General features: G+C 44.0%; 205 protein-coding genes and 1 pseudogene. 101 read left to right on the forward strand and 105 right to left on the reverse strand.

What is annotated here, in order from left to right; genetic code table 11:
• Nucleotide 1 precedes the first annotated feature (1 nt).
• From KPL72_RS00500 to KPL72_RS00510, 3 genes are all read left to right on the forward strand, one after another.
• Entirely contained in the window at nucleotides 2–196 is a 195-nt protein-coding gene (locus tag KPL72_RS00500) for a PA3496 family putative envelope integrity protein (protein ID WP_212917038.1), read from the forward strand.
• Between the two features lie 300 nt (nucleotides 197–496).
• A complete protein-coding gene (locus KPL72_RS00505; protein ID WP_212917039.1) occupies nucleotides 497–1,693 on the forward strand; it encodes an amino acid aminotransferase in 1,197 nt (398 codons plus the stop codon).
• A gap of 156 nt (nucleotides 1,694–1,849) precedes the next feature.
• Nucleotides 1,850–2,476, forward strand: coding sequence for a DsbA family protein (locus tag KPL72_RS00510; RefSeq protein ID WP_219701127.1), 627 nt, complete (start codon nucleotides 1,850–1,852; stop codon nucleotides 2,474–2,476).
• 25 nt (nucleotides 2,477–2,501) lie between these two features.
• On the opposite strand, the gene KPL72_RS00515 is transcribed toward KPL72_RS00510, so the two are convergent.
• A complete protein-coding gene (locus KPL72_RS00515; RefSeq protein ID WP_219701129.1) occupies nucleotides 2,502–4,067 on the reverse strand; it encodes a GntR family transcriptional regulator in 1,566 nt (521 codons plus the stop codon).
• A gap of 237 nt (nucleotides 4,068–4,304) precedes the next feature.
• Between KPL72_RS00515 and KPL72_RS00520 the strand changes: the two genes are divergently transcribed.
• Complete coding sequence (locus tag KPL72_RS00520) at nucleotides 4,305–5,522, forward strand: aminotransferase class V-fold PLP-dependent enzyme (RefSeq protein ID WP_219701131.1); 1,218 nt, start codon at nucleotides 4,305–4,307, stop codon at nucleotides 5,520–5,522.
• 4 nt (nucleotides 5,523–5,526) lie between these two features.
• Entirely contained in the window at nucleotides 5,527–5,934 is a 408-nt protein-coding gene (locus KPL72_RS00525; protein ID WP_249422031.1) for a SufE family protein, read from the forward strand.
• An 8-nt stretch (nucleotides 5,935–5,942) separates the two neighbouring features.
• Here the strand turns inward: KPL72_RS00525 and KPL72_RS00530 are convergent, their stop codons facing one another.
• The gene (locus KPL72_RS00530; RefSeq protein ID WP_219701136.1) at nucleotides 5,943–6,869 is read right to left on the reverse strand and encodes a LysR family transcriptional regulator; all 927 of its coding nucleotides are present in this window, start codon (nucleotides 6,867–6,869) and stop codon (nucleotides 5,943–5,945) included.
• 196 nt (nucleotides 6,870–7,065) lie between these two features.
• Between KPL72_RS00530 and KPL72_RS00535 the strand changes: the two genes are divergently transcribed.
• From KPL72_RS00535 to KPL72_RS00555, 5 genes are all read left to right on the forward strand, one after another.
• Complete coding sequence (locus KPL72_RS00535; RefSeq protein WP_346729486.1) at nucleotides 7,066–8,898, forward strand: ABC transporter ATP-binding protein; 1,833 nt, start codon at nucleotides 7,066–7,068, stop codon at nucleotides 8,896–8,898.
• A 46-nt stretch (nucleotides 8,899–8,944) separates the two neighbouring features.
• Nucleotides 8,945–10,474, forward strand: a complete 1,530-nt coding sequence (locus KPL72_RS00540; protein WP_219701138.1) for an ABC transporter substrate-binding protein — start codon at nucleotides 8,945–8,947, stop codon at nucleotides 10,472–10,474.
• Nucleotides 10,475–10,566: 92 nt separating this feature from the next.
• Entirely contained in the window at nucleotides 10,567–11,490 is a 924-nt protein-coding gene (locus tag KPL72_RS00545) for an ABC transporter permease (RefSeq protein WP_219701141.1), read from the forward strand.
• Nucleotides 11,491–11,497: 7 nt separating this feature from the next.
• Nucleotides 11,498–12,349, forward strand: a complete 852-nt coding sequence (locus KPL72_RS00550; RefSeq protein ID WP_219701144.1) for an ABC transporter permease — start codon at nucleotides 11,498–11,500, stop codon at nucleotides 12,347–12,349.
• Complete coding sequence (locus KPL72_RS00555; protein WP_219701147.1) at nucleotides 12,346–14,100, forward strand: M14 family metallopeptidase; 1,755 nt, start codon at nucleotides 12,346–12,348, stop codon at nucleotides 14,098–14,100. Before KPL72_RS00550 ends, KPL72_RS00555 begins: the two co-directional genes overlap by 4 nt.
• 251 nt (nucleotides 14,101–14,351) lie before the next feature.
• Here the strand turns inward: KPL72_RS00555 and KPL72_RS00560 are convergent, their stop codons facing one another.
• Genes KPL72_RS00560 through tcdA form a run of 4 tightly spaced genes read right to left on the reverse strand, consistent with a single transcriptional unit; the run spans nucleotide 14,352 to nucleotide 16,316 of the window.
• A complete protein-coding gene (locus KPL72_RS00560; RefSeq protein WP_219701151.1) occupies nucleotides 14,352–14,786 on the reverse strand; it encodes a LysE family translocator in 435 nt (144 codons plus the stop codon).
• A 25-nt stretch (nucleotides 14,787–14,811) separates the two neighbouring features.
• On the reverse strand, nucleotides 14,812–15,219 hold the full coding sequence (locus KPL72_RS00565) for a DCC1-like thiol-disulfide oxidoreductase family protein (RefSeq protein ID WP_219701154.1): 408 nt from the start codon (nucleotides 15,217–15,219) through the stop codon (nucleotides 14,812–14,814).
• A complete protein-coding gene (gene yqfB / locus KPL72_RS00570; protein ID WP_219701157.1) occupies nucleotides 15,216–15,533 on the reverse strand; it encodes a N(4)-acetylcytidine aminohydrolase in 318 nt (105 codons plus the stop codon). The genes KPL72_RS00565 and yqfB overlap by 4 nt, the downstream gene beginning before the upstream one ends.
• 3 nt (nucleotides 15,534–15,536) lie before the next feature.
• The gene (gene tcdA, locus KPL72_RS00575; protein ID WP_219701160.1) at nucleotides 15,537–16,316 is read right to left on the reverse strand and encodes a tRNA cyclic N6-threonylcarbamoyladenosine(37) synthase TcdA; all 780 of its coding nucleotides are present in this window, start codon (nucleotides 16,314–16,316) and stop codon (nucleotides 15,537–15,539) included.
• A 115-nt stretch (nucleotides 16,317–16,431) separates the two neighbouring features.
• On the opposite strand from tcdA, the gene KPL72_RS00580 reads away from it, so the two are divergent.
• Nucleotides 16,432–17,172 carry a TrmB family transcriptional regulator gene (locus tag KPL72_RS00580; protein ID WP_212917049.1) on the forward strand — a complete coding sequence of 247 codons (741 nt, stop codon included), beginning with the start codon at nucleotides 16,432–16,434 and terminating at the stop codon, nucleotides 17,170–17,172.
• A gap of 113 nt (nucleotides 17,173–17,285) precedes the next feature.
• On the opposite strand, the gene KPL72_RS00585 is transcribed toward KPL72_RS00580, so the two are convergent.
• From KPL72_RS00585 to mnmG, 13 genes are all read right to left on the reverse strand, one after another.
• Nucleotides 17,286–17,705, reverse strand: coding sequence for a F0F1 ATP synthase subunit epsilon (locus KPL72_RS00585; RefSeq protein WP_072839335.1), 420 nt, complete (start codon nucleotides 17,703–17,705; stop codon nucleotides 17,286–17,288).
• A 63-nt stretch (nucleotides 17,706–17,768) separates the two neighbouring features.
• Nucleotides 17,769–19,145: a F0F1 ATP synthase subunit beta gene (gene atpD, locus KPL72_RS00590; protein WP_012072122.1), complete on the reverse strand. Its 1,377-nt coding sequence runs from the start codon at nucleotides 19,143–19,145 to the stop codon at nucleotides 17,769–17,771.
• A 29-nt stretch (nucleotides 19,146–19,174) separates the two neighbouring features.
• Nucleotides 19,175–20,035, reverse strand: a complete 861-nt coding sequence (gene atpG / locus KPL72_RS00595; RefSeq protein WP_212917050.1) for a F0F1 ATP synthase subunit gamma — start codon at nucleotides 20,033–20,035, stop codon at nucleotides 19,175–19,177.
• A gap of 82 nt (nucleotides 20,036–20,117) precedes the next feature.
• On the reverse strand, nucleotides 20,118–21,662 hold the full coding sequence (gene atpA, locus KPL72_RS00600; protein ID WP_012072124.1) for a F0F1 ATP synthase subunit alpha: 1,545 nt from the start codon (nucleotides 21,660–21,662) through the stop codon (nucleotides 20,118–20,120).
• A gap of 38 nt (nucleotides 21,663–21,700) precedes the next feature.
• Entirely contained in the window at nucleotides 21,701–22,237 is a 537-nt protein-coding gene (locus tag KPL72_RS00605) for a F0F1 ATP synthase subunit delta (protein WP_212917051.1), read from the reverse strand.
• A gap of 11 nt (nucleotides 22,238–22,248) precedes the next feature.
• Nucleotides 22,249–22,719 carry a F0F1 ATP synthase subunit B gene (locus KPL72_RS00610; RefSeq protein ID WP_212917052.1) on the reverse strand — a complete coding sequence of 157 codons (471 nt, stop codon included), beginning with the start codon at nucleotides 22,717–22,719 and terminating at the stop codon, nucleotides 22,249–22,251.
• A 57-nt stretch (nucleotides 22,720–22,776) separates the two neighbouring features.
• Nucleotides 22,777–23,034 carry a F0F1 ATP synthase subunit C gene (gene atpE / locus KPL72_RS00615; protein ID WP_012072127.1) on the reverse strand — a complete coding sequence of 86 codons (258 nt, stop codon included), beginning with the start codon at nucleotides 23,032–23,034 and terminating at the stop codon, nucleotides 22,777–22,779.
• A 66-nt stretch (nucleotides 23,035–23,100) separates the two neighbouring features.
• Nucleotides 23,101–23,949, reverse strand: a complete 849-nt coding sequence (gene atpB, locus KPL72_RS00620) for a F0F1 ATP synthase subunit A (protein WP_219701163.1) — start codon at nucleotides 23,947–23,949, stop codon at nucleotides 23,101–23,103.
• A gap of 48 nt (nucleotides 23,950–23,997) precedes the next feature.
• Nucleotides 23,998–24,405 carry an ATP synthase subunit I gene (locus tag KPL72_RS00625; RefSeq protein ID WP_198432079.1) on the reverse strand — a complete coding sequence of 136 codons (408 nt, stop codon included), beginning with the start codon at nucleotides 24,403–24,405 and terminating at the stop codon, nucleotides 23,998–24,000.
• Between the two features lie 164 nt (nucleotides 24,406–24,569).
• The gene (locus KPL72_RS00630; RefSeq protein ID WP_212917054.1) at nucleotides 24,570–25,454 is read right to left on the reverse strand and encodes a ParB/RepB/Spo0J family partition protein; all 885 of its coding nucleotides are present in this window, start codon (nucleotides 25,452–25,454) and stop codon (nucleotides 24,570–24,572) included.
• A gap of 45 nt (nucleotides 25,455–25,499) precedes the next feature.
• Entirely contained in the window at nucleotides 25,500–26,267 is a 768-nt protein-coding gene (locus KPL72_RS00635; protein WP_212917055.1) for a ParA family protein, read from the reverse strand.
• 3 nt (nucleotides 26,268–26,270) lie between these two features.
• A complete protein-coding gene (rsmG, locus tag KPL72_RS00640) occupies nucleotides 26,271–26,897 on the reverse strand; it encodes a 16S rRNA (guanine(527)-N(7))-methyltransferase RsmG (protein ID WP_212917056.1) in 627 nt (208 codons plus the stop codon).
• 51 nt (nucleotides 26,898–26,948) lie between these two features.
• The gene (gene mnmG, locus KPL72_RS00645; RefSeq protein WP_212918807.1) at nucleotides 26,949–28,838 is read right to left on the reverse strand and encodes a tRNA uridine-5-carboxymethylaminomethyl(34) synthesis enzyme MnmG; all 1,890 of its coding nucleotides are present in this window, start codon (nucleotides 28,836–28,838) and stop codon (nucleotides 26,949–26,951) included.
• A gap of 695 nt (nucleotides 28,839–29,533) precedes the next feature.
• Between mnmG and KPL72_RS00650 the strand changes: the two genes are divergently transcribed.
• Nucleotides 29,534–30,895: an 8-oxoguanine deaminase gene (locus KPL72_RS00650; RefSeq protein WP_212917057.1), complete on the forward strand. Its 1,362-nt coding sequence runs from the start codon at nucleotides 29,534–29,536 to the stop codon at nucleotides 30,893–30,895.
• A 123-nt stretch (nucleotides 30,896–31,018) separates the two neighbouring features.
• Here the strand turns inward: KPL72_RS00650 and KPL72_RS00655 are convergent, their stop codons facing one another.
• On the reverse strand, nucleotides 31,019–32,077 hold the full coding sequence (locus KPL72_RS00655) for an NAD(P)-dependent alcohol dehydrogenase (protein ID WP_212917058.1): 1,059 nt from the start codon (nucleotides 32,075–32,077) through the stop codon (nucleotides 31,019–31,021).
• A gap of 186 nt (nucleotides 32,078–32,263) precedes the next feature.
• Between KPL72_RS00655 and KPL72_RS00660 the strand changes: the two genes are divergently transcribed.
• The 10 genes from KPL72_RS00660 (at nucleotide 32,264) to KPL72_RS00705 (ending at nucleotide 43,055) form a co-directional block, all read left to right on the forward strand.
• A complete protein-coding gene (locus tag KPL72_RS00660; RefSeq protein WP_249422033.1) occupies nucleotides 32,264–33,142 on the forward strand; it encodes an AraC family transcriptional regulator in 879 nt (292 codons plus the stop codon).
• Nucleotides 33,143–33,247: 105 nt separating this feature from the next.
• A complete protein-coding gene (gene acuR / locus KPL72_RS00665) occupies nucleotides 33,248–33,919 on the forward strand; it encodes an acrylate utilization transcriptional regulator AcuR (RefSeq protein ID WP_249422034.1) in 672 nt (223 codons plus the stop codon).
• A 70-nt stretch (nucleotides 33,920–33,989) separates the two neighbouring features.
• Entirely contained in the window at nucleotides 33,990–34,976 is a 987-nt protein-coding gene (gene acuI / locus KPL72_RS00670) for an acrylyl-CoA reductase (NADPH) (protein WP_219701170.1), read from the forward strand.
• 147 nt (nucleotides 34,977–35,123) lie between these two features.
• Nucleotides 35,124–36,284, forward strand: a complete 1,161-nt coding sequence (locus KPL72_RS00675) for a sugar diacid recognition domain-containing protein (protein ID WP_219701173.1) — start codon at nucleotides 35,124–35,126, stop codon at nucleotides 36,282–36,284.
• A 187-nt stretch (nucleotides 36,285–36,471) separates the two neighbouring features.
• Nucleotides 36,472–37,830: a GntP family permease gene (locus tag KPL72_RS00680; RefSeq protein WP_219701176.1), complete on the forward strand. Its 1,359-nt coding sequence runs from the start codon at nucleotides 36,472–36,474 to the stop codon at nucleotides 37,828–37,830.
• A 113-nt stretch (nucleotides 37,831–37,943) separates the two neighbouring features.
• Entirely contained in the window at nucleotides 37,944–39,101 is a 1,158-nt protein-coding gene (locus KPL72_RS00685) for a glycerate kinase (RefSeq protein ID WP_219701179.1), read from the forward strand.
• Between the two features lie 130 nt (nucleotides 39,102–39,231).
• The gene (locus tag KPL72_RS00690) at nucleotides 39,232–40,302 is read left to right on the forward strand and encodes a sensor histidine kinase (protein WP_219701181.1); all 1,071 of its coding nucleotides are present in this window, start codon (nucleotides 39,232–39,234) and stop codon (nucleotides 40,300–40,302) included.
• Entirely contained in the window at nucleotides 40,299–40,988 is a 690-nt protein-coding gene (locus KPL72_RS00695) for a response regulator transcription factor (RefSeq protein ID WP_219701182.1), read from the forward strand. Before KPL72_RS00690 ends, KPL72_RS00695 begins: the two co-directional genes overlap by 4 nt.
• A 44-nt stretch (nucleotides 40,989–41,032) precedes the next feature.
• Nucleotides 41,033–41,686, forward strand: coding sequence for a potassium channel family protein (locus tag KPL72_RS00700; protein WP_212917066.1), 654 nt, complete (start codon nucleotides 41,033–41,035; stop codon nucleotides 41,684–41,686).
• Between the two features lies 1 nt (nucleotide 41,687).
• Nucleotides 41,688–43,055 (forward strand): TrkH family potassium uptake protein, encoded by a 1,368-nt coding sequence (locus tag KPL72_RS00705; RefSeq protein WP_219701183.1) that lies wholly within the window; start codon nucleotides 41,688–41,690, stop codon nucleotides 43,053–43,055.
• Nucleotides 43,056–43,264: 209 nt separating this feature from the next.
• Here the strand turns inward: KPL72_RS00705 and KPL72_RS00710 are convergent, their stop codons facing one another.
• The 5 genes from KPL72_RS00710 to rpmH all read right to left on the reverse strand — a co-directional run bounded on the left by KPL72_RS00710 (nucleotide 43,265) and on the right by rpmH (nucleotide 48,261).
• A complete protein-coding gene (locus KPL72_RS00710; RefSeq protein WP_219701184.1) occupies nucleotides 43,265–44,188 on the reverse strand; it encodes an Abi family protein in 924 nt (307 codons plus the stop codon).
• 249 nt (nucleotides 44,189–44,437) lie between these two features.
• Entirely contained in the window at nucleotides 44,438–45,817 is a 1,380-nt protein-coding gene (mnmE, locus tag KPL72_RS00715) for a tRNA uridine-5-carboxymethylaminomethyl(34) synthesis GTPase MnmE (protein WP_219701187.1), read from the reverse strand.
• Nucleotides 45,818–45,969: 152 nt separating this feature from the next.
• A complete protein-coding gene (yidC, locus tag KPL72_RS00720) occupies nucleotides 45,970–47,625 on the reverse strand; it encodes a membrane protein insertase YidC (RefSeq protein ID WP_212917076.1) in 1,656 nt (551 codons plus the stop codon).
• Nucleotides 47,626–47,719: 94 nt separating this feature from the next.
• A complete protein-coding gene (rnpA, locus tag KPL72_RS00725; protein WP_219701189.1) occupies nucleotides 47,720–48,118 on the reverse strand; it encodes a ribonuclease P protein component in 399 nt (132 codons plus the stop codon).
• Between the two features lie 8 nt (nucleotides 48,119–48,126).
• The gene (gene rpmH, locus KPL72_RS00730; protein ID WP_012072147.1) at nucleotides 48,127–48,261 is read right to left on the reverse strand and encodes a 50S ribosomal protein L34; all 135 of its coding nucleotides are present in this window, start codon (nucleotides 48,259–48,261) and stop codon (nucleotides 48,127–48,129) included.
• Between the two features lie 512 nt (nucleotides 48,262–48,773).
• Between rpmH and dnaA the strand changes: the two genes are divergently transcribed.
• The 4 genes from dnaA to gyrB all read left to right on the forward strand — a co-directional run bounded on the left by dnaA (nucleotide 48,774) and on the right by gyrB (nucleotide 55,083).
• Nucleotides 48,774–50,324, forward strand: a complete 1,551-nt coding sequence (gene dnaA, locus KPL72_RS00735; protein ID WP_212917077.1) for a chromosomal replication initiator protein DnaA — start codon at nucleotides 48,774–48,776, stop codon at nucleotides 50,322–50,324.
• A 32-nt stretch (nucleotides 50,325–50,356) separates the two neighbouring features.
• Nucleotides 50,357–51,454 (forward strand): DNA polymerase III subunit beta, encoded by a 1,098-nt coding sequence (dnaN, locus tag KPL72_RS00740; RefSeq protein WP_219701191.1) that lies wholly within the window; start codon nucleotides 50,357–50,359, stop codon nucleotides 51,452–51,454.
• Between the two features lie 98 nt (nucleotides 51,455–51,552).
• Nucleotides 51,553–52,659, forward strand: a complete 1,107-nt coding sequence (recF, locus tag KPL72_RS00745) for a DNA replication/repair protein RecF (RefSeq protein WP_212917079.1) — start codon at nucleotides 51,553–51,555, stop codon at nucleotides 52,657–52,659.
• Complete coding sequence (gene gyrB / locus KPL72_RS00750; protein ID WP_219701194.1) at nucleotides 52,660–55,083, forward strand: DNA topoisomerase (ATP-hydrolyzing) subunit B; 2,424 nt, start codon at nucleotides 52,660–52,662, stop codon at nucleotides 55,081–55,083.
• 96 nt (nucleotides 55,084–55,179) lie between these two features.
• Here gyrB and KPL72_RS00755 read toward each other — a convergent pair whose 3' ends face one another.
• Nucleotides 55,180–56,025 carry an SDR family oxidoreductase gene (locus KPL72_RS00755; protein ID WP_219701196.1) on the reverse strand — a complete coding sequence of 282 codons (846 nt, stop codon included), beginning with the start codon at nucleotides 56,023–56,025 and terminating at the stop codon, nucleotides 55,180–55,182.
• An 83-nt stretch (nucleotides 56,026–56,108) separates the two neighbouring features.
• Here KPL72_RS00755 and KPL72_RS00760 point away from each other — a divergent pair, with 83 nt between their 5' ends.
• Nucleotides 56,109–56,522, forward strand: coding sequence for a winged helix-turn-helix transcriptional regulator (locus KPL72_RS00760; protein WP_212917082.1), 414 nt, complete (start codon nucleotides 56,109–56,111; stop codon nucleotides 56,520–56,522).
• A 75-nt stretch (nucleotides 56,523–56,597) separates the two neighbouring features.
• On the opposite strand, the gene KPL72_RS00765 is transcribed toward KPL72_RS00760, so the two are convergent.
• The 3 genes from KPL72_RS00765 to KPL72_RS00775 form a co-directional block, all read right to left on the reverse strand.
• Complete coding sequence (locus KPL72_RS00765) at nucleotides 56,598–57,350, reverse strand: siderophore ferric iron reductase (protein ID WP_219701199.1); 753 nt, start codon at nucleotides 57,348–57,350, stop codon at nucleotides 56,598–56,600.
• 45 nt (nucleotides 57,351–57,395) lie between these two features.
• On the reverse strand, nucleotides 57,396–59,537 hold the full coding sequence (locus KPL72_RS00770; RefSeq protein WP_219701202.1) for a TonB-dependent siderophore receptor: 2,142 nt from the start codon (nucleotides 59,535–59,537) through the stop codon (nucleotides 57,396–57,398).
• A gap of 143 nt (nucleotides 59,538–59,680) precedes the next feature.
• The gene (locus tag KPL72_RS00775; RefSeq protein WP_219701205.1) at nucleotides 59,681–60,601 is read right to left on the reverse strand and encodes an AraC family transcriptional regulator; all 921 of its coding nucleotides are present in this window, start codon (nucleotides 60,599–60,601) and stop codon (nucleotides 59,681–59,683) included.
• A 175-nt stretch (nucleotides 60,602–60,776) separates the two neighbouring features.
• Between KPL72_RS00775 and KPL72_RS00780 the strand changes: the two genes are divergently transcribed.
• The gene (locus KPL72_RS00780; RefSeq protein WP_212917086.1) at nucleotides 60,777–61,907 is read left to right on the forward strand and encodes an MFS transporter; all 1,131 of its coding nucleotides are present in this window, start codon (nucleotides 60,777–60,779) and stop codon (nucleotides 61,905–61,907) included.
• 75 nt (nucleotides 61,908–61,982) lie between these two features.
• On the opposite strand, the gene gmhB is transcribed toward KPL72_RS00780, so the two are convergent.
• The 7 genes from gmhB to def form a co-directional block, all read right to left on the reverse strand.
• On the reverse strand, nucleotides 61,983–62,540 hold the full coding sequence (gmhB, locus tag KPL72_RS00785; RefSeq protein ID WP_212917087.1) for a D-glycero-beta-D-manno-heptose 1,7-bisphosphate 7-phosphatase: 558 nt from the start codon (nucleotides 62,538–62,540) through the stop codon (nucleotides 61,983–61,985).
• Between the two features lie 54 nt (nucleotides 62,541–62,594).
• A complete protein-coding gene (gene ybaK / locus KPL72_RS00790; RefSeq protein ID WP_219701208.1) occupies nucleotides 62,595–63,068 on the reverse strand; it encodes a Cys-tRNA(Pro) deacylase in 474 nt (157 codons plus the stop codon).
• Nucleotides 63,069–63,107: 39 nt separating this feature from the next.
• Nucleotides 63,108–64,556 carry a TrkH family potassium uptake protein gene (locus KPL72_RS00795; protein WP_212917089.1) on the reverse strand — a complete coding sequence of 483 codons (1,449 nt, stop codon included), beginning with the start codon at nucleotides 64,554–64,556 and terminating at the stop codon, nucleotides 63,108–63,110.
• Nucleotides 64,557–64,659: 103 nt separating this feature from the next.
• Nucleotides 64,660–66,033, reverse strand: coding sequence for a Trk system potassium transporter TrkA (gene trkA, locus KPL72_RS00800; RefSeq protein WP_212917090.1), 1,374 nt, complete (start codon nucleotides 66,031–66,033; stop codon nucleotides 64,660–64,662).
• Nucleotides 66,034–66,434: 401 nt separating this feature from the next.
• Complete coding sequence (gene rsmB / locus KPL72_RS00805; protein WP_219701210.1) at nucleotides 66,435–67,805, reverse strand: 16S rRNA (cytosine(967)-C(5))-methyltransferase RsmB; 1,371 nt, start codon at nucleotides 67,803–67,805, stop codon at nucleotides 66,435–66,437.
• Nucleotides 67,802–68,818, reverse strand: coding sequence for a methionyl-tRNA formyltransferase (gene fmt / locus KPL72_RS00810; protein WP_219701213.1), 1,017 nt, complete (start codon nucleotides 68,816–68,818; stop codon nucleotides 67,802–67,804). Before fmt ends, rsmB begins: the two co-directional genes overlap by 4 nt.
• A gap of 85 nt (nucleotides 68,819–68,903) precedes the next feature.
• A complete protein-coding gene (gene def / locus KPL72_RS00815) occupies nucleotides 68,904–69,419 on the reverse strand; it encodes a peptide deformylase (RefSeq protein ID WP_212917093.1) in 516 nt (171 codons plus the stop codon).
• 255 nt (nucleotides 69,420–69,674) lie between these two features.
• Between def and dprA the strand changes: the two genes are divergently transcribed.
• Nucleotides 69,675–70,997, forward strand: a complete 1,323-nt coding sequence (gene dprA, locus KPL72_RS00820) for a DNA-processing protein DprA (RefSeq protein WP_219701216.1) — start codon at nucleotides 69,675–69,677, stop codon at nucleotides 70,995–70,997.
• Between the two features lie 90 nt (nucleotides 70,998–71,087).
• Here dprA and KPL72_RS00825 read toward each other — a convergent pair whose 3' ends face one another.
• Nucleotides 71,088–71,504 (reverse strand): RNA-binding S4 domain-containing protein, encoded by a 417-nt coding sequence (locus KPL72_RS00825; protein ID WP_212917095.1) that lies wholly within the window; start codon nucleotides 71,502–71,504, stop codon nucleotides 71,088–71,090.
• A gap of 43 nt (nucleotides 71,505–71,547) precedes the next feature.
• On the opposite strand from KPL72_RS00825, the gene cysQ reads away from it, so the two are divergent.
• Complete coding sequence (gene cysQ / locus KPL72_RS00830; RefSeq protein ID WP_219701219.1) at nucleotides 71,548–72,396, forward strand: 3'(2'),5'-bisphosphate nucleotidase CysQ; 849 nt, start codon at nucleotides 71,548–71,550, stop codon at nucleotides 72,394–72,396.
• Nucleotides 72,397–72,461: 65 nt separating this feature from the next.
• Here cysQ and KPL72_RS00835 read toward each other — a convergent pair whose 3' ends face one another.
• Nucleotides 72,462–73,064: a TetR/AcrR family transcriptional regulator gene (locus tag KPL72_RS00835; RefSeq protein WP_212917097.1), complete on the reverse strand. Its 603-nt coding sequence runs from the start codon at nucleotides 73,062–73,064 to the stop codon at nucleotides 72,462–72,464.
• 130 nt (nucleotides 73,065–73,194) lie between these two features.
• Here KPL72_RS00835 and fabF point away from each other — a divergent pair, with 130 nt between their 5' ends.
• A complete protein-coding gene (gene fabF / locus KPL72_RS00840) occupies nucleotides 73,195–74,463 on the forward strand; it encodes a beta-ketoacyl-ACP synthase II (protein WP_219701220.1) in 1,269 nt (422 codons plus the stop codon).
• 117 nt (nucleotides 74,464–74,580) lie between these two features.
• On the opposite strand, the gene KPL72_RS00845 is transcribed toward fabF, so the two are convergent.
• The 5 genes from KPL72_RS00845 to KPL72_RS00865 form a co-directional block, all read right to left on the reverse strand.
• Entirely contained in the window at nucleotides 74,581–75,903 is a 1,323-nt protein-coding gene (locus KPL72_RS00845) for a TRAP transporter large permease (protein WP_219701223.1), read from the reverse strand.
• A complete protein-coding gene (locus tag KPL72_RS00850; protein WP_212917100.1) occupies nucleotides 75,900–76,454 on the reverse strand; it encodes a TRAP transporter small permease subunit in 555 nt (184 codons plus the stop codon). The genes KPL72_RS00845 and KPL72_RS00850 overlap by 4 nt, the downstream gene beginning before the upstream one ends.
• An 80-nt stretch (nucleotides 76,455–76,534) precedes the next feature.
• Complete coding sequence (locus KPL72_RS00855) at nucleotides 76,535–77,560, reverse strand: TRAP transporter substrate-binding protein (RefSeq protein ID WP_219701226.1); 1,026 nt, start codon at nucleotides 77,558–77,560, stop codon at nucleotides 76,535–76,537.
• A gap of 399 nt (nucleotides 77,561–77,959) precedes the next feature.
• On the reverse strand, nucleotides 77,960–78,139 hold the full coding sequence (locus KPL72_RS00860) for a hypothetical protein (protein ID WP_219701229.1): 180 nt from the start codon (nucleotides 78,137–78,139) through the stop codon (nucleotides 77,960–77,962).
• Nucleotides 78,140–78,207: 68 nt separating this feature from the next.
• The gene (locus KPL72_RS00865; RefSeq protein ID WP_219701230.1) at nucleotides 78,208–78,609 is read right to left on the reverse strand and encodes an MCP four helix bundle domain-containing protein; all 402 of its coding nucleotides are present in this window, start codon (nucleotides 78,607–78,609) and stop codon (nucleotides 78,208–78,210) included.
• A 333-nt stretch (nucleotides 78,610–78,942) separates the two neighbouring features.
• Between KPL72_RS00865 and KPL72_RS00870 the strand changes: the two genes are divergently transcribed.
• Entirely contained in the window at nucleotides 78,943–79,881 is a 939-nt protein-coding gene (locus KPL72_RS00870; RefSeq protein ID WP_219701234.1) for a LysR family transcriptional regulator, read from the forward strand.
• A 10-nt stretch (nucleotides 79,882–79,891) separates the two neighbouring features.
• On the opposite strand, the gene KPL72_RS00875 is transcribed toward KPL72_RS00870, so the two are convergent.
• Nucleotides 79,892–80,614, reverse strand: a complete 723-nt coding sequence (locus KPL72_RS00875; RefSeq protein ID WP_212917104.1) for an FCD domain-containing protein — start codon at nucleotides 80,612–80,614, stop codon at nucleotides 79,892–79,894.
• Between the two features lie 216 nt (nucleotides 80,615–80,830).
• Between KPL72_RS00875 and manD the strand changes: the two genes are divergently transcribed.
• The 7 genes from manD to uxuA all read left to right on the forward strand — a co-directional run bounded on the left by manD (nucleotide 80,831) and on the right by uxuA (nucleotide 88,636).
• A complete protein-coding gene (manD, locus tag KPL72_RS00880) occupies nucleotides 80,831–82,042 on the forward strand; it encodes a D-mannonate dehydratase ManD (protein ID WP_212917105.1) in 1,212 nt (403 codons plus the stop codon).
• A gap of 6 nt (nucleotides 82,043–82,048) precedes the next feature.
• On the forward strand, nucleotides 82,049–83,071 hold the full coding sequence (locus KPL72_RS00885; protein WP_212917106.1) for a Zn-dependent oxidoreductase: 1,023 nt from the start codon (nucleotides 82,049–82,051) through the stop codon (nucleotides 83,069–83,071).
• Between the two features lie 46 nt (nucleotides 83,072–83,117).
• On the forward strand, nucleotides 83,118–84,074 hold the full coding sequence (locus tag KPL72_RS00890; RefSeq protein WP_100636202.1) for a TRAP transporter substrate-binding protein: 957 nt from the start codon (nucleotides 83,118–83,120) through the stop codon (nucleotides 84,072–84,074).
• A 64-nt stretch (nucleotides 84,075–84,138) separates the two neighbouring features.
• The gene (locus KPL72_RS00895) at nucleotides 84,139–84,684 is read left to right on the forward strand and encodes a TRAP transporter small permease (protein WP_219701238.1); all 546 of its coding nucleotides are present in this window, start codon (nucleotides 84,139–84,141) and stop codon (nucleotides 84,682–84,684) included.
• A complete protein-coding gene (locus KPL72_RS00900; protein WP_212917107.1) occupies nucleotides 84,684–85,958 on the forward strand; it encodes a TRAP transporter large permease in 1,275 nt (424 codons plus the stop codon). Before KPL72_RS00895 ends, KPL72_RS00900 begins: the two co-directional genes overlap by 1 nt.
• Nucleotides 85,959–85,970: 12 nt before the next feature.
• The gene (locus KPL72_RS00905; RefSeq protein ID WP_219701241.1) at nucleotides 85,971–87,437 is read left to right on the forward strand and encodes a mannitol dehydrogenase family protein; all 1,467 of its coding nucleotides are present in this window, start codon (nucleotides 85,971–85,973) and stop codon (nucleotides 87,435–87,437) included.
• An 11-nt stretch (nucleotides 87,438–87,448) separates the two neighbouring features.
• The gene (gene uxuA / locus KPL72_RS00910) at nucleotides 87,449–88,636 is read left to right on the forward strand and encodes a mannonate dehydratase (RefSeq protein WP_212917109.1); all 1,188 of its coding nucleotides are present in this window, start codon (nucleotides 87,449–87,451) and stop codon (nucleotides 88,634–88,636) included.
• A gap of 14 nt (nucleotides 88,637–88,650) precedes the next feature.
• On the opposite strand, the gene KPL72_RS00915 is transcribed toward uxuA, so the two are convergent.
• Complete coding sequence (locus tag KPL72_RS00915; RefSeq protein ID WP_219701244.1) at nucleotides 88,651–89,592, reverse strand: LysR substrate-binding domain-containing protein; 942 nt, start codon at nucleotides 89,590–89,592, stop codon at nucleotides 88,651–88,653.
• A gap of 118 nt (nucleotides 89,593–89,710) precedes the next feature.
• On the opposite strand from KPL72_RS00915, the gene KPL72_RS00920 reads away from it, so the two are divergent.
• Complete coding sequence (locus KPL72_RS00920; RefSeq protein WP_219701247.1) at nucleotides 89,711–89,914, forward strand: hypothetical protein; 204 nt, start codon at nucleotides 89,711–89,713, stop codon at nucleotides 89,912–89,914.
• Between the two features lie 154 nt (nucleotides 89,915–90,068).
• On the opposite strand, the gene gabT is transcribed toward KPL72_RS00920, so the two are convergent.
• On the reverse strand, nucleotides 90,069–91,346 hold the full coding sequence (gene gabT / locus KPL72_RS00925; protein ID WP_219701250.1) for a 4-aminobutyrate--2-oxoglutarate transaminase: 1,278 nt from the start codon (nucleotides 91,344–91,346) through the stop codon (nucleotides 90,069–90,071).
• Between the two features lie 97 nt (nucleotides 91,347–91,443).
• Nucleotides 91,444–92,910, reverse strand: a complete 1,467-nt coding sequence (locus KPL72_RS00930; protein ID WP_219701251.1) for an NAD-dependent succinate-semialdehyde dehydrogenase — start codon at nucleotides 92,908–92,910, stop codon at nucleotides 91,444–91,446.
• A gap of 300 nt (nucleotides 92,911–93,210) precedes the next feature.
• On the opposite strand from KPL72_RS00930, the gene KPL72_RS00935 reads away from it, so the two are divergent.
• The 3 genes from KPL72_RS00935 (at nucleotide 93,211) to KPL72_RS00945 (ending at nucleotide 97,403) form a co-directional block, all read left to right on the forward strand.
• A complete protein-coding gene (locus tag KPL72_RS00935) occupies nucleotides 93,211–94,107 on the forward strand; it encodes a Fe(3+) dicitrate ABC transporter substrate-binding protein (protein ID WP_219701253.1) in 897 nt (298 codons plus the stop codon).
• A gap of 389 nt (nucleotides 94,108–94,496) precedes the next feature.
• On the forward strand, nucleotides 94,497–96,605 hold the full coding sequence (locus KPL72_RS00940; RefSeq protein ID WP_219701255.1) for a TonB-dependent receptor family protein: 2,109 nt from the start codon (nucleotides 94,497–94,499) through the stop codon (nucleotides 96,603–96,605).
• A gap of 129 nt (nucleotides 96,606–96,734) precedes the next feature.
• Complete coding sequence (locus KPL72_RS00945; protein WP_219701257.1) at nucleotides 96,735–97,403, forward strand: GntR family transcriptional regulator; 669 nt, start codon at nucleotides 96,735–96,737, stop codon at nucleotides 97,401–97,403.
• A gap of 181 nt (nucleotides 97,404–97,584) precedes the next feature.
• Here the strand turns inward: KPL72_RS00945 and KPL72_RS00950 are convergent, their stop codons facing one another.
• The 6 genes from KPL72_RS00950 to KPL72_RS00975 all read right to left on the reverse strand — a co-directional run bounded on the left by KPL72_RS00950 (nucleotide 97,585) and on the right by KPL72_RS00975 (nucleotide 104,152).
• On the reverse strand, nucleotides 97,585–98,835 hold the full coding sequence (locus KPL72_RS00950) for an NAD(P)/FAD-dependent oxidoreductase (RefSeq protein ID WP_249422035.1): 1,251 nt from the start codon (nucleotides 98,833–98,835) through the stop codon (nucleotides 97,585–97,587).
• A 53-nt stretch (nucleotides 98,836–98,888) separates the two neighbouring features.
• The gene (locus KPL72_RS00955; RefSeq protein WP_219701260.1) at nucleotides 98,889–99,824 is read right to left on the reverse strand and encodes a 4-hydroxyproline epimerase; all 936 of its coding nucleotides are present in this window, start codon (nucleotides 99,822–99,824) and stop codon (nucleotides 98,889–98,891) included.
• A complete protein-coding gene (locus KPL72_RS00960) occupies nucleotides 99,815–100,789 on the reverse strand; it encodes a dihydrodipicolinate synthase family protein (RefSeq protein ID WP_219701262.1) in 975 nt (324 codons plus the stop codon). The genes KPL72_RS00955 and KPL72_RS00960 overlap by 10 nt, the downstream gene beginning before the upstream one ends.
• 327 nt (nucleotides 100,790–101,116) lie before the next feature.
• Complete coding sequence (locus KPL72_RS00965; RefSeq protein ID WP_212917120.1) at nucleotides 101,117–102,076, reverse strand: sugar phosphate isomerase/epimerase family protein; 960 nt, start codon at nucleotides 102,074–102,076, stop codon at nucleotides 101,117–101,119.
• A gap of 12 nt (nucleotides 102,077–102,088) precedes the next feature.
• The gene (locus KPL72_RS00970) at nucleotides 102,089–103,096 is read right to left on the reverse strand and encodes a Gfo/Idh/MocA family protein (protein WP_212917121.1); all 1,008 of its coding nucleotides are present in this window, start codon (nucleotides 103,094–103,096) and stop codon (nucleotides 102,089–102,091) included.
• 117 nt (nucleotides 103,097–103,213) lie between these two features.
• Entirely contained in the window at nucleotides 103,214–104,152 is a 939-nt protein-coding gene (locus KPL72_RS00975) for a sugar ABC transporter substrate-binding protein (protein ID WP_219701265.1), read from the reverse strand.
• Between the two features lie 342 nt (nucleotides 104,153–104,494).
• Here KPL72_RS00975 and KPL72_RS21145 point away from each other — a divergent pair, with 342 nt between their 5' ends.
• Entirely contained in the window at nucleotides 104,495–105,547 is a 1,053-nt protein-coding gene (locus KPL72_RS21145; RefSeq protein ID WP_212917123.1) for a LacI family DNA-binding transcriptional regulator, read from the forward strand.
• 14 nt (nucleotides 105,548–105,561) lie between these two features.
• Nucleotides 105,562–105,912: a hypothetical protein gene (locus tag KPL72_RS00985; protein ID WP_219701268.1), complete on the forward strand. Its 351-nt coding sequence runs from the start codon at nucleotides 105,562–105,564 to the stop codon at nucleotides 105,910–105,912.
• A 92-nt stretch (nucleotides 105,913–106,004) separates the two neighbouring features.
• Here KPL72_RS00985 and lpdA read toward each other — a convergent pair whose 3' ends face one another.
• Complete coding sequence (lpdA, locus tag KPL72_RS00990; RefSeq protein ID WP_219701271.1) at nucleotides 106,005–107,411, reverse strand: dihydrolipoyl dehydrogenase; 1,407 nt, start codon at nucleotides 107,409–107,411, stop codon at nucleotides 106,005–106,007.
• 161 nt (nucleotides 107,412–107,572) lie between these two features.
• On the opposite strand from lpdA, the gene KPL72_RS00995 reads away from it, so the two are divergent.
• From KPL72_RS00995 to KPL72_RS01015, 5 genes are all read left to right on the forward strand, one after another.
• Complete coding sequence (locus tag KPL72_RS00995) at nucleotides 107,573–108,136, forward strand: TetR/AcrR family transcriptional regulator (protein WP_219701276.1); 564 nt, start codon at nucleotides 107,573–107,575, stop codon at nucleotides 108,134–108,136.
• An 82-nt stretch (nucleotides 108,137–108,218) separates the two neighbouring features.
• Nucleotides 108,219–109,157 carry a lauroyl-Kdo(2)-lipid IV(A) myristoyltransferase gene (lpxM, locus tag KPL72_RS01000; protein ID WP_219701279.1) on the forward strand — a complete coding sequence of 313 codons (939 nt, stop codon included), beginning with the start codon at nucleotides 108,219–108,221 and terminating at the stop codon, nucleotides 109,155–109,157.
• A gap of 105 nt (nucleotides 109,158–109,262) precedes the next feature.
• Nucleotides 109,263–110,210 (forward strand): oxygen-dependent coproporphyrinogen oxidase, encoded by a 948-nt coding sequence (hemF, locus tag KPL72_RS01005; protein ID WP_219701281.1) that lies wholly within the window; start codon nucleotides 109,263–109,265, stop codon nucleotides 110,208–110,210.
• A 52-nt stretch (nucleotides 110,211–110,262) separates the two neighbouring features.
• The gene (gene aroE, locus KPL72_RS01010; protein ID WP_219701285.1) at nucleotides 110,263–111,063 is read left to right on the forward strand and encodes a shikimate dehydrogenase; all 801 of its coding nucleotides are present in this window, start codon (nucleotides 110,263–110,265) and stop codon (nucleotides 111,061–111,063) included.
• 41 nt (nucleotides 111,064–111,104) lie between these two features.
• Complete coding sequence (locus KPL72_RS01015; protein ID WP_219701288.1) at nucleotides 111,105–112,265, forward strand: GNAT family N-acetyltransferase; 1,161 nt, start codon at nucleotides 111,105–111,107, stop codon at nucleotides 112,263–112,265.
• Between the two features lie 7 nt (nucleotides 112,266–112,272).
• Here the strand turns inward: KPL72_RS01015 and hmpA are convergent, their stop codons facing one another.
• Nucleotides 112,273–113,463 carry an NO-inducible flavohemoprotein gene (gene hmpA / locus KPL72_RS01020; RefSeq protein WP_219701291.1) on the reverse strand — a complete coding sequence of 397 codons (1,191 nt, stop codon included), beginning with the start codon at nucleotides 113,461–113,463 and terminating at the stop codon, nucleotides 112,273–112,275.
• A 207-nt stretch (nucleotides 113,464–113,670) separates the two neighbouring features.
• Here hmpA and norR point away from each other — a divergent pair, with 207 nt between their 5' ends.
• Nucleotides 113,671–115,266: a nitric oxide reductase transcriptional regulator NorR gene (norR, locus tag KPL72_RS01025; protein WP_249422036.1), complete on the forward strand. Its 1,596-nt coding sequence runs from the start codon at nucleotides 113,671–113,673 to the stop codon at nucleotides 115,264–115,266.
• 54 nt (nucleotides 115,267–115,320) lie between these two features.
• Here the strand turns inward: norR and KPL72_RS01030 are convergent, their stop codons facing one another.
• From KPL72_RS01030 to KPL72_RS01045, 4 genes are all read right to left on the reverse strand, one after another.
• A complete protein-coding gene (locus KPL72_RS01030) occupies nucleotides 115,321–115,899 on the reverse strand; it encodes a hypothetical protein (RefSeq protein WP_219701296.1) in 579 nt (192 codons plus the stop codon).
• Complete coding sequence (locus KPL72_RS01035; RefSeq protein ID WP_219701299.1) at nucleotides 115,889–117,085, reverse strand: DNA cytosine methyltransferase; 1,197 nt, start codon at nucleotides 117,083–117,085, stop codon at nucleotides 115,889–115,891. The genes KPL72_RS01030 and KPL72_RS01035 overlap by 11 nt, the downstream gene beginning before the upstream one ends.
• A 148-nt stretch (nucleotides 117,086–117,233) precedes the next feature.
• Nucleotides 117,234–117,773 carry an Eco29kI family restriction endonuclease gene (locus tag KPL72_RS01040; protein ID WP_219701302.1) on the reverse strand — a complete coding sequence of 180 codons (540 nt, stop codon included), beginning with the start codon at nucleotides 117,771–117,773 and terminating at the stop codon, nucleotides 117,234–117,236.
• Nucleotides 117,774–117,876: 103 nt separating this feature from the next.
• Nucleotides 117,877–118,074: a hypothetical protein gene (locus KPL72_RS01045; RefSeq protein ID WP_219701305.1), complete on the reverse strand. Its 198-nt coding sequence runs from the start codon at nucleotides 118,072–118,074 to the stop codon at nucleotides 117,877–117,879.
• A 388-nt stretch (nucleotides 118,075–118,462) separates the two neighbouring features.
• Here KPL72_RS01045 and KPL72_RS01050 point away from each other — a divergent pair, with 388 nt between their 5' ends.
• Both KPL72_RS01050 and aroE (KPL72_RS01055) read left to right on the forward strand, forming a co-directional pair.
• Complete coding sequence (locus KPL72_RS01050) at nucleotides 118,463–119,752, forward strand: MATE family efflux transporter (RefSeq protein WP_219701799.1); 1,290 nt, start codon at nucleotides 118,463–118,465, stop codon at nucleotides 119,750–119,752.
• Nucleotides 119,753–119,869: 117 nt separating this feature from the next.
• On the forward strand, nucleotides 119,870–120,760 hold the full coding sequence (gene aroE, locus KPL72_RS01055) for a shikimate dehydrogenase (protein ID WP_219701307.1): 891 nt from the start codon (nucleotides 119,870–119,872) through the stop codon (nucleotides 120,758–120,760).
• A 26-nt stretch (nucleotides 120,761–120,786) separates the two neighbouring features.
• Here aroE (KPL72_RS01055) and KPL72_RS01060 read toward each other — a convergent pair whose 3' ends face one another.
• Complete coding sequence (locus tag KPL72_RS01060) at nucleotides 120,787–121,563, reverse strand: FCD domain-containing protein (protein WP_219701309.1); 777 nt, start codon at nucleotides 121,561–121,563, stop codon at nucleotides 120,787–120,789.
• A 253-nt stretch (nucleotides 121,564–121,816) separates the two neighbouring features.
• On the opposite strand from KPL72_RS01060, the gene KPL72_RS01065 reads away from it, so the two are divergent.
• A complete protein-coding gene (locus tag KPL72_RS01065) occupies nucleotides 121,817–124,723 on the forward strand; it encodes an FAD-binding and (Fe-S)-binding domain-containing protein (RefSeq protein WP_219701311.1) in 2,907 nt (968 codons plus the stop codon).
• Between the two features lie 306 nt (nucleotides 124,724–125,029).
• Here the strand turns inward: KPL72_RS01065 and KPL72_RS01070 are convergent, their stop codons facing one another.
• The gene (locus KPL72_RS01070) at nucleotides 125,030–125,836 is read right to left on the reverse strand and encodes a sulfite exporter TauE/SafE family protein (RefSeq protein WP_219701314.1); all 807 of its coding nucleotides are present in this window, start codon (nucleotides 125,834–125,836) and stop codon (nucleotides 125,030–125,032) included.
• An 83-nt stretch (nucleotides 125,837–125,919) separates the two neighbouring features.
• Complete coding sequence (locus tag KPL72_RS01075; RefSeq protein ID WP_219701317.1) at nucleotides 125,920–126,810, reverse strand: LysR family transcriptional regulator; 891 nt, start codon at nucleotides 126,808–126,810, stop codon at nucleotides 125,920–125,922.
• Nucleotides 126,811–126,961: 151 nt separating this feature from the next.
• Here KPL72_RS01075 and KPL72_RS01080 point away from each other — a divergent pair, with 151 nt between their 5' ends.
• Nucleotides 126,962–127,177, forward strand: coding sequence for a DUF2798 domain-containing protein (locus KPL72_RS01080; protein ID WP_114410562.1), 216 nt, complete (start codon nucleotides 126,962–126,964; stop codon nucleotides 127,175–127,177).
• An 88-nt stretch (nucleotides 127,178–127,265) separates the two neighbouring features.
• On the opposite strand, the gene KPL72_RS01085 is transcribed toward KPL72_RS01080, so the two are convergent.
• Nucleotides 127,266–128,672 (reverse strand): alanine/glycine:cation symporter family protein, encoded by a 1,407-nt coding sequence (locus KPL72_RS01085; RefSeq protein WP_072838679.1) that lies wholly within the window; start codon nucleotides 128,670–128,672, stop codon nucleotides 127,266–127,268.
• 331 nt (nucleotides 128,673–129,003) lie between these two features.
• Nucleotides 129,004–129,654: a pyridoxamine 5'-phosphate oxidase family protein gene (locus tag KPL72_RS01090; RefSeq protein ID WP_114410563.1), complete on the reverse strand. Its 651-nt coding sequence runs from the start codon at nucleotides 129,652–129,654 to the stop codon at nucleotides 129,004–129,006.
• A gap of 105 nt (nucleotides 129,655–129,759) precedes the next feature.
• Between KPL72_RS01090 and pdxR the strand changes: the two genes are divergently transcribed.
• From pdxR to KPL72_RS01130, 8 genes are all read left to right on the forward strand, one after another.
• Entirely contained in the window at nucleotides 129,760–131,238 is a 1,479-nt protein-coding gene (pdxR, locus tag KPL72_RS01095; protein ID WP_219701320.1) for a MocR-like pyridoxine biosynthesis transcription factor PdxR, read from the forward strand.
• Between the two features lie 250 nt (nucleotides 131,239–131,488).
• A complete protein-coding gene (locus tag KPL72_RS01100) occupies nucleotides 131,489–131,860 on the forward strand; it encodes a hypothetical protein (RefSeq protein WP_212917148.1) in 372 nt (123 codons plus the stop codon).
• Nucleotides 131,861–132,020: 160 nt separating this feature from the next.
• The gene (gene cyoA / locus KPL72_RS01105; RefSeq protein ID WP_219701322.1) at nucleotides 132,021–133,073 is read left to right on the forward strand and encodes a ubiquinol oxidase subunit II; all 1,053 of its coding nucleotides are present in this window, start codon (nucleotides 132,021–132,023) and stop codon (nucleotides 133,071–133,073) included.
• A complete protein-coding gene (gene cyoB, locus KPL72_RS01110; protein WP_219701327.1) occupies nucleotides 133,073–135,052 on the forward strand; it encodes a cytochrome o ubiquinol oxidase subunit I in 1,980 nt (659 codons plus the stop codon). Before cyoA ends, cyoB begins: the two co-directional genes overlap by 1 nt.
• A 2-nt stretch (nucleotides 135,053–135,054) precedes the next feature.
• A complete protein-coding gene (gene cyoC / locus KPL72_RS01115; RefSeq protein WP_219701331.1) occupies nucleotides 135,055–135,666 on the forward strand; it encodes a cytochrome o ubiquinol oxidase subunit III in 612 nt (203 codons plus the stop codon).
• The gene (cyoD, locus tag KPL72_RS01120; RefSeq protein WP_219701332.1) at nucleotides 135,666–135,986 is read left to right on the forward strand and encodes a cytochrome o ubiquinol oxidase subunit IV; all 321 of its coding nucleotides are present in this window, start codon (nucleotides 135,666–135,668) and stop codon (nucleotides 135,984–135,986) included. Before cyoC ends, cyoD begins: the two co-directional genes overlap by 1 nt.
• Before the next feature lie 71 nt (nucleotides 135,987–136,057).
• Nucleotides 136,058–136,948, forward strand: a complete 891-nt coding sequence (gene cyoE, locus KPL72_RS01125) for a heme o synthase (RefSeq protein WP_100186256.1) — start codon at nucleotides 136,058–136,060, stop codon at nucleotides 136,946–136,948.
• 224 nt (nucleotides 136,949–137,172) lie between these two features.
• Complete coding sequence (locus KPL72_RS01130; protein ID WP_219701335.1) at nucleotides 137,173–138,831, forward strand: tannase/feruloyl esterase family alpha/beta hydrolase; 1,659 nt, start codon at nucleotides 137,173–137,175, stop codon at nucleotides 138,829–138,831.
• A 10-nt stretch (nucleotides 138,832–138,841) separates the two neighbouring features.
• Here the strand turns inward: KPL72_RS01130 and KPL72_RS01135 are convergent, their stop codons facing one another.
• A complete protein-coding gene (locus tag KPL72_RS01135) occupies nucleotides 138,842–139,591 on the reverse strand; it encodes an SDR family oxidoreductase (RefSeq protein WP_219701338.1) in 750 nt (249 codons plus the stop codon).
• A 202-nt stretch (nucleotides 139,592–139,793) separates the two neighbouring features.
• On the opposite strand from KPL72_RS01135, the gene KPL72_RS01140 reads away from it, so the two are divergent.
• The 5 genes from KPL72_RS01140 to KPL72_RS01160 all read left to right on the forward strand — a co-directional run bounded on the left by KPL72_RS01140 (nucleotide 139,794) and on the right by KPL72_RS01160 (nucleotide 144,692).
• On the forward strand, nucleotides 139,794–140,219 hold the full coding sequence (locus KPL72_RS01140) for a MarR family winged helix-turn-helix transcriptional regulator (RefSeq protein ID WP_212917155.1): 426 nt from the start codon (nucleotides 139,794–139,796) through the stop codon (nucleotides 140,217–140,219).
• A 24-nt stretch (nucleotides 140,220–140,243) separates the two neighbouring features.
• Complete coding sequence (locus KPL72_RS01145) at nucleotides 140,244–141,308, forward strand: HlyD family secretion protein (RefSeq protein WP_219701341.1); 1,065 nt, start codon at nucleotides 140,244–140,246, stop codon at nucleotides 141,306–141,308.
• A gap of 10 nt (nucleotides 141,309–141,318) precedes the next feature.
• Nucleotides 141,319–142,845 (forward strand): DHA2 family efflux MFS transporter permease subunit, encoded by a 1,527-nt coding sequence (locus KPL72_RS01150; protein WP_212917157.1) that lies wholly within the window; start codon nucleotides 141,319–141,321, stop codon nucleotides 142,843–142,845.
• 187 nt (nucleotides 142,846–143,032) lie between these two features.
• Nucleotides 143,033–143,641 (forward strand): gamma-glutamylcyclotransferase family protein, encoded by a 609-nt coding sequence (locus tag KPL72_RS01155; protein ID WP_100636168.1) that lies wholly within the window; start codon nucleotides 143,033–143,035, stop codon nucleotides 143,639–143,641.
• Nucleotides 143,631–144,692, forward strand: a complete 1,062-nt coding sequence (locus tag KPL72_RS01160; protein ID WP_219701343.1) for a class I SAM-dependent methyltransferase — start codon at nucleotides 143,631–143,633, stop codon at nucleotides 144,690–144,692. The genes KPL72_RS01155 and KPL72_RS01160 overlap by 11 nt, the downstream gene beginning before the upstream one ends.
• Nucleotides 144,693–144,783: 91 nt before the next feature.
• Here the strand turns inward: KPL72_RS01160 and KPL72_RS01165 are convergent, their stop codons facing one another.
• Complete coding sequence (locus KPL72_RS01165; protein WP_212917159.1) at nucleotides 144,784–145,917, reverse strand: acyltransferase family protein; 1,134 nt, start codon at nucleotides 145,915–145,917, stop codon at nucleotides 144,784–144,786.
• Between the two features lie 215 nt (nucleotides 145,918–146,132).
• Between KPL72_RS01165 and KPL72_RS01170 the strand changes: the two genes are divergently transcribed.
• Complete coding sequence (locus KPL72_RS01170) at nucleotides 146,133–146,591, forward strand: YehS family protein (RefSeq protein ID WP_212917160.1); 459 nt, start codon at nucleotides 146,133–146,135, stop codon at nucleotides 146,589–146,591.
• Nucleotides 146,592–146,777: 186 nt separating this feature from the next.
• A complete protein-coding gene (locus tag KPL72_RS01175) occupies nucleotides 146,778–147,869 on the forward strand; it encodes a hypothetical protein (protein ID WP_212917161.1) in 1,092 nt (363 codons plus the stop codon).
• A gap of 62 nt (nucleotides 147,870–147,931) precedes the next feature.
• Here the strand turns inward: KPL72_RS01175 and KPL72_RS01180 are convergent, their stop codons facing one another.
• A complete protein-coding gene (locus KPL72_RS01180) occupies nucleotides 147,932–148,891 on the reverse strand; it encodes an AraC family transcriptional regulator (protein ID WP_219701345.1) in 960 nt (319 codons plus the stop codon).
• Nucleotides 148,892–149,113: 222 nt separating this feature from the next.
• On the opposite strand from KPL72_RS01180, the gene KPL72_RS01185 reads away from it, so the two are divergent.
• The gene (locus KPL72_RS01185) at nucleotides 149,114–149,428 is read left to right on the forward strand and encodes an antibiotic biosynthesis monooxygenase (protein WP_212917163.1); all 315 of its coding nucleotides are present in this window, start codon (nucleotides 149,114–149,116) and stop codon (nucleotides 149,426–149,428) included.
• Nucleotides 149,429–149,460: 32 nt separating this feature from the next.
• Here KPL72_RS01185 and pbpC read toward each other — a convergent pair whose 3' ends face one another.
• The 9 genes from pbpC to KPL72_RS01230 form a co-directional block, all read right to left on the reverse strand.
• Nucleotides 149,461–151,749 (reverse strand): penicillin-binding protein 1C, encoded by a 2,289-nt coding sequence (gene pbpC / locus KPL72_RS01190; RefSeq protein WP_219701348.1) that lies wholly within the window; start codon nucleotides 151,747–151,749, stop codon nucleotides 149,461–149,463.
• The gene (locus tag KPL72_RS01195; RefSeq protein ID WP_219701351.1) at nucleotides 151,749–156,650 is read right to left on the reverse strand and encodes an alpha-2-macroglobulin family protein; all 4,902 of its coding nucleotides are present in this window, start codon (nucleotides 156,648–156,650) and stop codon (nucleotides 151,749–151,751) included. The genes pbpC and KPL72_RS01195 overlap by 1 nt, the downstream gene beginning before the upstream one ends.
• A 171-nt stretch (nucleotides 156,651–156,821) precedes the next feature.
• Nucleotides 156,822–157,850, reverse strand: coding sequence for a peptide ABC transporter ATP-binding protein (locus KPL72_RS01200; protein ID WP_219701354.1), 1,029 nt, complete (start codon nucleotides 157,848–157,850; stop codon nucleotides 156,822–156,824).
• A complete protein-coding gene (gene dppD, locus KPL72_RS01205; protein WP_219701356.1) occupies nucleotides 157,847–158,815 on the reverse strand; it encodes a dipeptide ABC transporter ATP-binding protein in 969 nt (322 codons plus the stop codon). Before dppD ends, KPL72_RS01200 begins: the two co-directional genes overlap by 4 nt.
• 11 nt (nucleotides 158,816–158,826) lie before the next feature.
• On the reverse strand, nucleotides 158,827–159,741 hold the full coding sequence (gene dppC / locus KPL72_RS01210; protein ID WP_219701368.1) for a dipeptide ABC transporter permease DppC: 915 nt from the start codon (nucleotides 159,739–159,741) through the stop codon (nucleotides 158,827–158,829).
• 10 nt (nucleotides 159,742–159,751) lie between these two features.
• Nucleotides 159,752–160,762: an ABC transporter permease subunit gene (locus KPL72_RS01215; RefSeq protein ID WP_219701371.1), complete on the reverse strand. Its 1,011-nt coding sequence runs from the start codon at nucleotides 160,760–160,762 to the stop codon at nucleotides 159,752–159,754.
• A 120-nt stretch (nucleotides 160,763–160,882) separates the two neighbouring features.
• Complete coding sequence (locus KPL72_RS01220; RefSeq protein WP_219701374.1) at nucleotides 160,883–162,475, reverse strand: ABC transporter substrate-binding protein; 1,593 nt, start codon at nucleotides 162,473–162,475, stop codon at nucleotides 160,883–160,885.
• Between the two features lie 533 nt (nucleotides 162,476–163,008).
• Nucleotides 163,009–163,878, reverse strand: coding sequence for an NAD(P)-dependent oxidoreductase (locus KPL72_RS01225; RefSeq protein WP_219701375.1), 870 nt, complete (start codon nucleotides 163,876–163,878; stop codon nucleotides 163,009–163,011).
• 455 nt (nucleotides 163,879–164,333) lie between these two features.
• Nucleotides 164,334–164,954: an SGNH/GDSL hydrolase family protein gene (locus tag KPL72_RS01230; RefSeq protein WP_219701378.1), complete on the reverse strand. Its 621-nt coding sequence runs from the start codon at nucleotides 164,952–164,954 to the stop codon at nucleotides 164,334–164,336.
• A gap of 94 nt (nucleotides 164,955–165,048) precedes the next feature.
• On the opposite strand from KPL72_RS01230, the gene KPL72_RS01235 reads away from it, so the two are divergent.
• Nucleotides 165,049–166,476, forward strand: coding sequence for a coniferyl aldehyde dehydrogenase (locus tag KPL72_RS01235; protein WP_219701380.1), 1,428 nt, complete (start codon nucleotides 165,049–165,051; stop codon nucleotides 166,474–166,476).
• Between the two features lie 63 nt (nucleotides 166,477–166,539).
• Here KPL72_RS01235 and KPL72_RS01240 read toward each other — a convergent pair whose 3' ends face one another.
• Both KPL72_RS01240 and KPL72_RS01245 read right to left on the reverse strand, forming a co-directional pair.
• Complete coding sequence (locus KPL72_RS01240; protein ID WP_219701382.1) at nucleotides 166,540–168,525, reverse strand: methyl-accepting chemotaxis protein; 1,986 nt, start codon at nucleotides 168,523–168,525, stop codon at nucleotides 166,540–166,542.
• Nucleotides 168,526–168,646: 121 nt separating this feature from the next.
• The gene (locus KPL72_RS01245) at nucleotides 168,647–169,396 is read right to left on the reverse strand and encodes a DeoR/GlpR family DNA-binding transcription regulator (protein WP_100186270.1); all 750 of its coding nucleotides are present in this window, start codon (nucleotides 169,394–169,396) and stop codon (nucleotides 168,647–168,649) included.
• Nucleotides 169,397–169,541: 145 nt separating this feature from the next.
• On the opposite strand from KPL72_RS01245, the gene KPL72_RS01250 reads away from it, so the two are divergent.
• The 7 genes from KPL72_RS01250 to KPL72_RS01280 all read left to right on the forward strand — a co-directional run bounded on the left by KPL72_RS01250 (nucleotide 169,542) and on the right by KPL72_RS01280 (nucleotide 176,653).
• Complete coding sequence (locus KPL72_RS01250) at nucleotides 169,542–170,519, forward strand: ABC transporter substrate-binding protein (protein WP_219701384.1); 978 nt, start codon at nucleotides 169,542–169,544, stop codon at nucleotides 170,517–170,519.
• A gap of 5 nt (nucleotides 170,520–170,524) precedes the next feature.
• Nucleotides 170,525–172,252: an ABC transporter permease gene (locus KPL72_RS01255; protein ID WP_430010736.1), complete on the forward strand. Its 1,728-nt coding sequence runs from the start codon at nucleotides 170,525–170,527 to the stop codon at nucleotides 172,250–172,252.
• Nucleotides 172,240–173,283 (forward strand): ABC transporter ATP-binding protein, encoded by a 1,044-nt coding sequence (locus KPL72_RS01260; RefSeq protein WP_219701387.1) that lies wholly within the window; start codon nucleotides 172,240–172,242, stop codon nucleotides 173,281–173,283. The genes KPL72_RS01255 and KPL72_RS01260 overlap by 13 nt, the downstream gene beginning before the upstream one ends.
• Nucleotides 173,280–174,380 (forward strand): MBL fold metallo-hydrolase, encoded by a 1,101-nt coding sequence (locus KPL72_RS01265; RefSeq protein ID WP_219701389.1) that lies wholly within the window; start codon nucleotides 173,280–173,282, stop codon nucleotides 174,378–174,380. Before KPL72_RS01260 ends, KPL72_RS01265 begins: the two co-directional genes overlap by 4 nt.
• Complete coding sequence (locus KPL72_RS01270; protein WP_219701393.1) at nucleotides 174,364–174,933, forward strand: histidine phosphatase family protein; 570 nt, start codon at nucleotides 174,364–174,366, stop codon at nucleotides 174,931–174,933. Before KPL72_RS01265 ends, KPL72_RS01270 begins: the two co-directional genes overlap by 17 nt.
• Nucleotides 174,915–175,367 (forward strand): phosphatase domain-containing protein, encoded by a 453-nt coding sequence (locus KPL72_RS01275; protein WP_011977962.1) that lies wholly within the window; start codon nucleotides 174,915–174,917, stop codon nucleotides 175,365–175,367. The genes KPL72_RS01270 and KPL72_RS01275 overlap by 19 nt, the downstream gene beginning before the upstream one ends.
• Nucleotides 175,368–175,477: 110 nt before the next feature.
• On the forward strand, nucleotides 175,478–176,653 hold the full coding sequence (locus tag KPL72_RS01280; protein ID WP_219701395.1) for an aldose 1-epimerase family protein: 1,176 nt from the start codon (nucleotides 175,478–175,480) through the stop codon (nucleotides 176,651–176,653).
• On the opposite strand, the gene KPL72_RS01285 is transcribed toward KPL72_RS01280, so the two are convergent.
• Nucleotides 176,622–177,032, reverse strand: coding sequence for a gamma-glutamylcyclotransferase family protein (locus KPL72_RS01285; RefSeq protein ID WP_249422037.1), 411 nt, complete (start codon nucleotides 177,030–177,032; stop codon nucleotides 176,622–176,624). The two genes, KPL72_RS01280 and KPL72_RS01285, sit on opposite strands and share 32 nt — an antisense overlap.
• Nucleotides 177,033–177,172: 140 nt before the next feature.
• A complete protein-coding gene (locus tag KPL72_RS01290; RefSeq protein WP_219701397.1) occupies nucleotides 177,173–178,258 on the reverse strand; it encodes a bifunctional transcriptional activator/DNA repair enzyme AdaA in 1,086 nt (361 codons plus the stop codon).
• Between the two features lie 242 nt (nucleotides 178,259–178,500).
• On the opposite strand from KPL72_RS01290, the gene ypfH reads away from it, so the two are divergent.
• Nucleotides 178,501–179,118: an esterase gene (gene ypfH / locus KPL72_RS01295; RefSeq protein WP_212917185.1), complete on the forward strand. Its 618-nt coding sequence runs from the start codon at nucleotides 178,501–178,503 to the stop codon at nucleotides 179,116–179,118.
• A gap of 78 nt (nucleotides 179,119–179,196) precedes the next feature.
• Here ypfH and KPL72_RS01300 read toward each other — a convergent pair whose 3' ends face one another.
• Entirely contained in the window at nucleotides 179,197–181,155 is a 1,959-nt protein-coding gene (locus tag KPL72_RS01300; protein WP_219701400.1) for a methyl-accepting chemotaxis protein, read from the reverse strand.
• Nucleotides 181,156–181,399: 244 nt separating this feature from the next.
• Between KPL72_RS01300 and KPL72_RS01305 the strand changes: the two genes are divergently transcribed.
• The 4 genes from KPL72_RS01305 (at nucleotide 181,400) to KPL72_RS01320 (ending at nucleotide 185,702) form a co-directional block, all read left to right on the forward strand.
• A complete protein-coding gene (locus KPL72_RS01305; protein ID WP_219701401.1) occupies nucleotides 181,400–182,167 on the forward strand; it encodes a transporter substrate-binding domain-containing protein in 768 nt (255 codons plus the stop codon).
• Nucleotides 182,168–182,328: 161 nt separating this feature from the next.
• Complete coding sequence (locus tag KPL72_RS01310) at nucleotides 182,329–183,090, forward strand: sulfite exporter TauE/SafE family protein (protein ID WP_212917188.1); 762 nt, start codon at nucleotides 182,329–182,331, stop codon at nucleotides 183,088–183,090.
• Between the two features lie 219 nt (nucleotides 183,091–183,309).
• Nucleotides 183,310–184,827, forward strand: a complete 1,518-nt coding sequence (locus KPL72_RS01315; RefSeq protein WP_219701402.1) for a pectate lyase family protein — start codon at nucleotides 183,310–183,312, stop codon at nucleotides 184,825–184,827.
• Nucleotides 184,828–185,078: 251 nt separating this feature from the next.
• Nucleotides 185,079–185,702: an FMN-binding negative transcriptional regulator gene (locus KPL72_RS01320; protein ID WP_219701403.1), complete on the forward strand. Its 624-nt coding sequence runs from the start codon at nucleotides 185,079–185,081 to the stop codon at nucleotides 185,700–185,702.
• Between the two features lie 23 nt (nucleotides 185,703–185,725).
• Here the strand turns inward: KPL72_RS01320 and KPL72_RS01325 are convergent, their stop codons facing one another.
• From KPL72_RS01325 to KPL72_RS01335, 3 genes are read right to left on the reverse strand one after another with little or no spacing between them, the layout of a single operon-like run.
• Nucleotides 185,726–186,646, reverse strand: coding sequence for a GGDEF domain-containing response regulator (locus KPL72_RS01325; protein WP_219701404.1), 921 nt, complete (start codon nucleotides 186,644–186,646; stop codon nucleotides 185,726–185,728).
• 1 nt (nucleotide 186,647) lies between these two features.
• Complete coding sequence (locus KPL72_RS01330) at nucleotides 186,648–189,374, reverse strand: response regulator (RefSeq protein WP_219701407.1); 2,727 nt, start codon at nucleotides 189,372–189,374, stop codon at nucleotides 186,648–186,650.
• Between the two features lie 57 nt (nucleotides 189,375–189,431).
• Nucleotides 189,432–190,718 (reverse strand): S-methyl thiohydantoin desulfurase family protein, encoded by a 1,287-nt coding sequence (locus KPL72_RS01335; RefSeq protein WP_219701408.1) that lies wholly within the window; start codon nucleotides 190,716–190,718, stop codon nucleotides 189,432–189,434.
• A 236-nt stretch (nucleotides 190,719–190,954) separates the two neighbouring features.
• On the opposite strand from KPL72_RS01335, the gene KPL72_RS01340 reads away from it, so the two are divergent.
• A complete protein-coding gene (locus tag KPL72_RS01340; protein ID WP_219701416.1) occupies nucleotides 190,955–191,308 on the forward strand; it encodes a GFA family protein in 354 nt (117 codons plus the stop codon).
• 46 nt (nucleotides 191,309–191,354) lie between these two features.
• Here KPL72_RS01340 and KPL72_RS01345 read toward each other — a convergent pair whose 3' ends face one another.
• On the reverse strand, nucleotides 191,355–192,530 hold the full coding sequence (locus tag KPL72_RS01345) for an MFS transporter (RefSeq protein WP_219701421.1): 1,176 nt from the start codon (nucleotides 192,528–192,530) through the stop codon (nucleotides 191,355–191,357).
• Between the two features lie 100 nt (nucleotides 192,531–192,630).
• Here KPL72_RS01345 and KPL72_RS01350 point away from each other — a divergent pair, with 100 nt between their 5' ends.
• Complete coding sequence (locus tag KPL72_RS01350) at nucleotides 192,631–193,536, forward strand: LysR family transcriptional regulator (RefSeq protein ID WP_219701423.1); 906 nt, start codon at nucleotides 192,631–192,633, stop codon at nucleotides 193,534–193,536.
• A gap of 14 nt (nucleotides 193,537–193,550) precedes the next feature.
• Here KPL72_RS01350 and KPL72_RS01355 read toward each other — a convergent pair whose 3' ends face one another.
• From KPL72_RS01355 to KPL72_RS21320, 6 genes are all read right to left on the reverse strand, one after another.
• On the reverse strand, nucleotides 193,551–194,669 hold the full coding sequence (locus tag KPL72_RS01355) for an ABC transporter ATP-binding protein (RefSeq protein ID WP_219701425.1): 1,119 nt from the start codon (nucleotides 194,667–194,669) through the stop codon (nucleotides 193,551–193,553).
• A gap of 11 nt (nucleotides 194,670–194,680) precedes the next feature.
• Nucleotides 194,681–195,643, reverse strand: coding sequence for a carbohydrate ABC transporter permease (locus KPL72_RS01360; RefSeq protein ID WP_219701427.1), 963 nt, complete (start codon nucleotides 195,641–195,643; stop codon nucleotides 194,681–194,683).
• 9 nt (nucleotides 195,644–195,652) lie between these two features.
• Complete coding sequence (locus tag KPL72_RS01365; RefSeq protein ID WP_219701429.1) at nucleotides 195,653–196,519, reverse strand: carbohydrate ABC transporter permease; 867 nt, start codon at nucleotides 196,517–196,519, stop codon at nucleotides 195,653–195,655.
• Between the two features lie 32 nt (nucleotides 196,520–196,551).
• Nucleotides 196,552–197,907: an ABC transporter substrate-binding protein gene (locus KPL72_RS01370; RefSeq protein WP_219701431.1), complete on the reverse strand. Its 1,356-nt coding sequence runs from the start codon at nucleotides 197,905–197,907 to the stop codon at nucleotides 196,552–196,554.
• A 57-nt stretch (nucleotides 197,908–197,964) separates the two neighbouring features.
• Nucleotides 197,965–198,975 carry a LacI family DNA-binding transcriptional regulator gene (locus tag KPL72_RS01375; RefSeq protein ID WP_219701432.1) on the reverse strand — a complete coding sequence of 337 codons (1,011 nt, stop codon included), beginning with the start codon at nucleotides 198,973–198,975 and terminating at the stop codon, nucleotides 197,965–197,967.
• A 256-nt stretch (nucleotides 198,976–199,231) separates the two neighbouring features.
• Complete coding sequence (locus KPL72_RS21320; RefSeq protein WP_219701434.1) at nucleotides 199,232–200,530, reverse strand: methyl-accepting chemotaxis protein; 1,299 nt, start codon at nucleotides 200,528–200,530, stop codon at nucleotides 199,232–199,234.
• A 297-nt stretch (nucleotides 200,531–200,827) separates the two neighbouring features.
• On the opposite strand from KPL72_RS21320, the gene KPL72_RS01385 reads away from it, so the two are divergent.
• On the forward strand, nucleotides 200,828–201,130 hold the full coding sequence (locus tag KPL72_RS01385; protein ID WP_219701436.1) for a type II toxin-antitoxin system RelE/ParE family toxin: 303 nt from the start codon (nucleotides 200,828–200,830) through the stop codon (nucleotides 201,128–201,130).
• Nucleotides 201,127–201,426: an addiction module antidote protein gene (locus KPL72_RS01390; protein ID WP_219701438.1), complete on the forward strand. Its 300-nt coding sequence runs from the start codon at nucleotides 201,127–201,129 to the stop codon at nucleotides 201,424–201,426. Before KPL72_RS01385 ends, KPL72_RS01390 begins: the two co-directional genes overlap by 4 nt.
• Before the next feature lie 166 nt (nucleotides 201,427–201,592).
• On the opposite strand, the gene KPL72_RS01395 is transcribed toward KPL72_RS01390, so the two are convergent.
• From KPL72_RS01395 to KPL72_RS01405, 3 genes are all read right to left on the reverse strand, one after another.
• On the reverse strand, nucleotides 201,593–203,347 hold the full coding sequence (locus KPL72_RS01395) for a hypothetical protein (RefSeq protein WP_219701440.1): 1,755 nt from the start codon (nucleotides 203,345–203,347) through the stop codon (nucleotides 201,593–201,595).
• Between the two features lie 170 nt (nucleotides 203,348–203,517).
• Nucleotides 203,518–204,111, reverse strand: a complete 594-nt coding sequence (locus tag KPL72_RS01400) for a DNA-3-methyladenine glycosylase I (RefSeq protein ID WP_219701442.1) — start codon at nucleotides 204,109–204,111, stop codon at nucleotides 203,518–203,520.
• On the reverse strand, nucleotides 204,098–205,027 hold the full coding sequence (locus tag KPL72_RS01405) for a LysR family transcriptional regulator (RefSeq protein ID WP_219701444.1): 930 nt from the start codon (nucleotides 205,025–205,027) through the stop codon (nucleotides 204,098–204,100). Before KPL72_RS01405 ends, KPL72_RS01400 begins: the two co-directional genes overlap by 14 nt.
• 200 nt (nucleotides 205,028–205,227) lie before the next feature.
• Between KPL72_RS01405 and KPL72_RS01410 the strand changes: the two genes are divergently transcribed.
• The 5 genes from KPL72_RS01410 (at nucleotide 205,228) to KPL72_RS01430 (ending at nucleotide 211,078) form a co-directional block, all read left to right on the forward strand.
• Nucleotides 205,228–206,259 carry an amino acid ABC transporter substrate-binding protein gene (locus KPL72_RS01410; RefSeq protein WP_219701446.1) on the forward strand — a complete coding sequence of 344 codons (1,032 nt, stop codon included), beginning with the start codon at nucleotides 205,228–205,230 and terminating at the stop codon, nucleotides 206,257–206,259.
• 96 nt (nucleotides 206,260–206,355) lie between these two features.
• On the forward strand, nucleotides 206,356–207,588 hold the full coding sequence (locus tag KPL72_RS01415) for an amino acid ABC transporter permease (protein WP_219701448.1): 1,233 nt from the start codon (nucleotides 206,356–206,358) through the stop codon (nucleotides 207,586–207,588).
• The gene (locus tag KPL72_RS01420; RefSeq protein WP_219701450.1) at nucleotides 207,589–208,947 is read left to right on the forward strand and encodes an amino acid ABC transporter permease; all 1,359 of its coding nucleotides are present in this window, start codon (nucleotides 207,589–207,591) and stop codon (nucleotides 208,945–208,947) included.
• On the forward strand, nucleotides 208,947–209,717 hold the full coding sequence (locus tag KPL72_RS01425; protein ID WP_219701452.1) for an amino acid ABC transporter ATP-binding protein: 771 nt from the start codon (nucleotides 208,947–208,949) through the stop codon (nucleotides 209,715–209,717). The genes KPL72_RS01420 and KPL72_RS01425 overlap by 1 nt, the downstream gene beginning before the upstream one ends.
• Before the next feature lie 50 nt (nucleotides 209,718–209,767).
• Nucleotides 209,768–211,078 (forward strand): NAD(P)/FAD-dependent oxidoreductase, encoded by a 1,311-nt coding sequence (locus KPL72_RS01430; protein ID WP_219701453.1) that lies wholly within the window; start codon nucleotides 209,768–209,770, stop codon nucleotides 211,076–211,078.
• 46 nt (nucleotides 211,079–211,124) lie between these two features.
• On the opposite strand, the gene KPL72_RS21415 is transcribed toward KPL72_RS01430, so the two are convergent.
• From KPL72_RS21415 to KPL72_RS21470, 3 genes and pseudogenes are all read right to left on the reverse strand, one after another.
• A complete protein-coding gene (locus KPL72_RS21415; protein WP_219701801.1) occupies nucleotides 211,125–211,526 on the reverse strand; it encodes a GFA family protein in 402 nt (133 codons plus the stop codon).
• Nucleotides 211,527–211,565: 39 nt separating this feature from the next.
• A pseudogene (locus tag KPL72_RS21420) lies at nucleotides 211,566–212,186 on the reverse strand (Vat family streptogramin A O-acetyltransferase); the annotation flags it as partial.
• A gap of 13 nt (nucleotides 212,187–212,199) precedes the next feature.
• Nucleotides 212,200–212,274, reverse strand: a complete 75-nt coding sequence (locus tag KPL72_RS21470) for a hypothetical protein (RefSeq protein ID WP_219701802.1) — start codon at nucleotides 212,272–212,274, stop codon at nucleotides 212,200–212,202.
• 187 nt (nucleotides 212,275–212,461) lie between these two features.
• Between KPL72_RS21470 and KPL72_RS01450 the strand changes: the two genes are divergently transcribed.
• Genes KPL72_RS01450 through KPL72_RS01470 form a run of 5 tightly spaced genes read left to right on the forward strand, consistent with a single transcriptional unit; the run spans nucleotide 212,462 to nucleotide 217,830 of the window.
• Nucleotides 212,462–214,147, forward strand: a complete 1,686-nt coding sequence (locus KPL72_RS01450; RefSeq protein ID WP_219701455.1) for a phosphotransferase — start codon at nucleotides 212,462–212,464, stop codon at nucleotides 214,145–214,147.
• Nucleotides 214,140–215,081 (forward strand): GAK system ATP-grasp enzyme, encoded by a 942-nt coding sequence (locus tag KPL72_RS01455; protein ID WP_219701457.1) that lies wholly within the window; start codon nucleotides 214,140–214,142, stop codon nucleotides 215,079–215,081. The genes KPL72_RS01450 and KPL72_RS01455 overlap by 8 nt, the downstream gene beginning before the upstream one ends.
• The gene (locus KPL72_RS01460; RefSeq protein ID WP_219701459.1) at nucleotides 215,078–216,178 is read left to right on the forward strand and encodes an HprK-related kinase B; all 1,101 of its coding nucleotides are present in this window, start codon (nucleotides 215,078–215,080) and stop codon (nucleotides 216,176–216,178) included. The genes KPL72_RS01455 and KPL72_RS01460 overlap by 4 nt, the downstream gene beginning before the upstream one ends.
• Nucleotides 216,179–216,229: 51 nt before the next feature.
• A complete protein-coding gene (locus tag KPL72_RS01465) occupies nucleotides 216,230–217,564 on the forward strand; it encodes a metallophosphoesterase (RefSeq protein ID WP_219701461.1) in 1,335 nt (444 codons plus the stop codon).
• Complete coding sequence (locus KPL72_RS01470) at nucleotides 217,561–217,830, forward strand: amphi-Trp domain-containing protein (RefSeq protein ID WP_212917221.1); 270 nt, start codon at nucleotides 217,561–217,563, stop codon at nucleotides 217,828–217,830. Before KPL72_RS01465 ends, KPL72_RS01470 begins: the two co-directional genes overlap by 4 nt.
• A 74-nt stretch (nucleotides 217,831–217,904) precedes the next feature.
• On the opposite strand, the gene KPL72_RS01475 is transcribed toward KPL72_RS01470, so the two are convergent.
• From KPL72_RS01475 to KPL72_RS01495, 5 genes are all read right to left on the reverse strand, one after another.
• Entirely contained in the window at nucleotides 217,905–218,720 is an 816-nt protein-coding gene (locus KPL72_RS01475; protein ID WP_219701463.1) for an inositol monophosphatase family protein, read from the reverse strand.
• Nucleotides 218,721–218,737: 17 nt separating this feature from the next.
• Entirely contained in the window at nucleotides 218,738–219,811 is a 1,074-nt protein-coding gene (locus KPL72_RS01480; protein WP_219701465.1) for an ABC transporter ATP-binding protein, read from the reverse strand.
• Nucleotides 219,808–222,042, reverse strand: coding sequence for an ABC transporter permease (locus KPL72_RS01485; protein ID WP_249411656.1), 2,235 nt, complete (start codon nucleotides 222,040–222,042; stop codon nucleotides 219,808–219,810). Before KPL72_RS01485 ends, KPL72_RS01480 begins: the two co-directional genes overlap by 4 nt.
• An 84-nt stretch (nucleotides 222,043–222,126) precedes the next feature.
• Complete coding sequence (locus tag KPL72_RS01490) at nucleotides 222,127–223,158, reverse strand: ABC transporter substrate-binding protein (protein ID WP_219701466.1); 1,032 nt, start codon at nucleotides 223,156–223,158, stop codon at nucleotides 222,127–222,129.
• Between the two features lie 185 nt (nucleotides 223,159–223,343).
• Nucleotides 223,344–224,369, reverse strand: a complete 1,026-nt coding sequence (locus tag KPL72_RS01495; RefSeq protein WP_219701467.1) for a LacI family DNA-binding transcriptional regulator — start codon at nucleotides 224,367–224,369, stop codon at nucleotides 223,344–223,346.
• 307 nt (nucleotides 224,370–224,676) lie between these two features.
• On the opposite strand from KPL72_RS01495, the gene KPL72_RS01500 reads away from it, so the two are divergent.
• The 3 genes from KPL72_RS01500 to KPL72_RS01510 all read left to right on the forward strand — a co-directional run bounded on the left by KPL72_RS01500 (nucleotide 224,677) and on the right by KPL72_RS01510 (nucleotide 227,687).
• Complete coding sequence (locus KPL72_RS01500) at nucleotides 224,677–226,662, forward strand: HAMP domain-containing methyl-accepting chemotaxis protein (RefSeq protein WP_219701468.1); 1,986 nt, start codon at nucleotides 224,677–224,679, stop codon at nucleotides 226,660–226,662.
• Between the two features lie 118 nt (nucleotides 226,663–226,780).
• Nucleotides 226,781–227,023, forward strand: a complete 243-nt coding sequence (locus KPL72_RS01505; RefSeq protein ID WP_212917227.1) for a DUF1272 domain-containing protein — start codon at nucleotides 226,781–226,783, stop codon at nucleotides 227,021–227,023.
• Between the two features lie 193 nt (nucleotides 227,024–227,216).
• A complete protein-coding gene (locus tag KPL72_RS01510) occupies nucleotides 227,217–227,687 on the forward strand; it encodes a hypothetical protein (protein WP_219701469.1) in 471 nt (156 codons plus the stop codon).
• 95 nt (nucleotides 227,688–227,782) lie between these two features.
• Here the strand turns inward: KPL72_RS01510 and KPL72_RS01515 are convergent, their stop codons facing one another.
• From KPL72_RS01515 to KPL72_RS01525, 3 genes are all read right to left on the reverse strand, one after another.
• The gene (locus KPL72_RS01515) at nucleotides 227,783–229,162 is read right to left on the reverse strand and encodes a histidine-type phosphatase (RefSeq protein WP_249422038.1); all 1,380 of its coding nucleotides are present in this window, start codon (nucleotides 229,160–229,162) and stop codon (nucleotides 227,783–227,785) included.
• A gap of 145 nt (nucleotides 229,163–229,307) precedes the next feature.
• Nucleotides 229,308–230,114: an ATP-grasp domain-containing protein gene (locus KPL72_RS01520; RefSeq protein WP_212917229.1), complete on the reverse strand. Its 807-nt coding sequence runs from the start codon at nucleotides 230,112–230,114 to the stop codon at nucleotides 229,308–229,310.
• Between the two features lie 134 nt (nucleotides 230,115–230,248).
• Nucleotides 230,249–230,686: a hypothetical protein gene (locus KPL72_RS01525; protein ID WP_212917230.1), complete on the reverse strand. Its 438-nt coding sequence runs from the start codon at nucleotides 230,684–230,686 to the stop codon at nucleotides 230,249–230,251.

A 230,686-nucleotide genomic window follows, 5' to 3' on the forward strand; every position in this document is an offset into this window, starting at 1 on the left:
GATGAGTGATTTTGCTGAAACACTAACTGAAGTAAAAACCGACATAATGCACGCTTCCATAAGCTTGGATAATGAAACAAAGGATCGGAATCAAAAGGAAGACGCGGCACGTATGTTAAAAGCCAGACGTGCAATTGAACAGCATTTAGAAGAAAAACGTTTAAACCATGATATCTCAAATGGTTGGGACGATTAATTCCTTCTAATTAGCTGATCCTCAAAGTAACCTAAATACGACCTAGCTATCTAGTTAGGTCGGAATATTTTTTTAACTCAAAAATTCTCTTCCCATCAACCCAAGTGTTGTTACTTTTTTCCTATCGGCTTCAAAAAGCGGCTTTATTTGGCGTAAGCAGCTACATTTTTATACAGTTAATTCTTGCCCTTTTCCGTCAACTTATAGCGGTTACTCACGTGTTGGAGTACCATACGGTCTGATTTTTATATCTTCTAATCCATAATAAAAAAAGAAAATAACCCTCTTGGGGGAGTTACCATGTTTGAACATATCCAAGCTGCTCCAGCAGACCCAATTCTTGGCCTGAATGACGCTTACAAAAATGATCCAAATCCCAATAAAATTAACTTGGGCGTTGGTGTATACAAAGATGAACAAGGCAATACACCGATTTTAAAATCGGTGAAACAAGCAGAAGAACGTTTGTTAGCCCAAGAAAAAACCAAAAGCTACCTAAGCATCGAAGGCGCACCCGCTTATCGATCTGCCGTGCAAACGCTTTTATTTGGTAAAGAACACAATATTATTGCCAAACAGCTTGCTCAAACAGCCCATACCCCTGGCGGCACAGGCGCATTGCGCGTCGCAGCAGAATTCATTAAAAAACACTTACCAGAAGCGACTATTTGGGTAAGTAACCCAACATGGGCAAACCATCAGTCTGTTTTTCAATCCGTTGGCTTAGAAGTTGGCAGTTATGCTTACTACAATGCCGATAACAAATCGCTAGACTTTGAAGCCATGCTGGCCAGCTTGTCTCAAGTTCCTGAAGGAGATGTAGTCTTGTTTCATGGCTGCTGCCACAACCCAACTGGCATAGATCCAACGCCAGAGCAGTGGTATCAATTGGCTAAGCTATGCAGTAAACAAGGTTTCTTGCCATTGTTTGACTTTGCTTACCAAGGCTTTGGCCAAGGTTTGCAAGAAGATGCTCAAGGCTTACGTACTTTCTTAGAGCACGTTCCAGAGATGCTGATTGCCAGCTCGTTTTCCAAAAATTTCGGTCTCTACAATGAACGAGTTGGTGCACTGACGATTTTGTGTGAAACAGCTGAACAAGCTGAAACAGCGTTCACGCAGATTAAACGCTGCATTCGCACAAATTATTCAAACCCGCCTTCTCATGGTTCTGCGGTTGTTGCCGAAATTCTGAATGATCCTGAGCTATTTGCTCTATGGGAAAGTGAAGTCAAAGCAATGCGTACTCGCATTCATGAAATGCGTAGCTTGTTTGTGAATACACTACGAATCAAAGGCGTCAGCCAAGATTTTTCGTTTATTTCACATCAGCAAGGCATGTTCTCTTTTTCTGGCCTGACACCAGATCAAGTGGCACAGTTGCGTAAAGAGTACGGCATCTACATTGTTGGCTCAGGGCGTATTAGTGTTGCTGGTATGACTCATGAGAATATGGATCCGCTTTGTGATGCTATTGCCGCTATTTTAAAGGGCTAAGCTAACATTTAGTCGCTACAGCACAATTCAAAAAAACGGCTTCAATTTTCATATTGAAGCCGTTTTTTTATATCGGTTGTTTTTGTTTGTTGTTTTATAGCTAAAGAGGCTGTTACCTTATGGCCTCGCTTTTTTCTATATTTACAGGAGCTATCCATGACCGCCACACTGATTTACTGCTACGACCCTATGTGCAGCTGGTGTTGGGGATTCCGCCCTACTTGGACCAAGCTACAAAAAGCCTTACAAGACTTGGTCGATGCGGATCAATTAACCATTCAGCCCATGTTGGGTGGTCTTGCTATTGATTCTGATGTTGCCATGTCAGATGAGATGAAAGGCAAGCTAGAAGCCACATGGAAAAATATTCAAAGCACTCTAGGCACAGAATTTAACTTCGATTTCTGGAAAACCGCGTTGCCACGCCGTTCGACTTACCCAGCATGCAGAGCCTGTTATGTCGCAAGAGACACAGGATTGGAAGAAGAAATGTATCACGCCATCCAAGAGGCGTATTACCTGAATGCTAAAAACCCATCAGACTTAGACACTCTCATTGAATGCGCTGAGCAAATAGGCATGAATGCAGACGGTTTTCAAAAAACCATGCAACACGTTAAAAATAAGCGTTTATTGGAAGAAGAAATAGAGCAAGCTCGACATCTTGGCTTGAATTCTTTTCCCTCTTTAGCCTTGCTAGTAGGCGATAAACTTACGCCAATTCCACTAGATTACAAAGATCATTCAAGCATGCTAAATGCGATAAAAAAGGCGCTGTCGTAGCGCCTTAAATCACTTTTCACTCAGTTTAACCAAAATCGTGATTGATGAGATCCAACATCGGGTTATAAAGCGGTTCAGTTGTGGCATTACGAGACTTTTTAGTTTCCTTCTCAGGCTGCGTTAAATCACTTTCTATCGCTTCGACAAGCTCTTCAGCTTGCTCGTTTTCTTCCACTGGCTCAAGAGTCTCTACAGCTTGCTCATCGGCCTTTTCAATGCTTGGTTCTTCCGGCTCAATAATCGGCTTAACTTCATCAACAACCAAATGCTCAGCCAAGGCTTTTGCTAGAGGCTCCACATCATCCAAGGTTACATTCACTGCCAACCAATGATTGGCATCTGCTTCATGGCTAACCAAGGCGCCGGGCACAATCGCGTGGCGAAAACTGGCTAACAAGGCGGTCATGCTAGCGACTTCTAATGGCTTGGACAGATGCATCCAAAGCGACATTCCGCCTTTGCTGGCAGCAAAACTAACATGCTCGCCAAGACGTGTTTCAAGATGCGCTTTAACACGCTCCGAATTCGCCCAAACCTCTCGAGCACGTTTCGTTAATGAGCGCTTACTATTAGGCTGTAATGCATCGCTCAAGGCCATTTGTTGAGCATCACTCAACGCCATATCTGCGCCTAAGAAAGCGCCTTCCAACAAGGCTTGATGCTTACCAGGCAAACACCAGCTTGCAGAGCGATCTACGCCTTTTGATTCCACTCCGCCGATATAAACAATCTGATCAGACGAATCCAGTGACTTGTAGGTCATCATGGATCCCGCTCGATATGCCAAATGCGAACATAAGTCCCACTCGATCACTGGCAATTTGGTTTCTTCGATAATCGCCAACCAACGACGCAAACTTAAATTACTCACCAACTGGCCAGCAGGAAACGAGAACTGCCCCGGCAAGACAACCAGACGAATGGATTTATCACGTAAACAACGAATTGCTAAGTCTAAGTCAACACCACGCTCGCCAGCCGTCAGGGCAATCACTTGTCGCCCTAAGCTCTGCAAGGTGGTGGTAATTCTAGGATCGCAAGGCGTTAACACCAATACACTGTCGCCACGTTGAGTCAGTGTTTGTACGGTTTGGGTGAAGATTGCTAAAGGAGAGCGCCCTAACCAAAGATGTGATGCATGAGCTTTAATACCAAGCCCTTTTAAATGCACACTAACAGCTTCACGGGCTGCCAAATGACCTTTACCTAAGACAGGAAGGCTTACTTCTTCCTGACGTGTTGCTGGGCTTAAAAAAGCGTCGCTTTGATCAACCAAGGCCGCTCGATGTGCAAGACATGCCCAAGCCGGTTTAGTACCGTCTTTGGCGAGTTCACGTAATTCGTCGCCAGCCAATAACAGCGCAGGTTTTGTCTCACTACGGTGACAAACAAAGTAGCCAGATTTGGGGCGAGACTCGATCCAACCATCTTCGCTTAACAACTCATAACCATGTATGACCGTATTTAAGCTCAGGTCCAATTGTTTCGATAAAGCTCGTAAAGACGGCATTTTATCACCAGGCACAATGGCCTCTTGTGACATCTGATCCAAAAACCAATCCACCACACCTTTATATAAAAAATCCGCCACCGTTTTGTACCTTTTCTAGTTTGTCATCTAGTATCTGTTATCAATCATTATAGTTGTCTTAAAAAAACGCAAGTAAAAGCCCAATAATTCACGATTTTGATGGAAGTTAAGGTACAATTTCACCAATTTAGCGCAGATTTCATGACTTTTGGTTCAGACTTTTAAGCCACTAGCATCACCAATTAAAATCCGCCCATTGTTCAAAACCAAAGTAGACAACCCCAAAGTAGAGTATCCATGGCTTTTGACCCCTCCTCGCTTCGTCACCTATTCCCAATTTTGGCGCAGTCAGCCTATGATCATCCGCTAACCTATTTAGATAATGCGGCGACGACGCAAAAGCCGTTGCCAGTATTGGATGCAATTCAGGACTATTACCGAAGCTTTAACGCCAATGTTCATCGTGGCGCGCACTTCCTTAGCGACCGAGCAACCAACCGTTTTGAGCAAGCCCGAGACACGATCGCAAGCTTTATTAATGCGCCAGAACAAAGCCATGTGATTTGGACAAAAGGCGCGACAGAAGCCATCAATACGGTCGCTTTTGGTTTAGAGCATCTGCTCGAAAAAGGCGATGAGATACTCATCACTAGTTTAGAACATCACGCCAACCTAGTGCCTTGGCAGCAATTAGCCTTTCGCACTGGCGCTCGATTACGCATTCTGCCATTAACATCCAATGGCAAATGGGAGCCGGAATTCAGCCACTACTTCACGGATCGCACGCGTATTTTTGCGGCGACGCAGATTTCCAATGCCATCGGCGTAAGCACACCGCTGCAAACAATGCTCGATCATGCCAAGCAACAAGGCGCTTTTACCCTTGTCGATGGCGCTCAAGCCGTGGCGCACTATCCTATTGATGTGCAAATATTAGACTGTGACTTTTATGTCTTCTCTGGCCACAAGATGTATGGTCCAACAGGTATTGGCGTGTTATATGGTAAAAGCCACGCTTTGGAAGTTCTGCTGCCCTACCAAACGGGCGGCGAAATGGTGCGTCATGTTTCGTATCAAGCCACAGAGTTCAATGTGCTTCCTTATCGCTTGGAAGCAGGAACGCCACACATCGAAGGCGTTATTGGCTTGGCGGCGGCCTGTGATTTTCTTAACGCTCAGGATCGTCTTTCATTATTAGCTTGGGAACAATCCCTCGCTACACATGTGTATTCTCGTCTTCATAAAGAAGGTGGCATCGAAATTTATTCGCCCGAGAAAAACACTACTTTGGTTTCACTAAGTGTACCCAATATTCATATCTTGGATTTGAACGCTTACCTAGATAGCCAAGGTGTCGCGGTTCGAGCTGGCAGTCACTGTGCCCATCCGTTAATGGCACAACTTGGTGTTGCTGGTACCTTGCGCGCTTCTTTTGCTTGTTACAACACCATGGAAGAAGCTAACCGCTTCTGCGATGTTCTTCTAGAAGCCATAGACCTATTAAACGATGAGTAACACTATGACGGACTCTTTAGGACAACAAAAGCCAGTAAACATAAAAGCCCAGCTACAAGCTTGCCGAAGCAAAGAAGAAACCTTTAAGGCTTTAGTGACGTTAAGCAAAACCTTACCGCGACTGTCCGTTGAAGAAAAAACCGAAGACAACAAGGTAAAAGGTTGTGAAAGCGCCGTTTGGCTCATCATGGAAGAAAACGATGGACTACGTCACTTCAAAGCCGACAGCGACGCCAAGCTCATGCGCGGCGTACTTGTCGCCCTACTCAGCTTGGTAGAAGGAAAAACACTAGCGGATATTCAACAAATGGACCTAAAAGCAGAGCTGGCGGAACTTAACTTATCAAGTTATCTAACCAGCTCTAGAACCAATGGTGTGTTGGCGATTTTGAATAAAATCAACACCATATAACATTGAGTTTATTTCTTCTGCATAACAACACAATCGTTATTAAACTCTCGCATTGTTTTAGCGACTTTTTGAATGCTCTGAGTAAAACTATATAAGGACTTATGTTGTCGCGCGTTTGTTGGGTACGCAAGTCCATAGGGGTAATAAATAGCAGGCTCAAAAGGACGAATAACCACACCATTTCCTTCCCATACCCTCGCAGCAAAAGGCTCCAATACCGCCACAGCTAAACCCGCAGCAATCATGGCATAGCCAGTATGTGATGTATCGATCATGATGCGCTGTTTGATCTGTGATTTTACAGAGTTTAATACTCCGCCTAACTCGCTCCAATAGACAGGCGAACTGTCAACCACGGTCAGTACCGTTTCGCCGATTAAATCTTGCGCGCAAATCACTGCTTTTTTAGCTAACGGATGATCAGACCTTGCAGCAAAGACAAATCGAGCATTACCGATAAATTCTCGCTCAATACCGATTAATTGAGGCAATTCCAACCCTATTGCTAAATCAATCGAGTTAGTCTGTAGCTTCATCACCAGCTCAGCCATGCTATCAGTATGAATAGTAACGTGTTCTTCAGGAAAGAATCTTTTATGTTCCTGCAAGGCAAGAGGTAATAAGGAAGTCGCAATCGCTGATGTACTGGCTATTTTTAACTCGCTTGGTGTTCTTGTTCGGATTTTTGACGCTACCGACTCGAGCTTCTCGAGCCCTAAAAAACTTTCTTCTACGGAACGAAAAAATTCTGCGGCTTCATGAGTCGGATGCAGTCGCCCTTTACGACGGTCAAACAAAGAAAAACCTAACGAATGCTCAAGATCACTGAGTAAACGACTCACTGCAGGCTGAGAAACATGCATTTCAGCTGCGGCTGCCGCTGTTGTTCCGCGCAACATGATGTAACGAAACGCCTCTACTTGCCTGAATTTCATACAGTAAGTTCCTTATTCAATAACATTTGATTATCAAGCATACGATAATATAAGTGGAAGTCATCGTATTAAATAAACATTATGAAAGTAGGTAAAGAATAAGAATTTTGAAAACAACTTAGGTATTTTATCGAACACTCACTTAAGCAGGTTGCTACTTAACTAAAGAGCCTGTGCCAAACGTAAGGATTATTTAGTGACAGACATCTCATCCGCCCCAATACTGACCGTCGAGAATTTATCGGTGGAATTCGGTCAATCTCGCGTTATTGATGATCTTAATTTTTCTGTCATGGCCGGCCGAACACTCGCCATCGTTGGCGAGTCTGGGTCTGGGAAATCTGTTACATCTCAATCTATTATGCGCTTAGCTGAAAGTACCGGCGCTAGCTACCCAACTGGACGCATACTCTTCTCCACTGAAAAGGGCGAAGTGGATCTACTCTCTCTTTCGCAACAACAAATGCGCTCTATCCGCGGCAAAGACATTGCGATGATCTTTCAAGAGCCAATGACTTCGTTGAACCCAGTTTTCACCATTGGCGATCAAATTTCAGAATCCCTGTCTTTACACAAAAAAGTGACCAAAGCCGAAGCGCTTGAAGAAAGCGTCAGATTATTAAAAATGGTTCGTCTTCCGGATGCTGAAGATATGCTCAAGCGTTATCCTCACCAGCTATCCGGCGGCATGAGGCAGCGAGTGATGATTGCGATGGCACTAGCGTGTCGACCAAAGATTTTAATTGCCGACGAGCCTACAACCGCTCTCGATGTCACGATCCAAGCACAAATTTTAACCATCCTTCACGATCTCCAAAAGGAACTCGACATGGCGGTGATTTTTATCACCCATGATATGGGTGTCGTTGCCGAAATAGCGGACGACGTTGTAGTGATGTGGAAAGGTAAAAAAGTTGAGCAAGGCGCAGTAAAAGAGCTGTTTGCCAACCCTCAACATCCTTATACCAAAGCCTTATTATCCGCAGTTCCAAAGCTAGGCAGCATGACAGGAGAAGCCTTTCCAAAACGCTTCCCTATTACCGTGATGGATGGCGAAAACCCACGCTTAATAGGTGAAGAAAAAACACAGGATACCGCTCGATATAATGACGGACCTCTGTTATCTGTACGAGATCTAGTCACTCGCTTTGATAGCAAGAAAGGCTTTTTTGGCGGCGTTACTCATCGTGTACATGCCGTAGAAAAAGTCAGCTTTGATATTTTTCGTGGCGAGACACTCGCTCTTGTTGGGGAATCAGGCTCTGGTAAATCAACCATAGGTCGAACCATTCAACAACTGCAAAAAGCCACCAGCGGCGACATTAGCTTTGAAGGCAACCCATTTGCCACAATGAGTAAAGCCGATAAACAGCGCTTACGTCAGGAAATTCAATACATTTTCCAAGACCCGTTAGCCTCTCTTGATCCACGAAAAACCATTGGCTTCTCTATTGCTGAACCTATTAAAACTCACGACTTAATTCGCGGTGAAAAGAACATTCAGAAAAGAGTCCATGAGCTATTAGAGCGAGTTGGATTAACCGCTGAGCATGCTAAACGTTATCCTCATCAGTTTTCAGGTGGTCAGCGTCAGCGTATCTGTATTGCCCGAGCTCTTGCCTCAAACCCTAAATTAATCATCGCTGATGAGGCTTTGTCAGCGCTTGATGTGTCCATTCAAGCACAGATCATTAATCTTTTTATGGAACTGCAAGAAGAACACGGCATCGCGTATTTGTTTATTAGCCACGATATGGCTGTGGTCGAAAAAATGAGCCACCGAGTGGCGGTACTGTATCTTGGGCAAGTGGCCGAACTTGGCTCTCGCCAACAAATTCTGGAAACACCATCTCACCCTTACACACAACGTTTGCTTAGCGCAGTGCCTATTGCCGACCCAACTATTAAACGTGATTTAGGTCGCCTAAGTGGTGAGATTCCAAGTCCTGTTAGACGAGTAGGAGACGAGCCCCGCATCCTGCCCCACAAAGAAATCGCGCCGGGACATTTTGTTGCTGACGCATCATAAAAATAACAATTTACCCAACTATCACAAAAGAACGGAGAGTTGAAAAATGAACAGTAAAAAATCATTAGGGATGGTATTAAAAACCCTCGCTATTACCGGCAGCTTAACCGCTGCAAGCTTAAGCTTTGCCAGCACATTAACCGTATCTTCACCACAAGATCCGGGAAGTTGGGACCCAATCGATACCTTTTTGGTGAATTGGGCTTCCGTCGCGACCAATATCTATGATGGCTTGACCTATCGTGGCCCAGACCTAAAACTGCAGCCAGGTCTTGCTACCTCTTGGGAGCAATTGGATGACGGCAAGCGCATTCGTTTTATTTTACGCCAAGGGGTTAAATTTCACGATGGTGAAGACTTTAATGCCGCGGCAGTGAAATTTACCTTTGATCGTTTAATGGGCGATGAAGGTAAAAAAGGCCCACAGCGTTCCAATTATTCCGCCATAGATTCAGTCGAAGTCATTAATGACTACACTGTCGACTTCCATCTAAAAGCGGCTGATCCTGTACTACTTACCAAGTTGGCAGGTTATGGCGCCATGATAGTGCCGCCAAAATACATTCAAGAAAAAGGCGAAGACTTTTTCAATACCCATCCAGTTGGCACTGGGCCATTTAAATTTGCCTCTTACGAGCCAAAGGTAGGTATTAAATTAGAAGCCTATGCAAACCATTGGGGTGGCGCGCCGAAGTTAACTAACCTCAACTATCGTTTTATCAGCGAGCCTTCGACTGCGGTTGCTGAGCTACAATCTGGACGCGTTGATTTGGTTATTCCGCCAACTATCCCGATAGGCATGATTACCACCATCGAAAAAGATCCGAATCTTAAAGTGGTCACCACTATCAGCCCTACGGTATACGCATTACGTTTCAATACTAAAAATGGCATTACCAAAGACGAAAAAGTCCGTAAAGCATTGATTTATGGTGTAGATCGTCAGGCAATCATTGATTCCATTCTAGGTGGCCAAGCGGCTCAAATTACCAGTTTCCAAAGTGCTATTTCATTTGGTGACGATCCATCCATGACGCCACTTCCTTATGATCCAAACAAAGCCATGCAGCTTCTTAAAGAAGCAGGTATTAAACCTGGCACCAAGATTCAAATCGATATCCGTGGCAATGACGCCACGTTTAACGAAGTCTCTCAGGCCGTTGCCAGTTATCTACAAATTGTCGGTCTAAATGCCACGATTAAACCTTATGAAACCAATGTGCTACTCAATGACATTATTCCTGCAGGTAAGACTGGCGAAATGTTCCAACAATCTTGGGGTGGTTGGACACTGGATTACGACAATACGGCGTATTTCATGTATCACACAGGCGAAAAGTGGAACCCATACGACAGTGATCCAGCACTAGACAAACAATTAGAGTCTCAACGTTCGATTACTGATCGTGCCAAGCGTGAAGAAATTTTGCAGTCCATCGCTCACTACACAGCAAACCGAGCCCTGGAAATGCCATTGTATAGCCTAAATGCTATTTTCGGTGTATCTAAAAGAGTAAAAAACTTTACACCTGTACCTGATAGTCGTTTGCGCTTAACCGATGTCACTGTCGAATAAGCCACTCTACTGATCTTAACTCACTAAGGTAAACAGCATTGCTCAGTCTATTACTAGCTGAGCAATGCCCATTGTTTTTAAAAGGAAAAGTCATGGCGAACTTTTTAATGAAACGATTTCTGCAAGCAGTATTTGTGCTGCTAGCCGTTACCCTAATCGTTGCTTTTGCTATACGTCTAACAGGAGATCCAGCTCTTATGCTGACTCAAGGCGCAGGCAGTGTGACCGAAGCTGATTTGATGATGATTCGTGAAGCACTAGGCATCAATAAGCCCTTTTTTGTTCAGTATTTTGATTTTCTAAAAGGCTTATTTAGCTTCGATTTTGGTCGTAGTTTCATGGGAGGAACGCCAGTGGCTGATCTTATCAGCAAGTCCTTACCTGCAACCCTAATCCTCGCTGCATCGGTTATGTTTATATCCATTGTTATTTCCATTCCTTTAGGTATCAAAGCCGCTATTTCAAAGGGTAAATGGCCAGACCAACTGATCCGTATTGTTTCTTTAATTGGCTTGTCTTTCCCGAATTTTTGGTTAGCTATCATGTTGGTTTTGATCTTTTCGATCTGGCTGCAGTGGTTACCACCGAGTGGCATGGATGGCTTTGCTAGTTTCTTAATGCCCGCTTTTACTATGGCGATTATCTTAACGGCAACCAATGTTCGTCTGGTTCGCTCGTCTATGCTGGAAACCCTTCAGGCACAATACATTATGGTCGCGAGAGCAAAGGGCCTTAGCGAAAATAAAGTGCTCTATAAACACGCTTTACGCAATTGTGCGATTCCATTGATTACCTATTTTGGCTTGCAATTCGGTGGGTTATTAGGTGGGATAGTCATCATTGAACGCGTCTTCAATTGGCCAGGTCTTGGCACACTTGCCTTCGATGCGGTAAGTGGACGCGACTATCCAGTACTGCAAGCCGTTATCACCATCCTGTCCATGCTTATCGTTAGCGTTAACCTATTGGTTGATATTGCCTATGGCTTGATCGATCCACGCATTCGTACGGAGTAATAAGACTATGTCAGCGAATCGTTTTAGTGCCTCTCTTTCTCGCTATAAAAGCTTGGAATTTATCCTTGGTATTCTACTAACCGGAGGTATTTGTTTTTTAGTCGTGTTTTCCGACTTCTTATTTCAAGGCGCCGATAAAATCAATTTATCTGCTCGCTTATTAGAGCCGTTTACTCACGCAGAGCACTTTTTTGGCACCGATCCACTGGGTCGTGATGTGATGGCTCGCATGGTATCAGGCGGTAAAATCTCATTACAAGTGGGCTTTTTATCTGTGGCAGGCGCCGTGGTATTCGGCGTAATAATGGGCTTAGTCTCAGGTTATTATCGAGGCTTCTGGGATGTCATTGTCATGCGCTTTGCGGATGTTCAGCTGGCGATGCCATTTATTCTTTTGGCTATTACCTTCATTGCCATTGTTGGTGGCGGTTTGGCTAATATGATTTTTCTATTGATTATTTCGCAATGGGTTCAGTACGCAAGATTGGTACGCGGCTCGGTTCTGTCTCTTCGTGATCGTGAATTTATCCAGTCCGCACAAGCCATTGGCGTCAGTCACTTTAGTATTTTATTCCGTCACTTACTGCCTAATCTTATTGGTCCTGTCATCGTTTTAATGACACTGAATGTGGCAAACAACATCTTGCTAGAAAGTAGTTTGACCTTTCTAGGTCTTGGCGTCGATCCATTAACCCCAAGCTGGGGCGGTATGCTCGCTGATGGCCGTACTTATATTCAGAATGCTTGGTGGGTCAGCGTCTTTCCCGGCCTTGCTATCTTGTTAACCGTTCTAGGATTGAACCTTTTGGGTGATTGGCTACGTGACAGCCTTGATCCTACCGGCAGGACTTCACGATGACTCATATTTTCTCCACCACCATTACACCAACAACTCACCAGTTGGTAGAACAATTTGGCAAACCTGAGTATCAGGGACAACTAATTGAAGCTTGGGTCTTTGCCGATAAAATTCATCGCTTACAAGCTGAGGCTGCGCTATTAGATTTAGGGGTAAAAGCCAAACTACGCAGTGCCTATAAGCCACTACTGCACTTCTTTTTAGAAGACATTGATGTGTTATCAAGCCAAATCACACGGATTGAAGTGCATTATCCTCTGCATGAGGCCGCTTCAGAAAAGCGCTTTTTGCTTGAGACTTACCCTATTTCCACTTTGGTCGGTAAAGCAAACATCGATTTTATTGCCAATCCGAAGTCAGCCGATTGTTATGAAGTGATTTTACGCTCAGCAACAGGGGTTCAAACTCAACATAAAATTTTCACCCCCAATCATCTGCACCTAGATTTTATCAGTCAAACTCATCTGTCACCAACGGGTTGGCTAAAAATAACCGATTCGGAAGGTAAACTGTCGACTAATGAACGCCTCGTTACAGATTATGAATCCCTATTTTCAGCAGGAATGAAGGCTATTTCACAATACGCTTGGACAGGCATCGAGCCGTATTTTGAAGAACTAAATATCCAAGTATGCCTACCTTGGCAAGCTCAGCAACTAGCACACAAACACGAAGTGATCAGCCTAAGTGAAGCCTTACATGAAGATTTTTATTTTTCATTGCAGGAATGGTTCAAAACCAAAGCGGGTTATCTTCCAAATGATAGAGAAGGACAACCAGGTCAGATCGTCCCTGAGATAAACCATATCGATGAAAATATTCTCAGTATTAAAGTCGAAACCCGACCTTATCAAAGACAAAATTCAACAGGTCAGCAGACTCTAGAAATAGCCGATGCTCCGATCAGTATGGAGCAAGTAGAGGTAGAGCTGGCAAAAATAACCGGTGATACTTTTACCGCCAACACGATTACTGGACGAAAAGTAACTGCTCGCTACCATAAAGGCACAGACTTTCCGGTCATGATCAGTGGCGGACAACACGCCAATGAAACAACAGGTGTGGTTGGAACGCTGCGTGCTGCTCAAATTCTTAATCAACAAAAAGACAGCCACTTTACTATTTCGCCATTAGAAAACCCTGATGGCTACGCGCTGCATCAGAGGTTGATCAGAGACAACCCTCATCACATGCATCATGCTGCTCGTTATACCGCCTTAGGTGATGATTTAGAGTATCGAGTGAAAGGAGCACTTTATGAAAAAGAAATTCGCCATAAAGCGCGAGAAATAAGCCAAGCACAGTTACATATAAACCTTCATGGTTACCCATCACATGAATGGACTCGCCCGCTTTCTGGCTACGTCCCTCGTGGTTTTGATATGTGGACCATACCGAAAGGTTTTTTCTTAATATTACGTCACAGCGCCGATAAAAAATGGACAGCTTATGCAGAAGAGTTCGCACACCTAGTCACTTTAAAGCTGATTAAAATCCCAGGTGTATTAGCTTTCAATAATGAACAGGTTGAGCTTTATAGGAAGCATGCAGGAAAAACTAACTTTCGTATTATAAACAGCTTCCCCTGCCTGATTTCACAAGGCAAGCCCGAAGACATTCCAATGCAGCTTATAACTGAATACCCAGATGAAACCATCTATGGAGAACATTTCATTACCGGCCATGACGTACAGACAGCCACCGTCTTGGCGGCCTATGAAGTGCATCAGTTACTATCGGCTAATCAATAACAAAGATCTAGGCCGACAAGCGATACTTGTCTGGCCTATTAAATGAACAATGCATCGTCATTTATATATAAAACCTGTTACTTAGCTTTTATTTACAAAGATCAATGACAAACCAAAGCCTATAAATATTCCGCCAGTTAATCGATGAAAGATCCGGTTAATGTTATCTCTCGCTAAATACTGGCTAATTGATGTGGTTGCTAACGCATAAATACTCAGCCCAACAAAAGAGCAACAGGCAAATGTCCCTGCTAATAGACAGAGGCTTGATTTAGATCGATAAACTGAGGAAACACCGCAGTATAAAATGCGATGGCTTTCGGGTTACTCATTCCAACTACATACGCTTCCATAAAAAGCTTTTTGCCGGACCCCAATGACTTAGCATCCGTTTGTGGATCAGGTTTCGTATATCGAGACTTCCAAGCTTTAACACCAAGATATATTAAGTATAAGCCGCCAATAACTTTGATCAGGCTAAACAGTAAATCAGAAGCCAGAATAATAGCTCCCAACCCTGCAGCCGATAAACTGGCTAGCGTCATGACTGCCGCAATATTTCCTGCAATGCCTCGCAAGGATTGCCAAAAACCAAAGCTCGCGGAGTTTTTTATAGCAAGTAACATCGCTGGGCCAGGTGAAAAAGTCGCGACTAAGCAAATCAATAAAAACAACCAATAATCCATTTCCATTTTCCTTCTGTTAACTGAATTAGAACCTATCGTTATCTTCTTGCTTTAGGTTGTTAATCTTCGTCTTGCCCAAGATTTTCAACAACAGATTACGGCAATACCTTAATATAGGGTACAAAATAGCAGCGACTTTTTTGGAGCTAAACAGCCAATAATTCAGGCGATTAAACACACCAGATCGGCCGCTAAGCAAGGCTAAAAGATGAATGGCATCCGAACCATAGTAGAGCTGTCCATCCATTTTCAATACCATACCTTGATCGATGTCCAAACCCTTAGCAGTAACTTCTTTCAATACTTCAGGATTCTCTCTCGCATCAATGAGTACCAACTCTCCGACGCTTTGACGTATACGAACTATTTGACAATAAAAATGGCAAGCGGGACATTCTTTGTCATAGATAAGCAAAATCTGTTTGTCTGTCATGCATCAACCAGCTGATAAGAGATCAAATACAACTGTTGAATCCCTGGGTAAATGACCTGAATCACGTCCCTCAATCCATCCAAGGTCATGTTTTCTTGCTCGGCATGATAATCCGTTAAAGCGTCAAACAAGACCGGTTCGACAAAGAGTATTTTTAATCGACAAAACACCCGACCCTCTTCGAAGGTAGATACGGTTACAACCGAACCGGGAACATAGTGCTTTTCCGCTTCATCTCGCAAAGTAATGGTCTTCTTGCCAGATAGAATATCGGCCTCAAAGCGTTCAAAGAAAGTCATGGTTGTCGGTGTCATTGCTTAATTAGCCTTCTGTGCCAGTTTTTCCAATACTCTCGACACCGCCACAAACGCGAAGGAAGCTGTAACTGCTGTACTAGCACCAAAACCAGTGTCGCAATTCATTTTGGTTTCCGTATCGCCTTTTAAACGTTGATGAGAAACCGTGCCGTCGCCTTGCGGGTAGCGCAATTGCTCGGTGGAATAGACACATTCGATATCAAAGCGGCGCTTGGGATTACGGGTGAAATTGTAATGTCGTCTCAAGAAATTACGTAACTTCGCCGCGAGCGGGTCTTTTTCTGTTTTTGAAAGATCACCAATTAAGATTTTCGTTGGATCAATTTGACCGCCTGCGCCACCGACGGTAATGACTTTACGCTTGTTGCTCTTACTCCACGCCATTAGAGCAGCTTTTGGTTTGATGCTATCAATGCAATCAATAATGTAGTCAAACGGCGTAGAGAGCAGCTCAGAGATGTTTTCAGGAGTAATAAAGTCTTCGATGCAGGTTACTTGGCAATCAGGGTTAATCAACTTAATACGTTCCGCCATGACATCGACTTTTGATTGACCAATGTTGCCGTCTAGAGCATGAATTTGACGGTTGGTATTGGTGATGCAAACATCGTCCATATCAATAAGGGTAATGTATCCAATACCTGAACGTGCCAGTGCTTCTGCTGCCCAAGAACCAACGCCACCAATACCGATGACACAAACGTGAGCTTGATTAAAAAGCTCATACGCGGCATCGCCATATAAACGGCGAATACCACCAAATCGTTGATCGTTTGTCACTTTTCTCTCCTCGCAGAAGGTTCTACCCTGCGCTTTTTATGTCAATGAGTGTATTCTGTGAACTTAGAAAATACAGATTACATTCTATAAATAATTACCATGTACTGTGAGCCGTATGATTCAGCAAGCTTTTGAAATGCTTGGTTTAACACCAAGAGAAACACAACTTTACCAAACACTATTAAAGCTAGGACCTTCTTCCATTCGAGATATTGCCGAACACAGCGGCATCAATCGCGGTACGGCCTATGAGTCGCTAAAACAGTTACAAAGCAAAGGCATCGTTAGCTACTTTCCAAAAGGAAAACGCCGATTATTTACCGCTGAAAACCCAGACATTCTGTTAAACCTAGCGGAAGAAAAACGCAACCGCCTAGACAAAACCATCGAAAATCTGAAGAACACTATCATTCCTAACTTGCATCAACAGCAACCAGATTATCATCAAACTCATGTTCGCTATTACGAAGGCGATGATGGCATAGAATGGGTTTTGCGCGATATTTTAAACGTGGTATCGCAACAAGACCACAAAGAATACTGTGTGTTTTCATCCAAGCCGATTCGTCCATTCTTGTATCGCCCTTTTCCAAACTACACAAAACAACGTGTAAAGCTTGGTATTAACGTAAAAGTTATAGCCCTTGGGGATGGTGGTGAGGAAGCACAGTTGTCGGAACGTAAGTGGATTAAAACGGAAGGTTCGGTCGACGCTAGCTATATCGCTATCTATCCACCCAAATGTGCGATTATTTCTTTGGCGAGTAACAACTTCCCTTCTGCCGTGGTTTTGGAATCTAAAGACATCGCCAAAGCACAGCAGATCATCTTCGATACCTTATGGAAGATGCTTTAAAGAGGCGACTTTTCTATTAAATAACAGGCCCTTAAATAACATACCCTAAATAGCAGACAATAAAAAAGCAGCTCGAAAGCTGCTTTTTTTGACTTCAAACTCAACATTACCGCTTATTTGTGATCGCGGAACTGCTGAATAGTACGCAAGCGGGCCATAGCTTCTGCTAGTTCCACTGTCGCACGAGTGTAGTCGACGTCAGGTTTTTGGTTAGCCAAAAGCTCTTTAGCATGTTCCTGAGCTTTTAGTGCCGCCTCTTCGTCCAGATCTCTTGCACGAGTGGCTGTGTTAGCCAAGACGGTGACGCGGTGCGGTTGAACTTCTAGGAAGCCACCGGACACGAAGATTATCTCTTCGTCACCATTTTCTTTAACCACACGAACAGGACCTGGTTGCAGAGTAGTCAACAATGGCGCGTGACCAGGCATAATGCCCAAATCGCCATAGCTGCCTGCAGCCACAAGAGATTGTACCGTACCGGAAAAAATCTCTTGTTCAGCGCTTACGATATCGCAGTGTACTGTGATAGCCATAAGTTGCCTCTCTTAGTCATACTTAGCAAAAGCGTTTTACAACGCTTTTGCTACGCGTGATGGTTAAAGTTTCTTAGCTTTCTCGACAGCTTCGTCGATGCTACCAATCATGTAGAACGCTTGCTCTGGAAGATCATCGAACTCACCATCCAAGATGCCTTTAAAGCCACGAATCGTGTCTTTCAAAGAAACATACTTACCTGGAGAGCCAGTGAATACTTCTGCTACGAAGAAAGGCTGAGACAAGAAACGCTGGATTTTACGAGAACGGTTAACCGTTTGTTTATCTTCTTCAGATAACTCGTCCATACCCAAGATTGCGATGATGTCTTTCAATTCTTTGTAACGCTGCAATACCATTTGAACGCCACGTGCTACGTCGTAATGCTCTTGACCGATAACTAATGGGTCAAGCTGACGTGAAGTAGAATCAAGAGGATCGATCGCTGGGTAGATACCCAAAGATGCGATGTCACGAGACAATACAACGGTTGCGTCCAAGTGAGAGAACGTTGTTGCTGGAGACGGGTCAGTCAAGTCATCCGCAGGTACGTATACCGCTTGAACAGACGTGATAGAACCAGTCTTAGTAGAGGTGATACGTTCTTGAAGAACACCCATCTCTTCAGCAAGTGTAGGCTGGTAACCTACCGCAGATGGCATACGACCTAGCAATGCAGATACTTCTGTACCCGCAAGCGTGTAACGGTAGATGTTATCTACGAAGAAAAGTACGTCACGACCTTCGTCACGGAACTTCTCAGCCATTGTCAAACCAGTCAAAGCAACACGTAGACGGTTACCTGGTGGCTCGTTCATTTGGCCGTATACTAGAGATACTTTATCGATTACGTTCGAGTCAGTCATCTCGTGGTAGAAGTCGTTACCTTCACGAGTACGCTCACCAACACCAGCGAATACAGAGTAACCGCTGTGCTCGATTGCGATGTTACGGATAAGTTCCATCATGTTTACGGTTTTACCTACACCGGCACCACCAAACAGACCAACTTTACCACCTTTCGCGAAAGGACAAACAAGGTCGATAACCTTGATACCCGTTTCTAGCAATTCGTTGCTAGAAGACTGCTCAGCATAAGAAGGAGCTGAACGGTGAATTGACCAACGCTCTTCTTCGCCGATTGGGCCTTTTTCGTCAATCGGATTACCTAGAACGTCCATAATACGTCCTAGTGTTTTAGTACCAACTGGCACAGAAACTGGTTTGTTTGTATTTTCTACAACCAAGCCACGTTTAATACCGTCAGTGGAACCCATTGCGATGGTACGAACAATACCGTCGCCTAGTTGTTGTTGAACTTCCAACACCAACTGTTTACCCTCAATGGTCAGGGCATCATATACTTTTGGCACGCTATCACGTGGGAATTCCACGTCCATTACCGCGCCAATAACCTGTACGATGTGTCCGCTACTCATGTTCGGATCCTCTTAAATACCTAAATACCTTAAACCGCTGCCGCGCCGCTGACTATCTCAGAAATTTCCTGAGTAATCGCTGCTTGACGAGCCTTGTTGTACACCAACTGCAATTCATCAATGATATCGCCGGCGTTGTCTGTTGCGTTTTTCATAGCAAGCATACGAGCTGCTTGTTCACACGCAATATTCTCAACCACTGACTGATATACTTGAGATTCAATATAGCGAACCAATAATTCGTTCAAAATTTCAACGGCTTCTGGTTCATAAATGTAATCCCAGTGGTGCTTTAACTCTGTATTCTCTTCCGCTTTTAATGGCAAAAGTTGTTCAACCGTCGGGTTTTGAGTCATGGTATTCACGAACTCATTTGAAACCACATAAAGACGATCGATACGACCTTCGTCAAATGCGTCTAGCATCACCTTTACGCTACCGACTAAATCGTCAGCTTTTGGTGCATCACCTAAACCGGTGAAGGCTGCTGTTACATTTCCGCCGTAGTTACGAAAGAATGAAACGGCTTTGCTGCCGATTGCACAGATGTCGATTTCAACACCAGTATCAGCAAATTGTTTCATATCTCTAATGGCTTTTTTGAACACGTTAACGTTCAAACCACCACATAAACCACGATCAGAAGAGATTACGATATAACCAACACGCTTCGCCTCACGTTCGGTAAGGTAACGGTGTTTATACTCAGGATTCGCGTTGGCCAAATGACCAACTACTTGGCGAATTCGTTCCGCATACGGACGAGAAGCGGCCATACGATCCTGAGCTTTACGCGTTTTACTTGCAGCTACTTTTTCCATAGCACGAGTAATTTTACGCGTATTGTTAATGCTCGAAATCTGAGTACGTATCTCTTTTCCGACTGCCATAATAGAACTGCCCTTGTGAGAATGTTATTTCACAAACTGCAAGAAAGTGGTGACAAGCTTTAATCGCTTGTCACCAAACTCATTACCAAGTTTGCGTCGCTTTAAACTTCTCGATTGCCGCTTTAAATGTCGCTTCAATCTCGCCGTTAAAATTACCAGTTTTGTTAATGTCAGCCATAAGATCAGTGTGTTCACTGTTCATGTAGCTCAACAAAGCAGTTTCAAAACTACCAATTTTGCTTGTTTCAACATCTTCAAGGAAGCCATCATTAGCAGCGTAAAGAACTACGCCCATATCAGCTACAGACATAGGTGAGAACTGCTTTTGTTTCATCAGTTCAGTAACCTGTTTACCGTGCTCTAACTGCTTACGAGTCGCTTCGTCTAGGTCAGATGCGAACTGAGCGAAAGCCGCCAATTCACGGTACTGAGCCAATGCAAGACGAATACCACCGCCAAGTTTCTTGACGATCTTAGTTTGTGCTGCACCACCTACACGAGATACCGAAATACCTGCGTTCATCGCTGGACGAATACCGGCGTTAAACGAGCTCGTTTCCAAGAATATCTGACCATCTGTGATGGAGATAACGTTGGTTGGTACGAATGCAGATACGTCACCACCTTGAGTCTCGATGATTGGCAATGCGGTCAAAGAACCCGTTTTGCCTTTCACTTCACCATTGGTGAATTTCTCTACGTAATCAACGTTTACACGTGATGCACGCTCAAGAAGACGAGAGTGAAGATAGAATACGTCACCTGGGTAGGCTTCACGACCTGGCGGACGACGTAGAAGCAAAGAGATCTGACGGTAAGCCCAAGCTTGCTTGGTCAAATCATCATAAATGATCAATGCGTCTTCACCGCGGTCACGGAAATATTCACCCATAGTACAGCCAGTGTATGGCGCTATGTAAAGCATTGCTGCTGGATCAGATGCGCCAGCTGCTACTACTGTGGTGTATTCCATTGCGCCAGCTTCTTCAAGCTTACGCACGACGTTAGCAATTGTAGATTGTTTCTGACCGATCGCTACGTACACACACTTAATGCCAGAATCTTTCTGAGCAATAATGGTATCGATTGCTAGTGCAGTCTTACCAATCTGACGGTCACCGATGATCAACTCACGTTGACCACGACCAATTGGCACCATAGCGTCAATTGCTTTGTAACCTGTTTGAATCGGTTGATCAACTGACTGACGTTCGATTACGCCTGGCGCCACTTTTTCAACTTTATCAGTTAGTTTTGCATTGATAGCGCCTTTGCCGTCGATTGGGTTACCCAATGCGTCAACAACACGACCAAGCAATTCAGGTCCGATTGGAACTTCCAATATACGACCTGTACATTTAACTTTTTGACCTTCTACAAGGTCTTGGTATTTACCAAGTACTACTGCACCGACAGAGTCACGCTCTAGGTTCAAAGCAATACCATAAACACCACCAGGGAATTCAATCATTTCCCCGTACATAACATCTGCCAAGCCGTGGATCAGAACGATACCGTCTGCCACGCTGACAATTGTGCCCTCATTTTGGGCATCAGAAGATACATCGAGGTTCTCGATGCGCTTCTTGATAATCTCGCTGATCTCAGATGGATTCAGTTGCTGCATGCTAAATTCCTCAACCCTGGTTTCGATTTAACGAAACACTAGGAGTTTATCGCCTCGGCCAGTTTCGCTAATTTACCGCGTACTGAACCGTCGATGATTAAGTCACCTGTACGAATAACCACGCCACCGATTAGGCTTGCGTCTGTTTCACTGGTTAAGTTGACCGTACGATCCAACTTTTTAGCCAGTGAAGCGGCTAATGCTTGTGTTTGTTCTGCTGTTAATTCAAATGCAGACGTAAATTGAACATTTACGGCTTTTTCAAAATTCAGTTTGAACTGTAAAAATAACTCAGAAATAGCAGGAAGAAGCGATAAACGCTTATTCACAGCAAGAGCAAGCAAAAATGCTTTACCTTGTTCTGTCGTTACTTCTGCACAAACGTCCGCTAGAGCGTTTGCCTTCTCTTCCGCACTAAAAGCTGGATTCCCAAGTGCTTTTTTAAGCTTAGGTTCAACTGTTACAGCAGCTAATACGTTTAACATATCAGCCCACTCAACAATGTGACCTTGCTCTCTAGCAACTTCGAAAACCGCTTTAGCGTACGGTCGCGCGACTGTTTTTAATTCAGCCATTAGACCCTCGCTTAAAGCTCTTTGGCGAGCTGTTCAACGATCTCGCTATGTGCTTTTTCGTCAATGGTGGCTCCCAAAATCTTCTCGGCACCAGCAAATGCAAGAACGGAAACTTGAGCACGCAATGCTTCTTTAGCACGCATAACGTCTTGTTCGATCTCTGCTTGAGCTGCTTCGCGCAGACGCTTGCCATCGGCAATCACCTGCTCTTTTGCCTCGTCGACCATTTGGTTCGCACGTTTGTTGGCTTGTTCAATAATCTCGGCCGCGTTCTCTTTGCTTTCACGTAGGATTTGAGTGGCTTGTTCTTGTGCCAACTCAAGGTCACGTGAAGCACGGTTCGCTGCTTCCAAACCGTCTGCAATTTTTTTGCTGCGCTCTTCGAGCGCAGCAATTACTGGTGGCCACACGTATTTCATGCAGAACCAGACAAAAATAGCAAACGAGATAGCTTGGCCTAGAAGTGTGAGATTTAAGTTCACGCTAATACCCTCGCTTTTAGTCGTTTAAAAATCATTCCCGCAAAGTTTTGCAGAATATTAACCAGCGACCAAAGCAACAAAAGGATTCGCAAAAGTGAAGAACAATGCGATACCTACACCGATCATAGTTACGGCATCTAGAAGACCCGCTACGATGAACATTTTAACTTGCAGCATTGGAACCATTTCTGGTTGACGCGCAGCGCCTTCCAAGAATTTTCCACCCAAAATACCAAAACCAATCGCAGTACCTAGGGCACCTAGACCGATTAGAAGGGCTACAGCGATCGCAGTAAGACCAACTACAGTTTCCATTTTAACTCCTACATTTTCACAGTTTTAGATAAGGTTTAAAAAATTATTACTTTAAAGAACACACACTTAGTGATCTTCGTGCGCCATACTTAAGTAGACGATAGTCAACATCATAAAGATGAAGGCTTGAAGCACGATGATCAAAATATGGAATATTGCCCATGGCACAGACAGAGCCCATTGTAGACCCCAAGGCAATATAGCAATCAAAATAAAGATCAATTCACCAGCATACAAGTTACCGAACAATCGCAATGCTAATGAAACAGGTTTCGCAAGTAGACCAACACCTTCAAGTAATAAGTTGAAAGGGATCATCCATTTGCCAAATGGCTGTAACGTCAGTTCACCAACAAAACCACTTACGCCTTTCACTTTGATGCTGTAGAAAACGATCAAAGCAAAAACAGAAAGTGACATGCCTAACGTGGCATTAATGTCTGTTGTTGGAACAAATTTGAAATAGACATGATTAGGATCAGCGCCAAACACTGAAGTACCAATCATTTGAGCGACAGCAGGCAAGAAATCAACAGGGATTAAATCCATGAAGTTCATCAAGAAAACCCAAACAAAAATAGTAAGTGCTAAAGGTGCAATGACCTTGCTCTTACCATGAAAGGTTTCTTTGACACTGCCATCAACAAATTCAACCATAAGCTCTACAAAGTTTTGTAGCCCTGAAGGTGTATCTGTTGAAATTTTCTTTGCGGCCTTACGGAACAACCATAGAAACAATAAGCCTAAAGCAATCGAAACTGCCATAGTGTCTACATGAATTGCCCAGAATCCCATATCTGCTGCTTCTTTAGCATCATGGGCAAGACCCCATGTTCCATCAGGATGTTGACCGTAGGTCAAATTCTGAAGGTGATGCTTTATATATGAAGAAGCTGTTGGACTTTCAATACCCATACTTATATCCACGCTCTCTCAATGATTAAAATCCTATTACCTATCGTTCTAGGTATTTCTTAGTACGATAGGACTGAGCCAATGACTCAAAATGGCACCGCCAAAACCTGCAAAGAAAGCCCCTGCAGCTAATGGTTTTATCAGAAGAAAAACCAGCGACAATAAAACAACTGTCATAGCTAATTTACCAGCTTCTCCTCGATAGAATGATCTAACGACATCTTTTGCTGGGCGCGTCCCTTTGTAACCAAAGATTCGCCAAGCCATATAAACACTCGGCAATATGCTGGTTAAAGCACCTAATATAAACGAGTACCCATACAGACCACCAGCAATGTAAAAAATTCCCAAAGAAACTAAAAAAGTGAGTAAAAATTGCAATAAAAGGAAACGAAATATAGCCTTCTTTTTAGCGCTTATAATTGCACTCGCGCTTAGTGGCTTTTTTGTCTCCATTACCCGACTCTCTTTTCGCACTATAAAAGTGCAATCAATGTGATGATTTACAAAATTCGAGGCATTATATGGGTAATAGCTGCTGTGTTCAACTTAAACTGATTCTCACGATCACTTTCTAGCCATCTTGTCTAGATAGAAAAAAGCACTTGTCACGAATTGCTTCATTTCCCTGCAAGCAGTTCGCTGATCAAGAGTTCTAGGTGTTCAGGGTTACGATACTCAATAACCAACTTGCCCTTTCCTTTGGCTGAAGGCTGTATTTTTACCGCAGCATTAATTTTTTGACTAATGCGTTCTGCTTCTGCACTTAAATCAGGCAGGGAAGGCTTGTTATCTTCATTTGTTTCAACAACTTGAAAGTTTTTCACTAATCTTTCTGTTTCACGGACAGATAAGGATTTAGTAACAACTTGTGATGCAGCTTGAATTTGTTTGTCGTGCTCTAAAGGCAATAAAGCTCGCGCATGACCCATTTCAATATCGCCATGCTCTAACAAACGACGAACTTCCGGCGTCAAACCTAACAAGCGCAATAAATTCGCTACGGTCGAACGAGATTTACCAACAGTATCCGCAACTTCTTGTTGGGTAAGGTGAAAATCTTCGACCAAACGCTGTAACGCCAGTGCTTCTTCGACTGGGTTTAGATCTTCACGTTGAATATTTTCAATCAAAGCAAGAACCACAGCATCAGCATCTTCTACATGACGAACGATAACAGGAACTTGCGTTAAATCTGCCAATTTTGCAGCACGCCAACGGCGCTCACCGGCGATGATTTCGTATTGATTATGACCACTTGGTCGCACAACGATAGGCTGCATAATACCTTGATTACGAATTGAAGCCGCTAGATCTTCTAATTGCGCAGGATTCATGTCACGACGAGGTTGGAATTTGCCTTTAGAAAGCCATTCCACAGGTAAGTAAGTCAGGCCTTTTATTTGTTCATTATTAGAGCCACTTTCAGCCTCATTGGTTGGCGTCGCTTGTGGTGCCAATAATGCATCTAAGCCACGACCTAGACCTCTTTTTTTCATCGTCATTTCATTAACCCTAATTGGTATTAAACTACGCTTATAAAACAGTAATTATGCAACAGATTTTCTAATAAACTCACCTGCTAATGCGAGGTAAGCGATAGCGCCACGAGACTGTTTTTCATAATGCAAGACAGGTAAACCGTAACTTGGAGATTCCGCCAAACGAATATTTCTAGGGATCACGGTATCATAAACCTTACTGCCAAAATGCTTATGAAGTTGGCTAGATACATCATGCGTTAAGCTGGGACGAGGATCATACATGGTTCGTAAAATACCTTCGACCTCTAGAGATGGATTTAACGCTTGAGTAATACGATTGATCGTTTGTAATAACGCCGTTAAACCTTCTAAAGCGTAGTATTCACACTGCACAGGAATCAATACGCCTTGAGAAGCGGCTAAGGCATTTACCGTCAACATATTCAATGCAGGCGGGCAGTCTAACAGTATGTAATCGAAGTCATTGTCGACTTCGTACAAACCTGCGCGCAGACGAGTTTCTTTGCTTGGTAAATCAAGTAAAACCACTTCCGCACCCGTTAAATCGCCGTTTGCAGGCAATACCCAGTAGTCTCCAGGCATGCTTTTTCTCATGACTTCTTTTACGCCATGAGAACCAATCAATACGTCGTAGACGCTCGTATCTAACTCTTCTTTGGTAAAGCCACTTCCAGTGGTCGCATTACCTTGCGGATCTAAATCGATTAATAATACTCGGCGCTTCATTGCCGCCAGTGACGCCGCTAAATTGACACAGGTAGTGGTTTTGCCAACACCACCTTTTTGGTTGGTAACTGCGATGATTCTTGCCATGCTTTATCCTTTACGCGTCATCACTACCATGTGACGCTCCGCCTGAACATTTGGCACATTAAGAGGCTCTACAGATACTAAACCAACCTCTTTCGGTAGCGCCGCTATTTCTTCACTAGGGTAAACCCCTTTCATGGCTAGAAAATTACCCGTCTCTTTGGGGAGAGGTAAAGTCCAATTAATCATATCTTGTAATGAAGCAAAAGCTCGAGAAATGACATGATCGTATTCCCCTTGGTGAGGGTGTTTTTCAACACGTTCATTTGCTACCGTGGCGTTATGAATACCCAATTCCATTTTAACTTGCGTAAGGAAACGTGTTTTTTTGCCGTTACTATCAAGTAAGGTGAAACGTTTTTCAGGATAACATATAGCAAGCACCATACCAGGTAAGCCAGGTCCAGTACCAACATCTATAATATTGTCCCCTGTTATAAAAGGTAAAGTCGCCAAACTGTCTAATAAGTGCAAAGAGATCATTTGCTCAACATCTCGAATAGCAGTCAGGTTGTAAGCCTTGTTCCACTTTTCTAGCATGGCTAGGTATTTTACAAGAGTCTGAATCGTTTCATCAGATAAAGCAGCGCCCATTTGTTGGGCGCCTTTTTGAATAGTGTCAAAGTGTGTCACAGTCGATCCATTTCTATAAAGATAGCAATTAGGGATTATCGGCTGATGATTCTAGGCACTTTTGCGCGCAATCGCACGTTTTTTCAAGTGAATTAATAGTAAGGATACTGCAGCAGGCGTCACACCTTGGATTCGAGAAGCCGCAGCAAGCGTGGCAGGACGCAACTGAGTCAGCTTTTGCTTGATCTCATTTGATAAACCTTCCATCTTGGAATAATCCAAATCATCAGGTAATACAGTATTTTCCTGACGGCGTAAACGCTCAATGTCTTCTGCTTGACGAGTGATATAACCCGCGTATTTCACCGCAATTTGGACTTGTTCAGAAACCTGTTCATCAACAGGCTCATCAAGAGCATTTTTTAAATTCGCAATATCGGAATAAACTATATTCGGACGCTTAAGCAAATCTAACAAACTGTACTCATGAGTAATCGGTGTTTCTAGTTTTGGATTAATGCTTTCTGCTTCTGGAGTATTTGGCACAATCCAACTAGATTTAAGCCGCTGTGTTTCTAACTCAATGGCTTCGCGTTTTTTGCAGAAGGCAGCCCAACGTTCATCAGAAACCAAGCCAAGTTCACGACCCTTCTCTGTTAAACGCATATCGGCGTTGTCTTCACGCAAAATCAAGCGATATTCCGCACGACTAGTGAACATACGGTATGGTTCTTTCGTACCCATGCTAATAAGATCATCAACCAATACACCTAGATATGCTTCATCACGTCTAGGTGTCCAGGCGTCTTTGTCTTGTGCAAGCAACGCCGCGTTTAAACCAGCAAGTAAGCCTTGAGCGCCCGCTTCTTCGTAGCCTGTTGTACCATTGATTTGTCCAGCAAAGAACAAACCAGGCATGTGTTTGGTTTCTAAGGAATATTTCAAATCTTGCGGATTAAAATAATCGTATTCAATCGCATAGCCTGGACGAATAATATGAGCATTTTCCATGCCTTTCATCGAGCGAACGAGCTCAATTTGCACATCAAATGGCAAGGAGGTCGAAATACCATTTGGATAAAGTTCGTGCGTCGTTAAACCTTCTGGCTCGATAAAAATCTGATGTGAGTTTTTATCGGCAAAACGTACAATTTTATCTTCAATAGAAGGGCAATAACGTGGGCCAACACCTTCAATCACACCTGTGTACATAGGTGATCTGTCCATGCCCGCACGAATAATATCATGGGTGCGTTCGTTGGTATGAGTAATAAAGCACTCAATTTGACGAGGGTGCATTGCGCGATTGCCCATGTAAGACATAACTGGATCAATATCATCACCCGGTTGTGCTTGCATTTGTGAGAAGTCAACAGAGCGAGCATCAATTCGTGGTGGTGTACCGGTTTTTAAGCGATCAACACGAAATGGCAAAGCACGTAGTTTTTGTGCCAGGCCAATGGATGGTGGATCTCCAGCTCGACCACCTGAGTGGTTTTGTAAGCCAATGTGAATAACACCACCTAAAAAAGTACCAGCTGTTAAAACAACGGTTTTACTATTAAAACGTATACCTGTTTGAGTAATAACACCACGAGCAGCGCCATCTTCAACAATAAGATCTTCTGCAGATTGTTGGAAAAGCCATAAATTTTCTTGGTTTTCTAACTTATGACGAATTGCTGCTTTATATAATATACGGTCTGCTTGAGCACGAGTTGCTCGAACAGCAGGACCTTTGCGGGAATTCAAAGTACGAAATTGAATACCAGCTTGATCTGTTGCTAATGCCATAGCGCCGTCTAAAGCATCTATTTCTTTTACAAGATGGGACTTCCCAATGCCACCAATGGCAGGGTTACAGGACATTTGTCCTAAAGTTTCAATGTTGTGAGAAAGTAACAAAGTTTTAACGCCCATACGTGCTGCAGCTAAAGCCGCTTCTGTACCGGCATGTCCGCCACCAACCACAATCACATCAAAGCGACTTGGGAAATCCACAGGAACCTCGGTATTACTAATAAATAGAAAAATGAATAAAAAACGATCAACCATCGATTGAGGCCGCTTAGTATATAGGCAAATTTCCAAAAAGAAAGAGATCGAAACCCTCTTATCCCGGTCATCAATATTAATATATTTAAGTAAGTATATAAGTTCTTTTATGTTTGTTATGTTTATATAGCAAGCAAATATCTGTGCATAAAATAAAAAAAACTATATTTATTAAATATTTACATAGATAACATCTTGTTAAGACAGGGCGGGTTATCTTGTGGTGTGGATAACCTGAACCTGTGTATAAAATAGCTACTTATACAGAGTCGATTTTTAAAGCCAAAGTTGTTAAAAACTGTGCAAAACTTCTTATCAACCTATCACCATACTTATCAACAGGCGTTTTTTTGTGTTTTAAATACGTTAAATTGTTGTTTTAAAAAGATTTATAATTTTTTTAACACAAAATTCACCATTTTTTTTTTAAATTTAATCCACAAGAAAATAAATTAAAAAAATCCATTTAGGCGTATTTTTTCTACATCACTAATGTGAATAATTACGCTAGACCCTGCTTTTTTCTGCTGTGTGAGTCATTGTGGAGAAAGAAAGACAATTCATAAAATATCCACCTGTGAGTAACTATTTTGCTTTTGTAGTAATCTTTATCAGATCAAACGACAAAGATGAGGATTACTATGATTGAGCGAGCGACTTGGATTCAATCACCTAAAGCTATATTGGCATCCAATGCGGATGGTGGTGTGGTGATTCGTGATGGGAAAATTTGTGAATTGGTTGCTGCTGGAAAAATGCCAATTAACCACTATGATGTTATTTTTGATGCATCTAATCATGTTGTCTTGCCAGGCTTAATCAACACGCATCACCATTTTTATCAAACGCTAACACGGGCTTTTCCTGACGCCCTTAATAAAGCGTTATTTCCTTGGTTACAGACTCTTTATCCGCTTTGGGCTGAATTAGAACCGGAGATGCTTGCCAGCGCTACTAAGCTTGCCATGGTGGAATTAATGGAATCCGGTTGTACGCTTGCTGCAGATCATCATTACTTATTCCCCGCCGGTATGGAAAATGCCATTGATGTGCAAGTTGATGTTGCTAAGTCTCTTGGTATGCGCGCTATGTTTACTCGTGGTTCCATGAGTTTGGGGGAAAAAGATGGCGGCTTGCCGCCTCAATCTACCGTTCAAGATGAAAAAACCATTATTGATGACAGCGCGCGATTGATTAAAGCTCATCATCAACGAGGTGAAGGCGCGATGATTCAAATCGCCTTAGCACCCTGTTCGCCTTTTTCAGTCACCACAGACATTATGAAAAGCAGCGCGGAATTAGCAAAAGCTGAAAATATACGTTTACACACTCATCTTGCCGAAACCTTAGATGAAGAAGATTTTTGTCTAAAACGTTTTGGTATGCGTACTGTCGACTATTTAGAAAGTGTCGGTTGGTTACATGATAGAACGTGGTTAGCCCATGGCATTCACTTTGATGAGGATGAAATAAGTCGTCTAGGTAAAGCTAAAGTGGGAATTTGTCACTGTCCAACCTCAAACATGATGTTGGGTTCGGGCATTGCACGAAATAATGAACTAGAAGCGGCTGGCGCCTTGGTTGGATTAGGTGTTGATGGATCCGCGTCTAATGACGGTTCTAATATGATTATGGAAGTTCGCCAAGCCTTATATATCCAACGATTACGTTATGGTTCCGCCAATGTTTCTCACTTCGATGCTTATCGTTGGGCGACTAAAGGTTCAGCTGCCGTACTGGGGCGTGAAGACATTGGTGAAATCGCTGTTGGGAAGCAAGCTGATCTGGCGCTTTTTAAATTGGATGAACTGCGTTTTTCAGGCAGTCATGATCCTTTAGCGGCGCTTTTATTGTGTGGTGCACAAAAAGCCGACCGAGTAATGATCGCGGGTAAGTGGACAGTAGAAAACGGTCATGCCGTCGGAATTGATACCAAACAGTTAATGGCAGAGCATTCTGCTCATGCGCTGCGTTTAGCGAATAAGTTATTAGCAAAAAAATAACGTCATCGCTCTCTCACTCTCTAAATAGAGGGCAATAGAAATAGAGCAAAAAAAGCGCCTATCAAAGGCGCTTTTTAACTATTAACTTATTTTAAGACAACACAAAAGAGCTATAAAGCTCGATTAAGCTTCTTCTTTCAAGCTTTTCATATCAATGATGAAGCGGTATTTCACATCGCCTTTTTTCATACGTTGATAAGCTTGGTTGATATCTTGAATATTGATCATCTCAGCATCACACTCAATATTGTGTTCCGCACAGAATTCCAACATTTCTTGTGTTTCTGCGATACCACCGATCAAAGAACCAGTAAGAACGCGACGTTTCATCACCAAATTAGCGGTGTGAACGGCTGGTTCCAAAGGTTCAATAAGACCAACTAAAATGTGTGTGCCATCCACTTTCAAACAATTTAGATAGGGGTTCAAATCATGTTGAACAGGAATGGTGTCTAACAAGTAGTCAAATGTCATTGCTGCGGCTTGCATTTGTGCGTCGTCGGTTGAAACAATCACATGATCCGCGCCTTGTTTTTTTGCTTCCGCAATTTTGCTTTCTGAACGTGTAAAAATAGTCACTTCGGCACCAAAAGCTTTGGCGAATTTTACGCCCATGTGTCCAAGGCCGCCCATGCCTAACACACCGACCTTATCGCCAGCTTTCACACCGTAATGACGAAGCGGAGAATACGTCGTGATGCCTGCACACAATAAAGGAGCTGCTTTACTTAGGTCTAAGGTTTCTGGAATGGATAGGACAAATTTTTCACGCACAACGATGTGATCAGAATAGCCGCCGTAAGTTAAAGTGCCATCAATTAAATCGTTAAAGCCGTAAGTTCCAACAAAGCCATTATCGCAGTATTGCTCTAAATCTGATGCGCAGTGTGAACAGTGCTGGCAAGAGTCGACCATACAGCCAACACCAACAATGTCGCCAACCTTGTATTTAGAGACTTTACTGCCAATTTCGGTGACTTTACCGACAATTTCATGGCCTGGGACGATTGGGTAATTACTTGGTCCCCAATCACTTTCAGCAACGTGAATGTCTGAGTGACATACACCACAATAAAGAATATCAATGTTTACATCGTCTTCGCGAAGGGCGCGACGTTCAAATGAAAATGGTGCTAAAGGGGTCGTTGCAGAGAGTGCTGCATAGGATTTTGCTTGGCTCATAAATTGTTACTCCAGTGTTTGAACATGAAATACGTGACACCTAGTGTAGAGTAAACTTCTTCTTTTTGTGTTGTGCATTCTTGCTATTGTTTTGCCTATTTCTCTAAATTTGTAAAACTTAACTTTTCCTACACAATCTTGTATGGATAATAACCCCATTGATTTTAATAGATGGATGGATCAAAGATGAGCGATATAAATTTAGTAGGTTTGATCAAACCTCTAGTGAGCGAAGATGGTTTCTGCGATACCTTAATTGCCAATGTTCGCCTAATGAAGTGCGCGAAATCATTACCTAGAAGCCCTCTTATTTATCGTCCAGGACTCACTATCATTGTTCAAGGTCAAAAAATAGGTTATCTAGGCGACCGCGAAATTCACTACAATTCTGGTCATTACTTGGTTCAAACGCTGCCTCTGCCTTTCGAATGCGAAACCTTTGCAAGCCAACAAGAACCTCTTTTAGGCGTCTCTATCGATATAGACCCTGTTTTATTATCTGAATTAGTTTCTGTTTCTTCTGAAGAGACATTAAAACCATCTGTATCTCATTTTCCTATGTCATCCGTCCCAATGAGTGATGACATGATTGAATCTGTTTCTCGCTTAATTAAAGCGTTACATGATCCGTATACCGCAAAAATAATGGGACAAAGTCGAGTTAGGGAAGTCGTTTTTGAAGCCTTACAAAGCCCACAGGGTAATGCTTTACGTGCCTTAGTGTTAAACCAAGGTCGCTTTTCGTTGATAGTGAACTCTCTTAAGCAATTACATCAGCAGTTGGATCAAGAAGTTCGTGTTGAACAACTCGCTGAAGATGCCAACATGAGTGTTTCCAGTTTTCACCATCATTTTAAAAATATCGCAGGGTCTTCTCCTCTACAGTATTTGAAACGTTTGCGTCTTTTAAAAGCACAAATGCTGTTAAGCCAAGGTAACCTAAATGTCAGTCAGATTTCTTTAGAAGTTGGCTATAAAAGCGTGCATCAATTTAGTCGAGACTATAAACGCTACTTCGGCGCGCCACCGACAAAAGACAAGCTAAGAGAAGATACCGTGATATAAGACTTTACGTTCTTAAATTAACTTACATGAATTAACGTCATTGAATTTAATAGACGAGTGGTCTAAATTAATGCCTATCGTATTTTATTGCCTAGGTATAAACATTTGCTTTCTATCCTTGATAAACCAGATATCGCCGTCAATCAGCCCAATAAACCTCGTCGCGGGCGGCCAAAAAAGCCGTCAATAGATGCTTTGGATACCCGAGAAGCTTTGTTACGCGCTGGTATGCTGATATTGACAGAATCTGGTTTTACCCGCAGTGGCATTGATCCGATTTTAAAATCGATTAGTGTGCCAAAAGGGTCTTTCTATCATTACTTTTCCAGTAAAGAAGCCTTTGGTTTGGCCGTTTTAGGGCGCTATCGCCGTTATTTCGAAGCTAAGTTAGATGGTTTTTTGCTCGATGAGGCATTTTCTCCCTTAGAGCGATTAAAGCGTTTTGCCCAAGACGCCCAAGACGGCATTGTCCGTCATGAGTTTAAGCGTGGCTGTTTAGTCGGCAACTTGGAGCAAGAATCTACCTTGTTATCAGAAGCATTTCGAGATCAATTACAAGCGACCTACCAAAGTTGGCAAGCACGAGTTGCGACCTGTTTATTAGAAAGCCAAAAACAAGGTGAAATTGATCTACAAGGCAGTATTGAAGAGACTTCTCAGGCATTTTGGATTGGCTGGGAAGGCGCGGTTCATCGAGCTAGATTAGTAAAAAGCACTCAGCCATTAAGCTTGTTTATGACATTTTTTACCCAAGCGATTCAAAGCAAAACCCATTAACAATAAACCAGGCTGCAAAGCCTGGGTTTTTAGCTATTTAACTAGACGAATGGTCTAAAGTGGAGAATTTATGTTTAAAGGTTTATTGATCACCCAAGAAGATAAAAAAAGTACAGCATCTGTGGTTGAACTGCAGGAAGATCTGCTGCCAGAAGGTGATGTGTTGATTGAAGTGCATTACAGCACCTTAAATTACAAAGACGGCTTAGCCATCACTGGTAAGTCTCCTGTTGTGCGTTCTTTTCCTATGGTGCCGGGAATCGATTTAGTCGGTAAAGTTTTACAAAGCGACTCTGATCGCTTCTCTGAAGGCGATTTCGTCATACTGAATGGTTTTGGTGTGGGTGAAATGCATTGGGGTGGGCTTGCACAAAAAGCTCGACTCAAAAGCGATTGGCTCATTTCACTGCCAAAAGGTATAGACGCTAAACAATCTATGGCAATAGGTACAGCGGGATATACCGCTATGCTGTCAGTACTTGCCCTTGAAAAACAAGGTGTTACACCTGATTCTGGTGAAATTCTAGTCACTGGCGCCAATGGTGGTGTTGGTAGTTTTGCCATTCGTCTACTGAATCGTCTTGGTTATCACGTGGTTGCCTCAACTGGACGAATGGAAGAAAGCGACTATTTGAAAAGTCTTGGCGCGAGCGACATCATTGATCGAAATACGCTTTCCGAACCAGGTAAACCTTTGCAGAAAGAGCGTTGGGCTGGCGTCATCGATTGTGTCGGTAGTCACACTTTAGCCAACGCCTGTGCAAGTACAAAATACGGTGGCGTGGTAACCGCTTGTGGCCTAGCTCAAGGTATAGACTTCCCTGCTTCTGTTGCGCCGTTCATTTTGCGCGGTGTCAAGCTAATCGGCATCGACAGCGTTATGCGACCTTTAGCCGATCGTATTGAAGCATGGCAACGCTTGAGTGAACTGCTGCAACCAGAAGACTTTGATAGCATCAGTGAAGAAATCGGTTTGGAAGACGTAGTAGAAACGGCCTATAAATTGCTTGATGGAAAGGTACGTGGTCGAGTTATTGTTTCATTATTAAAGCCGTAGTGAAAAGGTCTTAAGCAAAATCATTTCTTTACTTTGATCAGTCACAGAGCGTTTTTGTACTCTGTGTCTGATTGATGTCTATCAAGTTGTTTTCCCTAGTTAGTTTTCAGTAACATGATGCCGCCTTTGTTATTGATTGGAGCCCCAATGGACGTATTAGACCCTGCTATTGCTATGCAAATCGTTACTCGTACCATGAGTATTTTGGGTCACAATGTTAATGTGATGAACAGTCGGGGTGTGATTCTTGGTTCCGGCGATAATTTGCGTATTGGTGCTGTCCATGAAGGGGCTTTATTAGCTATCACCCAAAATAGAGTAGTAGAAATTACTCCTGAAGTGGCTTCTGGTCTCATTGGTGTTAAGCCAGGTATTAATTTACCTCTGCATTACCAAGGAAAAATCATTGGCGTGATTGGTATTACTGGCGAATTTAAAGAAATAACGCCGTATGGTCAGTTGCTCAAGATGACCGCTGAGATGATTGTTGAGCAAGCTAATCTACAGGACAATCTACAATGGGAAAACCGCCAGAAAGAAGAATTCATACTACAGCTCATTAAGGGGGAGCTTCCGCATAAATCTCAGCTTATCGAGTGGGCCTCGCAGCTAGGTATTTCTCTCGATACCCCGCGAGTTGCTGCCATTATTGAAGTCAGCGGTCTGAGCTCACGCTCGCAACATGACAGCAATGGCGCTAATAACCTCAAAGAAATATTACACCTTTTACAGAGTCCAGAGCGCGATAACTTGGTTGCTATGACCTCGTTAAATCAATTGGTTATCTTAAAACCTGCTTTTCTTGATGGTAAACACTGGGATCCTATTTTAGAAAGTACACGGATCGACTCGTTACTAAATCGTTTGCCTACTCATCTTAAGGAGTGCACAAAAATTGCCTTAGGGCATTATTTTCCAAGCATTGAGGGAATAGCACACTCTTATCAAACGGCACAAGAAACCTTGCTAATTGGTAAAAAGATGAAAAGCGAAGACAAAAAGTACCTTTTTGAAGATTATTCCTTGCAGGTTTTGCTATCAGGACTAAAGCATAATTGGCGAGGTGATGTTTTATCCAGTCATTACCAGCAACTTCAATCCGTCGATAACAAAGGCTTGTTAAGAAAAACCCTCGCTACTTACATCACCCACTTTGGTGATTTACAGCACTGTGCAAATGCGCTTCATATCCATCGTAATACATTGCGATATCGTTTAGACAAGATCCAAGCGATTACTCAAGTTGATATTCATAGCTTAGACGGTCTTTTTAGTTTGTACCTAGGTCAGCTAATAACCGATCAATGACAGAAAAATAGCTATTCTATGGCCTTAATATTAGTTTTTTTGTGCAAACGACCAAAAAATAGCGAGTTAATAGCCTAATATCCAGCCAAGTGGCTAAAGCTTCTGATGTCCATTTATTGAATAATGAAAAGTCTTGAACGCTGGTGTCATTGGCTCCAATAATTAAAATTAAAAAGGACATTCCTCGATGAACTTAGTACTTATCCTGATAGGGGTTATTACCTTTATCGTCTTAGCTACATCTAGATTTAAACTTCACCCATTTTTAACCTTGATATTAGCCGCCTTTATCGCTGCTTTTGCCTATGGTTTACCCAGTAGTACTATTGCAAAAACCATCACGTCGGGTTTTGGCGGTATTCTTGGTTATATTGGTTTGGTGATTGTTTTGGGTACCATTATCGGTACTATTTTAGAAAAAAGTGGTGCTGCCATTACGATGGCTAATTGCGTTATTAAGCTTTTAGGTAAGCGTTTCCCTACTTTAACCATGTCTTTGATTGGTTATCTCGTCTCTATCCCAGTATTTTGTGATTCTGGTTTTGTCATCTTGAACTCATTGAAGCAGTCGATGGCAAATCGCATGAAGGTTTCCAGTGTGTCCATGAGTGTGGCGTTGGCAACGGGTCTTTATGCTACTCATACTTTTGTTCCTCCAACACCAGGTCCTATTGCCGCGGCTGGGAATCTAGGCTTAGAGTCAAATTTGGGTTTGGTTATCTTAGTAGGTGTTTTTGTTGCTGCAGTTGCCGCTTTGGCAGGCATGTTATGGGCAAATCGCTTTGCAAATGCCGAGCCTGATGGTGAAGGTGCGGATGAACTAAAAACGCAAAATGAAGATTATGAAGCGTTAAAGCAAAGTTACGGTGAGCTGCCAAGCCCATTCAAAGCTTTTGCGCCGATCTTTGTCCCTATTTTATTAATCTGTTTTGGATCTATTGCTGCTTTTCCTTCCGCACCATTGGGAAAAGAGACTTTATACGATGTATTAGTCTTTTTAGGACAACCTGTAAATGCCTTGTTAATCGGTTTGTTTTTATCTTTGTTGTTGCTAAAAAGTAATAAAAAAATTGAAGAGTTTAGTGAAAGGATTAGCCAAGGTTTGGTGGTTGCTGCCCCTATTTTATTAATCACTGGTGCGGGTGGTGCTTTTGGTGCGGTTCTTAAAGCGACACCAATCGGTGATTTTCTTGGTACGTCATTGTCGGCGCTTGGTATTGGTATCTTTATGCCATTTATTGTTGCAGCAGCGTTAAAATCAGCACAAGGCTCTTCTACGGTTGCTCTAGTGGCAACATCTGCTTTAGTGGCTCCTATGTTGGGCGATATTGGTTTAGCCAGTGAAATGGGTCGCGTACTAACTGTTATGGCGATTGGTGCGGGCGCTATGACGGTATCTCATGCAAACGATAGTTTCTTCTGGGTTGTGACTCAATTTAGCCGTATGAGCGTTCCACAAGCTTATAAAGCGCAAACCATGGCGACTCTGATTCAAGGCATCACCGCAATGTGCCTTGTGTATATTCTGAGCTTGTTCTTGCTCTAGCGGATTGTTTTTGCGCTTATCTTGCTGAGTAGATAGGCGCATTTCTTGCTGAGTAGATAGGCGCATTTCTTGCTTTGATTTATTCAAAACTCAATGACACAAAGGGAACAGCTATGAAGATTGTGATTGCACCGGATTCCTTTAAAGAAAGTTTAACCGCGCTGGAAGTAGCGAATGCGATTGAAGCGGGCTTTCGTCAAGTATTTGCTGACGCACAATACATCAAAGTGCCGATGGCGGATGGCGGTGAAGGCACGGTGCAATCCATGGTCGATGCGACTCAAGGGTATTTGGTGGATCTTGAAGTCACAGGGCCACTGGGCAATAAAGTGATGGCGCAATACGGTATTTTAGGTGCAACCGAAGGCCAGACATCGGCCACTGCGGTGATCGAAATGGCGTCCGCTTCAGGTTTGCATTTGGTGCCACGGGATCAGCGTGATCCACTTTACACCACTAGCTTTGGAACCGGTGAACTGATCAAAGATGCCCTAGATCGAGGCATTAAACACATTGTTTTGGGATTAGGTGGCAGTGCAACCAATGACGCGGGTGTTGGTTTGGCACAAGCATTAGGCATTCAATTTCAAGGCGATAATAATCAAGAACTACCCTTTGGCGGTATGGCGCTCGCGCAATTGAGTCAGGTTGATGTGAGCCAAGCGCACCCTCTTCTCGCCGAATGCCGCTTCGATGTTGCCTGTGATGTTGATAATCCTTTATGTGGTGAACGTGGTGCTTCCGCTATTTTTGGTCCTCAAAAAGGCGCAACACCTGAAATGGTGATCTTGTTAGATAAAACACTCGAGCACTTTGCGGATGTTTTAGTGCAGAATGGTTTTGCTGACCATCGACTCGATCCTGGCGCTGGCGCGGCTGGTGGCATGGGATTGGGGGCGAAAGTGTTTCTTAATGCGACTTTAAAGCCCGGCATCGAGATTGTCATGGAAACGGTTGGTCTGGCTGACAAGTTGAAAAATGCCGATTTAGTGATTACTGGTGAAGGCCGAATAGATGGCCAAACTGTCTTTGGCAAAACACCCATGGGCGTGTTGAAACAAGCCAACGCAAACGGGGTTCCAACCATTGGTATTGCTGGTAGTTTGGGTAGAGATGCCGAAGCGATTTTGGCGCACGGCATGTTGGCGATATTCCCCATTATTCCGGCGCTCGATAGCTTGGATAATATCTTGGCTCAAGCCGAAAGCAATCTAATCAACTCATCACGAAACATCGCCGCCGCAATTCAATTAGGTCGTTTGATCAGCTAATTAATGTGGCGGTCCAATTAATGCGATGGCCAATAAAAACGTTACGGTTTTTTTACGCGCCAATCTCTGCGCCCTTTGCTACAGTCTTGCTTGTACTCTTCTTTATTTAAAGGCGTTGACAAGCGACACCATGAAAATGAAAACACCAACAATCCCTTCTCACTATTTAGCCGTGCTTGCTGTTAGCACGGCTTTGCTGATCAGCTATGGATTGGATATTTGGCTTGGGTCCAATATTGCCGTTTTGCTGATTTTGCAGCTGGCGGTGGTGGTAGTCGCTTTATCCTGTCGTTCCCGATGGGTGTATGGCGTGGCGCTGTTTGAAGCGCTTTGCTTTAATTTCCTGTTTACCACGCCGCGTTATTCATTCGAGATGTTTAATGGCGATGACATGTTGAATTTACTGGTATTTCTGCTGGTGGCGGTAATCACCAGTAAGCTGGCAGAGTTATATCAACATCAGCAAAACCAATTAAAACAAGAGCAACTTCGTAACAGTATTTTATTGTCAGTTTCTCATGATTTACGCACGCCGCTGGCGACTATTATCGGTACTTTGAGCACCTTAAAAGAATACATGGATAAGCTCTCTGAGCAGGAAAAGCAAGAGTTGCTAGACAGTGCCACCGTCGAAAGTCATCGTCTTCACCAATATATAGAGAACCTACTGCAAGCGACAAAACTGCACCATGGCGTAGTTGTTCCAAAAGTGTCTGAGCAATCAGCCGTTGCCATTATTCATCTTGTTATGGACCGTTTTAGTCAGCAAAAGTCCCGTTTGATTCTACAAATAGACGATAAGCTGCCGCTGATTTCGGTGAGTGCGTCGCTTATTCAGCAGGCCATTTTTAACGTTATCGATAATGCCTTGCGATATTCACCAATAGACAAAACTGTCACTATTTCGATAAAAAAACTGGATACAGATAACAAACATCCTCAGGTTGTTATTGATGTGCGAGATCAAGGGGTTGGTATCAGCTCTGCCGAGTCTGAAAGCATCTTTGAGCTGTTTTATTCGGTCGACTCTTTCAAGCGAAATGACAGCGGCACAGGTTTAGGTTTGGCGGTATCAAAAGGTATTATTGCGGCTCACCATGGTTCTATTCAATCTATTCCCGTTGAGCAAGGCTGCTTAATTCGTATCTGTTTGCCTGCGTGCATTGAACCGTCTCTTAACGAAAAAGGTAGTGAATCGTGACCTCTTATAAAATCTTGGTGGTCGATGATGAGCCTCAAATCCACACCTTCATTCGTATTTCATTAGCTACAGAAGGTTTTGAGTATCTTGGTGCCGAATCCATCGCTGCTGCAAAACGTTTGATAGAACAAAATTCACCGCATTTGTTGATTTTGGATTTAGGCTTACCAGACGGCGACGGCATGGATTTGGTCAACTATGTGCGAGCCATCAGCAACACGCCTATTTTGATTCTGACTGCTCGGGATGAAGAAGATGAAAAGATTCGCCTGCTTGAAGCGGGCGCGAATGATTACCTGAGCAAACCCTTTGGCATTCGCGAATTAATTGTTCGAGTGAAAGTCTTGTTACGGGATTTAGTGAATACCCACTCACCGGCAGATGTTCTAGAAACAGGTAATATTAAGTTAGAAATCAGTAGCAATCAGGTGTGGTTACAAGGTGCGCCCTTGGCGTTAACCAAGAAGGAATTTGCCTTTTTACGCATGTTGATGACCACGCCAGACAAACTGGTGATGCAAGAAGAGTTGCTGGCCAAAATTTGGGGTGTGACTCATACCCGAGACTCGCACTACTTGCGAATTTTAGTTAGCCAGCTGCGAAAAAAGCTCAACGATAATGCCAATGATCAGCGTGTTATCAAAACGGAACCTGGTCTGGGTTATCGATTTTTATCTGATCGTTAAATTATCGAAAGACTCTTCAAAAATACGAACAAAAGGTAATCAATATGGCGCATTTTACAGTGATTGGTTTAGGGCGTTTTGGTGTTGCAGCCAGCATGGAGCTGATTTATTTAGGCCATACGGTAACGGGCGTAGATCGAGATTCGAAAATTGCTGAAAAGTACGTCGATGACTTCACCCAAGTGATGATTTGTGATTCTACCGACGAAAACGCGCTAAAAGAGCTTGATCTGATCAACAGCGATGCTGTGCTGGTGGCTATTGGCGAAGACATGGAATCTAGCCTGTTGTGCATCTTGGCACTGAAAAAGCTCGGTGTAAAAGAAATCTGGGTCAAAGCCAGTAGCCGCGCCCATCATACCATTGTCTCTAAACTAGGCGTGGCACGTATCATTCATCCAGAAGAAGAAATGGGTGTGCGAGTAGCGCAAGCACTGAATTACCCGATGGTGAACGATTATTTGTCTATTGGTCATGGTTTGTACGTGGTGGAGATTCATATCAAACCACAGTTAGACGGACGTCCTCTTGGTGATGTTCTGGACCCGGCAAAAGGAAAAGTCGATGCGGTGATGGTTAAACGTGAGCAAGAGACGTTTTTGCAGTTAGACAAAACCTTTGTTCTAAAAGAGAAAGATATCTTGTTGCTGTGTGGCCCTCGCAGTGAACTAAAACATATCGCACCAAGGCTGGCTTGAGATGGTGAATTGGGATCCTGCGGTTACCGCCATAGAGCGTCATCCAAAAGCGGCGAAAAAAATCATGGCGGCGCCACCTTTGATTTTATGTGGTGGTTTTTTACTGCTGATTATTATCGGTACCTTACTGCTTAAATTACCGATTGCCACCACACAACCGATTTCCTGGCTACACAGCGTCTTTACCGCTACGTCTGCCGTCACAGTGACGGGCTTAGTGGTAGAAGACACGGGAACGGCCTTTACCATGTTTGGACAAGTCGTGATTGCGATTTTGATCCAATGCGGCGGCCTTGGCTTAATGACCTTCGCTATCGTCACTCTCGTCGCGTTAGGCGGCCGTATTGGTTTTTTGCAGCGTACGGTAGCCATTGAAGCATTTAATCAAACAGACGCCTCCACCATCGTTTCTACGGCGAAGTCTGTATTACTGTTTTCCTTGATTGTCGAAGTCATCGGTATGTTGATTCTTGCGCTGCATTGGAGTGATTCCTTGGGATGGAAAACCAGTTTATTCCATGGTTTCTTTTACACTATCAGCGCCTTTAATAACGCTGGTTTTGCGCTCTCCTCAGCGAGCTTAATGCCCTACGTGGCTGACCCTATCGTGAATTTTACTATTAGCGGTTTGTTCATCATTGGTGGTTTGGGTTTTTCTGTATGGATTGATCTGATGAAAAATCGCCGCTGGGCGAGACTTTCTTCTTACAGCAAAATGATGATTACCGGCACGATTGTTATCAATTTTGTCGCCCTGCTTGCCATCTATTTTATTGAATACAGCAATCCGAATACTCTTGGTCCATTGAGCGAAACGGGCAAGTGGCTGGCGTCTTGGTTTCAAGCGGTCACCCCGCGCACAGCGGGTTTTAATACTCTTGCCATTGAAGAACTAAGAGACGCGACGACGTCACTGATGTTGGTGCTGATGTTCATTGGTGGTGGGTCCTTGAGTACCGCCAGCGGCATCAAAGTCGTGACTTTTATGTTGTTGGTCTTAGCAACCTACGCTTACCTGCGCCGTGATGAAGAAGTAAACGTTTTTAAGCGCGAGATTCCTAAGGAAGTAATCAGTAAAGCTCTGGCCTTGAGCATGATTTCCATCGGTGTCACTTGGTTGGCTATATTCGTATTACTGGTGAGTGAAAAGCACGCACAGATGATCGACGTTGTCTTCGAAGCCGTATCGGCACTGGGCACGGTTGGCCTTTCTCGTGGTTTGACCGGATCATTGAGTAACACAGGAGAAGGCATCATTATCTTCTTGATGTTCATCGGCCGCCTTGGGCCACTGACGCTCGCCTACTTCCTCGCCAGCCCAAGAAGCAAAAAAGTCCGCTATCCGAAAGTCAAAATGACCGTGGGCTGAAGATTTTCCGAGCTCTAAACCTTTAATGGTTTAGAGCTCAAATACTTTTTTACTTTTTTATCATTTCCCTATACAAAATGAGCCAAAGATACGGCCTAGCAGGTCATCGCTTGTAAAAGCGCCAGTGATTTCGCTGAGGGCTTCTTTGAGATCTTCGGCTAGTAACTTTCCTGCTCCGTAGCCGTGAATTTTTTATCTATCACACCTTCTTAGATCCACAGAGGACGGTTTTCCCAATCAGCGGGAAAACCCATTTTTGCCGGGTCTATGGCATGCGTATTGATTAAGTTTTTGAGTCTCGTTTTCCAGTGATGCCCAGGGGCTATTATATCCATGAGATATAGCATTATTGTCAACGTGTTGTAGAGCTTTTTTAAGTTCCTATCGTTGTGAGGCAAGCGCAAAATGCTATTAATCAAATTGTTCGGACCGACTGTTGGTAACTTCATTTGCTTAGGAAAAACGCGATTCCATAGCCTCGCATGATGGGCAGCTTTGTTTCTCACTAATGATAAGTGTTCGCAAAACGAAGTCATTACTGTTTCATTGAGATTGTAAACCTGACAGATCGCTTTGCGGTCTTGTCTCTCATTGATATTGGAAAACCATTTGGATAATTGCCCCATAGTCATCAGCTCAACTACGGCCCATATGGGAGGTAATGTCTCCTGATACTTAGTTGTTAGATGGCGAATAAAGTCTTCATCGCTTTGATGTACATCTTTTTTCAACTTGTTTAACCCATCTTGATGTCTTCCCGTATTGTGAAATATTGAGGGGTCAAGATGCGGGTGCGCTGTATTATGACGGTGACTTAAGTGATAAGCCATTTGCGTTCTTAATGAGACTTCGATTTTTTCGATAGCATCTAGAAGCAGTAAGCGTAACTCTCGATCAAAAATATAGAGGTTTAGTACATCATCGAACGTTGTACCGGGAGCAACCTGATGAGTCGTGTGATTTGTCTCGAAGGGTAAGCAGTAAGCTGATAGCCGATAATAATTTAGCTGTGAAAGATAAAATTCAGCTTTCGATTGATCTGGAATATCCAAACCATGAGATTGCAGTATCTGAACTTGTTCAGCAAACGTCTTAGGCGGCTTAGTAAAAAGGATTTTGTTCTGGGTAGTCATTTTTCATTCCCCCAGAAACAAGTAACCCCTCGCAGGGCGCTGATCTTACGGGTAGCGGGAGGGGTGTTGTTAGAATTAATTATAGCGACAAATATACTTGTTGCAATGTATTTGTTTAAGATAGCTAAACAACTAGAAAACCAAACATTAATCCAATCCATTGAATTTAAAAACATTTATTGTCGCCTTAATTACAGTTAATTGGCATTTAAACCTGCCATTTTCAACCTTTCTACCAAGTTGCGTATTCTACTTCCCAATACAAAACGAGCCAAAAATGCGGCCTAGCAGGTCATCGCTTGTAAAAGCGCCGGTGATTTCGCTAAGCGCTTGTTGGGCTTCTTTGAGATCTTCGGCGAGTAACTCTCCTGCGCCGTAGCCGTGTAGTTGCTCGTTACCAGCGTCTAAGAAACGGTTGGCTTTGTTGAGCGCTTCTATGTGTCGACGACGAGCGATAAAGCCCCCTTCAGTGGTGCTGTCGAAGCCCATGACGGCTTTTAGGTGTTCAGTTAAACAGGAAACGCCCTCGCCTGTTTTTGCCGATAGAGAGACAACAGAGACGCCTGAGACCATTTCTATACCTGTGCCTTCTTTGGTTAAGTCGACTTTATTGCGTACTAAGGTAAGGTGTTTGGTGTTGCCCAGTTTTTCCATGAATTCTGGCCAGATTTCGCTTGGGTCTTTGGAATCAATGGATTGGCTGTCGACCATCATGAGAATGCGATCGGCTTTGCTGATTTCATCCCAGGCGCGCTGAATACCAATGCGCTCTACTTCGTCTGGGCTGTCACGCAAGCCTGCTGTATCGATAATGTGCAGCGGCATGCCATCAAGGTGGATATGCTCGCGTAAGACGTCTCGTGTCGTGCCTTCTATGTTGGTGACAATGGCGGATTCTTTGCCAGACAAGGCGTTTAACAAGCTGGATTTACCGGCATTCGGACGCCCTGCTATCACCACATTCATGCCTTCGCGGATCAAAGCGCCTTGGTTCGCTTCTTTCAGGACTTCTGCCAGTTTCGTTTGAATGCCAGCCAGCTCCGCTGCGACTTTGCCGTCACCGATGAAGTCGATTTCTTCTTCTGGGAAATCAATCGCGGCTTCTACGTAAATACGCAGATGAATTAAGGCTTCGACCAATTCGTCTACGCGTTTTGAAAAAGCACCTTGCAAGGAACGTAAGGCGCATTTAGCCGCTTGTTCTGAGGTACTGTCGATTAAGTCGGCAATGGCTTCCGCTTGGGTTAAGTCCATTTTGTCATTCATAAAAGCGCGTTCAGAGAATTCGCCCGGACGAGCTAAACGGGCGCCAAGTGCCACACAGTGACTCAGCAGCATGTCCATAATCACTGGGCCGCCATGGCCTTGTAGTTCGAAGACGTCTTCGCCAGTGAAGGAGTTCGGGCCTGGAAAATATAAGGCGATGCCTTCATCAAGCTGTTCTTGATCCGTCGTTTTGAAAGGCACGTAATGGGCATAACGTGGTTTAGGTTCAAAGCCTACTATTTGCTTGGCGATGGCAAGACTTTTTGGACCAGATAAACGAATGATCCCTACGCCACCTCGGCCAGGAGCGGTGGCTTGTGCGGCAATCGTGTCTTGGTCTGTGGCGTATTGGAAATCGGTCATAATCAAACTCTGTGCGGTAAAAGGAAATAAATAGAGGTTATTACTTTTGTTTGTTAGCCATTGTCCGTTAGCAAGACATGCATGGCAATCTAAACGTAAAAAAGGCTTCCCAATGGGAAGCCTTTTTAATCGAAACCTAAACCTATTTGGTATCAGACTTCTTTTTCGATGCGTTTTGTAATCACATACTGTTGCAATATGGATAAGGTGTTGTTCGTTACCCAATATAGAACTAGACCTGCAGGGAACCACAAGAAGAAGATGGAGAATGCCACAGGCATGATCTTCATGATTCGAGCTTGCATTGGATCTGGAGGCGTTGGGTTAAGTGATTGCTGAACAAACATACTGATACCCATCAAAATTGGCAGTATGAAGTACGGATCCATTACTGATAAATCGTGAATCCATAGGAAGAATGGCGCATGACGCAATTCAACGGATTCCATCAATACCCAATACAAAGAAAGGAATACTGGCATTTGAACCAAGATAGGCAAACAACCACCTAATGGGTTGATTTTCTCTTTCTTGTAAAGTGCCATCATTTCCTGCGACATCTTCTGACGGTCGTCACCATACTTTTCTTTCAGCTTGGCAATTTCAGGTCCGAATTTACGCATTTTCGCCATTGAACGGTAGCTTGCCGCTGATAACTTGAAGAAAACAGCTTTTACACAAACTACGATCAAGATAATCGCAATACCCCAGTTGATAACGAAAGACTGGATCAGTGTTAGCAACCAGAAAAGAGGTTTAGCTAACCACCATAACCAGCCGTAATCAACGGTTAGGTCTAGGTTTTCGGCTGTGCTTTCTAGGTGATCTTGTAGTTTTGGACCAACATAGAAAGTAGAGCTTAATGTACCTTGTTTACCTGGTGCAATTTCCACTGGCGTACCAGTGAAACCAACGATATTAAAGTCACCATTGGTACGAGCTTGCAAGGTTACTTTTTGGCCTTGTTCTGGAATCCAAGCAGAAACGAAGTAATGCTGAAGTACCGCAACCCAACCTTTGGTAGTGGTTGTTTTAACAGGCTCTTCTTTCATGTCAGAGAAAGAAACCTTGCTGTATTTCGTTTGTTCATCAGAAATCGCGCCACCTAGATAAGGCTGTAGGCCCATACTAGTTGCTTTGCTTGGATCTGGCGTGTTGTCACGTTTGATCTGAGCAAAAAGATTGCCGCGCCAAGTGCTTGATGATGTGTTGTCCACTGTGATCAATTGGCGAATACGGTATTTACCTTTCATAAAGCGGAAGGTTTTTGTGTATTTCACGCCTTTGGCATCGGTGTAGTACAGATTCACATCAAGCGAGTCTTCACCATCTGCTAGGGTGTAAGCCGTTTTTTCAGATTGGTAAACTGGACGACCTTCAGGAGAAGCGTCTGGACCATTTTGACCAACTAAACCACTTTGAGTCACATAAGTGCGCTCGCTGCCGTCTTCTAGGATGACAAATGGATCTGGCTTGCCTAATTCTTTTTTGTATTGGAGAAGAGCTGCTTCAACTAAGTCACCACCGACAGGATTGATCGCAACACGAAGGGTATCGGTTGTTACTTCAATCAATTTTCCTGGTGCGATTTTTGTCACACTTTGCGGAATTTCGGCATTGGCTTCGGTTGTGCTTTGAGTTGCCGTAGGCAAATCATCGCTCATTTGAGAGTTTGTCTCAGATTGAGACTGTGTGCTTTGAGCTACGCTCTGAGTGGACTGAGGACCATAATCTTGGCTCCACTGTAAAAACAGTAGGTAGCCACTGATAAAAAGCGCACCCCATAAAAAGTAACGTCTGAAATCCATGGTATTCAACTAATTTGTTTGGTTGGACAATAGGTTCACAGAACCCTTATAAAAATCACGCGCTATTAAACCAGCCTTTGGCAGTTTTTTCAGCCTATTTCTGTCTAGATTGGTCGCGTTTTTTATTTTGAGCGGGTTTTAGGGCTTTTTTTGCCAACTGATCCCATGCTTTATCGATTCGGTTGTGCAAATCGGCGTTTTCTAGCTCCTTAATACCTTGTCTCGCTAAGAAGACGATATCTAGACCAGAAAGAGGGATTTTGTGGTGACGAAAGGAATCACGTACCAAACGTTTGATACGATTCCTGCCTACCGCGCGTTTATCCGTTTTCTTAGACACAATAAGACCCAACCGAGTTTGGTCATCATCTCGTTTTCGTGCCAATAAAAGGAATTCGCCTGCGAAGACTTTGGAGGAGGTGTCGTTAAAGACAGATTGATAATCCCCGGCATTCAGAAGTCTGACATGCCGAGGAAAACAATATTCGGTCATCAGCGTACTTATGCGCTTAGAACCTTGCGGCCGCGAGCACGACGACGAGCGATAACTTGACGTCCGCCTTTAGTAGCCATACGAGCACGGAAACCGTGGTTACGTTTGCGTTTTAGAACGCTAGGTTGGAAAGTTCTTTTCATCTTAATTCTCTCACTGAATGCAGTGTTTGAGTTTTGAGGGTTAGCGACCGCCAAGCCTCTACATTTGATTGGTCAAATCAGAGCGCGGATTTTAGAGCCTTTCCTCAGCAAATTCAATGCTTAGCACAGCTTAATTAATAAAAAAATAGCTACACAATCCATCAAACACTTACACACAGAGTTCTACCTAGTTAGTGGATAAAGCGAATCTTATAAAATTATCTTATCCACAATGTAACTATTTAATTAATTTATGTGTATAAAAATCAAAAAGTTAAAAACTTTTCCACTTGTGTGTAACATAAAAATAAATCAACACTATCGTGTGTATAACTAGCGTCTTTATGCACACATAGAAATTTTTATCTACTGCTGTGTATAACCTTGCTTGTTATTAACATTTTCCGATTTAAGGTCGTATGTGGGTTTTTTTTATTTATATGTGGATAACTTTAAGTGCCCGATGTAAAATCCGCTCCTTGTCTGTCACTCAACCAGGGAGTACGTCTACAGTGTCTTTGGAGCATTGGAATCTTTGTCTGCAGCGCTTGCAGGGTGAGTTTTCCACATCTCAGTTCAACACCTGGATTCGTCCATTGCAGGCTGAAATGATGCCGAATGGAGAATTGTGCCTAAGTGCACCAAACCGTTTTGTGTTGGATTGGGTGAGTAACAAATATCAAACGCGCATAAAAGAATTGTTGTCTGAATTTGCTGGCGATGATCTTGCACCTACTTTAAAGCTAGCGGTGAAAGCTCAAAATTTTGCTCAAGCAAATCAGATGTCTCCTCCACCGCCTCCGGTATCAAGTGAACCGACGATCAGCCCTTTAAATAATGAAGTGGCAAGAGAGTCTGGCTATCGCCCAGGTTTTGGCTTAATGGATGACGAAGAAGGCAGCCCAAATGCTGACCTTGAATTTGAAGCACCATTAACCTTGTCTGGTACGGGATTACGTGGTGAGCTTGAACCTTATGAACAGGGTCAACTGCCATTAACGGCGCCCAAACGTAAAGTGCAAGTAGAAGGTGGTATTAACCACGGCGCGAATCTGAATAATTCGTTTACCTTTGATAACTTCATCGAGGGTAAATCCAACCAGCTCGCTCATGCCGCTGCATTGCAAGTCGCTGAGAATCCAGGCGGTGCTTATAACCCTCTCTTTATATACGGTGGGGTTGGCCTGGGTAAAACTCACTTAATGCAAGCCGTTGGTACTGAAATGATGCGTCATAATCCGAATGCTAAGGTGGTTTACCTGCATTCTGAGCGTTTTGTTGCTGACATGGTAAAAGCACTACAATTGAACGCGATTAATGATTTTAAACGTTATTATCGTTCTGTTGATGCTTTATTAATTGATGACATCCAGTTTTTTGCCGGTAAAGACCGTACGCAAGAAGAGTTTTTTCACACCTTTAATGCTTTGTTAGAAGGTGGTCAGCAGATGATTTTGACCTGTGACCGCTATCCTAAAGAGATCCAAGGCTTGGAAGATCGTCTTAAGTCGCGTTTTGGTTGGGGATTAACGGTTGCTATTGAACCGCCAGAATTAGAAACACGAGTTGCCATTTTGATGCGTAAAGCAGATGAAAGTGGTATCAAGTTATCTTATGATTCTGCATTCTTTATTGCTCAGAAAATACGTTCAAACGTACGTGAGTTAGAAGGCGCGCTAAAGCGTGTTATCGCTAACTCGCATTTTACTGGACGAGCGATTACGCCAGATTTTGTTCGCGAATCGTTAAAAGACCTTTTGGCCTTGCAAGATAAGCTGGTAAACATCGATAATATCCAGCGAATTGTGGCGGAATACTACAAAATTAAGATCAGTGATTTGCTGTCGAAACGTCGTAGTCGATCTGTTGCTCGCCCTCGCCAAGTGGCGATGTCGTTAGCTAAAGAATTGACCAACCACAGCTTGCCTGAAATTGGCGATGCATTTGGTGGTCGCGACCATACGACAGCTTTGCATGCGATTCGCAAGATTAAAGAACTGCAAGATACGGATTCTGATATTCGTGAAGACTACAAACAATTGATGCGAATTCTGACCACCTGATGGTCTAAGACTTTGAGTTTACGAGGAAAATAATGAAATTTTCAGTCGTCCGCGAGACACTTCTTAAGCCACTTCAACTAGTGGCAGGCGTTGTAGAGCGCAAACAAACCATGCCCGTCTTGGCCAATGTGTTGGTGGAAGTGAAAGACCAACTATTAACGCTTACTGGTTCTGACTTAGAAGTTGAATTAGTGGGGCATGTGCCATTAGATGAGTGCGAAGAAGGCCGTATTACCGTGCCAGCTCGTAAACTAATGGACATTTGTAAAAGCTTACCAGACAGCGCCGTGATTGAATTTACCTTGGATGACCAAAAAGCGGTTATTCGTTCAGGTCGTTCACGTTTTAGTTTGTCTACTTTACCTGCAGATGAATTCCCGAATATCCAAGATATGCAAGGTGACTTAACGGTTTCTATTGCGCAAAATAGCGTACGTCGTTTGATCGACCGTACGGGTTTTGCGATGGCGAACCAAGACGTGCGTTATTATCTTAACGGCATGTTGCTAGAAGTGGCTGATGGTCAATTACGTGTGGTCGCAACCGACGGACATCGTTTGGCAACCGCAGTTGAAGATGCTCATGTGAATGGCGATTTAACGCAAGTGATCGTGCCTCGCAAAGGTATTTTAGAACTAAACCGCTTGCTAAACGATACAGATGAAGTGGTTGAGCTAACTATAGGTACAAACCATATTCGTGCAAAAGTTGCGGAATATGTGTTCACCTCTAAGTTAGTTGATGGCAAATTCCCAGATTATCATCGTGTTATTCCTCGTAATAATGAAAAAATCGTCATTGCGGATCGTTTGGAATTACGTCAAGTATTCCTTCGTGCATCGATTCTTTCTAACGAGAAATATCGTGGTGTGCGTTTGATTTTGTCTAACGGCATGTTGCAAGTTTTTGCCAATAACCCAGAGCAAGAAGAAGCCGAAGAATCCGTATTGGTGCAATACCAAGGCGACAATATGGAAGTGGGCTTCAACGTGGGTTACTTGTTAGACGTACTAGGTGTCGTAGACGCTCAAGAAGTGCGTTTATCATTGAACGACTCTAACAGCAGCGCCTTGATCGAAGAAGCACAAAGCCACGCAGCACAATACGTTGTGATGCCGATGCGTCTATAATCATCGCTTAGATGATAGACCTATCACCCGCTTGGAAATTTAGTTTTCTAAAATGCCAAGCGGGTTGTCTTCCCTCCCCCAATTAAGGTTTAAGAGTTATGCCGCTGGTGCGTTTGGACATCTCTCATGTTCGCAACCTTTCTAGTGTGCGCTTTGAACCTTCGCCCCAAGTAAATGTGATTGTTGGCAAAAATGGCAGCGGTAAAACCTCGGTTTTAGAAGCCATTCATTTATTGTCATTTGGTCGTTCCTTTCGTAGTCATAAACACAAGACCTATATTCAACACGAAAACGAGGCCTGTATCGTCTTCGCGCAGCTTCATCAAGCGCAAGGCAGTCCTATTCGTGTTGGTTTGCAGCGCTATCGTGATGGTCAAATTGATGTACGTATCCAAGGACAGCGTGCGCAGTCGGTTATCGAGCTTGCAGAACGTCTTCCAGTACAGCTCATTAACCCTGATGCATTTCGATTATTAGAGGGTTCTCCGAGCATTAGACGCCAATTTATCGACTGGGGGGCGTTTCATTTCGATAAAGACTTCATTCAAGCGTGGAGAGGCTGGCAAAAAGCATTAAAACAGCGGAATACCTTGCTCAGACGTGGTAAAATATCGCTCAGTTTATTGGCGGCATTTGATCAGGAATTGATCCGACTGGGTGAGCAAGTCAATCAATCTCGCAAAGCGTATGTGGAAAAATTAACACCGCACTTTGTGAAGGTTTTATCGCTATTAACGACAGAGCTTTCTGTGAGTTTGCAGTTTTTTCAAGGCTGGGATGCACAGAAAGATTTAGCCATGGCGGTTGAAGCGGGACGTGAGCGAGATATCGAGTTGGGGTATACGCACACAGGACCACAAAGAGCGGATTTACGCGTGAAAACAGCGACGGGAGATGCGTTAGATACCTTGTCTCGTGGCCAACAAAAACTTGTTGTTTCCGCATTAAAAATTGCGCAAGGACAGTTACTGATCGATATGGGTCGCCCTCTGGTATTTTTAGTGGATGATTTACCAGCCGAGTTGGATGCTAACCACAGACAGAAACTCTGTCAGTTGTTGGAGTCATTAAACAGCCAAATTTTTATTACCAGTGTCGAGCCCGACACAACGGATTTTACTTGGGCCGACACCACAGACGTTCGTCAGTTTTCTATGACTAATGGCGAATTGTCTTTATTGAGCAAAGGTTTGCAGGAGAGTTAAATGAGTGAAAATAAATACGATTCGTCCAGTATCAAGGTGCTCAAAGGGCTAGATGCCGTACGTAAACGCCCAGGCATGTACATTGGCGATACTGACGATGGCACTGGTTTGCATCACATGGTGTTTGAAGTCGTGGATAACTCCATCGATGAAGCCCTTGCTGGTCACTGTGACACGATCACAGTACTGATTCACCCTGATGAATCGATTTCTGTTTCGGATAACGGCCGTGGTATTCCGGTTGATATGCACGAAGAAGAAGGCGTTTCCGCAGCCGAAGTTATCATGACGGTACTTCACGCTGGTGGTAAGTTTGACGATAACTCATACAAGGTTTCCGGTGGTCTTCACGGTGTAGGTGTTTCTGTAGTAAACGCCCTATCTGAAGAACTGACTTTGACGATACGCAAAAACGGCAAAGTATACGAACAACACTACAAACATGGTGTTCCACAAGCACCTCTTGCGATTGTTGGTGATTCTGACGGCAAGGGTACAACGGTTCACTTTAAACCTTCTCCAGCTACCTTTACTAACATCTTATTTTATTATGACATCTTGGCTAAACGCCTACGTGAATTGTCATTCTTGAACTCTGGTGTTGCCATCAAATTGAAAGATGAGCGCTCTGGTAAAGAAGAATTCTTCAACTACGAAGGTGGTTTGCGTTCTTTTGTTGAGCATTTGAATACCAACAAAACGCCAATCAACGATATTTTCCACTTCATCTGCCAGCGTGATGACCTAGAAGACGGTATCGCTGTAGAAGTCGCATTGCAGTGGAACGAAGGCTTCCAAGAAAACATCTACTGTTACACCAACAACATTCCACAACGCGACGGTGGTACTCACCTTGCTGGTTTCCGTGGTGCGTTAACGCGAACGTTGAACAACTTTATTGAAAAAGAAGGTCTCGCGAAAAAGCAAAAAGTCGCAACGACAGGCGATGATAGCCGCGAAGGTTTGACTGCGATCGTATCGGTAAAAGTACCGGATCCGAAATTCTCTTCTCAGACCAAAGACAAACTAGTGTCTTCTGAAGTAAAAACAGCCGTAGAACAAGAAATGGCTAAACGTTTTTCTGAGTATTTACTTGAGAAACCTGGCGAAGCCAAAATCATTGTTAACAAAATGATCGATGCGGCTCGTGCCCGTGAAGCAGCACGTCGTGCTCGTGATATGACTCGCCGTAAAGGCGCGTTGGATATCGCAGGCTTGCCGGGTAAATTGGCCGATTGTCAGGAAAAAGACCCAGCGCTTTCTGAAATCTACCTAGTGGAGGGTGACTCTGCAGGTGGCTCGGCAAAACAAGGTCGTGATCGTCGTACGCAAGCTATTTTGCCTCTTAAAGGTAAAATCTTGAACGTCGAGAAAGCCCGTTTTGACAAAATGCTCGCGTCTGTTGAAGTTGGTACCCTGATTACTGCATTAGGTTGTGGTATCGGCCGTGACGAGTTCAACGCCGACAAATTACGTTACCACAGCATCGTTATCATGACCGATGCCGACGTCGATGGATCGCACATTCGTACCTTGCTTTTGACTTTCTTCTTCCGTCAAATGCCAGAAATCATCGAACGTGGCCACATCTTCATTGCACAACCACCTTTGTTCAAAATAAAACGTGGTAAGCAAGAACAGTACATCAAAGATGAAGCAGCGATGGATCAACATCTAATCGAAGTAGCGTTAGATGGTGCTCATATGCACGTCAACGAAGATGCTCCAGGCATCCAAGGCGAGCATTTAGCGAAATTAGTACGTGATTACATCCACATTGAAGCCGATGTTGAACGTTTGTCTCGTGTGTATCCAAAAGATGTAATGGGCAAACTTCTGTACTGCAAAGCCCTAACACAAGAAGACTTAACCAAAGAAGCCGCTGTATTGGAATGGGTTGAAGCTATCCGTAGCCAAATGCCACAAGATGCTCGTACCGGTTTCCGTTTTGACTTCTCTGTAGAGAAAGACGACGAACGTAACATTTATTTGCCAGTTGTCGACATCATGTCTCACGGTGTTTCTAACCGCTACCGCTTTGAAGGCACCTTCTTCAACTCACCAGAGTACAAACGTATTGTAGCTATGTCTGAAACCGTAGCTGAATTGTTTGGTGAAGAGTCTTACATTCAACGTGGCGAACGTCGTGAAGTGGTTAAAACCATCAGCGACATGAAAGCATGGTTGATGAAAGAAGCGTCTCGCGGCATGACTATCCAGCGTTATAAAGGTCTGGGCGAGATGAACCCTGAGCAACTTTGGGAAACCACTATGGACCCAGAAGCGCGCCGTATGCTTCGCGTCACCATCGACGACGCTGTTGCCGCTGACCAAATGTTCACCACCTTGATGGGTGACGAAGTAGAACCACGTCGTAACTTCATCCAAGAAAACGCCTTGAACGTAGCGAACCTAGACGTATAAGTCTTAGTTTATTCAATAAAAAAGCGGTTAGAGTGAAAGCTCTAACCGCTTTTTTTTATACTTAATTTTTATACCTAAATTTAGGTATAAAAATGCTTACAACGCCGCTTTGATGCTGTCTTCAATAGATGTGGTTGGGCGGCCAATTAGAGTGGATAAATCTTTGCTGTCACTGAACAGGCCGCCTTTGGAGGCGCCGACTTCCGAGTTAGCAAGGATGGCGGCGAAGCCTTCTGGCAAGCCTGCACCTACTAGAATCTTGGTGTATTCCGCTTCAGGAACGTTTTGGTATGTCACGGTTTTGCCTGATACCTTGCTAATCGCTGCAGCGTATTCGCTTAGTGTGAAGGCATTGTCCCCTGCTAGTTCATACACTTTGCCCGCTTGTCCGTCTTTTAAGAGTACAGCAGCGGCGGCTTCTGCGTAATCAGCACGTGTTGCCGTCGAGAATTTGCCTTCTTCAGCACAGCCTACAACACCGTATTCCAAGGCAGTTGCTAGGCTCATTGTGTAGTTTTCTGAGTACCAGCCATTGCGAAGTAGTACATAAGGTACGTCCGATTCTGCCAACATGCTTTCTGTTGCCACATGTTCTTGTGCAAGGATAAGAGGAGATGCATCGGCGTTTAGGATACTGGTGTAAGCAATCAAAGATACACTAGCTTGTTTTGCCGCGTTGATGACATTTTGGTGTTGTGGGGCACGTTGGCCCACTTCGCTTGAAGAGATTAATAATACTTTTTCAACGCCTTGCATTGCTGCAACAAGAGCGTTTTGGTCTGTGTAATCAGCTTGACGAACTTGTAAGCCCTTTTCAGCTAAGTCTTTTACGCTGTCTGGATTACGAACGGCAGCGATGATGTTGCTTGCCGCTGTTTTCTCTAATAGTGATGCAATCACGAGACGGCCAAGTTGGCCAGATGCGCCAGTTACTAAAATCATATTATTCTCCTTTGAGTTTCGAGTAGATAGAAGTAGAATATACCACTAACAAACTTTTAGTAAGTACGTACAAAAAGGTAAGTATGGAAAATAATTTACAAAATTCTCAGAACGGTATGGCTCACTTATTTGATCGGGGGGATGTGTTTTCAGACAAGTGCCCTTCGCGTGATATTTTGAAACATGTCACCAGTCGTTGGGGTGTGTTGGTGTTGGTTGCTCTTAAAGATGGTGACATACAGCGCTTTAGTGAATTGCGTCGTAAGATTGTGGGTGTCAGTGAAAAAATGCTCGCACAAACCCTTCAATCTTTGGAATTAGATGGCTTTGTTTTACGCACTTCTTATCCTGTCGTGCCGCCTCATGTGGAATATAGTCTGACGGATTTAGGACTTGAAGTGTCCGTTCGAGTGGCTAGTTTGGCTGATTGGATTGAAGATAATATTACCGATATTTTGGCTGTACAATCACAACGAAATGAAGAATTAGTTTTTTAGATTCCTATTTATTAGGATTTAAGCGAGAGTAAGTACTTACACTAAGTTACTTTTTATAACGATCACTTACCTTTATCAACCTTGATTAATTGCATTTTGCTGTTTTTGTTTTGCGTTTTTTGTGTGCAGTCTAGGGCAGTTTGTACAGAGCTCTCCTCCGTCACGGCGAAAGTGCAAGCAGCAAGTATGACGCACAAAAACAGGCGTTTCTGTTTCTTGCTGACTTAGCCCCGCAAGAGGTTTTAATGGCAAATTCATCTCTTGCGCCCAAAGTTGAAAATCCGTTTCGAGGTTGTATTTTTGCTCATCGGGCAACAAGTTATTTATAGCAATTAGCGCACTCATTAACTGATCAGCAAGCAAACCTTGATAAAGTGCCGGTCTTCCACCAAAGGCATCAACGTGAGCTGTTTCAAATGATTGGAACATTATATTGATCTGTTCACTCGCTGTTTTGATAAGTGTCTCGTGACTTCCCTCTTGCCATATCCCATCTGGTAAAAAATACCCTGCGACCATCTCGCCGCTTTGTTTTTGTTCTATATCTTGCAAGCGCAGCGGTACCGCTTTGAGCTGATAAACGCAGATCATTGCCAGATAGATTGGTTGCCAGCAAGCCAATCCCCAACACCGTATACGCCAATAAGGCGCACCCGTTTCTGGGTGCGCCTTTTGTAGTGTTTCATGTAAAACAAGCAATGCTTGCTCTGGCTCTTTGGTTGACAAGTTTGTTGTGCTTTGTTTCTCCTCAGACAAACTTTCTTGCCCATCCAGTACAGCGATATAAGACCTTGCGATCTTGAAAAGACGATCTATAAGTCTTTCCATGTTTTTTACCTCTAAGTAATGCTTCTAAGTTGCGCCATGAGATATCTAGAACTCATAGCGGGCGCTAATTTCGAAGGCTCTTTTGTCTCCGAACCAGCAGTTGGATTCGTCGTAGCAGCTGTAATAGGTTTTATCGAATACGTTGCTCATCGAAAATCTCACGCTGGTTCCTTGCCATTGTGGAGACAGCATAGATAAGTCGTAACCTATGGATAAATCGACCAAGGTAAAAGACGGTACGGTATTAGAGTTCGCTGCGTCGAGCTGCATTTGACCAACATAACGTACGCCTGCACCGAGTGATGCACCGGCTAATGTTCCTTCTGTTGGCGCATAAGTTAGCCAAGTATTAAATTGCTTTTTGGGTACCCAAACCGGTGTATTACCTTCTATGCCGCTATTGTCTTTGGTGACTTCAACGTCTTGAAGTGTATAAGCTGCTTTTACCGTGATGTCTGGTGTGATGACTTGCTGTAACTCAAGTTCGATACCACGAGATTGCATTTCCCCCACTTGAACCTTTTGGCTGTAGTCTGTGCTGTCTGGGTCGCGGGTCAGTACATTGCGTTTGGTGATCTCAAAGGCAGTTATACTAGCGGTAACATCTCGTCTTTTGTATTTTAGACCTGCTTCCCATTGGTCGGCTGTTGAGGTATCAAAAGTCTTACCATTGCGGTCAGAGCCTGTGATTGGCTCGAAGCTTTGAGCATAACTAACGAATGGCGCGAGGCCATTATCAAATTCATACAGTGCGCCGGCTCGACCACTAAACTGACTCTGATCTACTTTGGTGTTTGTGGTTGCTCCGTATTTACGACCCTTTTCAGTTGCTTTGAATTGATCATAGCGACCACCGGCAATAAAGACCCATTGATCAAGGCGTATTTGATCTTGTAAGTAGACGCCCGTTTGCTCTTTGTCGATAGTAAAATCGCTGCTGTATCCGGACCCTGCGAAGTCTAGGTTATCTCTTATAATTTGGCTGTGATTTGGGTTATAGAGATCGATGCTAGGCGCTACGGCATCTTCGTATATAACGTCAGATTTGAGCTTGAGGTAATCTACGCCGACTAAGATATTGTGCTCGGCATTGCCAATATCAAAAACACCTGAAAATTGGTTATCTAGATTGATACCTTCGGATTTTTCGTCTGTGAGATAGGCACGACGATTTAGGGTTCTTTCATCACTGTCTAGCGAAGAAGAATAGGTGTTCTCTTGGTACGCTTTTGCCGTGGTGAAACGAGCATTTTGAAGAAAGCTCCAAGTATTATTTACTTTATGGTCGAGTTTATAACCAAGTAAAAGTACATCTCTGTCGTAGGTTTCCCAGTTTATGTCGCCCGCATAAGCATCTGAAGATAGTTTCCCATTGGTGCTGCTATAGACGGTGCCTTTTGATGGCAAGGTAGAATAAATGCCCATTTTGGGATCTTTTTGATAATACATATTGAGGTTAAGCATGGTGCTATCGCTGATTTTCCAATCAATAGAAGGCGCTATCATGATGCGCTCTTCTTCCGATGTGACGGCTTGTCCGTCTTTTTGTCGAAACAGCCCAACGACGCGATAGTTCATTTTGTCGTTAATCGCGCCGGTACTATCGATTTGTGTTTCGAGTTTACTGTCGCTACCTAATGTTAATTCCACACTATGTTGGCTCTCAGGTTGAGGTGCTTTACTGATGAGATTCACCATGCCACCGGGAGGCATAGCGCCATAAAGCGTCGAGGTTGGACCTTTGAATACTTCAACTTGTTCTACCGCTGCCATGTCGATTTGTGGCTGTAGGTTCCAATCGTTATAAAGTAGCTGCAGCCCATCATAGTAGGCTTTGTCGTTCTCGAATCCTCGAATATTGAAAAAATCCAATCGTGTTACTGCGCCGCCACGTAATTCAGTATTAATGCCTGAGGTATATCGGACAGCTTCCGCAACCGTTTCCGTGCCTCTTTGCTCCAGCATACTTTGCTCAACTATAGAAATGGCTTGGGGTGTTTCTTCTGGATCTAATTGGGTTTTGGTCGCTGTATTACGATATGTCTGCCCCTTCACCATTAATGTACTTAATTGATCTTCTAACCTTGTATCTGTTGCTTCTGACCTGTCAGCTGCAAGAGAGTGAGACGATACAGATGACATTGCTAAAGCAAGTAAGGTGAGTTGGAAATGCACAGACGGTTTCATGTTAACTCCGAGAATAGAATAAAACAATATTGATAATGAATCTCATTCTATTTTTATTGAAAACATAAAACTTAACCTTTTGGTGCATCTTCAGTAATAGGAAAAGTCAGAGGAAGAAACCATAGGTCTAGACTTTATAGCGGTCATCTTGGCTTTATTGGAAGCCAATATTCCATGTAGCTCTGTGGACTGTTTGGATCGTAATCAGGCTCGTACACTTCTAGTTCATAACCTTGAACACCGTAATAATTGGACTCAGGTAACCATTGGTAGATAAACCACTCTAATGCTTTTTCAACTGCCGACGACTTTCCATAAACGGGAATGACAGCGTATTCTTGAAGTGGCACGGTCACCGTATCTAACTGCCTGGTATTAAATGGGTTGGCGCCGTTAAAAGTTATTGAAGGCGATGGTTTTATTGGCTCTAAGTACCCTGCCCAATAAAGCATTTGATTTGGATGTTTAGCATGGTCTTGAGTGTCTATTATGCCAATTGGGCGAGAACCTTTTGCAATCGTGCTTATTTCTGAAATAACTTGAGACCAAAGCTGTGGAACCCGTTCTGAAAAATCCGGAGTAGAAGACAGTAATCCTCGAATCCAATCGCACTTGCCTTGAACTTGAAAGCCATCGCGACTTTCAATGCGTATTTGTGTGAAGGATTTTAGCGTCTCTGTTTGGGTTTTATTAGGGCGTCTGTATTGTAGTGGCGTACGTAATCCATAACGCTTCCCACGTTGGCGATAATCTCTAGGGGTACAGTTGAACATGTGTTTAAAGGCCCGAGAGAAGCTTATTTCCGAGTCAAAGCCACATTGTATTGCAATATCCATGTGTCTAGTTTTGCTTGATAGTAACAGTTCGGCGGCTTTGCTTAAGCGTAACTCTCTTATGTACTGAGCAACGGTAAGGCCTGTTGTCTGACCAAATACCCGTTGAAACTGCCAGCGTGACCAGCAGCTTTTTTCTGCTAAGCTGGTTACGTGAATAGGCTCATCCAAGTGTTCGTGGATGTAGTCTAAAACCTTTTCTATGCGAGTTAGTCTGTCTTGGTTAGCCATGAATAGAACATTTTAAAATAATAACCATTATCATCTAATTCGAACTCCTTGCCAATCGATTCTATGGGCGTTAGAGATTTTCTTAGCGGTGTCTATTAATTAATCAAGTTGCGTGATTAAATCCAAATACCAATGCTCTCTTTAGATTAAAAAAATAAAAAATGGACACTGCTTTATGAAGGAATTAACTCGAACTACGCTGTATTGCGCCATGTTTATTGCTGCGGGCTCGGTTTCGGGTTTGTTGGGACCAAGTTTGATATATTTGGCCGATTTAATTAATGCCTCCGTTGCTGAAATCTCTATCGTCTTTAGTGCGCGAGCAATTGGTAATATTCTTGGTGCTTTGTTAGCAGGCCGTATGTTCGATCGTTGGCAAGGTCATCATTATCTTATAGTAATGCTACTTTGCGTGATTACTGGATTGGTGCTGGTACCCTTCTCGACTAGCTTATTTATGCTGGTGGTGTTGTTCTTTTTGCTGGGAGCATCGGAAGTGTCAGTCAATGCGGGAGGCAATATGATGATGTTGTGGCTGCATAAAGAAAAAGTTGGCTCATATGTCACCATTTTGCATTTATGTTACAGCGCAGGTTGTATGTTGGCACCCTTGATTTTGGTTTTCGCGCAATGGACGGGGCATGGCTATGGTGCAGGTTATTGGATGGTTGCTCTATATGCGGTGTTGTTGCCATTTTTATTATGGCGACAACCTAGTCCAACATTCGAACTTAGAGCCAGCGAAGTGGTACCAGCAACAAAACAAAAAGCGACTTTCTTGGCTTTTCTGACAGTTATCTTCTTGTATGTGGGTTTTGAAATTACCATCGCTGGCTGGATCACTACTTATGCTGTTATGTCCGGTGAAGATCAAAATACCGCAGCGATCTTAGTAACTTGGTTCTTTGTTAGCTTATCTCTGGGTCGTTTGTTCTCGGTATTCCTGCTGCGTTGGATTACGCCTCGACAAGGTATTTATGGTTTGCTGGTGGTGAGTTTCACGGGAAGTTTGGTGATGGTCTTGTCTGATGCTTCGCTGGTGATGATTGCTTTGTGGTTGGGTTTGGGGTGTTCCGCGTTTTTCCCCATGTTGTTTTCATATGCTAATAGCATAATGTCGCTCAATGGCAAACGTACGGGTTATGTTTTTGTCTGTTGTGGACTAGGAGCTTTGGTGGCTCCGTCGCTAACTGGACCAATTATTGAGGCGTTTAGCGCCGCAGCGTTTCCGTATCTTTTATTGGTTCTAGCGCTATTAATGGCGTTGAGTTGGCAGAGATTGGCTGGGATGACGCGAGGCAAGTAGTTACTATCAATAAAATACCTTGTTAGTGAATAGTCACTAACAAGGTATTTTAGGGAATAAATTCTCTTAATCCGATTAGCTGTATTTATGCAGTGTTGCAATAGTAAACGCGGCAAGGTCTGTATAAACGGTGAATGGGAAATCTATCGTCTTGTACTGCGTTTCACGGCCCTTTCCTGTTAAAACTAGTACAGGTGAACATCCGCGTACATTTCCTGCCTGAAGGTCTCGTAGAGAGTCTCCGACCATAATGGCTGGGTGATCTTCAAATGATAAGCCAAGCTCTGCTTCAATCGCTTCAATCATGCCGCTTTTTGGCTTGCGACAGTTGCAGTTATCATCAGGTCCATGGGGGCAATATTGAATGCCGTCTATTTTGCCGCCCTCTGTTTCTACCAGTGTTGTCATTTTATCGTGCATAGTCTGTAGTGTGGCTTCGTCATAATAACCGCGAGCAATACCTGACTGGTTCGTCACCACAAAGACTTTAAAGCCTGCTTTGGAAAGTGCAGCGATGGATTTGATGCTGCCTGGAATGGGCTGCCATTCTTCTACTGATTTCACATAAGCGTCTGAGTCTTGGTTAATGACGCCGTCTCGATCTAATAAAATAATGGGTTTAATTTGCGCCATGGAGAATGCCTTTTTTTAAATTGAGAGAGTCGATTCGCAGGGTAATCTTTTATGTTACTTGGTTTCGCCAATCTCTGCGAAGATGGCGTTACGACAAGCGAGACTTAGGTCGTTTGGTGCTAGACCAATATCCAGTCCTCGCTGTCCGCCGCTGACATAGATTTTTTCAAATTTCTGCGCACTTTGGTCAATACAAGTGACGAGGCTTTTCTTTTGCCCTACTGGGCTGATACCGCCAACCAAATAACCAGTAAGTCGCTCGGCATCTTTAACCTCTGCCATGTGCAATTTTTTAACGCCTAGTGCACTGGCCGCTCGTTTTAAATTTAAGGTACCTGTCACTGGCACAATGGTAACGAAGGTGTTTTTGTCGTCGGTGACTAGTAGAGTCTTGAACACACAAGCAGGATCGAGATTGAGTTTCTCTGCGGCCTCTTCGCCAAAATTAGAACAATGTGGATCGTGTTCATATTCGTGAATACTAAACGCAATCTTCAGTTTTTTAAGCTGGTTGATGGCTGGTGTCACTGTCTTAATCCTTACGTGTTATCTAATTTTTAGCGCTTTTTATTTTTGCCAAAACATTGGAGTGAACAATACCAACAGGGTAAAGACTTCCAAACGACCCAACAACATAGAAAAACACAGCATCCATTTTGCAGGATCACTGACACTGGTGAAACTGGCAGCTACGTCGCCAAGACCTGGACCAAGGTTATTCAATGTTGCAGCAACAGCAGACCAAGCCGTAACTTGATCCAATCCTGTTGCCATTAGGCCAATCATTAGCACTACGTAAACCAGTAAGTATGCCGAGAAGAATCCCCATACTGCAGACACGACTCTTTCATTGATGGCTTTGCCGCCAACTTTAACGGGAATAACGGCATTTGGGTGGATCAAGCGTTTGATCTCTCGCATACCTTGTTTGAGGATCAAGAGGATACGAATCACCTTCATGCCGCCACCAGTCGAACTGGCACAGCCACCGACAAACGATGTGACGATCAACAAGAATGGTAAGAAATGTGGCCAGCTAGCGAAGTCGGATGTACCAAAACCAGAGGTAGTTGCGATGGAAACACTTTCGAATACCGCATAGCGAATCGATGTACTCCAATCGTAAGTCGATGTCATGGCAAGCACGAGAGTCGACAAAATAACCGTACAAGACAGTATCAATAAAAAGAAACGTGCTTCAGGATCTTTAAAATAATGCCATACACTTTTGTGACGCCAAGCGTAGAAATGCAGAGCGAAGTTGAATGCCGAGACAATCATAAAGAAGGTACAAATCATTTCGATAGCGACACTATTGAAGTAACCGATACTCTCATCATGAGTGGAGAAACCACCGATTGCGACAGTCGAGAAACTATGGCAAATCGCGTCGAACAAACTCATCCCTGCGATCCAATATCCTAAGGCACAAACGCTGGTTAAGGTCGCATAAATATACCAAAGGGCTTTTGCCGTTTCGGCAATGCGTGGCGTCAATTTGGTGTCTTTTACTGGCCCTGGCGTTTCAGCACGATACAACTGCATACCACCGATACCCAACATAGGCATGATGGCAACGGCCAAAACGATGATCCCCATACCGCCTAACCAAGTGAGCAACTGGCGATAAAACAAAATCGACTTAGGTAAGCCATCAATACCCGTAAGGATAGTTGCCCCTGTGGTGGTGAGTCCAGAAATGGATTCGAACAAGGCATCAGTAAAGGTCAAGTCTGGCGTTTCTGCCAAAAAGAAAGGCACCGAACCGAACAAGCCTAGGACGGTCCAGAACAAGACAGTGACCAAGAAACCGTCACGAATTTTTAACTCCCCACGTTCTTTCCGAACAGGGAACCATAGAAGAAAGCCGCCTAATATATTGATACCCAATGCATACAAAAAGGCATTGAGTGCGCCATCGGAATAAATCAGAGAAACGATAATTGGTGGAATCAGTGACACACTGAACACCATTACCAATAATCCGATGACACGTAAAATAACACTAAAATGCATACTTGCTTCCTTTAGTCTGGCGATGTTCTGTTGCCAGACCGGCGTTAAAAATCTGCTGAAGCCAAATGATGTTGGCTTCTACTTTTGCTAAAAAACGTTCAAATTAGAAGAAGGTTAATCCTACTTGGAAGAGCTGCTCTACCGCTGGAATTTGCTTTTTATTGGTCACGAAAATGATGACGTGATCTTCTGCTTGGATCACCAGTTCGCTGGTGGCGACAATCAAATCGTCTGCACGAACGATAGCACCAATAGTTGCGCCTTCAGGCAAATTCAAATTGGCAATGCTGCGGCCAACGACTTTTGAAGAACGATAATCACCGTGCGCGACTGCCTCTAATGCTTCCGCAGCACCTTTGCGCATCGAGTGAACGTTCACCACGTCACCGCGTCGAATATAACTTAGTAGCGAACTGATGGTAGTTTGTTGCGGCGAAATCGCAATGTCGATCATGCCTTCTTGAACGATATCGACGTACGCAGGGTTATTGATGATGGTCATAACCGTACGAACGCCGAGTACTTTTGCCAACATAGAAGACATGATATTGGCTTCGTCGTTGTTGGTTAAAGCACAGAATACATCGGTGGATTCGATGTTTTCTTCAAGCAGCAGTTCCTGCTTAGACGCATCGCCGTTTAGCACAATTGTGTTGTCCAAGGTTTCGGACAAATAACGGCAACGTTCAGGATCGCGTTCGATGATTTTAACGCGGTATTCTTTTTCCAAACTCTGTGCCAAACGTTCACCAATGTTACCGCCGCCAGCGATGATAATGCGTCGATAAGGAACATCCAAAGGACGCAGTTCACTCATTACATCTAAAACATCTCGTTGAGCCGTTAGAAAAAAGACTTCGTCGTTGGCGCGAATGTGTGTATTGCCGTCAGGAGAAATGGATTTACCATCACGATAAATTGCTGCAATACGCGTTTGGATCGACGGCATGTGTTCTTTTAAGAAACTGATAGGTTGATCAATCAGTGGACCGCCCTTTTCTGCTTTGACGACGACTAGCTGTACTTTGCCTTCCGCAAATTCCATCACCTGCAACGCGCCTGGATAACGAATCAAACGGCTTAAATGTTTAGTTACTTCTTTTTCTGGGCTGATACGAACATCCATTGGAATGGCTGAATCAACAAAGAGTTCTGGATAATTTGCATAAGCGCTAGAACGGACACGACCGATTTTAGTCGGTGTTTTAAACAAGGTGTGAGCAATCTGACAGGCGATCATATTGGTTTCGTCTTGGTTGCTCACCGCAATTAGCATGTCGGCATCGTTGCAACCAGCTTGATCTAATACAGCTGGATGTGAACCACTGCCTTCAACCGTTTGAATGTCGAGACGATCTTGCAGCTCTCTAAGGCGGGTTAAATCTGTATCAATGACGGTAATATCGTTATCTTCACTTGCCAAGTTTTCCGCAAGCGTGGCGCCAACCTGCCCCGCGCCTATAATGATGATTTTCATAGTCTGCCTTAGAGCGTTATTTTTTTCGGCTCTTTGTTTAGTGTATTAATTCAAATGTCAAAATTGAGTTGTTTGGTTGATCGAGCGTGCATATTTTTTGCTCGAATCAAGTAGAGCAAGTTTACCCACATAAGGACAATTATTTAACTTGAACTTGATAAATACTCGTAATTATTTTGGATGATCGTGTAATGAGATTTCTTTTGTTACTTATTGAGTGTTGAAACTGAGAGACAAGTTCGTAATCAGCAAAGGATAATATTAATTGAACGCAAAAAAACGCCCAACAAACTGTGTTTCATGTGAAACAATTTGTCGGGCTTTTTTATAAAACGACCTATTTTTCAGTCATTTGCTTGATATGATCTGTGCCTGTTTTTTATTTCTACTTACTAGACGGCTTAAGCTTTTTGAAGAAGGCAGTAGTAGAAACCATCGTGACCATCTGCATGGGGAAATAATTGTCGACCGTGACTAACAGGAATCCCCCATTCTACTGCAAGATCCGGCGCCAAAGAATTTAGTGCAACTTCTTTCGCGTCTTCTTGGTTTGCTAGGAAATGTTGGATTTGTTGTTCGTTTTCTTCTGGCATCAAGGAACAAGTTGCGTACAACATGAAGCCACCAGATTTTAACGTTGTCCAAACCTTGTTAAGAATCTCTCGCTGGATGATAACGAGATCATCAATGTCAGCTGGTTTTCGATTGATCTTAATGTCTGGGTTACGACGAATAACACCTGTTGCTGTACAAGGAACGTCGAGTAGGATTTTATCGAAATGCTCGCCATCCCACCATGCATCAAGATCACTCGCATCTGCACAGATCAACTGCGCCGAATAGCCAAGGCGTGCCAAATTGGATTCGATTTTTTCCATGCGCCATGGTTCTAGTTCAACGGCAGTGAGTTCCATTGAACTTAGTCCAGCAGAGTTGGCTTTCTCTAACAAGTGCCCTGTTTTTCCACCAGGTGCTGCACAGGCATCCAATACTTTTTCGCCGTTTTTGGGCGATAAAATATGAGCTGAAAGCTGAGCGGCTTCATCTTGAACGCTGACAAAACCTGCATCAAAACCTGGTAACTCTCCAACACGAATCGCATTTCTTAGGTACAAAGCTGAATCTGAAAATTCGCCATTTTCAGAGTCTATACCCAGATCAGCAAGTTGCTCCTTGTATGTTTCACGTGAAACCAGGCTGTCATTTACGCGAATGCACATTGGCGGATGCGTGTTACTTGCTTCGATAATGTCTTCAAGATTGTCTGGCCAATGTTTATTAAAACGTTTCACCAGCCATTTCGGCATGTTGAATTCTACAGAAGGTTGAGCTTCTAGAATCTCAACTATTTCGTCGGCTTCTCTTTGGTAGCGACGTAGCACCGCATTCATTAACTTGGTTGCCCAGTCTTTTTTCAAGATCCGGCACGCTTCTACTGTTTCGTTTACTGCCGCATGATCTGGGGTGTTCATGTAGGTTAATTGATACAAACCTAAAAGTAAGACAGCGTATAAATCTGTGTCCTTTTCTTCAAAAGGATGCGCCAATAAATGTAAGGCAATGCTGTTTAGTCTTGGGTACTGACGACATACACCAAAGCATAATTCTTTAAGCATTGGTGCATGTTCGCTTGCAACATCTATTTGATGGCGAGCAAGTTGCGTACTAAGTGAACCCTTTTGAAGCAGAATATTAGTGATGACTGTAACCGCCACTTGGCGAGCACTTTGCTGACTTGTGTTGGATGGGAGGCTATTGTCGTATTGGCTCATGCTGTTTGCTCACTCTTGTTTTCACTTTCATTAACGCCAAGACGCTGACCAATCTCTAAGGCTGCTTTGTGTTTACCGTTTAAGGCGTCTTGCACTTTCATGCGTTTGCCGCCTGCAAATTGGATCTCAGTAATAAGAATAGAACCTTGCCCTGTGGCAACGATAATACCCTCTTTGCTAACCACCAAAATATCGCCTGGTGTGGAAGCCTCATCGCTTACGCTGGCTATGTGTGCTGCATGGATTTTCATTACACCAGCAAGGCTGTTGGTGTAAGCGACTGGCCAAGGAGATAAACCGCGAATTTGACGCTCGATCAATTCTGCCGAAGATGCCCAGTTAACATCGCCTTCTTGCTTGGTAAGTTTCGCGGCGTAGCAAGTAAGGCTTTCATCTTGTTGCTCAGGGACTAATGTTCCGGCTTTGAATTTTTCTAGAGCTTCAATCAGTGTGCTGCCACCAAGAATAGCCAAGCGATCGTGCAACGTTTCTGACGTGTCTGTTGGTTTGATATCACAGTATGCTTTTAGCAGCATATCGCCAGTATCCAAACCAACATCCATTTGCATGATAGTAATGCCGGTTTCGTCATCGCCAGCAATCAGGGAACGATGAATAGGAGCTGCACCGCGCCAGCGAGGAAGCAAAGAAGCGTGAACATTAATGCAACCAAATTTAGGCGTATCCAATACGACTTTTGGCAGGATGATTCCGTACGCGGCGACAATCATAAGATCGGCTTCTAATGCGGCGAGCTGCGCCTTGTCTTCATCCTGTTTGAAATTTAACGGCTGATAAACTGGAATGTCGTTGGCGATAGCAAGTTGTTTAACTGGGCTCTGAACTAGCTTTTGACCACGGCCCGCTGGACGATCTGGCTGAGTGTAAACGCCGACGATCTCATACTGCTTTTCAGCATTTGAATCTTTCATCTTTGTTAAGAGCGCTTGCAGGCTAGCCGCTGCGAATTCTGGTGTACCAGCAAAAACGATACGAAGTGGTGAGGTCGGCATAAAGGTTCCTTAACAAAAAATCAGGCTAAAGCCTGATTTTATAATACGAGTATTAATGATCTATTGGCTAAAAAGAGTCGTCTTCTTAGCCTTGTTTTTGAGCTAGCTTATGGGCTTTTTCTAATTTGCTCTTAATGCGATTGCGCTTTAGAGGCGTTAAATAATCGACCATAAGTTTGCCGTCGAGGTGATCAACTTCATGTTGAACACAAACTGCCATTAGCTCATCAACTTCCAAAGAGAATGGTTTGCCGTTGCGGTCTAATGCTTTGACTCTTACTTTTGCAGCACGATAAATGTGCTCGTAAAAGCCAGGAACAGACAAACAACCTTCTTGGAATTCATTTGGCTCGTCGTCTAATATTTCGAATTCTGGATTAATAAAAACGATGGGCTCATTACGTTCTTCAGAAAAATCCATCACCACAAGACGGTGGTGATAATCCACTTGAGTTGCCGCCAAGCCCAAACCGTTTTCGTCATACATGGTATCAAGCATGTCGTCGATTTTTGTTTGTAGCTCGTCAGTGAACTCGGTAATTGGCTTCGCAATTTTGCGTAAGCGTTTGTCTGGGTATTCAAGTACAGTTAAAACAGCCATGATCTTTTCCAACGATGTGTCTTTGTTCATGAGCGGAGACGTTCTCTCCTACTCTTTTCATTACGTCTATTGTAACGCAAGTCTGGCCGTTGAGCAGTCTTCTCATGGCGGTTTTTTGGCCAATATGATTGAATAGCTTCCATAGTCAAAGACTATTCGCTTTTGGTTTTGTATTTTAAGTACTCTTATTTTGTTTTTTAAGTAAACGTACGGGCAAGGAATGCCCATGTTCAACTCGCAAGGAAGCCGTCTACCATGTCTACCTCTAACGCCTCAGGCTTGTCGAAAACTGATTGGTTATGCTTAAGTTTCTTATCTGGCATTGGCCCATCTCGACTCTCGCGTCTTTATACCTACCTCAGTCAACTCGATCATCATGTATCAACGGATGATGCTGAAAGCTTTTCCTTATTTAGTAATGAAGAGCTGAACGGCTCAAGTTCCTCTGAGACGATAACCTATGAATTATTGATCGCACTAAAGTGGCCAGAGATTACGGCGCGTCAGGCAATGGACTATTTTTCCAATGGCATACTCACAAAAGAACAAGAAACCAAGCGTGATGAGTCATTAGCTTGGTTGGAAGAAGCTGATCACTACTTAGTATTGCAAGAAGATGAGCATTACCCCAAGGCATTAAAAGAGATTACTGTCGCGCCGGCGTTTCTTTATGTAGAAGGTAACCGAGACACCTTGGCATTACCGAAAATCGGTATTGTGGGAGCGCGAAAATGTACGCGTTATGGAAGAGATGCCACCTTTCAACTTGCCGAGCAATTATCGGCTCGTGGTGTTTGCGTAGTGAGTGGTGGCGCGATGGGAGTCGATACAGCAGCGCATCAAGGCGCGTTATATAACAAGACAACACCAACCATTGCGGTAATGGGAACTGGTTTATTTCACCGTTACCCAAACCATAATCGTGAGATGTTCGAAGAGATTCTAGAGCAAGGCGGCGCATTAATAAGTGAATACCCACTATCAACCAGTCCTCGCCCTCACCTGTTTCCACCGCGGAATCGAATTATCAGTGGTTTAAGTATGGGCGTGCTGGTATCGGAGGCTTCTATAAAAAGTGGTTCATTGATCAGTGCGAGTTATGCCATACAACAAAACCGCGAAGTATTTGCTTTGCCTGGTCGTTTGATCGACCCGAAATCAGAGGGTTGTCATCAGTTGCTTCGACAAGGCGCAACCTTGGTTCGTAACGTGGATGACATCTTGGCGGAATGCTCAGAACTGCCCTCTGTTTCTGTAACGAAAAGCGCTAATGTAACGAAGAGTACTAAAAGCTCGACAGCTAACAAAAATAGTAAAAAACCATCATCCGAAAATAGAAACCAGCGAACTGAAAGTACGCCTATTTTGACCTCGAATCAGCTTCATGCTTTACCGGAATCTACTTCAGATAATGCCAAGGCAGTTATTGCCATTATGGAACAAGAAGCACAACCGATGGATTTTGATGCCTTGATTCGCCAAAGCAAAATGGACGCGGGATTGATGATGCAGGTGTTAATGGAATTGGAATTGTATGGCTGTGTGGAGAATCGAGAAGGTCTTTATTGCCGTTGTTGAATAGACGGCTCACCTTCTCGCTTACTTTACTTATTATCTTGAGGTGCAATTTTAGCTTGAGATGCAATGCGTGATATTGGATCTAGATTATTAGTTGTCGCTAAAAATATCTTTCTTCAGCTGCTTAATATCACGACGCTCTTTTTTGTTCGGCTTGTGGTCGGACATAATTCGACCACCAAAAGACTTGTTTTCGAGGGCGCGTTTTTCACGTTTCTCAATCGACTCTGGCGTTTCCTCATAAAGCAATTGTGCTTCAGGTGCGCCACGACGTTGGCCGCTGATGTCTTTGATTTCGACGACCTTTTCATCCCAACCAACTCGTATACCAATTAAGGCGCCAATTTCCACATTGCGGCTGGCTTTGCCCTTACTTCCGTTGTAAGACACCTTGCCGCCATCGATGGCGTCTTTACAAAGTGAACGAGTTTTAAAAAAACGTGCGGCCCAAAGCCACTTATCTAAACGAACGGCTTGTGGTGCCGACTGCTTTTCTGGTTTACTCATAAGAATGCGTTGACCCTATTCTGTTGTCATATTTGAGGCTGTTATGCAGGACGTTAGTAGACACCCAATTTTCCAAGCTCTTCAAAAAATAATACACGATGCCGCCGATGTGATCATGGACATTTATCAACGTGCCGATTTGGGTATCGAGCAAAAACTGGACGACAGTCCAGTTACTGCTGCCGATCTCGCTGCGCACAAAGTGATTCTAGCAGGTTTGCAAGCACTTACACCTGATATTCCTGTTCTTTCAGAAGAAGGCGTGGTTGCGTTTGAAGAGCGATCTAAATGGCCTATGTTGTGGATCGTAGACCCGCTCGATGGCACCAAAGAATTTATCAAGCGTAATGGCGAATTCAGTATCAACATCGCCTTGGTTGAAAATGGCGCGCCCATTCTTGGCGTGGTGTATTTGCCGACCACAACCGAAGGTTACTTTGGTGTGACCAAAGCCTGGCAAGACTTACCTATTGGCGCGTTTAAATGGCAAGGCGATGAATACGAAAGTATCAACGTCCGTGAACCACGCGAACCGATTATTGCCATGACAAGTCGTAGTCACGGCCCTGCTCTTCCAGCTTCGCTGAAAAATAAATTAAAGCAAAGTTACGAGCAAGTACGAGAGTTACCAAAAGGCAGCTCAATTAAAGGCTGCCGAATTGCAGAAGGGATTGCGGATTTGCATCTGCGTCGTGGCCCAACCAGTGAATGGGACACCGCCGCTCAGCAAGCCATCATCGAAGCCGCTGGCGGCATGCTTGTCACACCTGATGGAAAACCATTTCGCTACAACCAAAGAGAAACCCTACTCAATGGCCACTTCTTTGTATCGGGTGCTGAACTCGCCCCTTATGTGATGAACTGGTATCTAGAAAACGAGGAAGAAGAGTAAGCTTTACTCTTCTTGTTCTTCCCTTCCTATCTAATTGTTTCACGTGAAAAAAAGCTTCAAACTTTTTAACCTTCCACTGGTTCGCTATTTTTTAATCCGCTGTTAAGCCGATTGACGATGCGTTCTTGGGCGCGCTTTAGGAAGTCGCTTTGCAGCGGTTGGGTGAAAGAGCGTGCGATGGCGACTGTTCCCACTAAGGACACGACTGTCTCTTCTGCAAGAGCTTCGGCTTCTTGGCTACCACGTTTTTTCAGAATCCCTGCAAGACGGTCGACCAAACTATCGAAGCAAACTTGGTAGGCTTGGCGAACTTTTTCTTCTTTGTGTGCGGCGTCAGTAACTAAAAATTCCAATGGCGATGGATGTTCTTTGTCATTTCGACCCCAGCTAAGGTAGCGAGTCACCAGTGCCTTAATATGGGTTTCTTTTCCTTCGGTCTGTTTGTCGTCCCTCGCCCAGAAAGCATTGGAGCTAGCAAATTGCATGGCCGCTTCATATAGACTGCTTTTACCAGAAAAATGCGCATAAAACGCACCGTGTGTCATGTTCGCTTTTTTCATGATTTGGGTAAGCGTGACCCGATCAAAACCGTGAGAGCAAAATAATTTTGCAGCAGCATGTAATATACGCTGTCTAGTTTGCTCTTTGTGTTTGGCTGTGTAAGACATATTTTTTGCCCCTACTTGTACTAGACTAAAGCTTAATTTATTTAAGAAAATTAGCTAAATATTATCTTGATCATATTTTGTCTCACTATAGCATGAGTATGGTATTTCTGCTGAAATTAAAGAGGTTTTTATGTCACTTAAAGAACGAATTGTTATCACTGGTATGGGCTTGGTGTCACCGCTTGGTTTAGGTGTTGCTTCGGTCTGGGATCGCTTGATTCGTGGTGAATCTGGTATTCGTTTATTACCTACAACCTTGTCTGAAGGCGTTAGCACTCATATTGCCGGACAGGTTCCAAGTCACACAGAACAAGCTAATGGTTTGAATGAATCAGACTATCTGTCACCTAAAGACCGTAAGCGTGTCGATCTGTTTACATTATTTGCCCTTGCTGCTGCAGAAGAAGCATTAACCCAAGCTAATTGGCATCCAACGTCTGCTGAAGATCAAGAAGCAACGGCAACTATTATTGCCACTGGTATCGGTGGTTTACCGACCATTACTCATGCGCATTCAGTTTTAAAAGAGCAAGGTGCTCGTCGAGTGTCACCTTTTACGGTTCCAGCGTTTCTTGCCAATCTAGCGGCGGGTAACGTTTCTATCAAATATGGATTCAAAGGGCCTATTGGCACGCCTGTGACCGCTTGTGCGGCAGGCGTACAGGCGATTGGCGATGCGATGCGTTTATTGCGTACTGGTGAAGCAAAAGTGGCTTTGGCTGGCGGTACAGAAGCCTGTATCGATCCATTGTCTTTGGCTGGTTTTGGTGCCTTGAAGGCGCTTTCTACTCGAAATGATGCTCCTGAAAAAGCGTCTCGTCCTTTTGATAAAGATCGTGAAGGCTTTGTTATGGGCGAAGGTTCTGGCCTTGTTGTACTTGAAACCCTTGAACATGCCTTAGCCCGCGGTGCAACACCTTTGGCTGAGATCGTTGGTTATGGCACCAGTGCAGATGCTTACCATCTGACATCTGGCCCAGAAGACGGCAACGGTGCTGCCCGTGCGATGCAAACAGCGCTTAAAATGGCTGGCATTTCTGCGGATCAAATTGGCTATGTGAATGCTCATGCTACGTCGACTCCAGTGGGCGATCGTGGTGAGATTAACGCCTTGCGTCGTGTGTTTGGCGAGAAAGTAACAGAAGTGGCGATCTCTTCTACTAAGTCCGCAACAGGTCATTTACTTGGTGCTGCCGGTGGCGTGGAAACGATTTTCAGTGCGCAGGCGCTAATTTCAGGTATTTTGCCTCCGACGCTAAACCTTGAAACTCCAGAAGACAGCATGGCGGATTTAGATCTTATTCCATTGATTGCACGTGAAAAAGCGGTCGACTATGTGTTGTGTAATGGCTTTGGTTTTGGCGGAGTAAACGCAGCGATTATCTTGAAGCGCTATTAATTAATAGCAGACAAAATTTTTAAAATAGTAAAGCTCTAAACAAAAAAGCCAGTGTGATTCACACTGGCTTTTTTTATTTCTAATGATAATGAGCAACAGTCACGAATTAGATGAAAATTATGAGTCCATTAGTTGATTAGGCAACCAGGTTACCAATTCTGGGAACATCATTACGATGACAAGAACCAGAAGTTTCAGCAATACAAATGGCGTAATGGATTTGTAGATATCCAACATGGTGATGCCAGGAGGCGCGATGCCTTTTAGGTAAAACAAAGCAAAACCATAAGGTGGCGTTTGTACGGCAATTTCAATGTTTAGAATCATCAAGATACCAAACCAAATAGGATCATAACCCAGAGACACGGCAATCGGTGTGAAGATAGGCGCACACATTAGGACGATGATAAATTCATCGATAATGAAGCCTAGCAACAGCATGATCAACTGGAACAACATGATGACGACAATCGGTGGTAAGCCCAAATCTTGGGTGAAACCCGCAACCATGTTTTGCACGCCCATCAGCAAATGGAAGTTACTGAAAACCGACGCGCCAACAATAATCCACATCGCCACACTGACCAGTAATGCGGCTTGCATCCCCGCTTTTTGTACCATACGTGGTTTGAAGCGTTTAAAGAAAATCGCTAGAACAATTGCGCCCACAACACCTATCGCACCAGACTCTGTTGGTGTCGCGATGCCCATGATGATGCTACCAAGCACGGCAACAATTAACAGCAGAGACAATAAGCCATCACGAGCTGTTAGGAACTTCTCTTTTTGCGTTGGTTGAACTTCTGGCACCACATCCATCGGCGCGCGTTTTGGGTTCAACTTACAGGAAATCACCACGTAACCGATTAGCAAAACAATAGTGATAAGCGCTGGAATCAAGGCACCGATGAACATGCGCCCTACTGAGTTCTGCGTAGACGATGCAAACATGATCATCGGGATGCTAGGTGGAATCAAAATACCTAAGCCGCCACCCGCCATAATAACGCCAAGCGCTAGACGTTTATCGTAGCCGCGCTCTAACATTGGACGCAGAGCGATACTGCCTGAAGTCATGATGCCCGCGCCGATAATGCCAACCATGGCACCAATCATAGAGCACACCACGATCACGCTGATAGCGAGTGAACCACGTACTCGACCAATTAACATTTGGCTGGCATTGAACATGGCGTCGCCAATACCGGATCGGGTGAGCAATTGACCCATGTAAATATACAAAGGGATAGCAAGCAGGATAAAACTAAAATGGGTTGATTCTAGCGTAGTAGGAATGACGTTAAATAAGGCATCGCCCCAGGTCATATAACCTATGCCCATGGCAATACCGCCAAGGGCTAAACCAACCGGTGCACCTAAGGCAAAGGACGCTATGATACAGGCAAATAAAATGCCCGTTAATAACTCAATACTAATCATTGTGCGGTTTCCTCTTGTTCGGTCGGTGCTTCTGGTAATAAGGGTTTACCAGTAATTGCTTGGTGTAATGAATCAATCCAGTCGCTGGAAAGTTGCAAAATAAGCAAAACACTAGCGATTGCCATCATTAACCAGTAATGATGCATATGAGGCGCCCATTCACTTTGACGTCGGTAGTTAAACTCGAGCGCTTCTTCAAACTTACCTATGCTCATTTTGCAGACGATAACCATAAAGAACATGGCGAGAGCGAATGAAAATAGGTTAAATATGCTTTTCGTTCGAGCTGAGACTTTGTTGTAAAGGATATCGACATTGATGTGGGCACGTTGCTGTTGGGCATAAGCGCCGCCTAATGCCGCAATATAACCAAAGATAAATAGCGAAGTGTCGTAAGCCCAAATGGTTGGACTATCTAATATGTAACGAGAGAAAACCTCGAAAGCAACGACAAATGCTAATACTGGCATAAGATAGGAAACGGAATTCCCAATGAAAGCCACCAACGCGTGGACTCCAAGACAATAGCGCCTAATCGCAGTCATTATCATTGTTTTGTACCTGTAAGGATGGATCGAAATTAAAACGGCCTTCTACGAAGAGAAGGCCGTTTTAGTTATTGCACAGGAGATTATTTCTGTTCTTTACGAAGAACGTCAATCAACTCTTTGCTGTATTTGTCTGCCGCTGCGTACTCATCCCAAAGTTTCGCACCTGCTGCTTTCCAAGCTGCTTTGTCTTCTGCACTTGGCTCTGGGCTCCACTGAAGGCCTTTTGCTTCCATATCAGCAACCGCTTGAGATTCCCAAAGTTTAGACTTGGTCATTTGCTCTTGAGCGTGAACGGTTGTCGCCGCTTTAACAATGGCCTTTAAGTCCGCTGGAAGTTTGTTCCAAGCGCTTTGGTTAACGATAATAGGTAACACTTGTGCGCCAGCTAGAGGAAGTGGGTACATATATTTCGCTACTTCTACGTGGTTACCATCGCGGTGATCAATCATGTTAGAACCGATAGAACCGTCGATTACGCCAGTTGAAAGACTTGTGTAGATCTCAGACCAAGCTAGAGAAACAGGAGAAGCGCCTAGGTTACGTAGGAACTTACCGTATGCGCCTGGTGCACGGATTTTCAAGCCTTGGAAATCGGCAATCGAATTGATTGGCTTCTTAGTAATAACGTAAACCGCTGGCTGAATGTAAGGGTCAAGCCAAACTAGACCTTGCTCGCCGTAGGCTTTTTTAAGGATTGGCGCCCAGCCTTTTTCTTGGAACAAGGTAGTTAGTTCACCTACATCACTGGTTCCACCAGGTAGACCGATTTCAACCAAACCAGCTGGAAGCTCACCTGCGTTCAAAGATTGGAAAGTCGCGCCCATGGTGATTAGGCCTGTTTTTACGGCACCAAAAATGCCAGAAGAACCAACACCTTCACCGTCGTACAAAACTTGTACCTTGATGCGGCCGTCAGACATAGTCTCAATGTTTTTTGCTAAATCTTCATATACAGCACCGAAGGCAGAGCCTCGGCTGTATAGGTTAGCGAAGCGCCAGTTGTAATCTGCAGCATTAGCAGAAGAAGCGACAGCGCCTAATCCAAGAGCTACCGCTAGAGAACTTACAACCAATCGTTTTTTTACTTTTAGTATCGCCTTAATCATTGAGCTACCTCGAGAGCAAAAGTGCATAAAAAAGTCACGCCTTTGTGGTTGTGACACCTTGTACTCGATACTTTCAAAAAGCCTAAGAGCAATAAAGCTCACAAAATCTATCTAAAGTTTTGTCGGCATCAAACAATCCAAAAAGACAAAATCTGTTATAAATCATATAACTAACTGCAATTTGGTGCACAATAAAGAGGCTTGGCAACCCTTTTTGGTGCAAAAAATAGATTAGTTGAATGCACCAATAGTGTGAATATTATTGATCTATGATGTTGAAAACGTGCATTTTCTTTGCTTTTTTAAATATGCGGTCGAGTCTTTTGTCTGTAATTTATTGCTGCACCAAATTAGGGCTTCATGATTTTTCGTGGAAGCCCTTTTCAAGGGTTTTGACTGTTAAGCCACGTCAAAACCTTGGATTTGGTTGGCTAATTCTTTGGTTTGGTTGTGAACATTTTTATTTGCCATCTGCTGAATAGCTGCCTGTAAGGCGGCTTGGTGTTCAGCATCGCTGTAAGCGAGAAAGTCTTTCTCTCTTACCCTTACTTCTTTAAAGCTTGCGGCAAAGCTTGCCAATGATTTGAGTTGTTCAGCTAAGGCTTGCGCCGATTGGTTTAATCGACCCAGCGCGCCAGTTTTACCGCTTAACCGAGGGTGATTAAATTTTGCAGGTGACTTTCAAGCGCGGATAAATAATTAGGCTGCAAAGCTTGGCTGTTCCTTAAGCGAGCTTTGCCTTCGGTATCGAGTAAATCTGCTCTGATGCTAAACCCAGCGGAGGTCTCATTTTTTATTTTTACTAATGTTTGGCTGATAGCATCAACATTGTCAGGTGAAAGGGTTGCCATTTCTCGTTCAAATTGTAGTAAAGCAATTTCAACGTCTTTCACTTCACTGGTTAGCCTGCTCAGCTCGGTGGCATCGTCGGACGCATTCGACATTTGCGACAAGTTATAAATGGAATAATCGCCAAACCCCGCGTACCCAACACAGACCAAAACAACAATCGCAATTAGTTTTTGACGAACGGATAACGCGATGGACATATCAACCTCCTTTAGACCCTTTCTGAAAAGAAGGGAAGCAATCAAAATGACAAAAAAAGCCTGTTTATCAAGTGAGACAAACAGGCCAAAATAACGTGCTGGAAGAATGAAATGAAAGGTCAGTATTTAACGCTTCACTTCAGGGTATAACCAAGCGGATACGAATCATCCTGAATACATAAAACGTCATCATGAAGACATTTTGCTGCGGTAGCCGACGTCTCTTACCTTAAAGAAGCAGAAAGAGGGATGAAAGTAGCTTAAATCAATGTAAAGTTAGAGAATCAACGAACTAAATTGTGACGAACAGGTTAATACACATGGGGAGAGGCGATGAGTGTTAAAAATTACTCACTGGGGCAAGTCGGTGATTATGAAATAAAACAGCTAAAAGTCTTTAAAACTGTCGTAGATTGCGGTGGTTTTTCGGCTGCGGAAACCTCTCTTAATATTGGTCGATCGACTATCAGCCTGCACATCTCCAATCTAGAAGCGCGTTTGAACCTTGTCTTGTGTAAACGTGGCCGTGGTGGATTTTCTCTCACAGAAGAAGGCGTTATCATCTATAAAATGACCGAGAATCTACTCGAATCATTAGATACCTTTCGAACCACAGTAAACAACCTAAATGCCAGCTTAACCGGCAAACTGCGTCTTGCCCTTTCCGACAAAGTGAGTCTTGATCCTCGCAGTCATTTCCCTGAAATGATCCAGCGATTTTCGACTGAAGCCCCAGAAGTATCGATCACGACGAACGTGTCTTCTATGTCTAACATTGAGCGCATGATTTTGAATGATGAAGCCGACATAGGTTTCATTCCCTATCATCGTAAACTGGATGGTTTAAGTTACGTACATTTATACAGCGACGATTGTTACCTGTATTGTGGGAAGGATCATCCATTAGCCACTATGTCCGTTGAAGATCAAGACGAAAAAGTGGACAAATACCCTGCTACTCACGCGGGATTAAAACCACATGAAGCGGTTAGCGAACAGATTTCCCAGATGAACCTCACTGCGATCTCGTATTTCTATGACAGCCGCTTAGCCTTGATCCTATCGGGCCGATACATAGGTTTCTTACCTGAACGCTATGCTGAGTCATATGTTGAGTCCGGACAAATCGTTGCTGTAGCGCCAGAAAACCGTTCTTACACCTTAGGTGTCGCCGTGATTTGCAAGAAAACCACTCAGCCTAATAAACCCCGCGAATTATTCCTGAAAGTGTTACATCAGACGGTAGAAGAGCTAATTTCTGCGCCTTATTAATGTATTCGTGCTAACTGTTTGGTTGGGCAAAAAGGTAACCATCAAAATCCGGTGCGTCTGTGTCTGAGAGCTTAAACAAGGTTTGTTTAACGTTTTCTAAATGTTGCCACATCGCCTGTCTTGCTCCTTCTGCATTTCGTTTACGTAGCTGAACAAGCACCTTTTTGTGATCCTCTAACCATTGGTCATGGTAAGACGTGTCTTGTATACGTGCATGGAGCTTTTTCCACATCGGATTGCCATCGCGCATATCCCATAAGCGTGTCGCAGTATCAAGCAACACTGTATTTTGAGTCGCTTGTGCAATAGATAGATGAAAGTCTCTGTCTGCGTTATTGGCTTTTTCGACTATTTCTAATTCCGCACTCTCGATATCTAGAATATCTTGCAGCTTTTGCAGATCCTGCTTGGTAATGACGGATGCTGCACACGCCGCTATTGAGCTTTCTATCTCTTGACGTGCTTGTAATAGCTCAAATGGACCCACATCCGACACTTTATTATTTGCCTTCAAAGAAAGGTTATTTTTTAAATAGCTGCCAGAGCCTTTTCGAACTTCGATCAACTCCTCGATTTCTAGCATGATAAAGGCTTCTCTAACCAATGTTCTGCTGACACCAAAGAGTTCCGCGTAGACGCGTTCCGTTGGCAGTTTATCGCCAACTTTAATGTTCGATTTTGCAATCTCTTGTTTAATGCTTTCGCCAATTTCTCTGTAGAGTCGTTCTGCCATAGTGGGTTCTTAGTAATTCTGTATTGCCAATAATCTGGTATGCCATTTTTACGTAACTCGTGTAAGAAGTCGATATTTTAATCAGATTAGGCGAAGAATAAATGATATTGGTATGCCAATATTGGCTTAATACTTGTTTTAATCTGCTTATTCAGCTAATTTTGTCTCACTTATAGAAATTTGGTATGCCAAAAAAATAATTAGGTACCTTTATTTATGAAAATTCGATCAGCAAAAGTAATAGTGACTTGCCCTGGCCGCAATCTAGTCACACTGAAAATAGAAACCGACGAAGGTGTTTATGGCATTGGTGATGCAACACTTAATGGTCGTGAACAATCTGTTGTTGCCTACCTTGAAGACCATGTCATCCCTACCCTAATAGGTAAAGACCCTCAGCGAATAGAAGATATTTGGCAGTATTTGTACCGTGGTGCGTATTGGCGTCGTGGTCCTGTTGGCATGACAGCCATCGCCGCTGTCGATGTTGCTTTGTGGGATATAAAAGCCAAATTAGCGGGAATGCCTCTGTACCAATTACTTGGCGGTAAAAGCCGTGAAAAAGTCATGGTCTATGGACATGCAACAGGGTTAGATATTGAGTCTTGTCTTGAAGAAGTTCGTAAGCATGTTGAACTTGGTTATAAAGCCGTTCGAGTGCAATGTGGTATACCAGGCATACCTACCACCTACGGCGTTTCTAAAGAAGCTGGCAAACCTTATGAGCCAGCTGATTCTGCCTTACCTGCCGAACATGTTTGGTCTACGGAAAAATACCTTAATCATGTACCTGAACTATTTGCCGCTGTTCGCAAAGAGTTTGGTGAAGATTTGCATATCTTGCATGATGTACACCATCGCCTCACGCCAATCCAAGCAGCGCGTTTAGGCAAAGAAGTCGAGAAGTTTCACTTATTCTGGTTAGAAGATTGTACGCCTGTTGAAAATCAGTCTTCCTATGAACTAATTCGTAAACATACGACGACACCTCTCGCGATTGGCGAAGTATTCAATAGTTTGTCTGATTGCCAAGAGTTGATTCAAAATCAGCTAATAGATTACATCCGTGCAACAATCACTCATGCAGGCGGCATCACTAATGTACGCCGTATCGCTGACTTTGCCTCTATCTATCATGTCAAAACTGGCTTCCATGGTGCGACGGACCTTTCCCCTATTTGCATGGGGGCTGCACTGCATTTTGATACTTGGGTGCCTAACTTTGGCATTCAAGAACACATGCCTCACACCAAGGAAACGGATCTAGTTTTCCCTCATGCTTATGAGTTCAAAGATGGTTTCTTCACACCTGGTGACGTACCTGGTCATGGCGTGGATATTGATGAAGAGCTTGCCGCGAAATATCCCTATAAACCTGCTTATCTTCCGGTTAACCGCCTAGAAGATGGCACCTTGTGGAATTGGTAGAAAATTATGAAAGCGTTTCAAGTAGCGAATGTAAATGACTATGCCTTGATTGATACCAAACAGCCTGTCGCTGAGGCTGGCGAAGTATTGATTAAAACTGCCTTTGCCGGAATTTGTGGGTCCGATCTGCATATTATTCACGGACAAAACCCTTTTGTTCAGTTTCCTCGAATTACTGGCCATGAATTTTCGGGTGTTGTCGCCGCAGTTGGCGAAGGCGTCACCCACGTAAAAATTGGCGATAAAGTGTGTGTTGATCCTGTTATTAGCTGCGGTGAATGTTATGCCTGCCGTGCTGGTCGATTTAACGTTTGTGCGAAATTACAAGTGTTTGGCGTCCATCGAAATGGTGGCTTTGGTGAGTTCACCAGTGCGCCTGCCAGCAACGTACTAGTGCTTCCTGACAATGTCACGCTTGAGCAAGCCGCATTAGTCGAACCTTATTCCATTGCTACTAATGTGTTGTCTCGAATGGAGCCAATTCCAGGTGATACCTTGCTGGTTTACGGTGCTGGCGTGATCGGTTTGACCATAGTGCAAGTGGCGAAAGCCATGGGTATTGAGCGCATCATTGTCACCGATATCGTTGATGAACGCTTAGAAACGGCTAAATCTCTTGGTGCAACGGATGTCATTAATAGCCGAGAGCACAAAGTTGAAGACTGTATCCGAGAATGGACAAATGGCGAAGGTGTACCTTTGATTGCCGACGCGGCATGCATTCCTGCTCTTTTGCCTGAAATTCTACGTATCGCCTGCCCTGCTGGACGTATTGGCTTGTTGGGTTTCAGTACAACACCAAGTGATTTAGCGCAAATTGAAGTTATTAAGAAAGAACTGACGATTGTAGGTTCGCGCCTCAATAATCGTCGTTTTCCTCAAGTGCTTGAAATGATTGCATCAGGTCGTTTGGATCCTTTGGCATTAATTAGTCATCGGATTGCTTTAAACGACATTGGCGATGGTATTCAGCTAATGGAAAACCACCCTGAACTTACTCGTAAAGTGCTTGTTGAGATGAGTAAGTAATTTATAACCCTAGAGTATAAATCTAATAATAAAAACGGAGTTCACCATGATTAAACCAATGTTAAAAGTCGCCGTCATGTCATCTATCTTGTTGGCTGGGCTAGCTCAAGCTGCTGATGTTACGTTGAAATTTGGCTATCCAGCCAACGAAGACAATATTTGGCACAAAGCTGCTTTGAAATTTAAAGAAGTCGCAGAAACAAAATCGAATGGCCGTATTGACGTTAAGCTTTATCCTAATGAGCAGTTAGGCAAAGAAATGGATGTTATTAATAGCATTCAGCTTGGTACAGCGGATATGACCATAACGGGTGAATCGCTACAAAACTGGGCACCAAAAGCGGCATTGATGGCAGTTCCTTATGCTTTTACCAGCTCTGAACAGCTGACAAAAGCCGTTGATGGCGAAGTTGGTAAAGAAATTAGTGAGCAGATTTCTGAGCGTACAGGACTTAAACCTATTGCGTGGTTCGAGCGTGGTCCTCGTCATTTAACCTCCAACCGTAAAATTCAATCTCCGAGTGATTTGGATGGCTTGAAGTTGCGAGTGCCTAACGTGCCTCTGTTTGTAAAAACCTGGCAAGCACTAGGGGCTAAACCAATCCCTATGGCATTTAGCGAAGTATTTACTGCCTTGCAGCAGAATACGATTGATGGGCAAGAGAACCCACTAAGTTTGATCAATAGTGCGAGTTTCTACGAAGTTCAGAAATATGTGAACTTAACAGGTCACGTTCGTAGCTGGATTTATGTGGTGATTGGCCAAGACAAGCTAAACAGTATGCCTGCCGATTTGCGAGACATCGTTCTGGACGCTGGTAAGCAAATGCAAAGCTATGAACACAGCATGTTTGCTGCAGATGAAGCACAATTGCGTTCTACTCTAGAAGCTCGTGGGATGGAGTTTGTGCAGCCAGATCTTGAAGCGTTCAAAGCGGCAGCTCAAAAAGCAGTACAAGATGCTCTAACTCCTGAACAACTTGCGCTTTATAACAAAATCTAAATCCGTTTAAGACCGCCTATTTTCGCTTTTATAGCGAAAATAGGCCCTTTTGGAGAGAAATACGATGAGTATCTCATCTCAAACCAATAACCCAAGAGATTTTGTGGGCAAGCTGGAAGCAAGTATCCAGTGGTTGCTACGCATCATTGATTGGGTATTTTCTGTATTAGCTGTATCTGCATTATTGGCGATTACTGCGGTGGTTATGCTGCAAGTAATCTCGCGTTTCTTGTTGCCTAGCTCCCCTATTTGGACAGAAGAGCTGTCTCGCTATTTATTTGTTTATCTTATAGTGATGGGTTCTGGATTAGTGATTCGACATAATCGCCATGTGCGTCTAGAACTGTATCAAGGTGCTTTAAATCGATTCTGGAATAAGGTGTATCAAATTTTCTGCCATGTATTGGCGGGGAGCTTTGCTATTTATATTCTGCCTTATGCCATCAAATACGCTCAAATAGGACGTTGGCAGACCTCTCCTGCTTTAGAAGTTCCTATGTACTGGGCATTCCTATCGGTGACTTTTTTCTTCGCGTTAACGGCATTTTATAGCTTTATGAGTGCACTGCTTGTTCTGCTTGAACGTGATGACCAAGGAGTAGCTTCATAATGGAAGTCATTTTACTGTTTCTCGTATTCTTTTTACTGCTTTTTGTGGGCGTACCAATCGTGTTTTGCCTAGGTATCGCATCGCTTACTTATTTAACTATGGCAGGGATTCCTTTAACCATAGTGCCTCAGCGTTTGTACGCAGGTATGGATTCCTTTGTTTTGCTCTGTATCCCCGGCTTTATTCTGGCTGGCAATTTAATGAACGTCGGTAATATTACCGATTATATTATTCGGTTCAGTAATGCCTTGTTAGGTCACATTCGTGGCGGCCTTGGACTGGCGAATGTTGGCGGCTCAATGATCTTTGGCGGTATTTCCGGTACAGCTGTGGCGGATACGGCGAGCATTGGCGCTGTGATGATTCCAGGTATGGCTCGAAGTGGTTACGACAAACCCTTTGCGGCGGCGGTAACGGCCGCATCCTCTACGATTGGGCCAATTATTCCACCTAGTGTTCCCATGATTATTGTGGGTTCATTAAGCGGTATTTCCGTTGGCAAAATGTTTTTAGCAGGTGTCGTTCCCGGAGTCATGTTGGGTTTAGCTATGATGGTAACGGCATATATCATTGCCGTGAAGCGTCAATATCCACGCGAAAAACGCGCGACATTAAAGGAAATCTATATCGTCGGTAAAGGTGCTTTTTGGGCACTCTTGATGACCTTTATTATCCTGTACGGGATTATTGGTGGACTCTTTACGCCAACAGAAGCCTCTATTATGGCCAGCTTATATGCCTTTGTTGTCGGCATGTTTGTCTATAAAGGTCTGACTTGGAAGAATCTTCCCAAGCTATTAGTGGATACGGTTTTAAGTTCTACCAGCTTACTGTTATTGGTTGGGATGGCGAATTTATTCGGCTGGATTCTGACCAGTGAGCAAATACCACAGATGCTGGCGAGTGCTATTTTTAGCATTAGTGAAAACCCATTGGTGGTAATTTTAATCATCAACATCGTGTTATTGGTTGTTGGTGGGTTCATGGAAACCATCGCAGCACTGATTATCCTTTTCCCGACCTTGCTAAAAGTGGCGGAAGGTATTGGTATGGACCCGATACACTTTGGTGTGATGGCGGTACTTAACCTGATTATTGGTTTAACAACGCCGCCAGTTGGCGTGTGCCTGTTTGTCGCCGCAGGAATCAGTGAGTTGCCAATGACTACCATTGTAAAAGCGATTTGGCCTTTCTTACTCTGTAACCTTTTTGTGCTTTTACTTGTTTCTTATATCCCAGCTATTTCATTGTGGCTGCCTTCGCTGTTGGGTTAATTGGGTGACTTTATGACAAACATTCAACGTATAGATAGCCAGATTGAACCAAGCCAGCATGATATCGGCATTGTTCACATTGGGTTAGGTGCTTTTCATCGTGCTCACCAAGCTGTGTATGTAGAACAGACGCTTGCACTTCATGGGGGGGATTGGATGATCGCCAGTGCGAATATTCGTTCTAATCATAAGCTGGTAGAGCAGATGCAGGCGGCTGAGCATAGTTATCATGTGGTGGAATATACTGATACGAGTAACGCTAATCTAAGAGAAATTAAAGCGATTAAAAACACGTTTTTCTGCGGCTCTGATGAAGGAAGGGAGGCGCTGCTTTCACAAATGACAGCGCCTGCCACCAAGATTGTCACCTTAACAATTACGGAAAAAGGTTATTACTTGGCGCCATCCACAGGTGAATTATTGTTAGATGCACCAGAAATTCAGCATGACATGGCGTCTCCATCGCAACCCAAGACGGCCTTGGGTTTGATTCTTGAGTCTTTGAAACAGCGCCGTGCGCAAGGTCTTGAGGCTTTTACGGTATTGTCTTGTGACAACATGCCTCACAACGGTGTTCGAGCGAAAGGCGCGGTCGTTGCGTTAGCAAAAGTACAAGACGACGAATTTGCCCAATGGGTTGAGCAAAACGTTGCGTTTCCAAATTCCATGGTAGATCGCATCGTTCCAGCTGTTTCCGATCACGATCTTGCGATGATTAAAGCGGACACTGGCATTAGTGAGCCTACCGTGGTGAAGTGCGAACAATTTAGCCAATGGGTCGTCGAAGATCATTTCCCTGCGGGTCGTCCGCAGTGGGAATCTGCTGGCGTACAAATGGTTGAAGACGTCTCAAGCTATGAAATGATGAAGCTTAGAATGCTCAATGGTAGTCATTCCTTGTTGGCTTACTTGGGGTCTATTGCGGGCTTTAAAACCGTCGCTGATGCTATGCAAGACAAGAATATTCGAGCCTTCCTTGAACATTATATGATGCAAGAAGTAGCCCCGACATTACCTAGTTTTAGCCAAACGGAATTGGCGACTTATTGCCAACAGTTATTAGCACGTTTTGAAAACGATAGTTTGCAGCATCAGCTTAAACAAATTGCAATGGATGGCAGTCAGAAGCTGCCACAACGTTGGTTGAGTGGCTTAACGGAATTGCAGGAAAAAACGCTAGCTGCACCGGCTATCGAGCTTGGTATCGCTGGCTGGATGGCCTTTCTTTGCAATGCCGAACAGAATCAGCAAAGCATCAACGATCCGCTTGAAGCTGTGTTATTCGAATTAGTTAGCCGTCATCGAGATGACTCGATGAGCCTGATTTCTGCTCTGCTGCAACGTAACGATATCTTTCCGACGGCCTTGGCTAATAATAAGGCCTTACTAGTTCGTCTAGTGAGCTTAGTGGACGGATTGCTAGCAGGCGTAAAGGTACAGAATCTGATGCAAAGCGCTTCTCAGAATAAAGACAAGTAAGAGAGTTTATTATGGAACATACATGGCGTTGGTTTGGAGTAAACGACTCCATCACTTTACAAGATATTCGCCAAGCAGGCGCAACTGGCATTGTTACGGCTTTGCACGAGATTCCAAATGGCGAAGTGTGGCCAGTTGAGGCTATTCAGGCAGTGAAAGATAAGATAGAAGCGGCGGGGTTGCGTTGGTCCGTTGTGGAAAGTATTCCTGTTCATGAAGATATTAAGCAACGTACGGGTGAGTATCAAAAGTACATTGAAAACTACGGTAAGAGCATTCAAAACCTTGCTAGATGTGGTATTCAAACCGTGTGCTACAACTTTATGCCGGTGCTTGATTGGACTCGAACGGATCTTACTTATGCCTTACCAGACGGTTCCCGAGCCTTGCGTTTTGACCAAACTGCCTTTGCCGCGTTTGATTTATTTATCTTACAACGCCCAAATAGTGAAAACGGCTACAGTGAGGCAGAAATAGCGGCCGCTAAAGCTCATTTCGCCGCACTAAGTGACGAGCAAAAAGAGCAGCTGATAAACACGATATTGGCAGGGCTTCCCGGTGCCGAAGAAAGCTACTCGTTAGAGAACTTTCGTGCCGCATTAGCAGCTTATGATGATATTGATAAAGATGTTTTAAGAGAGAATTTTGCTTACTTTTTAGAGCATATAGTTCCAATTGCTGAATCTTGTGGTGTTAGTTTAGCGGTTCATCCAGATGATCCGCCGCGTCCAATTTTAGGCTTGCCTCGAATCGTTTCGACCAAGCAAGATGTTGAGTGGTTAGTCGAGCGTATTCCCTCGCCTGCCAATGGCATTACTTTCTGCACCGGATCTTATGGTGTGCGCGAAGATAACGACTTGTGCGACATGGCGACCACCTTTGCTGATCGAATTTACTTTACTCACTTGCGCTCGACTCAACGAGAAGAGACTTGGGGAAGTTTTCATGAAGCCGCACATTTAGAAGGGAATACAGACATTTCGGATGTCATTCTAGTGTTACTCAAAGAAGAACAGCGTCGTAAACACTCAGGTATAGATAAACGTATTCCATTGCGTCCTGATCATGGTCATCAAATTATGGATGATTTGCGCCGTGACGCTAAACCCGGTTACTCGGCTCTTGGTCGAATGAAGGGTTTAGCTGAAATCCGTGGTGTTGAATTTGCTCTGAAAAAATATGTTTTGAAAGACGAATAGTTTGAGCGTTGCTATTAAGGCCAAGGCAGTGGTTGATGAGATTCTGTTTTAAGGATGTTTTCACCCTGCCCACCACTTTCTTCTCTGAGCCAGTCGACAAAAGCTTTAATACGAGCTTTTCGTGGTGAGTTTTTGCTGTAGTTCACGTAAAACTCTATGTTGGTGTTCAGTGCTTTCGGAAAAGCCTGTACAAGTATCCCTTGCTCTAATTCTTCTTGCACCATGAACCTTGGGCACAGAAACACACCATGACCGGCCTTTACTGCACTGATTCCCATGTACCAAGAGTTGACTTCGGCCCAGAGTAACTTCTTATTACGAAGTGGCGAGATCTTTTGCTCTGCAAACCATGCTTCCCAACGATAAATAGGTGTATCGACTTGTATCAGCCAGCATTTGAGCAAGTCTGTTGGCTGTTCAAATTGAATGTTTTTTGCCAGTTCAGGTGCGCACACTGGAATGATTTCAGAGGATAAGAGCAGGCTTTGAGAAATATTATCTTGATGGTTGATAAGATTATCGATACTGATGTCTATTTTGCCCGAGTGGATATCTTCGCGTTCATCGGATGAGAAGAGTTTGATGTTTATAGATTGGTGCAAGTGGGAAAAACGCCATAACTTTGGCATCAACCACAGAGACACAAAGCTTTGTAATCCCGAGACAAGCAGAGTTCCTTCCAGCGGTTCGAGTTTGACGCTTTCTAAACCTTTTCCTATGTGTTCGAACGCTTGCTCTAGATGTTCTGCGAGAACTAGTCCTTGACTGGTAAGACGCATGTCTCGGCCAGAGCGATAAAACAATGGCACACCTAGGTAATCTTCTAATAAACGAATCTGCTGGCTCACCGCAGCCTGTGATACATGCAGTTGCTTTGCGGCTTTGGTGTAACTCAAGGTTTGGCTCGCCACCGAAAAGTAATGGGCGGCTTTGAGGTGAGTAACGCGATTGCTCATAAGTTAGTTCCCAAAATAGAACCCATAAGATTTTCTAATCTAATCTGTAAGAATATAGCGTTCGTTTTTACCTCTTTTTGGCGACACAATAAAGCCCTTATCAACAGGAGGTGAGAGCATGTGGACGTTATTGTTATGGTTGAATCAAAAAATAGTAGCAAGCTATGAGTTACTAAAGAATCGATATCAGATACAAAGAGCAAGACGAACAGCGAGAAAGCAAATGATGTTTGCCCACAAGCTCCCTGATTATTTGCGTCGAGATATGGGGCTCCCGCCTTATACTGAGCGCGAAGAGACAATATCCAAAGATTCTTGGTGAGCTTTCAGGTTCTCTAATGGACGCTACTTTTGAAGTGATCTTATCTATCAAAAAAATAGCTCACATAAAAAAGCCACTGTGTCACCACAGTGGCTTGCAGCAAGAGTCATTCTTGCAAGGGGAGCTTGATGCTTTTTACTTTAGAGAGGTTAAATCAAACAATCTCTTTAAAGCAGCGTTTGAAGATTTCCATGCCTTCGTCGATGATGTCCATCTCGATGGTCAAAGCAGGTAAGAAACGAATAACGTTGCCGCGAATACCACAAGACAAAAGTACTAAACCGTTTTCAGCCGCTTTTGCAGACAGCTTTTTCGCCATTTCTGGGTAAGGTTTGTTTACATCGCCATCGTGTACAAATTCTACCGCGATCATCGCACCTGCGTTACGTACTTCACCAATGATGTGTGGGTATTCAGCCTGCATAGCGTTTAGATGTTTAACGAAGTGAGCACCTACTTCCACTGCGCGGTCGCATAGTTTCTCTTCTTCGATAACATCAAATACAGCTAGACCTGCTGCACAGCCGACTGGAGAACCGCCGTATGTACCACCTAAGCCACCAGGAATTGGCGCGTCCATAATGTCTGCCTTACCCACAACCGCGGCGATTGGGAAACCACCCGCGATGCCTTTTGCTGCTGTCATCAAGTCAGCTTCAATACCTGCTTGTTCGTGGCAGAACATAGTACCGGTACGGGCAAAACCAGCTTGGATTTCATCAAGAATCAAAAGCATACCGTGCTCGTTACATAGCTTACGAAGCTTCTGTAGGAAGCTTGCAGATGCTTGGTAGAAACCACCCTCGCCTTGTACTGGTTCAATGATAATAGCCGCAACACGAGAAGGCTCGATATCGCACGTGAAGCGCATTTGAAGGTCAGCAAGTGCTTGCTCTTCGGTAATGCCGAGGTAATCATTTGGGTAAGGGATATGGAAAATATCGCTTGGGAAAGGGCCAAAACCAATTTTGTAAGGGTTCACTTTACCTGTCAGACCCATGGTCATGTTCGTACGACCGTGGAAGCCACCGTTGAACGCAATAATACCTGGACGACCAGTGTAAGCACGAGCAATCTTCACACAGTTCTCAACCGCTTCTGCGCCTGTAGTAACAAAGATAGATTTTTTCGGTGTATCGCCTGGTGCTGCTGCGTTTAGCTTCTCAGCCAATGCCACCGCTGATTCGTATGGGCTTACCATCACACATGTGTGAGTAAAGCGCTCTACTTGCGCCAAAACCGCTGCCTTTACTTTTGGATGGTTATGACCTGTGTTTACTACGGCGATACCGGCACCGAAGTCGATGTGACGCTTGCCTTCAACGTCCCAAATTTCGGCGTTTAAAGCTCGGTCAACGTAAACTGGTGCCATGTTGCCTTGGCCACGAGCGATAGCACTTTCTTTGCGTTTTTGTAGATCAGCGTTGTTCATTTTGTCTTTCACCTTTTAGAGCAAGCTCTATGTACATGAAGCGGTGCGTTGCTCCGCTTGTTAATTAAGATAAGAGTGGTTGTGTTAGGTGAAAACCTTACGCCAAGCCGCCCATGCACAAGTATTTGATTTCAACGTATTCGTCGATGCCGTATTGAGACCCTTCACGACCACTTCCAGACTCTTTTACACCGCCGAATGGTGCGACTTCACTGGAAATAATCCCTTCGTTGATCCCCACCATGCCGTATTCCAAGGCTTCAGAAACACGCCAGATACGAGCGATGTTTTGGGAATAGAAGTAAGACGCCAAGCCAAATGGGGTATTGTTTGCCATGGCAACCGCTTCTTCTTCGGTTTTAAATTTGAATAGCGGAGCAACTGGGCCAAAGATCTCGTTAGAAAAAATGTCCATGTCTTCGGTAACGCCAGTCAAAATGGTTGGCTCGAAGAACTGTGCGCCAGCAGTTGTGGCTTTTGAACCACCGATTAGCGCTTTCGCACCTTTTGCCATGGCGTCGCCAACAAGTTGTTCCACTTTGCTGATCGCAGCGGGATTGATTAGCGGGCCAATGTTGACACCTTCTGCAAAGCCATCTCCTGTCTTAAAAGTCGCAACGCGTTTTGCTAGTTTTTCAGCAAAGGCATCGTACACACCTTCTTGCACTAAAATTCGGTTTGCGCAAACACAGGTTTGGCCAGCGTTACGGTATTTAGACGCAATCGCGCCTTCTACTGCAGCGTCTAGGTCGGCATCATCAAATACGATGAAAGGTGCGTTGCCGCCCAATTCCATGGAAGTACGTTTAACCGTTTGCGCGCACTGAGAAAGCAACAATTTGCCCACTGGCGTAGAACCAGTAAAAGACAACTTACGTACCGTTGGATGGCCTGTTAATACGCCGCCAATAGCTTTCGCGTCTTTACCGACAACCACATTCAATACGCCTGCTGGAATACCCGCTTGATGGGCCAGTTCAGCCAGAGCCAACGCACACAAAGGGGTTTCGTCAGAAGGCTTAATGACAATCGCACAACCCGCTGCAAGTGCAGGGCCCGCTTTACGAGTGATCATAGCGATTGGGAAGTTCCATGGTGTAATTGCCGCGACCACGCCAATAGGCTGTTTAATAGTTAATACGCGCTTGTCTTTGGCGAAAGTAGGAATTACGTCACCATTCAAACGACGTGCTTCATCTGCAAACCAATCAATAAAAGACGCACCATAAGCCACTTCGCCTTTCGCTTCGGCAAATGGTTTGCCTTGCTCCAAGGTCATCAAGGTCGCTAAGTCGTCTTGGTTGTCTAAAATTAGCTGGTTCCAACGGCGCAATAAGGTCGCGCGTTCTTTCGCTGTGCGGTTTTGCCATTCTTTCTGTGCTTTTTCAGCCGCTTCAACAGCTTGTGTTGTCTCGTCTGCGCCTAAATCCGCAACATCGATAATGTGTTTGCCATTCGCAGGGTTGGTAATGGCGAAGGTCTTGCCAGATTTAGCAGCTACCCATTCACCACCAATGTATGAGTGGCTTTTAAGTAGAGAGGGCTGAGATAGTATTGCTTTCATAAAACACTCCAGGCTTGGCTACGGAGGATGGTTAGTAAGTGCAGCTCTTAATTAACTTAGCACTTTTAATACCAATCGATAGTAGGCAATGACCATGGTTTGAAAAATGAGAAGCTATCAACTCAATGTTTGATGTTATTCAAACATTAGACGACTTACGGTAGCTCGAAGGTTTCTAATAGAGATGCGCGATGAAATAGGGTTTCTGAATGGTGAATAATTATTTTGTCATTAACAATGAAATTGATAGCCATTCTCTTTTGAAATATGATGGCCGCACCTTCAAAAAGAGCCATCATTATGCCGTTGTGTCATGTACCTATTTATGTCATTTCTCTTTTATTGTCATTGTCTTCTTGGGCCTATCCAAGCATTCAGGATGAAAATGGTACTTTCACTCTGCCCAGTGAGCCTAAGCGCATTGTCGTTTTAGAATTATCATTTGTGGACGCACTTGCTGCGGTTGGCCTCTCTCCAATTGGCATTGCGGATGATAATGACCCTAATAATTTACTCCCAGAAGTTAAGGCGAAACTGAAACCTTGGACCTCTCTAGGAATGCGATCACAACCGAGTATGGAGAGAATTGCCGAACTACAGCCAGATTTAATTATCGCGGATTTTCAGCGGCACGCGGCGGCTTACGATAATCTATCCCGCATTGCCCCAACTTTGCTGCTAAAAAGTCGTGGTGAAAGCTATTTAGACAGTCTTGCGTCTGCTGAAAAGATTGGAATTATTGTTAATAAAAACGCAGAAATGCAGGCAAGGCTTAGCGAACATAAAGTCATCATGGCTAGCTATCGAAAGGCATTTGAAAAAATGACGTCGGTCGGAAGCGTACAGTTTGCTATTGTCAGCTCGCGAGGCATGTGGCTGCATGGGCCAGGCTCATACGCTGGCGGGGTGTTAAATGCTCTGGGATTAGCCAGTCCAATTCCCGATGATGGCAATATGCCGTATTTAGCCAACAGCTTAGAATTATTGCTCAAAGTGAACCCCGACTGGTTATTGATTGGTGCTTATGGTGACCACACAGTCCTTGATGATTGGCGTACTAACCCATTGTTTCAGTTACTTACCGCAGAGAAGAAAAATCAACTTATCAACGTCTCCCCCGAGTTATGGTCTTTAAACCGAGGCATTCTTGCTGCAGAAGGGATAGCAAAAGATCTTGATAGAATTTTGTCACCTTAAAGAATAGTAACTATAAATCTATAACCTTCTTAATGCTCTTCTCTATCCGAACGGTACGCCTCGAATTGTACTTTCCTTGATTATCCCCGTGATATTAAAGCCATTTTAAGGCGTGTTGCATAAGTTGCAACGAATCATTCCTCATTGTAAATATAAATGATATGTGTTCTCATTATCAAAAGTAAGTTTATGTAAATTTACTTGCCCTGCGTATTTCATCTCAATTTTCAATATTTTTGATGAAAAGTATTACCTAGGCTCCACGGATGGCACATCCGGCATCAACTCAATCGGATACGGCTCACCTGCCGAGTTCATGGTCAGCTACAGCTATGAACTATAAATCAGAAAAAATCGTCATTATCACCTTGTGAAGGAAAAATCTTTATATGTTTATTCGAGAATCGTCTGTTTTAAGTAGTACGACATTCCGCTATTCCATTTTGGCTTGCTCTATGATGTTTGGCTTATCTGCTCAAGCCGCCAGTGAAGCGACTGAGCTAAAAGCTCTCACCGTTCATGCGAGTGTGCTTGGTGAATCGAAAGAGTCAGATGTCAAAGAATACGCTGGCAGTCGTACAGTTATTTCAGCGGAACAGATGACCAAAACAGCAGCTAAGTCTATTGATGATGCTTTGCAACAAGTGCCAGGTGTTAAAGTTCAAGATGAAACAGGAACGGGCGTATTGCCAAACGTTTCTGTTCGAGGCTTGAGTGCTAGTCGCAGTGGACAAGCGCAATTTCTGATGGACGGCGTGCCGTTAACGTTAGCGCCTTATGGCCACACAGGACAATCAGTTTTTCCTGCGACCTTGTCATCATTAGAGCGTATCGATGTGGTTCGCGGTGGCGCCGCAGTTCAATATGGACCAAATAACGTTGGCGGTGTGATTAACTTGGTGACTAAGCCAATTCCTAAGGATTGGGAATCGCAAATTAGCAACCGAATCACTGGATTTGAGCACAGCAATAATACATTGAATAACTTGTATCTCCGCACGGGCGGTTGGGTCAATGATGATTTTGCTATACAGATTGAAGCTAATACTCAAAATGGTGACAGTGCTCGTGATCACTCCGATACCGATGTGCAGAATTTCCAGATTAAAACCGATTGGTTGATTAGTGATACTCAAGAGCTGCAAGCGTTTGTCCAACGTTACGATGCCGATACCGAAATGCCCGGTGCCTTATCAACTCAAGCGTATCAAGCCGATAGAACACAGTCTCAGCGTACGAATGATACTTATAATGCCGATGCCACACGTTGGCATTTAAAGTTCTTACAAGATTTAGACTGGGGCAACGCCGCGCAATTCGAGGTATTAACCTTTGGTCATCGTGACACACGTAATTTTGTCTGGGGCTTTAACCGTACATCTGGTGTGGCTTGGTCTGATCCAAGATTTGCTTCTACAGATATCCGTAATTCGCCTCGTGAGTTCAATGTCTTTGGGGTAGAGCCTAAATTGTCTGTGGCATTTGGATCGGCAGAGAGCGTAACGCAAAACCTTATTGTGGGTATGCGTTATGTGAACGAAGACATAGATTATCAATTACGTCAGACTGATATTTCAACAGGGGCGGTCACGGTGCCTCGTGATTGGAAACTCGATACAGATGCAGTTGCAGCTTATGTGAGCGATGAAATTGGCTTGATGAATAATCGCTTAAAAGTCACGCCTGGGTTGCGGTTTGAATCGGTTCACATGAATTATCAAGACATTGGTAAAGCAGAACAACAAAGTAACCAGATTAACGAAGCCTTACCTGGGTTAACGGTTGCTTATAGTTTAAACGATGATTGGGTGTCTTACGCTAATGCGCAGAAATCTTTGCGCGCACCACAGATTTCCTCAATTCGTGGTGATGGGAATAAAGATGGTGAACTGTCGTGGAACTATGAAATTGGCGCGCGTTACACCCATGGACGAAACGCTTTTAATGTTGCTTTGTATCGAATAGATTACAAAGATCAGCTGGAATGGATTGCTGCCGAACAAACCTTTGAAAATGCTGGTAAAACTCTCCATCAAGGCGTTGAGTTATCCGGTCGCTATGGACCTGAGTCTTTACCTGACTTGAGTTTAGGTTTGGCTTATACCTACCTAGATGCGACTTATGAAGAAGGAGAAAACAAAGGTAATAACCTTGTTGATGCTTCTAAGCATCAGATTTCTTGGGATGCGAGCTATAACCTTGCTGGTTACCAATCTACGGTGTCTGGTTACTACTACAGTGATGCTTTCTCGGATGCCGCGAACACGACAGAGGAAAATGCGAGTGGTTCGTTAGGTAAAATACCGTCTTACACGGTTTGGAACCTGAATGTCAGTAAAGATCTTTATGAAGCAGGTAACACTAAGTTGAGTATTGATGTGGCTGTAAACAACGTATTCGACAAGGAATACTACTTCCGTGGTGTTGATACCAGCCCTGTTGGTCGTTACCCTGCCGTGGGTCGTACTTACAGTGTGACAGGTAATCTTACTTTCTAAATGGTTCGATCGGCTTAAAACGATTTAATCTATGAGTTATAAAAAAAGCGCCGCTAACCTCACGTTAGCGGCGCTTTTGCGTATAATAGCTTGATCTTCCTGTATTTTAGTCCGCGAAGGAGTAGTCGCTTGGTACCCAAAAGAGCCGTTGTTCGTCAGAGTTTCCCCGATATCATTGCTGCAGATTTGCGCCAGCGTATTTTATCTGGCGACCTTGCGGAGGGTGAGCTTATTCGTCAGGAGTTATTAGCGGAAGAATATGATGTCTCGCGCATGCCAATTCGTGAAGCGCTGAAGCGTCTTGATGCTGAAGGGCTGGTGGTTTTCACCAATAATCGCGGTGCTACGGTCACCAAGCATTCTCTTGATGAAATTGCCGAAATCTTTGATGTACGAATGATGCTAGAAGTGGATCTTTTTACTCGTGCTATTCCTCTCATGCAAGATGAACATTTTGAGCTTTGTGAAAGTATCCTTAAAGAGATGGAGCTATCTTATCGAAGTGGCGATGTCGCGGCTTGGGGACCATTAAATGCAAGATTTCATGGTGCGCTTTATGCCGCAGCGGATAGAATACTGACAACGAATCTATTAGAGCGTGCCAGCTTACAATCCAACCGCTACGTGAGTATGCACATCGATCAATTAAATAAGTCAAAAAGCGCCCAGCAAGATCATAGTGACTTACTGATGTTAGCCCGCCAACGAAACGTCAATGCCGCTGCAGACAAACTTCGTGCTCATATTGAAAACACCAAGTTCCAAGTGCTTGAATGGGTTACCGCGTCTCGGCGGTAGCGACCGTAGTCAATTTTGTCAGATGAGCCGACTACGAAGAACAACCACCCTGTCCATCAAAAAAAGTAGGTCGGATGAGACGAGGTACGAGGCGTTATCCGACGCCATGGGTGACAACGCCTGATTACGGTCGTGCCTCCCTCATCAGGCCTACAAAACTTTTTAATAATCTTAGAAGTGGTTAAAAGCGCGTGGCTGAAAACGGTGTAAGATCAATGTCTGGCGTGCCGTTATTGATCAGTGCCGCGACTAATTCTGCGGTTCCTGCGGATTGAGTGAGCCCCAGATGTCCATGTCCGAAAGCATAAATTACTCGTTGAGATCGACTGGAGTAACTGATCACCGGAAGACTGTCAGGCATGGAAGGACGAAAGCCCATCCACTGTTTACCTCCGTTAACTTTTAAACCGGGTAAGAATGTTTTTGCTTTATTGAGTAAGACCTCAGCCCGTTGAAAATTGGGCTTCAAATCCAATCCACCTAGTTCAACTGCACCGCCAACACGAACACCTTCGCCTATTTTTGTCACTACAAAACCATGATTGCTAAAAGTTAGGTGGGTTTTTAAATCAAACGCTCTGGCTGGTAATGTCGTGTTGTACCCTCGTTCCGTATCTAATGGCAAACTGTCACCAATAGATCGCGCTAAAGTTTTTGACCAAGCCCCTGCAGCTAGAACAGCTTGGCTTGTTTCATAGTCGGCCGCATCGCTTTTTAAGGTTACTCTATCGTTATTCACTTCAATGGAATTAATCGATGCAATGGCAATTCTACCGCCAAGTTTTTCAAATTCTTCAGCTAAGTGTTTAGTCCATTCGGCAGGATCGCAGACGTTTTTCCACTCCGGAGTAAAGGCCGCATGGGTAAATCGGGGGTGAATGCCGGGCTGGACTTTGGCGATAGCGTCTGGACTGAGTAAAAATTCATAGATTACGCCATGTTGTTGTCGCGTTTGCCAACCAGCAAGACTGGCATTGAATTCTGCTTCACCTTCATAAAGTTGTAACTGCCCTTCTCGACGAATCATAGCTTCGCCATTTACGGCTTGAATTTGACGTTCCAGTGCTGCTTTAGAAAAATCCATCAAACTGGCTTGTGCCGCCAACGCTGCTTGATATTTGTCTTGCCAGCTGGCACGCCAGAAACGCAGCATCCAAGGGAGAATTTTCAACGCGTAAGCGGGACGCAATGACAAAGGGCCGAGGGGGTCGATCAACCACTTTGGTGCTTTGCGCATAATGCCTGGCGTGGCGAGAGGAATCACATCCGCAAAGGCAAACGCTCCTGCATTGCCGGACGATGTTTCTGCAGCAACACCTTTCCGATCCAATACAAGCACTTGTCGGCCTTCAGATTGCAGTTTTAGCGCAATACTAATGCCGATAATCCCTGCTCCAATAACAATCACATCCTGATTTTTTGTCATGTCCATTTTGGGTTCACCAATTATTTCTAACCAATTATTTGAAGTCTAGCTATCCATCGCTAAGACAGTTTAATACCATTTTTTAACGGGTCGCTGGGGTTCATCATCAAGGTTGCTTCTTTGGTGACAAACGCCTGTCCGGTAATGTTAGGAATAATCGTATCGCTTGTTGAAGGCTGATAGCTCAAACGATAACTACTACCAATGGTGCTTTCTTGAATGATTTCTTCGCCTGGAGCAAGGCGATTATCCGCTGCTAGGCAAGCCAAGCGTGCTGAACTGCCTGTGCCGCAAGGTGATCGATCATAGGCGTTGTCAGGGCACAGAACGAAGTTACGGCTGTGGCCATTTTCACTAAGTGCTGGCCCATAAAGAACAACGTGATCAATGATGCCACCATCTGTACCTGTTAATTGCTTTGCTTCAATGGCTTCGCGAATTTTGATCGAGACTTCCGTCAGGTTACGAATATTACTTGGAACAACAGGCACAGGGCTTTGATCGACAATAATGAACCAGTTTCCACCATAGGCAATATCACCAGAGACTGTACCTATCCCTTCGATTTCTAAGTTCACATCTTTGTGTAAACGACGGCTGGCCACGTTTTTCACCGTCACTGTGTTTGCATCTGAAAGTGTCACTTCAACCACGCCGACTGGCGTTTCGATTTTGTGCGTGCCGATGCCTATTTTGCCCATGTGAGCCAACGTTGCGGCAACACCAATGGTGCCGTGACCACACATGCCGATGACCGCAGCGGCGTCGAAATAAATCACGCCTGCTACGCACTCAGGATCAACCGGATTGACCAGCATCACGCCGACCATGGCTTCTTGCCCATAGGGTTCTGATACTACAGAGCGATAAAAATCCTTATGTTCCGTAGCCAAAATTTTGGCGCGTTCGGCCAAAGAACCAGAGCCTAAATCTGGCCCACCAGACACAATAACGCGGGTTGGTTCACCTTCCGTATGACTGTCTATTACTTGCATGTATCTATTACTCCACCTTGTTTTGCCCAATCCGCAAACCAGTCTTTGAAGAGCGCATACTGATCTTCACAGTAACGACGCTGTGCGGCATTAAGCTCATCCGTTTCGTTGAAGTGTAATCGATACTCTTCTTCACCGTTTAAAACAAGCAAATATTTGAAGAACAAGACTAACTCAGGGCCTTCGTCGAAACTGGCTAAAACAGAAAAGGCTTCTTCTAATTCTTGGGCGCGAACGCGGGCTTCCGCGTTACCTTTTGCTGCTAACTTACATAAGTTGGCGAGTAACAGCACTTCTTTCGGTAGTGCCGTGCCAATACCGGTGATTGCGCCAACTGCGCCGCATTTAACAAAGCCGTGATAAACCGCCGTATCAACACCAATCATTAACAACACATCATCGTCTTGGGAGGTGATGTTTTCCGCTGCGTAGCGCAAGGCTTCTTTACTGCCAAATTCTTTAAAGCCAACTAGATTCTTATGTTCGGCACGTAGCGCAAAAAACAAATCCGCACGGGTCTCAAAGCCATATACAGGGCTGTTGTAGATAATCGCTGGAATCGACGGTGCCGCGGAGAGAATCGCTTTGAAATGGTGCTTCTGAGCAGCGATCACCGAGCCACGAGACAGTACGCGAGGAATCACCATCAAACCCGCTGCACCGACTTTCTCGGCGTGCGCTGCCAACGCCACAGCGGATTTGGTATTAATCGCCCCAGTACCAACGACCACAGGAATGCCCGCGTTCACCAAGCGCTCTACGCCTTCCATACGCTCGGCATCGGTCAACAAAGGCCAATCTCCCATGGAACCGCAATAGACCACAGCAGACATCCCCGCCGCCATCATCTCTTTACCCTTCTTCACCAAGTTATCGAAGTCTGGCGTGCGATCTGCCTTACAAGGCGTCATCAACGCCGGCATGACGCCGTTGAAAACACTTACATCAAAAACATCATTGCTCATAATTCGATACCTTTTTAAAGAAATTGAAGGAATTTGCTAGCCATTATTAAAAATGGATTTTGTATCCAAAATATACCTAGCGCAAAAAGTAGTCAATGGAATGTTTCTTTAATCTTTATGTCTGTGCGTTTGAGTTAATAGAAATAGCTGGTGAGAGAGAAGCGTTAAGCTAAGTATGTTTAAAAGATTTGTAGTTTGAGAAGGGCTTTGTGTCTGAAAATGGGAGACTGTGATACTTGTACGGAATCTGTTTATATTGAATGGCATAAGGGAAACAAGAGATGCTCGGCCTGTCTCTTATTCCCCTTTTATTATTTAAAAAGTAGTTTAAATGTCTTGTAACTTAAAGTCAGAAGGCGCTTTTGGTATTACCCCTTGCAATAGATCGACGGACTTTTCTAAACCTTCTAAGGAGTTAAGTAAAACGTCTTCATGCTCAATTGATAACCAACGGTCATAACCATTCATCAATAGGCGGTAGCAGAATTGACGCCACCACTCTTCACCGTGGCCATAACCTAGGGTGATGTATGACCATGAACGTGCTGGAATATCAATCAAGCTACCATTTTCAAGTAAGCTGGTGGTTGCCTGTACACTTGGGTTTAGCAGTGTGTCTTTGGCATGCACGTGATAAATCGCATCGCCTAGCGCGTCGACTGCAGCAATAGGATCGGCTCCCATCCAAAATAAATGTGACGGGTCTAAGTTAGCACCAATGATAGGGCTTACTGCAGAGCGCAGTTTTAATAGGCTAGGTACATTGTATACGCATTGGCTGCCGTGTAATTCCAATGCGATGCGTTCTACTCCACATTCTTTTGCTAGTGCAACAATGTCTTTCCAGTAAGGAATCATGACTTCTTCCCACTGATATTTCAGCATAGTTTGTGTTTCCGGTGGCCATGAAGATACTATCCAATTTGGCATCGAGTCACCTGGCGCGCCAGCAGGCAGCCCTGACATGGTGCAGACCGTTTTCACCCCCATTTTACCAGCTAAGCGGATGGTATCTTTTAAGCACTGAGATTGGGCTTTGTCTGTCGGATGTAGAGGATTACCGTTGGCATTTAGCGAAGCGATTTCGAGTCCTCGGCTGTCGAATTCTTGTTGAAATGCTTGGCGAGCTTCTGCGCTGTTTAATAACTCTTCCAAGCGGCAGTGTGGTGCAGTGGACCAGCCGCCAGTATTGATTTCTACACCATGAACACCCATTCGTTGGGCGTTATCGAGCATTTCCGTTAATGATTGGCCACTAAGGCTGTCTGATACAAAACCAAGTTTCATGAAGATAGTTCCTTATAGGTAAAGAGTCGGCTTTTCTATGCGATGAATGGGGGTTTTTAGGCCTGAGGAGAGTGCTTGCACACCAGCTTCTGCTATTAGTGTGGCGCAATATCCATCCCATGAATCTGAAGCAATTGGATTGGGGGTGTTTGTCAAGATTGATTGAATCCACGCCTTATTTTGCAAACGGTAGGCTTCGGCAAAACGTGGTCTCCAATCTGCTGCATAGGCTTCGCTTGCCTGTAATGCGCTATGTAGCTCCGTAAGAACGGGACTGCGTAAAGCGATGCTGCCCTTCTCTCCTACTAATTCACCGCGTACGTCATAGCCATACGCTGCATTATTATTGATTTCAATATTTACCAAGCGACCGGATTCAGTCTCCAAGACCATAAACACTGGTGCACCTACTTTAGATGTATCTAAGCATTTTGGTTGAAATACTGAAATGGACTGAATGTCTTCATCTAGCATAAAGCGTGCAGCGTCAAATTCATGAGGGGCGGAATTAGAGATGGCCATTTGTCCTGTGAAGTTTGCAGGTGCCTCGACATTCCGGTGGAAGCAATGAAACATCACGGCTTGGCCTATTTTTCCTTGTAGTAAATCTTGTTTCATTGCTGTGTATGAAGGATCAAACCGGCGCATAAAGCCGAGTTGCACCATTTTTTTACCCAGCTTAATCTCTTCTTCTATAACGGTCAGGCATTCTTGTGAACTTGTTGCCAATGGTTTCTCGCACAGAACTGGTTTACCTGCTTTTATTGCAGCCAAAGTTAATGGAGTGTGTGTGTGATCTGGGCTGGCAATGACTACGGCGTCTATTTCTTTGCTTGCAATAACTTTGAGAGCGTCTGTTTCAGCGTGTTGAATACCAAATTGATCGGCTACATAGCGAGCGCGTTCTGCAGACACATCGCAAATGGTATGTAATTCAACGTGAGGTAGGTCTTCAGCAAATATACGTGCGTGATCCATCCCCATAATACCTGTGCCTATTAATGCAACTCGTATACTCATATTATTAACCTTTTTATTTGTGAAAACTTATTGTTGATGAAAACCAGAAATTTTGACTGGGCCTTGTTCAAAAGCTGGGAAAGCCCTTTCCCAGCTAGGAGGACAAAAGCAATGTTCTTAGTTAAGTTTGTTATAATCAGCCATGTTTTCTGGTGTGACCAACTCAAAAGGAATCCATACCTTTTGCTCTACCTCTTCGTTATTTATAAGTTGCAAGGCTGCTTGAACTGCACCACTGCCTTGAGCTGCACCATTTTGAAAAACGGTTACGTCAAGATCACCAGCTTTCATAGATGAGAGAGCGTCTGAGGTTGCATCAATACCTGCGACAATGACACTGTCCATAGAGCGGCCTGTGGCTTTAAGTGCTTGTATTGCGCCTAATGCCATCTCGTCGTTATTAGCGATCACTGCATCAAACTCTAAGCCAGCCGTTAACCAATTGGACATTAGGTTGTTACCTTCAGTACGCATGAAGTTCGCGGATTGTTGTTCAATGATTTCAATACCGCTGCACTCTGGGGTAGCAAATACGTCATGAACGTCTTTAGTTCGAATCGTTGTATTATTATCGCCAATGGTACCCATCATAATAACGGCTTTGCCTTTACCATCTAATAGGCGGCAAACTTCTTGTGCTTGTAAGGTGCCAGATTCCAATTCATTGGAACCTACAAACGCCTGATTATCGGGCATCATGTTAATATTTATTGGGTGACGGCCCACGTAAACCAATGGGATACCAGCTTCTTCTGCCGCATCACTCATGCCCATAGTGGCATCGGAATCCACTGTATTAACTATGATTGCATCTACACCTGACGCGATAAAATTTTGTATTTGGTTTAGCTGAACACCGATTTCATTTTGCGCATCTTCTACTTGTAAGTTAACGCCAGATTTCTTTGCCGATGTTTCGATATTATTTCTTAGAACAGATAGAAAATTGTCGTCAAAACTAAACAGTGTGACGCCAATTCTAGGTTGGTTAGAGTCCGCTAGTGCAGGGGTTGCTAAAATGGCTAGCGTCATGGCAGCTGTAATTATTTTTTTCATGTGCTTCTCCTTATTATTTTATTTATTAGTGAAACTAAGCCTCACTAGATTGTGAATCTATCATTGAGATTTGATGTTATCAATATCATTTTGATTTGACAAAGATCATTTTGATGTGTTTTTGTTTCATTGTTTCTTTTGTTTTTCATTAAGTTATTGTTTTTTAATTGATATTGTATTTCTTTTTTATGATGGTATTTTTTATGTTTATTGGTTTGTATGTAAACGGTGATAATGTTTCAAGATGAGGCTTTTGTGTATCACGGATAGTTAGGTTCTCTTTCAACATCAAAGACGGTAATCTAAGCCAGACTTCATTTTACTAAATAGAGAACAGTAGACGTGTCAGTAGATTTACTAAAAAAAACAACGATGAAAGAGGTTGCTGAACTGGCTGGGGTAAGCGTAGCGACGGTCGATCGAGTGTTAAGTAATCGAGCCAAAGTCAGTCCCCATACGAAAGAAAGAGTATTTGCCGCTATTCAACAATTGAATATTCAGCAGCAAGTGTCGATTGATTCAGGTAATACAGAATCGAATGAGCCTCTAAGATTTTTATTTCTATCAGAATCTGGCGCTAATTTTTTACGCTCGATCGAGGATGCTGTACTTGAAATCAGAGAACTGTTTTCTCCACACAATATTACGATTCACACAAAGTCACTCTATCCGTTTAATTTAGAGAGCTTTCTTGCACTGTTAGAAGTGTCTTCAGAGCAATATGACGCTATTGTATTGCTGTGTAGGGAGGACCCTGCTATTTCCTCTTCTGTTAATAGAATTGTAAAAGCTGGCTGTCCAATAGTTTGCTTTACGACTGACTTGTGTGATACATCGCGTTTATCTTATGTTGGACCAAACCACGTGAGCGCGGGTCGCACTGCGGGATCTTTAATGGGGCGTTATATCGGGCAGTGTGCTGGTGAAGTTGTTCTTGTTGTGAGTGCGCCTTACCGCTCTCAATATGAGCGTGAGCTAGGTTTTAGACGAGTGATTAGAGAACAATTTCCCAACCTTAAAATTTTAGAGTCTCTTAACAATCACGATTTAGATGAAGAAAGTTACGATAGCTTGATTAAGTTGTTTAACTCTGGTGTTAAGCCTTTAGGTATTTATAACGTGACAGGTGGAACTCAAGGGGTTGCTCAAGCGTTAAAAGAAAAAGGTTGGTCAAAGGATGTTGTTTTTATTGGTCATGAGCTAAATGATGGATCCTATGATTTACTCTCTCAAAATGAGGTAGATATTATCATTGACCAAGATTTGAAATCGGAAGCGCTCACTGCTATCAACGTATTAATGCATCATTTTGAGCGTCTCCAAAAAGAGCCTATGCAGACGACGAGTGCTCCGATTATAACGTTGCGTGAAAATATGGTAGTAAAAAACGTTTGATAAAAGAGGTTTGTTTGACCTATTTCGATCAGTTCATGCAGCAGTGGAAAGCGTATATAAAACAACAACTTTTCCATTTTGGACTTAGCTATATAGAAACAGATGCTGGCGATAGTATTGATATCAAAGCGAATTCATTGGCCTATTTTAGTTGGCTAAGGGCTTCTAGAGCGGGTAATAATTTCGATGAATCAAGGGATGGAGTCGCTTGGGTAATGCTGGAAAAGCAATTGCGAACATTTGCGGAAAAAGCCGAAAAAGGCACCTTTGATCTAGTTTCGAAGTTACATCTAGAGGAAAACCAAATCCAGATTTACCTGGATTTTAGTTATGATGATGAACAGCACATCGTCTATGTCAGTTGATCTATGATTTCCTAATTATTAGGTTTCATCATCAGAGAATAACTGTGCGTGAACACCATGTGGCGTTCACGCACAAGTCTCGTCACCAGATGTTAAGCCTTTTTCGCTTTCTTGTTCGGTAAGTCTGTAATCGTCCCCGCGCCGAGTTCTGCCGCTAAGCCGACGGATTCGTGTAGGCTTGGGTGGGCGTGGATGGTTAAGGCGATGTCTTCCAATGTTGCACCGAACTCGATGGCTAGGGTCAGTTCACCGAGTAATTCCCCTGCATGAGAACCAACGATGCCAGCACCTAAGACACGTTCTGTTGCTTCATCATAGATAAGTTTAGTCTTACCTTGCGTCACGCCAGAAGCAATCGCTCGTCCGCTTGCAGTCCATGGAAAAACGGCTGTTTTAACAGGGATGCCCTGCTTTTTCGCTTCTGTTTCGGTTAAACCAACCCAAGCAACTTCAGGGAAAGTGTAAGCAATCGATGGAATAGCGAGAGGCACGAAGTCGACTTTATGGCCTGCAACAACTTCGGCGGCGGTATGGCCTTGGTGTGAAGCCTTGTGCGCCAGCATTGGACCATGGGTGACGTCGCCAATGGCTAGAATATTAGGTACAGATGTTTTGCATTGCTCATCAGTTAATACAAAACCTCGTTCGTCTAATTTTACGCCAATGTCTGCAATGCCTGCCGTTTTGCCGTTAGGTGAGCGACCAACAGCCACAAGTACTGCATCAACTGCAAGATTGCGTTCTCCGTCTTTGTCTTTCAAGGTGACATTTAACGCTTCAGGTGTCGCTTTTATATCGGTCACTTGAGTTTGTGTCAAAAAGGTCATGCGGTCTTTGTTTGTTTGCTCGAAGACCTTCACAAGGTCTTTATCAGCCCCTGTCATGATTTGTTCGCCAAGTTCCGCAACGGTGATTTTAGCCCCTAGAGATTGGTAAACTGTAGCCATTTCTAGGCCAATGATACCGCCGCCAAGTACTAATAAATGCTCAGGAATACGTTCGAGTTGCAGAGCGCTAGTAGAGTCTAAAATTCGTGGATCGTCATAAGGCACAAAAGGTAATTTAATCGCACGTGAACCAACGGCGATAATGGCGTTTTTGAATTCTACTTTTTCTTCTGAACCGTCTTTTGAAACTGTTATTGAGTTTGTCGAGTCGAACTTCCCTTCGCCATGAAGAACGGTGACTTTTCTACCTTTGGCCATCATTGTTAAGCCGCCAGTTAATGTATCTACTGTGGATTGTCTATGATGGCGGATGGCCTCAAGGTCAATAGTCGGCTTGGCAAATTGCACTCCGTGGGCTGGTTCGTCAGCCATAAGGATTTTGCCTGCTACATGTAATAGGGCTTTAGATGGAATACAGCCGACGTTTAGACAGACGCCGCCCAATGTATTGTGGCGTTCTATTAAAGCGACCTTTAAGCCCAAATCCGCTGCTCGAAATGCGGCAGCATAACCACCAGGACCACTGCCTAAAACCACAAGATCGTATGTCATATTTGTCTCCGTGAGTTGTTTTTGAGGTAAAAAAACATTCTACCTATCTCTAGATAGGTAGAATGTAACTGGTTATTTTATTGTGGGTCAATAAAATACCTACTAGTAGATAGATAAACCTTATTTTCAAAAAAATGACATTTTGATAACCGAGAATAACTATGATAGTCGAGAAAAACGATACGAAGAGCAAAATCCTCGATACGGCAGAGCGATTAATCACGCTAGGAGGTTACAACGCTTTTAGTTTTCGTGATATTGCTGATGAAATTGGAATCAAGAGTGCAAGTGTTCACTACCACTACCCGACCAAAGGTGATCTAGTTTCAGCGGTTATGGCGCGCTATAATGAGGAGTTTTCTGAGCAGCTACCAAATCTAAATAATGAGCAGCTGAACCCTAATGTTCTGTTGAATAGTTTTATTGATGGGTTTAAGGCAAAAATTGTTGATCAGCGTAATATGAGCTTGTGTACTATGCTTACATCAGATAAAACCATATTACCCGAACAGGTTTGTAATGAATTAGTAACGTTTTATCAGCTAAAGTTAGAGTGGCTAACGCAGATATTTGTTCGTTTGGGCGATATTGAGGATGATAAAGCGCTAACACAGGCTGTTCAGTTACTTGCTTGTTTACATGGTGCATCTATTTTAGTTCAGGGCACGGATAAGCCTGATTTTTTTGATCGAGCTTTATCTGAGTGGAGGCAATATGGTTGTTAAAATAAAGATACAAGATATCATTTTCAGGCATTAATCGAATAATGTATCATTTAATTTTCACGATTCATGCGAAACACTAAAAATGAATTCTGCTGATAAACATGCATATAATCCAACTTTTCAATGGCGATTCCTACATCCTCGTTTTTGGACTACATGGGTCGGTGTTTTTGTGTCCTTATCAATTGCTTTTTTGCCGTTACGCTGGCGAGATAAAATGGCAAGCTGGATCGCTTGTCGTCTGCTTAATACAAAAAGTAAAGCGCTAAAAAGAGCGCGTGTAAATATTGAACAATGCTTTCCTGAAAAATCTTTGGAAGAGCGCGAGACCCTATTGAAAAAAAGCTTTCAGACCGCTGCGCAATTTTTTATTGCTTACGGTGAGCTCGTTGTTCGTAGTAAGCGACGCTGTGAATCTCGTTGTACTATTACTGGTCAAGAACATTTATTTCCGCTTTTAGATAGAGGGAAGAAAGTTATTGCCTTGGTTCCACATTGTTGGGCAATTGACTACGCTGGAATCATGTTAACAGCGAAAGGCTACAAAACTGTCGCCATGATTCGCACTCAGAAAAACCCCATTATCAATTGGTTAATACATCGTCAGCGCATACGCTACGGTGCTCGTGTATATTGCCGTACCAGTGGCATTAAGCCCTTTATGAATGCTATTAAAGAAGGCCATTTAGGCTACTACCTTCCGGATGAAGATTTGGGCGCGAAGAATTCTGTATTCACACCTTTCTTTGCGTCAAACAAAGCGACAATGAAAGGGTTAGGTCGTCTAGCAACCTTGACTGATGCGACGGTGATCCCCATGCTACCTGCGTACAATGCTGAATCGGGTAAATACGAACTCTTTATCTCGCCTCCTTTGGAAAATTTCCCCAGTGGTGATGAGGCAACTGATGCTCTTATTATGAATCAAGCTCTTGAGTCCATGATATCTAAGCATCCAGAACAATATATGTGGATCTTGAATCTATTGCGCACTCGCCCTGATGGTTCTTGTCTTTATTAGTGAGATCCTGCACGAAAACTCCCTATTAAGTGATAAACTACGGCCTAAATGATTAGGCCGTTTTTATTTGTTTTATTTTAAAGCCATGACCAGATGGAGTATCTCATGTCAGCAAGTTCACCCGCTACGGTTACCAATCTCGATGTGCAAGCCGTTAAAGACTATCTCCTTTCTCTTCAAGACCATATTTGCTCTACATTAGAACGCGTCGAGCCACTAGCTCGTTTCAAAGAAGATGCGTGGGACAGACCCAACGGCGGTGGTGGACGGACTCGTGTTATAGCAGGTGGTGAGGTTATTGAAAAAGGCGGAGTTAACTTCTCTCATGTCATGGGTGATAACTTACCGCCCTCTGCGACGGTTGATCGTCCTGAGTTAGCTGGTGGCCGATTTGAAGCCATGGGCGTGTCTTTGGTGATCCATCCTAACAATCCTATGGCTCCGACGTCTCATGCTAATGTGCGTTTGTTTATCGTTTACAAAGACGATATGGCACCAGTTTGGTGGTTTGGTGGTGGTTTTGATCTGACTCCTTATTATGGTTTCGATGAAGATTGTATCCATTGGCACAAGGCTTCTTATGATGCTGTCGAGCCATTTGGAGAAGGTTATTATTCGCGCTTTAAAAAATGGTGCGATGAATACTTTTATTTGAAACACCGTGGCGAACCACGAGGTGTTGGTGGTTTGTTTTATGACGATTTTAATGAAGGTAGTTTTGAGCATTGTTTCGGCATGATGCAATCGGTAGGCAATACATTTACTAAAGCCTATTTGCCGATTCTAGAGCGTCGTAAAGATTTGCCATTCACTGAGCAACAGCGCGACTTCCAATTGCATCGTCGTGGGCGTTATGTAGAGTTTAATTTGGTGTTTGACCGTGGCACGCATTTTGGCATACAAAGTGGCTTGGGCCGTACCGAATCCATTTTAATGTCATTACCACCAGAAGTGCGTTGGACGTATGAATATCAGGTGGAAGCGGGTAGCGAAGAAGCCAAGCTAACCGAGTACTATTTGACGTCGAAAGATTGGCTTGTTCTGGCCAAGTGATAATGCTGTTATCGTCTTTTATAATTTTTTCTACTTTCTAAGAGGATGAATTTTGGATCAATATGCTGTTGTAGGTAACCCAATAGCCCACAGTAAATCACCTAGCATTCATACGTATTTTGCTACGCTGACGAATCAAGAATTGGTGTATTCGACCTTGCTTGGCGACGAGGCTGAATTTGAAAATCAAGTCAGAGATTTTTTTGAAAAAGATGGAAAAGGTCTGAATGTTACCGTGCCGTTTAAAGAACGCGCTTATGCTATGTGTGATATTTTAAGTCGACGGGCAAAACAAGCTGGAGCGGTGAATACTTTACTAATGGGTAAAAATGGCGACCTTTTCGGCGATAATACCGACGGAATCGGCATGGTTCGTGACATTATTCATAATCATGGACAGAGTTTAACGGATAAACGTATTCTTCTTCTGGGCGCAGGCGGTGCGGTTCGAGGTGTGCTTGAACCCGTTTTAGCTGAGAATCCAGAATCTGTCACCATTGCTAATCGTACGTTTGAGAAAGCTCAGTCCTTGGCCTATCAATTTGATTGTTTAGCTTCATCTTTCGAAGCGCTAGAAGGTCCTTTTGATATCATCATTAACGGCACATCAGCGAGCTTATCTGGCAGTTTGCCACCCTTAAAAGACGAGCTAATAAACGCTGAAACCTGGTGTTACGACATGATGTATGGCAAGGGGCGCACTGTGTTTTTACAGTGGGCGCACGAGCATGGTGCTGATGGTGCCGATGGTCTAGGCATGTTGGTTGGCCAAGCCGCAGAAGCGTTTTATTTATGGCGACAAGTCCGACCAGAAATTGCCAGTCTAGTGGATGAAATGCGTAAACAGATGTAAGTCAAACAGCCTTTGCAATAAGCGACAGAAAGGAAAGTAGTATGAAAGCGCAATGGTTTAACTCGGTTGATCAAATAGGCCAAGCCAAATGGCAAGAGGCTATTGGAGAAACACGTTATCCCTTTGCGCAATTTGCTTTTCATCAGGCGTTAGAGCAAAGCAAAAGCATCGGCGATGGAACCGGTTGGTATCCTGAATATTTGCTAGTGATGGATGATGACGACAGCCCGCTTGCCATTGCCCCAACCTACTTAAAAACCCACTCTCAAGGCGAATTTGTCTTCGATTGGTCTTGGGCTGATGCTTACCAGCGTTACGGCATGCGTTACTTTCCTAAGCGCATCTGGGCGATTCCTTTTTCTCCTGTGACAGGTTCGCGGATTTTTTCTCACCTCGATCCAAAAGGCGATGATGTGCAGTTTTCTCATCTGTACCCAGCGCTTGCAGAATTAATGACTCAAGCCAACCAAGAACGAGAGTTTTCAAGCTGGCATCTGTTATTTACCAAGCCTGAACACGCGGCCTTATTCGCACCAAATAAAGACCTATTGCATCGAATTTCCTGTCAGTTCCATTGGTTTAATCGCGATTACAAAGACATGGAAGATTACTTATCTCACTTCTCTAGCCGCAAACGCAAAACAGCACGTAAGGAACGAGACAAGGTCGCGAAGGAAGGTATCAAGCTGACTCGTACTATAGGCAGCGATTTAACCTCGGCAGACATCGATTTCTTTTATCTGTGTTATCAATCCACTTATGCAAAACGTGGGCAACAAGGCTATTTAACCCGAGAATTTTTCGGTCAATTAGCCGAAAACATGGGCAATCAAATTCTTTTGGTACAAGCCTTTCTAGATGAAGAAGCCATTGCTGCGTCTTGGTGTTTCTTCGACGATCACTCTTTGTACGGTCGTTACTGGGGTTGTATGGAAGAAGTGGATTGCCTGCATTTTGAAGCTTGTTACTACCAAGGCATTGAGTTTTGCTTGGAAAAAGGGTTACAGCATTTTGATCCTGGCACCCAAGGGGAACATAAAATCGCCCGAGGTTTTGAACCTGTCTTTAGCCACAGTATTCACTACATCGCCCATGAAGGCTTCCGCGAAGCCATTGGTAACTTCTGCGAAGAAGAAGCCCAAGCCGTGCGTGAGTACCATCAAGATACCCACGCATTGTTGCCGTTTAAGCAAGAAGTTTAGCTAAATATCAAACTTCTTGATGCGGGCCGAATAGTTCGTAATGAATGCGGTCTGCTTCCACGCCAAGGGTTAGCAATTGCTGCTTAACGAACATCATGAAGCCAACAGGCCCGCATAAATAGAACTCGCCATTCGTCAGCGGCAAGCTGTCTTTTATTGTATCTAGTTGCATCATGCCTTTTGTTACGCCCTCTTCTTCGCTTTTGGCTTGTTCGTACCAAGTATGAACGGACAGATTTAAATGGCCTTTTAGGCTGTTTACGTGCTCTTTGAAGGAATGTTGACCTTGATGAGCACAAGCGTGTAAATAGCTCACAGGGTGGCCGTATTGCTGCTTATCTAGAGTATTTAGTATGGCTTGCATTGGCGTTAAACCCACACCACCAGAAATCAGCACGACGGGCGTTTGCTTGTCTTTGAATACGAAATCACCTGCTGGTGGCATGGCTTCAATTTCGTCTCCGACGTTTAAATGATCATGAAGGTAATTCGACATAACACCTTTGATGTCACCTGCGCCTTCGCGTTTTACGCTGATGCGATAGTTTTTGCCATTTGGTGTTGTTGATAAAGAGTATTGACGTATCTCATCGTACTCATTGCCTTTTGGATGTAACTTAACGCCCAAGTATTGTCCTGGCTGATAGTCTATTACTGCGCGGCCATCGACAGGTTCAAATACAAAGCTGGTTACTAGATCAGATTCTGGTGTTTTAGACGCAAGACGGAAACGACGGAAATCTTTCCAGCCACCACGTTGCGCAGCTCGCTCTCTATAAAGATCTCCTTCGACTTGAATAAAGATACCAGCTAATTGAGTGTAGGCCGCTGCCCAAGCTTCTTCTACGTCTTTGGTGAAAGCCTCTGGTGCGAGTTCTCGTAAGGTTTCAAGTAGGTGATGACCAACGATGTCGTATTGGTTTGGTTGGATATTAAAACTGGTGTGCTTATGAGCTATACGCGTCACGGCGCTAGTCAATACTTCTAGATTATCGATGTGCGTTGCGTACGCCGCGATGGCATTGAACAAAGCTGCAGGCTGACCACCGGTTCTTTGATGCGTCATGTTGAACACATCTTTTAGTTCAGGATTATGGAAAAACATGCGTTGGTAAAAATGTTCTGTAATCGCAGTTCCTGCAGAAGCAAGAAGCGGGATAGTCGCTTTGACAGTGTCGATATGGTGTTGAGTTAACATGTTATTTCCTTTGCTAAGAGTACGGATAGGTGTTTTGTTAACTCTTCTATAGCGAAGCGCGCGCCAACTAATAATAGATAATAAAATCAGTAATTTAGGTTTTTAATATCAATTAAAGAGTCAATAAGACTCGCTAATAAAAAAGTCTATATGATATCTTCGAGTCAAATTGACACGAAATATTATTTGCCCTATGAGTTGATAACCATGAATCAGGTCTCTAATAACGCCTTATTGAGCTTTGCCCTCGATCTTGCTAGCGCGGTGACGCAGCCCAATCGTTTTGAACAATTGGTGTATGCGGTGCGGGCAACAATTAACTGTGATGCAGTCGTCTTATTGGCGAATAATAATGGTGTGCTGACACCGCTTGCCCAGCGGGGCTTATCGGAAGACCTAATGGGGCGTCGGTTTATTATTGATGAACACCCGCGTTTGAAGGCTATTTGTAGCGGTCATTATCCGGTTCGTTTTCCTGCTGAGTCGCCTCTTCCCGATCCTTACGATGGCATGGTGTTAGGCCACGATGAGAATTTACCTGTGCATTCTTGCATGGGCGTTCCTTTGTATTTGGAAGGAAAATTGATCGGTGTTGTCACTTTAGACAGCATCATGCCGGGCGTTTTTGATAATATCGACGCGCGTGCTTTGGAAATCATCGGTACCATGGCGGCCATGACACTAAATACCGCCATCTTGATGGAGCGTTTAGAAAACCAATCTCTCCACGCCCAGAACGTACTAAAAGTGATGGGCGATCAACGCATTGACATGATCGGCCAAAGCAAGGCTATGCAAGATCTCAAACAGTCGATTAATTTAGTCGCATCGTCGGATTTTTCTATTTTAATCGAAGGTGAAACGGGTGTTGGAAAAGAGCTTGTCGCAAGAGCTTTGCATGAACAATCTTCCCGTGCAGACGCGCCTATGGTGTATGTAAATTGTGCAGCGATTCCGCACCATCTCATCGAAAGTGAGCTTTTTGGCCATGTAAAAGGTGCGTTTACCGGAGCGGATAGAGATAGAGATGGTAAGTTTTTGTTGGCTGACGGCGGAACCTTGTTGCTCGATGAAATTGGAGAATTACCGTTAGAAGTACAAGGTACTTTGCTTCGTGCCATTCAGAATCAAGAAATCCAAGCGGTTGGCAAAGATCAAATTCGCAAAGTAAACGTGCGTATTATTGCTGCGACTAACCGACATTTAGAAACAGAAGTAGCAGAGAATCGTTTTCGAGCGGATTTATTCCATCGCCTCAGTGTTTTCCCTATTCAAGTTCCTGCGTTACGCGACAGACAAGGCGATATTGCCTTATTAGCCGGATTCTTCGCCGAACGTTTTCGCCGCAAATTAGGCCTGCAACAACTGATTTTATCCGCATCAGCTATCGACATGCTCGAAGCTTATCACTGGCCTGGTAATGTTCGAGAACTAGAACACGTCATCTCTCGCGCGGCGCTATTTTCTAGGGCCGAGAGTTCAAAGGCAGAAAGCGGCAAAGCGGACAATGCAACAGGTATTACCGTTATCACTTCTGCTCATTTAACAGGGTTACAAATCGATAATAGTGCTAAAGAAAAGATACAGAAAAACGAGCTAGAGCCGCCGCGTTTAGAAAAACATAAACCAATCGATTTGCGTTTAGAAACAGAGACTTATCAACGAGAGTTAATCCGAAAAGCGTTAGAAAACAATGACGGCAATTGGACTAGAGCCGCTCAGCAATTGTCTATGGATCGCGCTAACCTAGCGCGCTTGGCGAAACGCTTAGGGATTGTCGTTGCCAAAGAAGTACGTTCTTAATACGCGAGCAAATTTTTTCTTAAGGATGATCAGCCTGCTTTAGCAAAGTTGAGTTTAGAATATATTATTAATATTTTTCTCGAATACGAGTCCTTGAAGAGAGTTGCTCTCTACTAAGGTCTTAAATTCATCATTGCAGTACATGCAAACCCTAGCAGTGTATTTTGATTTAAAAACCAACTTATCTTCTGTTGAGTTATCAAAAACTAAATGCTTTATCCCTATTTCTTCACCATCGTAGTATTCTTTTTCACTTCGCTGCATATCCTCTTTTCCGAAAACACGAGGGTTGAACAGCACCATTGGAATCCCGTCAACATTAAGGTCTAGAAACTCTCCGTATTTCTCTAAAGACACCTTAACTATGTTGTAAGCTTTTTGGGTTAAGACAAGGAAGCTGCCATAGGAGTTAAGATCTTGATAAGTATCTTTCGAATCTTTAAAAAATGAGCACTTAATTTCTTCCTTTGGCCATAAGTCACTGAGTTTGTCGTTATTTACAGGTAACATGGCCAGATGTGCCATTAGACTTAAACCCTTGGGAGCATAAGGTTTAAGCTTGTCAGTAAGTTGACGAACATCAAGATCAATAACGTCAGCTGTACCGTTTTTGCGTTTTATTCTATATATCATCCCCATCTTGCCTAATTAGACTTTTACTATCATTTTTGAGTTCTGATAATGATTTGAAAATAGATTTTCCAATGATTTCAGCGAGCTTTACCGGAACAGCATTTCCTAACTGCCTCATAGCTTCTCCCCAAGAGCCTTCAAAGGTGAAGTCATCTGGAAAAGTTTGGAATCGAGCACTTTCTCTAACTGTAAAGTATCTAACGCTACCATCCTGATAGCGAATCATATTCTCACCTCCAGGTACTCCATGATCTCCCGCTTTTAGTGCTTTAGCTGGTTCATCAATATAGCTACCTGTATGTCCTGGGTATATTTTAGCGCCACCTTTAAAAATATGATCATTTACTCTTTTTACTTGTGAATCTGTTGGATAAGGTAAATCCGATATGGTATCTCTTACAGTTAACCATGCTTTTTTTGTAGGCTTTATATAAGCGTATTTCTTGTTTATTTTTTCAGCTTTGCTTTTGTTTTTTTCGTCAACTTGAGGAATGGGGATTTTATGACGTAACCAATATTCTTTAGATATCCATTTCTCCCATATTAATGTATCTTCTGAATGTGTTGGTTCTGGAAATCGCCAATTAATATTTATATCAGACCTGAACCCTATAAAAAAAACTCTTTCTCGTTTTTGAGGGATGCCATAGTCTGCAGCGTTAACTAGTTTATAAATGACATTATATTCTAAGCTGTTATCTCCATTTATTTTTTCATTTTCTAATAGCTTAATTTTATGCCTTTCCCAATTTTCAGAGTCTTCTCTTTTAATAGATGGGTGTTTAAGTTGTAAAAGAATATATTCGAAATAATCATTAAAAGATGCACGCATTAACCCTTTTACATTTTCAAATATAAAAGCTTTAGGCTTACTTTCACGGATTGCACGAACTGCCTCAGGAAACATATCTCTGATATCATGACGACCTTTGGATTTTCCCCCTAGAGAGAAAGGCTGGCAAGGTGGTCCACCAGAAAGCAAATCTATTTCCTCAGAAATAGTCATAAAGTTAAAATCAGATATACTACCCTCAAAGAGGTTCTTTCCAAAATGAAATATTTTGTTAGACCTAATTGTTTTACAGGCATCTTTATTTATTTCAATAATTGCTTTATGTTCAAACCCACTTTTCTTTAAGCCTAAGGCCAGACCGCCAGCCCCAGAAAAAATCTCTATTGAATTCATGCTAACCTTGTATAAATGTGTATATATTAGATATATTTATATTGTAATAAAAATAGAGGAAAGAGGAAAGGAAATATATTTTATATAAGTTATAGATATTATGAAATATCTATAACTTATAGTTAGCATGTTTTTTACTTATAAAAAATTATTTTCGTAATTTTTCGGCCCATGCTCTTCCTGGATGGGCTTTATCCCATTCTGACTTGGCTTGCTCGTAACGACCTTTTCCTGGATCATGATTACCAAAACCATCAATTTTAGTATTCCAAATAGGTTGATATTTGTTTATAAGAATTGATTCAACAACTGAAATAATAGCACTCATCTCTAATGGTATAAGCATAAACTGGCATTCAAAATCATTAATTTTTAGATTAGATGCTTGTTGAATACTTCTGGTATGTTCATTAAGCCTCGTTTTTAGTTTTGGCTCTTCACGAGCCACAAACGAACCTGTTCTTGAGCCTGTAGGTACTGCTTTTCCTATATATATAGGTTTATTTCTTGTTGCTAAATATTTAGGATCGTTACCATTATAGTATAAAGCATAAACACCTGAGCCATTGAATTGGTTGCTTAAAGGTAATTTATGTTTAGGTGTAGCACCTAAAAAAAGAGCTGCTTCATTTGCCAGCTGCATCAACTGGTGAGACTGAAATGTTTGTTCTACAATATTTATACCCATAATTCTTTCCTTAGTTTAAAAAAGGTAAAATGTTAGACTGATTCTTTATGAAATAACTCTTTATAAATATATATCATCGTTCCTCAATATGGATAACTAATGACTACTCCTTTGAATTTTGCCCTTTCTTTTTAGCTTCTTTCGCTTTGTCCATTTTGATGGAGTTGCGATAGCCGCCCAGTGCCGCCAACGCGCCAATAATGAAACTCATGTAAAGCGGAATTTGAAACAGCATAGTGATACTGATGAATACACACCCGACAGCTAAACCTTCGATAAAGGGTTTGAGTTTCTTGGGCATAAAAGTTCTCCGAACGATAAAAAATAAATGCGAGTCTAGCAAATTTCCGCGACGATGTGAGCACGATTGTGGAAAAAAGCATCACTTATCCAATATTAGGAACATTGAATTTTATCGAATATATGGCGTCTATTTTTGTGGGTAAGTGGGAGCCAAATGAGAACCATGCCTGATTACCGCCCTTTTCTGAGTAATTATTGCACAAAACCATTAAGAACTGCCCCAGATTGTGAATAACTGCTATTATTTTCCACAGATCAGCGAGTTCCGGTTTTCTGATTTTGATTGATTTTTATCCACAAGTGAGACCCGCGTGTCAAAGTTATCCCCCAGTTCTATTTTTTGCTCGTATCGTGCAAATACTGTATTAAATCGAAAAATTTGGCGCATGGCGTGGCCGCCGATGATTTCAAATATCACCACTCCTTTACTGGGTTTAGTCGATACCGCTGTAGTTGGGCACTTGGGAACGGCAACACATCTTGCCGCTGTGGCGATTGGCGCGAGCATTTTTAGCTTTCTGTTTTGGGCGTTTGGTTTTTTGCGCATGGGCTCAACCGGATTGACTGCACAAGCGCTTGGGCAAGGCGACGAAAGACGGGTTCGTGAACTGCTTTTGCAATCGATTTTGATGGGCGTATTTATCGGGCTAATGCTGATTCTATTCCGGGCCCCTTTGATCGATTTGGCGATCACTCTGATGGAGCCAAGTGCTGAAGTGGAACCTTGGGCGCGTTTGTATTGTGAAGCGCGGATTTTCAGTGCGCCAGCTGTGTTAGCAGGTTATGCCTTAATGGGTTGGTTCTTTGGCGTGCAATATTCCAAAGGGCCGCTGTGGATGCTGTTGGTGATCAATGTCGCCAATATGATTCTGGATTATTTTGCGGTTTATGGTTTGGGTATGGCGAGTGATGGTGTGGCGTGGGCGACCGTGTTTGCTCATTATATTGGCGTGACTGTCGCCGGTGTTTTGGCTTGGCATAAATTGAAAGGTTTCTCTGGTCATGTGCCGTTAAGCGTGTTGGCAAAATGGCGTGAATACATGGCTTTGGTCAAAGTGAATCGCTATCTGTTTGTGCGTACGATTCTTTTGCTATTGGTTATGTTGTTTTTTACCGCTCAAGGCGCGCGCCAAGGTGATTCTATTCTTGCTGCCAACGCTGTGTTGCTAACTTTCTTGATGATTATTTCTAACGCCTTGGATGGTTTTGCTTTTTCGGTGGAAGCTTTGTGTGGCGAATACTACGGCCGCAAAGACAAAGCCAATTTTAAAAAGGTGATTCAGCTTTCGACTTATTGGGCGCTGTTCGCCGCTTGTATTTTGATGCTGATATTTTGGCTTTTTGGTAATCAAATCATAGCGTTACTGACCAGTGTGCAAAGTGTTCGAGACGATGCTGCTCTGTACCTACCTTGGCTCATCTTTTTCCCTCTGTTGGGTATTTGGTCTTTTATGTTGGATGGTGTTTTCATTGGCACAACCAGCGTAAAACAAATGCAAAACACCATGATTATTTGCGTGGTCGGCGTGTTCTTCCCCGTTTGGTTTATCACTCAAGATCTTGGCAACCATGGTTTATGGCTGAGCCAAGCCATGTTGTTTATTGCGAGAGCCATCACTTTATATTGGTGCTATCTGCAAAATATGAAAAAAGGTGTTTGGTTTGCGAATTCATAACGCCTATTACTTTGTGTAAAGACTTCTGTTAACAATTGAAATTTTTCTGGCGATTGGGTTTGTTACCATGAATGACGTGTTCTTTTTTAAAGCCACCAAACATGGAGAGAATTCAATATGTCGAAGCATTTCTTAAGCGAGTTAACCGGTTCTTTTGCCACGCCAGCGCTAGAAAATCCTACTGGCGTAATGATGGAAGCTGCGTATCGAGATTTAGGTCTGGATTGGCGTTACATCAATTGCGAAATTCAACCTGATGATCTTAAAAACGCCGTGTTAGGTGCGAAAGCCATGAACTGGCGCGGTTTTAACTGCTCAATTCCTCATAAAGTATCAGTTATTTCTCACCTTGATGACTTAGGCGAGTCGGCTCGAATCATTGGTGCAGTCAATACCGTGGTGAATCGTGATGGCAAGTTGATTGGTGAAAATACCGATGGTCGTGGTTTTGTCGAATCCGTTAAATCCAGCTTAGAGCTTACTAATAAGCGTGTTGTTTTGTTTGGCGCAGGGGGCGCGGCACGAGCGGTTGCTGTTGAACTGGCCTTGGCGGATGTGGTGCACATAATCATTGTGAATCGCAATCAAGAACGCGGTGAAGAGCTTGCCAAACTGGTTGCCGATAACACGTCTGCTGGCGCGGAGTACCACGCTTGGACAAAGCAATATCAGATTCCTGCCGAGACGGATTTAGTGATCAATGTGACTTCTATTGGTTTGTTCCCGAATGTGGATGCGAAGCTAGATATAGACACAGATTCGATTAAATCTAGCATGGTAGTTGCAGATGGGATTTTCAATCCACCTGAAACTCGATTGATTCAAACTGCGAAAACTAAAGGCTGCACGACGGTCAATGGCTTGGGCATGCTTGTTCAACAAGGAGCAATCGCCTTTGAATACTGGACAGGAAAAGCGCCTACCATTGAGGTGATGAAAGCCGCATTGAGTGATGCTTTGGACATTACAGATCTGGACAGCACTGATTTGGAGAGTAAAGAAAAATAATGATCACTGGAATATTCCAAGATTGTTCAAAGCGGACTCTGGTGCTCGTTTCTGCGTAGTGAGCGCTGGATTCTTGTTTCCTCTTGGCGCATTTTCAATAAATTATCTTCCACGAAAACTAAATGTGTATGCGCCGCCGTGCGAGCGGCTTCGGCGTCGCCATCCATAATGGCTTGATATAGATTCGCATGTTGCTCCATCACACGTTGGCGTGCTGCGGGTTTTTCGAATAAATTTCTCAAGTTGCTCGAAATGCTCTTCGCCAACATGGCGTGCAGGCCGCGAAGTGTGTGTAGCAAGACCACATTGTGCGCAGCTTCCGCGATGATCATATGAAATTCCACATCGAGCTTTGTTTCCAAGGCGAAGGCTTTATTTTGGTTGGCTTCCACCAGTTGATGAAAACAGTGAGTGAGCTTGGTTTTGTCTGCATCGGTGCTGCGCAACGCGGCGTAATAAGCAGCAAGACTTTCTAACGCATCGCGAAACTCCAACTGATCGTATAAAAATTCATCATGGGAACTGAGCAGATCTTGCAGTGGATCGGCAAAGGAGCTGCCGAGTTGCTCCGACACATAGGTACCGCCACCATGACGACTGAATAACACGCCGCGCGCGATTAATTTTTGAATGGCTTCCCGCAACGAAGGGCGAGACACGCCAAAGCGCGCTGCCAATTCCCTTTCTGGCGGCAGTTTTTGCCCTGCAGTAAAACTGCCTTCTAAAATCATGCTTTCGAGCTCTTTCATGATGATGTCGGAGATTTTCGGCTGTTTAACTCGCCCAAAGTGATTGGATTCCATGACGTTTCCTAAAAATGTATTCTTTAAAGATGGCTTTGGTGATAGTTGTGCATAAGTTAAAAAGTGGTAAAACCAATTAATCTTGCTGCTAAAATTCACGAAATATCGACTAAACTATCGGTTGACAAAGTTTGGTTAGCTTCTTAATGTGCCTTATATTTAAAAGGTGAATTGGTATGACCAATTTGTCTAGTCTAATTTTCAACACTCATACTCTCTAACAATAAAAAAGGCTACCGCCGTGGAATCTCTGATGAACACTGCCCCGACTTCTACCGACTCACTGGCATCCAAAGCGGCTCAATACCGCGATTTATACTTCGCCTTAAAAGACGCGAAAAATGGCGCGATTGATGAGACGCGATTGATCCGAGATCCACTTCGTACTTTGGCCTATGGTACAGATGCCAGCTTTTATCGCATGATTCCGCAATTGGTAGTGCGAGTCGACAATGAAGCGGAAGTGCAATTGGTGCTGAAAGAAGCCAGAAAACGCAATTTACCGGTGACCTTCCGCGCGGCGGGCACGAGTTTGTCTGGGCAGGCGGTAACGGATTCTATTTTGATGCAATTGTCCGATAACTGGAAAGGTCATCGACTGCATGACCATGGTCGTTCTATTTCCCTCCAGCCAGGCATTATTGGTGCATGCGCCAATCAGCTGCTAGCGCCCTTCCAGCGTAAAATCGGCCCAGATCCTGCGTCCATTAATGCTTGTATGATTGGCGGTATTGCGGCGAACAACGCCAGTGGTATGTGTTGCGGCACGGCACAGAACAGCTATCACACCATTCAAAGTGCCCGCTTGATTTTTGCCGATGGTTCCCTATTGGATACGGCTGATGGAGCAAGTCGTTTAGCCTTTAGAAATCGCAATGCTGACTTGCTCGATACGCTGGTTCGTTTGTCTAAAAGCGTGCAAGCCAATAGCGAATTAGCCGACAAAATTAGACACAAATATCGTTTAAAAAATACTACAGGATACAGTTTAAACAGTTTAACGGACTTTCAAGACCCCTTTGATATCTTGCTGCATCTGATGATCGGCTCTGAAGGGACTTTGGGCTTTATCAGCGAAGTGACCTACGAAACCGTGGTGGATCACCCCATTAAAGCCGCCGCGATGATCTTCTTTGAGGATATGGAAGTCACCTGTCGAGCGGTGACGGCGTTAAAAAGCTCACCGGTTTCTGCGGTGGAGTTGATTGATCGTGCTGGCTTGTGTGCGGTGGAAGGCAAACCGGGTATGCCGGACATTTTGTCTACTCTTGGCTCGCAAGCGGCGGGTTTATTGGTCGATGTACGGGCTGCCGATGCCGAAGAGTTAGAAGCGAATTTGGTCTTGGTGAAACAGGCGTTAAGCGGTCAAGCCACACTCAATCCAATCGAATTTACTCAAGACAAGGTTATTTACGACTCTTATTGGAAGATTCGCAAAGGCTTGTTCCCCGCTGTTGGCGCGGTTCGCTCTGTGGGTACGACAGTCATCATTGAAGACGTGGCCTTCCCCATTGAAAAACTTGCTGAAGGCGTTTTGGAGCTGCAAGGCGTGTTTCAAAAACACGGTTACAGTGAGGCAATTCTGTTCGGCCACGCTTTAGAAGGCAATTTGCATTTCGTGTTTACCCAAGGTTTTGATGATCCGAAGGAAGTGAAACGCTACGAACAATTGATGGACGAAGTGGCGCAATTAGTCGCGGTGAAATACAAGGGCTCGTTGAAAGCGGAACACGGCACAGGTCGCAACATGGCGCCTTATGTGGAATTGGAATGGGGCAAAGAAGCCTACGACATTATGTGGGAAATCAAACGCGCGTTTGACCCGCAAAGCTTGCTGAACCCAGATGTAATTTTGTCGCACAATGCCAATTTACATGTACAGAACCTCAAGCCTTTGCCGAAAGCCAATGACAAAGTTGATACCTGTATTGAATGTGGTTTCTGTGAATCGTCTTGTCCATCAAAATCTATTACGTTAACGCCTCGCCAACGCATAGTGATTTGGCGTGAGATTCAGCGACTGACTGCAATGGGTACAGATCCGAAACGTTTAGCGGAATTGAAAAAAGACTATGATTATCAAGGCGTTGATACCTGCGCTGGTTGTGGTTTGTGCTCGATGCAGTGTCCGGTTGGTATCAATACGGGTGATTTAACCCGCGAACTTCGCTACGATCGTCATCCAGATAGCAAAGTCGGTTATTGGATTGCTGATCATTTTAACGGCGTAACCAAAACCGCAAAATTCGGCCTCAACCTTGCCAGCGGCGCACGTCGTATTATTGGTGATTCAGGCATGACGACGGTTACTTCAATGATGAATAAGGTATCTAACGGCGCAGTGCCGAAGTGGCATAAACAAATGCCTAACGCCGCGTCGTCTTTGAAATCTATTCCTGTCATTCAATGTAATGATATTCAAAGTAATGAGATGCAAGTGGATGACAGGCAGAAAGAAGTCATTTACTTCCCTAGCTGCGCGACTCGCGTCATGGGGGCTGGGCCGAATGTAGAAGATAAACGCTCCGTCATGGAAGTGATGTTCTCTGTATTGCAAAAAGCAGGCTATAAAGTCACTGTACCTAATAATATCGATAGCCAATGCTGTGGCATGGCGTTCCAATCCAAAGGTCAGTTCGAAGCTGCCAACCAAAAATCTAACGATCTCAATAGTTTACTACTCGAAGCCAGTGATAACGGCAGAATACCTATCGTTTGCGATGTGAGTCCTTGTTTACTGCGAATGCAAGAAAGCCTTGATCCTTGCTTAGAGCTGCATGAACAAGTGGGCTTTGTCTCGACTCATGTGATGCCAAATCTAACGGTGAAAGATAAGCTCGGCAAAATCGCGCTGCATGTGACTTGTAGCACAACCCGTATGGGACTCGCCGACAGCTTCGTACAACTGGCCCATCAACTCGCCGATGAAGTCGTGATTCCGCCAGACATTACCTGCTGTGGCTTTGCTGGCGACAAAGGCTTCTCTACCCCCGAGCTCAACGCCAGCGCCTTGAAAACCCTCGCCAAAGCCGTAGAAGGCTGCGAAGTGGGCTACTCCAACAGCCGTACTTGCGAGATTGGCCTATCGGAACACAGCGGCATCGAGTATCAATCTATCGTTTACTTGGTTGATCAATTGTCTGAGTCCTCACCCGCCTAGTTAGCCGCTCAGCCGCACTTATCAAGAGGACGTTTTGCTTGCGTCACTGACGTCGTCAGCGCAAAACGTCCTCTTGAACGGCTTGAACGGCTTGAACGGCTTGAACGGCTTGAACGGCTTGAACGGCTTGAACGGCTTGAACGGCTTGAACATGCCATGTCGACACTATTGTTCATTTAGCGAATGTCACCAGATCAACATCTCTCGGATGTTTGCGCTTTAGCGCCGGAGCGAGAGTTGATCTGGTGACTGAGCTAACTGCGATTGATTGAGCTAACTATGTGTGACAAAGCAAAGCCAATAACCTTAAAGCATGAAGGTCGAGTACAAGCCAAATCCGCAGACGATGAGTAGTGCCCAGCCGACGAATTGAAAGAAGACGGGTGTTTCAGCTTTTTGAATGCGGTTGTGTAGTTTTTGTCCGAAGACGTGACCAATCAAGGCGCAAGGTAGTAACCAAAGTTGATGAATGAGTTGTAAATCGATGCCAGCGATGAGGAAGGACACCATTTTGATCATCACCAGAATAAACCAAAGTACGAATAAGGTATCGCGCAGTTGATGGCGCGGTACTTTGGTGGCGAAGACGGAGACGATAAGCGGTGCGCCGATTAAGGAAGTGCCACTGACGTAGCCGCCAAGCATAAGAAAGATGGTGTCGAGGAATTTGTTGTTGGTATAAAACGGCTTATTCAATATGTAAGACACGGCAAAAATGGCGACGATGACGAATATCACGCCAGTGACTATGTTGCCGGGTAAGGTTAATAAACCAAATACGCCGATCAGTTTCGGCACTATCATGATGCCAAGCGCTTTCTTTAAATAACCCCAGGCAATATTGCCCTGCGCTTCTTGTGGTGCTTCGCCCCGCTCTGTGGCGAGCTTAGCTTGTTGTTTTGTCGTTTTTGATCCTTGCCATGCAATCCAGCTAGAAAATACTAAAAGGTGAATGGAAATAATTGGCAAAAATAACAGCGGATCGTTTTCTACCAATAATAAGAATGGCAAAGCCAGTACTGCGCCGCCAAATCCTAAGCCACTGCGAACAAAGCCGCTCCATATAAAAATGGCGCCAATTAAGGCGTATTGCCACCAGAATAAGTTTTCCATGTTGATCCTTGTTTAGAGCTGGTCTGTCGTTATTCGAGCGTTAGTGTAACCAAATTTTCCCTTTTAGACTCTTGCTTTTGAGGTTAAGGGCTTGGGTGAAACCAAGTTTGTTGGTGAAGGAATTTAGTCAGTTCATCTTTTAATAGTTTGGCTCTGGCCGACAAGCTGCGTCGATAAGGCCAGACTAAAAAAATCTCTCTACTTTGACCGCGCCATTCAGGCAATACCCGAATAAGTTCACCAGTTTCAAGGGCGCCATGCACCATGCTCATGGGCATTAAGGCAATTCCAGCGCCCGCTTTCGCTAGGTTGAGTGTGATTGTCATGTCATTACTAATATGCCGGTGCTCTTTGTTTAACGGGCGCCGATCTTCTTGATTATTAATCAGTAACCAATCGGCAAACATGTTGGACGCAATGCTCGGCGCATGTTGTAAGTCTTCTATCGTTTTAGGCAGTGGGAATGCCATGTTAGGTGATGCGACTAGAATAGGCTCAATGTGACCTAGTTTCTTTTGAATCAATGATGAGCTGGGTTGATTCCCCGAGCGCAAGGCGATGTCGGCGCGGGTGTCTCTGATGTCTTGCAGTGTGTTGCTCAGTTCTATGTTTAGTTCGATGTCTGGATACAGTTGAACAAAATCTTGCCAAAATGCGTCTAGAGGTCCACTGCCCAAATTTACCGGAGCAAGTACTTTCAAATCACCTTTTAGACTGTTTAGGGTTTGGTCTAGGTTGGAAATTCGCTGATCTAACGCATCGATGAATTCCGCGCATTCGCGATAGTAGCTTTCTCCCACTGGTGTGAGTGTTAGTCCTTTTGTTGAACGATGTAGTAACTCACAGCCAAGTTTTTGCTCAAGGGCACTGATACGGCGAGATACCGTAGCGATAGTCATATCAAGATGTTGAGCGGCGGCAGTCAGACTATTTTTATTGGCAGCAGTAATAAAAATCTTTAGATCATCAAGCATTTTGCATTTTCGTAAATTTGTTTTTAAAAAATCAGTATATTTACAAATATTGTTGTTTGCTAGTATGTATTCAGAGTTTGAGTCGTTTACTTACTTTTCGTCTGGGGCACTCTATTTATAGAGAAGACGGTAAGTTCATTAGGAGAGAAACATGAAACACAGAATTATTTTTGCCGTATTAATGTCGTTTACCTTGTCGTTGTTGATGTCCGCATGGATTACGTATCTGAATATTGGGTTACATCCAAATTTCGTCTCTTTCTGGATGGGAGCTTGGGTATTGGCTTGGCCTGCTGCGGGTATTATTTCTTTTATCGCAGGGCCATTCTTACATGGTTTAGCGCATAAGATTGCCGCAAAAATTTAGCCTATTGTTACTAAACTGTATTAGAAATGAAAAACCCGCTGCGCAGCGGGTTTTGTGTTTTTAACATCACTAACGTTGTGTTCGTCGTTTATTTACTGGGTTTTTCATCCCAAACACTAAGGTCGATATCGTCACGAACTTCTGGGTAATCGTCTGAATTGAACACTGGCGTGTGGGTTTTTAATTGCGTGAAATAGTCTTTGGTTAATTTCACTACCAAACCAGATAACATCATGATCGCAATCAGGTTAATAGTTGCCATTAGACCCATCGCTGCATCAGCCGCATTGAATACCATCGCCACACTTTCATAAGCGCCCCAAGGGATCATGCCAAGCGCCAAGATGCGTAGAATGAAAATCCCTGGTTTATTCGCCCATTTTAGGTAAGTTAGCGCATTTTCTGCATAACTGTAGTTACCGATAATGGAAGTGAAAGCGAAGAAGAAAATCGCAATAGCAACAAAGTAATGACCTGCACTACCAATGTGAGTCGTTAGCGCCGTTTGTGTTAAGGCAATGCCTGTTTGACCGTTACCCAATGCACCAGATAATAGAATCATCAAGGCCGTTGCAGTACAAATCAGCAGTGTATCAATGAAAACACCTAATGATTGAACCATGCCTTGGGATGCTGGGTGATGAGGGTTTGGCGTAGCAACCGCTGCAATATTTGGCGCAGAACCCATACCCGCTTCGTTGGAAAACAAACCACGTTTTACACCGTTTAGCATGGCACCTAAAACGCCGCCTGCAGCTTGCTCGATACCAAATGCGCTCTTAAAGATTAACGCGAATGCCGCTGGTACGTCAGAGATATTGGCGAAGATCACATACAAAGCTAGCAATAGATATAAAACGGCCATGAATGGCACAACGATTTCAGCAAAACGTGCGATTTTCTTGATACCACCGAAGATAACAATTGCTGCTAGCAGCATGATCACGATGCCAGTCACACTGGTGTCGATACCAAACGCGCCTTCCATTGCGCCTGCAATCGAGTTGGCTTGCACCGCATTGAATACCAAACCAAACGCCAAGATAAGCGCAAGCGAAAATACCGCACCAGCCCAAGGTGCTTTTAAGCCTTTACTGATGTAAAACGCAGGGCCGCCACGCAATTGGCCATTTTGATCGCGCATTTTGTAGAGCTGAGCCAAGGTGCTTTCAGCGTAGGCGGTTGCCATACCGATAATTGCCACCACCCACATCCAAAAAATAGCCCCTGGGCCACCTAAATATAATGCGACAGCAACACCTGTCATGTTGCCTGTTCCTACTCGAGAAGCGAGGCTAGTACATAGTGCTTGGAAAGGAGAGATACCGCCACGATCCGATTGTGGGGCTTTAAGAACAGTTCGGATGAATTCTGGAAAACGACGGACCTGAATAAAACCTAGACGTAAAGTGAAATATACGCCTACGGCTAGTAGTCCATAGATGAGGATATACCCCCAGAAAATAGTATTTAAAAAGTCTATGATGGCTGCCATGTAGGGCACTCCCTTTATTCGATAGGATTATCGTTTTATTGTTCGTGGGTTGAATGTTAGGAATGCTTTTTTGGATAAAAAAGGCACCCTAAAAAACGCGCAGAAGCTTAAAAAAGTGTGCAAGGGTAGCGATTTTATGGAAAACCGCAAGAAAAAAACCACTTTCACGCACATAAAAAGTGCATAAAAGTGGTTTGGTTTTGTTAGTTTTTTGCTTTTGGAACGAGTTGTCTAAGTAGTTATGTCCTTGATTTAGCGATAAATAACTTTTTATTTTTTACTTAGCTGAAGTCCATTTTCGTGAGGTCAAAGAGTGCATGTAATAGGTGCACTATTGGGCGTTTGGTGTCGTAGGTTTTGGGTAATCTTTGTTCTGGATCGGATCTTGCTCAACTTCCCCCCACTGTCTTTCTAACGGCATAACGCCCGCCCACACTGGCCAGTCGTTATCGGCTGGATCATCGACAGGAGGCTCAGCTCGGAATTTGACCGAGGCTTCGTCTATTTTGATACGTACGACGCCAGTTGCTTTGATTTCTTGCTCGTTGACGGGACGTAACGTTTCCCAGCGACCTGGGCTGACTTTATCTAGGAAAAGTTTGAGTTGACGCACTTTTTCTTCTTTGTCTTCGACCAGCTCTGGTACGCCAAATAAGGTTACGGAACGATAATTTACTGAATGGTGAAATGCCGAGCGCGCCATTACCAAACCATCTAGCTGCGATATATTAATGCAGACCTTTTCAGCTGCATCAATGGGACTTTTGATGTTGCGCGCCTTAGAATGCCCATGCCAATACAAATAGTCGCCGTCACGCCAATGGCACGTTGGTGTAACGAAGACTTGGCCATCTTTAGTTTGTCCTACATGGCACATTAATGCTGCATCAATAATCTCTAGAGCTAGGTCTTTGTCGTAGGACGCGCGGTTCGGCCCTCTTTTTACTTTGCTTAATACTGTTTCTGCGAGTGACTGGCTCATGCATTCTTCCCTTGAGTCTTGTTGAGGTGTTGGCTATAACAAGACTTTAAGAAAATCTGGCTTTTATAAAAATAGCCAGAATCAATATAAAAAAGCAGGCCAGATGTGAAGCACACAATTACTAGTTTACGTTTCTCTTTAGAGGACGGTGAACCTTATTACCAACAATTGATTGATCAAATTCAACAAGGCATTGTGTCGGGTGAATTATCAGTTGGCGACAAATTACCCTCCTCACGTTTTTTGGCTGGCTCATTGGGTGTTTCTCGAAGTACCACGTCGCGGGCTTATGATCAGTTAATTGCCGAAGGTATTTTAACTAGCGAAGAAAAGCGTGGTGTTTTTGTTGCTGCTTTGCCTATGGTGAGCCATCGCTCGACGAAAAAACCTAGTTCGGACTTTCTATCTCACAATGAAACGCTTCCAAAGTGGGCGTTTGATGCCGGTGCTGATGCGTCTGCTTTTCCTACCAAGAAATGGGCGGCAAGTATGCGACGTAGTTGGCTTAATCCTGATTTGGCTGTGTTGGAGGGGGGATATGACGCAGGCTATCCCAATTTAAAAGTGGCAATAGTCGACTATTTATATCGTGTTCGTGGTCTTGAATGCTCAGCCGAACAAATTATTGTTACGGCTGGCAGTCGGGATTCGCTGCTTTTATTGCAGCATGCAATCACTTCCATAGGTGATTCCGAATATTCGCCAATGAAATGGTGGTTAGAAGAACCTACTTATCCGCCAATTCGTGAAGTAATTCCTTCTTATGCCAAAGCTGGTGGACTTTGCGTTGACGAGGACGGACCTTGTTTACCAAATAGTGAACATGCTTCAAATGTGGCGATTATAACACCTAACCGACAATACCCGCTTGGTGTTAGCATTAGTGCAGCGCGACGACAACAATGGCTGCAAGCGTTGCAGAATGATTCACCAAGCTGGTGGTTGGTGGAAGACGATTACGACAACGAGTTTGTTTATCAGGGGCGAAGCAATGTGCCTTTTATGCAAACGGCGAGCGTGCACGATCAAACCCGGGACCGAGTTTTCTTTGTAGGGAGTTTTTCTAAGGTATTGTTTCGTGGTTTACGGCTTGGCTTTATCGTCGCGCCGATGAAGCATATTGCGACATTACAAAAAAGTCAGCGAGTGTTGGGGTCATCTGCATCCTTGCCAATACAGCCTGTCGTGGCAGATTTTATGCTTCAAGGTCATTTTGATCGTCATGTGAATCGAATGCGTCGGCATTATCGGCTCAAGCGAGACTTTTTATTGGCGTTATTAGAGCAGCATTTGGCTCCTTGGTTTGACTGGAAAAAGCCTCGTGGTGGAATGCATGTATTGATAGCATTAAAACCAGATTGCCTTTTTACTATGGAAGTGAATGTCGCTCTAGATCAACAGATTGCTCAAGAGCTTATTGATAGCGATGGAGTATGCCTTTCTCCCTTGTCCGCGCATTATGCAAATAACCTGGGCGAGAAAAGCCAATTTGGCTTTTTATTAGGTTTTAGTGGGCCTAGTGAAGAAACAATGGTGCATATTATTGTCGCATTGAAGCATTGGTTTGTGAAAAAACTGGAGTAAAGTAAGATTTACATACTGTAAGGAAATCGTCTTATAAGGGCGTTACTCTTGGGGTGAAGGGTAAATATTAGGGATTTCCTTACACTTAGAATGTGAATTTTTATAAAAAGACAGTGAAGCAAAGAGGAACAAAGGCTAAACTACGCTTTGTGTGGTTGCTTAAATTTTGCTATATTTCGCCCACGTAAATTTGTATGAAGCGAGTAAAAACGGTATTTTCACTTTTGTTTTTATGAATCGGATGAATAAATTGAACAATTTTCAAGACATTTTGCGTCATTGCATGCATTCTATATCCAGCGTCTTGGCGGAAACCTTACGCGTTGCTGTTGCTGTGTCTTGCTTGTTTGTTAGTTTTTTTGTACTTATTACCATTCTTTCCTCTGTTGATAGCCTAAGTGTTATCAGTATCGACCCTATTATTAAAGCGGGGCTACTTCTTAGCGTCGTTTTTACCACCCTATTATTGGTTAGTTATTGGTCCGTTATGACCAATATCAACCCTGCTCGCCAGAAACTGGCCTTCTCTTTGTTTCATGTGTTTGCTCCTAATGAGCAAGCTAGTCGTGCTGAGGCGCGATGCATGATGAGTTGTGGAGCTCCCTTTTTCAGATTTAGGTGATCCAAAAGAATCATTACTGCGTTAATGTCATTAATGCAGTAATGATTTTTACACTGTTTTTACAGTGCGGTGATCTTTACTGAAATACCCGGCATTTGCCGGATTTTCGTTCTGTTGCTTGATGTTCAAGTGGCAGTTTTGTGAACCTCGGGGTTAGAGGATGATTCTCTTGTTAACTCGTATCCTAAGTAAAGTCGCTTTGGCGCTAATGGTGGGCTTGCTCGCCGGTTGTCAGGGTGGTGTGCTCGATCCTAAAGGGCAAGTTGGTATTGAAGAGAAGCAACTAATTATTGTTGCTACTTTGTTGATGCTGGTTGTTGTAATTCCTGTCATCTTCATGACACTGTATTTCGCTTGGAAATACCGTGAAGGTCGTGACGAGATTTACGAGCCAAAATGGTCACACTCCACAAAAATAGAAACAGTTGTTTGGGCTATCCCAGTCATTATCGTCATTATTCTTGGCGTGATTACTTGGAAATCAACTCACGCACTGGATCCTTACAAGCCTTTGAAATCCGATAAAGATCATATCAATGTTCAGGTCGTTTCGATGAACTGGAAATGGTTGTTTATTTATCCGGATCTTGGCATCGCATCTGTGAACGAATTGAGATTTCCTGAAAACGTTCCTGTTGCTTTCCAAATTTCATCTGAAGGCACGATGAACTCGTTCTTCATTCCTCAATTGGGTAGCCAAATTTACTCAATGGCAGGCATGGTGACTAAGCTTCACTTGATCGCGAATGAACCTGGTACATTTGATGGTTACTCTGCGAACTACAGTGGACCTGGCTTTACCAATATGAAGTTCAAAGCGATCGCTACAGAAACGCAAGCCGATTTTGATGCTTGGGTTGCAGGTGTGAAAGCGGAGTCTATTGCTGGATCAACCAACAATGGCATATTGGATCAAGCTTCATACGACAAGCTTGCTGAATATGATTTGCATGCTCCTGTGCATGAAGCAACGCCTGTTCAGTATTACGGTTCTATTAAGCCTGGAATCTTTAATGATAACGTTATGAAATTCATGAAAGACCACGGCAAAGTTGAGCTGCTTAAAGGCACAACATTTGATTCGAATATGATCCAAGGCAATTCAAACCATGGTGAAATGAATCATGGCGAGATGAATCACGGCGAAATGGAAATGAACCATGAGTCGTCTGAGAACTCATCTCACGAGATGCACATGGAGGCAGATAAATAATGTCTATTCTAGGTAAATTATCTTTAGATGCGATTCCATTTCATGAGCCAATTCTGATTGTAACATTTAGTGTTATTGCAATCGGCGCATTGGCTCTTGCTTTCTTGCTTATCAAGTACAACTTGCTTGGTATTCTTTGGAGAGATTGGCTAACATCGATAGACCATAAACGTCTTGGTGTAATGTACATCGTACTTGCACTTATCATGCTGCTCCGTGGTTTCTCGGACGCCATCATGATGCGTCTGCAATTAGCGTTAGCGACAAATGGTGATCCAGGTTATCTACCACCTCATCACTATGACCAAGTCTTCACGGCTCACGGCGTTATCATGATCATCTTTATGGCGATGCCATTCATGATTGGTCTGATGAACATCGTTGTTCCTTTACAGATTGGTGCTCGTGACGTTGCGTTCCCGTTCCTAAACAACCTTAGCTTCTGGCTAACGGCTGGTGGTGCGATTCTAATCAACATCTCCCTATTCGTAGGTGAATTTGCTAAGACTGGTTGGGTGGCTTATCCTCCATTGGCAGGCTTGGAGTTCAGTCCGGATGTTGGGGTTGATTACTACATCTGGGCGCTGCAGATATCCGGGATAGGTACGACTTTAACTGCTGTTAACTTCTTGGCAACAGTGTTTAAAATGCGTGCTCCTGGCATGAAATTGATGGATATGCCGATCTTCACTTGGACCTGTACTTGGGCCAACATCTTGATCGCTGCATCATTCCCAATTTTGACTGCTGTACTAGCAATGTTGACACTTGACCGTTACTTAGACTTCCACTTCTTCACGAATGATGGCGGCGGTAACTCAATGATGTATATCAACTTGTTCTGGGCGTGGGGTCACCCTGAGGTGTACATCCTTGTGCTTCCAGCATTTGGTATCTTCTCTGAAGTTGTGTCTACCTTTACTGGTAAGCGCTTGTTCGGCTACAAATCTATGGTTTGGGCGACAGCATCGATTTCCATTCTTGGTTTCATCGTATGGCTTCACCATTTCTTTACTATGGGTTCAAGCGCGAACGTTAATGCCTTCTTTGGTGTGATGACAATGATCATCGCGGTACCGACGGGTGTGAAACTGTTTAACTGGTTGTTCACTATGTACCGTGGTCGCCTTCGTGTGACTGTGCCGGTTCTTTGGACACTTGGTTTCATGGTGACTTTCACTATCGGCGGTATGACTGGTGTACTACTTGCAGTACCTGGTGCTGACTATGTATTGCATAACAGCTTGTTCTTGATTGCTCACTTCCATAACACCATCATTGGTGGTGCGGTATTTGGCTATCTAGCTGGTTTTGTTTTCTGGTTCCCGAAAGTGATGGGCTTCCACCTTAACGTTAAGTTGGGTAAAGCGGCATTCTGGTGTTGGTTAGTTGGTTTCTTCATGGCCTTTATGCCTTTGTACGTTCTAGGCTTCTTGGGCATGACTCGTCGTCTAAACCACACTGATAATCCTGATTGGAACATTTGGTTGTATATCGCTTTGGTGGGTGCATTCATCATCATGGCCGGTATTATCTGCCAGTTGCTACAGCTATATGTCAGCTTCCGTGACCGTAAACAAAATTTGGACACTACTGGTGATCCATGGAATGGTCATACGCTTGAGTGGTCTACGGCTTCTCCTCCGCAGTATTACAACTTTGCAAACATCCCAACTGTTTCTGATATCGATGCGTTTACCGATATGAAAGAGAAAGGTGAAGCTTACGTTCGTCATGAGAAATATGAAGCGATTCATATGCCTAAGAACACAGCTTCCGGTATGTTGATCTCTGGTTGTATCACGTTGATGGGCTTTGCATTGATCTGGCACATTTGGTGGTTAGCTGCTCTTGGTTTGTTCGGCGGGTTCGTATTCCTTGTACTTCGCGCTTACACCAAAGATGTTGATTACTATGTTCAGCCTGATGAAGTAGCTCGCATAGAAAATGCGCATCTTGATAACGTGGCTAAGGGGTAATCATGAGTACTACACATATGAATACGCATGACGCTCACGACGAGCATCACGACCACGATCCAGCACCGCATAACGTGTTTGGTTTCTGGTTATACCTAATGACGGACTGTTTGTTATTCGCATCCGTCTTCGCTACCTACGCTGTGCTCTTTATGAACACAGCTGGTGGTGTATCTGGTAAAGATATTTTCGAATTGGATTTCGTTTTAGTTGAAACCGCAGCGCTACTTCTTTCAAGTATCACTTACGGTTTTGCAATGATCTGTGCACATAAAAAAGACAAAAAAGGCACCCTTTCTTGGTTGTCTGTTACGTTCCTTTTGGGTGCTGTGTTCATTGGTATGGAAGTCTACGAATTCCATCACCTAATCGTTAACGGTAATGGTCCTCAAACCAGTGCGTTCTTGTCTGCCTTCTTTGCCCTTGTGGGTACTCACGGCTTACACGTAACTGCAGGTTTGATCTGGATGGCTATCCTGATGATTGAGTTGATAGTATCTGGTTTTGGTAGCCGTACTGTGACTCGCTTAAGCTGCTTAAGCTTGTTCTGGCACTTCCTAGACGTTGTCTGGATTTGTGTTTTCACCGTTGTTTATCTGATGGGAGCGATCTAATGAGCGATCATTCTTCTGAAGCGAATTCACACGGTAGCGTAAAGTCATACCTAACAGGATTTATTTGGTCAGTGATTTTGACTGGTATCCCGTTCTGGATGGTAATGACAGAAGCGTTCGATAAGGGGCCAACTTATATAGCAATCGTATTGTTAGCTATTGTGCAGATTTTTGTTCACTTGAAGTATTTCCTTCATTTGAACTTCTCTGAGCAAGGTAAGTTGGATACTTATTCATTCATTTTTGCTGCTGTGATTATTGTGATGGTTGTTGCGTTGTCCGTATGGATTATCTACGCTTCCAACGCAATGATGATGTAAGCAGAGAAATTTGATGATTATGCGGACTTCTTTCATTATAAGTGATACGTGTCCGATGGGAGCCTATAAAGATGTTTAAGCGTTATCTACAGGTCACAAAGCCTGGCATCATTATGGGCAACCTCATCTCTGTTGCGGGGGGCTTCTTTTTGGCCTCTCGTGGCGAGATTGACTGGATTCTTATGCTAGCGACAGTGGTTGGCTTGTCGTTGGTGGTTGCTTCTGGCTGTGCCATTAACAACTATATTGATAGAGATATTGATGCAAAAATGCAGCGCACACGTAATCGTGTGACGGTGAATGGTGAGATGTCAGGTAAAGCGGCGTTTTTCCACGGTATTGTGTTAGGTGTTATTGGTTTTGCTTTGCTGTCATATTTCACTAATTGGGTTGCGGTCGCCTTTGCCGTATTTGGTTACGTGGTTTATGTCGGTTTATACACTATGTATTTCAAGCGCAAGTCCGTATATGGGACTTTTGTTGGTAGTTTATCTGGTGCTGTTCCACCGGTTGTGGGGTATTGCGCCGCAGCAGGTCAGTTCGATGCTGGTGCCGCTATCTTGCTTACAATGTTTTGTATTTGGCAAATGCCACACTCTTATGCAATCGCTATTTTTCGCTATAAAGATTACGAAGCGGCAGGGATTCCTGTCTTGCCTGTGTCACAAGGTATCGCGAAAGCAAAACGCCATATAATTCTACATATTGCTGCCTTTGCAGTAGTCGCAGCACTTTTACCGCTGACTGGCTATGTTGGAATTGGTTTTATGGTTGTTGCTCTGGCTACCAGTCTTTGGTGGCTTGCTATGGCGTTACGAGGCTACCGTCCGGGTATTGATGTAAATGGTTGGGCGCGACAAGTGTTCTTCTTCTCTATCATCACTGTTACGGCACTTAGTGTGACCATGGCATTGGATTTTAATGAAGTCTCACCCAATTTATTGGTGTTTGCTGCCCATTAATTCATGCTTTACAAAACGGGCTTTCTGAGCCCGTTTTTTATTTCCTTTCTGTTTAGCTCGATAACTTTCTATTTATCTCATTATTCGTTATTTTGAATGCTTGCCCGTTGAATCCCATAGCAAAAGAGCATTCCCAACATTGCCTCAGTCATTGTCTTTAAAGCTGCTGCCATCGTTTGGATAATTTTTTGATTTGACACCAAAAATCAAACAGGATGATGTGAATGAAAACGCTTTTAACCTATCTGACGCCGATTTTTGTACTTTTCTTTTTCGGTAGCAGCAGCGCCTACGCTGTCAATTGTAAGGCGTTAGCCCAAAAAGCACCTGAAGGTGTAGTAATTAAAACCACGATGATGGGTCGAGATAAAGAGGTGAGAAGCACCTATTGCTTGGTTTCGGGTGTCATGTCACAACGTATGGGGGTTGATAGTAAGTTTTATTCGATTCAATTTGAGCTACGGTTACCTAACTTTTGGCAAGGGCGTTTTGGATATCAGTTTAATGGCGGAAATGATGGTGAAGTTAAGCCTGCGTTAGGTGCGATAACAGGACTTCTTAGTTCTCAGTATGCGATCAACCAAGGCTTCGCAGTGGTTTCAAGTAATGGCGGTCACGATGCTCAAGCCAATCCAGAAGCTGGTTTAGCAGGTCCTGCGGTATTTGGTCATGATCCTGAAGCGCGCCGTGATTATGGCTATGGTGCGGTACAAAAGTTAAATCCTGTTGCTCGTTCTTTGATTGAAAATTATTACGAGTCACCTATTAAATATTCATATGGTCTTGGCCAGTCAAATGGTGGGCGAATGGCAATGGTCGCCGCGTCGCGCTTCCCAGATATGTTTGATGGTTTATTAGTGGGTTATCCAGGCTTTAATTTACCTAGAGCTGCGTTACAGCATGCTTGGGACATTCAGGCGTTGCATCGAGTAAACGATGATATTAGCCAATCGTTAACGCCACGTGATTTAAAAGTATTTGCAAAACGTATCTTGGATCAATGCGATACTTTAGACGGTATTAGCGATGACATGATATTTGCAGCTGACGCTTGCCAAAAAGTCTTTAATCCCAAAGCGCTCGTTTGTAAAAGTAATTTTGATCGCGACTGTTTGCCGTTAAACAAAGTCGCTGCTCTGATGCGTATGCAAATGGGACCACATGATTCAAAGAATCAAGCTTTATACACTGACTGGGCCTATGATACGGGGATTAGCTCTGATAACTGGCGCATGTGGAAAGTTGAAAGCACGATTTCAGATTGGAGTAATAAGCCTATAAGTGTCGTGATGGGGGCTGCTTCATTAGCGCATATTTTCACCACGCCTTTTTCCAATGTTGCAGGTGATATTTACTCATTAGAAAATTATCTGCTTAAGTTTGATTTTGATAAAGACGCGACCAAAATCTATGCGACGAATAATCAATTCAAAGAATCCGCGATGACGACAATGACAACACCAGATGCCGCTAAACCTAAATTAACTGAGTTTAAGCAGCATGGTGGGAAGATGATTATTTTCCATGGCAATAGCGACCCTGTTTTTTCTGTGAAAGACACCATGCGTTGGTATGATTTTCTTAATTTCACGCTTGAAGGCAGAGCATCAGAGTTTGTGCGTTTATATCGTGTTCCTGGTATGCCTCACGGACAAGGTGGACCATCAACAGATCAATTCGATATGCTGCAGCCATTGATTTCATGGGTAGAGAAAAAGAAAGTTCCCCAAAGTATTGTCGCTGCTACTCGCGCGAAAAACCCAGAAATTACGGCTCGTATGGTGGATATGCAGCGCCCATTGTGCCCTTATCCATCTTACGCAAAATACAATAAGGGCGATTTTCTTAAGGCTAGCTCTTTTCAATGTGTGGTCGCTAAATAGTCTTGCTGACTTAGCGGCCACCACCGACGTCAATAAAGCCTCCAGTTGAATAGCTGGATTTGTCGCTGAGTAACCAGAGGATCGCTTCTGCGACTTCTTCTGGTTGTCCACCACGTTGTAGCGGCAAGTTAGGCCCAATACGATCCACTCGCCCCGCTTCGCCTCCATCAGCGTGCATATCAGTATAAATCAAACCAGGGCGAACCACGTTAACGCGAATGCCGTCACCAGCCACTTCTAAGGCAAAGCCTTTTGAGAAAGAGTCAACAGCGCCTTTGCTTGCTGCATAATCTACATACTCATTTGGCGAACCATAAACAGAGGCTAGAGAAGATACGTTGACGATTGTTCCGCCTTGTCCGCCAAGGCTCAGCGCCATGTCTTGGAAGGCTTCTTGACAGCATTGCATGGTGCCAAAAACATTGGTTTGAAAGATGCGTTGCCAGCGTTCGGGCTTGGTATCAACAAAACGAGCCTGTTGATCTAAAACACCAGCGCTATTAACCAGTGCTTTGATGGGGCCCCAGTTACGTCTAATGGTGGCAAACATCTCGACGACTTGTTCTGTGTCGCTTATGTCCGTTTGTACACAATGTGCTAGTCCACCAGATGCGATGATGTCAGCGGCGACATTTTCTGCAGAAGCCGCATCTTTTCGGTAGTTGATAATCACTTTATAGCCCTGTTGAGCAGCAAGCTTCGCCGTCGCTGCACCAATACCTCTCCCGCCACCAGTAATCAAAAGTATGGGTAATGTCAAATCACTCTCCTTGATGTTTTATTTACGCCTAACATTAACGTGCCCATTTGACTAAAACCAGTTTTTCATCCTTCTTACATTAAGAATTTATGATCGATTATTCTTCATAAATTGAGGAAGTATTAGGCATTTTTATAGGGCCTGATTGAATATAGTAAGTAATATATATAATAATTATTAGATATTAAATTTGGTGATTTGAATGCAAACGAACAATATCGGTTTTCTCTTAACAGACGTCATTCGTCTGATGCGTAGGGAATATTCCAAAGGCAGTTTAGATATGACACTGATGCAAGCGAGAGCACTGGTATACGTCTCTCATTGTGAAGGTGTTCGTCAGGTGCAATTGGCTGAAATGATGGATATTCAGCCAATTACGCTGGCCCGATTGATAGATCAGCTGGCAGAAGACAAGTTAGTCGAGCGTCGACCTGATCCGAAAGATCGTCGTGCTTACGGATTATATTTAATGGAGAAGTCGACACCATTATTAGAAGAAATTGATATTGAAGTTAAACGAGTTCGTGAGAAAGCGTTGCAAGGCTTAACCGAAGAGCAAATAGATGTTTTTCAAAATGCACTCTCTGTGATGCATGCAAATTTATCAACCGACACGTCATTATAGAATTTACTTGGGGAAATACCGTAAATGAGTGAGCAAGAAAACAACCCATCAGTGTCAAAACAAGTAGAGAAGCGAACCACTCGCCGTGTTTTATTGATCGCCTTGCCATTGGTGGTGGCTTTAGCATCGGTCATTGTTTATATGAAAGGTGGACGTTATGTTGAAACAGACAATGCGTATATTCAGTCAGATATGACGACGATTAATGCGGAAGTATCTGGTGCGATTAAGTCTATTTCTGTCAAAGAAAATCAAAAAGTTTCAGAAGGTCAGCTACTATTTAGCATTGATGCCACACCGTTTAAAGTGGCTGAAGCCAAAGCAACGGCTCAATTACAGCAAGTTCGACTAAATATTCTAGAGCAAAAAGCTGCTTACGAAGAGAAAAAGGCCGAAATTAAACAGGCCGAAAACCAGTTTGCTTTTAACCAGCGCGAAGAAAAACGTCAGGCAAATTTACTGAAACAGAAATTCATTTCAGACACTCAATTTGACCAAGCCAAACAAGCTGCTGAAGTCAGCGAGTTAAACGTTGCGACATTGAAAAAAGATTTGTTCCGTTTGAAAGAAGCCCTAGGCGGAGATCCAAGCGCTCCATTAGAAGATCATCCTAGTTATCAAGCGGCTCAAGCGGCATTAGATCAAGCGCGTATAGATCTTGGTCATATTGAAGTCAGAGCACCGGCATCTGGTGTAGTTGCAAAAGTCCCACACAATGGTGAGTACGTGACGGCAGGTTCAACCTCTATGGTATTGGTGTCTGATGAGAAACAGTGGGTTGAAGCCAACTTCACCGAAAAAGATCTGACCTATGTTCAGCCTGGCCAAGATGTTGAAATCGAAGTTGATGCTTACCCTGGAGTATCTTTGCATGGCAAAGTTGAAAGTATTAGCCCTGCGACAGGCTCTGAATTCTCTGTTATTCCTGCGGAAAACGCGACAGGAAATTGGGTGAAAATCGCTCAGCGTTTATCTGTGAAAATTCTTGTCGATACGGATCAAAACTCGCCAACTCTACGTACAGGTTTTAGTTCAAATGTCACAATAGACACAGAACATCAGCGCCGTTTATTCGGTTTAGCTTTGTGAGGCGATAGAGATGGCTCTTACGCAAAGCCTAAAAACGGAGGACGCTGGCACTAACCGCATTATGATCACGATATCTGTGATGTTAGCGACCATCATGCAGGCGTTAGACACGACTATTGCCAACGTGGCGTTGCCGCATATGAAAGGCGCCATGGGAACCACCCAAGATCAGATTTCTTGGGTGCTGACGTCTTATATTGTTGCCGCGGCAATTTGTATGCCGCTGACGGGGATTTTGTCCGCAAAAATTGGCCGTAAACGTTTGTTTATGTGGTCAATAGTAGGCTTCACTGTATCGTCTATTTTATGTGGTGCGGCGCAGTCGTTAGATCAGATCGTATTGTTCCGTTTGCTGCAAGGTGTGTTTGGTGCGAGCTTGGTGCCGTTATCTCAATCTGTATTGCTTGATACTTACCCGAAAGAAAAACATGGTTCAGCAATGGCCATGTGGGGCGTTGGTGTGATGGTTGGGCCAATTTTAGGGCCTTATCTTGGTGGCTTGTTGACCGAATATTATAGCTGGCGTTGGGTGTTTTATATCAATGTGCCATTTGGCATTATCGCTTGGCTTGGCTTGGCTGGCTTCTTAGAAGAATCAAAGCTCGATAAGAAACGCAGTTTTGATATGTATGGCTTTGTTCTACTCGGTGTTGCTATTGGTAGCTTACAAATGATGCTAGACCGAGGCGAATCGCAGAACTGGTTTGCGAGTTTAGAGGTGACGATAGAAGGTTTGTTAACTGTCGTTTGTGGCTCTATGTTCTTAGTGCATATTTTCACTCATAGTCATCCCTTTATCGATCCGAAAATGTTTCGTGATAGGAACTTCAGTGTCGGCATGGTGTTCATTTTCATAGTTGGCATTATTTTGTTGTCATCCATGGCATTACTACCGCCGTTTATGAGTTCATTAATGGGGTATCCGGTTGTTGATATTGGGGCGATTTTGGCTCCGCGAGGTTTTGGCACCATGGCCGCGATGATCATAGTGGGACGATTGGCAAATAAAATTGATGCTCGATTGTTTATCACATTGGGCTTGGTGCTGATCACTTACTCAATGTGGGAAATGACACTGTTTACTACTGAAGTAACAGCATGGGACATTATTCGAACGGGTATGGTTCAGGGCACAGGCTTAGGGTTTATTTTTGTGCCTTTATCTACCATTAGTTTTGCAACTTTGGATCCTAAATACCGCAATGAAGGGACGTCTATGTTTAGCTTGCTGAGAAACATCGGAAGTAGTATTGGTATTTCGGTGGTAACGACTTACTTGGCGCAGCGAACACAGATAAACCATGCAGCGTTTGCGGATTATATTAATCCATTTAATCTTGGCTTACAGATTGCTCAAGAACAGGGGGCTTATAATACGACAACGGCAGCGGGGCTTACGGCACTAAACCAAGTGGTGACTGGGCAAGCTGCAACCTTGGCGTATTTACAAGATTTTCGTTTGATGATGTGGGTGACCGTAGCTGCTTTGCCTTTGGTGCTTTTGTTGAAAGGAAAGTCGAAACAATCTAGAGCATAAAAAGCATTAAGGTTCAGATATAAATTGTGAAAGTCCTGATTTTTCAGGGCTTTTTTGTATCTTTATACATTGTTATTGCTGCGTTCTTATCGACCAATGAATACATAAGCTAGTACTGTCTAAAGCCACACGTTATCATGCGTGTTATCTGGATATTTGATTTACCTAGTTTTGCTTGGAGGTTGCTATGAGCGCATTAGATCGACACTTTATTTTGGGCTATGGCAGCCTAATTAATGGTGAAAGCCGTGCGAAAACTGGCGAAACAGGCAAAGTTTGGCCTGTTAAGTTACATGGATTCGAGCGTCATTGGTCGGTAATGTCAGTTGAGTATGGTATGAGCTCTGTTGCGGTGATCCATGCTCCTGAGAAAGCCTGCAATGGTGTTTTAGTTGAAGTGCCTTATGATCAATTTCCCTTGTTTGATGAACGGGAAAAAGGTTATCAACGAGCAATGATCGAAGTTAAGCAGTTAACTACGTATCAAGACCACCCTTTGCCAGAAGGCACTTATTGGATTTATCACACGGATGATGTGACTGAACCACACGATGAGTGTCCTATTGCACTAAGTTACCTAGATGTTATTTTGTCTGGTTGCTTAGAACACGGTGATGATTTTGCGCAAGACTTTCTAACCTTAACCAAAGGCTGGGCATCGCCTTTGTTGAATGATCGAAGAGCACCGCGTTATCCGCGAGTGCAACCAGAACTTCCTACTGAGCGTTTGAATACTTTATTAGCGCCTGTAACCACCTTATCTATTAAAGAGCTATCTGTAACTTATGAATCTTAACTCGACGAGCCAATTATTGGTGCGCAACGAAGAAGAATTGGTCGGCAAAATTTTATTTGCTAACCCTGAAGACACTTATCCACTTGATTTAAGCAGAAAAGCGGATGTGTATGCTTGGTGCCAATCTAAAACCTTTTATGATGCTTTGTTGCGAGTCGGCTTTGCGGATGAAAAGCTTTTCTTGTCTGAACAATGGGCGCTAGAAAACGGCAATGACTTTGATCACATTGTGATCTATCAGCCTAAAGCCAAAGAGTTGTTGGATTATTTGCTTGCGTCAGTTTTGCCTCTTCTAAAAGATGGCGGTCAAATTTGGCTGGTGGGAGACAACAAAAGTGGCGTTAAATCCTCTATGAAGCGCCTAGAAGCGGGATTGGATGAAGTAGGTAAGCGAGATGGTGCTAAGCACTGTTTGCTTTACACAGGTTACAAACGCCGTCCTGCCAAGCCCTTTATATTCGAAGATTGGATTATGACCTGGAAACAGGAAATCGCAGGACAAACGTTGACTTTGTGTAGCTTGCCTGGTGTTTTTGGTCACGGCAAATTAGATAAAGGCACTGACATCTTATTAAACCAGCTTAATCAGCATCGCTTTATGAGCGACGTTGCCAGCGCACGTATTCTCGACTTTGGTTGTGGTGACGGCATCATCGCTCTTTGGTTGCACAACAAAACTGGCGCGCGCATCACTGCTTTGGATGATAGCGTATTGGCGTTAAAAGCAACGGAATTAACTTTCGCTGCGAATCAAGTCAGCGACGCGGTGACTTTAATTGCTTCTAATGGCTTAGATGAAGTGAAAGGTCGCTTTAACTATGTTATCACCAATCCACCATTCCACAGTGGTGTGAACACCGACTACAGCATTGCTGAAAGCTTCTTTATGACAGTTAAGCAACACCTTACCTTAAACGGTGAGCTATTTGTGGTAGCCAACGATTTCTTGCGTTACCCACCAATTTTAGACGCGGCGCTGGGTTCTCATACTCGCCTGTATCGAGATAAAGGCTTTGCGATTTATCACGGTCGCCAACCGAAGAAAAAATAACGTTATAAGCTTTTGCACAACAAAAAAATACCCAATGCCCATTTGAGAAAATGGGCATTTTTTGTTTTTGCACTTTAAAACGATTTTTGTATCAAGCCCCAATCAATAAGCGGCTTTTAGAACCAAATAAGCGTTTCAATTTGCCGATTAACCATACCGATCCATAGAACTGAAAAATAAACAAAAACACCGATGAGATAAGGCTGTAGGCCATGGTGGTATTGGGTTCGATATAGCCAGCATTGAGTAATATATATTTAGTATTTCCCCATATCATACTGAGTAAGGGGTGTAAGAAGAAAATCGCGAAACTAATGGAAGCGAGCATTATCAAATGTTTGCCAAGCGCAGGCCAAACGAGATGAGAGCAAAATCCGACAAATAATACGCATAGACCCATTTTTTGAATGAACTGCAAATCGATACCGGCCCACTCAAAAGCCGCTTTGTGATAGCCACCGGCATGGAATAAAACGCTAGACTGCAACCAAACCGTGACAACTACCGCGACAATAGCCACGCCTAAAAAGTATCGGTAATGCTGTTTCATCCAGGCAAGATACTGAGAATACAACATACCGAATAAATAAAAGGGTGTGAAATACACAACAGACTGCAGCACATTGATGTTGCCATCTGGTCGATGAATAACGACGGCAGTGAGTGAAAATAATGCCAAGATAGACAATTGAGTCAATAATGGCAGTTTTAAATAACGAAAATGCAGCCCAGAACAAAGAAAGGTCGCCATAATAAAAGGGATGTACCAATGGGGAAACAGCACAAAACCTTGCTGCAAAACCTCCCAGCACATCGACAGAGCTTCCGTCACACTGGCGTGATCAACGAATAGAAAAACGAAGAAATTGACCACAATTGCAAATGCTGAAACAGACAAGAATGGCACTAATACGTTCTGTACTTTCTTTGACATAAATTTTTTATAATCAAAGCGTTGGGCAAAGATGTGATGAAAGAAAAAACCAGAAATAAACACAAAAACGCCTGTGCCACCACGAATTATATTTTCTAGCCAAACAGGGAAACCATCATTAGTATTGGTGACAGAATGCCCAAGCACAATTAACACAATGGCCAATCCGCGCAGATAATCAAATTCTATGATCCGAGCCGATTTTTTTGCTTTGGCTGGACTTGATTCATCAACCGAAGGCTTCTTGGAAACCTCGATGTTCATCAGTGTAGGTTTTTGGGTAATGTTCACTGGCTTACATCCATGAAAATGAGAGATACAAGCTATTAAGTCGCCAGTTTTGTTTCTAATCAATATAGACTGTAGACAGAACCTAAAATTTTACGTTAATCATGCATTTTCGACGATATTCTTACAGGTTTAGCGACATATATAGGTAAATGCTTGCCAATCTGCTAAAGTCGCGGCTTACTCTTATTTATGCCCCCTAACACTAGGAAATCATTTTGAACAACAACGATATTTTACGCCGTCTTCGCTACACTTTTGATTTAAAAGAGCTCTCTATTGTAGAAATCTTTGCTGCAGCCGATGGCATTGCATCGCAAGAGCAAGTTACTAGCTGGCTAAAGAAAGAAGACGATGCAGGTTATGTTGAAATGATTGATGTGGAAATGGCGACATTTCTTAATGGCTTTATCAATACCAAGCGTGGTAAACGCGAAGGTCCACAACCTGAGCCTGAAAAGCGCTTAACCAATAACGCTATCTTCATGAAATTACGTATCGCCTTGAACCTACAAGCTGAAGAAATTCTCGACATCATGTCTCTAGCGGAATTTAACTTAAGCAAGCATGAGCTAAGCTCTTTCTTCCGCAAACCAGATAACCGTCACTACTGTGAATGCAAAGACCAAATTTTACGTAATTTCTTGATGGGGCTGCAGAAACAGTTTCGAGTGTAATTTGTAGGTTATTACGTACTTCGCTGCTTCAATAAAAAAAGCCGCTGCCGAATAGGTAGCGGCTTTTTTTATTGCTATTTCACCCAGTGTACAAAGATTGCACTATGTGGCTATTTCATTGAGCTTCGCTTTGCGATATTGGCTTCCCATAATAAATATAAATGATAAAAACAGGGTGGTATCAATATGCTAATCAAAAATAAAGTCGCGCAAGCTGTTATCGTTGCAAGCCTTTCTTCTCAAGGGTTTGCCGTAGAGTTAGGTGATTTTAATGGCACTCAATTTAGTGTAGGTGGTTATCTTAAAGCTGAAGGTGTATTTAGTAATCCAGATGAAGGCAGCAGCACTTTTGACGGTAGTGCTCGTCAGTCTCGTGTCAATTTCACAGCAAGCCGTACAGTAGAAGACCACAAAATACGTGGTTTTATAGAAGCTGACTTCTGGGATAACAACACGACAGCCACTGATAGTACTTATGCCTATCGGTTACGTCATGCGACCATTACGGTAGATAACCTAACCGTTGGTCAAACATGGAACGGACAGTTCTTTGCTAATGCGCCATTCGATACGGAAATGATTAATCTTTGGGGCTTAGGTATAGGTACTATTGCGGGTAATGGTGCAGTTGTCAGACCTGATCTTGTTGTACATTACGCGACAAAAGACTTTCGCCTGACCTTTCAAGACCCTGTTTACAGTGATGCAAGCTATCCAGATATGGTTGCGGCGTTTACTCACCGCACAGAGAGTGGCCATGCTTTCAATATTGCCGTTACAGGTCGTGATGTAGATATGACGCCTTCAGACACAACGGACAACGATTCTAAGTTTGGTGCTGCCTTGTCTTTAGCGGCAAAACTTAATTTTGGTGACACGAGTTTATCGCTTAGCGGTTTTACTGGTAAAGGTGCAGGCGTATACGCGGGCTGGGGTTACTTAGGGGCGACTGGTGCGTCCGGTGTGACGGAAGTTGACGGACAAGGGGATTTGGTAACGTTAACAGGTTTCACTGCGGGGATTGGCCATAAGTTAAGCGAGAAGGTGCGAGTCAATTTGCGCTATGGTCAGGTTACCTCTGATGAAGTCTCATCAACGCTTACAGATGACACACTTAAACTCACCCTTGCTAATGTTATTTACACCTATGTGCCTGGGTTAGAGTTCGGTTTGGAATTACGTGATCAGAATATGCCTAACCGACCATCTTCAGCGGTTGGAACGTCATCTCGCCCTGCTGGACAGCAAGTTGAAGTGATGGCGATGTACAAGTTTTAAAGAGTACTGACCAGAGCAAACCGGGCTTTACCCTTTTATCCGGTTTGCTCTTTTTATCTTCATCAATACGATAAATCACGCAATGTCTGTGAAGGCAGTTCTCCTATTTGTTCGCGGTATTGAGCCGAGAATCTTCCCAAATTAGTAAAGCCGTATTTCAATGCGACTTGAGTCACATTTTTAATTCGCTCATTGTTCTTCAGTTCCGAATGTACGCTTTCTAGTTTCAGACGGCGAACGTAAGCTGAAGGAGTCAGTCCAGTCTCCCGCTCAAACAAGTTATAAAGTGATTTGCGACTAATTTGACACAGGTTCGCTAGCTCATCTATCGTTATATCGGTTGTAATATTGTCCAATACATAATTACGAATACGTTCTATATGGCGGTGTAATGACTCATTAGAAAGAGAGCTTTGGCGAACATTACTATTGAACATATTAAGAATGGCGCTGTTTAAGAGTCGACAGTAATAAACTCGTGCGCGTTCGTTCAGTTCTTTTTTGTCTTGCTGCAATATATCATTTAGCAAATTAAACAAAGGCCCAGCGAGTGGGAATTGGCTTACCTTAGCATCAAACGGAATTGGATTGATGGAAGATAAATAGCCAAATTCGCGCGCTGTTTGATGTAGAAAATCAGCAGGAATCCTCACGATTAATCTTCTACAGTCAGCTGAGTCATTGGATACCAAATGGGTTTTAGGCATTACAAAAATGGTATCTCTCGTCTTGAGTACGCGTTTTCTATCATGAGATTGTTCGACACTGTGGCCAGCTGAAATGACGTTCAGAAAATAAGCGTTAGCGACTTGGGAGGAGTTTACATGTACGGGAACGCCCACTGCATATTCTAAAATAGAAAGCGGTCCAAATTCTTTAAACCTCAACGTGGCAAGTTTCTCTTGAGATGCTTGTTGAATAAAATGATGCTCTCCAAAACCCTTATCCAATAAAATGCCAGCAAGAGTTTGTGCTGAAGCGTCTACAACCTGAAGGTCGCAGGCAGAAAAATTAAACTTCATATTTACACCAGTGCATTAATTATTTTTATAAGTCAGCAATCTAGGTAAAACTTTAAATTCGTTTTACAGCGACTATAAAGTGTAATGCTTGATGCTTTGACTTAGTCATCCAATTTTGAGGTTAGTGCATCAATTATTGATATAGTAAACAGTATTTTTATGAACAATGTTGTGTGCTCTGGTAAATCCGCAAACACACAGTCTATAAGAGGAGGAATTTATATGATCGCGAGGGAGTGGAAAGCCCGTTGCCCAATGTCTAAAAAAGAAGGATTCATTACCTACTTATATGAAACAGGAGTGAAAGACACATCTGCTACCGAAGGGTTCAAAGGGGCTCAAATTTTTGGGCGAGAAGTTGATGAGCTAACGTTCGAGGTGACTCTGATTACTTATTGGCCGACACGCGAGTCGATTGTGGCGTTCGCTGGTCAGGATATTGAAGTAGCTAAACTTTATCCTGAAGATGATGAATATGAGCTAGATCCAGATACCTTTGTTCGTCATTACGATGTGATAGAAAATCATTGGGTTTAATCTGGATCATAATGACTACCAATGGCGAAATTTTAATAGAGAAGAACCGAGAATTCGACTTGGTCTCTTGCGCCTGCTTGGTCTATTAACGTGAGTTGATAGTTGCCGGATTTTAGGTCTTTTAGTGTGGTCTTTCTTTGCTGGTCAGCTAACAGAACACCGTTTAAAAACCAGTAAAAAGGCGCTTCGCCTCCTTCCGCCGAAATGGTGATTGATCGGTTTTGTTGCTTCGGTAGCTGGAACGCATCCTGATTGGTAAGTCCATGGATACGCACAGCAGATTGACGAACTATATTGCCTGTCGTTTCACATCTTGGGTCCCAGCTTGGTATGCGAGAAGATCGGCGTTGTTCCAAGCTTAGCCAATGTTCTAATGGCGCAGGCCAAACTGTGGCCTTGTGAGGTTTGGCGTTAACCTGACAGCTTATATTGACTCGTAACTTGGAATCATCTGCTTGCCAGAATTGAAATTCAGATTGGTTGAATGGCTGTTGTAGCGCCGCAGTGTTGTACCAAGTTTTAGGAATGGTGCCGTCAAGAATATAAGCGCTGTGGCTCTCCTCACAGTTCGTTTTAACTATGTCACCTTGTGGCCAGCATATGTCTACTTTAGACACGCTGTCGGGCATTTGTGGAGCTGGGCGCTGATCGTTTAGCCGTTGATAAATATTGTTTAATAATGGCACAGCGGTAACTTGGCCATAATGGCCGGGCATGGGAACACCATCGGGTCTACCAATCCAAACGCCTAATGTGTAATGTTGACTCACGCCAATCGCCCAGGCATCACGGAATCCATAGCTTGTGCCGGTCTTCACCGCTAAGCCAGAAACAGAATCTGGATTATCTAATAATATTTTGCGAATAACCCAAGCAGCACCCTCGCTCAACAGCGGTTGTTGTGATTGTTTATCCTCAGTACTAAAACGTAGATGCTGTGCTTGGCCTTTGTTTCCAAGACTGGTGTAGGCATAGACAAGATCTTCTAAATTCGAGCCAACGCCACCGAGAGCCACCGCCAAATTAGGCTTCGCTCCGGTCGGGAGCTTCAACTCGATGCCTGCTTTTTTCATTTTTAAGAAAAAGTAAATGGGCTTGAGCTGCTCCAATACTTGTACCGCAGGAATATTCAGGCTTGTTTGCAAGGCATGAGCAACGGATACTGGCCCACTGACACCACCATTGAAGTTGTCGGGTTGATAGTCCCCGAACTTGAGAGGCACATCCATTAATAAGCTTTCGCTATGAATTAAGCCTTCATCCAATGCCATGCCGTAAATAAAGGGTTTAAGTGTTGAGCCTGGTGATCGGGTTGCCTGAATCATATCCACGTAAGCGAAACGGCTGCTGTCATTGAAATCCGCCGATCCTGCGTAGACTTTTACCTTGCCTGTCTCGTTTTCGACAACCAAAGCTGCAGCCGAGACTTTTTGTCCAATACCATGGACATAGTTTCTCAGCAGGTTACTGATCTGACCTTGCCATTGAGAGTGGATAAAGGTTTTGATCTGAGGAGCTGTGCTTTGCGTCACTAATCGGCGGGCGAGCAAGGGTGCTGATTGGTAATCTTGTTTGGTTACGCTGGGAATGTCTTCGATTAACGCATCGTTTAAGCGCTCTGTCGACCACTCTTCCAGCGTTACTAAGCGGCGCATCAATTTGTCCCGCGCTTGCTGGGCGCGTTCGTTATGTCTGTCTGGTCGGTAATAGCTGGGCGCTTGCGGTAAAACCGCCAAGAGTGCCGCTTGGGCGTCAGTCAGTTGTTTTACCTTATGGCCAAAGTAACCCAAAGAAGCGGCTTGAATGCCTTCATAGGTGCCACCAAAAGGCGCATGGTTGAGGTAATAGGTGAGGATGTCTGCTTTGCTAAAGTGCCATTCTAACTGCAGAGCACGAATGATTTCTTTGAGCTTTCCCCATACGGTTCTGGGTTCTGGATAGCGAATGCGAGCCACTTGCATGGTTAACGTTGAGCCACCAGAGACTATTTCTCCTGTGCTAATCCATTGCCAAGTGGCACGAATGAGAGCAAAAAAATTGACGCCGGGGTGATGGTAAAAATATTGATCTTCGTAAGTGATCAGCGCTTCTAGGTAGTTTGGGGAAACCTCGTCTAAGGTAACAGGAAAGCGCCATACGCCGTTGTCATCAGCAAAATTACGCAAAATCGAACCATCCTCGGCGAGAACAGTTTGACTCAGAGAGCGGGATTCTAAATCGACTGGTACAACCCAGTCGTATAACAAGAAAGACAAAAACAACAGTATTCCGGTGATAGGCAAATAAGCCCATAACCGGAATCGAGCCTTAAAGCGAGCCATTAACGAGGCAGTATTTCCAAAGTATTAATCGACGTACCAATGGCACGGTAATTAGGACGATACATATCTTCTACAAAGGGCGGTGCAACCTGATAAGTACCCGGTGTGACAGCTCGGGCTAGGTAATAGAGCTTCTTCACGGATTTATCGGAAAGACTCACGGAAGCCACAAAGCGATCATCCCGATATTCTTGATACAGCAGGTTATTTTCACGGAAGTAGCTACCAAGCGGCTTTTCGTCAATCATAATGCTATCCAAATCGACGCTGGCATTACTAAGGTTTTGGTTCTCTAATTCCAAGCCAGCAGGTAAAAGATCAACTATCAAGGCATCGGGGATGCGTAAGTCATCATCAAGCGTGGCAACGTTTAATTCCACAATGACCAAATCCCCACTGGTTAATGTGGTTGGCGTCGTCGGTTTACCTGTTAGGTCGTAATACTGTCGGCTAATGCGCAGCCCTTCGCTGTATGGCTCTGGGGTGTTTTTAGGTGCGCCTTGGTATTGCAGGCTGACATACAATTTTTGGTCGTCTGCGGTGATGCCTTTTAGCTTGCGCAATTGGTCTGCATCAAACACAGAATTGAATGCCTGTTCTTTTACTAGCGACTGTTCGCCAGATGGTAATTGGATGGTGGCGCGCCACTCACTGCTTTTTTGTGCGTACTGACTTGCGACCTTCAATAAAGCGATGCGCTCTTGAGTGCTGAACCAACGCTTGCTTTGTAGGCTCTCAATCATCTTATCGGCAAGGTTTCCGTCATCCAGTCCTAACTCTAATGCAACCGCAAGGCTAAGGGCTTGATCACGCACAATAGAGCCGTAATCTCGATAATAAGCATATCGTTTGCGGTCAATTTTTAGAGCCAGTTCTAGTGCTTTTTGAGCTCTAGAGTTGTCATTTAACTGATGCAGAGCGCCTGCTAAGTGCATCCAAGCAAGACCAGACTCATCTAAAGATGGTGTTGATTTATTTTGGCCGGAAGCAATTACACCTTTGTTATTTGTCATTGCCTGATCATAGAGTCGGCGCACAAAGCTCAAGCTAATAGCATCCGCTTTGGCTAAGACAAACGCGGCGTAAGCGCGATAGGAGAACTGATAATAATCAGAGCTTTCGCTCCACATGTCGCTTTCGGGGTTATTGTTGACAAAGAAGGTCAATCGTTTGATCGCGCGGTTTAGCAAATCATCATCGACGACAATACCTTGTTTACGCGCATCGATTAAAAACTCCGTGGCATAAACGGTTCCCCAGCGAGATTCCCAACTGCTCGAATCCCAGTAACCGAAGCCACCATTACTCAACTGTTTTGCTTTAAGCTTTTCAATTCCGTTCTGGATTTGTTTTAGGCGGAAGGCTTCGCTAAAAGGTTGCTTGAATTCTTGTTCAATACTGTCATTCAAATCGAGCTGACTGACCATGTCTTCATTTAACAATAGCCAAGGATAGGTCGAGCTGGTGGTTTGCTCTAAACAGCCATAAGGATATTGTAATAGGTTTTCGAATTGGTTTCTAAAGTTGATCGCAGGGCGGTTAGAAATCGTTAACATCGCTTCAACACTGCTGTCTCGCAATGAGCTGATATCAAAGCTCGGCTTCCATTGCTCGCCTGGGTCTAGCGTCGCACGTAATTGATTCGTTGCCCAAGGATAAGGGCTTCGTACGCCAAGTCGCCACGTCCGCTTGATATTGATGTCGTCGCCATTGGTGGCATTAAGCGTAATAACACCTTGGCCTTCCCTGTCCGCGCCTATTATCGGAATGGAAAGCACGATTTTTTCTTTATCGGCAAGCTCTAGGCTCTGCTGCAAACCTTCGCTAATGACGGCGCCATTTACTTCCACACTGACATCAAATGTCTGCTTAGCATCGGAAAGGTTGTGCAGATCAATGCTGATTTGGCTCTTATCACCCATCGCAAGGAAACGCGGCATGGCAATTTGCGAGACAAGCTTGTCAGCGACAATCATTTCTTTGTGCGCGCTACCGTAACTGTGATCGCCATAGACCACAACCATCCATTCCAATTTGCCATTGAAATTAGGCAGATCAAAGCTGACATCGGCTTCGCCATTGACGAGAGCAACCGGCTCACTCAGGAAGGAGATAATTTGCACATCAGATTTTGGCTTTTTACCGCCGCGGCTGAGCTCGGCATCAGATTCATTAAAGGCATCGCCACCAAATTTCTGGCGGATCATGTCATAACCTAGGTTATTTATGATCTTGCCATAGATATCGAAATACGCCGACTCAAAACGACGCGGAGCATAAAAATACTGCTCAGGTTGAGGTGGTTTATAGCGCGTAATATTCAGCACACCTTTATCAACAAGAGCGACCGTTGCATAAAGTGGTTGATTCCCAAGTTTTGATACATTCGCTACCTTAATATGCGCGCTAACTACTTTGTTTGGCTGAACTTTTTCTTCGGTGGTCAGCTCTACGTCGGCAATGGCATCTGGGCGAATGATGGGTAAATGCACCATCCCTAAGGCGCGTTTTGGTGCGACTTCGGTGACTTGGTCCGCTGGCGTTAACACCATCGCCGTGACGTATAAGTCGTGTCGATTCCAATTTGGTTGTACATCGATGCTAACTTCATTTGTGCCTTTTTCGATGTTCTTATGCAGGCTGTATCGAACGCCGTTAGTGGATTCCACATTGATAATGCCATCGCCAGCCACTGGGCTGGTTAAACGCAAAGTTGCTTTATCGCCTGGCTTGTAGTGATCTTTATCCAACGACATTTGCAGCATGTCGGGTTTTAAATTGCTGCTGCTTTGGTTATCCCAACTCCATTCTGTCTCAAACTCAAAGGTGCTCTTCGCTCCCGTTTCAGAGGTGACTTCCAAAATATACGTGCCCCATTGCACAGGGAAATCAACGGTGACAGCGTCGTCTTTCACGTCAATATTTTCATTGCCAACCGTATAAATATGGCTCTGATAATTCCAGTACCAGCCTCGGGATTCGTTGTATTCCCAGAAGTACTCGCGGTAATTTCGAGACAGGCGAACACTGAGTTTGTCAGCAACCGGTTCCCCTTCTTGATCGACACTCAATAATTTAAATTGCAGCGTTTCATTGGATGCAGGTCGACCTTTAAATAATGGCTGGATACCAACCAGCTTATCGTAGTCTGGTAACTGTATGACGCTCTGATTGCGCGTTACCGGACGGCCGCCACTTTCGTAAACGCTGGCGCTGACAAGATAGCGCAATGGCACTGGCGTGTTGGCCCAATTATCGGGGATGGAAATCACCCCTTTGCCATCTTTATCCAGTTTGATAGGGGCTGTTTTTAGCGTGCGGCCATTGATTTTTTCGTTGGCATTGCCGAAGTAGTAATCTTTTAGCGACGGAAACGGCGTCGTCGAAGGTCTGACAGTGATAACCGCATCGGCATCATTGCCTGCTGCAGGCGCGCCATAGAGATAATCGCCTTGAATCGGAACATCAAAACGGCCTTTTGGAGCATAGCGAGTTTGATTAGGAACATCATCGTAAAAGGACAGCGTCAGGGTTTCCGGTAAAAAATCTTCTACCTGAAACCAGTAAGTATCCACGTAATCGTCATTAATACTGACTTCAAGACGCCATTTCCCTGTTGGCGCGTTATCATCTAACTGGAAATCAGTTTGATAAAGGTTGGTGCTGTCAGGTTGCCAAGTGAACTGTTTTTTGCGTTCGCCACGAGCATCGTAAAGTCGGGCTTGCAGGGGCAAATTCGCGACTTTTTGGCCGTCAAAATCGCGCAGTAATAAATTAATCGAGACGTTTTCACCAGGGCGATAAAGGTCTCGCGGGCCGTACATAAACATCTGGTAAGGGCGATGTAAGCTCGGCACATTTGGGTAGGCGGATAAGTCTAATTCGTCTCGGTCTAATTTTAAGAAGGTAATGCTGTCGCCATGACGAGCAACCACGGATTGTGGCAAGTCGTTGGTCGATAATTGGTAGCTGCCGTCTTGTCCACTTGTGGCGGCTTGATCGTGGGCTGCTTGTTTATCTGTTTTCGGCCACAAAAACCGTAGATTAACATCAGCCATTGGTTTTGCCGTGGCAATGGAGTGACTGTAAACCACCAAAGAATCTTTGTATTTTCTGGCGTGTAAACCTATGTCTGTGATGGTGAAAACCGCCGTGTCGTAGGCGTAGTCATAATCACCTGGCTTGCGGATAACGGCCACATAAATGCCAGGGGCGTTTTTTTCTAAAACTGGATCTAAGTTTAAATTGTAGGTCTTACGTTGATTGGCTTTGGCATCATTTTCATAGCGTGCAGAATGGACCAAATCGGCGTATTGCTTTAGTCGTGTAAGGCTGTAGTAATCGTTCATTCCTTGCAATGATGTTTCATCAAGAAAACGATCTAAAGCGTCATCACGAACCCGAAAGACATCTAAGTCCACCGATTTTTGATTGATGACAGTAACAGGAATGCCATTTTGAATGTTGCCAACTAAGAAGCTTCCGTTACCTGAAAAATTGGCGCCGGGAATGATTTCACGGGTTTTTACGGTGCGCTCAAAGCGGTGAATATTACCTTCGCTGTCTTTCTCGGAGAGAGTGTTTCCGCTGACTGATTTGGGTTTTCTGTCTACCTTGATGGTGTATTCGGTGCTGGGTTCAACAAATGGCAGTACCCATTGGCGACCATTATTTTGCGGTATCCAGATATTGCCAGTGGTGGGATTGGGTGTCACAGAAATAGATTTGCTTAGGTCGCTTTGAGGATCAATCGAATCGGTAAAGCGAATAACCAATGCGGGCGCATTGTCTTGAGTGGTTTCACTGACATCTGATATATAAAAATCCGCCGCGTGGAGCGTGCCGGAAAGCAGTAACAAACTCATCCAAATTAGGTGAAGACCGGATAGAACTGACCGCATGACAAGCATCCCTTTTGCGTTTATATGAAGCGGATTCTATTAGCTCATACTATGGGTTACAAGGTGCAATAGATCACGGATTATGACATGAACGAAGGGCGGGCATTAAAGTAGATCAAAAAAACGCCCTTTCGGGCGCCTTTAAAACTCACATATCTTAGATAGTTTCGCTTACGCTGCTCCCACTTCAATCGCTTCAATACGGTTTTCTTCCACAGCATGACAAGCAATCATGTGGCCTTGTTCTTGCTCCGCTTGATCGTCTAATCGTAGCAATGGCGTTTCAGTTTTACAGCGGTCGTTGGCGTAGCTGCAACGTCCGTGGAAAGCACAGCCAGAAGGTGGATTGAGCGGTGAAGGCAGTTCGCCTTGTAGTTTGATGCGAACTCGACGTTTATCTGGCGAAAGCTGCGGCGTACTAGACAGCAATGCTAAGGTATAAGGGTGTTTGGGATTCTCGAACAGTTGTTCACGAGTCCCTTGTTCAACCACTTTGCCTAAGTACATCACCATCACGTCGTCGGCGATGTGTTCCACCACAGACAAATCGTGAGAGATGAACACATAGCTCAAACCAAACTCTTCCTGCAAATCCATCATCAAGTTCAATACTTGCGCTTGAACCGACACATCCAATGCGGACACAGGTTCGTCGGCAACAATGACATTTGGGTCGAGCATCAAACCACGAGCGATGGCGATACGTTGGCGTTGACCACCAGAAAACATGTGTGGATAACGGTCGTAATGTTCGGCTTTCAAGCCGACTTTCGCCATGATAGCGAGAGCTTTTTCCTTGCGTTCTGTTTTGGAAAGCTTGGTATTAATCACCAATGGCTCTTCCAAAATAGCACCGATCTTTTTGCGTGGATTCAGCGAGCCATAAGGATTTTGGAAAATGATTTGGATCTTCTGACGTAGCTTCGCTTGAGCGTCTGCGCTTAAGGTTAGTAAGTCTTCACCAAGGTGCGCTAGCTTGCCGCTGGTTGGAGTTTCAATCATGGTAAGCATGCGGCCAAGGGTTGATTTACCACAACCAGATTCGCCTACTACCGCCAAGGTTTTGCCTTTTTCAAGATTGAAGCTAATACCATCAACGGCTTTCACTACCGCGTCAGGCTTAAACAGACCTTGTTTGACGTGGTAATGCTGTTTTAAATCTTCGGCTTTCAAAATTAACTTGCTATCGGATTGGTTCATGCGGTTGGTCTCCCTTCGCGGTCCAATGGCGTATGGCATTTCACTTGGCGATCAAGATCGCCTTGGTTCGCAGGTTCAACCTTGCGGCAATGATCCGTCGCATAAGGGCAGCGCGGGCTTAGCAAGCAACCCAATGGGCGATCATATTGACCTGGAACCACTCCTGGTAACGCTTCGAGGCGTGCTTTGCCGGAGGCAGACTCAGGCAAAGAAGCCAGTAAGGCTTGCGTGTATGGATGTCTTGGGGTGCTAAAGACTTCCGACGCTGGACCAGATTCAACGATTTGTCCTGCGTACATAACGATAACGCGATGAGCCACTTCGGCCACAAGAGCCAAATCGTGAGTGATCAACACCAAGCCCATTTGCTTCTTGCGTTGTAGCTCGATCAATAGATCTATGATCTGTGCTTGAATGGTCACGTCTAGCGCGGTTGTCGGCTCGTCTGCGATCAATAAGCGTGGATCACAGGCAATGGACATGGCAATCATCACACGCTGGCTCATGCCGCCTGACAGCTGATGAGGGTAATTATCCAAACGTGATTCCGGTGCCGGAATGCCTACTTGCGTTAGCAACTCAATCGCACGGGTTCTCAGTTCTTTCTTACTGCCGCCTTGGTGCGTTTTTAACGCTTCGATGATCTGATAACCCACGGTGAAACATGGGTTAAGGCTGGTCATCGGATCTTGGAAGATCATTGCAATGTCGGAGCCAGTTAGCTTACGACGTTGCTTTTCTGGCATGGCTTGCAGATCTTGACCATCGAAGGTCAACTGATCTGCGCTGACTTTTCCGGGGAAGTCGATCAAGCCCATGATAGACAATGAACTTACACTCTTGCCTGAGCCAGATTCCCCAACGATGCCGAGAACTTCCCCTTCTTCGACCTTGTAACTGATGTTATCCACGGCGCGAAAATTGCCGAAGGTAACGCTTAAATTTTCCAACTGTAACAGTGACATAATAACCTCTCTTACTGTTTCAACTTGGGATCAAGGGCATCACGTAAGCCATCGCCCATGAGGTTAAACGCCAGTACTGTGATTAAAATCATCAAACCGGGGAAAGTAACCACCCACCACGCGCGCTGAACAAACTGCAACGCATCGGCTAACATAGAACCCCATTCAGGGGTCGGTGGTTGTGCGCCAAGACCAAGAAAGCCCAACGCTGCCATGTCTAGAATCGCGCTGGAGAAGCCTAATGTTGCTTGCACGATTAACGGTGCTAAACAGTTTGGCAAAATGCATACAAACATCAAACGCAGAGGGCTAGCACCGATTACGCGTGAAGACGTCACATAATCTCGGGACATTTCGGCCATGGTCGCTGCACGGGTTAAGCGTACATAATGTGGCAGCGAGACAATGGAAATTGCCAAAGCTGCATTAACAATGCTTGGCCCTAAGATCGCCACGATCGCAATAGCCAACAATAAGCTTGGCATTGCCAACATGATGTCGACGATACGCATGATGGCTGTGTCTATCATGCCTCTGAAATAACCTGCTACAAGACCTAGTAAAATCCCCATTATCAAAGACGCAGTTACCGCCACAAGGCCAACGGCAATAGAAAGACGTGAACCATAAATCAAGCGAGACAAGATATCTCGGCCCACATCGTCCGTACCCAAAACAAAAGACCAGTTACCGCCGTCTAACCAAGCGGGTGGCAATAACAGCGCATCGCGATATTGGTCAGAAGGGGAATGCGGCGCAACAAAGTTAGCAAAGACTGCCATAAAGCAAATAATCGCAATAACGACTAAACCGGCTACAGCGCCTTTGTTGCTGCTGAAATAATGCCAAAATTCTTGCAGTGGTGTCATAGGCACTGGTGCAGTCAATGGAATGTCTGTCGTGGACGTTTTTGTAGATGTTGTCATAAACGCCTCCTTATCGGCTGTGTCGAATTCGTGGGTTAACAATTCCGTAAGTGATATCTACCAAGAGATTCACGACAATGATGATACAAGCGACAATCAAAATACCGCCTTGTACAACGGGGTAATCACGGCGTCCGATAGATTCGATCAACCATTTACCAATCCCCGGCCAAGCAAACACGGTTTCAGTCAAAATGGCGCCGGATAACAAAATACCCACTTGCAAACCAATTACGGTAATCACTGGGATCAAGGCGTTACGTAACGCATGAATCACGATGACTCGCCAAGGAGCGATGCCTTTCGCGCGAGCGGTACGAATGTAATCTTCGCTTAATACTTCCAACATAGAAGAGCGCGTCATACGGGCAATAACCGCCATAGGAATGGTGCCGAGAACAATACTTGGCAAGATCAGGTGCGAAACGGCAGAAGCAAACGCACCCTCTTCACCGGACAATAATGAGTCAATCAGCATAAAGCCGGTAACGTCGTCGATCCAGTACACCACATCGATCCGTCCAGAGACGGGTGTCCAACCCAGATTAACGGAAAATACCAACATCAATAGTAGCGCCCACCAAAATATGGGCATGGAATAACCGGTGAGAGAAAACGTCATCACCGAATGGTCAATCACGGTTCCTCGTTTTACCGCAGCAAAAATACCCGCGGGCAAACCGATCAAAATAGCGAAAATAGCCGCACAAAAAGCCAACTCAATGGTGGCTGGGAAAAGCGTAAGGAATTCTTTCATTACCGGTTCTCTGGTAATGAGGGAGTTGCCTAAATCACCTTGTAAAACGCCGGTGACATAGTGGTAGTACTGAACATATAACGGCTTGTCAAAGCCTAGTTGAGCACTCAATTCAGCGTGGCGTTCTGCGCTCACACCGCGTTCACCGGCCATGACTTCAATTGGGTCACCGGGGATTAAGCGAATAAGGGTAAAGGTCAGCAAGGTGATCCCGAGAAAAGTCGGAATAACAAGGCTTAAGCGACGGAAAATAAATTGGAACATAAAGGACGGGCTCTCTTGAGATATTAGATGATCGAGCGTTGAGCTCGGTCAGCAAAGTACTTACTCACGTCCCAGCGAGTAAGTACTTTGTTGTCCAAAGGACGTATTTCTAAACGTTGATTATTTGCTTACGTTGTAGAAGTAGTGACCACCAAGTGGATCAATTTTGTAACCTTTAACTTCTTTACGGATTGGCTCGTAAACCACTGAGTGAGCGATAGTGATCCAAGGCGCTTCACGTTTGAAAACAACCTGAGCTTCTTCGTAGTCTTTCGTACGTTCCGCTTTATCAGAGGTTTGTTTTGCTTTTAGAAGCAGGTTGTTGAACTCTTCGTTACACCACTGTGCACGGTTAGAGCCTCCAACAGCATCACAACCTAGTAATACATATAGGAAGTTATCTGGGTCACCATTATCACCAGTCCAACCTAACAGTACGGTATCGTGTTCACCTTTCTTAGAACGGTTTAAGTACTCACCCCATTCGTAGGAAACAATTTCCGCTTTTACGCCAATTTTAGACCAGTCTTCTTGCATGATTTCAGCCATACGACGCGCATTTGGGTTGTATGGGCGTTGTACTGGCATTGCCCAGATGTTAGTGGAGAAACCATCTGGATAACCTGCTTCAGCAAGCAATTTTTTCGCTTTTACTGGATCGTATGGGTAATCTACAACGTTTTTGTTGTAAGACCACATAGTTGGTGGAATTGGGTTTTTAGCCGCTTTACCTGCGCCTTGGAAAACCGCATCAATGATCGCACTCTTGTCTGTTGCTAAGCTTAGAGCTTGGCGAACACGAACATCAGTGAATGGTTTTTTCTGCGTGTTAAATGCCAAATAACCAACGTTCAAGCCTTCTTGGCTCATTAGGTTGATGTTTGGGTCCGCTTCCATTTGCTTAAGGTCAGCTGGATTGGGATAAGGCATGACATCACACTCGCCCGCTTTCAATTTTGCGTAACGAACAGAAGCGTCTGGTGTGATAGAGAAAACAAGACGATCGATTTTTGCTTTACCTTGCCAATAGTCTTTAAACGCTGTGTAGCGGATCAAAGAATCTTTTTGATACTGAACTTTTTGGAAAGGACCGGTAGCAACTGGATCAATGTCCAATTTTTCAGGTGTGCCCGCTTTCATGTAAGCGTCAGCTTGTTCTTTAGAGAAGATAGACGCAAAATCCATTGCAAGGTTAGCAATGAAAGGCGCTTCTGGTTTCGTCAAAATGAACTTAACCGTGTAGTCGTCGATCTTTTCGATTTTCTTGATTAGCGTGTCCATGCCCATGCCAGTGAAGTACTCGTATGAGCCACCAGACACAGCGTGGTAAGGATTGTCTTTGTTGCCTTGACGATCAAAAGTGAAGATCACATCGTCGGCATTAAAATCACGTGTTGGTGTGAAGTCTTTTGAAGTGTGGAATTTCACACCTTTACGTAAATGGAAAGTGTATTCAAGGCCATCGCTTGATACATCATAGCTTGTTGCTAAGCCTGGCTCTGTTTCTGTCGTACCCAATTTGAATTCGACTAAACGGTTGAACATGTTTTTCGATGTCGCGTCGAAAGTAGTACCAGCAGTATAGAATGCTGGGTTAAAGCCCTCAGGGCTACCTTCTGAACAATAAACCAGTGTTGTTGCAGCGTGAGCGGAAGTGCTGATTGCTCCAGCGGCCATGAGTGCAAGCGTCAGTTTTGCTAACCCTTTTTTCATTGTAACTCTCCATTAACATAATTATATTCGTGTCAAACACGTGGGAAGTCGAATCAAGGTATTCGTTACTTTTGTGATTATCTTGGGTAGGTTAAGAGCCTTCTTTTTAGTTCGAGTTTTTACAGTTTTTTAAAACAAACCCCATCCAAACTCCTAGTTCGAATGGGGTTGCTCTGCCTCGTCCCTGAGCCCCCTTTAGCTATGAATGATGAATCTGAATAAACAGAAGCATCAAAAATAGCGTCTCTGAAGATTACTCAAGCTAATTTAAATAACCAATCGAAATAACGATATGTCCTATGCGTGTAATGAATACATAATCTCTATAAAGGCAGGGAAGCCTTGATAACAAAGGTTTTGCAGGGAAATTGCTGAGTAAGGAATATGGAAAAAAAAGGATTGTTTTTTTAGAAAACATGCAGAAAATTGAGAAAAGAGATATTGAAAGAGGGCCTTTAACGAGGTATTAAATCTATATAAAGACAGTTTAGTGCTTCCTCAGAGAAACACTAAACTGCACATAACACTAAAAATTAGGCTTTTTTATCGAGCGCTTTTATTAGAACAGAAGTGTCTTGACGACCACGGCCTTCCGCCATGAGATCTTGATAATCCTGGTCAACGGCCTGGGTTAATGGAATCTTGATCCCCATTTTTTCTGCTTGGGCAAGACACAGACCTAAATCCTTATGCATCCATTCAATCGCAAAGCCAAAATCAAACTCGTTTTTCGCCATGGTTTCGCCGCGATTCTCTAATTGCCAAGAACCCGCAGCGCCATGTTTTAAAGTCTCAACTAATGAAGCGATGTCTAAACCGGCTTTCTGAGCAAAGCGAATCCCTTCAGACAAACCAGACAACACGCCGCCAATAAGAATTTGATTGACCATTTTTGCTATCTGACCATTACCCACTGAGCCCATTAAGCTGGTGGCTTTTGCGTAGCAATCTAATACAGGCTGAGCTTTATCTAGATCGCTTTGCTCGCCACCCATCATTACGGTTAATACACCGTTGACTGCTCCAGCTTGTCCGCCAGATACTGGTGCGTCCATGAAGTGAAACCCACGTTCTTGAGCTGCCAGGTGAAGCTCTTTCGCCACTTCTGCAGAAGCGGTAGTGTGATCAATAAAAAGAGTGCCGGCTTTTGCTTGTTGGAATGCGCCGTCTTGTCCTAAATATACGGCGCGTAAATCGTCGTCATTACCCACGCAAGTTAATACAATATCAGCATCTTGCGCTGCAAGAGCTGGCGTTGTAGCGAAGGTGCCTGTGTATTCCTCACACCAGTTTTGGGCTTTTTGTGTAGATCGATTGAAGACCACAACCGCGTGGCCCGCTTTACTCACATGGCCAGCCATTGGGTAACCCATAGTTCCGAGTCCGATGAAACTTACTTTCATTGCTTTTCTCCTTACTGCATTTGTTCGAGATACGGGTTTTATAAACAAATTTAATAGACAGATCATACTGATTTGCTTAGCAATTACGAGGTACAAAAAATAAGGAAATGAAGCATACAGAAGCGGATAATTGCTATTTGGGTAGCATTTTAATGCGTGTTTTGATAGAGGTCGCTCAGCCAAAATCCCTGTGGATAACTTTGTGCAAGAAAATCTGAGTGAGCGATTATTTCGTCAAAAAGCGAGTATGATCAAATAATCGTGCATATTTTATACTATTTTCATTATTTCCTTTTGTGCTGCTGGATCTTACCTCCTTTGTCAATAGCTATTAGCAACAAAATCCAATTAAGGTATCTTAATAAAGTTATCTAGTTGAGATTGATTCGTTTCTTTAGCAAAAACCTTATGTATCTAAAGATTTTAAAAAATATATATAAAACAATATCTTATTGTTATATATCAGCTTTTATCAAAGAATATATCGAGTTCGCTAGTTGCTCATTTGCTCTAGCGTCTAAATGTACGCCATCGACCTCGCTTGGCTGTAAAACCCCAGCAGCATTAAGAAAAATACACTGGTTACGAATCGCAATATCCTGATAGTACTGGTGAAAATGTTGTGATTTTTCAATGGCGCCATCAAAACTTTCGGCCATAGAGCCGATTGGGGATAAAATATTTGGCGGAGCGATTACAACAAGGGTTGGGACTGAGAAATCATCAGTATTTGGTATTCTTGACTTTTCGATCAGTTTCTCAACACCTTTTGCCGCTTCGTAGGCTCCAATATGGAAGTGTCGCTTCAAATCATTGGTGCCCAACATCAAAATTAAAATATCGACAGGGCCAAAGGTTTCTAATGCTGCTTGAAGATAGGATAAGCCATTTCGACCTTCCAAAAAGGGATCATTCCAGATCGTCGTTCTGCCCGGTAAACCAAAGTTAATAACTTGATGTTGTTGACCTAATAAGTCATTTAGCATAGTAGGCCAGCGTAGGTGTTTTGGGTAACGTCCGCCGTTAGGTACTCGTCCCCAAGTGAGTGAGTCCCCGTAACATAAAATAGTCGCCATGATGTGCTCCTTGCATTATTTATGGATCAGTAGATAGTGTAGTTAATAAGCGGCGTTTAATCATAAAATAACAAAGAGCGTTGAAGAGGGCGTCATGAACACAACACCTGCTATTTCTTCTAAAGAAGGTATCCACTTGGCACTGTCTCGCCTGAAAAACGCGACTCAGAAAACTCCCTTTCCTCTTGCCGAAGAACGCCAACAATGCCTGACCCGTTTGCAAGCGGCGTTAATGGATCATGAGACCTCTTTATTAGATGCCTTACAGAAAGATTTTGGACATCGTACTCATGAAGAATCTAGGCTGCTTGAGCTTGTTCCTTTAATTGGGGAAATAAAGCACGCGAAACGTCATCTAGCGAAATGGATGAAACCGTCAAAGCGCAAAGTTCACATAAGTACCTTGCCAGCTAGCGCTCAGGTGTTCTATCAGCCAAAAGGTGTGGTAGGTATCATCTCACCTTGGAACTATCCTGTGTTGCTGTCTCTAGGGCCTTTGGTGGGCGCATTAGCCGCAGGAAATCGTGTGATGATGAAACTGTCGGAGTTTTGCCCTGAAACCAATCGAGTATTGCGTAACATAGTGACTCAAGCTTTAGGAGAAAGCTGGGTGGAAGTGGTCGAAGGTGAGGCTGAGATAGCCAACGAGTTTAGTCTGTTGCCCTTTGATCATCTCTTGTTTACCGGTTCGACGTCCGTGGGGCACATTATTATGCGCAACGCCGCCGAGCATTTAACGCCCATTACCTTGGAGCTGGGTGGTAAATCTCCGTTACTGGTTGCTCCGTCGGCGGATTTACGTGATACGGCTAAGAAGCTGGTGTTTGGTAAGGCTCTAAATGCGGGGCAAACCTGTGTCGCACCTGATTATGTCATGTGCCATGCTGATCAAAAGCAGACCTTAATCGATTATATAAAGCAGGAACTTGCAGCTTATTACCCAGATGGCGTGTTGAGCCACGATTACACAAGTTTGATTAATACTAGGCAATTAGATCGCCTAAAAGGTTATTTAGAGCAAGCACGAGCTGCTGGGGTCCAATGTGACAACTTGATGCCGCAAGGGCCAGAGGAAAGCGACGGTAAGCTGGCGTTGCATGTGCTTCATCAACCAGACGATGAATTGAGAGTGATGCAGGACGAGATATTCGGACCTTTGTTGCCAATTCTGATCTATTCCGAGATGTCTGAAGCCTTGTCTTATATTCAGCAACGACCTCGGCCTTTAGCAATGTACTTGTTTACGCAACAAAATGACGATCAAAAGCGCTGCGAGGAAAATATTGCCAGTGGCAGCTTGGTGATCAACCACACTTTGGTTCAAGTAGCACAGGCGGACTTGCCGTTTGGTGGCATTGGCGCATCCGGAATGGGCGCTTATCACGCTGAAGAAGGTTTTCGTACCTTTTCTCATTGCAAGTCGGTATTACGTAAACGTGGGCCGAATGTTCTTGCCTTGCTACGGCCGCCATATGGACGTCGTATTCATCGGTTAGTCGCAAAATTTTGGACATTCCTGTAAACGTAAAAAATCCCACGCTAACTAATTAGCGTGGGATTTGTCGTTCTACTGTATTTTATGTATCTATTTCAAGGCGTTGAGTCGATTGGCAATGGCATCTATCTCTTGGCTCATGCGGCTAAGGTGGCTTGAATCGCTGGCGTTACTACCGGTGAGTTCCTGCAACCGAGACACAAATTGGCTCAAATCATGAGATACTTTTTGCTGTTCTCCGGCAGCCACAGAAATTTGAGTCGCCTGATCGGTGATTTGAGAGAAGGCGTTAACGACTTGTTGCAAGTGACTCGCCGTTGACTCTGCTGTTTCTACTGCACGAATCGTTTCGCTATGACCTAGTTCCATGGAGCTGACAGATTCTTTCGACGCGATTTGTAGACGTCCTAGAACTTGTTCAATTTCTACGGCAGAGCTCTCGCTCTTCGCGGCAAGGTTACGCACTTCATCCGCAACCACGGCAAAGCCTCGACCTGTTTCCCCTGCTCTGGCTGCTTCAATAGCAGCATTTAGTGCCAAGAGGTTCGTTTGCTCGGCAATGGCCCGAATAACGCCCAACATGCCGTTTGCTTGGCGACTGTCTTCGTCTAACTGAAGAATATTAGCTTGTGCTTGTGTCATGGCGCTGGTGAGAGAACGCATTGTTTCGATGACGGTATTCATCTCATCGCCGCTGCTGCGTACATCTTTGTGAATACGTTCAACCGTTTCTCTGGTTTCATTGGCGTACATAGCCACATCGTGAGAGGTCGCGCCTAGCTCCTCCGTCGCAGCTGCTAATGTGGTGTTTTCATCGCTTAGGCTATTGGCTTTGTTCAAGAAGTCATTACTAAATGTGCTTAAGCGTCCAGCATCTTTCACCAGGTTGGCAGATTCAATATGAATCTGTTCTAGTAGTTTTTTCAGTTTATCGCCATAGGCATTCACTGCCTGACGTAAATCGCCTAGTTCATTTAATTTGCCAACTTCAAGTTCTTGGGTGCTGCCGCCATCCGCCAGTTCTTGAATTTGCTGTGTTGTTTGATTGATCTTGCCAAGCAGACTACGGAAGTACGAAATGGCAATGATACTAACAACGATCAATAAGGCACCAATGACGATCATTAGGAACAAGCCCATGCTCTGAGCGATTTCTGTCATTCTTTCTTTAGGAACAACTAAGCCAATAGTCCAACCGGTTTGTGGTTGCTTAAAAAGATCAACAGAAGCAGCGCCATCTAAGATGTCATCATGATCAAGTGCGATAACTTGTTCTACAGCGCTTATTTTTGTTAGGGCGGGTTTTAACCATGGCAGCTGATTACCAAGCTCAGTGGCTGTTAACATACTGCCATCGTTTTTGACTAAATTGGCTTTACCTTTCGGGAAGCTCAGGACTTGTCCAGTTTGGTCAATAGCAAAAACATAACCTTGGTTCTCGCTTCCGTATTGTTCGAGTGTCTTGGTGATGCCATCTAACATCATATCTACCGTGGTGACGCCGGTGAATTTATTGTTTTCTTTCATTGGAATGGTACAAGTCACCATTGGAATCTTAGTGACTGGGTCAATGTAAGCTTCAGACCAAGCACAGCGATTAATGGGAGAGGTTTTACCCACGGTATACCAACCTTCGTTGTGGTAACCAGAGCCTGCTGGGTCATTGTAATCGTCCAGATAACTCATCTTAGAGCCATCGCGGCCCCAGAAAAAACTACGACGCAGCGTTCCTTGAGTAAAAGCAGAAGGTTCTGGCCAAATACCACCACCGGCGATACTTTTGTCGTCATGGTTATTAATAATGCTGGGGAAGACTTTTTTAAAAAGCGCTTCGTCTTTCGGGAGTTCGGCACTAGCCAAAGCCAGAGTGCTGGTGAGTAATTGGATCTTTTCTAGCTTGGCACTGAGTAATTCACTCAGACCTTTTTGATTAACGGAAATTTGTTGTTGGCGTTCTGCAGTTAAGTCGGGTTTCACTTTCGTTTCTATAACAAGATAAATACTGGCAAGAGCGAGTAAGAGAATAACCACTAAACCAATATTAATCTGCTGTCGGATTCTAATCGGTGACTTCATAACAACCTCAATTCTTTGCGACGTGGGGGTAACTAAGACAATAGTCTTATATAAAGACTGAGATCAAGCGCATTTTTTACACAATTTATACAAAGGTGCTTTTATTTTAACCTCGTTATTGTTAATACAATATTTCAACGCCTTGATAACTTAGCGAGCTGAGTAAAGAAGAAGACGGTTTTTGGTCGGTAATTACACAATCATAATCGCTCATTTTTCCCCATAAACATCGGGATTCAGTATCAAACTTTGTACTGTCGATAACTAAAACTCGATAATGGCAATGTTCAACCAAGGCTTCTCGCGCCATGACCTCATCGTCAGTAAAATCAAATAAATGTCCCTGTTTGTTCACCGCTGCGACAGAAAAAATACCAATGTCCGCTCGGTAGCGCTGGAAAAAACGCATGGCGTCGCCACCTATGACATCTTGATCGCGCATTCTTACTCGACCACCTGATATGGTGAGCTCGCAGTCCGGGTGCTCACACAAATTACGTGCAGCATGAAGATTAGTGGTCATCACTTGTAAGCCCTGAAAGAGCGAAAGCTGGTTGGCGACTTCAGCCACGGTTGAACCACTGCCAAGAAAGATTGATTGATAATCAGCCAACTTGCTCACACAAAGGTCGGCAATGTGCTTTTTTCCGGCCGCATGGCGGATTCGTCTTTGATCAAAACTAATGTTCTCGCGATGAGGAAAAGGGATCACTTCACCATGGCTGCGCAATACCAAGCCTTTTTCGGCTAATAGCCTAATATCCGATCGAACGGTTTGCACTGAGACCGAAAATTCGTCGGCGACGGCCTGTAATGTTTGGCGTCCTTGCTTATTCACCCATTGCACGATGTCATAGTGCCTTTTGTTCATAGTGATTCAGTCCTTTTTATGAAGCTTTTTAAATGAAGATCGTCGAAACGAAAGCAAACCAGCATTAAACGAAATTTTTTCGTCACTATAGTGTCAAATTATGTCGGTATTGTTGCAGCTCACTTATCAAAAAGAGAGTTTCACCATGACCGTTAAGAAGACCTTGTTGCTATGTGCTGCGGCACTTGCTTTTCCTCTTTCCGTACAAGCTCAAGATGTTTTGACCTTGTATACCAGTCAGCCAAACCAAGATGCGCAAATGACGGTGGATGCGTTTGAAGCGGCCAATCCAGATATAAAAGTGGAGTGGGTGCGTGACGGAACGACCAAATTAATGACGAAATTGCGCGCGGAATTATCCTCTGGCGTGGTGAAACCCGATGTACTGCTTATTGCTGACAGCGTGACCATGGAATCTATGGTGTCTGATGGTTATTTGTACCCTTACTTAAGTCCTAATCGCGATAAATATGAAGACAGTTTGTACAGCAAAGATGGCTATTATTACGGCACGAAACTGATTACTACAGGCATTGTTCGTCATAAACAAGCGCCACAACATCCGATGGACTGGTCTGATTTGGTTAAGACTGAATATAAAAACCAAGTAGTGATGCCGAGTCCTTTATATTCTGGCGCAGCGCTGATTCACCTCGCGACGCTAACTGATGACAAATCACTAGGTTGGAATTATTACGAGCAATTACATGCCAACCAAGCGATGGCACAAGGCGGTAATGGTGGTGTACTAAAAGCGGTGGCATCAGGCACCAAACCTTATGGCGTGATTGTGGATTTTTTGGCGATACGTGAAGCGGCAAAAGGCTCTCCGATTGAGTTTATCTTCCCTAAAACGGGCGTCACCATGGTGACTGAGCCAGTGGCGATCATGAAAGAAGCTAAAAATAAAGCTGCAGCGAAACGCTTTGTAGACTTTCTCTTATCAAAAGAAGGCCAAGCCTTAGTATTAGAGCAGGGCTACTTACCGGCTCGTAGTGACATTGGTGTGCCAGAAGGTTTCCCTAAGCGTACAGATATTCGTTTGATGCCATTCGATGCGGCAAAAACATTGCGCGACAACGAAGCGAACAAAGAGCGCTTTAGCAAAATCTTTGAAGGTTAAGCAAGATGACACCTTCCTTATTAAAAAGACGCTTTATGGATGGAGCTTCCATGGACAGCCAGCTACGCTGGTTGTCCATTGGACTCTTCTTATTGATTGCTGCGTTAAGTGTATTACCCAGCTTGCGTTTGCTGGTCGAGGCCTTGAGTCATACGACTTTTTCTACGTCTTCACCGATGGCAGAAGTACTCAAAAGTGAGCGGACTTGGACTGCTTTACGCAATAGTTTTTACACTTCAGGGTTAGGGACGCTTATCGCGGTGATTTTGGGCTGCGGTTTTGGCTTTGTGGTGACTTTAACGAATATTCGTGGTCGCGCCATTTGGGTGTTTTGTTTTATGTTGCCGATGATGATTCCGCCACAAGTGACGGCGTTGAGTTGGTTGCAACTGTTTGGTCCAGCGAGCCCCATTTTAAATACATTAGGCTTCGCGCCAGCGTTGGGCAGCCCACAACCTATGTATTCGGCAGAAGGTATTGCCTTGCTGTTAGGTATACAAAGTGCGCCCTTGGTGTTTCTGGCGTTGCGTACTCAGCTTATTTCCTTACCGCAGGATTTATTGGAAGCCGCCCAACTATCTCGTGCTTCTCAGTTTCGAATTTGGGTCGATATCATCCTGCCTTTGTGTCGTAGTGCGATTATCGCTGGCGCTGCGCTAGCCTTTGTTTCTTCTTTGGGTAATTTTGGTATTCCGGCGATGTTAGGGATTCCAGCAGGTTACATCGTTTTACCAACTTTGATTTATCAGCAAATGGCAGGGTTTGGTAACGATATGCTTAGCCAAGTAGCGGGCTTGTCGATGATTATTGCTTTGTTGGTGTTAGCGGGCATGTTGTTGCAACAATGGCTACAGCAACGCAGTTGTTATTCCTTGTTAGGCCACACGGCGCAGTCGCTTTCTTTCCGTCTTAAGCAATGGCGTTTGCCCCTCGAAATTCTGTTGGCTTTGGTATTGTGTTTTATCTTGGTCGCACCGCTATTTGCTTTGATTGTGAGCTCATTGGTGCCTGCTCTTGGCATGCCTTTGAACGCGGATACCATTACCTTCACCGCATTTTACGAAATGATAGGGCGACAAGGCGTTACTTCACGAGCCTTTGAAAACAGCGCATTTTTGGCTTTTTTCAGTGCTTTAGTCTTGATGCTGCTGTCTTTGCCATTGGGTTATTTATTGATGCGTTTGCCAATGCGAACCAGAGCTGTGATTGCCAGTTTGATTGAAGTGCCATACGCCATCCCTGGTATCGTCTTAGCCATTGCTTTTATTTTGTTGTTCGCCAAGCCTTTGCCTTTTATTGAGGTCAGCTTGTACGGCACTTTGGGCATTATTTTCTTGGCGTATCTGTCTTGTTTTTTGAGTGTGTGTTTGAAGCCGGTGTTAAGCGCCATGTCTCAGCTTGATCCTGCTTTAGAAGAAGCCGCACAGCTGGCAGGAGCAAGGCCGATACAGCGCTTGATTGACATCATATTACCCCTCACTGCACCGGCCTTTTTCGCTGGTGGATTATTAGTGTTTTTGATCTCAATTAATGAACTGACGGTGTCTGCTTTGTTGTGGAGCGCAGGCAATGAAACCCTAGGTGTGTTGATTTTTAATCTCGATGAAAGTGGCGACAGTGTTTTGGCCTCGGCCATTGCTGTGCTGGTGGTTTTTCTGGTCGCAGGGTTAATGAGTTTATTGAGTCTGTTTACCCCTCGTCTGCCCAAAGGAGTGATTCCATGGCACGGTTAATATTGGATGGCGTTGAAAAATCTTTTCATGGTGCGCCGGTTGTAAAAGGTTTGAATTTAACGATTGAGCCGGGTGAGTTTGTTGCCTTACTTGGGCCAAGTGGTTGTGGTAAATCGACCATTTTAAGAATGCTGGCAGGATTTGAGAAGGTTTCAGGTGGTCAAATCATTCATGGCGATGACTGTCTTTCTAGTTCGACGCGTCATGTGCCAACAGAAGAAAGAAACTTCGGCATGGTGTTTCAATCGTATGCACTTTGGCCGCACATGACGGTGAAAGAAAACGTCGGCTATCCGCTTAAAGTACAGAAAACGCCGGTGGCAGAACGCAACAAGCGAATTAAAGACGCTCTGGAAATTGTTCAGTTAGAAGAATACGCCGATCGTTTGCCAGCGCAACTAAGTGGCGGTCAGCGTCAGCGAGTGGCGTTGGCGCGTAGTTTGGTCACCGAGCCAGATGTGGTGTTGTTTGACGAACCGCTTGCCAACTTAGATAGACATTTGCGAGCGACGATGGAAGAAACCTTCCGTGCCTTTCACAAACGTACTGGCGCGACCATGGTTTATGTCACCCACGATCAATCCGAAGCCATGTCATTGGCCGATAAAATTGCTGTGCTGAATAAAGGGCAATTGGTGCAATGGGGAACACCTCAGGAACTGTATGCAAGACCAAGAAACACTTGGCTAGCGAATTTTATTGGTCGAGGTTCCGTGTTGTCAGTGGCTGTGGTTGCTCCTTCGCAATACGTGAGCGGTACCAATTTGCACGAGTTGATACGTCAGCATTCGTCAGACAAAGCTTCTAGTTCTGTGCTCGTGCGCCCACAAGATATTCATTTCGTCAGCGCGGACGATTCAGCACTGGCTGTAAGCGTTCACAGCTGTATTTTTCGTGGCGAGCGTTACGATATTGAATTGACGCTAAAAGATGGCCAGCGCTTACTCGCGTACAGTGATGTACCTATGACGCTAGAAAGCCAGCATCAGGTTCGTCTTGGGCAAGCTTGGTCGCTTGAGAGTGAGTCATGAAGGTTAGCATTGATATTTTAAGTGGCGCGGGAAGAAAAACCGCCGCCGCGATTTTGGTGACTTACGAAGCAGACAATCAGTCAAAACCGATTCGTTTTTTGCTCGACGCGGGCGGCGCGTTAGAGGCGGGCGAAGACAAAGGCTGGACGCAACCGGATCATTTAGATGCGATTTTTATTTCCCATGATCATCAAGATCATATGGGCGGTTTGATCGATATTGATAGCCAAGTTCCGGTTTACGCGACTTCGCCCGTTCAGCAGCAATTGCCAACGCATTTGAACCTTCATACCTTGCCTATTTGTGGCTCGACGAATGTGTCTGGCATTAAGGTGACAACTGGTTCGGCAGGGCATTCTTTTGGCGGTGTGTGGCTGCATCTTGATATGGGTGATGGCGTATTTTACAGCGGTGATTTTAGCCTCGAATCTGGTTTGTATCCTTTTACCATGCCGCCACAAGCTAATGTCGCTTTACTCGATGCGTCTTACGGCTTGTACGACAATTCATTAGAGCAATGTAAAAATGCCTTGCTGCATTATCTGAAAGACGAGCGCGCCTTGCTGATGCCGGTTCCGCAAACTGGACGAGCGTTAGAAATGGCCTGTTGGTTAACTTCCCTAGGTTTCCATGATTGGACTCTAGGAGAAGATTGTATCGCGCCTGAAACTGTTTTGGCTGGACCTGAAGGCAGTGTTTGTACCGAGATTCGATCTGTCCTGGAAAACATGAAAAGCCAACCGTTTAATCCCAATGCCAAAGTGGTGCTGTGTGGTGATCCTGATGGCTTGAGTGGCGAAGCGGCTGTTTTATTGCAACAACCAGAGCGATATTTGCCGGTTTATACCGGACATTTGCCGGAACATGCTCGTCAGGCCGTGAGCGAAGACAGAGCGCATTTTGAACGCTGGAATGTGCATCCGCGTAAGCAAGATTTGAAACGGCTGGTGGATCATCTTGGCTGCCGTATTTGTGTTCCATTGTTTTATACCATGAAAGATCTAAGTGTGTGGCGACAGGCCCTTGGTCCAAGCGTCACTGCAGATCCTTATATTGAGTTAGATTGTATAGAGTTAGATTATGACCTTAATACCTAAGCCTTTTGTCTTTGCGCGTCATGCGCAGAGCGAGTTTAACGCTGCGTTTCGTATTGGTGGTTTTACCGATAGTCCGTTAAGCATAATGGGGATTCAACAAGCCAAAGATGCGGCGCCAATACTAAGCGCCATTGATTGGAGTGTTGTGGCAACCAGTACGTTACAACGCACGCAAGAGACTGCATTTCATGCGGTGCCAAAACAAACCATTATGGCGTATGAGCAACTTAAAGAGCGCAATTGGGGCGATTTAGAAGGCTGCCCGATAGAACAGCAGCTGCCTTATGACGTGACGCCGCCTAATGGTGAATCTTGGCGAGACTTCGAAACTCGAGTGCTAAGCGCATTGAATGAGATCCTCAGCGAGCATTCGTGGCCTCTGATTATTGCGCATTCTGGTGTTTATCGAGTGCTAAACAATGTTATCAACGGCACGCCGTATTGCCCAAGAATCGGCAACGTTACTCCTATTTCTTTTGTGCCTAGCCAAGACGAAAACGGCTGGGAAATTACCCCTTTTAAAGGAAGCTTTACATGTTACCAAATGCCGTAATTGTTGATTTAGATGGCACTCTTGCCGAGTTCGATCACACCGAAGTTGCCCATTGGGTGCTTGGTGCAGAAAAACATTGGGACCCTTTTTTTGAACACATGAAACATGCGCCAGTGATTGAAAATGTGCTGCGTTTGGTCAATATTCTCAAGCAACAAGGTCAACATATCTTAATTTGCAGTGGCCGTCCTGAATCCCATAAGCAGCACTCGGTTGAATGGATTCAAAAACACCAAATTCCATGCGATGGCATTTATCTACGCCCAGACAATGCGGATGCCTTGCCAGACGAGGACGTTAAAAAAGCCTTGTTGGAGAAAATCCACCAAGATGGTTTTACGCCTTGGTTGGTATTGGATGACCGCGATGCTGTGGTTCAAGGCTGGCGTAACCTAGGATTGACTTGCCTACAGTGCGCGCCGGGGGATTTTTAATTAGAACGAAGCGCCAAGCAACATTGAATAAATAGCAGATTTTATCTTCATGGCTAGCCTTGTCATCTAGCTCGCGCTAGCATGAGTAAATTTTCTTTGGAGCTTGGCCCATGTTTCAACTTGTTCTTCTTAGTAATCAACAGCATATTGATGTTGCTAACCTTTCTTTATCTGCAGAATTAATGGGCTTACCGAAAGATATTCCGATTAGTGTGCAGCAGACATGTCTTATGGGCGGCAAGCAAACCGGCTCACGTTTGATCACGTTAACCGTGGGCGATTCTGTGGTTCGCGTTGTGCCGACTCGTGGCATGGCGGTTCTTGATGTTGTTAGGAAAGATACGACAGGAAAAGAAGTACGATTTGGTTGGGACTCGCCGGTTAAAGAAATCGTTCATCCAAGCTTTGTTAATCAAGAAGCGTCCGGCGGCATTGGTTGGTTAGATGGTTTTAACGAGATGATAGTGCGTTGTGGTTACCAATGGGCAGGGCATCCCGGTCAAGATGGCGATGAATTTTTGACATTACATGGTCGTATTCAGAACACACCTGCCGATGAAGTGATTTTAGAGGTCGAGCAAGTGCCACCTTATCGTGTCACTTTACGCGGCCGAGTCGATGAAAAACGCTTCAAGTTCACCAATTTCGAGCTGCAGACTGCCTTGTCACTGACGCCAGATGAACCTTATTTATTGGTTGAAGATACCTTGACCAATAAAGGCAGTTATCCGCGCGAATACCAAGCGATTTATCACAATAATTTTGCTCAGCCGATTTTGGAAAACGGCGCACAACTGCATGTTCCTATGGCGGAATTATCGCCGTTTAATGACTATGCCGCTGGTGGTTTGAGTGATTGGAATAAGATGCCAGCGCCAACGAAAGACTTTGACGAAATGGTGTTTAACATTCGGCCAGTTAGTGACGAGAAAGGTTTTTCTTATGCCTTATTGCACAATGCAAATGCGAGTAGTGGCATAGAAGTGAGCTATCAAACCGATACCTTGCCAGTGCTTACCGTGTGGAAAAATACGGACACACTGGAACAAGGTTATGTGGTGGGAATCGAGCCGGGCACTAGCTTTGCTTATAACCGATCTTATCAGCGCGATTTAGGCTTGGTGCCGACGATTGCCGCTGGGGAATCCAAGCAATTTGTAGTGCGTTTTGGCTTGTTAACGGATAAAGATCAAGTCAAAGCGAGCGTGACGAATATTGCCCAATTACAAAGCAGTCAAACTGCTCAAGTCTTATCTACGACGATTGTGCGCCTTGGTGAAGCATAGACGTTCGGGAATAACGCTCCCAGTCGCCTGCTTCCATATACGGAGCATGGTCTAGAGATTTGTTGTACACGTAAATCCAGCCACGACCGTAAGGCGAGAAAACACGCTTTCTTATGTATAGAGAGCTATCTGGCGCCTTTGGGTCATAACCTTCTAGTTGATCCAAAGACGCGAGTATTTCGTCTGAGACGTCATACCACTCGACTCGGATGCGACCACTTTCGTCGTGAGTTGAGGTAATGGCTGGAAAGTCTCCTAAATTGTGCATGCGAAACCCCGTCAGCCAACCTAGACCGATGCGCTTGCAGTCGGCAAGAAGTTCGTGATTATTTAGCCCCTCACGAAGCGTCCCATATACAGCAACAATGTTTGTAGGCATGTTGAATTCCATCTAATTACAATTAAAGTGTAGAAGATGAACTTGCTTAAAGGTCATTTCAAGTCTTGTACAAGTAAATTACATTGCCATGACACAACCTTGATGTATTCATGAAACTACTGGCATTCGAACACTTAATCTCAGCCTTTTTCGAGGCTTTGAGTTTCTAAATATTGACGGTGCGATCTTTCATGATCAAGCAACCAGCGTTTGCGCTCTAATCCACCCGCATAACCGGTTAAACTGCCGTCTTTACCAATCACTCGATGACAAGGAATAACAATGGCAACACGGTTCATGCCATTGGCTCTGGCGACAGCTCGCACAGCTTTAGGGTTATTCAATCGAGTGGCTTGTTCTTGGTAGCTGGCGGTTTTACCAAATGGAATGGTGCCAAGCATTTGCCAGACGGCATTTTGGAAGTCGGTTCCTGGAGTATGAAGCGGTACACTAAATTCGGTTCTCTTACCTAGAAAGTACTCTTCTAGCTCTTGCTTGAGTTGCTTCATGTGAGCATTCTCTCCCGCCATAATCGGTGCTTTTAAACGACGCTGTAAGTCTTCAAACTCGGTTTCTAACATGCGTCGGTCGACAAATTCCAATAGACAAATTCCTTCGTCAGTGGCGCAGACAAACATAGGGCCAATGGGCGTTGTCAGCCTATCGATTAAAATCACAGCATTCTCCAAATTTAGGGTCGGCGCATGGCCAAGTAATTTTTTAAAAGTGTAACCGAAACCACTTAAAGAATCGTAGCCTGAATCTAACGCGGTATTGGTGGCGCTCTTGCCTGTCTTTAATTCTTGAAACGCATAATTAATACGATACATGCGCTGAAAGGTTTGAAAGGTCATGCCGTAATGTTGATTAAACCAACGACGCACAAAGATGGGCCGTATTCCAGATTCTCTCAACTCTTGGTCGGTGATTTTTGCCTTAGTGCAGTCTCGCACAAGGTTCATTGCCGCTTGCACTTCATAAGGCGCTTCATGAGCATTTTCAGTGGGGCGACAGACTTTACAAGGGCGAAAACCTGCGTCCATTGCGTCTTTGAAATGAGTGTAAAACTCCACGTTTTCACGCTTTGGTTTACGTGCTCGACACGTTGCAATGCAAAAAATAGAAGTGGTTTTGACGGCGACAAAAAACACGCCGACAAAACTGGGTTCACGGTTTAGTAAGGCTTGATAATAACCATCGGCTTGTTTTTCATCTGTTATTAACATGCGTTTTTCCGTTGCTGAATAATGGTTCGTGTTTGTTGTGAAAGTGTTTATTATAGAAGGTTAGCTTGATTCTTAACGAAGCAACAACCGAAAACTGGACGAGCATTTTTTATTGTCTTTTGTTCGATCACAGATTGTTTCTAATTATGAAATAGAAGCTTGAGGAATAGCTGATATATCTTGTTTTATAGAAAGAGTAGAGTGTTACTATATTTTTGGTTGAGTTTTTATAAGGATGTATGATGAACACTTCTATTTTGATACAAGAACCTAGAGTATCTGAGCGTTTGTTTTTACTATTTCATGGGGTTGGGGCAACGCCTCAGAGTTTATCTCCTTTGGGAGATGTTTTGGCTAAGTCTTTTTCTCAAGCCGCTATAGTGTCTGTTCAGGCACCTGATGCCTCTGATTTCGGACAAGGTTATCAGTGGTTTTCAGTACAAGGCGTGACAGAGGAAAATCGTGTTGAACGCATTGAAGCCGCGATGCCAGCCTTTATTGAGACAGTAAAATATTGGCAGCAAAAAATCGGCTTAAGTACGGAGCAAACGACGCTAATTGGATTTTCCCAAGGCGCCATTATGTCCTTGTCTTCCATGCAGATGGTCGAGGAAACGTTAGCGGAAAAAATCGTTTCTTTATCTGGGCGGTTTGCTATATCTCCCAATAAACAACCCATTAATAACACGCAAGTGCATTTTATCCATGGAAATCAAGATAATGTGATTGACTATCGCTTGTCACAATTAGCGCATGAGGCCTTAAGGGCTCGCGGTGTAGCAAGCACATACGATCTTATTCCCCATCTTGCTCATAGTGTCGATCAAACTGTTGCCACTTGTTTGCTGCAGCGTTTATAACTTCATTTTCGTTGATTATAAAAAAACCTAACGCACGTATTTATGCGTTAGGTTTTTTTATTTCTCTGGTCTCTAAAATTAAGACTGGCTAGATTTAAAGCGTCCTACCATGACTTTTAATTCATCAGATAGTTGGTTTAATGCGGTTGCGGTTTGGGCAACTTGATTTGATAAGTCATTGGATTTGATGGTGCCATCATGAATCACGATGACATTGGTATTAATTTCTTCAGCAACTAAATGTTGTTCTTCCGCTGATGCGCTGATTTGAATCATCATGTCCTTAATCTCTAGTACTGAACTAAGGATTTTTTCAAAGACCTGATGAGTCTGGGATGCCAAGACGACTGAATCTTTTGCTACGCTCACACTGTTGTTCATTTTCGTCGCAGCGAAGCCTGTTTGTTGCTGTAATTTACTAAGCATTTTATCTATTTCTTCAGTCGATGCAGCGGTACGGCCAGCAAGAGTGCGAACTTCATCTGCGACAACGGCAAAGCCGCGACCTTGTTCACCGGCACGAGCGGCTTCAATCGCTGCGTTCAATGCGAGAAGGTTGGTTTGCTCTGCAATGGCTTTGATGGTGTCTAGAATCCCCACAATGCTTTCAGACTCTTTGGATAGCTCGATCATGCTCTCGTTGGAACTATGAATTTCTTTTTCGAGTCCGTGTAACGAGTCCATTGTTTGTTGAATCAGTTTATTTCCTTCTTTAACCTGTGTTTCACTGTTTTCAGCTGCCGCTGCGGCACTACTGCAGCTAGATGCTACTTCATTGGCTGTCGCTACCATCTCGTTAAACGCTGTAGAGACATGATCGACAGAATTTACTTGGTGGGAAACCACGCCATTGAGTTCTGATGATAAATTCTCAGACTGGTGTGCAACTTGGCTAATTTTTTCGCATGAAGACTTGGTGTGGCCAATGATACTGTCTATTGAGGACACGAATTGATTAAATGCGGATGCCATTTGGCCTGCTTCATCTTTGCTTTTCACCTCTAGGCGTTGTGTTAAATCGCCTTCACCATGACTAATGTCTGTGAGTCTGTCGGCCATGTTTTTGACAGGCCGAATAACAAGGCTAGACAAAGTAGCGCCAATCACCATAAAAATGGCAATCATCACCAAGGAAATGATGACAATAGTGACGATTAAACTGTTTGCTTGTGCATAAATAACCTTGCTGGGAACCAGACCAATAAATTTCCATTTTAGTTCCGGTGATGTGTACACTTTCGCAAACCAAACCTCGCCATCTATTACTAACTCTTGAGGCTTGGTTTCATCTGTAAGTGAGGCGTAAGGGCGTGATGCGTCAGCGATGGGCTTAAAGTTATTTGTAGGGTCGGAAGGGTCTGCTAGAACAGTGTTGGTATCTTCTATCATGACCACATAGCCTTCACCACCAAATTTTACTTCAGCTAGCAGCTCTGTGAGTTTTTTTAGCGTCACGTCCATACCCACAGAACCATAAAAACCATTCTGTCCTTCAAAGCGTTGTAAATAATCAACAAGAGGCGCATTCGTCGAGCTGTCTCGATAGGCTGGGATGCGTATAGGGGATCGGCTATTAATCGATTGTTTGTACCAGCCTCTGTTTAACGGGTCGTAACCAGTTTCTATATCTGACATAGGCCATTGTAAGTAGCCAGAATCATTTGACCCTAGCCAAATATAGGTTAAATCTGGATGTGATTTTCCGAATGCATCCATCAGAGCAAAGGCTTCTTGTTCTAGCGGAGAATTCTTATTTGGCGTCATCACTTGTGCTGTTTTATTCGCATAACTTTCAATACTGCCAGGAGAAAGTCTAGTGAGCGCATTTGATTGTGCGAAAAATGCGACATTTTCAGCTAAGTTGTTTAAATACATGGAGAAAATTGTATCTACATAGCTAATTTCTGATTGGCTTTGTTGCTCGAAATTCTGAAGGGCGTTAGCGCGAATATTCTTAATAATGACGGCGGATACGATAAATACAGGGAGTATTACGCCTGCTGCCATTAGGGCAATAATCTTAGATTTAACTGTCATGGAAACCTCTTTACTTAATACATCCAATAAAAGTAAGGAATGTCGGAGCTTTTAACGAGCTGAAAACATCCTATTAAATAGCGTTTTCTCTGAAGTTACATTCCTTGTAATTCTTGAGCATGAAAATAAGCGATTTTTAGGTCTTTGTCTTGTTATTTTCTATTTTATTTGAAAGTTAAAAATTGAAAAACTGGCACAGCAAGTGCTTATATATTCTTTTCAACTCTTGGTTAGGTAAAAACTTATGAAGTTCACTGCGTCATTTTTATTACTCGCATCCACTATGACTTACAGCGCTATAGCGCAAGCTGATCGCTTGGAAGATATTCAAAAGCAAGGCTATATCACCGTTGGCACCACGGGGGATTACAAGCCTTTTTCGTATTACGATGGCAGCACTTTTTCAGGTTACGATATTGATGTGGCTAAGTATTTTGCGACGGAAATGGGTGTAGAAGTGAAGTTTGTGCAAACGACATGGAAAGATTTATTAACCGGTTTGGATAACGACAAATACGATATCGCCATGGGCGGTATTACACGCCGAATTTCTCGCCAAATGGCGGCAGAACAAAGCCAAGGATACATGACGTTTGGTAAATGCTTCCTTGTTTCACAAGGTCGTGAGTCCTTGTTTGATACGCTAGAAAAAGTGAATCGTCCAGAAGTAAAAGTGGGCGTGAATATTGGCGGTACTAACGAAAAGTTTGCCGATCAGTTCCTTACTAAAGCGACGATCGTGCGTTTTGAAAACAATCTAGATGTACCTAAAGCCGTCGAAGCAGGCAAAGTCGATGTGATGGTAACAGAGACGCCTGAAGCGCTTTATTATCAAGTCATTAACAAGAAACTGGATGCAGTACGTGAAGACAATCCGTTCACCAAAAGCCAATTCGGTTATTTGATTCCAGAAGGTGAACAGCGCTTGTTGAATACTGTTAATTTCATGATGGATGAGATGAAATTAAAAGGTGTTGATGAAACCTTTATGGCGAACAACTCGCTTAAATAAATTATTTATTATCGGCTCAACTTATTCTTAACTGATTAAGTTGGGCCGTTTTCAATTCTTCCGCCCAAATTATCTTTTGTCAGCTCGCCCAATACTCCTTATTATTCGCTCCTCTTTTTATTCTTTTCCGACTCGCGCAAGAGTCATTTAAGGACAATGTTATGGATTACAGTCTATTCACTGTGTCTCTTTTGATCGGTACAGGTTTTATTGCTGGCATTATTAATACTTTGGCGGGCGGCGGTTCCAACCTGACCTTGCCTGCTTTGATGGTCATGGGCATGCCTGCTGACATCGCCAACGCAACAAACCGCGTTGGCGTGTTTTTACAGAATGTGGCAGCGACCTTCGGCTTTCGCAAAGCGAAGAAGCTTGATAATGCTGACATCTTGCCAGTAATGATTCCGTCGTTACTTGGCGGCGTGGTCGGTGCGTTTGCTGCCAGTTATGCGCCAGAAACTTGGCTTAAACCTTTGCTATTGAGCGCCATGATTGGCATGACGATTATCATGATTATTCGTCCTACCATGATTGCGCCACCAGAAGGTACTGTGCCGTTTAAAGTATCGGAAAAGCCAAGTGCTTGGATCGCTTTGTTTATTGCTGGTGTGTACGGTGGCTTTGTTCAAGCAGGTGTGGGGTTTATCTTGATTGCCGCTTTAGCAGGCACCTTGCGTTACGACCTAGTTCGTACCAATGCGCTAAAAATGGTCTGTACACTTGGCTTTACCGCGTTGGCATTAGGCGTGTTTATTTGGAACGACCAGATCCTTTGGATTCCTGGATTAATCTTAGCGTCTGGCACTATGCTTGGCTCGTTTCTCGCGGTGAAATTGGCCATAAAGGCCAACCCGAGTCATCTAAAATGGTTCCTTTTCATCATGACAGTTTGTGGTAGCGCTGCAGCCCTTTTGAGTGATTAAAGATATTTCTTCTTTCTAATGTTTTGTGGGAAACAGTGATTTATTAAAAATAAAACATCGTTTTACTTTGTTGGTTTTCCTGATAGTCTATTCTCCTATACAGAAAGCATCGCTGTAGGTTGCTCTTTGTATGCAGCCAATAAAAATAACAATGCGATTTGAAAATATGCACGGCGAGTGTTCTTGATCTGCTTATTTTCAATGTCTTTGGAGAATAAAATGAATAGAAAAATTTTAGCAGCGTCTTGTATGGCGGCTAGCTTAATTGCCGGATGTTCAGCTGTGAGTACGGATAACACGTCACAGAAGCAGTCAAATACTGGAAAGAATAGTATGACGCAAAATGTGGCGCGTGTTGTTCTTCCTCTTAACGACGGCTGGGCGGCAGCCGAAGGGCAAGTGACGGGCGGTGCGAATGCACTTGATGCTCATATTTATACCGTCAGTAGTCGAAAAGCCTTCGTTGATGCATTAAAAGAAGCGGGTAACCTCCCTAAGATTATTCAAATTAGTGGCACGATTAACTTATCATCTAATGATCAAGGTCGTGAGCTGACTGAATCAGATTATCGTGTTGCACCTTATAATTTCGAAGATTATAAACATGCTTACGCACCCTCTGTGTGGAATATACAACCACTTATTAAAAAACGCCCAAATAGGGATTTAACCGGCCCTCAAGAAGAAGCTCGTTTAGCCTCGGCTAAAAAACAAAAAGACCAAATTGTCATTGATGTCCCTTCAAATACCAGCATCATAGGTTTAGGTAAAAACGCAAAAATCATTAAAGGCACCTTGCAAATTAGTGCAGGCGTTGAAAACGTCATCATTCGTAATATTACTTTTGAAGACGCGTTTGATTATTTCCCCGGTTGGGATCCAGGTGATAGTTTTAAAATTGACACCAATTACCCTGGCTGCATGGAGGAATATACGGATGCTTCACATGGGCCACAACTATGTCCAGGAGGTCGTTGGAATTCAGAGTATGACTTGATCTCTATCAACGGTGGTAAGCGTGTTTGGATCGATCACAGCACTTTCTCTGATGGTGATCGCCCAGACTCCATGTTCCCGCCAGTCTATTCATTCCCACAGAATGAAATTACACAAAAAGTTCAGCATCATGATGGTTTGGTTGATATTACTAATCAGGCGGATCTAGTGACGATTTCTAATAGCTATTTTCACGATCATGATAAGGCTTTCTTGATTGGTAATAGTGATGGAAAAACCGCAGACACTGGCTATTTACGAGTTACCTTGCACGGTAATTACTTTAAAAATGTCGGTCAGCGTATGCCGCGTGTTCGTTATGGCAAAGTGCATAGTTACAACAATTACTTTGTCGGTAATGCAGAAGGCGATGGTGTTGGTGCAAATGCTTACGAGCGCCATTTGAATTCGTTGGAACATAAGCCTAAGCACAATATTGTTCGCCAAGCATTGGGAGCAGGTAAAGACTCAGCGATATACTCAGAAGCCAATGTGTTTGAAATCAAAAATGGCGATGCTTCTCATGCTATCGGTAATATGAAAGGGAAAGTGGCTTACGATCAGGGATCAATGTTCAATGGCGAAATGATTGATATCGTTGAAGAAGCGAACAAAGCCAGTGGCAAACCTCTTTCTAAAGAGGTGGGCTGGACGCCAACCTTATATGGCCCAACGCCAGTATTGCCTGCCGCAGACGTGATTGACTACGTTAAACAAAACGCAGGAGCTGGCAAGCTATAGCAATGAAAAAATAGAGCGTGTTTTCACTTATGCCGATGTCATTTCAATCGAAATACATCGGCTTTTTTGTTCGTTCTCTCCAAAAACACAGTATTTATTAGCTATAAAGTGGGCTCTTTACAGCCAAGCTATTAGCTGCACAAAAATACAATCGACAAAATTGACAGTCATTTAAACTAGAAGCTCTTTACTACTATTTGTCATGATTAAGCTCTAACATTAGACGCGCTATCCTTATAAAAGAGAACACTATGTATTTGCCAAAACACTTTGAAATAAACGATCAAGAAGAGTTGCTCGACTTTGTTAAAGCCTTTCCCTTCGCGACGTTAGTTTCTAATGGTGATGACGGTTTAAACGCCGAGCATATTCCTATGCTGGTTCATGTCGATGCAGAGAATAGAGTTGTCTTGCAAGCTCATATCGCCAAGGCCAATAAGCTTTGGCAGAACCTAGTGAATCAAGCGGATGTATTGATTATTTTCCAAGGCGAAAATGCTTATATAACACCGAATTGGTATCCCTCTAAAAAAGTAGATGGCAAAGCGGTGCCAACATGGAACTACCGAGCGGTTCACATCAAAGGCACAATAAACTTTATCCATGAAGCCGAATGGAAGTTGTTGTTATTGGAAAAACTCACCAATATCCACGAGCAGAAACAACCTGCACCTTGGTCTATCTCCGATGCGCCACAAGATTATATAGAACAGCGGCTTGCTGGCATTGTTGGTGTGGAAATCACCGTGACCGACATTCAAGGTAAATTCAAACTTAGCCAAAACCAAAGTGTTGAAAACAAAAACGGCGTATGGGATGGATTGGCGCAAACGCAGCATCCGATGATGGCTGTGATGCAGAAAATATCTGACTAAGTTTCTTTCGCTGATAAAAGTCATTAGGTCATATCGTTGTTGTTAACGCTTTTCCATTTAACTTGGTTTTTGCCATTATGTTTTGCAAGGTATAGAGCTTCATCAGCTGTTGTGAATAAAGACTCAAAACTAAGGCCTTTTTTAGGCGTAATAGAGGCGACTCCAGCGCTGATAGTGACAACATTTTTATCTTTTTTATGGCAGGTGATGGCCATTTTATGGACTTCGTCAATGCATTTATTAAGGCGCAGTAATGCTTCTTTTTTGGTCGTTTTGGGCATAATAGCGACAAATTCTTCTCCGCCATATCGCGCCACTAGATCACCATTATGTTTAAAGTTATTACTTAGAATAGCGGCAACTTTTTGCAACACTTTATCACCAGCTGCATGACCGTAAAAATCGTTATATTGTTTGAAATTATCAATATCGATAACGGCTAAAGATAAGGTCTCGTTAAGCTCTCCCATTAACTCCCATTCAGATCGAATGGTTTCTTCATATTTGCGCCGGTTGGCCAAAGACGTTAATGGATCTATGGTGCTTAAGCGTTCTAATATGCGGTGTTGATTAATGAGTTTAAGATGCAAGGCAACCCTAGCTTTTATGATCGAAGCATGTATTGGCTTTTGAATGTAATCACTGGCGCCGAGTAAAAGTCCCTTCTCTTCATTTTCTATGTCATCCAATGCGGTGATAAAAATGACTGGAATATCGCATGTCCTTGCGTCTTGGCTTAGCTTGTTCATTGTTTCGAAGCCATTCATCTCTGGCATTATAACGTCGAGTAGAATTAAGTCCGGTGAAAATTCTAACGCTTTACGGACGCCTTGCTCTCCGCTTTTTGCCATTATAATGTCGACTTCGTCACGCAAAATATCACTGATGATTTGTAAGTTGATTACTTCGTCATCGATAATAAGGACACTAAATGCATTGGGCATTCTAACTACCTGGCAATTTGATTAAAATTTGACGAACAAGCTTCGCCGCACGTTCATACTCAATATCGTTAATATTCTGTATTATTTGAATAATATCCTTGTCATATTCAGTGTTCTTTGACTCTTGTTGTAAAACATGAAAATAATTCTCTACTTGGAAGTTACTTTGCTCTAGCAATGGAAGTACTTGTCTAAGTGTTGCCTCAAAATCAATTTTCAAATCAACATTATCGTGCTCAGTTTGGTCAAATACAAAGTTTAGCTCTACTAAAAGAGCTGATAGCTTGCTGTTGACGATTCTTAAAATAGAATCGTCAACATGCTCATTTTTAAGCAGCTTACGTTCTATGACGACGCAATCTTGGAAAATAGCTTGGGCACCAATATAAGCCGAATTTGATTTCAACGAGTGTATTTCGTTGAGCAGGTTGCGGTTAGCTAAAGTTAAAAATAAGACGTTAGGGGTTTCTAAGTAGGATTTATATTGTTCCCAAAAGGCACGCACTATTTTTAAATAGAGTGCTGCATCATTTTTTAGAGAATCAAGGGCTTTTTCAGCCTCTAAGCTACTTATCTTGTAAAGTAGAGAGAGCGCATTGTTCAGTGTTGACTCAGCCGTTACTGGTACAAGGTCGACCTTTCTATTTTCTTTATTACGTACCAAGTATTTATTTAGTGTCTTATAAAGTAAGTCCGCTGGAATGGGTTTAGGAATATGGTCATTCATTCCCACAGCTAGGCTTTTTCCCTTATCTTCTGGAGAAGTGTGAGCTGTCATGGCAATAATCGGCAGATCATAGCCAAGATCCATGCTGCGAATAAAGGCCGAAGAGGTTAATCCATCCATGACGGGCATTTGTATATCCATAAGGACAAGGTCATATTGAGTATCCTTAATTTTATCAATGGCGACTTTTCCGTTTTCCGCGTAATCGACCAGAACGCCAGTACTTTTTAAATAGCCCAATGCGACTTGCTGATTAATAGGGTTATCTTCAACAAGTAAAATATGAAAACCAGAAAACTCAGGTGTAGGTGCTATTGTTTTATTTGAAATGGCCATTTTTTCAATGCTAAAAAACTGATTTATTGCATTGAATAACGACGACTTTTCAATGGGTTTTTCTATGAATTGACGAATAATACCCGCATCTAAGTGTTGTTGAATATGATGCTTTTCATGGGCTGATATCATCAGGATGGGAGGTGCTAATTCTCTGAATAATGCTTTTATTTTTTTCGATGTCTCTATTCCGTCTATACCTGGCATTTGCCAATCCATAAAGACGACATCGAAGGCAACATCAGATTGGCGAATGGCATCGATGGCTTCCCAGCCACTCCCCACACAGGTGCTTTTTATACCAAAGCCGTTTAATAGCTTGGCTAGAATGTCTCTGGATAGGGGGTGATCATCCACCACTAGTGCGTTAAGCGTGTTTGATGCGTAGATTGTTTCAACCTTTGGCTGATGATCTGGTATTTCTAAAGGTAATACGACAGTGAAAGTTGAGCCCTTACCAATTTCACTGTCTACTTTGATTTCCCCATTCATTAACTCACATAGCTGACGCGTAATTGTTAATCCTAACCCTGTTCCACCATAGACGCGTGTGACACTGTTGTCAGCCTGTGAGAAGGCAGAAAAAAGTTCTTCTAGCTGCTCAGATGGAATCCCGATGCCAGAGTCTATCACTTCGCATTGCAGCAAAATATTATCGTCATTTAATCTATTACAGCCTAAGCGGATAATGATGGTGCCGCTCTGGGTAAACTTAATCGCGTTGCTCACTAAGTTGACCAATATCTGTTGAATACGAAGTGGATCCCCCAATAAATATTCAGGGATGTCATCAGATATGTCTGTGATTAACTCGAGCTTTTTCGCATGGGCTGCGAATATATTCATGTTGACTGTGGTCCGAATTAACTTCTCCGTTGAGAAACTCACAGACTCAGCGATTAATTTACCCGCTTCTATTTTGGAAAAATCCAGCACATTATTTACCAGACTAAGTAGGATATCGCCGGAGTCTCTTATTTTTTGCAGGTAGTCTTGCTGCACTTCATTAGGGGAAGTATTGAGAGCCAAATCGCTTAAACCGATGACCGCGTTAATAGGCGTACGGATTTCATGACTCATCCTAGCGACAAACGATGACTTTGCTTCGAGTGCTTCTTCTAGCTCCGCTTTCGCGAGTTCCAGTGCGGCTGTTCGTTCCCTGACTTTTGCATCAAGGTTGTCATTTATTTGTTTCAGTCCAACATTGTATTCTTTGAGCTTCTGACCTGCTTCAATGGCCATTTTTTCGGCAGTCTTTATTTTGGTTGTTTCATGGCTGATACCACAAATAAATAAAGGCTTATCTTGCTCATCAAAAATAGGTACTAACAAGGTGTTGTAAAATAAATCTGTTCCATCCTTTACGGTAAATTGCTCTATTAAAGTAGGCTTTTTTCTGGCAATGGCTTCCTGATAAGTACTGTAAAAACCTTCGACAATCTCTTCTGGAAACATGTCTCTAATACAGTTTCGGTGATAAATTTGGTGCGGATCAATCCCCATTGCAACACGGGATGCGGCATTATTATCATAAAGGGAAAACTCGCCACCCTCTTCGACTGCAACGATAAACATGAGATCGTCAGAATGGCTCCATAATTGAAAAAGGCATTCTTTAATCATTAAATCATGTTCTTCTTGATCAAAAAGCTCACTAAATTTCATGAAACCTCCGTGTTAGCGATAAGAATATAGCGATTATTAGTTAGCAAATAAGATGCTTTAGATGTCTTCTTTAGTTAGTAGCTTGTCTAAAGACTCATACGATCCGTAGTAGCCAAATTGCTTGGCTAGTGCAGAAAAGACTTCTTTATTATCATTCTTGAGTGTTTCAGGTGATGGTAAACTAAATAAATACACTTCTTGTCCCTCTACAATGTCTTCTACTGAAAGACCATGCCATCCTGAAAGTGATGTATCGGCTTTTTCTTTCTCTATGTCACTGAGTGAGCTTAAACCAGCCAGAATGTCATCTTTAATTGTCTCGTCTAATTTACCTAGCATACAAATTGAGTCGGGGCAGATAGTCAAAGGATGATCTTTATCTTTGTCCCAAATGAGTAAGTTTTCATTTTGGTTAATGACAATGAGCTCTCTGACTCGGTCGTTAACCGTTTGGGTAAACGACAATTTATTGAAATCAAACCCACCTTGAGAAACGCTTTCTTTGCTTGTAAGAGTAAAAGGTGCATTGTTCTCAGAAAGGCTATAGAGCGGAATGCCGAACTCCAGTTTTAAAAATGCAGCAATTAGATGAACGACATTCTTGCCATCTGTCGCGAATTGATTCAACGCGCCTCCAATACTTTGAGCCATGGAGATAGTATTTGGCACGAGCGCAGATTGTGCTTGGTCGCCATTCATGATCCAGCCTGAGATAGCACCAACACCATCAAAACTGCCTTCAGACGACAAAATGGGCCTAACCATATTTTCAATGATACTTGCTTGAGCTTTTTTCTTCGCCGCCCCGTCTGAGTCTTTGTCACTAATATGAGGCAAGTTCAAAACGATATTTCCCTCGACTAGCGCTTTTCCGTGAGGGGCATTTAATACGACAAAAGGCGTAATATTGATTTGGGAGCTATAGCTTAAGCAGGATAATGTCGGAACGGAACGTCCCGCACCATCAGCGTCAATAATAAGAGCAGGGTCTAGCGTTTTGGCGGCTGCTAGCATAGCAACAAAAATATTGGATCCAGTTTCGACTGAAATAGTGAACGTGATTTTTTTTGATTCGTTAAGGTCTTGCATAACCTCAACCGCTCTTTTTTCTGCGCCTTGTAAGCCTATTTTTTCAAAGCTTTCAGGAGAACCCATAGCACCAACCACTACACCGTAATCGCTGTTTTTCATTTTGTTTGATGAACTTAACGTAATGGGTTTGCCTGTTTCGATTATTTGGCTAACAAACGAGTAGGCTGTTTTAATCGAGCCACCACCGCCACTTGCTAATAATGTTGAGCCGTTGACAATATTGAAAAGCGCTTCTGTTGTTAAGATAGTCATGAGGTTAAGTCCTTTTAAATCGACTGGTGTCGATGAGCAATTTATTTTTTATACCATGTTGAAAATGCATAATTATTACGAACCAATACTAAACTTATACATTAAATATATTCTTGTACGCCATAGGCACCATAGTCACTTCTTATGCTTTAAGGTTATTTTTTGTATTTGACTCATGGGAAATGTAAAGTAAAGCTAATTTGGCTAAGCCAATGGCCTCTTGTAAGGCGATCCATATGCAAGAAAAAGAGTACTTAGGAAGTTGTCACTGCGGTAATGTGCAATTCAAAGTCGTCACTGACGCACCAGAATTAACCACCTGCGATTGCTCTATTTGCATCAGAAAAAACGCCTTGATGGTTAAAGTGCATGAGAGCAAATTCCAGCTCATCAAGGGCGAAGGCAGTCTGACCGAATATCAATTCCATACTAAAATCGCGCGGCACTTCTTTTGCAACGTTTGCGGTATTTATCCTTTTCATCGCAAGCGCGTCTCGCCTGACTTTTTCGGCATCAATGTTTATTGCTTAGAAGATTTCAGCACCGAAGGTATTCCGGTGCGAGCAACGATTGGCGCGGGGATGCTTTGATTAATGCGTAAAACATTCCCCGCGAGTTGATTAAGAAAAGACTAGATTAGGAAGAGGCTACTTGTTCATTACTTTGGTTTGAAGGGGTTCGTTTTAACACCAGTACCATGAGTAACCCAAGCGCTGCGGTTCCAGCTCCAGCTAAGGCTACGGAAGGCAACCCAAGTCCTGCACTTATCACTCCGCCGCCTAATGCCGCTCCCACAGCATTGCCAAGATTAAATGCACCAATATTCATAGCCGATGCTAAGTTTGGTGCTTCGCTGGCCTCATGTACCACCAAGGATTGTAAGGGTGGAACCACGGCAAAGCTGGCAATACCCCAGAGGAAAATCAGAGGCACAACGATAATTGAAGAAGTCATAGTGACAGAAAAAATGACTAACAGCAGAATCACCGCGATTAACGACACAATCAAGGTGCCGTAAAGAGATCGGTCTGCATACCGTCCACCGAGAAGATTACCAACGGCAAGCCCTGCGCCGTAGAGTACCAACATGGCGGTCACGAAGGTGGTCGAGGCATGTGTTTCTTGCTGTAGAATAGGAACGATGTAAGTAAATACCGTAAACATCGAGCTAGCGCCAACCACAGTTAATAGTAAGGCAGCCAAGACTGGACCTTTGCTTAACACGGACAACTCATTACGCATGTTCGCCTTCTCTTGATTGACCAGCGGAGGCAAACTGACTCGTAACGCTACCATTGCCACTAAACCAATAACAGCAATGCCAAAAAAAGCATTTCGCCAACCAAATGTCGCCCCGACAAAGCTCGCTAATGGCACGCCACCAATGGTGGCTATGGTGAGGCCCGAAAACATAGCAGCTACAGCCCCAGCACGTTTATTCGGTGGCACTATGTTGGTTGCCACAACGGCACCAACGCCAAAAAATACACCGTGATTAAATGAGGTAATGATTCGCCCAATCATCAACGCACTGTAACTGTCAGCCATTGCACTGATTAGATTCCCTACAGTAAAGATCCCCATAGACAACACCAGCAAACGACGTCGTGGCATATTGGCAAACAGTAAGGTCATGATCGGCGCACCAATCAGTACGCCGAAGGCGTAAGCACTGATGAGCATACCAGCTGTTGGAATAGAAACACCTAAATCCCCGGCAATTACTGGCAACATCCCCATGGGAGAAAATTCCGTCACACCTATTCCAAAAGCACCAATGGCCAACGCCATTAATGGAAAGTTGATCTTCATGTTTATTCCTCGTTTATTTATGATATGAGGGAATATAACCAGATAACAAACACCCGAATAGTGGGCAAAAAAGCTATTCTGTTTTGCATTGGATTCATAAATGAAGCAAATAAAAGTAGACAAGACCACAGAGATGGAAACCTTCCTCACCGTCGCAACGACAGGCAGTTTGAGCGGCGCCGCAAGAACGTTGGGTCTCACTCCGTCGGCGGTGAGTCGAATGATGACAAGAATTGAAACGCGTTTAGGTGTTAGGCTGCTCGTCCGTTCTACTCGCAAACTCTATTTAACCAGTGAAGGCGAATCCTATGCCCTTTCGGCACGGCGTATTTTGAAAGACTTAGAAGAAACCGAACGTGCTATCGCCGATCGAGCGAGCCCAAGCGGATTGATTAAAGTCAGTACCGCAACGGCTTATAGTCGTTTGGCTATGATTCCTTTATACAAAGAGTTTTTACAGCATTATCCCAATATCAAAATAGAAGTCGAAGTGAGCGACAAGATAAGCAATGTGGCCGATGGTCATATTGATGTCGCGATACGATTTGGTCCTTTGCCTGATAGCAACTTAACCGCAAGACGTCTTGGCGACACAGGCAGAACCGTTGTCGCTTCGCCTAACTATTTAGCGCAAGCTGGTATTCCCAAAACGCCCGCTGATTTACAGCATTTTAATTGTCTGGATTTCAGCTTTCAGCGGGTTGAACCTGGCTGGCCATTCCGTGAAAACGGCGAAGACTACATTCTACCGATACAAGGCAGCATGACGTCTAATAATGGTGAAACGCTCGTCGAACTGGTGATGGCGGACATTGGAATCACCCGAGTTGGCAATTTTCATATCGAACAGGCTCTAGCATCGGGCCAACTGGTTCCCTTATTAGAAGACTTCAACCCGCAGGACAAAGAAGTCATCCACGCTGTATTTATCGGTGGACAACACATGCCAGCCAGAGTGCGAGTCTTTGTCGATTATCTAGTTGAGAAAATGGCTTTAAATTCTTAGAGCGATTTGGTTCATTAAACTTCTCCCGCATTCAGCAGCATGCCTTGCGGGCTGGTGTCGAATAACAAGACGCGATTTAGATCCACCGACATTGAGATGTTCTCTTGGCGTTTAACATGGGAGCGTAGGTCGAGTCGGGCTTTGGCGTCTTCGCCGCCGAGTTTGAACATGATTTCTTTGTCGAAGCCGAGGTTTTCCACCAGTTCTACTTGTATGTCGTTGAATTCAAATAGGTTGTCACTTGGAGATCTCTTTAAAGACAAGGCACTGTCTTCAAAGAAGTCAGGGCGAATGCCCACTAACACAGTATCGTGGGATTTGAGGTCCTGTAAATCGACATTGGCGATTTTCGCCGCTGGCAGTCGGTAATTATCGAATACCAGATCTTCGCCTTCTATCTCGGCTTCAATCAAATTCATCGCTGGAGAACCAATAAAGGTCGCTACAAAGGTGTTGGTCGGCTGTAGATAGATCTCCATCGGTGTGCCGACTTGTTCGACGATGCCATCGCGCATCACCACGACTCTATCGCCCAAAGTCATGGCTTCGATCTGATCGTGGGTAACGTAGATCGCCGTCATGTTGTATTGATGCTGAATACGGGCGATTTCTGTCCGCATGTGATGGCGAAGCTTGGCGTCCAAATTCGATAGTGGTTCATCAAACAAATATACGTCAGCATCTCGGGCAAGGGCGCGTCCCATAGCGACACGCTGGCGCTGGCCTCCAGATAAATCGGCAGGTTTGCGATCCAAGTAATCGTCGAGCTTGAGCATTTCGGAGACATCAGCGAGTTTCTGTTTGATGGTTTCCGCGTCAGCACCGGATTTTTTCAAGCCAAAGACGATGTTTTCTCGCACCGACATATGCGGATACAAGGCGTAGTTTTGGAACACCATGGCGATGTTGCGCTTGTGGGGCGGCAAATCATTAATGGCACGTTTGCCAATCTGGATTTCTCCCTGGGTGATGTCTTCCAACCCTGCCACCATGCGCAGCGTGGTACTTTTACCGCAACCACTTGGGCCAACCAGCACGACAAACTCACCGTCTTTTACTTCTAAATTAAGGTTCTTTACGATCGGCAAGTTACCGTAGGATTTATTCACGTTACGTAAGATTACTGAGCTCATAATTCCATTCCTTATCCTTTAACACCGCCGTCGGTAAGTCCGCCTGACAAGTGTTTATTCGCCAGCATGAAACAAATCACCACTGGCAGTAGCGTCAACATGGACGCGGCCATGATGCGATCCCAAATGGCGTTCTTAGAGGTAAATAGGGTTTGCAATGCCAGCGGCAAGGTTTGGAAATCTTGGTATTGTTTGAGGAACACGGAAGCAAACAAATACTCGTTCCAAGCGATGACAAAACAATAGATAAACACGGTAAACAGCATGGGTTTCGATAATGGCATGATGATGCGCCAGAAGGCTTCTACCCTTGAGCAACCGTCCATCATCGCCGCTTCTTCTAGCGAGAAGGGGATGGTACGAAAGTAATTTCCCAACATGTACATGGCGACTGGCAAGGTCTGAATCAGATAGATCAAAAACAGACTGAAAATCGTCCCTGTCGCGCTGGATGCCAAGCCAACGTTGACGCTCATTTGATAGAGCGGAACCATCAGCAAGACGCCGCCAACCATGTAGACAAACAAGACGCCGTTTGCCATCAAGGATTGCGCAGGGAAGCGTAAGCGCGCAATCGCGTACGCCGCGAGAGACGCCAAGAAAGTCGAGCAAATCCCTGTCACGAAGGAAATCACAAAGGTATTGAGCATGTAGCGACCAAACGGAAACACATCGCCGCCAGAGCTAAATTTATCCAGTAGCATCTGCTTTTTCTCGGCCGACAGCGCTGGGTTGTCAAGTAAGCGTTGCACACTGGCTGGCACGTCGGCTTCTTTCGGTGGCATCAAGCCAAGTAGCTCTTTGTATGCATCCAAGTGTAAAACACGCGGAATGAGCGATGGATTGCCCCAATCAATTGGGTGTTTTAACGAGGTCGAAAGAATCTGCAAAAACGGAAACACGCAAAAAATCACTAAAGCGAGCACCAAGGTATACAAGATCACCGATTGGGTGGTTGAGCGTTTATTCATCATATTCTTCCCCTACCACTTAAGGACTTTACGAACGTACAGCCAGATCAAGCCGACCAGCACGAGTAATTGAATCACCGAAATCGCCGCCGCTACGCCTTGATCGACGATGCCTGCGAACGCTTGGTAATAGGTGAAAATTGGCAAGGTTTCGACATTGGGTGCAAGCAAGTAAACATCTTCAAAGCGGTTTAAATTCCAGATAATGCGCAGCAGTACCACAGTAGCAATGACGAATCTCAGCTCTGGTAAGGTCACATGCCAAAACCGTCCCCACGCATTTTGTCCATCTATCGCGGCGGCTTCGTACAAGTCTTTCGGTACGCTTTGTAATTTGGCGAGAAACAGCAAATAAGCGATCGGGAAATGCTTCCAAATATCGAACAAGATCACCACGAACAAGGCAGAATCTGGATTACCGATGAGGTTTTCCCGAGTGTCTGTCAGGTGCAAAACATCGACCACCACATGGTTATAAATGCCGTTCACTGGATCGAAAATAAACTGCCAGCCAAACACCACACTGATGACTGGGGCAAAGTAAGGTAAGAGAATCAAACCACGAGCCAGGTTGCGAAAGCGAAACTCTTGATTCATCAAAATGGCGGCCGCCAAGCCCAACACGGTCGTTCCGACGACGGTTCCGATTAGGTAAATAACCGACACGCCAATGGAATGGAAATAACGCGGATTGCCGAGCAAATCCGTGTAATTTTCCATACCGACAAAGGTCTTGGTGCCATTCAGTTGAACATCAAAAAAACTTAGATAGATGTTGAACAAAATCGGGTAAATCACTAGTAAGCCAATAATACCAACCGCTGGCGCGACCAGTTTTAAGCCAAGTCGAGATTCGTTTTTTATTAAAACAGAAGACATATTTGCTTCCCTTTATTCATACCTTCGCTTGTTTATTCACCCATAATGGCTTTCATTTCCGCTTCCGCGCTGTCTAGTGCAGCTTGCGGGTCTTTTCCTTCAATGGTCACGTCATAAATCATGCGAGGAATCACCGATTTAGCAAAGATGGCACCGGAGGCTGGGAAGGTTTTGCCTTTCACCACGGAGAAAGAACGAATGTCGTCAAAACCAGAGACGATCTGCTTCATCTTGTCTGCACCATAAAGCTTAAATACACCGTTTGGATCTTCCAAATAGGCTGGATCTTCAGCGATGCCTTTTAGCATCGGATTCATACCGCCCGGCGCCATGTGTAGGAAGGTGATGTAACTGGCTGGATCGTACATAAATTCAATGAAGTCTTTGGTGGCTTTAGTGTCTTCCGCACTTTTCGTTTTCAGCGCCACAAGACCAGACAAGGTGCCGTAAGATGCGGCGCTTTTGTGAGTGATAATCGGTGCAAACGCGGTGTTTTTCACCAATTCAGGGTCGAAGGTGCCGCCGCTAAGTTCTTTGAAATTTTCCGAAGACAAAGAGCCTTTGGCGACTTCTGCCAAAGCAAGGTCATCCATTATGTAAGTGGAATAGAAGAACATGCCCATTTTGCCTTGTAAGTAATAATCCCGAGCGCGCCAGTTCTGTGGCCCAGGTGGATTGTATTTAGCTAGCTCTTTGTAATACTTAATGGTTTCGAGTGTGGCTGGGCTATTGAAAACCAAATTGCCTTTGGCATCGAACTCACTGGCATTATTGGATAGCGCCAGTTGAGTGAAGACCTGTTCTGTGTAGCTGTCTTGTTTGGTGCCGACCAAAATACCGTATTGATTATTGGCTTTGTCGGTCAGTGCTTTGGCTGCGGTTTCGATATTTTCCCATGTATTTGGTGCGGCAAGACCTTTCTCATCAAACCAGTCTTTGCGGTACCAGATTCCTTGAATCCAACCATGGTAGGGCAAACCGTAGTAATCGCCAGAAGGTGAGGTTAGGGTGGTCAATGCGCCTTTGTGGAAGCGATTTTTGCCAATGTCTTTGATGACGCCTTGGTGGGTTTTAGTATCGACAATGCCTTCTTCGCCCAACGTCATGATGATTTCGGAGTTCACTTCAATCAGCTGCGGAGTTGTACCAGCGGCGACGGCTGCAGCCATTTGCGTGGCCATTTCGTTTTCATCAACGGCGACGACTTTGACCGTCACACCATCGTTTAAAGCTTCAAAGGTACTCGCCAGTAATTCTATATTTTGTAAGCGGTCAGTTTGGGTTTGTGCGGTCCAAAATTCTACCGTGGCGGCGTGAGTGAGCTGGCTTATCAGGAGTCCGTTTACCAGCATTGTGCCGGCGACGAATAGTGAAGTTTTACTTTTCATTATGGCTTCCTCTTGTTGTTATTTGTCTGCTTCTTACGACTTTAAAAACGTGGGTTATTAAAGTCCTATCGACACAACCCCCGGAGCTAAAACGACTTGTAGGTCCTTCACCGGAGTCCCTTTGATGCGCGCTACCATCATCTGGGCAAGCTGTTCACCGATTTGTGCTGGTGGCGCTTGCTGAATGCTGGTAATCCCCATACTGGCGGTCAGCTCATCTGCGGGTGTATCACAACCAATCACACACACAGGCTTTTCTCTTTCATTTAGCTGCGTGTTGTGCAATCGCATGGCCGCCAATGCGGCGGCTCGCGCGCTGGTGCTGGTTAGGCAGATCAACGCGGTGATATCTGGGTGCTGGAGCAGAAACTCGGCACAGGCGAGGTAACTTTCTTCCTCGTCATAGCCCACTTCTAGCCATTGTTCAGGCGCAAGAGAAAGTCCAATTTGCTCGGCGGCATCTTGAATGCCGCGTCGCCTTTCTTGGGCGAAAAAATATCGCTCGCTTACCGATACCACGCCAATCTTGTGGTGGCCTTGTTCGTGCAATCGGCTAAGGCTTAAATGACCAACTTGGTAATTATCCAAATCGAGCCAAGCAAATTGCGCCGCGCGCTCGGTGCGTCCGTAACACACAAAAGGCACGTTAAGTTTCAGTAAACGATGAACTTTCGGGTCGTTAACCCGAGTGCGAAGGAGGAGAAAACCGTCTTGATCGCCCGCTTTTACTAGGCGTTCAAACTCGCTTAATTCCTGTTTGCCTGTATCAATTGCCACTACTTGCAGTAAATAACCTTCTGCTTGCAGCGCGTGTCGAGTTCCAGCCAACACCTTCGAAAGAATGGGGTCGAGATATTGCGTGTCTTGGCAAGGAATAATCGCCGTGATCACACGTTTTGCTTGCACCCAGTGCGCCATTTCTGGCCCTTTTAATTGGTAGCCCTGTCGCGCTGCTTCTTTTAGCACACGCTTCTTCGTACTCGGGCTAATGTCTGGGTAATCGTTCAGTGCTCGTGACACCGTGGATACCGACAACTCCAACTGGGTTGCTATCTCTTTAATTGACATAAATTCATTCACTGCACCATTCTTATTGTTACCACTGTCCATCATTCAAGCCGAATTTAAAAGACTTAATCGTGCATTTTGTGACCAGCATTAATTGACGTTAAGACCGAAAATGTTTCGATGCAATACTTTATTTTTGCACAATTAAAGTGCATCTGATTGAAGGATGTAGCTTGATAAGGAAGAGTTATAGCTAGGTGCTACAGAGCGAGTCTGGTTTCGTTAGAACTCGCTCTCATCGTGAGAAACGTAAGATTTAATCTTTCATTTTGTCGACCATTTCGACGAACCTCGCCACACCAGCTGAAATCTCGGTGAGACCTCTTGATACTTCATTAATGCTTTCTTTGCCATGCAGTGCTGTACCTGTAACTGAACTGAGCATGTCATCCATTTCATTGATTAAATTATGGTTTTTTTCGACGACTTGCCCAATCTCAGCGGTCGCTGAAGCCGTGTTACTGGCCAACTTGCGGACTTCGTCAGCTACTACTGAAAAGCCTCGTCCAGCGTCGCCAGCTCGAGCAGCTTCTATCGCGGCGTTGAGAGCAAGCAAGTTGGTTTGATCGGCAATAGAGCGAATGGTGACAACGATGTCTGAAATACTTTTAGATTGGGTTTTCAGTAAACCACCTATATCGGCAGCGCTTTTTACCTTTTCAGCAATATCATTGGACGTTTGTACTGATGCATTCAGAATGCTGACGGCATTAGATGATACTTGGCTGGTTTGTTCCGAGGTGGCTGCGGCCAGTTCAATCGCGTTCATGGCATTATTAACTCGTTCTGAAATGTCAGAGGCGAATTTAATGACTTTATAGACTCGGCCCTTTTCATCAAAGATGGGGTTATAAGTGGCTTCTAGCCAAATAACTTTGCCATTACCATCAAAACGCTGAAAACGTCCTGAAGAATGTTGCCCATGCGCTAAATTAGACCAAAAGCTTGGGTTATCTCGGTAGAATTTTTCATCGCAAAACATTTTATGATGTTTGCCAACAATGTCTTGTAGATCGTATTTCATTGCTCTTAAAAAATTACTGTTGGCGTGAAGTATGTTGCCTTCAGGATCAAATTCAATAACAGCGAGCGAGCGGTCTAACGCCGTTAATACGGCATTTTTGTTTGCCAGTGATTCCTGCATTTTTGTGATGTCATTGGCTATCTTTAGAATTCTAGTGACGTTGCCTCTTTCATCGGAGACAGGAAAGTAGCTGGCTTCTAGGTGAATAGGTTGCTTGTTTTGCTTAAAGCGTAGAAAGGTACCGTGGAAAGATTTGCCTGCTTTGAGGTCATCCCAAAATGCTTTGTATTCAGCTGACTTTGTGTATTCTGCAGCACAAAATATACGATGATGTTTACCGACGATTTGCTCTAATGTGTAGCCCACCGCTTCTAAGAAAATCGGATTGGCATCTAAGATAATGCCGTCTACATCAAAGCTGATACAGGCGGTATTTTGCTTAATGGCGCTTAACTCATCGTGACACTGTTTTAGTTTTTGGTTTTCTGGGTTTGAAGTCGATGGCTTGTCTTTTCTTTTGCTAAAAATCATCTAGGCTTATCCTTAAACTATCGCAGAAGGGGAGCTGCCTCATTGGCAATAAATAAACATTAGATGAATTATGGTTGATGAAATTAAAAAACGCCTCATTAAATAACTGTTTTTTTAACCTACTTTATTCCGTTGCGGCCTCACAAACCCTTTCCTCGCTTTATCTATTTTCTCCCGCATAAAACAATCTTCCGCATGGTCGTTGATGAGTCCCATGGATTGCATGAAGGTGGAAAAAAGTATTGAGGTTAGGTTAAAAAACAACCATACTGTATCTAAATGAATACGGATTGTTTTATGTATGATATTAAACTCACGGATGAGTTCAACCTTTGGCTGCGTCGACTAAAAGATCACTCAACTAGGATTCGTTTAGCCCGTCGCCTAGAAAAGGCGTCACGTGGATTACTTGGCGATGTTAAGCCTGTAGGCGATGGTTTGTATGAAATGAGAGAGCATTTTGGACCAGGTTGGAGAATGTATTACGTTCAACGCGGGACTACTTTGATCATAATGTTGGCTGGTGGCGATAAATCGACGCAAAGCAGAGACATAGAATTGGCTAAACAGCGAGCTACAAAACTGGATGAGGCGACATGACTTCAACAAAAGAATTAACCAACTTTGATATGGCTGAGCAGCTTCGTACTGACGAAGACATTGCCGCCTATTTATCTATGGTGCTTGAGGATGGTGATACCGACGAGCTGATTCACGCGCTTGGTCATATTGCCAAAGCACGAGGCATGACGCAGATAGCCAAAGACAGTGGACTTGGACGTGAAAGCCTTTACAAAGCCCTCAGATCAGGTTCTCGGCCGCAATTTGATACGATAGTAAAGGTGCTTAAATCCCTTAATTTTGATTTGAAAGCCGTGATTCATTCGCAAAAATGAGCACATCGACTTCGATTAGATGCGCTTTTAAGGCCTAACAAACCCCTTCCTCGCTTTATCAATTTCCTCCCGCAGAAAACAGTCTTCCGCGTGGTCGTTGGGCCGACGAATTGCCAGCCCATTTTTGGGAATTTAAAATTTTTAGCTGTAATCTTATCTATATTTTTTAGTTACAGGATAACGTTTCTACGTCAGATAATACTGCGTAATAAGTTAAGCTAGATTTAATGTCATTTGGATTTTTAGTTTCAGTTTCAGTTGAATCAGGGATTGTAATGTCTTTATAATCGTCAAGGGTCACTGTTGGCGCTGTTAAATAGCCTTTTGAGGCGATACTGCTACTTTTATTGATGGTAGTCTGAATTTCTAACTTTAATTCCTTGCCATCCTTATCTTTTAGTTTGGAGAGCATTTTTAGCTCTTTTGGAGTGAAAGAAAAGGCGGCATTCAAAGCAAAGTTCGTTTCCTCATTGGCATTGTAATAAAGCTCTTCTGCAGCCAATGTCGTAGTAACGATTTTTAAACGGTCGGCATCTGAGCGTTTTTTAAGCATAGCAAGCTCATTGCAAGACATTTGGTAGCGTTCTATTATGACACCATCAACGACAGTATAGCCGGAGGCTGTTTTGTTTGCTTTCATATTTGTAGAGTTGGATTCTGATTGAACGACGACGCCACTTTCCCATTTTGTATTTTTCGCCCAGTTATATACCACTCTGTTTGGTACAATCGCGAGAGCTTCGACTTTTAGTCTGGCTTTTTCTAACGCTACTAGGGCCTGTTTTTTATCTTCTTCTGAGCAAGCATTCTGAATATTTTCTGGATTTTTTGCACTTTCTTCAGCTTCACTCAAATTTTCTTTAGCTTTTTCCTTTGCGGCTTCGTCGCTTTTAGCTTTAGCTTTAGCTTTAGCTTTAGCTTTAGCTTTAGCTAGATCAGCCTTCTTATCATCGATGATTTTATTTAGCTTTTTTTGTTCGTTTACAAGGCAGGATAAATGGTTTGTACTGGCTATTACAAAGTCTGCTGACCTAGTTTTTTCATTATTGACTGCATTAATAAATGCTAGCATTGACTTTGAATTGGGGAGTTCACTTATTGATTTATTCAGATCTGCTAAGGCTTTGTTTCGATTGTCTTCTAGATTTTGACATTGTTTTTCTAATATCTCTGATATCACTTTCTTTTCTTTAGTGAATTCTTCTTGAGTACTTGAGTTCAGCTTACTATAAGCTGTGTTTGTTGCGTCAATTTGGCATTGTAAGTATTCAGCATTCGCTGCTTCATAAGCAGATGATAATATGATTTGTTGATTGAAGTTCGTCAAATTTTTCGATGTATTAGAAGGGTAATATTCTCTGTATAGCTTGCCTTTACGCTCAGCTTCTACATCAACTATGTTTGTTTTAATTGTATCAAGTATGGCGATGATTTTATTGTATAAATTATTAGCGCTATCTGGGTTTTTACTATTGTTTCTTAGTATATTCAGCTCTTGTCTTAGTGTATTTTCACTTTCACTTAATAATATTGGCGCATCACTTAAGCTGTTAATTATCTTATTTAAAGCGATTTTAGCTTTCTCTGTATTTAATTTATCTGACATTTCTTTTTTTGATTCTTTTAGTGCTTCCACTAAGCTTTCTGTTATCTCTGAATAAGCTAGTTCATTCTGACAGTTCGCAGAAAACGGAGAACGGTATCTACTGGTTATACAAACTTGTCCCACTCTGAATGCTAGTTGCCCATTTAAAGAAACGTAGGTGGTTTGTAGCGGATGGCTAGTTATCATCCATTTACTGGGGTGCATGGCAACGCCGTCGTTTTGTGCCGATGAGGTTAAACTATCTACCACATTGAGTTGAGTGTTCGAACAAGCGGTTAATAGCGCGATAGAGATTAGAAAGAATAAAAAACGCATAGTGGAAGTCCTTTTTCTTTACTGTTCTTTTACAAAATAGATCGTTTTTTGATCATTTGCAAGTGAATCATTCTTGCTCAAAGGACATAAGACTAAAACATGGCATAAATATGTGGATATATGGCATTGCTGTTCGTGATGAAATTGTTTGCTTGAAAGTGATGTTTTGTTTAACTCGGCCTAACAAGCCCCTTCCTCGTTTTATCAATTTCCTCCCGCATAAAACAGTTTTCCGCATGGTCATTAATCAGCCCCATAGACTGCATAAAAGCATACATGGTGGTTGGGCCGACGAATTGCCAGCCGCGTTTTTTGAGCTCTTTTGAAAGGGCGATGGATTCAGCGCAAGTGGTTTGGGTTTCTGGTGGAGGAAGGGTGTTTTCGTCGGGTTCGTAGCGCCAGATAAACGCGGCTAACGAGCCTTCTTTGTCTACCATTTCTAAAGCGCGTTTGGCGTTGTTAATAACCGCGAGGATTTTGCGCTTGTTACGCACGATGCCCTCGTTGTTGAGTAATTCTGCTATTTCTTTTTCACCAAACAGCGCGACTTTATGAAAATCGAATTGCTGGAAGGCGAGGCGAAAGTTTTCTCTCTTAGTCAAAATAGTTCGCCAGCTCAAGCCTGATTGAAAGGTTTCTAAACAGAGTTTTTCAAACAGACGCTGGTCGTCATCAACCGGAAAACCCCATTCTGTATCGTGGTAATGGGGAAAATCTGGCGCGGAACTGGCCCACGCGCAGCGGGCTTTATCATCGGGTAGCATGCTTTGTGTCCGGTGGAAGTTGCGTTTGTAACTCTAATTTTCTTATCAATGCGTCGTAAAAATCTTTGGCGAGGCCAGACAGTGGACTCAAATTGGAGGTCAGTACTTCGAGCGGTTCAACAACGCTGGGGTGGAAGGGTTTCAAAACGACGTTGGGTAATTGAAAGACTTTGTCAAAGTAACGGAAGTTCAGAATGTCGACCAAAGTCGCCCCCATTCCTAAGTTCACAAAGGAGAGACCATGAATAGTCGTATGAACTTCTAAGGTTCGATTCAATGGTAGCCCGACTTCCGCATAAATGCGTTTGAGCGCTTTTGTGGTGGCGTTTTCGGAATCTAAAGTGATCCAACTAAGATCCAATAAGTCTTTAGGGTGAATAACGTCTAGCTGAGCAGCTGGAAGATCTTTCGGCACGGCACAATAACAAGGTAAGTCGAAGGCGACTGAGTCGTGTTTTGATGAACTTTGGGCTTTATCAACCAAGCCGATTTGATATTGTCCTGACGCGATACCTTGTCTAATGGCCGAGCAGCCAGAGAGATGTAAACTCACATCCACACCAGGGTTATCTTTCATGTATTCAGCGATAAGTTCGGGTAAAAACTGATAAGAAGGTCCGAAAATCGTGCAGATTCGCAATCTGCCAGTTTTGCTGTTTTTGGCTCGTTTTATGCTGTCTTCTAGATGGTTTACGCCTTGTAAGATGCCATAGACTTCTTCGTGTAAGTAGAGCGCCTCATCTGTCGGAATAAGCTTGCCGTTGTTACGCACAAAGAGTTTATAGCCAATTTCTTCTTCAAAATTCGCTAGCATTTTACTGGCCGCTGGTTGGCTAACATAGCTTCGCTCCGCGGCTCTCGTGATGCTGCCAGTAACAAATACTTCGTGAAATATACGCAACTTATTGATGTTCATCGGCATAACCTAAAGTTATTAGACTATTAAAAATATTCAGTGTGATTATAGAAAATCTTCACATAAGATCCTAACTGTTAGTTGTATGATCTGCATCAAAAGATTTAACAAAACGATGGGGTCGCGGACTCGATTCATAATAAAAATGAGTCTGAATAAAAAGAAATTACAAAATCAACAGCATATAAAAGGAACGAACAATGAAGAAATTTTCTATAGCGTTAGCAGCAGCTACAACGCTTCTAGCGGCAAACAGTTATGCAGCGGATACCACTTCTACCCTAGATGCGGTAAAAGAACGTGGTTATGTAAACTGTGTAATTGGTAACTCATTTCCAGGTTTTTACAGCTTAAACAAAGCTGGCGAGTGGCAAGGCATGGACATTGATATGTGTCGTGGTGTTGCTTCCGCGGTGTTTGGTGATGCTTCTAAAGTGAAATTCCTGCCGGTACAGTGGGCGCAAAGTTTCACTTCTATTAAGAGTGGTAAAGGTGACATTTTATCAAAAGGCATGACGTGGACGCTTTCCCGTGATGCGGCACAAGGTCTGGACTTCCTTGATACCTATTTTTACGACGGCCAAGGTTTCATGGTGCGTAAAGACTTAGGTGTGAAATCTGTTAAAGAACTTAAAGGCGCGACGGTTTGTGTATTGACCGGAACCTCTAGTGAATTGAATATCGCGGATTATAGCCGTGCGAATAATTTAGATATCAAAACCGTCGTATTTGATGATTCATCCGTGCGTAACACGGCTTTTTTCAACAATAACTGCGACGCATTAACCAATGACAAATCGGGTTTAGCAGCGCAACGTTCAGCTGCGCAAAACCCAGATGACTACATTATTTTGCCAGAAACAATTTCCAAAGAAGCTTTGTCATTCGCTGTTAAACAAAACGACAGCGAATGGGCGAACGTTGTGAAATGGAGCTTTGCTGCCATGGTTGCAGCAGAAGAATTTGGTGTGAATTCACAAAACGTCGAGAAAATGCGTGCAGAAAGTCAAAGCCCAGTAGTTCGACGCTTACTCGGTGTTGAAGGTGACTTGAATACAGGTCTAGGGCTTCCTCAAGATTGGGCATATCAAGTTATTAAAAACGTTGGTAATTACGGTGAAGTATACGAACGTAACGTAGGAACTGATAGTGTTCTGGGTCTAGATCGTGAAGGTACATTGAATGCGTTGTGGACTAACGGCGGCATGATGTACGCGAAGTCTTTCCGCTAATTCTATTTACTAATAGTGAATGCAATAGGTAGGTTATGTTTCTAGGCCTATCTATTGCTGCAATTTTAGTTTTCCTCCTTCGTTCGGTATATAGATATGATTCAGTCCTCTACGAGTAAACCACAAAAACGCCCGACTAAGGGTGCTGGTTTACCTTCGTCTACGACACAAAAATGGCTGTCTTTGCTTAATAATGATTCAAGCAGAGCGGTGATCTTGCAAGCCATTGTCTTGATGCTGGTTTTGTTCGGCTTGTGGTTTTTATTCGCCAATGCCAGTGAAAACTTAAACCGCCTAGGCATGACGTTTGGCTTTGATTTTCTGCAGGTGACGGCAGGATTTAATATTAGCTGGAGTCTGATTCCTTACGACCCAGGTATGACTTACTGGCGTGTATTTTTAGTCGGTATTGTGAACACGCTAATTTTGTCTTTCTGCGTGATTGTTGTCGGCACTCTCATTGGTACAGTGGTGGGGATTTTAAGATTATCCGATAACCCTTTGGTTTCTCAATTAGCACGTTGGTACGTTGAAGTCGTGCGTAATGTGCCTCTGTTAATACAGATCATCTTTTGGTTTACCGTGGTGTTTTCAACCTTGCCTGCGCCTCGTCAAAGTTATCACCTTGGCGAATGGCTTTTCCTAAATAATCGTGGCCTTTATGTGATGACAATGGAAAGCACCTTGTCATGGGGGTGGATTGTTGTTCTTGGGCTTGCCTTGATCGCTGCACTTTACGGCTTATTTCGTTGGTCTAAACCTTATTACACCTTGTCAGGCTCTCGCTCTACCGGATTCTATATCGGCTTAGTTGTGTGGGCGTTGGCTGCTTGTTGGGCTATTTGGAGCTTATCTAATTCGACGAGCTTGTCTGTTCCAACACTACAAGGCTTTAACTTCAGCGGCGGTGCGTTTCTTCCTGCGTCGTTTGGTGCAGCGTTTGTTGCCATGACGGTGTATCGATCTGCGGCGATTGCTGAAACGGTTCGAGCTGGTATGCAGTCTATCGACCGAGGACAACATGAAGCGGCGTTTACCATTGGTTTCTCACGCGTTCAGTCGTTGCGCTTGATTCTGATTCCTCAAGCGATTCGATCCATTATTCCGCCAATGACCAACTCTTGGTTGGCAGCGACAAAAGACTCGTCACTGGCGGTAGCGATTGGTTTCCCGGAATTGGTGTCTGTGTTCATGCAAACTTCCATGAACCAAACCGGACGCGCTATCGAGATCATCTTTATGGTTATGGGTTTCTATATCTTCATCAGTTTGCTGATCTCTTACTTGCTCAACAAGTACAACGACAGCGTGCAGTATAAGGTGCGATAAATGGACGATTTGAATGTGAAAAACCAACCTGCTTTAAAGCAATTTGTCCCGACTCCACCTCGTCCGCCACGTAAAAGCGAAAAAGGTATTTTCGGCACAATTCGCCATCGTTGTTTCAACAGCATTGGTAATAGCTTACTGACTTTGTGTGTGGCGACAGTGCTGTTTTATTTAGTGAAACATGTGTTGGATTGGGCGGTATTTAACGCGGTTTTCATCGCGGATAATCGTCGTCAATGTATGGATATCAGCCCAGACGGCGCCTGTTGGGCCGGTGTTATTAGCTGGTTTAATGGCTTAATTTACGGTCGTTTTCCGGTGGACGAGCAATGGCGCGTCAATATCGGCGTATTGCTCGGGTTGGTGTGGCTATTACCGCTGATGTCGAAGCGCATTGCTTTGCGTAACTTCATCTTGTTGTCTTGGATTGGCCTGTATCCTTTTGTGGGTGCTTATCTTTTCTTAGGCGGCCGTTTCGGCGAGGAATTGGGCTTGGTACATGGCGCGATGACCTGTCTTGCCTTGGCTTTCCTAACCATTATCTACGCTAACTGGATCTTATCTTCGCTTGGTAAAAAAGGCCTAAACGAACTGTTTGTGCCGCTGGTATCACGCTTGGTTGAGCGCCGTATTCATCTGTTGAGCTTTGTTGCTGTTTGGCTGCTTGTCGCATTGGTGATCGCGTCTGGCCTTAGCCAAGTATCACTTGAGCCTGTGCCAATTGAGCGTTGGGGCGGTTTGTTCCTAACCTTCATTATTGCTGGTTTTGCCATCACCATGGCGATTCCTGTTGGTGTGATTTTAGCGCTAGGTCGACGTTCTAAATTGCCAGTGATTCATTGGCTTTCGATGACAGTGATCGAGTTAGTTCGTTCTGTACCTTTGATTACCGTCTTATTTATGGCCGTGACCTTGCTGCCTATCTTTTTGCCAGCGGATATGGAGTTTAACAAGCTCACGCAAGTACTGGTCGCAGTGTGTTTGTTTGCTGGTGCTTACATGGCAGAAAACATTCGTGGTGGTTTGCAGGCGATACCAAAAGGTCAGTACGAAGCCGCGGCTACGCTTGGCTTAGGCTATCTGCATACCATGGTGCTGATCATTCTGCCACAGGCCCTAAGAATGATGATTCCGAACATCATGACGTCGTTTATCAGCTTGCTAAAAGACACCACACTGGTTTCCATCATTGGTTTGTTCGACATTATGTTGATGGCGCGCAACATTGCTAATGACAAAGACTGGGTGGGAATGCACACCGAGCCTTTGGTGATGATTTCCGTGCTCTTCTTTATCTTGTGCTACAGCATGTCCCAATACAGTTTGAATCTTGAAAAACGTTTAAAGGTGGATCGCTAATGACGACGTCATCAGGAAATTTAGCCCAAAAAGCCGTCACTGAAACGGCGATTAAAATCGACAAGCTGAACAAATGGTACGGAGATCATCACGTTCTTAAAGACGTTTCTCTAGACATTAGTGAAGGCGAAATTATGGTGGTGTGTGGGCCGTCTGGTTCAGGTAAATCGACGCTGATTCGTTCGTTGAACCATCTGGAAGAATACCAAGAAGGTGTGGTTTCCGTGTTTGGGCAGCCGCTTTCTCGGGATCGTCAAAGCCATAAGATCATTCACCAAACCATGGGCATGGTGTTTCAGAACTTTAACTTATTCCCTCACCTTACTGTTTTGCAGAATTGTACCTTGGGTTTGACTTGGCTGCGCAAGATGTCAGAACGTGACGCTGACAAAATGGCCATGCGGTTGTTGGATCGCGTCGGGATTGCCCATCTTGCGACACGTTATCCAGGGCAATTATCTGGTGGTCAGCAACAGCGCGTGGCGATTTCCCGATCCCTCGCTATGGAACCCAAAATCATGCTGTTCGATGAGCCTACCTCCGCACTTGATCCCGAGATGGTCAAGGAAGTATTGGACGTGATGATCGACCTTGCCAAAACCGGCATGACCATGGTGTGTGTTACTCATGAAATGCAGTTTGCTCGACAAGTTGCTGATCGCGTGGTGTTCATGGCCGACGGAGAAATCATCGAAGTTGGGCCACCAGAACAGGTGTTGGTGAATCCCCAGTGGGATAGGACTAGAGAGTTTTTACAACACGTTCTCTAGGACTTTATTAGCAGTACTAACTTACCCTTATTTTATGGAATGAAATCGATATGTTGGCAAAAAATATATCGACGTATACCAACATGCCTTTTTGGCTGGCAGATACGTCTTTGGCGAGCAAAATACACACAAATGCGCGCTTCGAAATCCCTCAAAAAGTCGACGCTGTGATTGTTGGTGGCGGCTTTACTGGCATCTCTGCAGCCATTACCTTGGCGCGAGCGGGACTAAAAGTGGTTCTACTGGAAGCTGGGCATTTAGGCGAAGGCGCGAGCTGTCGAAATGGTGGTTTGCTTGGGCCAAGCTTCAGCAAATTAGGCGTCGATGGACTCGAACGCCAGTATGGTCGTGACAATGTTCATGAGACGATTCGTGAAAGCTTAGTAGCCTTTAATTGGCTGGTGGATTTTATCAAGGAAGAGGAAATTGATTGTGATTTGTCCTTGTGTGGCCGCTTCCGTGGTGCCAGTCACCCTAGTCATTACGCGGGCTTGATCGAGCAAGCGGAAGAGCTCGCGAAAGTCGTGGATTTCCCCGCTATTGCCGTGAGCCGTCAGGATCAATTCGAAGAAGTAGGTTCTAACGCGTATCACGGTGGTGTGATTTATCCGACCGATGGTACGTTACAGCCCGCCAAGCTACATCGTGGACTTTGCCAAATTGCTCAGCAATCAGGTGTGTTAATGCTAGAACACACCAAGGTGCGAGATGTCAGTAAACAGGGCGCTAGCTACAAGGTTCAGTACGATGGCGGTGTTATCGATGCCGATCAAGTGATTATCGCGACCAATGGCTACACAGGCGGCGAATTTGATAAATTCAAACGTCGCATCATTCCTATTCGTTCTGCGATGATTGCCACTGAAGAATTACCTGAATCTGTGATTCGTTCCGTGAGTCCGAAGTTACGCGCCCATGGCGGCACCGAGCGTTTGGTTGCTTATTATCGACCTTCGCCAGATGGCAAACGCATCTTGTTTGGCGGACGAGCATTTGGCCGCGGCGACCAGCCACAGCTGTATTCGAAATACCTACAAGACTTCATGATTCGCGTGTTTCCTCAGTTGGAAGAAGCGAAAATTGATTATGCTTGGTCTGGTTATGTCGCCTACACCTTTGACCATGTGCCACACATTGGCAAGATGGACGACATGCACTACGCCATGGGTTACTGTGGTTCTGGTGTTGGTCGTGCCAATTATTTTGGTCGTAAAATCGCTCAACAAGTGCTTAACCAAGTGGAAGGCAAAACCTCATTTGATGGCTTTCCCTTCAAAACGCGTCCTTTGTACACTGGAACACCTTGGTTCTTGCCGATGATTATGAAATGGCACGACTTTGCGGATCGTCGAGGCTGGTAACACCAGATGTAAAAACTTATCAAAACCTCAGCGACTCGCTGAGGTTTTATGGCTTACGATCAGCCGGATGATTAACGCCATCGTTTGTCACCACATCGCCAAGATCATAAGGATTAACACCTTCAAGACAACCTATGTTGTAGCCATATTGGGTTGGGTTTGATCGACGTTGATGATGAGTATAAATGCCACAGTTTGAACAGAAAAAATGCTTGGCTGTGTTGGTGTTGAATTGATAAAGCTTTAACACATCATGGCCTTTAACGATTCGAAGGTTATCTAGCGTGACAGAACCTACGATGGCACCTTTACGACGACAAATAGAGCAATCGCAGCGCCTTGGATTTTCGATGCCGTTAGGCAGGGTTAATTCCAATTCAACAGCGCCACAATGACAGCTGGCTTTGTGTTTGAGTTTTATTTTTGTTGGGCCGACTTGCTTGATCATCGCGTTTACCTCATTTTTGAATTCGTCGGCTTTGGCGTCTCGTAACCGAGCCAAATCGGCACCGACAATGGCGTCTAAATGTTGGGTTATTTTCTCGGCGCTCCAATCCCACCACGCAATGTCTTGTAATGCTTGAATGGTTTGCTCGTCAAAACGGTATTTGATGACCTTGGCAGGATTACCACCGACCACGCTGTAAGCTGGCAGGTCTGATGTCACCACGGATTTGCTGGCGATGATGGCGCCATTGCCGATTTGCACACCGGGCATGATGGTGGCGTCGTAGCCAATCCACACATCGTTACCTATATTCGTATCACCCTTGTAGGGTAAATCTCCTGCCTTTGGCGCCGCTTTTTCCCAACCATTGCCGAAGATGTAAAACGGGTAAGTGGAGAATCCTGTGTTGGCGTGGTTGGCGCCATTCATAATGAATGTCACGTCTTTTGCGATGGCGCAAAACTTGCCGATAATGAGTTTATCGCCAATAAAATCAAAGTGATAAAGCACATTGTCTTCAAAACGTTCTGGCCCATCTGGATCATCGTAATAGGTGTAATCACCAACGATGATATTGTCTCGGGTAATGAAATTTTTCAGGTAGCCGACTTGTGGGAAGCCCTTCATCGGCTCTTTATTATCTGGATTGGGTCCTTTCATATTGCCTCCTTTTCTAATCAATCACATGCAAGGCGCGATATTCGTCGTAAGCGAATTGGTCTGTCATGCCGCTTATGTAGTCTTGAATTTCTTATCATTCGATAGTAACGATATTTTGGACGACAAGTCATGTTTTAAGTGATGGTATTTTAAACAATGAAGCGGATGGTTCGCTTGTTTCTCATGCAGTTAGGTGTTGAGTTGTCACAGAACTGTCATCTTGATGCTTTCTACTGTCTGTATAGTCAAAGGTAAAAGTAGTAGGGAAAAATGTTATGCCTTCACCCCCAGTTGTGGCGACTCTGCAAGAGCATGTGTCTTTTCTCTTGCATGAGGTCGAAACACACTGTCATCTCGTTGAGCTTTTTTTTACATCAGGTTCTGTTGAGTTATTGTCGAGCATTCGCGGGCGTCGTGGTTATGTGCAAGCGCTGCGGGAAAAAGCCGACATTGAAACGGCGCGTTTATTAGAACGTCGCAAAGCCAATACCACCTTCCATGCTCAAGTCAGTGGCATGCATGCCTTGGTGATCGCCCTTGAGATGTTGGCCAAGCATTGTTTCGATTGTGTTCGTGAGGGCACGCTAGAGGAAGCCTACGAGCATCCAACAGGGCAAGAATGCCGCAAGCTGGTGAAACGTATCAGACGTGCTTTGCGCTTAGTGAAAGTTGGCGTGAGCGACAACCGTCGCCGGACGGGCATCAAGCTAGGCCGACGCACGCATAAGCTGCTGGCGAGCTATAACGAGCTGCAAGCGTTAACGTTGCAAGCGAAGTTCGACCTGAGCGATGAACAGTTGCGGGCTGCGATTTTAAGTAATGTCAGTATTAAGCGCCTGATAGAGCAATTAGGCGTGGTGGCAGAAGCCTTGATTAAGGCGGATCTTGGTCAAGTGGCCACATTGCAAAATTACCCTCATTTATTGGACAGTGCGACCAACCTAAATTATGACCTGCGAGATTTAAAAGTTCGCCGCTTGGCGTTGACTCGCTCTGGCAGTGCCATTGCGGCAATTACCCACAAGGATGAATCTGGCAAAGAGGTGTTAGCGGTTTACAAAGAAGGAGATCGCGCCAAGATCGAAGAAGAAGTGGCTGGAGTGAATCAATGGCGCAATATTGATCCTAGATTGGCTCCTAGCGTTCTTTCCCAAACCGGAACGTCTCAAATCAATGGGAAGAAGGATGACAGCAATGAGCAATCGTCTTTATTAATCGAACATATTCCGGGGAAAACTTTGGAAGCTTTGTTGCTCGATGGTGACCAAGACGGCACTCAAGCCGCGCTCAAAGTCTTATTTAAAACCCTGAATCAAACGTGGAAAGCCAGTTTAACGTCGGAATCTTGCACTGCAAATTTCATGGGGCAATTACAAAAACGTATTGGCGACAGTCGCAAGGTTCATCCTGAATTTTTCAAAGACGAAGAACGCATTTGTGGTTACACCAGTCTAAGCTTTGATGAGTTAGTACGTCGCGTGGCTGTAAACGAAGCCCAATGGCGAGCGCCGTTTTCCGTGCTGACCCATGGGGATTTTAATGTCGATAATTTGATTTACGACGACGCGGAAAAACGCGTGTATTTTATCGATCTACATCGCGCGTCTTACTTTGATTATGTGCAAGATTTGTCGGTGTTAATGGTTTCGATTTACCGCTTGCAGGTGTTAAGTGGTGAGACGCGAAAACAAATGATGGAAAGCGCCAAAGCGGTGTATCGCTTTGGTCGACGCTTTGCCAATCGTCAACAAGATAGCTCGTTTGAAGTTCGTCTGGCGGCGGGGCTTGCCCGTTCTTTTGCGACTTCGACACGATTTATTTTTGATAAAAAGCTCGCATCTCGAATGCATTTACGCGCTCGCTATTTGCTTGAGCGCCTAGCAAAGCTGTCGTCAGAAGAACGCACCTCTGAACAAGCCCAGACATTTACTTTACCGCTTAAGGAGCTTTACGTTGAATAAGCCGAGAATTGGGGTCATTGGCATCCCGGGAAAATGGTCTACAGAAGTATTGGCGGATCGCCTTGAAGAGCGTACAGGCTTTCGCGCTGTGATCGATATGAGCAAAGTAGAACTGCGTTTAGATACTAATCAATTGATGTATCAAAACTTGGATTTGATGACGCTGGACGGTTTGATCATCAAGAAGATCAGCGAAGTGTATTCGCCGGCTACAGAAGACCGTATTCATCTGTTGTCTTATGCGGAGCGCGCTGGCGTCAAACTGTTTAGTCCAACTCAAAGTGTGGGTAACTTGGTGAACCGCTTGAGCGGTACTCTGGCGTTGCAGCAAGGCAACATTCCTATGCCGAAAACGCGCATCACAGAGAACCCAGAACAAGCTTTTGCTACAGTGCGAAAATTTGGCTCAGCGATATTAAAACCGCTGTATTCCACCAAGGCTCGCGGCATGATCATGTTGACCGAAGACGACAGTGACGAATTTGTTCGCAACGCGTTGGAAGAGTATCGTCAGAGTCAGTCCATTTATTATATACAGCAAACGGTGAAATTAGATGGTCGAGATTTGGGCATGGTGTTTGTTGGCGGTGAATACCTTTGTACTTATGCGAGGGTCGGCAATAAAGACTCTTGGAACACCACGATTAACAGCGGTGGCAAGTATGAGAAATTTGAGCCTGATGCCGCGTTGATTGAATTAGGCCGCCGAGCTCAATCTTGTTATGACCTGAGTTTCACTACCGTAGATATTGCCCTGACCAATCAAGGTCCAGTGGTGTTTGAAGTGTCGGCTTTTGGTGGCTTCAAAGGTGCGCTAGAAGGTTGCGATATCGATGCAGCCAGTGTTTACGCGGACTTTGTCCTGCAAAAATGTGGTCTACAAAACGATACTTCAAAAGATGGTGTATTGCAGAAGAAGGAGATTGCATCATGATTAAAACCTTATTGAACTTGCCCCATGTAAACGAAGCATTAAGTCATTGTGAAGAAACGATTCGACTTCACTTTGCCGATTTGTCGGTAATTGTTCATTCCAATGAGGCCATGTTGTTGGCGGGTATTGCCGATTATTATCGTAGTTATTTGAAGGCCGAGGCCCACACGACAATGTCTTTGAACTTGTATGTGATGGAGCAAAACGTCGTTGGCGATGAGCTAGATTGGTTAAATGTGCCACGTGAAGAAGGCAAACAAGGCCGTAAAGAAGGCTATCTTGATGTGGCTGGTGGACGTTGGATTAAAAAATTTAAAACCGGTATGGCGTTTTTACAACGACCGGATCACGCCGTTGCTGTGGGCTCTTGTGCGTCTAACTTGGCGCAAATTATCAACTTTATTAACAACCAATTTTTGAATCATTATTTGCGTGAAGGTTTCACCTTGGGCCATGCGTCGGCGTTTTGTGTAAATGGTGAAGCGACAGCCATCGCCGCTGGATCGGGCGGTGGCAAGTCCACCTTGATGCTGCGTTGTCTGGAAAATCCTAAGCGTGACTTTCTCACCAATGACCGACTTTTACTAAAAAAGACAGCGTTTAAAAAGACCGAGCAAGGTACGCAAACCATCGGCTTGGCTAAACTGCCGCGAGTAAACCCAGGTACCTTGTTACATGCCGAGCGTTTACGTCACATCTTGCCAGAAGCGCGCCAGCAAGCCTTACGCCAAATGCCGCAAAGTGAGCTGTGGTCTTTGGAAGAAAAATACGATGTACAAATCGAAGATGAATACGGCCCAAACCGTGTTCGCTTAGCCGGAAATCTATCTCGTCTTATCATGCTGGACTGGTCATTAGACAGCGCTGAGCCGACGCAATTAGAACCGGTTGATTTGGCTTCTCAGCCTGAAGTGATCGAAGGACTACGTAAACGCCCAGGGCCGTTTTATCAAGATAAGAGCGGTGAGTTTGCTGATCTGAACGCCATTGATTCTGTGGCGCACTATTGTCGTGAACTGGCGAACGTGGACGTGTATCGACTCACCGGCAAGATCGACTTTGATCGTGCTTATGAATTAATCGCTGCGTTGGATTAAATCCCACGCGCCTGATTAATGGCTCTTTTAACAGAAAAGGTAACCAATATAATGCAAAGCCCCATCCCAACCGTCACAGACTGTCCTCATCACGCTGATATTATCGCTCGTTTACCAAGCGAGTGGGCGGCTTGGCCTCGGGATGAAAGCTCGGCAAATAGTCATGTTTTAGAACCGAACAAAACGCCGTCTTTATTCAAGAAAAATAAGCTGTGCTGGCCAAAGCGTTCCGTGGTGTTTATTTCTGATCCTCATGCAGATGCAGTAGCTTTTGAGGACTCTTTGATAGCCGCTGGTGTGGCAGAGCGTAAGAAAAAAGCGGGTTTGGGTCATCTTTCCCTGACGAAAAAAGGTAAGCAGTCGGAAATCATCGTGGGTGGAGATTGTTTGGACAAAGGGCCGAGTAATTTAAAATTACTGCGTAGTGTGAAGCAGCTTTATAAGCTAAAAGCACGAGTAACTTTACTCGCTGGTAACCACGACTTGCGCTTGTTGATGGGATTGTTGGCACTGGCGCGCAAAAAGGATGTGGGCAACCAGCACTTTTTCGTACGCATGGGGAAAAAAGTCGTGCCGTTGTTTCGGGAAGTTTTCGACGAATATTTGGCTGACGCTCATTGGGATAAGAAAATTCCCGATGAAGATACGTGCCGTGAACTACTTTTCCCCGGTGACGATTGGTTTAAAGAGTTTCCGTTTCATGCAGCAGGCTTTTTGACCGCAGAAGGCATCGACCGTGAAGTTCGTAAAATGGAATCTAAGAATCATAGTTTCGAGAAGCACTGCTTGTCAGCCGGATTGAGTTTGCGACAAGTCTATGCCACTTCGTTGAAATGCCAGCAATTGTTCTTGCATAAAAAGGGCGAGTTTAATTGGTTTTTTCGCAGGATGGAGCTGGTCGCCAAACGAGGTTCATTTTTATTTTTGCACGCTGGTTTGGACGACAGCATGGGGCAAATGTTGCTGAAAAGCGGCACTAAATATGCGAACAAAGCCTTCCATCGCAATTTAAAACGTCGAGATTTATTCAGCTTTTACTACAGCTCGATTGCCAATACCTTTCGCACAAAATACCGTGATGCCGACTTACCGTTGACTCATCGAGGTGTGCATGCCATTCACAAGGCGGGTATTCATGTTGTCGTGCAAGGCCATATTAACCGTCAGCAAGGCCAGCGTATTACCATCAAAAAAGGCTTGGTGCATGTGGAAGCTGATATCACCTTGGACTGTCACTCCCGTACTGCGGAAGGTTTAAAAGGCCATGGTATTGGCGCGACCTTGATCGGCAAGGATACTGGAATTGTCGGATTAAGTTGCGATTATCCAACTGCAAAAGTTATGACCTCAACCGAACTGCAAGGAATTTACGGACAAGTATTATGAAATCTAAAACAGAATTTAAATACGAAGCTTTACTGGATGCCGATGATATTCAAGACGTACTAAAAGCGCTCTCGAAAGGCTTGTCGAAAGGCAAACTGGAATTTAGTGAAGAAAAAGAAGGTTCCTTAACTCTCGATCCAAAGGGGCTAATGCGCCTAAAAGTTAGTGCGTCAGAAGACGAAGATAGCCAGCAGTTTGAAGTAAAAGTGCGCTGGGAAAAACGCCCTAAGCGTCTTAATAAAACAGCGCCAAATATTTTGTCTTGATATTTTCTAGTGGATAAAAAAAGACCGCCTATTTGCTTAAGCAGTGAGGCGGTAAAGTTCGAAGAAACGCATTTTTACACTGATAATTGGTTAATCATCTGTCTCAGTGAGTCTTTGATTCCGCTTGCGGACACGATTATAGGATTGCCCTTTAGCAGTCCTTCACCTGATAAAAAGTCATTGGTTGCGCCACCAGCTTCATCCACCATAATGAGTCCTGCTAAACAATCCCATGAGTTGATGTGAGGTTCGTAGTAGCCAATCAAACGACCAGCCGCCACGTAAGCCAACATGAGTGCGCCAGAACCGTTGCGAATAAACATGCCACCTTGGTTTAATAGCTTGTCGATGAAGTTCACACATAGCGATGCTGGAACTCGGTGAGACGTACCTAAGCCCATCACGCCTTCTTGTACTGAATTTACTGCTAATGTTGCGACTTTTTTGTCGTTTACAAAACAGCCTTTGCCAGCTACGGCGCTAAATAGTTCGTTACTGTTTGGGTCAAAGATCAGGCCACAGGCAATTTTATCGTTCACCATGAGCGCAATCGAAATACACCAAGAATGCATGCCATTGAGGAAACAAGCCGTACCGTCAATTGGATCAATGACCCACAAATACTGGTTGTCACCTTTGGTAATACCTTGCTCTTCACCAAGAAAGCCATCTTGCGGGAAGTGCTCTTGTAAGCCTTCAATAATGGTGACTTCCACATTACGGTCAGCGATGCTTACTACGTCTTGTGGTTCCATTTTGGTTTCGACGATTAACTTTTCTCGATTACGAAAATACTCCAGAGCTTGAGCCCCAGCGATTTTGATCACTTTCTCAGCATGGTTAAATCGGTCGAGAACCGTTTGATCTATTAGGTTATGAGCTAAAAACATGAGGTTTACTCTCCACTCTAAGCTGTCTTAACTAACGCAAGACCGCGATTTGAAAACGCAATAGACACATCGGAACCGACGGGAATTGCTTGCTCAACACGATAGTCGACGACGAATAAACTACCGACTTCGGAATCAACATCGTATTGCATTTGGTTGCCTAAATAAGTGGCTCGCTTAACGGTGCCAGTGAGTCCTGTGGACTGTTGGTCTCGCATGGATAAACGCACGGAACTTGGGTGCACTGCTAACAGCACACGGCCTTTGCTAAAATCCCGTTGTGGTAAAGAACAGCGCAGTGCGCCGACGGCAACTTCTGCGGTCTGCCCGTCGGTGGCGATGATGTCCGCCTCGATGAGATTGGCGTCACCAATAAAATCAGCAATAAAGCTTGAAGCAGGTGCTTCGTAGAGTTCACGTGGGCTACCTTCTTGGGCAATGACTGAGCGATTCATTACGATAATGCGATCCGATACAGCCAGCGCTTCTTCTTGATCGTGGGTCACATAAACCGCGGTTAAACCGATTTTTTGCTGAAGTTCGCGAATTTCTTCCCGAACATGACGACGTAATTTGGCGTCTAGGTTTGATAGCGGTTCGTCTAGCAGAAGCACTTCAGGTTCTAGAACTAGTGCTCGAGCCACAGCAACACGTTGCTGCTGACCGCCGGATAGTTCACTCGGGTAACGCTGCCCGTAGCCTGCCAAGCCAACCAGCTCCAATCCTTCTTCGCTCTTTTCCTTGGCTTCGATTTTATTAACGCCGCTGGCGTTTAGGCCATAGGCGACGTTTTCAGCCACCGTCATGTGCGGAAACAAGGCATAGGATTGAAACACCATGCTGACATCTCGGTCAGTTGCAGGTAGATGCGTAACGTCTTTATTGCCTATCATAATACGGCCAGAAGTGGGGTGTTCTAATCCTGCTAGCATGCGCAGCGTGGTGGTTTTACCACAGCCACTTGGTCCTAATAAGGTGACAAGGTTGCCTGGTTCAATCGTGAACGATACGTTATCGATGGCAGTGACATTGCCAAAGGTTTTAATGACGTTTTCAAAGCTCACCGAGCCTGGTTTGTAGTGGAGACTCATGCGTGTTTCTCCTTAAGAGAAGGGCTTGAAGTAGCCGATGATTTGGAAGAATGAGAAATCGAATCTGTGCGTCGTAGGCGGCGTTGCCCAACAAATAAATTAATAGCGATAATGGCCGTCAACATGACTAAAATCAGCACGCTACAGTAAGCGATTGCAATGCCGTACTCGCCGTTTTCCACTAAGCCTATGATGTAAGAGGTCGCCATATTGTGATCGGCGCTGACAAGAAAGATAACCGCACTGACCGAGGTAATGGCGCGCACAAAGCTGTATACCAAAGCTGCGATGATGGCAGGGCGTAGCAGAGGAAGTATCACGCGTCGGAAGGTCATTAAGCTGTTTGCACCTAAGGTGAGCGAGGCTTCGTCTAAGCTCTTGTCTAATTGACTCATGGCGGCAATACCGCCACGTACGCCAACGGGCATATTACGGAAAACAAAACAGATAATCAGGATCACGCCTGTGCCAGTAAGCTCTAGCGGCGGCACGTTAAAGGCAAGGATATAGCTGATACCAATAACAGTACCCGGAATTGCAAAGCTCAACATGGTGCCGAACTCGAAGGCATTTTTCCATTTGAACTGCTGGCGTACTAACAAGTAAGCAGTCAACAAACCAACGATGGCCGTGAAAGGTGCTGCAATGGCGGAAATGCTTAGCGTCGTCCATAAGGAATCCCATGCTGCGCCTTCCCAGATCACACCAAACTCGCCCCATCCGACAGAAAAAGCGTCTTGATAATGCTGCAAGGTAAAGCTGTTATCGTAGCCCCAGTTTTGTACAAAACCACCGAACATGATCATGCCGTAAATGACGATGGTTAATGCTGCCCAAGGCAGGGCCGTCATGTAGCAAGCTAACTTCATTCCGTGGTTTAAGCCCATGTAAGCACCGGAATCTGCTTTACCCGTTACTGTGGTATAGGATTTTTTGCCGATCCAATGACGCTGAAGGAAAAATGCGCTTAGAGTGAAAATCAACAATAGAATGGCGAGGACAGCCGCATAACCTTGATCGTTTTGGGCGCCGACGATGGCGAAGAATATCTCGGTGGAAAGCACATCAAAGTCACCACCAAGTACCATTGGATTACCGAAATCGGCCAAACTTTCAATGAAAGCCAGTAAAAATGCATTGGCTAAACCAGGGCGCATTAATGGCAGTGACACATTGATAAAGGTTCGCCAACGATCGGCACGTAAGGTCTGAGAGGCTTCTTCCATAGAAGGGCTAACGCCTTCCACCACGCCAATCAATACCAAAAATGAAATCGGTGTAAAAGATAATACTTGAGCAAGTAATACGCCCGGCATGCCATACAGCCATCGACCTGGTTCAATATTAAAAGCATCAGCGAAGAATTGTGTCACTACGCCAGAACGTCCGAATAATAGAATCAGCGCTAAGCCAATAACAAAGGGTGGTGTGATAATAGGTAAAACAGTGAGCAGACGTAAGGATCTTTTCCAGCGAAACCCAGTGCGGGTGACGACTAGCGCAAAAGACAAGCCTAGCAAGGTTGTTAATGTTGCTGTCAGAATTGCCAGCGTTAGGGAATTCCACGCAGTGCCGCAAGCGTAGCCACCGCTGAGGCACGACAACGACCAAATATTATCGCTAAAGAACTTACCGAAAAACGCCGTTGGAGCAAACATGCCGTCATTGTTCATAAAGGCGCTAATTAATACTTGGCTGACAGGGAAAAATACAAATAAGCCAACCAACGCGACGATCAAACCAATGCTTCCGGTGACAAAGACATCACCTTTCAAAAAGCCTGTAGCAGCAAGTCCAGTGGTTAAAAGTATCAGGAAGGACAAACCACATAGCATGGCTCCATAGCCAAAACCATACTGTTGGTATTCTAGTTCGCCAAATAAGGATTCCAGTCCTGAAAATTGCCAACCACTGACGCCAATGGCGAAACCTTGGCCCATCATATAGATAAGGCCAAAAGCGCCAGAATAGATTAGATAGCGGCTGTATCTAGGGTCGCTTTTCGTTAATGAAATTAGGCGCAAAGGTGCAATTAAAGGTAAGGCTAATGGCAGTAACCAAAGTTTATCACCAAGCAAGCCTTGCAGAATCGCAGGAGCGTAGTAGAGGTCAGTAGGATAACCGTCGGTTAACCAGACAAATGACCAAAAGCCATCTTCGAGCAGATACCACGGCATCAGCAAAAAGCCGATCCAGCCGAGTAACAGCCACGGAATAAAAGAGTGTTTCACGATCGATACTCCAAACAGTAACTTGAGTCTCTGCCGGGACTAAGGCCCAGCAGATCTCAGGAAAACCAAGGTTCGTCTGAATGATTAACGAGGTAGAGATTTGATCTCATTGTCCCACCGTTGCAGCAAATGTTGGCGCGTGTCCGCAGAGCCGTATTTGGCAAAGTCGTAATCGATCAGTTTTAGCGTATCGAAGTCAGGCGCACCCGGTGGCGTTGTCGCTGACTTGTTGGATGGTACTTGGTAAGCATTGGCTTTTTCAGCCATGGTTTGAATATCTGGGCGCAAGGCAAACTCAGCCCAAATTTTCGCTTCTTTCAGATGACGAGCACCTTTGACGATACTCATTGAGCCCACTTCATAGCCTGTACCTTCACAAGGCGCGACGGCTTTAACTGGGTAGCCTTTTTTCACTTGTTTTACTATGTCGTGAATAAAAGTAATGCCGATGGCGGTTTCTCCATTGGACGCGGCTTTAATCGGCGCCGAGCCGGACTTTGTATATTGGTTAATGTTTTTATGCAGTTGAGCAAGGAAATCGAAAGCTTGATCCTCTCCCATCATTTGTACAAAGGTCGCTAGAGCCGTGTACGAAGTGCCAGATGAGTTCGGGTTGGCTATCTGCACTTCCCCTTTGTAAATCGGCTTGGCTAGATCTTTCCAGCATTGTGGGGCAGGCAATCCTTTGGATTTTAGGATATCTTCATTGTAGCCAAAACCCAGCGCACCAGCGTAAACCCCGACAGTGCGGTAGCCCGATACTTTCGCTTGGTTTTGTGCCCAATTCCTTAGGTTTGGGAGCGCTTTAGGTTTATAAACTTGAGTGAGCTTTTCCGCTGCGGCTTGTAGATGAGGATCGCCAGTACCGCCCCACCAAATATCAATTTTGGGATTTTGAGCTTCAGCACGTAGCTGTGCATAAGCTTCGCCAGAACTCTTACGAATAAGAGAGACATCAATACCTGTTTCTGCTTCAAAGCTTGTTTCCATCAAGCTACACCAATCGGTATCTGTGGAGCAAAGAACATTTAGCTTACCTTTGGCCATAGCGGGTGCGGCGCAAAATGTCGCCGCTGTCGCGAAAGCAAGGCTAAGGATATATGGAGAGTTTTTCATTTTTATATTGCCTCCTGATGTTTTAAATAGTTGTGCATACGTATGAACAACAAAATAAGCATACTAGGCAAATCTCGATAACGAAAGGTAAATTTCAAAAATAATTTAAGGTGAAATAAAAATTCTATTGTGGTCAATAGGTAACGTGTTTCGGTCGGTATAAATAGTATGTTTTGTTTTCTACGTTAGTTCGTTATGGGCTTGGCTAAAGTAGAGCGATAGATTAGTTCCGCGGGAATCGCTTGCTTACTGGGTACTGAGGTTGGGGACTTTAATCGGTTTAATAGGGTCTGCACCGAAGCTTTTGCTATTTCGGTTGAAGATTGTCTAACGGTCGTTAAGTCATAGGCCTTAAAGCTGGCTAGGGCTATGTCATCGCAGCCAATGACTCCGATAGACTGCATTTCTTTGGCTGTTACGAATAGCTTAGCGGCATCTAGAAAGCCACAGGCAATATGATCCATGCAGAAAAAAACGCCGTCCGGTTTATGTTGTGAGGTTAAGATTTTGTCTGCAATTTGATAACCGCTGTCATAGTTCCCAGCTTCACACAACACTTCTGTAGCTCGAACTTTTTCACTGTTTAGGAAAGGCGCTAAATAATTTAAGAAACCTTTGACGCGCATTACGCTACTGAAGCTTGGCTTTTTAGATCGTACGACGACAAGGTTAGTTTTACCTGATTTTATAAACGCTTCAGCCGCCATGGCTCCAGCACTTTCATTATCTAAATTAACGATGTCTGCTTCATCGGAATGCTCTGTACGATTTACCAATACCACGGGAATAGCGTGTCTTATAAAGGCTTTTCCAATGTTTTCACTGGGTGTCCCTGAGGTAATTATCACACCGCTAAGCTGATATTGAATCAGTCCGTGTAGCTCTTCGTCTATAGTTTCTTTATCAGACACATCCATGACCATGGGGCGAAGCCCGCTATTTTGCACTTCAACGATCAACTTATGTAGGAACTCTGAGCGAAAAGGATCTTCTAAACCAGCCGTGACAAGGCCAACGAGATCGCTACGTTTTTTTATCATGGTTTGTGCGGCTTTGTTGATTTGATAGCCCAGCTGTTCGGCTGCGGCAAAAACTCGCTGGCGAGTAGTTTTTGAGATTCGACTATTGGGGTCAAAGCTACGTGATACAGTAGATTGCGATACGCCCGCTAAAATAGCGACATCAGCAGAAGTGGCATTGCGTTTGTTCATGTGTTTGCTCTGATCCATTTTGTTCAAGAAAGCTTGTGTTATTTTGTGGTGACTTGTTATGCCTATGATACAAACGATAAGTCGCGCACCTATGGATAAGCTGTCAGGTTAAAACATTTAGGACAAAAAAGGTTATTTTTAAATCTGTAGTAACAATTTTGTCAAAGTGTTCGTTAGCATAAAAAAGGCTTTCTAGTGCTCTGAAGGTGTCGATTACAAATAAATACAATTTTTTCGCATCACATTAGATAAGACCTTCTATTTTTGAATAACGGACGTCTCGTTATTCAAAATGGGGTTAAAGGATATGCTCACCTTCGCAAAAAAATTATATCTAGGTTTTTCCATTGTAATTATTCTTTTAGCCTTAGTCGGATCTACGGCCTATTTTGCGTTAAACAACGCATCGCATGGTTTTGAGGAATATCGTTCTCTGGCGCGAGCAACTAACGCTGTTGGCAGGGTTCAAGCCAATATGCTGATGGCTCGAATGGAAGAGAAAAGCTACATTTTAACGGGCAATGAAAAAGACAAAGAGGCATTTGATGTTTATTGGGGAAAAACTCAGACATTAATCAACGACGCGTCGAATGATCTTAATAGCCCTGAAGATATAAAAATAATCAGTGAGCTAGAAGGCTCATTAAACAATTACGTTACTGGCTTTGAAAAGGTAGTCGCTTTTAAAGCACGAAGAAACGAATTGTTTAATAATATATTGAGTGTTTCAGGACCTTCCATAGAGAAAAACCTTACTCAAATACTGGTCTCTGCAAAAAATGATAGTGATATGTCCGCTGCTTACAATGCGTCATTAGCAACAAGAAGTTTGTTGCTAGCGCGTTTATATGTCATGAAGTTTTTGGAATCCAATGCCCAAGATGCGGTTGATAGAGTCGATCAGGAATTTTCGGATCTTGAAGTACAATTAAAAACACTAGAAAGTGAATTAAAAAATCCAGCCCGTAAAGCATTGTTAAGTAAAGTTATTCAAGATGTTACGACATATCAACAGGCCTTTTCCGAGTTAGTTTCTGTGATTGTAGCGCGTAATGCAATTATCAATGAGACGTTAAACCCTGTCGGTTCTGTTGTTACCAATATGACAGAAGATCTCAAGCTATCTATCAAGAAAGAACAAGACTTGTTAGGGCCTCAGTTAGTAGCAAGTAATACGACGGCAGTTTATGTTATTGAAGCGCTTGTGGTGATTGCCATTCTGTTAGGTGGCGCTGTGGCATGGTTGATTACTCGTGCGACAACAACGCAATTAGGTGGTGATCCTGCGTTGGTGACCAATGTAGTTCGCAGTGTCGCAGCAGGCGATTTAGAAATTCGGTTGCCAAATAATAACGAGCAAGAAGCGAGTTTATATGCGGCGATCCGAAACATGGTGAAGAGCCTAAAAGCTAAGGCGGTTTTAGCACAAAAAATAGCCGATGGAGATTTGACAGCTACTGTGGTGTTGGCTTCAGAGAAAGACAGCCTTGGGCAAGCGTTGCAAGATATGGTGAAAAACCTAAATACGATTCTTATGGATATTCAAAATGCTGGAGATCAAATTGCCGCAGGTAGTTCGCAAGTGTCCATTTTTAGTCATTCTCTTGCAGAAGGCGCTACCCAGCAAAAAGACAATTTGCAGACTATTTCTGCCGCATTAGAACAGTTGTCAGTACAAACCAGTGAAAACGCTGAAAGTGCTAAAGAGGCCAATCTGCTAGCGGATAAAGCTCAAAAAGCGGTGGTTGAAGGACAAGCTCAGATGCAAGAAATGGTCATAGCAATGAATGAAATTAAAGACGCTGGAGAAAGTATTGCTGGCTTCATCAAAACCATTGATGAGATAGCCGAGCAAACCAATTTACTGGCGCTTAATGCGGCGATTGAAGCTGCCAGAGCCGGAGAGCAAGGACGAGGTTTTGCGGTTGTGGCCGATGAAGTGCGAGGCTTGGCTTCTAGAAGCACAGGAGCCGCGGCTGAAACGGCGAAGTTGATACAGCTATCATCGTCTAAGACCGCAAATGGTGTCGCTATTGCTGAAAGCACAAATAAATCCCTTCAGGCAGTGTTTGACGGTATTAGTGAAACATCGGCTATTGTTGCGAAAATTGCCTCTGCCAGCGGTGAGCAAGCTTTGGCTGTGAATGAAGTGAGCCGTGCCATGGTTTCTGTTGGTGACGTTGTAGAATTAAATGCAGCGGGTTCCGTTGAAGGTGCTGCCGCAGCCGAAGAGCTAAGCGGGCAAAGCGCCGCGATGAAACAGACGATGGCGCGCTTTACACTGGCAAGTTAAGCTGACCATTATTTAGTTTTTTTGAACACCACTAAGGTCTTAGGTTTTAGTGGTGTTCTTCATGTTATGTTGGCTTGCTTCTAATCTGTTCGTGCTTAAATAAGTTGGAGGGAGATGTATGTTAGAACTAAGGCCTAATTGTGAGTGTTGCGATAAAGATTTACCCCCGTCCGCCGAAGATGCAATGATTTGCAGTTTTGAATGTACCTTTTGTCTCGATTGTGTCGATACAATGCTTCCTAATGGCCGTTGTCCAAACTGCGGTGGTAATTTTGCCCCAAGACCTATTCGTCCGGCGAATAAATTGACGAACAATCCCCCTTCTACTGAACGCGTAATTTCTGACTGTAAAGCCAAATAGCCGCGGTGGCATATTGAAGACGTCATGCTATTTGTGTATTTAGCGGTTTAGAATATCGAAGTAGTGTCGATAACTATTTACAAGATATTCTTGATTACGCTCGTCTTAGTGTTATTTTATGCAAGTGATGCTTTGTCGTCTATTGAGCGTTTGATCCGCTTTACAATAATAATAAGACGAAAGGAGAAGGGCTTTGAAGGTATATAAAAACCTCATCTTTGCCATCAATTTACTCTGTTCACCTGCGTTATTGGCGGCGAATGTTTCTATTAACGAGCTTAATTCTTGCGTGGCTCTGGTGGATTTTGTTGATGCCAAATTAGATAACTTTGCTAGCCATCATGCAGTAGAAGATATGGCCGTGGTTCATAGCGGCTTGTCTGCCTATAAAGATTTTCTTCAAAATGACGTTATTACGCCAAAATTATTAAGCATGTATGGTGGAAATGAAGCGCAAGCCAAGCTAATGCAAAAGCTGTTTGATCGCCAAAGAGCGACTTTTTTTAAGCATCTTAGTGAGCGTTACACAGAAAAAAAACTCTTCACAGAATATGCCGCAGCTATTAATGATTGTACGGCAAATACTCGGATTAGACCTGACGTTGCTAAGCCATTGCACACAGCACTTGATAAGATGATCGTCATGGCAAGACAAGTTCAGTGACTTTTATGAGTTCTAGGATAAAAAATAGCCATGGTGCGAAGAAGCATCATGGCTATTTTTTTGATCATAAGGTTTGGTATTGCTTTACCAAATCATTATTTACCGTAGCAGCGGGTTAACTCAGAAAATTGATAAAAATAGCTGTCAGCACTAATAGGTTTACAGCTGTCTTTAAAGGCGGTTTCTTTCTCGTTATAAAGCATTTTCACCAACAAGCCACCGGCTTGGTTGCGATAAACATCCCACTGAATATTGGCACTGTATGGTGATACCCAACCGCCACGCCAAGGGCTAGTTTGCAACGTATAGCCAGCGTCACGAGACACGCCAGCTTCACTGCCTTTTAGCTGCATTTGTGCGGCAAATGGAATAATCGTTTCGGCATGGGCAAAGCGTATTTTTGCAGCTTTGTTGTTTGTTCCATCTTGAATACTTTTGATCTCATTGAAAAAATCATCTTCTAGAACAGACGCCATTTTATAGGTGATATTGGTATCAGAGAAGCTTGGGCCTTTCTCATAGAAATCTTCCCCGTCCAACACATAAGACAACCATTGAGATTCTTTAGGTGTGACGAACTGGGTGAAGTTCCATGGCTGTTCGCCTGCTTCATCAGCTAACCCTGGAGCAATTAGGTAAAGATTAAAAAGTTGGATCGCCGCTTCCACATCGTTGTAAACGGTTGGTTTTTTCTTGCCAACTTTGACGAAAGACAGTTTGCCTTCAGCAAGCTGGTCAACAAAGGCTGGCGTGTAAACGCGCTCTAGCATTTCTCTTGCGACTTGCTGGGTTTTCGGCTGGTCAAATAGATGACCGATGGCTTCGCGTAGCTGCGGATTTTCATCTTTATAGTCTTGATAATCTTTATTGTTGTCTTGCTTGTGGAAGTACAGCTGAGCTTTATTTTTAACGGGTTTGCTGATCAGTGGCGCTAAAGCTGGGTTAACGTTTTCTAAGCCTTGAACGAAGGCTAGACCACTGTCTCTTGCACGATCTTGTCCTGAATACTCAAAGGCGATGTTTTGCTTGTTTTGTACGGCTTGATTTAACAAGCTGGCGTTGCGCTGCGCCATACGCTCACCGATTTGAGTTTGTTCTTGATTGCCCAGCTCAGATAAGTTGCCGTAGCCCATTTTTACGTTGGCGGCCATGAGACGCTCAATTTCAGTGCCTAAGCGCTCGCCTAGAGGTGTTAGTGCGTTTTGCTCTTTGGCGGCTTGCCAAATTTTCAAGCTGATGTCGTCATATTTAGGGCTAGAAAGCGCGCGCGAACCGTGCCGAGCTACTAACTCTGTGTAAACCAGTGTGTAGCTTGCTGGAACGGTGCTGTAGTTTTTAGCGCTGTCTTGGGGAACATAAACGGATTTAGTTCCATAAACATAGGTGTCAGACGCTGTATTTGATGTGGTACCAAAGGAGCTGCAGCCAGCTAATGCTAGCATGCCGATAACTGGAATAAATGCTCTAGTATTCAAAGGAGAGTCCTTGCTAACGAGTGATTTTTGTATCTGTTATTTTAGCCGAATTATATGACGCAACGATGACGAAAAATTTCTCGTGAGCAAATTTGTGTACTATTTTACACAAGGTATGATTATTCGTTCATACCTTGTGTCACATTTAAAATCCACTGGGTTGATCTATTAACATAGCGGTTGTTAACAAATGTTGTTCATTTAGGTAATTGAGCAGCTCGTTATTCACATCCTGTTGAATAGTTGGCAAACCTTGATTGCCAAAAATACGATTTATTTCAATCACATAAGGTACTGATCCGACCATGGCGATATCGAACCCTGCGTGGTTGATGTCCAATGATTCTGCCAAATAAGTCACTAGGTCTTGGGCTTCTTTTGGAATCAGAGCGACTTCTACTTGGCCTCCTTGGCTGATGTTGTTGTGGAAACCGTTGTCTGACTGTAGACGCCAATAACCGCTGACAATTTTATTGCCGACCCAAATAACGCGCATGTCTCTGTCTATTGGTAAATATTCCTGCACATATAAAACGTCGGTTTGAGCAACATAATCGCGCCACTGACCAATCGTTTCTATGAGAAATACACCATTTCCCATGCTGCTGCGTGGGATTTTAGCCACAAAAGGTGATGGCATTTCATCCCAAATTTTTTCCGCCTCATAAGGTGTGTTGGCGGAAATAATCGTATAAGGATGTTGTTGTGGTGCGATAGTACGAAATGTTCGCGTCATCTCGACCTTGTCGTGACCAATCATGTATGACGCAAGGCTTGGAAAAATGCGTTTCTTAAGTCCAAAAACCAAAGCGGTGAGCTGCCAATATTGTGGAAATAGCAGCCAATCGGCTTCTTTGATTTCCTCCAAATGATCGTACATAGATTCAGGCTTTATGTATTTAACCTGAGGTAAGTGGAGGGTTCTTAGGGCGTCAAACGAGATGATCTTCATTATGTATAATCAGTAGCCAAACATGCCGCGATTGTGAGGCTTGGAGGTTAAAAAAGAAACAAAAAAGAGAGCGATTTTACATATTTTTTTAGATCCAAAAACACTCTCTTTCTAGCATCTTTATTCTGCAAATATTAGTGTTCTCTAGGCGCATATTTGAGAAATACACCAAGAGAAATCAGCAGGAACCCCGCACTGGCGACAATCGCCACCGGATAATACAAATTTCCTGCCATATCAAGTTGGCTGTATTTAATCACCATGATGAGACCTTCTAAGGCCATGCCAACACACACAGTGCCTATAAAACGCGGTAACGTACGTCTTAGCAGGACAATAACGTCATGCTCGTTATCACTGCCGTACTCTTTATTGATGACCATCGCCAGTTCAAACACGGCAATAGCAATGATGTTGGAATTGATAATTTTGATGATAACTTGGGTAAGGCTTTCGCCGTGACGATATTCATTGATGGCGCCACCAAAGCTGGCAAGCACCACGAAACCCGAAAGTGTGAAGAAAATAGTTGCGAATGTTTTGGCAAAGGTTTTTTGGATATTAATACTCAT

The sequence above is a fragment of the Marinomonas lutimaris genome (assembly GCF_019426345.1).
In the GTDB taxonomy this organism is placed as follows: Bacteria; Pseudomonadota; Gammaproteobacteria; order Pseudomonadales; family Marinomonadaceae; genus Marinomonas; species Marinomonas lutimaris.

What these genes read in the sequence shown, in the direction of transcription:
- KPL72_RS01475 (WP_219701463.1), bottom strand. Translation starts at nt 218,720, where the DNA reads ATGTTTTTAGCTCATAACCTAATAGATCAAACGGTTCTCGACCGATTT.
- KPL72_RS00950 (WP_249422035.1), bottom strand. Translation starts at nt 98,835, where the DNA reads ATGGACATGACAAAAAATCAGGATGTGATTGTTATTGGAGCAGGGATT.
- KPL72_RS01045 (WP_219701305.1), bottom strand. Translation starts at nt 118,074, where the DNA reads ATGCCCAAGAAACTCAAACCCTTTATCGAAGGTTTAGCTGTCGGGTGT.
- KPL72_RS01300 (WP_219701400.1), bottom strand. Translation starts at nt 181,155, where the DNA reads ATGACAGTTAAATCTAAGATTATTGCCCTAATGGCAGCAGGCGTAATA.
- KPL72_RS01040 (WP_219701302.1), bottom strand. Translation starts at nt 117,773, where the DNA reads ATGGGTATAAATATTGTAGAACAAACATTTCAGTCTCACCAGTTGATG.
- KPL72_RS01080 (WP_114410562.1), top strand. Translation starts at nt 126,962, where the DNA reads ATGAAACACAGAATTATTTTTGCCGTATTAATGTCGTTTACCTTGTCG.
- KPL72_RS00875 (WP_212917104.1), bottom strand. Translation starts at nt 80,614, where the DNA reads ATGGCAGAACGACTCTACAGAGAAATTGGCGAAAGCATTAAACAAGAG.
- KPL72_RS01525 (WP_212917230.1), bottom strand. Translation starts at nt 230,686, where the DNA reads ATGAGTATTAATATCCAAAAAACCTTTGCCAAAACATTCGCAACTATT.
- KPL72_RS01350 (WP_219701423.1), top strand. Translation starts at nt 192,631, where the DNA reads ATGAAGCAAATAAAAGTAGACAAGACCACAGAGATGGAAACCTTCCTC.
- KPL72_RS01180 (WP_219701345.1), bottom strand. Translation starts at nt 148,891, where the DNA reads ATGAAGTTTAATTTTTCTGCCTGCGACCTTCAGGTTGTAGACGCTTCA.
- KPL72_RS21320 (WP_219701434.1), bottom strand. Translation starts at nt 200,530, where the DNA reads ATGATTTTTAGCAAAAGAAAAGACAAGCCATCGACTTCAAACCCAGAA.
- rpmH (WP_012072147.1), bottom strand. Translation starts at nt 48,261, where the DNA reads ATGAAAAGAACTTTCCAACCTAGCGTTCTAAAACGCAAACGTAACCAC.
- KPL72_RS00855 (WP_219701226.1), bottom strand. Translation starts at nt 77,560, where the DNA reads ATGATTAAGGCGATACTAAAAGTAAAAAAACGATTGGTTGTAAGTTCT.
- KPL72_RS00995 (WP_219701276.1), top strand. Translation starts at nt 107,573, where the DNA reads ATGATAGTCGAGAAAAACGATACGAAGAGCAAAATCCTCGATACGGCA.
- pbpC (WP_219701348.1), bottom strand. Translation starts at nt 151,749, where the DNA reads ATGGCTCGCTTTAAGGCTCGATTCCGGTTATGGGCTTATTTGCCTATC.
- KPL72_RS01355 (WP_219701425.1), bottom strand. Translation starts at nt 194,669, where the DNA reads ATGAGCTCAGTAATCTTACGTAACGTGAATAAATCCTACGGTAACTTG.
- KPL72_RS00920 (WP_219701247.1), top strand. Translation starts at nt 89,711, where the DNA reads ATGTGGACGTTATTGTTATGGTTGAATCAAAAAATAGTAGCAAGCTAT.
- KPL72_RS00970 (WP_212917121.1), bottom strand. Translation starts at nt 103,096, where the DNA reads ATGAGTATACGAGTTGCATTAATAGGCACAGGTATTATGGGGATGGAT.
- KPL72_RS01335 (WP_219701408.1), bottom strand. Translation starts at nt 190,718, where the DNA reads ATGACTATCTTAACAACAGAAGCGCTTTTCAATATTGTCAACGGCTCA.
- KPL72_RS00565 (WP_219701154.1), bottom strand. Translation starts at nt 15,219, where the DNA reads ATGACAGACAAACAGATTTTGCTTATCTATGACAAAGAATGTCCCGCT.
- KPL72_RS01280 (WP_219701395.1), top strand. Translation starts at nt 175,478, where the DNA reads ATGTTTCAACTTGTTCTTCTTAGTAATCAACAGCATATTGATGTTGCT.
- trkA (WP_212917090.1), bottom strand. Translation starts at nt 66,033, where the DNA reads ATGAAAATCATCATTATAGGCGCGGGGCAGGTTGGCGCCACGCTTGCG.
- hemF (WP_219701281.1), top strand. Translation starts at nt 109,263, where the DNA reads ATGTCAGCAAGTTCACCCGCTACGGTTACCAATCTCGATGTGCAAGCC.
- KPL72_RS01430 (WP_219701453.1), top strand. Translation starts at nt 209,768, where the DNA reads ATGTTGGCAAAAAATATATCGACGTATACCAACATGCCTTTTTGGCTG.
- cyoC (WP_219701331.1), top strand. Translation starts at nt 135,055, where the DNA reads ATGAGTACTACACATATGAATACGCATGACGCTCACGACGAGCATCAC.
- KPL72_RS01015 (WP_219701288.1), top strand. Translation starts at nt 111,105, where the DNA reads ATGAAAGCGCAATGGTTTAACTCGGTTGATCAAATAGGCCAAGCCAAA.
- cyoB (WP_219701327.1), top strand. Translation starts at nt 133,073, where the DNA reads ATGTCTATTCTAGGTAAATTATCTTTAGATGCGATTCCATTTCATGAG.
- lpxM (WP_219701279.1), top strand. Translation starts at nt 108,219, where the DNA reads ATGAATTCTGCTGATAAACATGCATATAATCCAACTTTTCAATGGCGA.
- KPL72_RS00795 (WP_212917089.1), bottom strand. Translation starts at nt 64,556, where the DNA reads ATGCATTTTAGTGTTATTTTACGTGTCATCGGATTATTGGTAATGGTG.
- KPL72_RS01365 (WP_219701429.1), bottom strand. Translation starts at nt 196,519, where the DNA reads ATGTCTTCTGTTTTAATAAAAAACGAATCTCGACTTGGCTTAAAACTG.
- KPL72_RS00780 (WP_212917086.1), top strand. Translation starts at nt 60,777, where the DNA reads ATGAAGGAATTAACTCGAACTACGCTGTATTGCGCCATGTTTATTGCT.
- KPL72_RS01220 (WP_219701374.1), bottom strand. Translation starts at nt 162,475, where the DNA reads ATGAAAAAAGGGTTAGCAAAACTGACGCTTGCACTCATGGCCGCTGGA.
- KPL72_RS00885 (WP_212917106.1), top strand. Translation starts at nt 82,049, where the DNA reads ATGAAAGCGTTTCAAGTAGCGAATGTAAATGACTATGCCTTGATTGAT.
- KPL72_RS01060 (WP_219701309.1), bottom strand. Translation starts at nt 121,563, where the DNA reads ATGGAATCCAATCACTTTGGGCGAGTTAAACAGCCGAAAATCTCCGAC.
- cysQ (WP_219701219.1), top strand. Translation starts at nt 71,548, where the DNA reads ATGCAGGACGTTAGTAGACACCCAATTTTCCAAGCTCTTCAAAAAATA.
- KPL72_RS01520 (WP_212917229.1), bottom strand. Translation starts at nt 230,114, where the DNA reads ATGAAGATCATCTCGTTTGACGCCCTAAGAACCCTCCACTTACCTCAG.
- norR (WP_249422036.1), top strand. Translation starts at nt 113,671, where the DNA reads ATGAATCAGGTCTCTAATAACGCCTTATTGAGCTTTGCCCTCGATCTT.
- KPL72_RS01340 (WP_219701416.1), top strand. Translation starts at nt 190,955, where the DNA reads ATGCAAGAAAAAGAGTACTTAGGAAGTTGTCACTGCGGTAATGTGCAA.
- cyoA (WP_219701322.1), top strand. Translation starts at nt 132,021, where the DNA reads ATGATTCTCTTGTTAACTCGTATCCTAAGTAAAGTCGCTTTGGCGCTA.
- KPL72_RS01185 (WP_212917163.1), top strand. Translation starts at nt 149,114, where the DNA reads ATGATCGCGAGGGAGTGGAAAGCCCGTTGCCCAATGTCTAAAAAAGAA.
- KPL72_RS01270 (WP_219701393.1), top strand. Translation starts at nt 174,364, where the DNA reads ATGACCTTAATACCTAAGCCTTTTGTCTTTGCGCGTCATGCGCAGAGC.
- KPL72_RS00775 (WP_219701205.1), bottom strand. Translation starts at nt 60,601, where the DNA reads ATGGCTAACCAAGACAGACTAACTCGCATAGAAAAGGTTTTAGACTAC.
- KPL72_RS00710 (WP_219701184.1), bottom strand. Translation starts at nt 44,188, where the DNA reads ATGACTACCCAGAACAAAATCCTTTTTACTAAGCCGCCTAAGACGTTT.
- KPL72_RS01085 (WP_072838679.1), bottom strand. Translation starts at nt 128,672, where the DNA reads ATGGCAGCCATCATAGACTTTTTAAATACTATTTTCTGGGGGTATATC.
- lpdA (WP_219701271.1), bottom strand. Translation starts at nt 107,411, where the DNA reads ATGACATACGATCTTGTGGTTTTAGGCAGTGGTCCTGGTGGTTATGCT.
- KPL72_RS01275 (WP_011977962.1), top strand. Translation starts at nt 174,915, where the DNA reads ATGTTACCAAATGCCGTAATTGTTGATTTAGATGGCACTCTTGCCGAG.
- manD (WP_212917105.1), top strand. Translation starts at nt 80,831, where the DNA reads ATGAAAATTCGATCAGCAAAAGTAATAGTGACTTGCCCTGGCCGCAAT.
- KPL72_RS00960 (WP_219701262.1), bottom strand. Translation starts at nt 100,789, where the DNA reads ATGAGCAATGATGTTTTTGATGTAAGTGTTTTCAACGGCGTCATGCCG.
- KPL72_RS00705 (WP_219701183.1), top strand. Translation starts at nt 41,688, where the DNA reads ATGGTGAATTGGGATCCTGCGGTTACCGCCATAGAGCGTCATCCAAAA.
- KPL72_RS00625 (WP_198432079.1), bottom strand. Translation starts at nt 24,405, where the DNA reads ATGGAGACAAAAAAGCCACTAAGCGCGAGTGCAATTATAAGCGCTAAA.
- atpG (WP_212917050.1), bottom strand. Translation starts at nt 20,035, where the DNA reads ATGGCAGTCGGAAAAGAGATACGTACTCAGATTTCGAGCATTAACAAT.
- aroE (WP_219701307.1), top strand. Translation starts at nt 119,870, where the DNA reads ATGTCGAAGCATTTCTTAAGCGAGTTAACCGGTTCTTTTGCCACGCCA.
- KPL72_RS00955 (WP_219701260.1), bottom strand. Translation starts at nt 99,824, where the DNA reads ATGCAAGTAATAGACAGTCATACGGAAGGTGAACCAACCCGCGTTATT.
- yidC (WP_212917076.1), bottom strand. Translation starts at nt 47,625, where the DNA reads ATGGATTTCAGACGTTACTTTTTATGGGGTGCGCTTTTTATCAGTGGC.
- KPL72_RS00765 (WP_219701199.1), bottom strand. Translation starts at nt 57,350, where the DNA reads ATGGAAAGACTTATAGATCGTCTTTTCAAGATCGCAAGGTCTTATATC.
- KPL72_RS01150 (WP_212917157.1), top strand. Translation starts at nt 141,319, where the DNA reads ATGGCTCTTACGCAAAGCCTAAAAACGGAGGACGCTGGCACTAACCGC.
- KPL72_RS01145 (WP_219701341.1), top strand. Translation starts at nt 140,244, where the DNA reads ATGAGTGAGCAAGAAAACAACCCATCAGTGTCAAAACAAGTAGAGAAG.
- KPL72_RS00895 (WP_219701238.1), top strand. Translation starts at nt 84,139, where the DNA reads ATGAGTATCTCATCTCAAACCAATAACCCAAGAGATTTTGTGGGCAAG.
- cyoD (WP_219701332.1), top strand. Translation starts at nt 135,666, where the DNA reads ATGAGCGATCATTCTTCTGAAGCGAATTCACACGGTAGCGTAAAGTCA.
- def (WP_212917093.1), bottom strand. Translation starts at nt 69,419, where the DNA reads ATGGCTGTTTTAACTGTACTTGAATACCCAGACAAACGCTTACGCAAA.
- KPL72_RS01315 (WP_219701402.1), top strand. Translation starts at nt 183,310, where the DNA reads ATGAATAGAAAAATTTTAGCAGCGTCTTGTATGGCGGCTAGCTTAATT.
- KPL72_RS00580 (WP_212917049.1), top strand. Translation starts at nt 16,432, where the DNA reads ATGATTCAGCAAGCTTTTGAAATGCTTGGTTTAACACCAAGAGAAACA.
- KPL72_RS00905 (WP_219701241.1), top strand. Translation starts at nt 85,971, where the DNA reads ATGACAAACATTCAACGTATAGATAGCCAGATTGAACCAAGCCAGCAT.
- KPL72_RS00760 (WP_212917082.1), top strand. Translation starts at nt 56,109, where the DNA reads ATGGAAAATAATTTACAAAATTCTCAGAACGGTATGGCTCACTTATTT.
- KPL72_RS01225 (WP_219701375.1), bottom strand. Translation starts at nt 163,878, where the DNA reads ATGAAAGTAAGTTTCATCGGACTCGGAACTATGGGTTACCCAATGGCT.
- KPL72_RS00555 (WP_219701147.1), top strand. Translation starts at nt 12,346, where the DNA reads ATGACTCATATTTTCTCCACCACCATTACACCAACAACTCACCAGTTG.
- KPL72_RS00545 (WP_219701141.1), top strand. Translation starts at nt 10,567, where the DNA reads ATGGCGAACTTTTTAATGAAACGATTTCTGCAAGCAGTATTTGTGCTG.
- dppD (WP_219701356.1), bottom strand. Translation starts at nt 158,815, where the DNA reads ATGTCACTGTTACAGTTGGAAAATTTAAGCGTTACCTTCGGCAATTTT.
- recF (WP_212917079.1), top strand. Translation starts at nt 51,553, where the DNA reads ATGCCGCTGGTGCGTTTGGACATCTCTCATGTTCGCAACCTTTCTAGT.
- KPL72_RS00550 (WP_219701144.1), top strand. Translation starts at nt 11,498, where the DNA reads ATGTCAGCGAATCGTTTTAGTGCCTCTCTTTCTCGCTATAAAAGCTTG.
- gmhB (WP_212917087.1), bottom strand. Translation starts at nt 62,540, where the DNA reads ATGGCGCAAATTAAACCCATTATTTTATTAGATCGAGACGGCGTCATT.
- KPL72_RS01465 (WP_219701461.1), top strand. Translation starts at nt 216,230, where the DNA reads ATGCAAAGCCCCATCCCAACCGTCACAGACTGTCCTCATCACGCTGAT.
- KPL72_RS01385 (WP_219701436.1), top strand. Translation starts at nt 200,828, where the DNA reads ATGTATGATATTAAACTCACGGATGAGTTCAACCTTTGGCTGCGTCGA.
- KPL72_RS00965 (WP_212917120.1), bottom strand. Translation starts at nt 102,076, where the DNA reads ATGAAACTTGGTTTTGTATCAGACAGCCTTAGTGGCCAATCATTAACG.
- KPL72_RS01035 (WP_219701299.1), bottom strand. Translation starts at nt 117,085, where the DNA reads ATGAATTCAATAGAGATTTTTTCTGGGGCTGGCGGTCTGGCCTTAGGC.
- KPL72_RS01245 (WP_100186270.1), bottom strand. Translation starts at nt 169,396, where the DNA reads ATGAACAAAAGGCACTATGACATCGTGCAATGGGTGAATAAGCAAGGA.
- KPL72_RS00940 (WP_219701255.1), top strand. Translation starts at nt 94,497, where the DNA reads ATGTTTATTCGAGAATCGTCTGTTTTAAGTAGTACGACATTCCGCTAT.
- KPL72_RS01405 (WP_219701444.1), bottom strand. Translation starts at nt 205,027, where the DNA reads ATGAACATCAATAAGTTGCGTATATTTCACGAAGTATTTGTTACTGGC.
- KPL72_RS00520 (WP_219701131.1), top strand. Translation starts at nt 4,305, where the DNA reads ATGGCTTTTGACCCCTCCTCGCTTCGTCACCTATTCCCAATTTTGGCG.
- KPL72_RS01255 (WP_430010736.1), top strand. Translation starts at nt 170,525, where the DNA reads ATGACACCTTCCTTATTAAAAAGACGCTTTATGGATGGAGCTTCCATG.
- KPL72_RS01460 (WP_219701459.1), top strand. Translation starts at nt 215,078, where the DNA reads ATGATTAAAACCTTATTGAACTTGCCCCATGTAAACGAAGCATTAAGT.
- KPL72_RS00890 (WP_100636202.1), top strand. Translation starts at nt 83,118, where the DNA reads ATGATTAAACCAATGTTAAAAGTCGCCGTCATGTCATCTATCTTGTTG.
- KPL72_RS00865 (WP_219701230.1), bottom strand. Translation starts at nt 78,609, where the DNA reads ATGTCCATCGCGTTATCCGTTCGTCAAAAACTAATTGCGATTGTTGTT.
- KPL72_RS01230 (WP_219701378.1), bottom strand. Translation starts at nt 164,954, where the DNA reads ATGGCGACTATTTTATGTTACGGGGACTCACTCACTTGGGGACGAGTA.
- KPL72_RS00690 (WP_219701181.1), top strand. Translation starts at nt 39,232, where the DNA reads ATGAAAATGAAAACACCAACAATCCCTTCTCACTATTTAGCCGTGCTT.
- dnaN (WP_219701191.1), top strand. Translation starts at nt 50,357, where the DNA reads ATGAAATTTTCAGTCGTCCGCGAGACACTTCTTAAGCCACTTCAACTA.
- KPL72_RS00650 (WP_212917057.1), top strand. Translation starts at nt 29,534, where the DNA reads ATGATTGAGCGAGCGACTTGGATTCAATCACCTAAAGCTATATTGGCA.
- KPL72_RS00585 (WP_072839335.1), bottom strand. Translation starts at nt 17,705, where the DNA reads ATGGCTATCACAGTACACTGCGATATCGTAAGCGCTGAACAAGAGATT.
- KPL72_RS01495 (WP_219701467.1), bottom strand. Translation starts at nt 224,369, where the DNA reads ATGAACAAACGCAATGCCACTTCTGCTGATGTCGCTATTTTAGCGGGC.
- KPL72_RS01500 (WP_219701468.1), top strand. Translation starts at nt 224,677, where the DNA reads ATGCTCACCTTCGCAAAAAAATTATATCTAGGTTTTTCCATTGTAATT.
- uxuA (WP_212917109.1), top strand. Translation starts at nt 87,449, where the DNA reads ATGGAACATACATGGCGTTGGTTTGGAGTAAACGACTCCATCACTTTA.
- KPL72_RS01395 (WP_219701440.1), bottom strand. Translation starts at nt 203,347, where the DNA reads ATGCGTTTTTTATTCTTTCTAATCTCTATCGCGCTATTAACCGCTTGT.
- KPL72_RS00825 (WP_212917095.1), bottom strand. Translation starts at nt 71,504, where the DNA reads ATGAGTAAACCAGAAAAGCAGTCGGCACCACAAGCCGTTCGTTTAGAT.
- KPL72_RS21415 (WP_219701801.1), bottom strand. Translation starts at nt 211,526, where the DNA reads ATGATCAAGCAAGTCGGCCCAACAAAAATAAAACTCAAACACAAAGCC.
- cyoE (WP_100186256.1), top strand. Translation starts at nt 136,058, where the DNA reads ATGTTTAAGCGTTATCTACAGGTCACAAAGCCTGGCATCATTATGGGC.
- KPL72_RS00655 (WP_212917058.1), bottom strand. Translation starts at nt 32,077, where the DNA reads ATGAGCCAAGCAAAATCCTATGCAGCACTCTCTGCAACGACCCCTTTA.
- KPL72_RS01030 (WP_219701296.1), bottom strand. Translation starts at nt 115,899, where the DNA reads ATGATATATAGAATAAAACGCAAAAACGGTACAGCTGACGTTATTGAT.
- acuI (WP_219701170.1), top strand. Translation starts at nt 33,990, where the DNA reads ATGTTTAAAGGTTTATTGATCACCCAAGAAGATAAAAAAAGTACAGCA.
- KPL72_RS01065 (WP_219701311.1), top strand. Translation starts at nt 121,817, where the DNA reads ATGAACACTGCCCCGACTTCTACCGACTCACTGGCATCCAAAGCGGCT.
- KPL72_RS01250 (WP_219701384.1), top strand. Translation starts at nt 169,542, where the DNA reads ATGACCGTTAAGAAGACCTTGTTGCTATGTGCTGCGGCACTTGCTTTT.
- KPL72_RS01310 (WP_212917188.1), top strand. Translation starts at nt 182,329, where the DNA reads ATGGATTACAGTCTATTCACTGTGTCTCTTTTGATCGGTACAGGTTTT.
- hmpA (WP_219701291.1), bottom strand. Translation starts at nt 113,463, where the DNA reads ATGTTAACTCAACACCATATCGACACTGTCAAAGCGACTATCCCGCTT.
- KPL72_RS00540 (WP_219701138.1), top strand. Translation starts at nt 8,945, where the DNA reads ATGAACAGTAAAAAATCATTAGGGATGGTATTAAAAACCCTCGCTATT.
- KPL72_RS01265 (WP_219701389.1), top strand. Translation starts at nt 173,280, where the DNA reads ATGAAGGTTAGCATTGATATTTTAAGTGGCGCGGGAAGAAAAACCGCC.
- KPL72_RS01195 (WP_219701351.1), bottom strand. Translation starts at nt 156,650, where the DNA reads ATGCGGTCAGTTCTATCCGGTCTTCACCTAATTTGGATGAGTTTGTTA.
- KPL72_RS01480 (WP_219701465.1), bottom strand. Translation starts at nt 219,811, where the DNA reads ATGAGTCTCCACTACAAACCAGGCTCGGTGAGCTTTGAAAACGTCATT.
- KPL72_RS00900 (WP_212917107.1), top strand. Translation starts at nt 84,684, where the DNA reads ATGGAAGTCATTTTACTGTTTCTCGTATTCTTTTTACTGCTTTTTGTG.
- KPL72_RS01140 (WP_212917155.1), top strand. Translation starts at nt 139,794, where the DNA reads ATGCAAACGAACAATATCGGTTTTCTCTTAACAGACGTCATTCGTCTG.
- KPL72_RS01050 (WP_219701799.1), top strand. Translation starts at nt 118,463, where the DNA reads ATGGCGTGGCCGCCGATGATTTCAAATATCACCACTCCTTTACTGGGT.
- KPL72_RS01415 (WP_219701448.1), top strand. Translation starts at nt 206,356, where the DNA reads ATGATTCAGTCCTCTACGAGTAAACCACAAAAACGCCCGACTAAGGGT.
- gyrB (WP_219701194.1), top strand. Translation starts at nt 52,660, where the DNA reads ATGAGTGAAAATAAATACGATTCGTCCAGTATCAAGGTGCTCAAAGGG.
- KPL72_RS01345 (WP_219701421.1), bottom strand. Translation starts at nt 192,530, where the DNA reads ATGAAGATCAACTTTCCATTAATGGCGTTGGCCATTGGTGCTTTTGGA.
- KPL72_RS01285 (WP_249422037.1), bottom strand. Translation starts at nt 177,032, where the DNA reads ATGCCTACAAACATTGTTGCTGTATATGGGACGCTTCGTGAGGGGCTA.
- KPL72_RS01400 (WP_219701442.1), bottom strand. Translation starts at nt 204,111, where the DNA reads ATGCTACCCGATGATAAAGCCCGCTGCGCGTGGGCCAGTTCCGCGCCA.
- KPL72_RS01130 (WP_219701335.1), top strand. Translation starts at nt 137,173, where the DNA reads ATGAAAACGCTTTTAACCTATCTGACGCCGATTTTTGTACTTTTCTTT.
- KPL72_RS00675 (WP_219701173.1), top strand. Translation starts at nt 35,124, where the DNA reads ATGGACGTATTAGACCCTGCTATTGCTATGCAAATCGTTACTCGTACC.
- KPL72_RS00845 (WP_219701223.1), bottom strand. Translation starts at nt 75,903, where the DNA reads ATGATTAGTATTGAGTTATTAACGGGCATTTTATTTGCCTGTATCATA.
- KPL72_RS01305 (WP_219701401.1), top strand. Translation starts at nt 181,400, where the DNA reads ATGAAGTTCACTGCGTCATTTTTATTACTCGCATCCACTATGACTTAC.
- KPL72_RS01390 (WP_219701438.1), top strand. Translation starts at nt 201,127, where the DNA reads ATGACTTCAACAAAAGAATTAACCAACTTTGATATGGCTGAGCAGCTT.
- KPL72_RS01360 (WP_219701427.1), bottom strand. Translation starts at nt 195,643, where the DNA reads ATGATGAATAAACGCTCAACCACCCAATCGGTGATCTTGTATACCTTG.
- KPL72_RS01470 (WP_212917221.1), top strand. Translation starts at nt 217,561, where the DNA reads ATGAAATCTAAAACAGAATTTAAATACGAAGCTTTACTGGATGCCGAT.
- dprA (WP_219701216.1), top strand. Translation starts at nt 69,675, where the DNA reads ATGTCTACCTCTAACGCCTCAGGCTTGTCGAAAACTGATTGGTTATGC.
- fabF (WP_219701220.1), top strand. Translation starts at nt 73,195, where the DNA reads ATGTCACTTAAAGAACGAATTGTTATCACTGGTATGGGCTTGGTGTCA.
- KPL72_RS01075 (WP_219701317.1), bottom strand. Translation starts at nt 126,810, where the DNA reads ATGCTTGATGATCTAAAGATTTTTATTACTGCTGCCAATAAAAATAGT.
- rsmB (WP_219701210.1), bottom strand. Translation starts at nt 67,805, where the DNA reads ATGAGCCAATACGACAATAGCCTCCCATCCAACACAAGTCAGCAAAGT.
- KPL72_RS00770 (WP_219701202.1), bottom strand. Translation starts at nt 59,537, where the DNA reads ATGAAACCGTCTGTGCATTTCCAACTCACCTTACTTGCTTTAGCAATG.
- KPL72_RS00635 (WP_212917055.1), bottom strand. Translation starts at nt 26,267, where the DNA reads ATGGCAAGAATCATCGCAGTTACCAACCAAAAAGGTGGTGTTGGCAAA.
- KPL72_RS00975 (WP_219701265.1), bottom strand. Translation starts at nt 104,152, where the DNA reads ATGAAAAAAATAATTACAGCTGCCATGACGCTAGCCATTTTAGCAACC.
- KPL72_RS01505 (WP_212917227.1), top strand. Translation starts at nt 226,781, where the DNA reads ATGTTAGAACTAAGGCCTAATTGTGAGTGTTGCGATAAAGATTTACCC.
- KPL72_RS01410 (WP_219701446.1), top strand. Translation starts at nt 205,228, where the DNA reads ATGAAGAAATTTTCTATAGCGTTAGCAGCAGCTACAACGCTTCTAGCG.
- KPL72_RS01330 (WP_219701407.1), bottom strand. Translation starts at nt 189,374, where the DNA reads ATGAAATTTAGTGAGCTTTTTGATCAAGAAGAACATGATTTAATGATT.
- KPL72_RS00510 (WP_219701127.1), top strand. Translation starts at nt 1,850, where the DNA reads ATGACCGCCACACTGATTTACTGCTACGACCCTATGTGCAGCTGGTGT.
- KPL72_RS00755 (WP_219701196.1), bottom strand. Translation starts at nt 56,025, where the DNA reads ATGATTTTAGTAACTGGCGCATCTGGCCAACTTGGCCGTCTCGTGATT.
- KPL72_RS01425 (WP_219701452.1), top strand. Translation starts at nt 208,947, where the DNA reads ATGACGACGTCATCAGGAAATTTAGCCCAAAAAGCCGTCACTGAAACG.
- KPL72_RS00685 (WP_219701179.1), top strand. Translation starts at nt 37,944, where the DNA reads ATGAAGATTGTGATTGCACCGGATTCCTTTAAAGAAAGTTTAACCGCG.
- KPL72_RS00505 (WP_212917039.1), top strand. Translation starts at nt 497, where the DNA reads ATGTTTGAACATATCCAAGCTGCTCCAGCAGACCCAATTCTTGGCCTG.
- KPL72_RS01160 (WP_219701343.1), top strand. Translation starts at nt 143,631, where the DNA reads ATGAATCTTAACTCGACGAGCCAATTATTGGTGCGCAACGAAGAAGAA.
- rnpA (WP_219701189.1), bottom strand. Translation starts at nt 48,118, where the DNA reads ATGACCGAATATTGTTTTCCTCGGCATGTCAGACTTCTGAATGCCGGG.
- KPL72_RS00630 (WP_212917054.1), bottom strand. Translation starts at nt 25,454, where the DNA reads ATGACGATGAAAAAAAGAGGTCTAGGTCGTGGCTTAGATGCATTATTG.
- KPL72_RS00530 (WP_219701136.1), bottom strand. Translation starts at nt 6,869, where the DNA reads ATGAAATTCAGGCAAGTAGAGGCGTTTCGTTACATCATGTTGCGCGGA.
- KPL72_RS00680 (WP_219701176.1), top strand. Translation starts at nt 36,472, where the DNA reads ATGAACTTAGTACTTATCCTGATAGGGGTTATTACCTTTATCGTCTTA.
- gabT (WP_219701250.1), bottom strand. Translation starts at nt 91,346, where the DNA reads ATGAACAACGCTGATCTACAAAAACGCAAAGAAAGTGCTATCGCTCGT.
- KPL72_RS01155 (WP_100636168.1), top strand. Translation starts at nt 143,033, where the DNA reads ATGAGCGCATTAGATCGACACTTTATTTTGGGCTATGGCAGCCTAATT.
- KPL72_RS01235 (WP_219701380.1), top strand. Translation starts at nt 165,049, where the DNA reads ATGAACACAACACCTGCTATTTCTTCTAAAGAAGGTATCCACTTGGCA.
- KPL72_RS00525 (WP_249422031.1), top strand. Translation starts at nt 5,527, where the DNA reads ATGACGGACTCTTTAGGACAACAAAAGCCAGTAAACATAAAAGCCCAG.
- KPL72_RS00660 (WP_249422033.1), top strand. Translation starts at nt 32,264, where the DNA reads ATGAGCGATATAAATTTAGTAGGTTTGATCAAACCTCTAGTGAGCGAA.
- KPL72_RS01090 (WP_114410563.1), bottom strand. Translation starts at nt 129,654, where the DNA reads ATGAGCCAGTCACTCGCAGAAACAGTATTAAGCAAAGTAAAAAGAGGG.
- mnmE (WP_219701187.1), bottom strand. Translation starts at nt 45,817, where the DNA reads ATGACCGATTTCCAATACGCCACAGACCAAGACACGATTGCCGCACAA.
- KPL72_RS01200 (WP_219701354.1), bottom strand. Translation starts at nt 157,850, where the DNA reads ATGAACCAATCCGATAGCAAGTTAATTTTGAAAGCCGAAGATTTAAAA.
- atpE (WP_012072127.1), bottom strand. Translation starts at nt 23,034, where the DNA reads ATGGAAACTGTAGTTGGTCTTACTGCGATCGCTGTAGCCCTTCTAATC.
- fmt (WP_219701213.1), bottom strand. Translation starts at nt 68,818, where the DNA reads ATGCCGACCTCACCACTTCGTATCGTTTTTGCTGGTACACCAGAATTC.
- KPL72_RS01420 (WP_219701450.1), top strand. Translation starts at nt 207,589, where the DNA reads ATGGACGATTTGAATGTGAAAAACCAACCTGCTTTAAAGCAATTTGTC.
- KPL72_RS00700 (WP_212917066.1), top strand. Translation starts at nt 41,033, where the DNA reads ATGGCGCATTTTACAGTGATTGGTTTAGGGCGTTTTGGTGTTGCAGCC.
- KPL72_RS00560 (WP_219701151.1), bottom strand. Translation starts at nt 14,786, where the DNA reads ATGGATTATTGGTTGTTTTTATTGATTTGCTTAGTCGCGACTTTTTCA.
- dppC (WP_219701368.1), bottom strand. Translation starts at nt 159,741, where the DNA reads ATGACAACATCTACAAAAACGTCCACGACAGACATTCCATTGACTGCA.
- KPL72_RS01375 (WP_219701432.1), bottom strand. Translation starts at nt 198,975, where the DNA reads ATGTCAATTAAAGAGATAGCAACCCAGTTGGAGTTGTCGGTATCCACG.
- yqfB (WP_219701157.1), bottom strand. Translation starts at nt 15,533, where the DNA reads ATGACACCGACAACCATGACTTTCTTTGAACGCTTTGAGGCCGATATT.
- atpA (WP_012072124.1), bottom strand. Translation starts at nt 21,662, where the DNA reads ATGCAGCAACTGAATCCATCTGAGATCAGCGAGATTATCAAGAAGCGC.
- KPL72_RS01290 (WP_219701397.1), bottom strand. Translation starts at nt 178,258, where the DNA reads ATGTTAATAACAGATGAAAAACAAGCCGATGGTTATTATCAAGCCTTA.
- KPL72_RS01450 (WP_219701455.1), top strand. Translation starts at nt 212,462, where the DNA reads ATGCCTTCACCCCCAGTTGTGGCGACTCTGCAAGAGCATGTGTCTTTT.
- atpB (WP_219701163.1), bottom strand. Translation starts at nt 23,949, where the DNA reads ATGGGTATTGAAAGTCCAACAGCTTCTTCATATATAAAGCATCACCTT.
- KPL72_RS01215 (WP_219701371.1), bottom strand. Translation starts at nt 160,762, where the DNA reads ATGTTCCAATTTATTTTCCGTCGCTTAAGCCTTGTTATTCCGACTTTT.
- KPL72_RS00915 (WP_219701244.1), bottom strand. Translation starts at nt 89,592, where the DNA reads ATGAGCAATCGCGTTACTCACCTCAAAGCCGCCCATTACTTTTCGGTG.
- KPL72_RS01325 (WP_219701404.1), bottom strand. Translation starts at nt 186,646, where the DNA reads ATGCCCAATGCATTTAGTGTCCTTATTATCGATGACGAAGTAATCAAC.
- KPL72_RS00930 (WP_219701251.1), bottom strand. Translation starts at nt 92,910, where the DNA reads ATGAAAGCAATACTATCTCAGCCCTCTCTACTTAAAAGCCACTCATAC.
- KPL72_RS00605 (WP_212917051.1), bottom strand. Translation starts at nt 22,237, where the DNA reads ATGGCTGAATTAAAAACAGTCGCGCGACCGTACGCTAAAGCGGTTTTC.
- KPL72_RS01320 (WP_219701403.1), top strand. Translation starts at nt 185,079, where the DNA reads ATGTATTTGCCAAAACACTTTGAAATAAACGATCAAGAAGAGTTGCTC.
- KPL72_RS00835 (WP_212917097.1), bottom strand. Translation starts at nt 73,064, where the DNA reads ATGTCTTACACAGCCAAACACAAAGAGCAAACTAGACAGCGTATATTA.
- ypfH (WP_212917185.1), top strand. Translation starts at nt 178,501, where the DNA reads ATGAACACTTCTATTTTGATACAAGAACCTAGAGTATCTGAGCGTTTG.
- KPL72_RS00850 (WP_212917100.1), bottom strand. Translation starts at nt 76,454, where the DNA reads ATGATAATGACTGCGATTAGGCGCTATTGTCTTGGAGTCCACGCGTTG.
- KPL72_RS01175 (WP_212917161.1), top strand. Translation starts at nt 146,778, where the DNA reads ATGCTAATCAAAAATAAAGTCGCGCAAGCTGTTATCGTTGCAAGCCTT.
- KPL72_RS01260 (WP_219701387.1), top strand. Translation starts at nt 172,240, where the DNA reads ATGGCACGGTTAATATTGGATGGCGTTGAAAAATCTTTTCATGGTGCG.
- KPL72_RS01240 (WP_219701382.1), bottom strand. Translation starts at nt 168,525, where the DNA reads ATGAAGTCACCGATTAGAATCCGACAGCAGATTAATATTGGTTTAGTG.
- KPL72_RS00500 (WP_212917038.1), top strand. Translation starts at nt 2, where the DNA reads ATGAGTGATTTTGCTGAAACACTAACTGAAGTAAAAACCGACATAATG.
- KPL72_RS01070 (WP_219701314.1), bottom strand. Translation starts at nt 125,836, where the DNA reads ATGGAAAACTTATTCTGGTGGCAATACGCCTTAATTGGCGCCATTTTT.
- KPL72_RS00935 (WP_219701253.1), top strand. Translation starts at nt 93,211, where the DNA reads ATGCCGTTGTGTCATGTACCTATTTATGTCATTTCTCTTTTATTGTCA.
- atpD (WP_012072122.1), bottom strand. Translation starts at nt 19,145, where the DNA reads ATGAGTAGCGGACACATCGTACAGGTTATTGGCGCGGTAATGGACGTG.
- KPL72_RS01370 (WP_219701431.1), bottom strand. Translation starts at nt 197,907, where the DNA reads ATGAAAAGTAAAACTTCACTATTCGTCGCCGGCACAATGCTGGTAAAC.
- KPL72_RS01490 (WP_219701466.1), bottom strand. Translation starts at nt 223,158, where the DNA reads ATGAAAAACTCTCCATATATCCTTAGCCTTGCTTTCGCGACAGCGGCG.
- KPL72_RS00870 (WP_219701234.1), top strand. Translation starts at nt 78,943, where the DNA reads ATGAGTGTTAAAAATTACTCACTGGGGCAAGTCGGTGATTATGAAATA.